Origin of the sequence: Providencia sp. 2023EL-00965, assembly GCF_033550225.1 — a bacterium.
Classification (GTDB): domain Bacteria; phylum Pseudomonadota; class Gammaproteobacteria; order Enterobacterales; family Enterobacteriaceae; genus Providencia; species Providencia manganoxydans.
In genome coordinates, this window is sequence record NZ_JAWUEH010000006.1 from 57672 (window position 1) to 234704 (window position 177033).

143 protein-coding genes and 2 pseudogenes (1 of these 145 cut by a window edge) are annotated in these 177033 nt (G+C 39.6%); 61 read left to right on the forward strand and 84 right to left on the reverse strand.

Features of this window, described 5'->3' with window-relative positions; all coding sequences use genetic code 11:
* Together SC428_RS09590 and SC428_RS09595 are read left to right on the forward strand one after the other, a co-directional pair.
* On the forward strand, positions 1 to 822 hold the 3' portion of the coding sequence (locus SC428_RS09590) for an SPFH domain-containing protein (protein WP_070925145.1). Its footprint begins 123 nt before the window's first position; only the last 822 of its 945 coding nucleotides appear in the window; its start codon lies beyond the left edge, outside the window; the stop codon is at positions 820 to 822.
* On the forward strand, positions 819 to 1298 hold the full coding sequence (locus SC428_RS09595; RefSeq protein WP_140181718.1) for an NfeD family protein: 480 nt from the start codon (positions 819 to 821) through the stop codon (positions 1296 to 1298). Before SC428_RS09590 ends, SC428_RS09595 begins: the two co-directional genes overlap by 4 nt.
* Here SC428_RS09595 and cueR read toward each other — a convergent pair.
* Positions 1252 to 1662 carry a Cu(I)-responsive transcriptional regulator gene (cueR, locus tag SC428_RS09600; protein WP_070925146.1) on the reverse strand — a complete coding sequence of 137 codons (411 nt, stop codon included), beginning with the start codon at positions 1660 to 1662 and terminating at the stop codon, positions 1252 to 1254. The two genes, SC428_RS09595 and cueR, sit on opposite strands and share 47 nt — an antisense overlap.
* Positions 1663 to 1782: 120 nt before the next feature.
* On the opposite strand from cueR, the gene copA reads away from it, so the two are divergent.
* The 8 genes from copA to SC428_RS09640 all read left to right on the forward strand — a co-directional run bounded on the left by copA (position 1783) and on the right by SC428_RS09640 (position 12307).
* The gene (gene copA / locus SC428_RS09605; protein WP_318707301.1) at positions 1783 to 4728 is read left to right on the forward strand and encodes a copper-exporting P-type ATPase CopA; all 2946 of its coding nucleotides are present in this window, start codon (positions 1783 to 1785) and stop codon (positions 4726 to 4728) included.
* Positions 4729 to 5073: 345 nt separating this feature from the next.
* A complete protein-coding gene (locus SC428_RS09610; RefSeq protein ID WP_318707303.1) occupies positions 5074 to 5874 on the forward strand; it encodes a TraB/GumN family protein in 801 nt (266 codons plus the stop codon).
* An 18-nt stretch (positions 5875 to 5892) separates the two neighbouring features.
* Positions 5893 to 6369, forward strand: a complete 477-nt coding sequence (ybaK, locus tag SC428_RS09615; protein ID WP_140181726.1) for a Cys-tRNA(Pro)/Cys-tRNA(Cys) deacylase YbaK — start codon at positions 5893 to 5895, stop codon at positions 6367 to 6369.
* A gap of 366 nt (positions 6370 to 6735) precedes the next feature.
* Entirely contained in the window at positions 6736 to 7821 is a 1086-nt protein-coding gene (locus SC428_RS09620) for a 3-oxoacyl-ACP synthase III family protein (RefSeq protein WP_140185796.1), read from the forward strand.
* Positions 7822 to 8199: 378 nt separating this feature from the next.
* Positions 8200 to 9291, forward strand: coding sequence for a 3-oxoacyl-ACP synthase III family protein (locus SC428_RS09625; protein ID WP_318707310.1), 1092 nt, complete (start codon positions 8200 to 8202; stop codon positions 9289 to 9291).
* Positions 9292 to 9329: 38 nt separating this feature from the next.
* Positions 9330 to 9578: an acyl carrier protein gene (locus SC428_RS09630; protein WP_070925161.1), complete on the forward strand. Its 249-nt coding sequence runs from the start codon at positions 9330 to 9332 to the stop codon at positions 9576 to 9578.
* A gap of 3 nt (positions 9579 to 9581) precedes the next feature.
* A complete protein-coding gene (locus tag SC428_RS09635; RefSeq protein WP_318707313.1) occupies positions 9582 to 11183 on the forward strand; it encodes an amino acid adenylation domain-containing protein in 1602 nt (533 codons plus the stop codon).
* The gene (locus SC428_RS09640) at positions 11162 to 12307 is read left to right on the forward strand and encodes an acyl-CoA dehydrogenase family protein (protein ID WP_318707315.1); all 1146 of its coding nucleotides are present in this window, start codon (positions 11162 to 11164) and stop codon (positions 12305 to 12307) included. Before SC428_RS09635 ends, SC428_RS09640 begins: the two co-directional genes overlap by 22 nt.
* A gap of 236 nt (positions 12308 to 12543) precedes the next feature.
* On the opposite strand, the gene ushA is transcribed toward SC428_RS09640, so the two are convergent.
* A complete protein-coding gene (gene ushA / locus SC428_RS09645) occupies positions 12544 to 14211 on the reverse strand; it encodes a bifunctional UDP-sugar hydrolase/5'-nucleotidase UshA (protein ID WP_140185804.1) in 1668 nt (555 codons plus the stop codon).
* Positions 14212 to 14672: 461 nt separating this feature from the next.
* Between ushA and SC428_RS09650 the strand changes: the two genes are divergently transcribed.
* Both SC428_RS09650 and ybaL read left to right on the forward strand, forming a co-directional pair.
* The gene (locus SC428_RS09650; protein WP_070925163.1) at positions 14673 to 15896 is read left to right on the forward strand and encodes an MFS transporter; all 1224 of its coding nucleotides are present in this window, start codon (positions 14673 to 14675) and stop codon (positions 15894 to 15896) included.
* Positions 15897 to 16254: 358 nt separating this feature from the next.
* A complete protein-coding gene (gene ybaL / locus SC428_RS09655) occupies positions 16255 to 17997 on the forward strand; it encodes a YbaL family putative K(+) efflux transporter (protein WP_070925164.1) in 1743 nt (580 codons plus the stop codon).
* Positions 17998 to 18174: 177 nt separating this feature from the next.
* On the opposite strand, the gene SC428_RS09660 is transcribed toward ybaL, so the two are convergent.
* The 4 genes from SC428_RS09660 to SC428_RS09675 all read right to left on the reverse strand — a co-directional run bounded on the left by SC428_RS09660 (position 18175) and on the right by SC428_RS09675 (position 22065).
* Positions 18175 to 18519 carry a DUF1937 family protein gene (locus tag SC428_RS09660; protein ID WP_070925165.1) on the reverse strand — a complete coding sequence of 115 codons (345 nt, stop codon included), beginning with the start codon at positions 18517 to 18519 and terminating at the stop codon, positions 18175 to 18177.
* A gap of 106 nt (positions 18520 to 18625) precedes the next feature.
* Positions 18626 to 19402 (reverse strand): DeoR/GlpR family DNA-binding transcription regulator, encoded by a 777-nt coding sequence (locus SC428_RS09665; RefSeq protein ID WP_140181739.1) that lies wholly within the window; start codon positions 19400 to 19402, stop codon positions 18626 to 18628.
* A gap of 36 nt (positions 19403 to 19438) precedes the next feature.
* A complete protein-coding gene (locus SC428_RS09670; protein ID WP_318707321.1) occupies positions 19439 to 20668 on the reverse strand; it encodes an NAD(P)/FAD-dependent oxidoreductase in 1230 nt (409 codons plus the stop codon).
* A complete protein-coding gene (locus SC428_RS09675; protein WP_070925167.1) occupies positions 20665 to 22065 on the reverse strand; it encodes an NAD(P)/FAD-dependent oxidoreductase in 1401 nt (466 codons plus the stop codon). Before SC428_RS09675 ends, SC428_RS09670 begins: the two co-directional genes overlap by 4 nt.
* 539 nt (positions 22066 to 22604) lie before the next feature.
* Here SC428_RS09675 and SC428_RS09680 point away from each other — a divergent pair.
* The gene (locus SC428_RS09680; RefSeq protein WP_318707323.1) at positions 22605 to 24044 is read left to right on the forward strand and encodes an FGGY family carbohydrate kinase; all 1440 of its coding nucleotides are present in this window, start codon (positions 22605 to 22607) and stop codon (positions 24042 to 24044) included.
* A 25-nt stretch (positions 24045 to 24069) separates the two neighbouring features.
* Positions 24070 to 25320: an ethanolamine utilization protein EutH gene (eutH, locus tag SC428_RS09685; protein ID WP_140181745.1), complete on the forward strand. Its 1251-nt coding sequence runs from the start codon at positions 24070 to 24072 to the stop codon at positions 25318 to 25320.
* A gap of 485 nt (positions 25321 to 25805) precedes the next feature.
* On the opposite strand, the gene SC428_RS09690 is transcribed toward eutH, so the two are convergent.
* The 9 genes from SC428_RS09690 to apt all read right to left on the reverse strand — a co-directional run bounded on the left by SC428_RS09690 (position 25806) and on the right by apt (position 36073).
* A complete protein-coding gene (locus tag SC428_RS09690) occupies positions 25806 to 27119 on the reverse strand; it encodes an inosine/guanosine kinase (RefSeq protein ID WP_140181747.1) in 1314 nt (437 codons plus the stop codon).
* Positions 27120 to 27295: 176 nt separating this feature from the next.
* Positions 27296 to 28423, reverse strand: a complete 1128-nt coding sequence (wzz(fepE), locus tag SC428_RS09695) for an LPS O-antigen length regulator Wzz(fepE) (RefSeq protein WP_140181749.1) — start codon at positions 28421 to 28423, stop codon at positions 27296 to 27298.
* A 123-nt stretch (positions 28424 to 28546) separates the two neighbouring features.
* Positions 28547 to 29512: a ferrochelatase gene (gene hemH, locus SC428_RS09700; RefSeq protein WP_140185810.1), complete on the reverse strand. Its 966-nt coding sequence runs from the start codon at positions 29510 to 29512 to the stop codon at positions 28547 to 28549.
* A gap of 118 nt (positions 29513 to 29630) precedes the next feature.
* Positions 29631 to 30275, reverse strand: coding sequence for an adenylate kinase (gene adk, locus SC428_RS09705; RefSeq protein ID WP_070925173.1), 645 nt, complete (start codon positions 30273 to 30275; stop codon positions 29631 to 29633).
* 191 nt (positions 30276 to 30466) lie between these two features.
* Positions 30467 to 32341, reverse strand: a complete 1875-nt coding sequence (gene htpG, locus SC428_RS09710) for a molecular chaperone HtpG (protein WP_139158606.1) — start codon at positions 32339 to 32341, stop codon at positions 30467 to 30469.
* Between the two features lie 189 nt (positions 32342 to 32530).
* A complete protein-coding gene (recR, locus tag SC428_RS09715; RefSeq protein ID WP_318707331.1) occupies positions 32531 to 33130 on the reverse strand; it encodes a recombination mediator RecR in 600 nt (199 codons plus the stop codon).
* Complete coding sequence (locus SC428_RS09720) at positions 33130 to 33459, reverse strand: YbaB/EbfC family nucleoid-associated protein (protein WP_070925175.1); 330 nt, start codon at positions 33457 to 33459, stop codon at positions 33130 to 33132. Before SC428_RS09720 ends, recR begins: the two co-directional genes overlap by 1 nt.
* A 49-nt stretch (positions 33460 to 33508) precedes the next feature.
* On the reverse strand, positions 33509 to 35425 hold the full coding sequence (gene dnaX / locus SC428_RS09725) for a DNA polymerase III subunit gamma/tau (protein WP_140181757.1): 1917 nt from the start codon (positions 35423 to 35425) through the stop codon (positions 33509 to 33511).
* A gap of 96 nt (positions 35426 to 35521) precedes the next feature.
* Positions 35522 to 36073, reverse strand: coding sequence for an adenine phosphoribosyltransferase (apt, locus tag SC428_RS09730; protein ID WP_070925177.1), 552 nt, complete (start codon positions 36071 to 36073; stop codon positions 35522 to 35524).
* Positions 36074 to 36413: 340 nt separating this feature from the next.
* Between apt and priC the strand changes: the two genes are divergently transcribed.
* The gene (gene priC / locus SC428_RS09735) at positions 36414 to 36962 is read left to right on the forward strand and encodes a primosomal replication protein PriC (RefSeq protein ID WP_070925178.1); all 549 of its coding nucleotides are present in this window, start codon (positions 36414 to 36416) and stop codon (positions 36960 to 36962) included.
* Here priC and SC428_RS09740 read toward each other — a convergent pair.
* On the reverse strand, positions 36947 to 37939 hold the full coding sequence (locus tag SC428_RS09740; RefSeq protein WP_140181761.1) for an FUSC family protein: 993 nt from the start codon (positions 37937 to 37939) through the stop codon (positions 36947 to 36949). The two genes, priC and SC428_RS09740, sit on opposite strands and share 16 nt — an antisense overlap.
* A 379-nt stretch (positions 37940 to 38318) precedes the next feature.
* Here SC428_RS09740 and SC428_RS09745 point away from each other — a divergent pair, with 379 nt between their 5' ends.
* Positions 38319 to 38489 carry a YbaM family protein gene (locus tag SC428_RS09745; RefSeq protein WP_081335838.1) on the forward strand — a complete coding sequence of 57 codons (171 nt, stop codon included), beginning with the start codon at positions 38319 to 38321 and terminating at the stop codon, positions 38487 to 38489.
* Here SC428_RS09745 and mscK read toward each other — a convergent pair whose 3' ends face one another.
* From mscK to acrR, 3 genes are all read right to left on the reverse strand, one after another.
* Positions 38490 to 41864, reverse strand: a complete 3375-nt coding sequence (mscK, locus tag SC428_RS09750; protein ID WP_318707336.1) for a mechanosensitive channel MscK — start codon at positions 41862 to 41864, stop codon at positions 38490 to 38492.
* A gap of 78 nt (positions 41865 to 41942) precedes the next feature.
* Positions 41943 to 42296: a DsrE/DsrF/TusD sulfur relay family protein gene (locus tag SC428_RS09755; RefSeq protein WP_070925180.1), complete on the reverse strand. Its 354-nt coding sequence runs from the start codon at positions 42294 to 42296 to the stop codon at positions 41943 to 41945.
* Positions 42297 to 42463: 167 nt separating this feature from the next.
* Positions 42464 to 43099 carry a multidrug efflux transporter transcriptional repressor AcrR gene (acrR, locus tag SC428_RS09760; protein ID WP_140181765.1) on the reverse strand — a complete coding sequence of 212 codons (636 nt, stop codon included), beginning with the start codon at positions 43097 to 43099 and terminating at the stop codon, positions 42464 to 42466.
* 137 nt (positions 43100 to 43236) lie between these two features.
* Between acrR and SC428_RS09765 the strand changes: the two genes are divergently transcribed.
* Together SC428_RS09765 and SC428_RS09770 are read left to right on the forward strand one after the other, a co-directional pair.
* The gene (locus SC428_RS09765; protein ID WP_070925182.1) at positions 43237 to 44424 is read left to right on the forward strand and encodes an efflux RND transporter periplasmic adaptor subunit; all 1188 of its coding nucleotides are present in this window, start codon (positions 43237 to 43239) and stop codon (positions 44422 to 44424) included.
* 15 nt (positions 44425 to 44439) lie between these two features.
* Entirely contained in the window at positions 44440 to 47601 is a 3162-nt protein-coding gene (locus SC428_RS09770) for an efflux RND transporter permease subunit (RefSeq protein WP_070925183.1), read from the forward strand.
* 367 nt (positions 47602 to 47968) lie between these two features.
* Here the strand turns inward: SC428_RS09770 and SC428_RS09775 are convergent, their stop codons facing one another.
* Positions 47969 to 52261: a TcdA/TcdB pore-forming domain-containing protein gene (locus SC428_RS09775; protein ID WP_318707342.1), complete on the reverse strand. Its 4293-nt coding sequence runs from the start codon at positions 52259 to 52261 to the stop codon at positions 47969 to 47971.
* Between the two features lie 41 nt (positions 52262 to 52302).
* The gene (locus tag SC428_RS09780; protein WP_318707344.1) at positions 52303 to 54078 is read right to left on the reverse strand and encodes a hypothetical protein; all 1776 of its coding nucleotides are present in this window, start codon (positions 54076 to 54078) and stop codon (positions 52303 to 52305) included.
* A 325-nt stretch (positions 54079 to 54403) separates the two neighbouring features.
* On the opposite strand from SC428_RS09780, the gene SC428_RS09785 reads away from it, so the two are divergent.
* On the forward strand, positions 54404 to 55342 hold the full coding sequence (locus SC428_RS09785; RefSeq protein WP_318707346.1) for a filamentous hemagglutinin N-terminal domain-containing protein: 939 nt from the start codon (positions 54404 to 54406) through the stop codon (positions 55340 to 55342).
* Positions 55343 to 55460: 118 nt separating this feature from the next.
* Here the strand turns inward: SC428_RS09785 and SC428_RS09790 are convergent, their stop codons facing one another.
* From SC428_RS09790 to dgt, 14 genes and pseudogenes are all read right to left on the reverse strand, one after another.
* A complete protein-coding gene (locus SC428_RS09790) occupies positions 55461 to 56846 on the reverse strand; it encodes a DASS family sodium-coupled anion symporter (protein ID WP_070925186.1) in 1386 nt (461 codons plus the stop codon).
* 251 nt (positions 56847 to 57097) lie between these two features.
* Positions 57098 to 58399, reverse strand: coding sequence for a phosphopyruvate hydratase (gene eno / locus SC428_RS09795; RefSeq protein ID WP_070925187.1), 1302 nt, complete (start codon positions 58397 to 58399; stop codon positions 57098 to 57100).
* Positions 58400 to 58461: 62 nt separating this feature from the next.
* Positions 58462 to 60099 carry a glutamine hydrolyzing CTP synthase gene (pyrG, locus tag SC428_RS09800; RefSeq protein WP_070925188.1) on the reverse strand — a complete coding sequence of 546 codons (1638 nt, stop codon included), beginning with the start codon at positions 60097 to 60099 and terminating at the stop codon, positions 58462 to 58464.
* A gap of 617 nt (positions 60100 to 60716) precedes the next feature.
* The gene (locus SC428_RS09805; protein WP_412544618.1) at positions 60717 to 61448 is read right to left on the reverse strand and encodes an ATP-binding cassette domain-containing protein; all 732 of its coding nucleotides are present in this window, start codon (positions 61446 to 61448) and stop codon (positions 60717 to 60719) included.
* 108 nt (positions 61449 to 61556) lie between these two features.
* Positions 61557 to 62785, reverse strand: a pseudogene (locus SC428_RS09810) (cysteine peptidase family C39 domain-containing protein); the annotation flags it as partial.
* A 2-nt stretch (positions 62786 to 62787) separates the two neighbouring features.
* Entirely contained in the window at positions 62788 to 63531 is a 744-nt protein-coding gene (locus SC428_RS09815) for an HlyD family secretion protein (protein WP_318707354.1), read from the reverse strand.
* Positions 63524 to 64003, reverse strand: coding sequence for a biotin/lipoyl-binding protein (locus tag SC428_RS09820; RefSeq protein WP_318707356.1), 480 nt, complete (start codon positions 64001 to 64003; stop codon positions 63524 to 63526). Before SC428_RS09820 ends, SC428_RS09815 begins: the two co-directional genes overlap by 8 nt.
* Before the next feature lie 4 nt (positions 64004 to 64007).
* Complete coding sequence (locus SC428_RS09825; RefSeq protein WP_318707358.1) at positions 64008 to 64868, reverse strand: hypothetical protein; 861 nt, start codon at positions 64866 to 64868, stop codon at positions 64008 to 64010.
* The gene (gene xyeB, locus SC428_RS09830) at positions 64865 to 66037 is read right to left on the reverse strand and encodes a cyclophane-forming radical SAM/SPASM peptide maturase XyeB (protein ID WP_318707360.1); all 1173 of its coding nucleotides are present in this window, start codon (positions 66035 to 66037) and stop codon (positions 64865 to 64867) included. The genes SC428_RS09825 and xyeB overlap by 4 nt, the downstream gene beginning before the upstream one ends.
* Before the next feature lie 48 nt (positions 66038 to 66085).
* The gene (xyeA, locus tag SC428_RS09835; protein WP_283125590.1) at positions 66086 to 66241 is read right to left on the reverse strand and encodes a XyeA family cyclophane-containing RiPP triceptide; all 156 of its coding nucleotides are present in this window, start codon (positions 66239 to 66241) and stop codon (positions 66086 to 66088) included.
* Positions 66242 to 66589: 348 nt separating this feature from the next.
* Positions 66590 to 67384, reverse strand: coding sequence for a nucleoside triphosphate pyrophosphohydrolase (gene mazG, locus SC428_RS09840; RefSeq protein WP_318707364.1), 795 nt, complete (start codon positions 67382 to 67384; stop codon positions 66590 to 66592).
* A gap of 76 nt (positions 67385 to 67460) precedes the next feature.
* Complete coding sequence (relA, locus tag SC428_RS09845; protein WP_070925191.1) at positions 67461 to 69698, reverse strand: GTP diphosphokinase; 2238 nt, start codon at positions 69696 to 69698, stop codon at positions 67461 to 67463.
* 8 nt (positions 69699 to 69706) lie between these two features.
* Positions 69707 to 71041, reverse strand: a complete 1335-nt coding sequence (rlmD, locus tag SC428_RS09850) for a 23S rRNA (uracil(1939)-C(5))-methyltransferase RlmD (protein WP_318707366.1) — start codon at positions 71039 to 71041, stop codon at positions 69707 to 69709.
* 185 nt (positions 71042 to 71226) lie between these two features.
* Positions 71227 to 72750, reverse strand: coding sequence for a dGTPase (gene dgt, locus SC428_RS09855; RefSeq protein ID WP_070925193.1), 1524 nt, complete (start codon positions 72748 to 72750; stop codon positions 71227 to 71229).
* Positions 72751 to 73223: 473 nt separating this feature from the next.
* Here dgt and mtnN point away from each other — a divergent pair, with 473 nt between their 5' ends.
* Together mtnN and btuF are read left to right on the forward strand one after the other, a co-directional pair.
* Complete coding sequence (gene mtnN, locus SC428_RS09860; protein WP_070925194.1) at positions 73224 to 73916, forward strand: 5'-methylthioadenosine/S-adenosylhomocysteine nucleosidase; 693 nt, start codon at positions 73224 to 73226, stop codon at positions 73914 to 73916.
* A gap of 61 nt (positions 73917 to 73977) precedes the next feature.
* A complete protein-coding gene (gene btuF / locus SC428_RS09865; protein ID WP_283125587.1) occupies positions 73978 to 74793 on the forward strand; it encodes a vitamin B12 ABC transporter substrate-binding protein BtuF in 816 nt (271 codons plus the stop codon).
* Between the two features lie 76 nt (positions 74794 to 74869).
* Here the strand turns inward: btuF and erpA are convergent, their stop codons facing one another.
* Positions 74870 to 75214, reverse strand: a complete 345-nt coding sequence (erpA, locus tag SC428_RS09870; RefSeq protein ID WP_070925196.1) for an iron-sulfur cluster insertion protein ErpA — start codon at positions 75212 to 75214, stop codon at positions 74870 to 74872.
* 357 nt (positions 75215 to 75571) lie between these two features.
* Between erpA and hemL the strand changes: the two genes are divergently transcribed.
* From hemL to nadS, 3 genes are all read left to right on the forward strand, one after another.
* A complete protein-coding gene (gene hemL, locus SC428_RS09875; RefSeq protein ID WP_070925197.1) occupies positions 75572 to 76861 on the forward strand; it encodes a glutamate-1-semialdehyde 2,1-aminomutase in 1290 nt (429 codons plus the stop codon).
* A 149-nt stretch (positions 76862 to 77010) separates the two neighbouring features.
* On the forward strand, positions 77011 to 77343 hold the full coding sequence (locus SC428_RS09880) for a type II toxin-antitoxin system RelE/ParE family toxin (RefSeq protein ID WP_283125586.1): 333 nt from the start codon (positions 77011 to 77013) through the stop codon (positions 77341 to 77343).
* A 1-nt stretch (position 77344) separates the two neighbouring features.
* Positions 77345 to 77629 (forward strand): NadS family protein, encoded by a 285-nt coding sequence (gene nadS, locus SC428_RS09885; RefSeq protein WP_070925199.1) that lies wholly within the window; start codon positions 77345 to 77347, stop codon positions 77627 to 77629.
* A gap of 72 nt (positions 77630 to 77701) precedes the next feature.
* Here the strand turns inward: nadS and mrcB are convergent, their stop codons facing one another.
* Positions 77702 to 80221: a bifunctional glycosyl transferase/transpeptidase gene (gene mrcB, locus SC428_RS09890; RefSeq protein WP_318707372.1), complete on the reverse strand. Its 2520-nt coding sequence runs from the start codon at positions 80219 to 80221 to the stop codon at positions 77702 to 77704.
* Between the two features lie 335 nt (positions 80222 to 80556).
* On the opposite strand from mrcB, the gene SC428_RS09895 reads away from it, so the two are divergent.
* The gene (locus SC428_RS09895) at positions 80557 to 81927 is read left to right on the forward strand and encodes a tyrosine phenol-lyase (protein ID WP_318707374.1); all 1371 of its coding nucleotides are present in this window, start codon (positions 80557 to 80559) and stop codon (positions 81925 to 81927) included.
* An 8-nt stretch (positions 81928 to 81935) separates the two neighbouring features.
* Here SC428_RS09895 and hrpB read toward each other — a convergent pair whose 3' ends face one another.
* Positions 81936 to 84404 carry an ATP-dependent helicase HrpB gene (gene hrpB, locus SC428_RS09900; protein ID WP_318707464.1) on the reverse strand — a complete coding sequence of 823 codons (2469 nt, stop codon included), beginning with the start codon at positions 84402 to 84404 and terminating at the stop codon, positions 81936 to 81938.
* Positions 84405 to 84490: 86 nt separating this feature from the next.
* Between hrpB and sfsA the strand changes: the two genes are divergently transcribed.
* From sfsA to panD, 8 genes are all read left to right on the forward strand, one after another.
* Positions 84491 to 85201 (forward strand): DNA/RNA nuclease SfsA, encoded by a 711-nt coding sequence (gene sfsA, locus SC428_RS09905; protein WP_272580232.1) that lies wholly within the window; start codon positions 84491 to 84493, stop codon positions 85199 to 85201.
* A gap of 196 nt (positions 85202 to 85397) precedes the next feature.
* Positions 85398 to 85853, forward strand: a complete 456-nt coding sequence (gene dksA, locus SC428_RS09910; protein ID WP_004922522.1) for an RNA polymerase-binding protein DksA — start codon at positions 85398 to 85400, stop codon at positions 85851 to 85853.
* Between the two features lie 62 nt (positions 85854 to 85915).
* The gene (gene gluQRS, locus SC428_RS09915; protein WP_070927717.1) at positions 85916 to 86806 is read left to right on the forward strand and encodes a tRNA glutamyl-Q(34) synthetase GluQRS; all 891 of its coding nucleotides are present in this window, start codon (positions 85916 to 85918) and stop codon (positions 86804 to 86806) included.
* Between the two features lie 307 nt (positions 86807 to 87113).
* The gene (pcnB, locus tag SC428_RS09920) at positions 87114 to 88454 is read left to right on the forward strand and encodes a polynucleotide adenylyltransferase PcnB (RefSeq protein ID WP_217495495.1); all 1341 of its coding nucleotides are present in this window, start codon (positions 87114 to 87116) and stop codon (positions 88452 to 88454) included.
* Positions 88455 to 88582: 128 nt separating this feature from the next.
* Positions 88583 to 89074 carry a 2-amino-4-hydroxy-6-hydroxymethyldihydropteridine diphosphokinase gene (gene folK, locus SC428_RS09925; protein ID WP_070927719.1) on the forward strand — a complete coding sequence of 164 codons (492 nt, stop codon included), beginning with the start codon at positions 88583 to 88585 and terminating at the stop codon, positions 89072 to 89074.
* Between the two features lie 63 nt (positions 89075 to 89137).
* Complete coding sequence (panB, locus tag SC428_RS09930) at positions 89138 to 89929, forward strand: 3-methyl-2-oxobutanoate hydroxymethyltransferase (protein WP_070927721.1); 792 nt, start codon at positions 89138 to 89140, stop codon at positions 89927 to 89929.
* Between the two features lie 143 nt (positions 89930 to 90072).
* A complete protein-coding gene (panC, locus tag SC428_RS09935) occupies positions 90073 to 90936 on the forward strand; it encodes a pantoate--beta-alanine ligase (RefSeq protein ID WP_070927723.1) in 864 nt (287 codons plus the stop codon).
* Positions 90937 to 90983: 47 nt separating this feature from the next.
* Positions 90984 to 91364, forward strand: a complete 381-nt coding sequence (panD, locus tag SC428_RS09940; protein WP_070927781.1) for an aspartate 1-decarboxylase — start codon at positions 90984 to 90986, stop codon at positions 91362 to 91364.
* A 51-nt stretch (positions 91365 to 91415) separates the two neighbouring features.
* Here the strand turns inward: panD and SC428_RS09945 are convergent, their stop codons facing one another.
* The 6 genes from SC428_RS09945 to SC428_RS09970 all read right to left on the reverse strand — a co-directional run bounded on the left by SC428_RS09945 (position 91416) and on the right by SC428_RS09970 (position 98834).
* Positions 91416 to 92459, reverse strand: coding sequence for a fimbrial protein (locus tag SC428_RS09945; protein WP_070927725.1), 1044 nt, complete (start codon positions 92457 to 92459; stop codon positions 91416 to 91418).
* Positions 92460 to 92473: 14 nt separating this feature from the next.
* Positions 92474 to 94966, reverse strand: coding sequence for a fimbria/pilus outer membrane usher protein (locus tag SC428_RS09950; protein WP_318707382.1), 2493 nt, complete (start codon positions 94964 to 94966; stop codon positions 92474 to 92476).
* Positions 94967 to 94991: 25 nt separating this feature from the next.
* Positions 94992 to 95672: a molecular chaperone gene (locus SC428_RS09955; protein WP_318707384.1), complete on the reverse strand. Its 681-nt coding sequence runs from the start codon at positions 95670 to 95672 to the stop codon at positions 94992 to 94994.
* A 57-nt stretch (positions 95673 to 95729) separates the two neighbouring features.
* Positions 95730 to 96299, reverse strand: coding sequence for a fimbrial protein (locus SC428_RS09960; protein ID WP_070927729.1), 570 nt, complete (start codon positions 96297 to 96299; stop codon positions 95730 to 95732).
* Between the two features lie 826 nt (positions 96300 to 97125).
* On the reverse strand, positions 97126 to 97896 hold the full coding sequence (locus tag SC428_RS09965) for an ABC transporter permease (RefSeq protein WP_070927731.1): 771 nt from the start codon (positions 97894 to 97896) through the stop codon (positions 97126 to 97128).
* Entirely contained in the window at positions 97893 to 98834 is a 942-nt protein-coding gene (locus SC428_RS09970; protein ID WP_070927733.1) for an ABC transporter ATP-binding protein, read from the reverse strand. Before SC428_RS09970 ends, SC428_RS09965 begins: the two co-directional genes overlap by 4 nt.
* 395 nt (positions 98835 to 99229) lie before the next feature.
* On the opposite strand from SC428_RS09970, the gene can reads away from it, so the two are divergent.
* Entirely contained in the window at positions 99230 to 99883 is a 654-nt protein-coding gene (gene can / locus SC428_RS09975; protein ID WP_070927735.1) for a carbonate dehydratase, read from the forward strand.
* 213 nt (positions 99884 to 100096) lie between these two features.
* Here the strand turns inward: can and hpt are convergent, their stop codons facing one another.
* From hpt to cueO, 3 genes are all read right to left on the reverse strand, one after another.
* Entirely contained in the window at positions 100097 to 100633 is a 537-nt protein-coding gene (gene hpt / locus SC428_RS09980; RefSeq protein WP_140181539.1) for a hypoxanthine phosphoribosyltransferase, read from the reverse strand.
* 195 nt (positions 100634 to 100828) lie between these two features.
* A complete protein-coding gene (locus SC428_RS09985) occupies positions 100829 to 102133 on the reverse strand; it encodes an MFS transporter (RefSeq protein WP_257644808.1) in 1305 nt (434 codons plus the stop codon).
* A 258-nt stretch (positions 102134 to 102391) separates the two neighbouring features.
* Positions 102392 to 104023 carry a multicopper oxidase CueO gene (gene cueO, locus SC428_RS09990; protein ID WP_070927736.1) on the reverse strand — a complete coding sequence of 544 codons (1632 nt, stop codon included), beginning with the start codon at positions 104021 to 104023 and terminating at the stop codon, positions 102392 to 102394.
* A gap of 384 nt (positions 104024 to 104407) precedes the next feature.
* On the opposite strand from cueO, the gene SC428_RS09995 reads away from it, so the two are divergent.
* Positions 104408 to 104755, forward strand: a complete 348-nt coding sequence (locus SC428_RS09995) for a YacC family pilotin-like protein (RefSeq protein WP_070927738.1) — start codon at positions 104408 to 104410, stop codon at positions 104753 to 104755.
* Positions 104756 to 104910: 155 nt separating this feature from the next.
* Here SC428_RS09995 and SC428_RS10000 read toward each other — a convergent pair whose 3' ends face one another.
* A complete protein-coding gene (locus tag SC428_RS10000) occupies positions 104911 to 105966 on the reverse strand; it encodes an AbrB family transcriptional regulator (protein WP_070927742.1) in 1056 nt (351 codons plus the stop codon).
* A 151-nt stretch (positions 105967 to 106117) separates the two neighbouring features.
* Here SC428_RS10000 and SC428_RS10005 point away from each other — a divergent pair, with 151 nt between their 5' ends.
* Positions 106118 to 106537 (forward strand): GNAT family N-acetyltransferase, encoded by a 420-nt coding sequence (locus SC428_RS10005; RefSeq protein ID WP_318707391.1) that lies wholly within the window; start codon positions 106118 to 106120, stop codon positions 106535 to 106537.
* Between the two features lie 165 nt (positions 106538 to 106702).
* Here the strand turns inward: SC428_RS10005 and SC428_RS10010 are convergent, their stop codons facing one another.
* On the reverse strand, positions 106703 to 107329 hold the full coding sequence (locus tag SC428_RS10010; RefSeq protein WP_070927746.1) for a TetR/AcrR family transcriptional regulator: 627 nt from the start codon (positions 107327 to 107329) through the stop codon (positions 106703 to 106705).
* Between the two features lie 423 nt (positions 107330 to 107752).
* Here SC428_RS10010 and SC428_RS10015 point away from each other — a divergent pair, with 423 nt between their 5' ends.
* Both SC428_RS10015 and SC428_RS10020 read left to right on the forward strand, forming a co-directional pair.
* Positions 107753 to 108973 (forward strand): Tm-1-like ATP-binding domain-containing protein, encoded by a 1221-nt coding sequence (locus SC428_RS10015; RefSeq protein ID WP_318707394.1) that lies wholly within the window; start codon positions 107753 to 107755, stop codon positions 108971 to 108973.
* A gap of 274 nt (positions 108974 to 109247) precedes the next feature.
* Positions 109248 to 110075, forward strand: coding sequence for a phosphoenolpyruvate hydrolase family protein (locus tag SC428_RS10020; RefSeq protein ID WP_070927751.1), 828 nt, complete (start codon positions 109248 to 109250; stop codon positions 110073 to 110075).
* Positions 110076 to 110125: 50 nt separating this feature from the next.
* Here SC428_RS10020 and SC428_RS10025 read toward each other — a convergent pair whose 3' ends face one another.
* The gene (locus tag SC428_RS10025; protein ID WP_070927753.1) at positions 110126 to 110857 is read right to left on the reverse strand and encodes a hypothetical protein; all 732 of its coding nucleotides are present in this window, start codon (positions 110855 to 110857) and stop codon (positions 110126 to 110128) included.
* A gap of 153 nt (positions 110858 to 111010) precedes the next feature.
* A complete protein-coding gene (locus tag SC428_RS10030) occupies positions 111011 to 111907 on the reverse strand; it encodes a diaminopimelate dehydrogenase (protein WP_318707397.1) in 897 nt (298 codons plus the stop codon).
* Positions 111908 to 112133: 226 nt separating this feature from the next.
* Between SC428_RS10030 and SC428_RS10035 the strand changes: the two genes are divergently transcribed.
* Positions 112134 to 113480 (forward strand): MATE family efflux transporter, encoded by a 1347-nt coding sequence (locus SC428_RS10035; protein WP_070927756.1) that lies wholly within the window; start codon positions 112134 to 112136, stop codon positions 113478 to 113480.
* A gap of 205 nt (positions 113481 to 113685) precedes the next feature.
* Positions 113686 to 114999 (forward strand): serine dehydratase subunit alpha family protein, encoded by a 1314-nt coding sequence (locus tag SC428_RS10040; protein ID WP_318707399.1) that lies wholly within the window; start codon positions 113686 to 113688, stop codon positions 114997 to 114999.
* 257 nt (positions 115000 to 115256) lie between these two features.
* On the opposite strand, the gene yjiA is transcribed toward SC428_RS10040, so the two are convergent.
* The 4 genes from yjiA to SC428_RS10060 form a co-directional block, all read right to left on the reverse strand.
* Positions 115257 to 116219 (reverse strand): GTPase, encoded by a 963-nt coding sequence (yjiA, locus tag SC428_RS10045; RefSeq protein ID WP_070927761.1) that lies wholly within the window; start codon positions 116217 to 116219, stop codon positions 115257 to 115259.
* Positions 116220 to 116240: 21 nt separating this feature from the next.
* Positions 116241 to 116444: a YbdD/YjiX family protein gene (locus tag SC428_RS10050; protein WP_036955629.1), complete on the reverse strand. Its 204-nt coding sequence runs from the start codon at positions 116442 to 116444 to the stop codon at positions 116241 to 116243.
* A gap of 77 nt (positions 116445 to 116521) precedes the next feature.
* Positions 116522 to 118672, reverse strand: coding sequence for a carbon starvation CstA family protein (locus SC428_RS10055; RefSeq protein ID WP_140181495.1), 2151 nt, complete (start codon positions 118670 to 118672; stop codon positions 116522 to 116524).
* 347 nt (positions 118673 to 119019) lie between these two features.
* The gene (locus SC428_RS10060) at positions 119020 to 119511 is read right to left on the reverse strand and encodes a WG repeat-containing protein (protein WP_318707403.1); all 492 of its coding nucleotides are present in this window, start codon (positions 119509 to 119511) and stop codon (positions 119020 to 119022) included.
* A gap of 315 nt (positions 119512 to 119826) precedes the next feature.
* Between SC428_RS10060 and SC428_RS10065 the strand changes: the two genes are divergently transcribed.
* Positions 119827 to 121434 (forward strand): GMC family oxidoreductase, encoded by a 1608-nt coding sequence (locus SC428_RS10065; RefSeq protein ID WP_318707405.1) that lies wholly within the window; start codon positions 119827 to 119829, stop codon positions 121432 to 121434.
* Between the two features lie 116 nt (positions 121435 to 121550).
* Here SC428_RS10065 and purT read toward each other — a convergent pair whose 3' ends face one another.
* The 3 genes from purT to SC428_RS10080 all read right to left on the reverse strand — a co-directional run bounded on the left by purT (position 121551) and on the right by SC428_RS10080 (position 124927).
* Positions 121551 to 122729 (reverse strand): formate-dependent phosphoribosylglycinamide formyltransferase, encoded by a 1179-nt coding sequence (purT, locus tag SC428_RS10070; RefSeq protein WP_140181489.1) that lies wholly within the window; start codon positions 122727 to 122729, stop codon positions 121551 to 121553.
* A 108-nt stretch (positions 122730 to 122837) separates the two neighbouring features.
* Entirely contained in the window at positions 122838 to 123764 is a 927-nt protein-coding gene (gene rarD / locus SC428_RS10075; protein ID WP_070927771.1) for an EamA family transporter RarD, read from the reverse strand.
* 218 nt (positions 123765 to 123982) lie between these two features.
* Complete coding sequence (locus tag SC428_RS10080) at positions 123983 to 124927, reverse strand: aminoimidazole riboside kinase (protein WP_140181487.1); 945 nt, start codon at positions 124925 to 124927, stop codon at positions 123983 to 123985.
* Positions 124928 to 125134: 207 nt separating this feature from the next.
* Here SC428_RS10080 and SC428_RS10085 point away from each other — a divergent pair, with 207 nt between their 5' ends.
* Complete coding sequence (locus tag SC428_RS10085; RefSeq protein WP_140185828.1) at positions 125135 to 126589, forward strand: glycoside hydrolase family 32 protein; 1455 nt, start codon at positions 125135 to 125137, stop codon at positions 126587 to 126589.
* 36 nt (positions 126590 to 126625) lie between these two features.
* Here the strand turns inward: SC428_RS10085 and SC428_RS10090 are convergent, their stop codons facing one another.
* Positions 126626 to 127621 carry a LacI family DNA-binding transcriptional regulator gene (locus SC428_RS10090; RefSeq protein WP_070927775.1) on the reverse strand — a complete coding sequence of 332 codons (996 nt, stop codon included), beginning with the start codon at positions 127619 to 127621 and terminating at the stop codon, positions 126626 to 126628.
* A 489-nt stretch (positions 127622 to 128110) separates the two neighbouring features.
* Between SC428_RS10090 and SC428_RS10095 the strand changes: the two genes are divergently transcribed.
* Entirely contained in the window at positions 128111 to 128740 is a 630-nt protein-coding gene (locus SC428_RS10095) for a response regulator transcription factor (RefSeq protein WP_070927777.1), read from the forward strand.
* A 682-nt stretch (positions 128741 to 129422) separates the two neighbouring features.
* Positions 129423 to 130853: a dihydroxyacetone kinase phosphoryl donor subunit DhaM gene (dhaM, locus tag SC428_RS10100; RefSeq protein WP_318707412.1), complete on the forward strand. Its 1431-nt coding sequence runs from the start codon at positions 129423 to 129425 to the stop codon at positions 130851 to 130853.
* Positions 130854 to 130923: 70 nt separating this feature from the next.
* Here the strand turns inward: dhaM and SC428_RS22180 are convergent, their stop codons facing one another.
* Positions 130924 to 131565, reverse strand: a complete 642-nt coding sequence (locus SC428_RS22180) for a helix-turn-helix domain-containing protein (protein ID WP_070926340.1) — start codon at positions 131563 to 131565, stop codon at positions 130924 to 130926.
* A gap of 288 nt (positions 131566 to 131853) precedes the next feature.
* Positions 131854 to 133188, reverse strand: coding sequence for a 30S ribosomal protein S12 methylthiotransferase RimO (rimO, locus tag SC428_RS10110; RefSeq protein ID WP_070926342.1), 1335 nt, complete (start codon positions 133186 to 133188; stop codon positions 131854 to 131856).
* Positions 133189 to 133425: 237 nt separating this feature from the next.
* Between rimO and SC428_RS10115 the strand changes: the two genes are divergently transcribed.
* Both SC428_RS10115 and SC428_RS10120 read left to right on the forward strand, forming a co-directional pair.
* A complete protein-coding gene (locus SC428_RS10115) occupies positions 133426 to 134385 on the forward strand; it encodes a hypothetical protein (protein ID WP_318707415.1) in 960 nt (319 codons plus the stop codon).
* Between the two features lie 271 nt (positions 134386 to 134656).
* A complete protein-coding gene (locus SC428_RS10120) occupies positions 134657 to 135853 on the forward strand; it encodes an aspartyl protease family protein (protein ID WP_318707417.1) in 1197 nt (398 codons plus the stop codon).
* Positions 135854 to 135913: 60 nt separating this feature from the next.
* Here SC428_RS10120 and SC428_RS10125 read toward each other — a convergent pair whose 3' ends face one another.
* Positions 135914 to 136843 (reverse strand): haloacid dehalogenase-like hydrolase, encoded by a 930-nt coding sequence (locus tag SC428_RS10125; protein WP_318707420.1) that lies wholly within the window; start codon positions 136841 to 136843, stop codon positions 135914 to 135916.
* 268 nt (positions 136844 to 137111) lie between these two features.
* Here SC428_RS10125 and SC428_RS10130 point away from each other — a divergent pair, with 268 nt between their 5' ends.
* From SC428_RS10130 to SC428_RS10155, 6 genes are all read left to right on the forward strand, one after another.
* Complete coding sequence (locus SC428_RS10130; protein ID WP_070926348.1) at positions 137112 to 137669, forward strand: iron transporter; 558 nt, start codon at positions 137112 to 137114, stop codon at positions 137667 to 137669.
* Between the two features lie 443 nt (positions 137670 to 138112).
* Positions 138113 to 138448 carry a cupredoxin domain-containing protein gene (locus SC428_RS10135; RefSeq protein ID WP_140181475.1) on the forward strand — a complete coding sequence of 112 codons (336 nt, stop codon included), beginning with the start codon at positions 138113 to 138115 and terminating at the stop codon, positions 138446 to 138448.
* An 11-nt stretch (positions 138449 to 138459) separates the two neighbouring features.
* The gene (locus SC428_RS10140) at positions 138460 to 139293 is read left to right on the forward strand and encodes an FTR1 family iron permease (RefSeq protein WP_070926354.1); all 834 of its coding nucleotides are present in this window, start codon (positions 138460 to 138462) and stop codon (positions 139291 to 139293) included.
* Positions 139286 to 140185: an EfeM/EfeO family lipoprotein gene (locus SC428_RS10145; RefSeq protein ID WP_318707423.1), complete on the forward strand. Its 900-nt coding sequence runs from the start codon at positions 139286 to 139288 to the stop codon at positions 140183 to 140185. Before SC428_RS10140 ends, SC428_RS10145 begins: the two co-directional genes overlap by 8 nt.
* Positions 140186 to 140196: 11 nt before the next feature.
* Positions 140197 to 141486 (forward strand): iron uptake transporter deferrochelatase/peroxidase subunit, encoded by a 1290-nt coding sequence (efeB, locus tag SC428_RS10150; RefSeq protein WP_318707425.1) that lies wholly within the window; start codon positions 140197 to 140199, stop codon positions 141484 to 141486.
* Between the two features lie 372 nt (positions 141487 to 141858).
* Positions 141859 to 144255 carry a beta-N-acetylhexosaminidase gene (locus SC428_RS10155; RefSeq protein WP_318707426.1) on the forward strand — a complete coding sequence of 799 codons (2397 nt, stop codon included), beginning with the start codon at positions 141859 to 141861 and terminating at the stop codon, positions 144253 to 144255.
* A 64-nt stretch (positions 144256 to 144319) separates the two neighbouring features.
* On the opposite strand, the gene SC428_RS10160 is transcribed toward SC428_RS10155, so the two are convergent.
* Positions 144320 to 145057 (reverse strand): VWA domain-containing protein, encoded by a 738-nt coding sequence (locus SC428_RS10160; protein WP_318707428.1) that lies wholly within the window; start codon positions 145055 to 145057, stop codon positions 144320 to 144322.
* 405 nt (positions 145058 to 145462) lie between these two features.
* A complete protein-coding gene (locus SC428_RS10165; RefSeq protein ID WP_318707430.1) occupies positions 145463 to 146365 on the reverse strand; it encodes a hypothetical protein in 903 nt (300 codons plus the stop codon).
* A 180-nt stretch (positions 146366 to 146545) separates the two neighbouring features.
* On the opposite strand from SC428_RS10165, the gene SC428_RS10170 reads away from it, so the two are divergent.
* Positions 146546 to 147049 carry a DUF2165 domain-containing protein gene (locus SC428_RS10170; protein ID WP_318707432.1) on the forward strand — a complete coding sequence of 168 codons (504 nt, stop codon included), beginning with the start codon at positions 146546 to 146548 and terminating at the stop codon, positions 147047 to 147049.
* Here SC428_RS10170 and SC428_RS10175 read toward each other — a convergent pair whose 3' ends face one another.
* Positions 147050 to 147964: a LysR family transcriptional regulator gene (locus SC428_RS10175; RefSeq protein ID WP_070926366.1), complete on the reverse strand. Its 915-nt coding sequence runs from the start codon at positions 147962 to 147964 to the stop codon at positions 147050 to 147052.
* A 300-nt stretch (positions 147965 to 148264) separates the two neighbouring features.
* On the opposite strand from SC428_RS10175, the gene SC428_RS10180 reads away from it, so the two are divergent.
* Both SC428_RS10180 and SC428_RS10185 read left to right on the forward strand, forming a co-directional pair.
* A complete protein-coding gene (locus SC428_RS10180; protein WP_070926368.1) occupies positions 148265 to 150058 on the forward strand; it encodes an adenine deaminase in 1794 nt (597 codons plus the stop codon).
* A complete protein-coding gene (locus SC428_RS10185; RefSeq protein WP_070926370.1) occupies positions 150058 to 151401 on the forward strand; it encodes an NCS2 family permease in 1344 nt (447 codons plus the stop codon). The genes SC428_RS10180 and SC428_RS10185 overlap by 1 nt, the downstream gene beginning before the upstream one ends.
* Before the next feature lie 32 nt (positions 151402 to 151433).
* On the opposite strand, the gene SC428_RS10190 is transcribed toward SC428_RS10185, so the two are convergent.
* From SC428_RS10190 to tet, 5 genes are all read right to left on the reverse strand, one after another.
* Complete coding sequence (locus SC428_RS10190) at positions 151434 to 151640, reverse strand: hypothetical protein (protein ID WP_140181456.1); 207 nt, start codon at positions 151638 to 151640, stop codon at positions 151434 to 151436.
* A gap of 65 nt (positions 151641 to 151705) precedes the next feature.
* Entirely contained in the window at positions 151706 to 152857 is a 1152-nt protein-coding gene (locus SC428_RS10195; protein WP_412544616.1) for a lactonase family protein, read from the reverse strand.
* Between the two features lie 349 nt (positions 152858 to 153206).
* Positions 153207 to 154838, reverse strand: a complete 1632-nt coding sequence (gene mdlC, locus SC428_RS10200; protein ID WP_070926377.1) for a benzoylformate decarboxylase — start codon at positions 154836 to 154838, stop codon at positions 153207 to 153209.
* 38 nt (positions 154839 to 154876) lie between these two features.
* Positions 154877 to 155815, reverse strand: coding sequence for an AEC family transporter (locus SC428_RS10205; RefSeq protein ID WP_140181454.1), 939 nt, complete (start codon positions 155813 to 155815; stop codon positions 154877 to 154879).
* 437 nt (positions 155816 to 156252) lie between these two features.
* A complete protein-coding gene (gene tet, locus SC428_RS10210; protein ID WP_140181451.1) occupies positions 156253 to 157443 on the reverse strand; it encodes a Tet(A)/Tet(B)/Tet(C) family tetracycline efflux MFS transporter in 1191 nt (396 codons plus the stop codon).
* Positions 157444 to 157527: 84 nt separating this feature from the next.
* Between tet and tetR the strand changes: the two genes are divergently transcribed.
* The 5 genes from tetR (at position 157528) to SC428_RS10235 (ending at position 162819) form a co-directional block, all read left to right on the forward strand.
* Positions 157528 to 158139, forward strand: a complete 612-nt coding sequence (gene tetR / locus SC428_RS10215) for a tetracycline resistance transcriptional repressor TetR (RefSeq protein WP_070926381.1) — start codon at positions 157528 to 157530, stop codon at positions 158137 to 158139.
* 485 nt (positions 158140 to 158624) lie between these two features.
* Positions 158625 to 159830, forward strand: coding sequence for a sodium/glutamate symporter (gene gltS, locus SC428_RS10220; protein WP_318707441.1), 1206 nt, complete (start codon positions 158625 to 158627; stop codon positions 159828 to 159830).
* Positions 159831 to 160159: 329 nt separating this feature from the next.
* Entirely contained in the window at positions 160160 to 161065 is a 906-nt protein-coding gene (locus tag SC428_RS10225; protein ID WP_140181447.1) for a LysR family transcriptional regulator, read from the forward strand.
* A 156-nt stretch (positions 161066 to 161221) separates the two neighbouring features.
* Complete coding sequence (locus SC428_RS10230) at positions 161222 to 162463, forward strand: D-amino acid dehydrogenase (protein ID WP_140181445.1); 1242 nt, start codon at positions 161222 to 161224, stop codon at positions 162461 to 162463.
* A gap of 2 nt (positions 162464 to 162465) precedes the next feature.
* Positions 162466 to 162819 (forward strand): RidA family protein, encoded by a 354-nt coding sequence (locus SC428_RS10235; protein WP_175442496.1) that lies wholly within the window; start codon positions 162466 to 162468, stop codon positions 162817 to 162819.
* 219 nt (positions 162820 to 163038) lie between these two features.
* On the opposite strand, the gene SC428_RS10240 is transcribed toward SC428_RS10235, so the two are convergent.
* Positions 163039 to 163308: a DUF1471 domain-containing protein gene (locus SC428_RS10240; protein ID WP_140181443.1), complete on the reverse strand. Its 270-nt coding sequence runs from the start codon at positions 163306 to 163308 to the stop codon at positions 163039 to 163041.
* 529 nt (positions 163309 to 163837) lie between these two features.
* Between SC428_RS10240 and SC428_RS10245 the strand changes: the two are divergent.
* Positions 163838 to 163966, forward strand: a pseudogene (locus tag SC428_RS10245) (cell filamentation protein Fic); the annotation flags it as partial.
* Here the strand turns inward: SC428_RS10245 and SC428_RS10250 are convergent.
* The 13 genes from SC428_RS10250 to SC428_RS10310 form a co-directional block, all read right to left on the reverse strand.
* A complete protein-coding gene (locus tag SC428_RS10250) occupies positions 163963 to 164127 on the reverse strand; it encodes a hypothetical protein (RefSeq protein ID WP_175442497.1) in 165 nt (54 codons plus the stop codon). The pseudogene SC428_RS10245 and the gene SC428_RS10250 overlap by 4 nt on opposite strands.
* 248 nt (positions 164128 to 164375) lie before the next feature.
* Positions 164376 to 165632, reverse strand: a complete 1257-nt coding sequence (locus tag SC428_RS10255) for a DUF1120 domain-containing protein (RefSeq protein ID WP_318707447.1) — start codon at positions 165630 to 165632, stop codon at positions 164376 to 164378.
* The gene (locus SC428_RS10260) at positions 165623 to 167980 is read right to left on the reverse strand and encodes a fimbria/pilus outer membrane usher protein (protein WP_140181439.1); all 2358 of its coding nucleotides are present in this window, start codon (positions 167978 to 167980) and stop codon (positions 165623 to 165625) included. Before SC428_RS10260 ends, SC428_RS10255 begins: the two co-directional genes overlap by 10 nt.
* 33 nt (positions 167981 to 168013) lie before the next feature.
* Entirely contained in the window at positions 168014 to 168715 is a 702-nt protein-coding gene (locus SC428_RS10265) for a fimbria/pilus chaperone family protein (protein WP_283126390.1), read from the reverse strand.
* A gap of 67 nt (positions 168716 to 168782) precedes the next feature.
* The gene (locus SC428_RS10270) at positions 168783 to 169532 is read right to left on the reverse strand and encodes a DUF1120 domain-containing protein (RefSeq protein ID WP_318707451.1); all 750 of its coding nucleotides are present in this window, start codon (positions 169530 to 169532) and stop codon (positions 168783 to 168785) included.
* A gap of 52 nt (positions 169533 to 169584) precedes the next feature.
* A complete protein-coding gene (locus SC428_RS10275) occupies positions 169585 to 170349 on the reverse strand; it encodes a DUF1120 domain-containing protein (RefSeq protein ID WP_140181435.1) in 765 nt (254 codons plus the stop codon).
* A 130-nt stretch (positions 170350 to 170479) separates the two neighbouring features.
* Positions 170480 to 171427 (reverse strand): fimbrial protein, encoded by a 948-nt coding sequence (locus SC428_RS10280; RefSeq protein ID WP_283126389.1) that lies wholly within the window; start codon positions 171425 to 171427, stop codon positions 170480 to 170482.
* 11 nt (positions 171428 to 171438) lie between these two features.
* Positions 171439 to 171990, reverse strand: a complete 552-nt coding sequence (locus tag SC428_RS10285; RefSeq protein WP_283126388.1) for a fimbrial protein — start codon at positions 171988 to 171990, stop codon at positions 171439 to 171441.
* A 27-nt stretch (positions 171991 to 172017) separates the two neighbouring features.
* On the reverse strand, positions 172018 to 172656 hold the full coding sequence (locus tag SC428_RS10290; protein ID WP_318707455.1) for a fimbrial protein: 639 nt from the start codon (positions 172654 to 172656) through the stop codon (positions 172018 to 172020).
* 11 nt (positions 172657 to 172667) lie between these two features.
* The gene (locus SC428_RS10295) at positions 172668 to 173420 is read right to left on the reverse strand and encodes a fimbria/pilus periplasmic chaperone (RefSeq protein ID WP_283126416.1); all 753 of its coding nucleotides are present in this window, start codon (positions 173418 to 173420) and stop codon (positions 172668 to 172670) included.
* Between the two features lie 22 nt (positions 173421 to 173442).
* The gene (locus tag SC428_RS10300) at positions 173443 to 175971 is read right to left on the reverse strand and encodes an outer membrane usher protein (protein ID WP_412544617.1); all 2529 of its coding nucleotides are present in this window, start codon (positions 175969 to 175971) and stop codon (positions 173443 to 173445) included.
* A 42-nt stretch (positions 175972 to 176013) separates the two neighbouring features.
* Positions 176014 to 176559, reverse strand: a complete 546-nt coding sequence (locus tag SC428_RS10305; RefSeq protein ID WP_318707457.1) for a fimbrial protein — start codon at positions 176557 to 176559, stop codon at positions 176014 to 176016.
* A 62-nt stretch (positions 176560 to 176621) separates the two neighbouring features.
* The gene (locus tag SC428_RS10310) at positions 176622 to 176912 is read right to left on the reverse strand and encodes a hypothetical protein (protein WP_318707459.1); all 291 of its coding nucleotides are present in this window, start codon (positions 176910 to 176912) and stop codon (positions 176622 to 176624) included.
* Positions 176913 to 177033: the final 121 nt, after the last annotated feature.

Below are 177033 nucleotides of genomic sequence, written 5' to 3' on the forward strand. Positions count from 1 at the left end.
ACCCGCACGTTGCAACCTGGGTTACATATTCTAGTTCCCTTTATGGATAGGATCGGCCGCCGTATCAATATGATGGAGCAAGTCCTTGATATTCCTTCACAAGAAGTTATCTCTCGCGATAATGCTAACGTGACTATTGATGCGGTATGCTTTATTCAAGTCGTCGATCCTGTACGTGCTGCATACGAGGTCAGTAACCTTGAGCTATCTGTTCTCAATCTGACTATGACCAATATCCGTACCGTACTCGGTTCAATGGAACTGGACGAAATGCTCTCACAGCGTGACTCGATTAACTCACGCCTTTTGCATATTGTGGATGATGCAACCAACCCTTGGGGCGTTAAGATCACCCGTATCGAAATCCGTGATGTGAAGCCGCCAAAAGAGTTGATTAATGCCATGAACGCCCAGATGAAAGCTGAGCGTACTAAGCGTGCCGATATCCTTGAAGCAGAAGGTATCCGTCAAGCTGCGATCCTCAAAGCTGAAGGGGAAAAACAGTCACAAATTTTGCGCGCTGAAGGGGATAGGCAGTCTGCTTTCTTACAAGCAGAAGCACGTGAAAGAGCCGCAGAAGCCGAAGCAAAAGCCACACAAATGGTTTCTGAAGCCATTGCTGCTGGAGATATGCAAGCAATCAACTACTTTGTTGCTCAAAAGTATACGGATGCATTAACCAGTATTGGTTCTGCTGAAAACAGTAAAGTGATCATGATGCCACTCGAAGCAAGTAACCTTATGGGCGCGATTGGTGGGATCACGGAACTTATCAGTGAGAGCAAAAAAGTTAGCGCAGATAAGAAGCAGGTCAAACCATGATAGAGCTAATCAGTGCCCAACCGGCATGGTTTTGGCTATGCCTTGGTGGTTTATTGCTGATTGCTGAATTATTGGGTACAGGTGGTTACTTGTTATGGTCGGGGGTCGCTGCGGTTGCCGTGGCGATCATCGCATTGGTGTTACCGTTTATTGGTTGGGAATGGCAAGGTATTTTGTTTGCCATCTTAACGATTGTTTCTGCTGTATTGTGGCGTAAGTGGCTCAGCCTACGCAAGAACCCACAAGCTGATGATGTTAACCAAAAAAGCCATCAGCTTATTGGTCGCAAAGTGCGTTTAATTTCTGATACCGATGAAGGTTTTAGTCGCGTCAAACTTGCCGATGGCAGTTGGCGCGCCTACAGTGAAATAGCACTAAAAGCAGGCACTGAGGTGGTGATCACCTCAGTTGATGGTATTACACTGCATGTTAAGCCTTCTCATGATGGCAACAGCCTCGAGCCAAGTGATCAATAATCGGGCAATCTGCCCCTTCGTCACCGGGGCAGGCATCCGCTAAGCTTTGCAGCGTCTCTTTGATAGCCGATAATTTAGTGATTGTCTGCTCCAACTCACTAATTTTTGCCATCGTAGCATTTTTAACATCTGCACTATGCCTTGCAGGATTACGGAATAGCCCTAATAGTTCGCCGCACTCTTCTAAAGTAAAGCCAACGTCTTTTGCCTGCTTCAATAAGCTCAATTCATCAACATGCCGTTCTTGATAATAGCGGTAACTATTTTCACCGCGCTCAGGTGGTGTGATTAAACCTTTGTCTTCATAAAAACGGATCGCCTTTGCGGTAAGCCCCGTTTTTTTAGCAATTTCACTAATATTCATATTTCCCTTGACCTTACCCTTGTGGGAGGGTTTAACCTTCTCTACATATCGAGATCCATTAGATTCTGCCATGATAATCAAAAAGACAGGATCCGTCATGAGTTAAGGAGAATTTCACTTATGAGTAGCAAAATCATTCTCTCCCTGCAAGGATTAAGTTGCATGCACTGTGTCGGCACAGTCACCAAAGCACTTGAGGCTCGTACCGACATTCATCAATTTAAAGTCACGATTGAGTATGCCGTCATTGATAGTGACGCCCCTGTACAATCATTAATTGAAACCATTGAAGACGCTGGCTATCAAGCCAAAGTGGCTGAACAACCAGATACTGTCTTGCAACTTTCAGGTCTGACTTGCATGAAATGTGCAGCAAAAACTCAACAAGCTCTCGAAGCGGTTGATGGCGTAGCAACAGCAATTGTCGATACACAGCAAGCGAAAGTTTATGGTACAGCCACGGTTGATGCCTTGATCAGCGCTGTCGAACAAGCCGGCTACAAAGCCAGTATTGAACAGCCGAATACACAGGTTTTAGCACTTTCTGGGTTAAACTGCATGAAATGCGCAGAAAAAACCCGTTTAGCGCTGGAAGCTGTCGCTGGTGTAGAGCAAGCGGATGTGAATACCACCACAGCGACTGTTCGTGGTACTGCTTCGGCTGAAGCATTAATTGCCGCGGTTGTGGCGGCTGGCTACCAAGCAACGTTAAGCCAAGAAGAGAATGCTTCCCCAAAAACTGAGCCGTTGACTACACCCATTGAGCAGCCGGAAACTGACTCAGCGGCAATCTGTGATATTCCGGCTCAACAAGCAGATTTAGGTGAACAACCTGAAATATCCCCTTCAGATGACAGCGTTCAACTCTTATTAGACGGCATGACCTGTGCAAGTTGTGTCAATAAAGTACAAAAAGCACTCAGTAGCGTACCGGGGGTTGAAAACGCGCGCGTTAACCTTGCTGAACGCAGTGCTTTAGTCACGGGAACTGCCCAACCAGCCGCATTGATTGCGGCTGTAGAAAAAGCAGGTTATGGCGCTGAGATTATTCAAGATGAAACTGAGCGACGTGAACGTCAGCAACAAGTTGCTGATGCCAATATGCGCCGTTTTCGTTGGCAATCTGCACTCGCCCTCGCGTTAGGGATCCCCGTGATGATTTGGGGAATGATGGGCGACAATATGATGCTCAGCCCACAAAATCATTCTATTTGGCTAACCATTGGTGTTTTAACGTTAGCTGTCATGATATTTGCAGGCGGCCACTTCTATAAAAATGCGTGGCAAAGCCTAAAAAATGGCAGTGCAACTATGGATACCTTAGTTGCCTTAGGGACCGGTGCGGCATGGCTTTACTCCATTGTAGTCAACTTATGGCCTGATATATTCCCTGAGCAAGCACGCCATCTTTATTATGAAGCCAGTGCGATGATTATCGGTCTAATCAACCTTGGTCATGCGCTTGAGCAACGGGCTCGCCAGCGTTCATCAAAAGCACTTGAAAGACTACTTGATCTCACACCACCTACCGCTCGTGTTGTCACTGAACAAGGTGAAGTTGACATGCCTCTTGAGCAAGTGAAACAAGGCATGGTATTACGCCTAGCAACTGGCGATCGCGTACCGGTTGATGGTGAAATCATCGAAGGTGAAGTCTGGCTAGATGAAGCCATGCTCACAGGCGAGCCTATTCCGCAACAAAAAAGCAAAGGCGATCAGGTTCATGCAGGTACTGTCGTTCAAGATGGCACAGTTCTATTTAAAGCAGCGGCAGTCGGCAGCCAAACTACACTTGCACGGATTATTCATCTCGTTCGCCAAGCACAAAGTAGTAAACCGCAAATTGGCCAACTGGCTGATCGTATTTCAGCCATATTTGTCCCAGTTGTCGTGGCAATTGCGATTATTTCAGGATTGATTTGGTATTTTGTCGGCCCTGCTCCACAAATTACCTACGCCTTAGTGATCACCACAACCGTTCTGATCATTGCTTGTCCATGTGCTCTTGGTTTGGCCACCCCAATGTCGATCATTTCAGGGGTTGGGCGTGCGGCTGAGTTTGGTGTATTGGTACGTGATGCCGATGCCTTGCAACAAGCCAGTGAATTAGACACCATTGTGTTTGATAAAACAGGCACATTAACCGAAGGCATGCCTCAAGTTACCGACATTCACACATTCAATGATTTTTCACAAGATGAAGCCTTACAACTGGCAGCCTCACTGGAAAGTGGCTCTAATCACCCATTAGCGAGAGCGATAGTGGGTCGTGCGAAAGACTTAACCATTCCAGCCAGTGAACAATTTAGAACTTTAGCAGGCCTTGGGGTTAGTGCGGTGGTTAATGGTAAAACCGTTTTGCTCGGCAACCAAAAATTGTTAACGCAAAATGATATTGATACCAGTGCCATTGAAGAGACATTACATCAACAAGCCTCGATGGGGGTTACCCCAGTATTGTTAGCCGTTGACGGTAAAATTGCCGCATTACTGTCTATCCGAGATCCTCTGCGTGAAGACAGTGTGAGCGCACTGGCTCGCCTACACAAACAAGGCTTCCGTTTAGTGATGTTAACTGGCGATAATCCAGTCACCGCTAAAGCAATTGCCAAAGAAGCGGGTATTGATGAAGTGATCGCAGGTGTGATGCCTGATGGTAAATCCGCCGCTATCGAAGCACTACAAGCAAAAGGCCATAAAGTGGCAATGGTCGGAGATGGTATCAACGATGCCCCTGCACTCGCCCGCGCCGATGTAGGGATCGCGATGGGCGGCGGTAGTGATATTGCGATTGAAACGGCATCAATTACCTTAATGCGCCAAAGCTTACACGGTGTTGCTGATGCAGTTGCGATTTCAAAAGGTACACTGCGTAATATGAAACAGAACCTATTCGGTGCCTTTGTATATAACACATTAGGTATCCCAATTGCAGCTGGGATCTTATACCCCCTCACAGGGACTTTATTAAACCCAGTCGTGGCAGGTGCGGCGATGGCATTATCATCGATTACCGTAGTCACTAACGCAAACCGGTTACTACGATTTAAACCAAAACAAGATTAGTTGATCACCAAAAGACCCGAGCAATCGGGTCTTAGGTTGCTGACGAAGCGGGATAAAAGCGGGATTTTTCCCGCTCCGTGTTATCAGCCGAAAATCAATAAATCGATTTTCCTCGTTTATTTCAGAACCCCTAACGACTGCCGCCAAACATGATATGTTTGACAACAGTCTGAGACCCGAGCAATCGGGTCTTTTTTTATCAAATGCATAGCCAATATTAAGAGCAAAACAACTCAGTGATTTAACGTCATATCAATTTTGACGACAAAATAGTACAAAGTGAGTCGAAAATTGTGTCAAGATTGTTTAACCTAATGGATTAATGTTGAAATATGGGGAAGAACCATGGTTAAGCTGCTAGAAAATTTAAAAAATTGGCTTCATATGGAAGCGGCGCCGGCCTACCCTTACCCCGCTATCGACGTACGATTATCGAAAAAATTAAAATTACATATTGTTGGTAGCATCCATATGGGTACGGACAATATGTTCCCGCTGTCAGAAATCCTCTTGGATAAACTAAACTGCGCTGATGCATTGATTGTTGAAGCCGATATTACGGATACACGTACTCCCTTCACACAAGACGAAGACTTACGTGAGCCAGTACAGCAACGCTTAACTACTGATGAATACAGCCTATTCACCCATTACTGCCAAGAAATTCATCAAGATCCTGCACAATTTGATACGTTACCTTCATGGCAAATCGCGTTGATCCTACAAGCGACGCAAGCTCAAGGACTCGGCCTACGTGGACAATATGGTATTGATTATCAGCTATTACGTAACGCACAATCACAGCAAAAAAACATTATTGAGCTTGAAGGCACAGATTCCCAAATTGAGCTACTGTTAAAGCTGCCTCAAGAAGGCTTGCCTTTGTTGCAAGATACGCTAGAACATTGGCGTACCAATGCCCGTTCATTACAAACCATGATCAGCTGGTGGCTTGATTATCAGCCTGAGAACAACATCACATTACCTAAAACATTTAGTGATGATGTTTATCAGGTACTTATGTCACAACGTAATCAAGACTGGAGCGCAAGGTTAAAAGCATTGCCTGATGGCAACTATGTCGTTGCAGTTGGCGCTTTACATTTATTTGGTGATGGTAGCTTAATCGATTATCTACGCAATTGAATACAAATAGGTATAACAATGACTCCAGCAGTTAAATTATTAGAAAAACAAAAGATTAACTTTACTCTTCATCCTTATGATCATGATCCAAGCGAGCACAATTTTGGTGATGAGGCTGTCAATAAATTAGGTCTAGATGCTAAACAAGTATTCAAAACGCTACTTGTGGCACTTAATGGCGATCAAAAAAGCCTTGCTGTTGCTGTTACCCCTGTTTCAGGGCAGTTGGATCTAAAATTAGTGGCTAAAGTCTTTAACGTTAAGAAAGTTGAAATGGCAGATCCACAAATCGCGCAAAAAGTAACAGGATATTTAATCGGTGGTATTAGTCCATTAGGTCAAAAAAAGCGTCTACCAACAGTGATTGATAGCCAAGCACAGCAATTTGCAACCATGTTTATTTCAGGTGGGAAACGAGGGCTAGATATTGAATTAGCGCCGACTGATTTAGCTAATGTGTTAAATGCTAAATTTGCTGACATAAAAAAAGAGTGATAAGCGCTCATTTTCTATCATTCTGCCTATCACCATAGTTTGACAACTATTAAAAAATGACTTGTTAAGCAATATCGCGCAAGTCATTTCACCTACTTAATTATATTAATAATAAGATTAAAGTTAACCTAAGTTATTTATTACAACCATAATAAAGTTATACTAAAATTATTTAAAGCCCATTAATAACATATGGAATATTACAAAATAACTTGCATAAAAAAATAAAAAAACCATATTTATAGAGATAAAACAAGAATTTTCCGCCCAACAACCCTCTTATTAAGTTATAAATTTAATCCAACTTAGATTTAAAGAGGAATAATATTTTATCAAATATCACTATTTTTATTTAATGGAGAAAATATGCATTCCGTTGGAATTACAGCACTCGCCGTTCATTTACCTGAAGGACTGCGAACTAATTCATGGTGGGATAATAAGCCTATTCCCTATTATGGCATGACGCCTCCCCCAACATTAACGAATAAAAAATATTATGCTTATGATAAGGCAATGGAGCCTTATATCACAGACCCTTTTTTAGGCAGTATTGAACGTAGAGTTGTTTATAATAATGAAACATCTGTATCACTAGGTGTCAAGGCAGCAGCCAAGGCTCTACAGGCTGCAAATCTATCCGCTAATGAGATTGATGGCTTAATCGCAGTATCTATGTATCCTGATCGGCTTGGTTTTGGGGATGCCGCACTAATAGCAGAAAAACTTGGCATAGGAGGAGGAGCATTTAACATTGAAGCATCGTGTAATGGCGCAATGTCTGCATTACTCACCGCGTGTGGATTAGTTAAATCAGGAATTAAAAGTAAAGTATTAGTTGTTACAACCACACTATTTTCTCGCATTATAGATGACGATAAAGCTTTACGTTTTGTCAGCGACCTATCCACGGCTTTTATCATCGGAACCGTCGAAAATGGTTTTGGGCTGCTAGGTTCTGATTCTTTACATCTAGGTCAAACCAGTGGTAATTGGTCTATAGATATAATAGAGGATCAGTCGTTACCTATTAATCAACGAATGAGGTTGCGTCCTTCACGCTTATATGCACAAGTGATACGCACCACAGCAGAACAATATCTCACACACACGGTAAAAGGAGCCTTATGCCAAGCAAAACTTTCAATTGGTGAAATTGACTGTGTTGCATTAAGTACCACCACCGCTTGGCATGCTGAATTTTCGGCTAACGTTTTAGGCATAGATAAAACTCGTGTGATTAATACCTACCCTCAAATTGCTTATGCAGGATTATCCACGGTACCTTTCAACCTCTATACTGCCGCTTCACAACAAATGATTAAACCGGGTGAAATTATTTTACTGTATGGCTATGGCGGACAAACAGAAGCCTCGGCAGCTATTTTTCGTTGGAATGATATAAGCCTAGGCCCACCGCCAGATGACGCTACGATAATTAATCAGAATTGATAGAGATATTTACAATAAACATTCACTCATATTTTATTTATTACTATCATCTTATTAATATTAGCGTTAGACACTCTAGCGCTTTCTTCATCTATTTATAATAAAAATAACACATCAATATTAATGATGTTATTATATTTAAGTACATAAAATACCTATCAACAATAAGCTCCTATCTACAAATGAAATAATCATTAACAAATAAAATTTTTGATTAATTCATTTTAAAACAGCAACCAATATGGACATTTATTTTTTTATTTGCAATATTTAATTAATCATATAATTCAAAACTAATTAAGAAGAAATTATTTCCCATAAAAATATTAATTTCACCTTATATATTATAGATAGTTATTATTTATTAAAGGAGTGTTTATGTTATCAGTAGGCATCCAAGCTCTTGCTGTTCATTTACCTGAAGGTTTACGAACTAATTCATGGTGGAATGAAGAAACTACCCAAAATAACGATAACAATGAATTAGCTTATCGCCATAATTCACGCTATCAATTTTATGATGAAGCAATGGCTCCTTATCTCGCAGATCCTTTTTTAGGCAGTATCGAACGTAGAGTGGTTGTTGATCCTAATGAGAGCTCTGTATCCCTAGGAATGAAAGCGGCTACTGATGTTTTACAAGCAGCGGCTATATCCGCCAGCGAAATAGATGGTTTAATTGCAACCACAATGTTTGCTGATCGTGTCGGTATAGGTGATGCAGGTTACCTTGCAAACGAATTAGGTATTAGAGGTGGTGCTTTTAATGTCGAGGCTACCTGTGCAGGATCAATGGCTGCTTTATTAACTGCTTGCGCTTTAGTTAAATCAGGACAAAAAAATAGAGTCCTCGTTGTTGCAACTGCCTTTTTTTCACGTGCAATTGATGATGATGATATTGCCTTACGTTTTTATGGTGATGCTTCTGCTGCTTTTATTGTTGGGCCAGTCGAAGACGGTTTTGGGCTACTGGGCTCTGACAGCTTACATCTTGGTAGCACCTGTGGAACATGGCTTTTAGATACCGTCGAAGGTAAATATTTCCCACTTAAACAACGTATACGGGTGCGTGCCGATACTTCTGTCACGCATGTATTACGTAAAACGTCAGAGTCTCACCTTAGGTATACCGTCGATGGTGCATTGCGTAAAGCGGAGCTCACTGTTGATGACGTTCAATGTGTAGCAGCGAATGCACCAACTGCTTGGCATGCTGAATTTTCCGCCAATGCATTAGGGCTCGATAAAGAAAAGGTCATCAACACTTTTCCTAGCACAGCTTATACGGGTCCAGTCGTTATGCCTTTTAATCTGTATACCGCGGTAGTTCAACAGCGCATAAAACCTGGAGAAATTATCATGTTATATGCTTATGGCGCGCATAGTGAAGCTTCTGCTGCCGTATTCCGCTGGCCTAATGTGATCACGGGGACGCCTCCCGCTCCTGCTTCTGTTATTAACCATAAATAATCATTTTCTTCATAACATATATTTATAAGGATAATTTTATGTCTGATATTTTAATCAAAGTCCGTACTCTTATTCACCAAGATATACTTAAAGGAAGTCATGAATCATTATCTGATGACTTTAATTTAATTGAGTCAGGTATCTTGTCATCCCTTTCTATTGTGCGCATCGTAGCTTTTATTGAAGATACTTTTGATATCGATGTTGGTATTAGTGATCCTCGAAAATACTTTATTTCAATTAACAAAATAACTGATTACATAGAAAATAAATTATTAGAGAGATAAAATATGGGCCAACAGCTTATAAATTCACAACCGACTGATATTATCTATTATTTAAATAATACAGTCGCGCAATTTCCTGATGCATTAGCGGTTGTCGATTCAAATGAACTCTCTTTGACCTATCAAGAGCTTTCTAATGCTGCCGATAGGATCGCTACATCACTTCATCAACACCATGTTGTTTCTGGCGATCGTGTTGGAATATTAATGCACAAGACATCACTGACACTCGCGAGTATTTTCGGTGTACTTCGTCTAGGGGCAGCCTATGTTCCGGTGGATGCGGAGAGTACAACAACTCGAGCAGCAACAATATTCAATAACTGCTCAGTACAAGCTATTTTAACAACCAGCGAACTAGCAAAAACACTGATAGCGTCAGAGCCACAATTTAAGTCCCGTATTATTATTATTCAAGAAAAAAGAATAAACCAAAGCAATGACCTATTAGATTATCCTACAGTAGATCCAACACAAGATGATATCGACGCATATCCACACTATCCATCTGAATTAAATCGGTTAGCTTATATTTTATATACTTCGGGCTCTACTGGTGTCCCAAAAGGCGTAGAGATAACACATGCTAATGCCATTTCTTTTATTGAATGGGCATCTTCAACATTTGCCATTACCAAACACGATCACGTTTCTAGCCACGCGCCATTTCATTTTGATTTATCTATTTTTGATATTTATGTCGCCATAAAACATGGTGCCTGTATACACCTTATTGATTCAGACATTGCTGCAAGCCCTCGACATTTAGCCGCATTTATTTCAAACAGAGAAATTACTGTTTGGTATTCTGCACCAGCAATATTAGGCATGCTAGCGGAGCACTTCCAGCGACTTTCAACACCTCCTCCCCAAAACAAACTACGCCTTGTTCTTTTTGCTGGGGAGGTTTTCCCTATCGCGAAGTTACGTTTACTGATGCATCATTGGCCTGCTCCGAATTATTACAACTTATATGGCCCCACTGAAACGAATGTATGTACTTTTTATCCTGTACCATCAAATATTCCAGAAAGTCGTATCAATCCATTACCCATAGGTTTTCCATGTAAACACTGTGAAGCAATTATCATAGATGAGCAGGAACATCGTATTGTTCCACATGGCGAAACTGGTTTGCTGTGTATTACAGGGCCTTCTGTTACCGATAATTATTGGAATTCACCAGAACAAATGGCTGCAAAGGTAGTTTGGTTAGAGGGTAAACGTTGGTATAACACAGGGGATAGAGTGCGTTTCTCTGATAAAGAAGGGTTTATTTTTCTTGGACGTAATGACCGGATGATTAAACGTCTTGGTTACCGAATAGAACTTGATGAAATAGAAAAAATACTCACAACACATCCAGACTTAATGGAGTGTGCCGTTGTCAGTCAGACAATTCACTCGAACACCCGTATTTATGCCTTTATCGTTGCAAAAACAGCTCAAGCTTCTTCTCTAAATTTGCATCAATACTGCCACAATCACCTTGCTCGCTATATGTTGCCCGACCTTTTTCATTATTTAGACTCTATTCCACGGATATCTACGGGAAAAACTGATTACAAAAAATTGGAGGTATTATGCTCAACGATCGACCTCTGAAGTTGCAAGATTTAAATCATCATGCAAGGCAATTTGCACATAAACACTTATATAAAGATCTGGCACTTACTGAACATTTAGCGATGTTCGACCACGAAGGATGGATAAAATGCGCTGAATTCGGATTATTTCGTCTCGCTATACCTGAAAAATTTGGCGGTAAAGGTGCGACTCGAACTGAACTGATTGCCGTTATGGAAGGCTTAGGCTATGGCTGTGAAGACAATGGGTTATTATTTTCTATCAATGCGCATCTATGGACTGTAGTTCTGCCATTAATCGCACATGGAACCCCTGAGCAACAAGCCCAATTTCTTCCTAGCCTGCTTGATGGTTCAATGATTGGCGCTAATGCCTCGACTGAAGAACAAGCAGGTTCAGATGTTTTCTCAATGCAAACTCAAGCCGTTAAACAAGATGGCCATTACATTTTAAATGGGACTAAATGCTATATCACCAATGCCCCTATCGCGGATCTATTTGTCATTTACGCAAATCTAGATCCAAATTTAGATCCACTTGGTATTACTGCATTTCTTGTTCCCTCAAGCACACCCGGCCTAGAGATTAGCTCTCCATTACCTAAAATGGGAATGCGCACTGCACAAATGGGCAAAATTACCCTAAAAGATTGTCGGATCCCTGTTAGTTCAGTGCTGGGCAAAATAGGTAAAGGTATGGCTATTTTTGAAAATGCCATGGAAAATGAACGTGGCTGCTTACTCGCAAGTGCACTAGGAACCATGCAGCGGCAGCTTGAAAACGCTATCCAGCATGCGCGAACGCGAAAACAATTTGATCACGCTATCAGTAAAAATCAGGCTGTCTCACATCGGCTTGTTGATATGAAAGTCAGCTTAGATGCGGCCAGAGAAATGATTTATCGTGTCGCTAGGCTCAAGGATGAGGGACATAATGCATTTCTTGAAGCGGCCAGCGCTAAATTATTTGTTTCTGAAACCTATACCAAGTTTTCTCTTGATGTTTTTCGGCTTTATGGCGCTCAAGGTTATTTAGCTAATAGCCCGGCAGAAAGAGGCATTCGAGACTCCATCGCTTCATTAATTTATTCGGGAACATCGGATATTCAGCGAAATATTATTGCGATGGAACTAGGGTTGTAGGGGATTGGGTTCTTAGCCATCCAAGTAATAAAGAGCATATATACTCTAAATAATTCGAGATGCAACAAGAACAGTCAACATCGACGCTGCAACTTGAAGTATAACGAGTTTAGACAATAAAAAACCGTCATTTGGTTATAGGCTTTATCACCTATTTCAACAAGTCACTTGTCGTATATGTTTGAAAGCCTTATCGTCAAAATAACGATAAGGCTTTGATTTAAAAAATAGTAGAACTATTTTTTATACACAATCTCACCTTTTGGCTGGTAATCAGCTGCTTTAAGTGGTGAGTGCTTCTCAATATAGCCTTTCAGCACCTCGGCATCGACAAAGCCTGTATTCACATAGCTTGGATGACTATCAATTTTCGGATATCCATCACCACCGATCGCATTGAAATTCAATGTCGCCATACGATAGGTTTTTTGTGGATCAACAGGTTTACCATCAATTTTCACATCGCTGATGCTACCATCTGCGTTTAATGTCAGACTAACATTATAAAATTGCGCATAAGCCCCTGAATCTGGTTTCATATTCGCAGCGGCCTGCAAATAAGGTAATACTTCACTCCCTTTGAAGTCCACATACACTAATTCATTGGTGAAGGGTTGAACTTTCAATACATCTTTATAAGTGATATCACCGCTTTCGATTGAGTCACGCACTCCGCCGCCACTCATAATCGCAAAATCCGCTCCAGCTCGCTCTTTTTGTGCCGCTAGCAGTAGATGCCCCATATTGGTCTGAACAAAACGAACTTTACTGCGGTCACCTTCAAGTTTGCCGTCAACTGTCCCAACTTTAACATTCAATTGTTCGCCACCTTTTTCTTGATAAGGTGTCAACAGCTTCATCATTTCTGGGTTATGCGCAATTTCTTGAGTGTAATAAACACGTTCGCTAGTCCCATCATCTTTAGTCACTTTTTTCTTCAGATTAATGGGAATTAATTGATAATGTTTCAGCGTAAACTTACCATTTTTAAATTCAAAATCAGCTCGACCAACATATTTACCCCATTCATGAGCTTGTACTATCCATGTTCCATTTTGATTATCAGGGGCGCAAGGCGTTCCCGGTACATAATCAACCTGTTTGTAATTTTTATTCTCTGCGGACATACAAACGGGGTCTTGTGAATGTCCACCAACAATCATATCTAAGTAACCTTCAGGCAAACTACGTGCCATTTCCACATCACCCGGTGCATTTGAACCGTGTTGGCCATCATCATAGTGGCCCATGTGGGTTGCCGCGATAATAATGTCTGGCTTCTCGGTTTCACGAAGCTCTTCAACCACTTTTTTGGCTTCGAGGGCTGGCGTTCTAAACTCAACATCAGGGAAGTTTGCAGGATTACCTAATTTTGCAGTGTCATCCGTCGTTAGACCTAATACCGCAATTTTTACCCCTTGCTTATCGAAAATTTGATACGGTTTAAATAGGCGTTTACCCGTACTGGTTTGATATATATTCGCAGATAAGAACGGGAAATTAGCCCATTTTTCTTGGGTGCGTAATACATCAAGCGGATTATCAAACTCATGGTTACCTAATGCCATCGCATCGTAACCCACTAAATTCATGCCTTTAAAATCAGGCTCAGCATCTTGTAAATCTGACTCTGGAACACCCGTATTAATATCACCACCGGAAAGTAGTAAAAGGCTGCCACCTTGTTTAGCCACTTCATCACGAATTTCATCAACCACCGTTTTTTGTGCCGCTAAACCGTATTCGCCATGATCGTTATGCCAAAAATGGCCATGATGGTCATTGGTGTGCAAAATTGTAATATTATAGGTTTTATCTTTTTCCCAAGCATTTGCCAATGCGGCTGGCAATAAGGCTAAAGATACCGTCAATGCACATACGGATGCTTTAAAGGTTAACTTCATCTTTTTCTCCCTGCTATACACTATACTCGTTATAGTTCAAGTTGCAGCGTCGATATTAACTGTTCTTGTTGCATCTAGAATTATTTAGAGCTGATGAATTTTGTATGATATGTGTAGATGATTAAAAGGGTGTTTTATACTCATCATATTTCAAGTTTTAGCATTGTTGACTACGTTCACTCACACCAGTCACATAATTTTCTATACGCCTAGTGACTTGCTCACTTATCACCTAACTGAATCTCGAATTATTTAGAGTATATAGCATAAAATTGCGACCATAGTCGGTTACAGACTGCATAAATCACCCCTTGTTTCATTAAATTGAGACATCAATCAAATTAATCTAGTTAGTGATTTTTTTACCCGTGATATTTATTGATTCAAATAAATTATATATGGGTTATATTGATAACAATTATGTAACACCATTCTGCAACCACAACCAGAAGTTAATCATTATGAGTGAACAAGCAAGTAACCCCGGTAATACCACGCCATCTAAACCTATAGGCAAAACAGGAAAAACGGTTTTTAGTATCCTGAGTGCGATCAGCTTTTCTCATTTGCTCAATGATATGATCCAATCGCTGATACTCGCTATCTACCCATTACTGCAATCCGATTTTTCACTAAGTTTTGCACAGATAGGGTTGATCACCCTAACCTATCAAATCACCGCTTCGTTATTGCAACCAATTATTGGCTACTATACTGATAAGCATCCACAACCATACTCATTGCCAATCGGAATGGGCTTTACCCTAACGGGGTTATTGCTGCTAGCCATGGCGGAAACTTTCCCTGTGATTTTGTTAGCCGCAGCATTAGTGGGTACAGGATCTTCGGTCTTTCATCCCGAATCATCGCGAGTTGCACGTATGGCCTCTGGTGGACGCCATGGTCTCGCACAATCATTTTTCCAAGTCGGAGGGAATTTAGGTTCCTCTTTAGGTCCATTATTAGCAGCACTAGTGATCGAACCTTATGGTAAAGGTAATGTGGGCTGGTTCTCATTAGCAGCACTTTTAGCGATTGTTGTTCTATTGCAAGTAAGCCGTTGGTACAAACAACAGCACCGTGCTGCAAGCAAAAAACCTGCTCATCATATTGAAATTAAAGTTATTCCTCGTAAGGTCGTCATTGGCTCATTAACGGTACTATTGATTTTGGTGTTTTCTAAATACTTCTATTTAGCCAGTATTAGTAGCTATTACACTTTTTATTTAATTGATAAATTCGGCGTTTCAGTACAAAACGCACAGATACATTTATTTATCTTCTTATTCGCTGTTGCAGCAGGCACCATGATTGGTGGCCCTGTAGGCGACAAGATTGGCCGTAAATACGTTATTTGGTTTTCTATCTTAGGTGTTGCGCCTTTCACTTTGCTGTTACCACATGCATCTCTTTTCTGGACAAGTATTTTAACCGTTATCATCGGGTTGATACTGGCATCCGCGTTTTCGGCTATTTTAGTCTATGCTCAGGAGCTGATCCCCGGTAAAACAGGTATGGTTTCAGGGCTGTTTTTTGGATTAGCATTTGGTATGGGAGGCGTTGGTGCAGCGGTGCTAGGGCAAATTGCTGATAAGACAAGTATTGAACAAGTTTATCAATATTGTGCTTTTTTGCCATTACTTGGCATTTTTACCGTATTATTACCAAATCTAGAACAAAAATAGTTATTTTTCTTTATTTTGCCCATAGTTATCAAAAAATAAGTATGGGCACATCCATCTATATCCCACTTAAAACTCAACAAAAAATCACACAAATGACATCTTTGTAACGATTTAGCACTAAAAAAGCACTTTTATTTGAAAAACATTGAAATTTTTTAAGGAAATTTTTCTCAAATAACGCTAAAATAGCAATTCTGCTATTCACAATATAAATTAATATCCCAAAGTAATTAGAATTGTAGCCAGTCGAAAAGTGACTTAATTCCTAAATTGCATAGCTAAATATGTAACTGGGGCGGATGAACGAAACCAACAACGCTACAGTTCGAAGTATGATGGGAATTTTAGAGGAGACTAAATGGAGCATTCTACGCCCTTAATCACAACCATTGTTGGTGGTCTCGCCCTTGCATATTTGTTAGGTATGATCGCTCAGCGATTAAAAATATCCCCTCTCGTGGGCTACCTTGCAGCTGGTGTTTTAGCCGGTCCTTTTACACCGGGTTTTGTTGCCGATACGACTCTCGCTCCTGAATTAGCTGAAATTGGCGTTATATTGCTAATGTTTGGCGTTGGTTTACACTTTTCGTTAAAGGATTTGTTAGCGGTTAAAGCCATAGCGATTCCAGGGGCTATTGCACAAATTGCCGTTGCTACACTTTTAGGTTTAGGCCTTTCTACGCTATTTGGTTGGGGAACGTTCTCAGGGATTGTTTTTGGCCTGTGTTTATCCACCGCCAGTACCGTTGTATTACTGCGTGCCTTAGAAGAACGGCAGCTTATTGAAAGTCAGCGCGGGCAAATAGCTATCGGTTGGTTGATCGTTGAAGACTTAGCCATGGTACTGACGTTAGTTCTATTACCAGCCGCTGCTGCTATTATGAATTCTGAACAAGCAAGCTTTAGTGAATTACTGTTAGGTCTTGCTTGGACTATTGGTAAAGTTGTTGCCTTTATTATCATTATGATAGTGATTGGTCGTCGCGTTATTCCATGGATTTTATCGCGTACGGCTTCAACCGGTTCTCGTGAACTATTTACCCTTGCGGTGCTTGCTTTAGCACTGGGTATCGCCTATGCAGCTGTTGCCCTATTTGATGCCTCTTTTGCCCTAGGCGCTTTCTTTGCTGGTATGGTACTCAATGAGTCTGAGCTGAGCCACCGTGCGGCACAAGATACGTTACCATTGAGAGATGCATTTGCAGTTCTGTTCTTTGTTTCTGTTGGTATGCTGTTCGACCCTGTGGTATTGCTTGAGCATCCATTAGGTGTGATCGCAGTTCTCGCAATTATTATTATTGGTAAGTCAGCGGCTGCATTATTATTAGTCCGTATGTTTGGCCATTCGCGGCGAACAGCACTCACTATATCCGTCAGCCTTGCACAGATCGGTGAGTTTGCCTTTATCTTAGCAGGTATGGGCATGGCACTCGGTGTCATGGATAAAGAGGCACAAAACCTTGTGCTCGCTGGTGCGATTGTCTCGATTATGCTAAATCCGGTATTATTTAGCTTACTGGATAAGTACTTAGAAAAAACCGAAACTATCGAAGAGCAGCTACTCGAAGAAACACTAGAAGAAGAGACACAAATCCCTGTCGATATTTGTGGTCATGCAATTATCGTTGGCTATGGTCGTGTTGGTGGAATGCTAGCGGATAAACTGCGCCGCCGTAATATTCCATTGGTCGTGGTTGAAGATACGCGAGCGAAGTTTGAAGAGCTGGCAGAAAATGGTTTTAGCGCTATTTTAGGCAATGGTGCAAATAAAGATATTATCAGTCTTGCACGTATTGAATGTGCTAAAACGCTCTTATTGACTATCCCGAATGGTTATGAGGCAGGTGAAATAGTCACCCACGCTAAAGAACTCAATCCTGATATTTCTGTGATTGTGCGTGCCCACTATGATGATGAAGTCAGCTTTATTAAAGAGCGTGGCGCTGATCATATCATTATAGGTGAACACGAAATTGCCAAAGCGATGGCAACTTTTATGTGTAATGATGTGACTGAATATGGTTGCTCTATTGATGATGAACCAACATCAAAAGAGGCTGAAGCAAAAGATCTTGCTGAGTACCTAAAACCCTCTCATTAATGATAATACGAATAAGGGAAGCTTTGGCTTCCCTTATTTAAAATTGTTGACCAAGCGATGTTTTTCCCACTCCGTGTTATCATCCGAAAATCAATGAGTTGGTTTACCTAAGTTATTTTAATTAAAAGTCTCTTGGCGATTTATAACTAATTAATACTGATAATGCATGTTATTGCGTTAAAAGTGTTGTAAAAACTCCTCATAAGTCCAAACTGGCATGCCTTTTTGTTTAAAATAATCTATCTCTGCGGCAACTCCACTACTTCTATCCCAACCATCAAGTGTTAAGACGATTAAGCCATCACAACGGGAAAGAAAGGCCATATCAATCTCTGACCAAGCAACTTTTTTCCCTTGCTGTAGTAAATACTGGTTAATTGGATGCGTCATCGTAATTTGGCTATACGTTGCAATACCTTTTAGTGCGAGTTCGGCAGCGACTTTAGTACATTCTTGAAAACGCATTTCAACCACACTACTGTCTGGATCTGAATAAGGACACGCAATAAAATACAGTTTCATAGTTAACCCCTGGTGTTGGTTAATTAAATTTTGGATAAAAAAATCCATAAAGAATAAAAAAATATTATTCTTTAATGAGATTTTTATTATTTTTTAGTACAAATTATTATGTGAGTTCTGCCACAATAATCTTTGTTTTAGAACGTTTTTTATTATCGGTTAATTTAAATTCTTTACAGGTTGTTATTAAATAATCAATATTTTCCCACCCTGTCACAACATTAATCGCATGCTTATTTGTTTTAGTCGAATCGGCCAATACCATTAATTTGTCGCTATTTTCCATCATTTTCTGTGCAATGGCAGCTTCATCAACATGTTGATCCATCACGCCATGTAAGTGATGTATTGCACCAGCCCCAATCACAGCATAGTCAGCAAAAAATTCAGTAATATTTTTTAATGCGATCCCACCTAAGCAAGCATTAAGAGCGGCATTAAATTGCCCACCAATTAAAATGGTTTCTATTGTTGGGTTCTCTTGTAATGTATTTGCTAATAACGGCGAATTCGTAATGACTGTTATATTATCAATCAATTTAACCCTCTGGCTAAATTCAAATGTTGTAGTGCCAAAATCGATAAATAACGTGTCACCTGGCTTGATCAACGATGCCGCTTTCACGGCTATCGCCTTTTTCTCATCCACAGCAGCTTGGGCTCGTTCAGAAAAATTACGCTCAAATTTTGATTGAATATTAACTGCACCACCATGGACTTTTTTCAATAATTTTTGAGATTCCAACTTACTGAGGTCTCGCCGGATAGTCTCTTGCGCAACATCAAATTGCTTAGCAAGATCCTGTACATACACCTGCCCTTGAGTCGAAAGCAACTCGATAATAGTTTGGTGCCGTACCTTAGAAGAACGCCCCTCAGACATAGTTTTACCCTTCTCAATTATTTAACATTTACAGCACTATACAACACTGATGCAAATTTCCGTAGCATCAGGCTGAATTTTTGTTAAATCAATATCTTTCAATAGGATACGACGAGTCGGTAAGCAACGAATTTTTTTCTTATAAAGAACTGTATTACCCGCAACCACTTGAATAGTTCCCGTGAATGCTGAATTCACTTTAATATTAAAATCAACTCGTTCAATTTTCTGGCTCGTATAATCAATACATGCAGGTACGCTAAATCGAATTGGTTCAGCAAATTTCACTGGGATCCGTGGTGTATGTCTAGCGACCTCTTGATGATGGTTTTCAAGTAAATCTTCTGCCATATATTGTCCCGTTAATATGCCCTCTTGATAGCACTGATCCCCCATATCGGCAGGATGCAGCATATTCCCCGCAGCATAGTAACTTGGGTCAGAGCAACGACTAAATTGATCGGTGACTGGTTTTCCTGTACTCGCATCAAAATCAAGGTGACTTTTACGGATCAGGGTATTTTCGCCGACAAAACTGCCAGTAAAAATAACAGCATCACAGATTATTTTCTGTGTTTTACCTGCGGTCTCAATAACCACATATTCCACACGCTCTAAGCCACCAATCTCAATGATCTTGCTATTAAGATACAAAGGTGTGCCCATTGCTTTAGCAAATAAGGTTGCAGCTTTAAACGCTAATATTCGCTCACCGCTTTCTATCATTGCTTGAGCTTTAACCCCTGCATTCTTTAACGTCCACAAGGCAGAAAAACTGACTAATTCACTTCCCACGATAACGGGGTTTAAGCAAGGCTTTTTTCCTTTGAGATACACAAATTGCTGTAATGCCCCCGCAGTTAATACTCCTTGAGGGCGTAGCCCTGATACTAATCGAGGATGGCGCGGTGTTTCACGAACACCAGTGGCAATTAAAATACGTTTCGCCCGCATTTCAACAATACCATCAGGCGTTGAAACCTTTAGCACGCCTTGCGGTAGTATATCTATCACCGTACTACGGGTAAAAATAGCCGTATCACCAAGGTTGCTGACAATTTTTTCAGCAAATTGGTTACCTTTCATGGGCCGTTTAAACGCTAATAAGCCAAAAGTTGGATGTTGACAGTGACGAGGAACACCGCCAGCGTGGGCTTCACGCTCTAAAATCGCAATATTGTGGATCCCACGACGACGCAATGACAGCGCCGCACCTACGCCAGCAGGACCGGAACCGATAATAATGATATCATAATTTAAATTCATTTTACCGCCTCCACGGCCAAGCTGTTGTCAAAACGACCATTAATAATTTCAGCCACTTGACTACTGCAATAGAAACCATTACAACGCCCCATCATGACTCGGGTTCTGCGTCTAAGCGCACCAAGACATTCAGGTGGTATATCGGAATCAAACGTTGCTTCTATTTCTCGTTGAGTCACGAGTTCACAATGGCATACAATGCCACCATTATTTTTGCATTGATAATCACGTTGATGATAATCAGACAATACAGGCATTTGCGGCCAAATGAGCTCAGTGGGTGGAGACAATTCAAATAGCGGTTCGAAATTTTGCTGATACAGTGAGGCGAGATGGCTTGCCACCCCCAGTGCTGAAGTTAGCCCTGTTGAACGGATCCCACCAGCACATATCCACTGTTTATCAGGATAATCAGCGATTTGATAATGTTTTTCTTGCGTAGCAGGCCGTAAACCCGCATAGGTTGCCGTCACACTATAATTGTGAAGTGATGGCAACATATTTGCTCCCTGAGAAATCAAATCTTCAAGCACTTCCTGTTTAACTTCCGCTTTCCAACGATCTTGCTGCTCTTCTGCGGTAGGGCCTAGTAATAAATTGCCAAAAATGGTTTTGCACAGCAAAACGCCTTTGGTTATCGCGGTTGGCACAGGTAAGATAATAGCATTAATATCCGCCGCAGCGGCTTTGTCATAAACTAAGAATTGCCCTTTACGTGGTTTTATTTGGAATGGCGATGGATGACATATCGATTCAACAATATCACCATTAATACCGGCACAATTGATCACCAATCGGGCAGAAAACTCACCTTTTGATGTGGTTAATTTCCACAAACCGCCATTCAAACTGCCCGCAGTTACCTCACAATGAAATTGATACTCAGCTCCGTGCTTTACCGCTTGGGTTAAATAAGCCAATGGTGTGCTCCATGGGTCTATCACCGCTTCCCCTGGAACAATCACCGCCGCTAACGCCCCTTCGGCTAATTTAGGTTCACGTCGATAAAGCTCTGCTTTATCAATCAAAGCCACGTCCATCACATTGTTGGTGTGTGCTTGTTCAACTATGCCTTCCAGTTTGCTAAGTTGCTCATCATTCCAAGCAACGACTAGAGCGCCAGTTTCCAATATCGGTAAATTCATTTTATGTTGAATTTGTTTAAATTCCCGATATCCCTCTTGCATACAAGCGAGTTCAAGGCTCCCTGGTGGGGCGTCAAAACCTGTATGTAATATCGCACTATTCGCTTTACTGGCACCTGACAAAATATCACCGCCTCGTTCAAGCAATAATGTTTTAGCACCCATCAATGTAAACTTACGGGTCACCGCACAGCCAATGACACCACCGCCTATGACAATGACATCCCAAATTTTTTTATTATTAATATCCATGGCTGAGATCCTTTACTTAACACTTGCACACATAAAACCACACAATAACCACAATAACAACTCAAAAAACAACGTAAACATCAAACAAAACCCAAAACCATCCCACATTGTTGCTTTATTGTGACATTTGTCACATCAGTGAAACATAATGTGAGTTTTTTGTGGATTTTATTTCCGATTGAACGATAGTAAGCAAAAAAACAGACCAATTTACAACATTTAGGCTCAACAGAATTCAAGACACACAGACCGTTGCTAAAAGAGGGTTATCATTCGAATAAACGTAGTCAACAAAGCGACCAGTGAATAAGTCGTTAGAAACGTGACTGATGCGAATGAGCGTAGTCAACAAGGCGACAAGTGAATGAGTCGCTAGGAGCGTACATAAGTACGTGACTGATGCGAATGAGCGTAGTCAACAAAGCGACAAGTGAATGAGTCGCTAGGAGCGTACATAAGTACGTGACTGGTGCGAATGAGCGTAGTCAACAAAGTTGCAACTTGAAGTATGACGAGTATAGAGATGAGGAAACGATGCGATGCTTAATCAACGTTACGCTGCAATCGATCAGGGAACTACGGGAACCCGGGTTGTCGTCTTCGACGAAAGCGGCCACTATCATTCCCCAATGAGTATTCCTCATAAGCAGATCACGCTGAACAGTGGCTGGGTGGAACATGATCCTGAAGAGATACTGACAAATATATTAAAGTGCTTACACAGCTGTGATGTAGTTGATGCGATTGGTATTTGCCATCAAGGTGAAAGCATTGTTGCTTGGGATGCTGATAGCAAGCGCCCACTCTATAACGCCATTGTTTGGCAAGACTTGCGAACAGAAAAAACTATTCAGCAGCTTAAAGATGCCGGCTTAGGGCCTATTGTGCAGGCTAAATCAGGTCTACCACTGGATCCTTATTTTTCTGCCAGCAAAATGGGATGGATTATTAATAATGTTGTCGGAGCCAAAACATTAGCAGATAAAAACAAGTTACGTATTGGCACTATGGATGCCTTCTTTTTAGATCGGCTATGTGGTGTCTATGTTACCGATTATAATTCAGCTTCACGAACCTCATTATTGAATATCCACACATTACAGTGGGATGAACAACTGTGTGAAATATTTGGCGTGCCAATCCATTGTTTACCACCATTACGTGACAATATTGGCGATTTTGGCGCGATTAATCTTGATGGCCATTTAACGCCTGTTACGGCAATTATTGTCGACCAATTCGCAGGAACGTTCGGACATGGCTGTCGTGATAAAGGCGATGCAAAAATCACCTTTGGTACTGGTGCCTTTCTACAAGCACTAACCGGAGCTGATATTCCTCAAACTCATGAAAACGGATTATTGCCAACACTTTGTTGGAAATTCCCTGATGAACCTCCCGTTTTCGGCTTGGATGGTGGTGTTTACAACGCAGCCTCTGCAATTAACTGGGCTAAAAAAATTGGCTTATTTGAGCAATTTGATGAGTTAGCCGATTTCAGAGCTGAACCCGCCATCAAACGCGGTTTAGCCTTTGTTCCCGCACTTTCTGGATTAGGATGCCCCTATTGGGATCGTAGCGCCGCAGGGCTTTGGGCTGGGCTATCCCTAGATACCGATAAAAAAGACATGATGCAATCCGTATTAGAAGGTATTGCAGCACGCTCCGCAGAAGTCATTTTTGCAATGGAAAAAATTTCACCACTAGGAAAATCAATTTCAGTTGATGGAGGGTTATCGTCCAACCAATATTTCAAACAATTTCTCGCTAATTTATTACAAAAAAATATTGAAACACCAGCAAATCGTGAAGTTACGGCTTTAGGTGCCGCACTGCTCGCCCGTAAAGGGTTGGGGATCTCACACGAGATGACAGTAAGACGTAATGCCACCGTGACACAACCGGATGGCACCTGCATGCAAGGTGTCATGGAGCAATATCGGGATATTATCGCCCGTTCTCGCCAATTAAGACACTAATAAAATAATAAAAGGAAACCCTACTATGGCTGAATTCGGTAATTACATTATTTATTTGATTATGGTGGGCGCTGTTGTCGGCGCCGTCGCCTCAATTGTTAGACCTACCAGTGATTTAGGGAAAGAGTTTGTTAATGGTATTTTCTCCATTGGCCCAGTATTTTTAGCGCAAGCGGGGATCATGGCAGCTGTACCTCTGCTTTCTCAACTTATCTCTTATATACTTGGGCCAGTATTCTCATCCGTTGGCTCCGATGTTTCCATTGCCGCATTATCCATTATTGCGGTTGACATGGGGGGATACCAGCTAGCAGATGCATTGACCACTAACCGCGATATGTGGATCACGGCGATGCTGATCGGTTATACCTCTGGAGCAACTATTGTCTATTTGATCCCTGTTGGTTTAACTATGCTAAACCGCAAAGATCATAAATACCTTGCACTAGGCGCAATGGCAGGGCTGATTTCAATACCTTTCGGTGTATTGGCATCGTTATTATTGATCACTTTCAATAATATCCCTGTCAGAGATATTATTTCGACTAATTCACCAGCAGCTCACCATTTGACTCTTGATTTTCTGACCATGCTACAGTACTTAATGCCGCTGTTTGTATTCTGCTTCTTGCTTGCCGCTGGCTTGAAGTATCGCCCTATGATGATGGTTACCGGCTTTTTGATTTTTGGTAAGATCATGGATGCTTTCGTCAAGCTAGTGCTGGCATTCTCGATTGTAGAACACTTTACAGGCGTATTCACAAAAGTGTTTGGAGCGTGGGGTTTCGATCCGCTATTTGCCGATCAAAATGAGTTATTCCGAGCCATCGAGATCGCTGGCTATATTGGCATCATGTTGGCAGGGACTTTCCCTATTTGCTACTTGTTCCAGCGCTACTGCAAACCTTTAGTTCGTTCGCTTAGTCGTCGTTTAAAGTTAACCGAAAGCGGGTCGTTAGGTTTTATCATGGTAATGGCAAATATCATCGCAACCTATCATTTATTTAAAGATATGCGTGCAAGAGATAAAGTACTGTGTGTGGCATTTGGTGTTTGTGCTCAAGCAACCATTGGTGACCACTTAGCATTCACAGCAAACTTCCAGCCAAATCTCGTGATCCCAATTTTACTGGGCAAACTGGTTGGCGGTTTCCTAGCCGTCTTCATCGCTATCAAAATTTCAGTACCACAAGCGATGCGTTATGAGGCCGAAGATGAAAAAGCACTGGAGAATGCTCATCAGGAACAGCCTATAGCCGTTGCGAAACAAGCGTAATCTTTTTAATAACTAGTACGTTGGTAACACTGCACTAAAATTATTGATGGAGTGGGATAAAGCATGATCTATCCCACTCCGTATTCACAATTGAGCACCAATAGATTGTTTTTCTTATTTGTTTCAAATTATTAGTCAATTCTGTCAAAAATACCCTATCTGATAGTCGCCTAAAAACACAGTTTACTCTTTTTAAATAAAGATCAATTAGATAATATTTACTTTCTCTCGTGATACTACCAACGATGATATTTAATCCTGCAATAAATCCAAATAAGAAACATCAATAATAAATTTATTCATATTTTCTTCATTTTTTAGAACATATGAGTAGTTATACTTAATCTCGCCTAAACCATTATTGATGATATTTTTTGTGTCCTCCTTCCCCCACTGTGTGGGGGGTTTTTTCTTTTTCTCCCCACAAAAAAATACCCCAAGGCTTTACACCATGAGGTATTGTTTATACAGATACTTCGTAAAAATTATCGATCCCAGTAAGATTCTTCTAAACTATCTTCTTTTTCTGGTAAACCCCGTGTTAAACGAGGAGAATGCTGAGAAAGCACTTGATAACTAACACGATTAGCATACTTACATACTTGCGCCAGTGAAGAGTAAGTTAAGTATTGACGACTATGTTTACTTGAATTAGGTACATTCATGCGATGATAGGAATTAGCCGTAATATCATGTAATAAAGCCGATAACGCACCATCACCTGCGCCATTCGTGTTCATGATTTTTTCAGGCCCCCCCATGTAAGGCTCAATGTGTGAATAGATGCGCATTGGAACATCACAATCCTGTCTACGCATAGCTCGACTAAATTCATACAAATTAAATTCAGCAATCGCTCCTGGTAGCAACGGGTGTTGAGTTGTTCGTTTAAAAGCCTCTTCAGTGTAACCGGCCATATAAAGCCCTGATGGCCCTGCGGTACACAAAACAAGATCAACCCAATTTAGTGCCATATCAGAGGCAAGTAAGGGATCATTAAAACCAGTGAGTTCTAATGCTTCATCTTCATTCATTGCTACTACTGATACATGCTCTGCAAGAAAATCACGCCAAAATTGCGGATCTTGTGCAATCACAAATTTAGTCCCTAACGTCAATACCACAGGGACATTGTGTTTTTTAGCATAATGGATCGCTTGCATGGTCGCTTCAGGCATGGTCTCACCGGGTTTACAGCGTACTAAGTAAGCGGTTAATACTAATGCTGAAGCGCCTGCAATAATTTCTTCTGGAATACTTTCAGGGCGTAAGCGATTCATATGCCCCGGACTAATGGCAAATGTTCGTTCACCGTTTTCAGTAATCAAAGTAAAACAACGCCCAATAGGCCCATCAACCCCTTGCAAGTAGTTGAGATCCATACGACTTGAGGTATGGCATAGGTATCGATAAGAATAGCTGCCTATTTGAATGTTGTTACACATCGTACCCAATAAGACTGAACGGTCATCAGCAAGCACTGAATAGTTGTGCAGTGTATTGCCAATAGTGCCCCCAGCAAACTCATGCGTAATTAATGAATTGCTGGTTAACTCTTCATACAGCGCTTCTGCTGCATCATCTTCAATAACTAACGAATGACCTTTACTTAGCTGATAACGTTCAATAAACGAATCATCGACCTTAGCTTCAATATCTACCAAGGTTTGGTCAATGCCGACAATATAAGATTTGCAGTTTTCACTGTCATCCATACGTTCTTTAATAGGCTGTAACAGCGGATCTTTAAGACTAACAGGAAAGTAATGCTTTGATTTACGTTGACCGGGGAATTTCATAGTGAACAAGTTTGAAAGTATACATTGAAGGTTATTCTAGCACGATAAATAAAAGCCAGCACCTCTCATGAAGGTACTCGCTTTGTAGACTCTAAATCGTTTGAGGTACAGCTAGGCTACAAGTGAGTGTAGCCTAGCTGTACCTCAAGGTATAACCAGTATAACGAATGTATTGGCTATTTAGTCAGCGTGTTATTTTTTTTAAAATCACGATATAGCTCGCGAGTTAACACATATGAGCAGCTTAAGATCATAGCTAAGATAGCACTCAGAGCAACAATCAATGCAGATTTTGGTGAATCCTTTTTCGTCGGTAAGTCAGGCGCTAAAATAAATTTAATTGGCATAAATTCGATAGTATCAATATCCAATTCAGAGAGGTTTTTGATATAGTGTTGGCGAATTTGTAAGTCTTCGCTCAACAATGCAATATCACGGTTTTGTAGCTCAATCGCCAGTTTTTTCTCCAGTGCCTCAGTCCCTAATGCGATAGGATAATCAGGATCATCACTGATAATTGCAGAATCCGTCACAATAGGCTTACGTACACCCGCCGCTTTAGCGATATCAATAGCGCGTTTCAACCTTTCAACTTTGACATCATATTCAGTACGAATTTTAGTCACTTCCTGTTTGAAAGTTTCATTGGCAAATACTAACTGACGCGCAATTGCATTTTGAATATCGAGCTTAAACTGTTCCCTGACCTTTGTTGCAGTATAGCGGACATAGCCCGCTAACAAGTCCTGAGCCTCAGAAGGCTGCGGTGCAGTAAACGTCAGTACGATGTCGGTTGACGTACTATTTTTCTCTTTTGACTGATCTTGGATTTGGATGCTATTCGCGATAATGGTATTAACCAAACGTTGGTCACCATTTTCTTTATCAGCAGGATCAACTTGTTCAGCTAGCTTTTTATAGTATTCAGTACTACGAACATAAGCTTCTTGGTTAACCTTAGAACGATATTGATCAACAAAAGCACTAAATATTCGTGACGCTGATAAATCAATTTTGACATCTAACACTGTTAATTGGGCACCCAATGTATTGATATCTTTGATTTCTTCAGATGATGGCGGAATAATAACCGCCGTACTACTCCATTTTTGTGGTAACTGAGTGACCACTAATGCACTGATAAGTGTGATAACAACAGTGATAGCGATAATAAGAAGTTTATTTCTCACTAAAACAGCAAACAGGGCCATTAAATCAATTTCATCGCTTTGCTGCATATTAAATTGTGGGACCTGTATTTTTGCGGCTGTTTTACCATCCTGCGATTCTTTATCAGTGCTCATATAATTTCCAATTAAATACCAAATTAAGAATACTACTAATTTTTATATCGGCTAGTATAATGATTTTTCCAATTTATGATATATCGATTAACACCCGTTTTTATCTCAATTTAAAAGTTAAAGCTATCTAATTTTACTACTAATAAGTGATTTAAATAAGTTAATATTGTCATCACTATCATTTAAAGCCGGTATATAGTGAAATGACTTTCCGCCGTTACTTTTGAAAAAGTGTTGATTTTGCTCACTAATTTCTTCCAGTGTTTCTAAGCAATCCGCAGAAAAACCCGGACATATTACCTGAACTGACGTTACTCCTTTATGAGGTAATTCGTTCATTGTTTCATCAGTATATGGTGTTAACCAAGGCTCTCGGCCAAAACGAGATTGATAAGTCATCAATATACGATCTTGTGGATAGTTTAATCTTTGTTTAATTAAATCGGTCGTTTTTTGACAATCTTGTTCATATATATCGCCAGTTTCAATATATCTTTTTGGGATCCCGTGAAACGATATGACTAATCTATCGGGCTCACCATGTTGTGCAAAACTTTTCTCAATAGAGTTCACTAATCCCTGAATATAATCGGGGTGTGTTGCGTAATGACGAATAAAATGTAATGACGGTATTGTACGCATCTTTTTAAAGATAGCAGAAATGCCATCATAAACCGCTGCTGTCGTTGTACAGGAATATTGTGGATAAAGTGGCAACACTACTAACTCTGTCACCCCTTGGCTCATCAGTGCATCAATCGCACTTTTTAAGGAAGGTGAACCATAACTCATTCCGACTTCCATTGGGATATTAGGGAAGTGCGGAGCAAGTTTTTCCTTTTGACGTAAAGTATAGGCTAGTAATGGCGAACCTTCCTCTGTCCAAATAGATTGATACAGCTTAGCCACTTTTGGTGAGCGAAAAGGTAAAATAGCACCGTGTAAGATAGGCTTCCAAATAAGCCGAGGAACATCAATAACACGCTCATCACTTAAAAATTCTGCGAGGTAACGCTTAACTGCTGGGGTTGTTGGGGAATCAGGGGTTCCTAAGTTAACCAATAAAATGCCATATTTACATTCAGACACGATGATTACTCCTTAATGATAATTATTCCCAACTTTATAACACATAATACAATCTTTTTATTGCCTAAAAGCAAAGGCAGCGGTTATCGCTGCCTTTGCTGGTAACTATGGTGACTAATTAGCCAAGAATTTTTGCTAATTCAGCACTCACTTCAGTCACTTTACGGGTGCCATCAAGCTTGAAGTACTTGGTATTGCCTGCTTCGGCTTCTTTTTGATAATAAGCAACCAAAGGCGCAGTCAAATCATGATATTCAACCAAACGCTTACGAACGGTATCTTCTTGATCATCTTTACGAATAGTCAGCTCATCACCAGTGACATCATCTTTGTTTTCAACTTTAGGTGGGTTGAATGTCACATGATAAACACGGCCTGAAGGCGCATGTACACGGCGACCAATGATACGCTCAACAATGATTTCATCTGGTACATCGAATTCAAGTACGAAATCAACGTTAATGCCAGCTTCTTTCATTGCATCTGCTTGTGGGATCGTACGCGGGAACCCATCCAACAAGAAGCCATTGCGGCAGTCATCTTGTTTGATGCGCTCTTTAACCAATGCAATAACTAATTCATCAGTAACTAGTTTACCGTTATCCATTAGCTCTTTTGCTTGTAAACCTAGCTCACTACCCGCTTTAACTGCTGCACGTAGCATATCGCCAGTTGAAATTTGTGGGATCCCAAATTTCTCCATAATAAATTGAGCTTGAGTGCCCTTACCGGCGCCTGGAGCACCGAGCAGAATGATACGCATTGCGTAAACCCCTTGCTATTTAGTTTTTTATAATTTGAAAGAAAACAAGATACCATACCATTAGCATGGCGCTTTACTCAAGAACACACGTAAACGTTTTCGCATTTAACTTCTTTCGCAAAAGAAAAAAACCACGCTAAAGCACAAGCTAAAACGTGGTTTTTGCTCAAAAACGAAACTTCATCGCTGCGTTATTTTAATAATAATTCATTGATTTTACGAATAAATAAATTTGGATCTTCTAATGTTCCACGCTCAGCGAGCAACGCTTGATCCAATAGCACATCAATCCAATCAGCAAACAAAGCCTCATCAGTGACTTCAGATGCTTTCTTGACCAATGGATGTGCTGGATTCAATTCGAAGTTATATTTAACTTCCGGAGCAGCCTGACCCGCAGCAGCAAACAATTTAGCCATCTGGGTACTCATTTCATCTGCATTTGTGGTTACAATCGCAGGTGTATCTGTTAAACGATGTGTGAGTTTAACTTCTTTAACCCGTTCACCTAGCAAGGTTTTAACACGCTCAACAAATGGCTCTAACTGCTTTTCTGCTTCTTCTTGCTCAGCTTTATTTTCATCTGCTAGTTTGTCTAGCGACTCATCCGCTTTACTCACCGATTGGAACTGTTTGCCATCAAACTCAGACAAGTAGTTCATCATCCACTCATCAATACGATCGGAAAGCAGTAATACCTCGATACCTTTTTTACGGAATAGCTCTAAGTGAGGGCTGCTCTTCGCTGCTGCATAGCTATCAGCAGTAATGTAATAGATTTTATCCTGACCATCGACCATACGGCTGATGTATTGCTCTAAAGAGACGCTCTGCTCACTACTCTCATTATAAGTGGAGGCAAAACGTAATAGCTTAGCAATCGCTTCACCGTTGCTACTATCTTCCGCAGGGCCTTCTTTCATCACTAGCCCAAATTGCTGCCAGAAAGTTTGATACTTTTCTGCGTCGTTCTTAGCTAATTTTTCCAACATCTGTAGCACACGTTTAGTCAGTGCGCTACGTAAGCTACGCGTTAATGCACTATCTTGCAAAATTTCGCGAGAGACGTTGAGTGGTAAATCGTTAGAGTCCAAGACACCACGCACAAAACGTAGATAGTTAGGCATGAATTGTTCAGCATCATCCATAATAAATACACGCTGAACATATAATTTTAATCCATGACGCTGTTCACGATTCCACATATCAAATGGTGCCTGTGAAGGGATATACAGCAAGCTCGTATACTCTTGCTTACCTTCAACACGGTTATGTGACCACGTTAGTGGATCTGCATAATCATGGGAAATATGTTTATAGAATTCAGTGTACTCTTCATCTGAAATCTCAGATTTATTGCGCGTCCATAATGCTTTTGCTTGATTGATTTTTTCCCAAGTGATTGTGCCGTCTTCTTCGTTCTTAACTTCAATTTCAACAGGCAACGCAATATGGTCAGAATATTTGCTGATCACTGAGCGTAAACGCCAGTTATCTAAAAATTCGCTTTCATCGGCACGTAAATGTAACGTGATTTCAGTACCACGTTCGGCTTTTTCGATATCAGCGATAGTATATTCACCCTCACCTGCCGACTCCCAAAACACACCTTGATCTGCTGCTGCACCGGCAGCACGGCTGCGAACAGTGACTTTATCGGCAACAATAAATGCAGAGTAAAAACCAACACCAAATTGGCCAATCATTTGGCTATCTTTTGCTTGGTCAGTACCCAAAGATTCTAAAAAGGCTTTTGTACCTGATTTAGCGATAGTTCCTAAGTTATCAATAACTTCATCACGGCTCATACCGATACCGTTATCGCTAATCGTCAGTGTTCCATTCTCTTTATCTGCGCTGATGCGAACACGCAGTTCACCATCGTTTTCATACAGTTCTGGTTTAGACAGAGCTCTAAAACGTAATTTATCTGCGGCATCAGATGCGTTTGAAATAAGTTCACGCAAAAAGATTTCTTTGTTTGAGTAAAGAGAGTGGATCATCAACTGGAGAAGTTGTTTTACTTCGGATTGGAACCCACGAGTTTCTTGTCCTTTCATACTCATTAATGGCCTCTATATCATCAATCTAATAGGATAGTTTTGACTAATCGATGAAGTTTAACTGGGGGCAAAAAATAAGAATTCAACTCAGTAAGGTAAAAAAGCGGTAAAGCTAGGGGAATTTGGATGTGATTAATTCATTTTATTAAATATTTTTCAAGCTACCAAGTAGACCTGTAGCTTGAAAAATAACTATATTCTCTGTCTTCCCGCTAAGGAGTGAGAAAGTGTTGTACCATCAACCATTTCGAGTTCACCACCAACAGGAACGCCATGAGCAATACGGCTAGCTGTCACCCCATATTGCGCACACATTTGCCCAATATAGTTTGCTGTTGCTTCGCCTTCAACAGTCGGGTTAGTTGCGAGTATCACTTCTGTAATGGTTTCAGAAGATAAGCGCTCTTCTAGCCTATCAAGACCAATATCCATAGGCCCAATACCATCGAGAGGCGATAAATGCCCCATCAATACAAAGTAACGCCCTGAGAACTGCCCAGTTTGTTCAACAGCATAGATATCTGCGGGGCTTTCAACCACACAAATCAATCCATTTTGCTGACGCCGTGGATTCTCGCAGATATTGCACACTTCTTGTTCAGTAAAAGTGCGACAATCACGACAATGGCCTATTTCTGACATCGCGCGAGTGAGCGACTGCGCTAAGCGCATGCCGCCACTACGATCACGCTGGAGTAGATGAAAAGCCATTCGCTGCGCTGACTTTGGCCCCACTCCTAGGAGACAGCGCAAAGCTTCCATTAACGACTCAAGAAGCGGACTGGTTTGCATTAGAATGGCATCTTAAAGCCAGGTGGCAATTGCATACCACTTGAAACACTCGCCATTTTCTCTTTTTGCGTTTCTTCGATACGACGAGCTGCATCATTGAATGCAGCGGCAATCAAATCTTCCAACATGTCTTTGTCATCTTCAAGCAGACTTGGGTCAATTTCAACGCGGCGGCAGTTATGTGATCCATTAATTGTCACTTTAACCAGACCAGCTCCAGATTCGCCTGTAGCTTCTAGGTTGGCAATTTCTTCCTGAACTTTCTGCATTTTGTCTTGCATCTGTTGGGCCTGCTTCATCAGGTTCCCCAAACCACCTTTACCAAACATAGTCATCTCTCACTACTGAGGCCACAGCTTACTCACAGAGACTGTAGCGTTAAACGGGGCGGATACTCTCTTCGTCTAACTGAGCATCAAACATTGAGCGCAGCTTTTGAATCGTTTTATCCGCAATAATTGACTGGCGAGCTTGCGCCAGCTTCTCTTCATAAATTGCTTGTCGCCATTCTAGCGGTGTTTTCACCTCATTATTATCATCTTGAACAATATTCAATTCAACAGGATGACCATAATGTTGGCTTAATGCACTTTGCAAAGCTTCTTGTGCCGAAGGCTTATTCAAATGACGTTGTGTGGAACGCAAATGCAAAACCATTTGCGATTCACCTATTCTTTCTATATATGAATTCAAAGCTAATTGTTCAACTAGCTTAGGTATTTTTAATTGTGCAATTTCTGCTGACCAGCTATCTCTTTCACGCCCTTCCTCAATAATTTTCATTGCCAATTCAGGCGTTTTTTCATATTCGAGCGCTTCTTTTATCTCTGTAGGGGTTGTAACCGCCTCTTTTGCTTGGCTATCTTCAAACTGCGGTCGCCACTGATAAGGCTTGGCCTTAGTCGCTTTTTTGGTTTCCGCTGCACGGCTCGCTATATTTTGCTGATGTTGGCTGGTGACAGCTGCCAGCCTCTCAAGTGCTGACATCGCCGGCTTAGCCTGTTCAGGCGCGGCCGGTTTATTCTTTTTTGCGTTGGAGCCCTCATTTTGCGAAGAGAGCAAGGCTTCTCTGGCTTTTAATAACTGTGAGGTTGGGCTATTTTCCGCTATTACGGCTGGAGCTGGACGAGCGGGTGGCGCTGTCCGTGCCACTGTAGGCGGAGTTAGTTGGGTCGTTGGAGCTGGTGATATAGGTTCTTCAATCACATTTTTAGGGTGGAAGGCCAATGCACGTAACAATGCCATTTCAACGCCCATACGGCGCTCTGGTGCATAAGGGAGATCACGACGACCAACTAGCAACGTTTGATAAAATAATTGCAAGTCTGCTGGCGAAATCATTCGTGCAATTTGCCTGAGCCGCCCTTCCGTTGAAGAAGGATCCGTCTCTTTGACAGCAGGTAACAGCTGGATCATCGCGATACGGTGCAACAACGAAAGTATCTCAACCAGTAGGTTTTCCCAGTCTGCGCCTCGCACTGCGGCTTGTTCTACTTCCGACATCACAGCAATGCCATCTGCACGAATCAACGCTTCAATAATGGCTAAAGGTTGTTCATCATCCAGCGTGCCTAACATTTGGCTGACGATGTCCGCGGTCACCTTTCCTTGCCCCATTGCAATGGCTTGGTCAGTTAAACTCAGTGCGTCACGTAAACTGCCATCTGCTGCTCGTGAGAGCAATTGGCGAGCTCGGCTATCATGTTCAATGCCTTCTGCATTTAAAATATGTTCCAGTTGTTCGCTGATTTGAGCAACATCCAACGCTTTTAAGTGGAACTGTAAGCAACGCGACAGAATTGTCACTGGCAGCTTTTGCGGATCCGTGGTCGCAAGCAAAAACTTGACATGTTCAGGTGGCTCTTCCAGCGTTTTGAGCAACGCATTGAAGCTATGACGCGATAACATGTGCACTTCATCGATAAGATACACTTTAAAGCGGCCACGAGCCGGTGCGTACTGTACGTTATCTAATAACTCGCGGGTGTCCTCAACTTTTGTTCTTGATGCCGCATCAATTTCAATCAAATCAACAAAACGGCCTTGTTCTATTTCTAAGCAATTTGCACATTTACCACAAGGTGTTGCGGTGATCCCTGTTTCGCAATTAAGGCCTTTTGCAAAGAGACGAGCGATTGTTGTTTTGCCGACACCACGGGTACCAGAAAACAGATAGGCGTGATGGAGCCTCTGGTGCTCCAGACCATTTGCGAGTGCGGTCAATACATGCTGCTGACCAACGACATCAGAAAATTTTTGGGGGCGCCACTTACGGGCAAGTACCTGATAGCTCATGAATTATGCAGTTTCTAAACAGGGTGATAGCACCATGCTACCACAGCCTCATCCCTTACGGCGAGACTGTGATAAAAATAGTCGTGAAAATTAGGATTAGTGACCTGGGAATTCAACTAAACTAAATGAATGGATACCTTCTGCGGCAAGACGTTCTACACCACCAAGATCAGGTAGGCTAATGATAAACGCGGCATCAACAATATTTGCACCTAACTGTTTAATCATTTTGACAGTAGCTTCAATAGTTCCCCCTGTCGCCAGTAGATCATCAATCACCAAAACATTATCTTCAGGCTGAATGCTATCTTTATGGATTTCAAGAGTATCTGTACCGTATTCCAAAGCATATGTCATACTGAGCACTTCACGTGGCAATTTGCCTTTTTTACGTACAGGAACAAAGCCAACACCTAGGCGCAATGCAACAGGCGCACCAAAGAGAAAACCGCGGGCTTCCGTACCAACAATTTTAGTCACACCTCTGTCTTTATAATGCTCTACCAGCAGATCGATAGTTGCCTGATAAGCAGTAGGATTGTTCAATAATGTCGTAATATCACGAAATAGCACACCTTCCTTTGGATAATCAGGGATTGATGCGATACTTTCTTTAATTAATTGCAGTTGTTGCTCTTTAGCGGTCATAATAAGTGCCAATATAGTATAAATACGAAAGGATATACTCGTCATACTTCAAGTTGCAGCGTTGTTGAACTGCGTTCACTCGCGCCAGTCACATAGTTATCTATGCTCCTAGCGACTCGTTCACTTGTCGCCTAGCTGCACCTCGAATTATTTAGAGTATAGAATCTATTTAAAGTACCATAAAATTGCAATAAGAGGCCGTATATTTACGGTTTGTTCTATGATCATCATACTTCAATTTTCAGTGTTTTCCATTAAGTATGATAGCAGCCCTCAAATTATTTAGCGTATATTAACACACATCAATTTTTCATACTTTTTAACTTTTATTGGAATTAAAATGAAGACTAAATCTCTTTTAGATGTGTTAAAGATACAAATCGAGCAACTACAAGCACGCATTGCTCCCATTGCCGACCAGGAATTTTCACATTCACGCTTTGATAGCCAGCTTTTTAGTAGTAAATCAACCCATCTAGGTGATTGTCAGAAAGAGCTCGATAAGTTGTATCAACAACTCTGTAACAGCGTATCACTCAATCACAAAGAGCAAGTAAATTTTCTAACAGAGAAAATTGCTCATCAAATCCAAGCACTGTCACGGGAGCTATCGACACAATCTTTACGCGACAAAGAAAACGCCTTTCAAGAAAAGAAAGAACAAGTTGATCTTTATGAACGCTTAGCACAGCATCAAGATTATGAACGCCGCTTAGTTGGCATGATGAACGAACGTGAACTGCAACTCAGCACCTTAAGCGATCACACAAAACGCCACCAATGCCAAAAAGAGATTGCGACGTTAGCTGGGCGGCTATATCGTTGCCGCCAAGCACTGATCCGCATTGAAAAAGCGATTGAACATCAAGAAAATCAATTTTTAGAGTGAGTTTTTACCGTAGATCGCTTCATTAACGATTTAATGCAATAACTACAAACGATAGCGAACAAACCACCTATCAACGTTTCCATGATCCTTTCGGACAATAAGTGGTAGTCAACATTATTAAAATAAATTGACATTTCGATCAGTGATAATACTAACCCTGTGATACAAAAAGTACCAAATACATTATTCTTCTTATTATTACTAATTGGGATCAAGAATGAAAATAATAAGATAAGAGCAAAACCAATGTAAGGCATCAGCACCGCGGTATTGAAGGATAAATACAATACAAACACCACAATTAATGTACCAATCACTCTGTCACGAGTTAGCTTAATAATATTTGTGAGTTTAGGATTCAATACAAAAATAAAGGTCAGCGGTGCCCAAAAAAAGTGGTCTACATTGATAGCTCTAGAGACTAAAACACATAGCACTAGCCCAATCGAGTAAATCAATGATTGATAAATTAAGTTGTAGTTTAGCTTATCTCTTTTTAGGGAAATATATTTTTTAATCTGAAATAAAGATATCTTTTCACGCTTACTCATACTATAGCAGAAAGCAAGTGTGATAAAGGTACCAATCAGTAAACCTATCACTAACCCATCAAAACTGGCTTTGTTCAATGTCGCCCCTATGATATAAAAAATCATAAAGTACTTAATCGACATATCTAAAGATGAATCAATATTATAAAATTGATAGTAGAAAAAAGGCGCTAAAAATAAAACGATAAAGAATAAATAATTAATTCCAAGGTAGTAACCTAGGGCGGAACCAACAAATACAAATAAAGAACATAACAATGAATAAACAATGTTTTTGTAACGGCTCGCTTTATTGAAAATAGTATAGCCATGTAGTGTTGACAACGAACTCCATAATGTCGCATCAATACCTGCGACTTGATAAGTAATGAGAAAGCTGACCACAACACAAAATGTTAAGTAAAAACTTTCTGATAATTTCGTCACAACATCACCTAATTACATTCATTTCAATAAAAGAGCACTAATACACTAACATGCCTCTATAGCTATCACAACACAAACTAGTAGGTTATATCCCATTGTCTTTTAAGGATAATCTAATTAATATCTTTATCTGTTTGGACTCTAGATAATAGTTCATTATTTAATATATTCACTATTTTATCATGCAACTCCAACACGGTTATCCTGCTATAAAATCCAAAATCGACTTGCCCTCATTATGAGAAAAATTTACTATCCCTACATAGATATACAGTCTAAATCATTCAATAGTAGCTATCATATCTGACGGAAAGCACTGCAACTTAAAGTATAACGAGTAGACGAATATAAATTGCGTTATTAATCATAAGGAGCACGTATGGACTTACTAAAGGACGCCCCGCAAGAGACCCAACTCGCTGTTGACTTAATCTATCTACTCGAAACATCAGATATTGATACTGATGTGGTTTTGAAAGCGCTTGAAATTGTCAAAAACGATTACCTCACTAAACAGGCTACTGAAGCAACCTGCTTACCTAGCGAGTAATTAATCATCAAAATCTGTTTTCTTTTTAGGATCACGCTTGATTTCTTGAAGCTCATCACCTTGATTATTATGTAGATGAACTTCTAACTGATTAAAGGCTATATTAATATCATTTTCTCGACATAACCTATCTATTGCACGATTCACTTCATCACTGGTCGTTCCTCGGTCACCAATTTGGCGGACATAAAAACGCAGTTCATGATCTAAAGTGCTCGCACCAAATCCAGTAAAATAAACCGCAGGCCCAGGCTCTGTCATCACCTTACTGTTTGACGTGGCCGCGCTTAATAATACCTGTTTCACTTTATCAAGATCTGAGCCATAAGCCACACCGATAGCAACCGTGATCCTTGTCACCGTATCAGAGAGCGACCAGTTGATTAAACGCTCAGTCACAAATGCCTTATTCGGTATGATCACCTCTTTGCGATCAAAATCGATAATTGTTGTTGCCCGAATCCGAATTTTACTGACGGTACCTGAATAAGTCCCGATAGTTACTGTATCGCCAATTCGAATTGGCCTTTCAAACAATAAAATGATCCCTGAGACAAAATTAGCAAATATCTCTTGTAAACCAAAACCTAGACCAACCGTTAAAGCCGCTGCTAACCATTGAAGTTTACTCCATGTGATCCCCAGCATCCCCAATGAAGTAATCGCACCAATCCCAACAATAATATAAGTCAGGATGGTTGTAATCGCATACGTTGAGCCCTGACGCAATTTCAAACGCGATAATACTAGAACTTCTAACAAGCCCGGCAAGTTACGCGTCATAATCCATGCAACCACAATAATCACGAGAGCTAATATTAGATTAGCTAACGTCACCGACTGTAAAACGTTGGTTCCTTCCGCTGTTGTTCCAGTGTAATGCCATAAATCAACACTATCTAAAAACGAGAAAATGGTAATAAAATCAGACCAAATGGCATAAAATCCCAGAGCAAAAATAATAAACAGAACCATCGATGTTAAACGTAACGACTGTTGGCTGATCAGCTCAATGGTCATTGGCGGTTCTTTAATTGGTTCATTTTCGCCATTTTCTTCTTGGTTCTGTGCTTTGCGACGTTCGATGGCTCGTTGATATGCCAGTTTACGTGCAACTAAAGTCAGCCCACGTAAACATGCATTATAGGTAATATACCAAAGCAAAAATAAGTACAAACTGTCTAACCAACGATTCGCTAAACGTAGCGTAGTGTAATAATACCCCGCCATCATTAAGCCAATTAATATTAATGGTGAGAATGTCAGAAGTGTTATCACCACAGAGCGTGTTAAATGACTCCCTTTTTCCTGCCAAATCTGTTTGCAGAAGGGCAATGTAAAAATAAATAGTACCAATAGCGATGCTAAAACAATGAGTTGCCCAATAACATCTTCAGACACTTTTAATGGATTGATGATCCCATAGGTTGAAAAGTAAATGAGAGGTAAAAGAGGAATAGATAACCGAGTAAGCCGTCTACGTGTTTGCGACACGATAGCAGAATCGATACCAAAATGTTTCTCTGCAATCCCTTTTGGCTTCAATACTCGCCATATTAATTCAAAAAGAACCCAGAAAATGGCCAATTGCTGACAGAGTGCCCAAACAAACCCACCTTGAGCATTACCTGTTTTCAAAAACCAGTAACCCACCGCTAACAAAAACAGTGCAGCAGGTATGGTTTGCAGCACGGTAAGCAGTAATGCGATTGGCGTATTCAGCAAGCTATCTTGCCTTAAACTGGATAACCGATAGTCAATTTCTTGTAGACGCAATGAAATCTTACGATAGAGCCAAATAAATATGAGCGCTAATAGCAACAGCGGGAGTACGACTAATAATGAGTTAGTTAGCCCTCTTTTAATACTCCCTTTCGATAAACTAAAGTCAAACTGACTAATTTGTTGCGCGGCTGCGTCAGGAAAGGCCTCTACCCATGCAAGATCGATAGGTTTATTACTATTAACCCAAAAAATTTGCTGCGCCAACGTGTTTTCTAATGACTTCACAACACTCAACAATTGATTTTGATCGAGCTGCAAATTAATTGCTTGGGAAATTTGACTACCTAGCTGCAAATTTAATTCATCTAACAGCTCACGTCTGACATCTAATAACTTAATCAGCGCATCACGATCTTCGGGGGATAACAACCCCTTTTCAGTTTCAGCACCTGATTTTTCGGCTAACTGCTTTTCAATATTGCTAATATAAGTATTCACTTGATAGAGCGCATCTCTTTGCTGTGCTACATCAAACTGTTCAAGGCGTAAATCAGCAATCGTGACAGGTAGATTCTTAGTTAAAATATCATTTGGCAAATCAATTTGCTGTTGAAACAAAATCCGCGATAACAACAAGCTCCCACGTAACACGCTGATTTGCTCTTTTAAATTACGTTCTGACTGTGTTGCGCGCTCAAGCCATGCTTTTACCCTAATGCTATTTTGCACCATACGGTTATTCGCTTGAGTCACTTCGATCAAACGCTCACTTAATCCATTATTAATCGCTAACTCTTTTTGAATTAAAGGATTTTGTTTTAGCTGTAAATTATTCTCTGTCGAGCTTTGAGCTTCGCGCGCAGTCGCCTCTGAATCATTTAATCGCTTATCACTAATAAAAGATTGCAACAGCTGAATGCGTGTTTCTAATTGCTCAATATATAAAGTGGTATAATCACGCTGTTTTTGTAATACATCCTGTAATTGGGTATTACCCTGTAGCACATGTTTTTGATATTCATTTTGCTGCTGCAAATAGTTTTGTTCTATCTGAAGTAACTCAATCTGTGTATCACGTAACTTCGCTGATTCATTAAACACACTGTTTAATTCATTACGGATCTCTTGTAGCCGGCGTGCGTTGTCCAACATAATCGCTTGCGCTCTTTCAGGCTGGGTTTGCAGGCTAATGAGATAACTATTGTAGGTGGCAAGATCATTTTGTTCTGTCTGTAATTGCTCTAATGTGCTACTGAGCAGACTTTCAAGCTGAGATTGCGGGGCATTTTTAATACTGTTAGCAAAGTTAAGCGTTTCTTCTTCGCTACTATTTTTTAATTGCAATAGTGAACGTACCGCGTGCTTTGCATCATCACTCGCTCTCTCAAGGCTTTTTTGCAGTTCATCCGACTTATTATCTAATCGATTTAATTCATCATAAAACGTGAGCGCTTTTTCTAAATCTGCTATCGAGAGCTTATCTTCAGCGCTTTGATTGCTTTTCTTACTTAATGAGTTCAGTTGATTTTGAATATCGATTTTACTTGGCAGGGGATTGGTAGCGGCAAAGATATGACCCGAAAATAATAACACCATGAGTGTGACTAGCACACTAATCTGCCTAATCCATTGATTTTTCATTATCTGCATGACTGAACCCATAATAGGTTTTATTTATATTTTTTAATCGATACACCGCGTTGACTGCTCACAGCGTATCGCTGGCACTTAAAAGGTTAAGACCTTATCGGCTTCTAATGTCCAAGCTGCAAGCTCAACCAAAGTGCCAATCTCAACACCATCAGCTAAAGGTAGCTCACTCACACCACGTGCATCAGTACATGTTTTGCAGAGTTTAACGGCAACTTGTTGTGCGGTTAAAATTTCTAACATCTGTTGGATATTATAACCTTCCTTTGGCTTTTGAGTACTTAGCCCCGCGGTGACCGCATCCGACATTAAAAATAATCTAAGTTCCGTATTTGGATGCTGTTCTTTAAGGGTGATAGCCAAACGTAATGAATTAAATAGGGTTTCATTACCATAAGGGGCGCCATTCGCAATGATCAGAATTGATGACATCGTATTTCTCCAATTGCTTAGTCTATACTCATTTTATACTTCAAGTCGCAGCGCATTTAGTTAAGGTGTGGTGGCTAGGCTAGGTTTAGTCATACTAGTAACATTCTTTCTATGCACCTAGCCACTACATCACTTATCGCCTAGCTGTACTTCGAATTATTCAGAGTCTATTTCATTCGCAATGATGGACTATATTTTAATGTTTCCAGCATAGTATCCACCAAAGTTTCTGTACGTGTCTGTATATTAAAACTATCAGGCTGTAATAACCAGTTTTCCAGTAAACCACACACCATGGAGCGCAACATAATAGCTGAACACTCTAAATCAAGATTGGCGGGAAGCTGCCCTAAATCAACACAATTACGCAAATGTTCAACAATGCGATAGTGGCTAGCCATGAAGTTTTCTCTTTTGAGGTCAACAATTACCGCCATTTCTCCCACTAATTCACATTTGTGAAACAGAATATCCATCAAAGCACGATTTTTAGGGCTTTCAATAAAATCTGTCAAAATATAAACTAAAATCTCTTTTAGAATTGCCAGTGGATCATTACTATACTTCGAACGATAATAGTTCTCAGCCTGTAGTATTTGACTATCACTAAATTCACAAGCTTGCTGGAACAGATCAACCTTATTTTTGAAGTGCCAGTATATCGCACCACGGGTTACACCAGCGGCCTTTGCGATATCGGCTAAAGATGTCGCCGAAACACCTCGCTCAGAAAAGGTTTTGATGGCAGCATCTAAAATTTCCTGACGGGTTTCTTCGGCCTGTTGTTTAGTTTTTCGTGCCATTGTAACTCGTTTATCTACAAAGCTGATTTACATACAATAGTGTATGTTTGTACTATAGCATAGTGAAAAATCTTATTGTTTACCATTTTTCTTATTTTGTATTGTACTCATAATTATTGATTAATTGAGGTTAACTTATGCGAAAAAACAGAGGGGTGTTACCTCTGGCTCTGTTGGTTCTTTCAGGTGGCTTAGCTTTATCAGGTTGTAACGATGAACAGAAAGGTGGCGGTGAACGCCCGGCGCCTGAAGTAGGAATTGTTACGCTTAAAGCCGAACCTCTGACTATCAAGACCGAATTACCGGGTCGTACATCTGCATTCCGTATTGCAGAAGTTCGCCCACAGGTAAGTGGCATTATACTCAAACGCAACTATAAAGAAGGTAGCGATGTTGAAGCCGGGACGTCTTTATATCAGATAGATCCAGCGCCTTTCCAAGCCACTTTTGATAGTGCTAAAGCGGAACTTGCTAAAGCGCAAGCCAACGCCAATTTAGCGGGTTTGACAGTTAAACGCTACAAACCGCTCTTAGGTACTAACTATATTAGTCAGCAAGAATATGACCAAGCCACATCAACTTATGCGCAAGCTTTAGCTGCTGTTAAGGCCGCAGAAGCGGCTGTTGAAACGGCTCGTATTAACCTGAACTATACCAAAGTCACCGCGCCAATCAGTGGTCGCACTGGTAAATCAAATGTCACCGAAGGTGCATTGGTTTCTACTGGCCAAACTACTGAGTTAATGCGAGTTCAGCAACTTGATCCTATTTATGTTGATGTAACCCAATCCAGTGAGGATTTCTTACGTTTACGCAATGAAATAGAAAAAGGTGCTCTACAAAAAGAGCCGGGCAAAGCCCCTGTTAGCTTAGTCATTAATAATGGCCAAGAGTATGCTCAAAAAGGTGCTCTGGAATTTTCTGACGTTACTGTTGATGAGACAACAGGCTCAATCACAATGCGTGCGATCTTCCCGAACCCTAATAAAGAACTGATGCCAGGCATGTTCGTGCGCGCTATCTTAGAAGATGGTGTGAGAGAAAACGCAATTTTGGTTCCTCAACAAGGTTTATCTCGTACCCCACAAGGTGACTCTCAAGTCATGGTTGTTGGTGCAGAGAATAAAGTTGAAGTCAGAAAAGTGAAAGCTGCACAGGCTGTTGGCAACAAATGGCTGGTAACTGATGGCTTGCAAGATGGCGATCGCGTCATTGTGATTGGTCTGCAAAAAATCAAACCAGGTATTACTGTTGTACCTAAAGAAGCTAATTTAGAAACGCAATCTATAGACAATCAGGCACAACCTGAACAAAAGTCTAAATAAGGGAGCGGTTGATTAATGCCTAAGTTTTTTATAGATAGACCAATTTTTGCATGGGTAATCGCAATTATTACTATGCTTGCTGGTCTGCTGGCAATTATCAAGTTACCTGTAGCTCAGTACCCAACCATTGCGCCGCCATCCGTATCTATTTCGGCTAACTATCCGGGCGCGGATGCATCGACGGTACAGAATACAGTGACTCAGGTTATCGAACAAAACATGAACGGTATCGATAACTTGGTGTATATGTCATCAACCAGTGATTCATCAGGCTCCGCCAGTATCATGCTGACTTTTGAAGCAGGTACTGATGGTGATATCGCACAGGTTCAAGTTCAAAACAAACTACAACTCGCGATGCCATTGCTGCCACAAGAAGTTCAGCAACAAGGTATCAGCGTTGATAAATCTACCAGTTCATTCTTAATGGTAGCGGGTTTCGTTTCTGCCGATAATTCAATGGGACAATATGATATTGCCGACTATGTAGGCTCCAATATCAAAGATCCACTGAGTCGAGTTAACGGTGTTGGTGAAACTCAGTTGTTTGGTACGCAATACGCGATGCGCATCTGGTTAAAACCAGAGCAACTCGTGAAGTACAACATGACAACAACCGATGTTATCAATGCAATTAAAGTGCAAAACAACCAAGTTGCAGCGGGTCAATTAGGTGGTACACCGCCTGTTGACGGCCAGCGTTTAAACGTCTCAATCATTGCACAGACACGTTTAAACAATCCTGAGGAATTTGCCAATATCCTGTTACGTGTGAATCAGGATGGTTCTCAGGTTCGTTTAAAAGATCTGGCAACTGTTGAGCTTGGCGCTGAAAACTACAGTACTATTGCCCGATTTAACGGTAAGCCTGCTGCGGGTATCGGTATTAAACTAGCAACCGGTGCTAACGCATTGGATACGGCTAACAACGTCCGTGCGGCATTGGCGGGTATGGAGCCTTTCTTCCCTGAAGGGTTAGAAATCGTTTATCCATATGATACAACACCATTCGTTAAGATTTCGATTAACGAAGTAGTTAAAACACTGGTTGAAGCTATCATGTTGGTTGTCGTGGTGATGTATCTGTTCTTACAGAACATTCGCGCAACCTTGATACCCACTATCGCGGTACCTGTCGTCTTGCTAGGAACGTTTGCGATCCTCGCCGCATTTGGGTACTCGATAAACACCTTAACCATGTTTGCGATGGTACTTGCCATCGGTCTTCTTGTGGATGACGCCATCGTTGTAGTGGAAAACGTTGAACGTGTTATGCAAGAAGAGGGCTTACCACCAAAAGAAGCAACCAAGAAGTCCATGGGACAAATTCAAGGTGCATTGGTGGGGATTGCGATGGTTCTGTCTGCGGTATTTATCCCAATGGCCTTCTTTGGTGGCTCAACAGGGGCAATTTACCGTCAGTTCTCGATCACCATCGTATCGGCAATGATCTTGTCAGTACTTGTTGCCATGATCTTGACTCCGGCACTTTGTGCCACCATGTTGAAGCCTATCGAAAAAGGCAGCCATGGTAGCCAAAAAGGGTTCTTTGGTTGGTTTAACCGTACCTTTGAAAAACAAGCTCACCACTATACTGATAGTGTTAGCCGTATGCTGAATGGTACAGGCCGTTACTTGATCATCTATTTGATCTTAGTGGCTGGCATGGCATTAATGTTTATTCGTCTCCCCTCTTCCTTCTTACCCGAAGAAGACCAAGGGGTATTCTTAGCGATGGTTCAATTACCACCGGGATCAACGCAAGAGCAAACACAAGCCGTATTGGATGAAGTTAACACTTACTTCCATACAGACGAAAAACGTAATGTAGAATCAGTATTTACCGTTGGTGGCTTTAGCTTCGCAGGTCAAGGCCAAAACATGGGTCTGGCGTTCGTCGTGTTGAAAAACTGGAGCGAACGTAAAGGCGATGAAAACCATGTTGAGGCAATTGTTCAACGTGCCAATATCGCCTTGTCACAAAAACAAGAGGCAATGATATATGCCTTTAACCTGCCAGCCATTGTCGAGCTAGGTACAGCGAACGGTTTCGACTTTGAATTGGTAGACCAAGGTAACTTGGGGCATGACGCTTTAATGGCAGCACGTAACCAATTACTTGGTTTAGCGGCACAACACCCTGAAATGTTGCAAGGGGTTCGTCCTAACGGTCAAGATGATACATCGCAGTATCGTATCTACATTGACCAACAAAAAGCGCAAGCACAAGGTGTTGCTATCGCCGATATCAACGCAACATTAAGCTCGGTGTTTGGTGGAACCTATGTAAACGACTTTATCGACCGTGGTCGTGTGAAGAAAGTTTACGTTCAAGGTGATGCAGAAAGCCGTATGTTACCATCAGATATCAGCGCGCTATACGTTCGTAACGCTCAAGGCAACATGGTACCGTTCTCCGCGTTCTTGGATGAATCACAAGATCCGTGGAAATATGGCTCACCACGTTTAGAACGTTATAACGGTGTTCCGTCAATGAACATTCAAGGCCAAGCTGCACCAGGACAGAGTACTGGTGATGCAATGCTGATGATGGAACAATTAACAACAGAAAACTTACCGAAAGGTATCGGTTACGAATGGACGGGTATGTCATATCAAGAACGTCTATCTGGTAACCAAGCACCGGCTCTGTATGCTATTTCATTAATCGTCGTCTTCTTATGTTTGGCGGCATTGTATGAAAGCTGGTCTGTGCCATTCTCTGTTATGTTAGTTGTACCACTGGGTATTATCGGTGCGTTACTATTTACCTCAGTGCGTGGGCTTTCAAACGACGTATACTTTAAGGTGGGCCTCTTAACAACCATTGGTTTATCGGCGAAAAACGCAATCTTGATTGTTGAATTCGCCAAAGACTTGATGGAAAAAGAAGGCAAAGGACTCGTCGAAGCAACACTTAACGCAGTTAAGATGCGTTTACGACCAATCCTGATGACATCTCTAGCCTTTATGTTAGGTGTTATCCCACTGGTATTTAGTAATGGTGCAGGTTCTGCGGCACAAAACTCCGTTGGTACAGGTGTACTCGGTGGTATGTTTGCAGCGACCTCTTTGGCTATCTTCTTCGTTCCGGTATTCTTTGTGGTGATCCGTCGCCGCTTTAATAAGAAATCGGATGATATAGAGCATAGTCAACCACCGGCAAAAACTGAATAATCAGTTCAAATAAAATCATAGTTAAGGGCCACAAATCATTGTGGCCCTTTTTATTTTATCGTTGCAGTGGACTAATAGGTTTTCTCGATAGCTAAAGCTGCATTATTTACGATTGACTTCATCGTTGAGCTATTCAAAAGGGAACTCGATAAGCGACTATTTCTCATTTAGCTTATTTGCTCAGATAATACAGAATAACTTTTTGGTTTATTTTGCTATGCATCACTAGAAAATTGAGCGATTAGTCATGCTTGTATCGCTATCGAAAGGCTTTTGCTGCTAAACAAATCCGCCATAAACTCCACATGCAAATTATATAAGAATACTTATTAATATATTTCTACAAAATAGAATTTATGCTTAAAATCTATTCATTATAAACATTAAAAAAAGATACTATTCTGGTATACTCATTTAAATTAGCATTATCAATTAAGCCACCTACTGACTTATTATCATACAATAAGTTCATTCTTTCACGGAGTAAATTTGTTCTTTCAGATACCCTTAAACCTACTGTCGAGCCAGGACGAGAGCCTCTTCTTAATTCTGTATGTAAATTAGAGCTTTGGCTTGAGCTTGGATTTAAATGCAAATCTACATTTATAGGATCGTTTTCATCTCTTATCATATATAAAGAGACAGGAAGTTCCTGACCATCTAAGCAGTCTATAATTTCTTCTATATCTAAGAAAAAAGAATAACCTTCGACTTTAATTTTAAAATGCCGGTATGATTCTGCATTTGTACCAAATACCCCACGAAAAATAATTAACGTATCATGTACAATATCCGAAATAACTATATCATTTCCTTTTTTTTCAAAAAGCAAGTAATCAAAGCAATTTTTAATCGGAAAAATAATTTCGTCAATTTCATTATCTGTAGAAAAATTATCAATAATGATGGTTTTATATTTTACCCAATCATCCGATTTAAGCTTATATACATCCTTTCCTTCGCCAGCACTTAAAATAAGATATTTAACATCTGATAATTTAGTCGGAACAATTACATCATTCCTTTTAGTACCTTTAATCACTAGAGAAGAACCCAGTTTATCCTTTTGATTATTAAAATTATCACTAGATATGGGATGATAAATAATTTCATTATTGCTAGTTATCATCATTAATCCATCACCCACATTTTTAATATTTTTAAATTTTATATTTTGATAAATAGGCACGCTTTTAGGTAAATTCTGTGCTTTTTCTATAACTGAAGGAAGGCTACCTATACTGTTAGATATTGATTCTTCATTAGCAATTTTTTGATAAAATAATTTACCTTCGGTTACATCAAAAATATAAGCTCCATTATTTTCTTTATCGAAACCTAAAAAATCTAACTGATGTGATGATGATAATGCATAGGCAATAACTATTTTCCCTTTAAAATACCAAGCGGGAATTTTATCTTCTCCATTTATTAATCCAGATAACGTTATTAATGTTTCTATTTCTTTATGGTTTCTATCTAACCTTGACCACCAAAATAGCTCTCCTTCTTTCATATTAAGCCATTTATTATTAACACCAATTACTTTAATATCACCATTACTATTAAGTTGTTTAATCTCTCCTTGTCTGTCAACAATAACAATATTTCCATTCAACATAGTTACTTTTTCAATCTCATTTAATCCTCTTATAATTTTAGCCGTTGGATTACCTTCTTCTATAATATCTTGTCCTAGTCCTTCTTGCCTATATATTTTATCTTCATATCGACTGTAAAAGAAAAACACTTCCATTTCATTATCAGAAAATAAACTGCCGATAAGTATTAAATCGTTTGGTGGAGCCCATTGAATTATATTTCCCTGATATTCACTAGATGCATAAAATGACGGTTCAAGATTTGGCTTAATCAATGTATTATTATCGGTACGTAACCAATAACGACGATTAATATCCTTACTATCTTTTCCATCTATTATCATTAATTTTGCACTTTTAATATGTACATCATGATGAATAGCACTTTCTGGTGAGCTTCGCTCTACTCCTAATAACGTAGATATTGACTTAATATCATCTCCCACATTATTTGCAGCAGTAAAAGCTATTTTATCTAATAGTGACACATTATTTGAAACTGATAAAAGCTCTAGTTCATAACCTATTATTCGATATTTGCTAATTATTCCTAAATTATTTCTATCATGACTCACTTTCATTAATATGTTTTCATTTTCTTTCCATAAGCTAATTATTTTTGATGTAGTTCCCCACATACTAAAGCTATCATAGCTAGCATTTAAATCACCATTTTCGATCGTCGTTCGCCATACCATAGGTGTATTAGCTGAATAAAAATAAGCATATTGTTCATCAACAGCACCCAATACCGATGAATGATAATTCTCATTTGATGAGTTTGTAAATATAATGCGGTTATTAGCAACCTCATAATAAGCTTGCTTAATATTATGCCCATCGTGGAAATAGTTATGAACCATAACAAATGCATTATTTAACTGAGATTTATTTTTTATTGGTAAAAAATATTGTTCCGCTTTTATTCCCTCCCCCCATTGGCTGGCATCAGTAGCAAGCATACTTATTTTTTTATCAGTTAAATTAACTTGATATAATTCATTTTTCTTATTAACGATTAGAAGATTCGCTTTTCTACTTAGATCTTTGATATAAACATTTACTCCATTTATTGTTAATCGATTATCTAATAATTGTATATCTGAGCCGTTAACAAAACTTGCATCAATAATCCACTTTGATATTTTTCTATTTTCAATATCGTCTTGTAAAGTCAATGCTGCGCCTAAGTTAATATTAATTCTGTATTCACCACCATACCCTTTTATTATATGATGTAATTTATTTCTCCAGGGTACAGGGATATCTGGAATAACTAAATGCCTATTTTTTTCATCTAAAATAACTTCTATTGATGTATAAACATATTCATGGATTAACTTTATAATAGCTTTATGATAAACACCATGAAAAAAATCAAAATCAAATCGATATTTTTTTTCTATTTCTCTAAGAATATTAAATCCCATATCATCGCGATAACTAGAAAAAGCAAGACTACCATATTCATAATCAATATATGATTTAGGAACAATAGGCAGAACAGTCGTATCCGTTCGGCTTGGGTTAAATCCTATGATTTTCATATCAGACCCTACAGCCTCTCTGATATTAATTGCTTCATCTTTATTGACTACTGAGCTAGGGTTAGGCCCCCAAATACGAATATAATCTTCATCCCCACTGCCAACTAAATCATCTCTACTACGATAAATATATTGGCTATCAAGCTTAAAATATCCTCCACGAAAATTAATCTTCTTATATACAATATAATTTGTTGGTAATATCAATTTTTTTTCAGGATTATACGCTAATTGAGCATTTAGATATCCATTTTTCAAATGATAAAAATAATTACCCACTTGTGCAGCCTCTTCTGCATGTAAGGCATTAATTTTAACTAATTCGGTAATGCCAATACTCACTCCAAAAAGAGGCACTGATAAAGGCTCAACTATCTCTGCAATACCATCTGCACCTATCATGGATATTCCATATTCAAGGGCGGTTACTGAATCAAAAGCTAATTGTGTTCCAAAAACAGATCTTTCCGTTTCATTTTGTGCATTAGCTAATTCATAAATATCTAGCCCAATCAATGTTTCCTGAAAAATTCTCCCAATGTTTTCATTGGCTGTTCTCATCAATTCTGATGAAAACCTTTCCGCCTTTGTTTTTTCAATCTCACTACCTTCTCTCAGTAACACATGCACTAAATGGGATATTTTAGCTGAATCATGAATCTCACCTTGAGCCATTGTCGCATAGCTGATATAACTATGAATTTGCAAAGCAGTATTAAGATTTGAAGGATGTCCATTAGCTATTCCGTCATTGTTATCCCCCATATCTTCTAATAATTTATAAAATGCCATTCCCACGTTAATGCCATCAATCTGTTCTATCTCACTTAAATTAACTCCACGTTGTAACTCTAAGTTATTAAACGAATGGCTAATTTTAAATTTTCGCATATTTTCAGAAAAATATGTTCTGAACTCATCAAATGTTTTATCCGATGTCTCTATCCAATAGTCACTGAACTCTTCATCTTTATTAATAAACTGAATACGATATTTCCCACCACCTATCGTTTCAACATTTGAAAAATTAGCTACCCACTGTTCATCTAATTTATTAGCTTGTGTTATTTCATTATAAGAACGACTAATCCTATCCCTCCATTGTTCTGCCTGTAGGATTTTTAAAGACGCTTGTATCTGTAAATCCTTTAAAATATTTTCTTTATTCTCAATAAAATCACTTACATATTTACGATTATTGATTATATAATTTAATTCATTTTTATTTGATAAATCTGTTACAGTCAATCTAGCCCCAACAGGGGCATTAGCCATTTCATTTGTATTTATTGATATTAGCTCAAAAGTAGGCTGCTGTTCTGAACCTAATGCAAGATAAGTTGTTCCCATCTTATCTTTAATCATAAAATCATTTAACGATGAAAAGAGTTTATCAATACTATTAAACTCAAAAATACCAAAATTTGGATCATAAAAATAATAATAAGTGTTCTCATCATGTACATTTTTTCCAATTAACATAGCGTGTGTCGTGGTATTAATCGCGTACATTTTTTCAATATCTTCTCGACCTAACTCATTCTTTATTTCATCTAAATTAAGGTGACCGAGAGATTCAGAAGCTTGTGTTGCATAAATATTTGAATGAAGCTTTTTAATGCATCTCTTAACAAAATAGAGTTATTATGAGTTGGCAATGCCGCTGCCAAAAATATTTTATCCAGTAGCTCATTAGCACCTTTTAGCCCATCTTTTGTCAATGCAACTGACATAGCCCTTACTAAAGGATAGCATCGTCCCCCAGACTTATCGCCTAATAATGGTAAATAAAAATCTTGAGGTGCCAATCGACTATTAATACTTCCGTGGTGCTGGAAAAGCTCATGAATTTTAGATGTTAAGTTCAGTACACGTATATTATTTTCCAGTGCAACTTTATCTTCAATCTTTTGATATAATGCACCTCGCTCTCTCATGTTCAATTGCGAATTTAAATAAATAGACTTCATTTCCAATGAACTCATATCTTTATTAATATTTTTAATTACAATACTTTCAGCATTTTTAATACCTTGTGTAAAACTATAATTAGAAGATATAATATTATCGTGGACCATAAACTCATAACGCTTATTTATTTCCACTTGCAATATCCCATGCCCAATTTCCTCATCTTTCTCTTGTACAACTGAATTAAACCCTTTTTTACTTTTAATCTGCTGCCATAACCAACTTTGTTCCACAGAGCTAGCTTCTATTAATACTGACAAATAATTTCGTCTATAATATTCAATAGCTCTTTCTTTACTTTCAATTATTTTTATAATCTGTTCAATTCTGCTATTTTCTGCTTCGCTTCTTCTCGCTTTCCGGTTAAGGTTATCTAACTCAGTTTTATACGTAAGAATATGGCTATTTATATATTTGATTTTCTCCTCATAACGTTTATTTATTTTATTCTTAAAATTTAGCCATGGTAGGATGGCTGGATGAGTTAATGAAAATTCACCATCAATATAAATGCCATCACTAATATTTTCTTCATCAATACCAAAATAAAATGCAAGTTGCTTTAGCTTTTGATGTACCTCTTCACGATAAATTGAAAATATTTGTTGATGATGTGTAGCCCATTCAGGATCTGGGGATAATGTGATTGCAGCTGTTTCATTATTACTTAATATAAAATTAGGCATTCCATTAATTAGTTCATATTTCTGCCGTTGTAAGACTAATTGCCATCGCCCATCATTAACCCACATATAGGCCATACCCAAAGCATTGCCAGTACTAGAAACCTGATAATCTCGATAGTCAACGGCCATCACGACATTATCATATAATGAAGAGCTATTCATTCGGCCATCATGGTAAACACGATATGTCGTTTCATTCAGCTGAGTTACCACTACCGACCCACCAGCTAACGAACCTGTAAATAAAAAACTATTTTCTGCCGCATTGATTGGGATATCGACATAAGCAGGTGTTTTAGTTGATTGAGCCGTACCATTATAACCTAAAAAATATGCCTCAATACTTAGCCTATCACTTTGTTCCGATGGGTTATAAACAAATTCAACGTCATAACCATCAGGCTCTATTGCCACAAATTGAGCACGCCCATGTGTAGGTAATTGCCCTATTTTTGTGATGCAATCTGCTCTAATGACATGTGTTTGAGTAAATTTTAATGGATTAGCTGCAAATACTTGAATAGCAATACTCGCGTTACCATTATTCAAAGGAATAGAATCAAGCAAGCCTGTTTTTAATTGGCAATCTAATAAACAGCGCATGATTAATGACAAACTATTATTATATTTTTTTTGTTTATTAATCAGCAAACAATCATTATTACTTCGCATTTAATATATCCTTATAATAAACACTTAGAAAAAGAAATTAAAACATTATTCATAATTAACTTTCAACCTCACGACATTAATCTTTAAAATATCGCAAGTCAATAAATTGTTCTATCATGACAAATATTAATAATTAACTTAACAATAAAAATAGAAAAAAATCAAAGAGACTAATATCAATCACAAATAAAATTATCTTTAAATAAATTTAAAATAGAAAATTTATTTTATCCAATAACAATAAAATTTAACATTCTAAAATACATAGCTTTAATATTACAATAAAAGATAGGAATAGTTTTATCATACAAAAAGGAATGTTATCATGAAACATATATTTAATTATCTTTATTCGTTGCCCTTTGTTTTTATTTATAGTTCTGCTTTTTCAACAACGCCTTCTGATATCAACCAGTCTAAAATTATTAATATTGCTGAGCCTCTTGATAACCATACTTCATTTAATAGTTTTGAAACACTTTCTTCTAATGAATATGGTTTGATTTTTAATAATGATATAAATGATAATAAAGCACTAGGAGGAAAAGCAGCTAAGTTGATATTAGCTGAAGTCACAGGAAATGAGGCAACCAACCTGCAAGGTGTGTTAGGGATAAAAGGCCAAATAGCCAACCTAGTGATTGCTAACCCTAATGGGATCACATGGAACAATGGTTCTGTAAGTAATATAAGCAGCTTATCACTGGTCGCTGGTAATTTTGAAAGGCAATTTATTAAAGATAAAACAGATCCAAGTAAACTTATTCCTAAGCCATTAAAAGACTATACTCAATTAAAATTTTCAGTTTCCCCTAATAGCCAAGTTACAATCAATCACTCTCAAGCAACCCCCATTCAACTTACTAAAATCAACGTTTTTGCCGATCGCATCAAGCTACAAAATGCAGTCAATATTACATCAGCAGTTCAAAATTATCTAAGTTCCTCTGGTCATGCCTCATTATCTATCAATGAAGGTACGCTTCGCTCTGGGAGCAAATTTAAACCTACCGTAATGCACAGTCAAGGAAGCCATTTTGAGTTAGGCGAAAATGCAAAATTAATGGGACGTTCAATCTTATTAGAAAGCCACCAGTATCAGTGCAAGGACAGCTTTATGTGCCCACAAAATAAAATTGATATTAAAGGATTAATAGAAGCGATGAATTTTTCATTACAGGGGGATAGCCAACTCTCTGTCACTGGCAGAATACGCTTAGGCAGTAATCAACAAACTTTAGTTGGGCAAAATATGACTGATTAATAAAAGTTAAAAACTCAACAACTCATATCTGTAGCGACAAAGTTTCTCATTAAATTCTCAAACAAGCAGCAGCCTCAAAATAAGGCTGCTGTATTTTCTTATATTATCTGCTTATTAATTACATCCAGAAGAACCAAGCAAACAGCGAAATAACGATAATACACGCTACGTTTAATACGGCGCCAACACGTACCATCTCTATCTGCCTGATATAACCTGAACCAAACACAATCGCATTCGGTGGTGTGGCCACAGGTAACATAAAGGCACAGGATGCACCAATACCAATAATCATAGTCAGAACCATAACTGGCATACCTAGCGCTTCAGCAACCGTCGCAAAAATAGGTACTAACAATGCAGCACTCGCAGTATTACTGGTAAACTCAGTTAAGATAATAATAAAAGTGGTGACAGCGAGTATAATGATAAACCAATGGCTTTGACCAAATGTCATTTGCATCCAGTCAGCCATGATCTTACTTGCGCCTGACGAGCTTAGTATTGCACTAAGAGTTAAACCACCGCCAAACAGCATCAATACGCCCCACTCGGTATTTTTCTGAATTTGCGCCCAGCTAGCAACACCTGTGACACCAATAAGTATTGCAGCACTCACCGCTATAATGGTATCGAGATCTTTAACACCGCCTAATGCTTCGCTGATAAACGTACTAGTGATCCAGCAAACTACTGCTAATAAGAAAATCACCATTGCTGTAATGCGCTTGCCATTCCATTTCACATGTTCTAATTCTAATTCAAAACGATGCTTCAAATTTGGACGTAGCATCATAAACATCAGAACAAACATCATAGGCAACAGCACCACCATAATTGGAATGCCGTATTTCATCCATGATAAAAAGTCTAAGCCCAGTGCCGAAGCTGCGATCGCATTTGGTGGACTACCCACGATAGTCCCTAAACCACCAATACTCGCACTGTATGCGACACCAAGTAAAACAAATACAAAGGTATTACGTTCATGACGCACATCTAAGTTAGAGAGGATCCCTAACACTAATGGAAGCATCATTGCAGCTGTTGCAGTATTACTAATCCACATTGATAGCAATGCCGTCACACCAAATAACAGTACAACGGCAACGGATAAGCGACCACGCGCAACCATTAATAAACGGTTAGCAATTAATCGATCAAGCCCTTGAATATGCAGAGCTGTTGCTAAAGCAAAACCGCCAAAGAATAAGAAAATGATGGGATTAGCAAATGACTTAAGGGCATCCCCTGTATTCATTAACCCAAGCCCAACCGCTAAGATTGGAATACATAATGCTGTGATAGTAACGTGTATTGCCTCAGTTAGCCAAAGCACACCAATAAATACCATCATTGCTAAGCCTGCATTTGCTTTATCATCAAATGGCAGATACTTTAAAAGTAGAATTAACAATACGATATCAATAGCTAAAATAACCCAGCCCTTTACATTAGATGGGGTTGGTCCTACAGCGGGTTTTAAGGATTCGGACGCATCCATATTCGTTCCCTCGGCTGATATTAGTGCTATGCACCTCAAGCTCTTGTTAAGATTTATTTACAGTGGAGGGAATATAAAGTTAATTGAATGAAATTCAAATGTAGATGATCCAATTTTGAGATCTGAAACGCGCAATTTAACTATTTTTTCATTTGAAATACAAAAAACTATCGATTTTATCGACTGAATTTAAGGTAAAAAAATGGAGAGCCTAGGCTCTCCATTTCAATAAAAACTTAACATAAGTTAAATTATGCTTGGCCTTTAACTTCTTTCAGACCTTTAAATGGCGCACGGTCACCCAGCGCTTCTTCAATACGGATCAGTTGATTATACTTAGCAACACGGTCAGAACGGCTCATTGAACCCGTTTTGATTTGACCCGCAGCTGTACCCACTGCTAAATCAGCGATAGTTGCATCTTCAGTTTCGCCTGAACGGTGAGAAATAACCGCAGTATAACCAGCATCTTTCGCCATTTTGATTGCAGCTAAGGTTTCAGTCAAAGAACCAATTTGGTTGAATTTGATCAAAATAGAGTTAGCGATACCTTTGTCGATACCCTCTTTCAGGATCTTGGTGTTAGTAACAAATAAGTCGTCACCAACCAGCTGGATTTTGTCACCAAGAACTTTAGTTTGGTATGCGAAACCATCCCAATCAGATTCATTCAGACCATCTTCGATAGAAACAATTGGATATTCTTTAGTTAGGCCTTCTAAATAGTGAGTGAACTCTTCAGAAGTGAAAGTTTTACCTTCGCCTTTCAGCTCATAGTTGCCAGTTTCTTTGTTGTAGAACTCAGAAGCAGCACAATCCATTGCCAAAGTGACATCTTTACCTAAAACATAACCTGCTTGTTCAACCGCTTCTTTGATAGCAGCCAGTGCAGCAGCGTTAGATTCTAAGTTAGGTGCATAACCACCTTCATCACCAACAGCTGTATTCATACCTTTAGATTTCAGTACTTTTGCTAGGTGATGGAAAATTTCAGAACCCATACGAACAGCTTCTTTCAAGGTAGGCGCACCGACAGGCTGGATCATGAATTCTTGGATATCAACGTTGTTATCAGCGTGTTCACCACCATTGATGATATTCATCATTGGCAGAGGCATTGAATATTGACCGTGAGTACCATTCAGATCAGAAATATGCTCATAAAGAGGCATACCTTTTGCCGCCGCAGCAGCTTTAGCGTTTGCTAAAGACACAGCAAGGATCGCGTTCGCACCAAATTTAGATTTGTTATCAGTACCATCTAGATCAATCATGATCTTATCGATAGTCGCTTGGTCTTTGGCATTTTGACCAATCAGCGCTTCTGCAATTGGGCCATTAACTGCACCAACAGCTTTTAGAACGCCTTTGCCCAGAAAACGTGATTTATCACCATCACGCAGTTCCAGTGCTTCACGAGAACCTGTAGATGCACCTGATGGCGCAGCGGCTAAACCAACGAAGCCACCTTCTAAATGAACTTCAGCTTCTACAGTTGGGTTACCACGAGAATCAATGATTTCACGACCGATCACTTTAACGATTTTGGACATTAGGTTTTCCTCAGTACAAGTTAAATTGTGGGAGGTAGGCCATTAACCTACCCCGCCATATCTTATTTCAACTCACCTTTCTGGTAGCTACCAGCGGCTTTAACAAAACCTTCAAACAACGGATGACCATCTCTTGGTGTTGAAGTGAATTCAGGGTGGAACTGGCACGCCACAAACCAAGGATGATTTGGGTTTTCAATGATTTCGACCAGTTTATTATCTACTGAACGACCAGCAACTTTTAAGCCAGCCTCTTCGATACGTTTTAACAGCAGATTATTCACTTCATAACGATGACGATGACGTTCAACAATAGTTTCTTCGCCATACATACCACGAACCAAACTGTCTTTAACTAAATGACATGGTTGGCCACCAACACGCATGGTTCCGCCGAGATCGCTCTCTTCAGAACGGACTTCAAGGTTACCCTCTTCATCGCGCCACTCAGTAATTAATGCAACAACTGGATACTTACAATTCGCATCAAATTCAGTTGAGTTTGCACCTTCCATATTGGCAACATTACGTGCAAATTCAATCAGAGCAACTTGCATACCTAAACAAATACCTAAATAAGGCACTTTGTTCTCGCGTGCATAGCGCGCAGTCATGATCTTACCTTCGATACCACGTTCACCAAAACCGCCCGGAACAAGAATGGCATCTAAGCCTTTTAGCAGATCAACACCACGAGTTTCAACATCTTGTGAATCAATGAGTTTGATATTGACGCTCAACCGATTTTTCAAACCACCGTGTTTCAGCGCTTCAATGACTGATTTATAAGCATCAGGTAATTCAACATACTTGCCAACCATACCGATAGTGACTTCGCCAGTAGGGTTTGCTTCTTCATAAATCACCTGCTCCCACTCAGCCAAGTTAGCTTCGCGGCAATCTAAGTTGAAACGCTTGCAGATGTATTCATCCAAGCCTTGTGATTTCAACATACCAGGGATTTTATAGATAGAATCGACATCTTTCAGTGAAATAACTGCTTTCTCAGGTACATTACAGAACAATGCAATTTTTGCACGCTCATTTGCAGGGATCACACGATCTGAACGGCAAATCAACACATCAGGCTGAATACCGATAGAGAGCAATTCTTTAACTGAATGCTGAGTTGGCTTAGTTTTCACTTCACCCGCAGCTGCCAAATATGGCACAAGGGTCAAATGTAGATACAAAGTACGTTCACGACCAACTTCCGCCGCCATTTGACGAATCGCTTCTAAGAATGGCAGTGATTCGATATCACCGACTGTTCCGCCAACTTCAACGAGAACAACATCATGACCTTCACCACCACGGATGATGCGGTCTTTGATTTCATTAGTGATATGAGGGATAACTTGAATTGTTGCGCCTAAATAGTCGCCACGACGCTCTTTACGCAGAACTTCTGAATACACACGACCTGTGGTGAAGTTATTGCGACGCGTCATCTTAGTACGGATAAAGCGCTCATAATGACCTAAATCCAAGTCAGTTTCAGCGCCGTCTTCTGTTACGAAAACTTCCCCGTGTTGGGTTGGGCTCATAGTCCCCGGATCGACGTTAATGTACGGATCCAGTTTCATAATGGTAACATTGAGTCCACGGGCTTCGAGTATAGCCGCCAGAGAGGCTGCGGCAATGCCTTTACCCAGAGAGGATACGACCCCGCCGGTCACAAAAATATAATTAGTTTTCATGCTGAACCTGAAAGTTTAGGTTTAAAAGATGATGGATATAACAGGACGGGAAAACAGTATACCCGAACCTTAATTTCGCTACAAACGATCTAAGCACGATAAGGTTAATTTTCATCTGTATCCCATTAATATCAGCAAGTTAAAAGAAAAAATATTTTTTAGCCCTCAGCTGGTTTGATTAACATCCAAGCATAAATATCGCTATCATTATGAACATTCAGCAAGTTAGGTAGATTTCAGTCCATAACTAAGTAACGCCACATTCAAAAACAATTTAGCTTAAACTTAAAGGAAGTCGCATAGCCATATATCATGACTGAACCAGTATAATACATATTTCAGACTGATGATTTTGTGTCAATGTGCCTTCATGGCACTCAAAACAAACATTCCTGACTGACTCTACACTCATCTATTCATCACTTAGATAGATTAGCATAGTTTTCAGAAAAGCTAAATCCTTTCAGCATTAAAGAAAGGGAATAATTATTGTTTTATATCAATCTAGTGAAACTTTGCTATTAAAAATTGAAAACAGTATCATTATCACGGATTGTAAACCGCGTTAACACTGTATTTTTCATATCAAAGATTAAATTGCATGCTACATATTCAAGCTATGAAACCCAACTATTGAGTTGAAGATCAAAAACTCGATCGGCAGACTTTATCATTTCAGGACGATGGGCAACAAAAATACGAGTAATTTTTAGAGAATTAATAGCTTCCGTTATTCTTTGTTCATTTTTCACATCTAAATCACTTGTAGCCTCATCCATTAATAGAATTTTAGGCTCCCGATAAAGTGCTCTTGCAATTGATACTCGCTGCCTTTGCCCTCCTGAAAGAGTACTTCCTATATCACCAATCATCGTGTCATATCCCCTAGGGAATGAGCATATCTCCTCGTGTATTGATGCTAATTTAGCACACTCAATCATTTTATCTATATTAGCAACATCAGCAAAACCCGTTATATTTTTTTGTAGAGAACCTGATAATAACTTATCGTCTTGCATCACAAAAGCAACATGTTCTCGGAGCATATTATTATCTATATGATAAAGGCTATTTCCATTAATTATTATTTCACCACTATCGGGTGTATATAACCCTGATAATATATACAACAATGTTGATTTACCACACCCTGAAGGCCCTATAATTGCAATACTCTCTCCAGAATGGATTTCAAAATTAATATTTTCAAAAAGATATGGTTCATTTTCTGAATATCTAAAGGATAAATTTTTAATAACTACTCCTCCATTTAATGATAAACTATATTTGTTATTATTTAGCTTTTCCATTGGAGATAAAATAACATCAGTCAAACGCTGACTATGCATTGATACTAAATAAAAATCTGATATCGCATTTACCAATTTAATTATTCTAGTAATTATAATATCAGAATACAGTATCGTTGCTAACAATACTCCTATAGTTATATCATTATCAAGTTTCAATGCACCAAAAACTAGAACATAAATACTAGATAATCCTATTAGAAATACAGAAATAGTATTTACCAATAGATCAAGCTTGAATAGCTTATTTCCTGCATGCGTACTATTAATAAGATGGTTTACCCATTCATTTCTACGTATTTGAGTAAGGTTCAACATTTTTACGACACTAATAGCTCTCACTGTCTCAATAAAATGTGATGATTGAATAGCGTCAAAGTAAATGTTTTCTACCTTACTGTTTTTATAAACAGAAAATAAAAAAACCTCAATAATATATATATAACACTAGCCAATACAGGCCCTATTGATAAAAAACAAGAATATGATAAAAGCATTAATAATGAAATAAATATCACAATAATATCAAGAATAGAAGATATCATATCTGCGGTAAAAGTTTCTTTAATTGCACTTAAAGATTGAAATCTAGAAGTAATGTCGCCAATATGTCTTTTTTCAAAAAATGGTAATGTCAAATTAATTAACCTATTAAAGAAAGCCTCTGACCACTTAATACCTAAAATATACCTTAAACTCATTAGAATCAAAGCTCTAATAACAGAAAGCATGCCTCTTATTAATAATGCAAAAATAATAATGATACCAACAATAACTATTCCGTCTCTATCTGATGCTTTAACTAAAGTATCAATTGTAAATTGGGATGCTATAGGAACGGTGATTGACAATAACTCTATAATAACTGAAATTAATAATACACCTACAATAATAGGGCCAATTCCTCGAACACCTCGAAATAATTCTAATACCGTTAAGTCCATTTTCAAAGGCCTTGTATTAAATAACTCTGTAGGCCATGCTTCTATGATAATACCGGTGAATTTATTCGATAATTCATTTAATGAAACTCTTCTAATCCCCATACTAGGATCATGGATAATAGCATATTTTTTAGTTGTTTTTATAATAATAACAAAATGATTGAATGACCAATGAATAATTGCAGGTTGTTTTAATAAGAATAAATCATTGATTTCGACTCTTGAAGCACGAGCCGTCATATCTATTTTATCAAATGTATTAATAATGTCTTTTAGTGTCATACCATGGTTAGTTGTATTATACAACTTCCTTATAGAAACTAAATCAACTCGTTTTTTGAAATAACCCGCTATCATAGCAATGCAAGCGAGTCCACATTCATTCGATTCTGATTGTAAGACTAAAGGTGTTTTTTTCCATAAAAAATCCATTCTCAATTATCATCCCAAATATGATTAATATTATTTTTTTGTTGGTAAAAAATCCACTGCCAAACTTTACGATGCCTTGTCAATATATCAGCTTCAACATTTACCCCCAAAGGCAATTCTATTTCATTATTAAAATGAATAAGTAATCTAAAGTATTGTATATCATTTGATAATTTTTTAGGGCTTTTACTAATAAGCTCAATCTTTCCTCGTACTTTTCCAAACCATTGCCAAGGTAATGATTCAATTCTCATTAAAACAGATTGCCCAATTTTTACTTCCTGTAGAGCTGAAGGCGGTAACCACATTTCAACATAAGATTTTGCTTTTTCAGGTATTACAATAGCAATCGCTTGTCCAATAGAAATTCGTTGACCATATTGAATATTAATAATAGATATAACTCCATCTATTGGTGCTACAATGTGCGCTTCCATCTGAGATGAGTAACCTATAACCGATTGTTTTAACAATGACTCCTTATGCTTAATCTCCATTAAAAGTTGTTTTTTTTGCGTACTTATTTTATCCAATTCAATTATTATTTGCTGTTTCTCTGATACTGTTTTCGCTAGACTAATTTGATGTAAACTCAATTGAGTAATTGAGTTAAAATATTCATTTTCCCTATTTATTTTTTCTTGTTCTGTTGCAATTCTTTTTTCAAATAATTCTTGATAATGAATCATTCTATTTCTTAATTTTAAATTATTATCTGTTTCACTTTTAATTACTGATTTAATCACTTTTATTTCTTTCTCTTTTTTTTTCTATCATTTTAATCAAATTTTCATTTTCATTATCGGCCTCTTTCAATAAAATATCTTTTTGTTTTTCCAACTCTAGAATTTGGCTTTTTGATATTTCTAATAGTTTTTCATTTACTGAGCCATTTGAATAAAAAGTATCTCGTGAAATAGTAGCTATAACATCACCTTTCTTAACCTTATTATTCTGCTCAACATAGAGTTTTTTAACTACCCCATCATAATTTGAAATAACTTCAGATGCTGCTGGTTTATAAATAACATGACCTTTAATTGGTATTCTTTGAGTATAAGAAAGTAATAAAATAAAAACTATTAACAAAAAAATAAAAAAAGAGCACCATAGTGTAAAAGGTAAAATTGAAGGAGGTGATACAGTGAAATCACCAATAAAAGAGTTCTCTTTATATGTTAAAGCTTCATTGCGAAAGATAGATTCACTTTCATTCATATAACTAATTCTTAATATAAAGATTATTCTTAGGTAAATCTATAATAATGACCTTATTTTTTAAGTAAGTCATACCTAGTAATCCATCAAAATCGATCTCATCATTCTCTATTGAAGAAACAATCATTGCAGGACTTTTAATAACTCTACTCATTCTATTTTTCATGTAAAACTCAACTACCTTACAATCAGTATAGAGTAAATCAGGTGAAAAAACATTACAACCTAACAATTTAGCTTTATCTGGTAATTTACTTTCAAAAATAATCGAATGACTTGCCGCAGTATCAATAATAAAGCGTAATAATTTTTTTTCAATCATAGCATTTATAACTAATCCTGATTTTTCCTTATTGACCGAATATAATGACCATGCATCAATATCTCTAGGTAAGTAATGTAAAATTTCAATTCTATTATTTTCAAAATCCATCATAACAATTTTATTTTTAAACATCCCTAAACCTATTACCTCACTGTTAGGAAGTTCATCACCTATTGCTAATCCCCATGGTTTTAAATTGACAACTTCGAAATCATGAAAATACATATTAGAGATTTCTAATTGACTAATATTTATAGAGGATACTTTTTTTTCCATTCCTGTAATATCAATAAAACGACGCACTCCTCCATCATTGATGTTACTTGACTCATAATTTTTTAATTTATTAAAACCATCCAATTCCAAATGTAATCCAGAACTACTTCCTGTATCTAACATTAATGTATGTTTTTTATTTAAAATCATAACGTCAACTAATGGAATCCCTCTTTTATCATATCTTATCTTCCAATACTTTTCATTCTCTATAGCTGAACAAGTCATAACATAAGATAATGCAATCACTAGAAACCATTTCATTCTATGATACCTATATTATTCATTATTTTTTCCTCAGAAATACCAACAGAAATAATATGTGAAGCAGCTCTACTCAAAAACTTCCTAATTGAGGGACAAAATACAGACTTATTATTAAAACCATTACTTTTTGAATAACGCTGAATATGCCTACCACCTCCACAAATATTTCTCCATATACAATCACTACATTCATCAGGAAGTTTCTGTGCTATTGTTATATACTTCTGCATTTGCCATGATGACATGATTTCAAATAATGATAGCCTCTTAATATTTCCAATCGATGTAAAAATTTCATCATTCGTAGCTCGTAAAGTATCATCAATATAGACTTCCCCTTCAGAGCTTATTGTTAAAGCCACAATATCATCAGATGATTTAGTCAGCCCCATTACCGGAGTGAAATCTATATTTAACATAGACTGTATATTAGTATGAAAATAACGAACATAAACATCTGGATCTGAATCTAAAAAAAACTCATCTAGTGCAGAACAATAAAAATCAGATAACTTCTCTGGATTATTACAAGTATCATGACTCTCATCAGGAATCAAAAAATCAAATTTTTTGCATTTTAAAACATCAGTAAAATGACGATATATTTCTGCCCCGTTAATAGTAGGATTAGCTACACATAATACTCCTGGTTGATACCCTATTTTTCCTACATTCCAAGCTTCTTGTAAGCTTTTTAGTCCTCTGACTGTATCTTCATATGTACTTCGACCTTTTTTATCTAAACGATATTTGTCATTAATATGTTTAGGGCCATCAATAGAAACACCAATACTTATATTATATTCTGAAAAAATATCAATCCAATCATTATCAATTAAAATAGCGTTCGTTTGGCAGGCTAATTGTAATTTCGTTTTATAATAATCTCCAGAGGTAAATTCTCTACATGCATTTTTAAATCGTTCCTTCCCCATCATTAAAGGCTCACCACCATGAAAATCGACTTGAATAGTTTCAATTTCATATTCTTTACAAGCTCTTTCAAAAAAAATTCTCAATGATTTAATTATGTCATATGAAATAATTGCCTTTGAATTTATTGCTGTATCATTACCTAGATTAAAAACATAGCAATAAGTACAATTAATATTGCATCTTTCACTTACTTTTAAAATGACTTCAAGGTGTTTAATTTTTTCTTTCATGCTATCACCATAGTAACTAGCACAGAGTTTTCTCTGTGCTAATTTCATTTATAATTGTCTATCCCAACGAGCAAAAACATTAACCCATCCGCCTGAGATACTATCAAGCATAGATTTAACTAACTCGTTCTTTTCTTTTTTTCTGGATAATTCAATATTAACCAAAGAACCATTACTCTTAATTTCATTAGATAACTTTGACATATAATCTCTCCATTAACTCTACATTTGAAATAAAATAGTAGAGCAAAGTTAAAAATACGCAAGTATATTCCACAAATAAAATAATGGCTTTATACGCATTTTACAATGCATATATAATAAAAAACATTAAACCCTATAAAATACTTTTGAAATCAAAAAACTCGCTGCTCTTAAAAGACTTTAAAACGACATGTATTAATTAAAAAACTAATAAATTAAGCTAACATGTTAACTTAATTTATTAAATAACAATTAACTACAATCATAAGAAATCAATTTAAATTAGAAAACAATTTAATATCTATGATTATCTAAGTCGAATATAAGTGAATAACGAAAAAATAAACATTACTCAGCTAACTTAATCTGCTGCCAATGTTGCTCCATCTCTTCAAGTGTTGCCGTTTCAGTGGTTTTACCTTCTAGCGCCAGACGTGACTCGATTTGGCGAAAACGCTTTTCAAACTTCTGGCAAGCCTTGTTTAGTGCCATTTCGGGTTTATGGCCTAGGTGTCGTGATAAATTCACAGTCGCGAACAGTAGGTCTCCGATTTCTTCTTCTAGGCGCTGTTCATCAACAACCACTTGAGTCGCTTCTTCCATCACCTCATCTAGCTCTTCGCGAACCTTATCGACCACAGGCCCCAGCGTATCCCAATCAAACCCCACTGACGCGCAACGTTTTTGAATTTTATAGGCTTTCATTAAAGCGGGTAATGCGCTAGGAATATCATCAAGCACAGAAAATTGTGCCTTTTGCGCACGTTCAACAGATTTACGCTTTTCCCATCCAGCTAACGCGGCATGACCATCAGGATGGTTTTCTGCATCAAAAATATGTGGATGACGATGTTCTAGCTTATCACTCACCGTTTGGCAAATTTCATCAAAATCAAATAATAACTGTTCTTTCGCCATTTGTGCATAAAATACGACTTGAAATAGCAGATCACCTAACTCCCCTTTTAAATCACTGAAATCCTCACGCTCAATGGCATCGATCACCTCATAGGTTTCTTCTAACGTATAGGGAGCGATAGTTTTGAAGGTTTGTTGTGTATCCCATGGGCAACCTGTTTCTGGATCGCGTAGCTTGGCCATAATGTCCAGTAAACGTTCAATTGGTGGCGTTGTTGAATTCATATTTTAACCTTTTAAGCATAAAAAAATCCCATGCATCAAAGGATAACATGGGATCTTAGATTATTACTAAAACGTATTATTGTGAGTGGCGCTTGGCTTCAATCACATCGGGCAGTTGATTGAGCTTCGCTAGCACTCTAGCTAAGACTTGTAGATTATAAATCTCAATTGTCATATCAATTGTTGCCAATTGCTGCTTAACATCGCTACGACTGCTCACACCTAATACGTTAACTTTTTCATTGGCTAAAATAGTGGTGATATCACGTAGCAAACCACTTCTATCATTTGCGACCACACGTACTACTAATGAATAACCACTTGAGTAGTTTTCACCCCATACTGCTTCAACGAGACGCTCAGGAGCATGACTTTGCAATTCGGCGAGCTGTTCACAATCAACACTGTGGATTGAGATCCCTCTGCCTTTGGTGATAAAACCAATGATATCGTCGCCTGGGATCGGTTGGCAGCAACGTGCAATATGGTGCATAAGATTCCCCACACCTTCGACCACGACTCGCCCACTGCTATTACTCTGTGACGCTGGACGCGGAGCTGCTGTTTTACTTTCCAGCGTCTTCATAGCTTCACGATCTGCTTCCTCAGCCGTCGTCTTCTTGAACTTACTTTGTAAGAAATTAACCAATTGATTGATACGAATATCACCACCACCAATACCGGCCAGTACTTCATCCAATGAATGTACGTTATAACGTGCTATCAGTAGTTTCTCTGCTTCTTTAATCCCAATATCCAGATGAGCTAATTCGTTATCAAGTATTTGGCGCCCTGCCAGTATGTTTTTATCGCGATCCTGTTTACGGAACCAATTGTGAATTTTGGCTCGTCCGCGGCTAGTTGTCACATAACCTAAGTTTGGATTGAGCCAATCACGACTTGGATTTGGGTGTTTTTGAGTAATAATTTCAATTTGATCACCCATTTGTAATTGATAGCTAAATGGTACGATCCGTCCACCAATTTTCGCGCCAATACAACGATGCCCAACATCACTGTGGATATGATAGGCAAAATCCAATGGTGTTGACCCCGCAGGTAAATCAACCACATCACCTTTAGGTGTAAACACATACACACGGTCGTCAAACACTTGGCTACGGACTTCATCAAGCATTTCGCCTGAATCAGCCATTTCTTCTTGCCATGCAATCAGCTTACGCAGCCATGCTATACGGTTTTCATAACCACCGCCTTTACCGCCAGCAGTCGCACCTTCTTTATATTTCCAGTGCGCCGCAACGCCTAACTCAGCATCTTCATGCATTTGTCGCGTACGGATTTGTATTTCAAGTGTTTTGCCATTAGGCCCTAACACTACGGTATGGATCGATTGATAACCATTCGGCTTCGGGTTAGCCACATAATCATCGAACTCATCAGGTAAATGTCTAAAATGAGTATGCACAATACCCAGCGCGGCATAACAATCTTGTAAGCGTTCAACCACGATACGCACCGCTCGCACATCGAATAACTCATCGAAAGCCAGCGATTTTTTCTTCATTTTGCGCCAAATACTATAGATGTGCTTGGGACGGCCATAAATTTCAGCTTGAATATGCTCTTTAAGCATTTTTTTACGTAACGTCGCCACAAAGTTGTCAATGTAATCTTCACGATCAATGCGGCGTTCATGAAGAAGTTTGGCAATTTTCTTGTACTCATCTGGATGTAGATAGCGGAAACAAAAGTCTTCCAGCTCCCACTTTAATTGGCCAATTCCTAAACGGTTAGCTAAAGGTGCGTAAATGTTTGAACACTCTTTAGCAGCCAATACCCGTTCATCTTCTGTCGCGTCTTTGACTTCACGCAAGTGCGCGATACGCTCAGCGAGTTTGATAACCACGCAGCGGAAATCTTCCACCATGGATAACAACATACGCCGGACGTTATCCACTTGGATAGAGCTGGTTTCGCCTGATTGAGTGGCTTTCAACTGGCGAATAGCATCCATTTCAAGGACGCCTTTAACTAAATCGTGAATAGATTGGCCAAAGTCATCAATAACGGATTGGTCATCAAGTTTTTTTTCTTCAACTAAAGGAAAGAGGAGTGCGGCTTGTAAGCTGCCAATATCCATGCTTAGCGTCGAGAGAATTTCGGTCATCTCGATCCCACGCCATAATAATAATGGTGCAATTTCTTGCCCTGCTAATTTATCATGACAATATTGCCAGGTGTGGATAAGCTTTTGTTCTGATTGTGGATTATTTAGCCCTAACCCGCTCACCCACTTTTCGGGGGCGAACTCACCTGCTGGGGTAAGATGTGCACTTCTTACAGCAACCATATTTTCTCCTACCTATTATTTGGGCCATGTATAAACAGCGCCATTGATTCCAGATGACTAGTCTGTGGAAACATATCCAACATCCGCAGCTGTACTAGCTGATATCCGGCCTCAAGCAAAACTTTGCTATCCCGAGCCAATGTGGTCGGGTTACAAGAAACATAGACAATTTTTTCAGGTGCTAGTTTAACTAAATGTTCCATAACACCGGCAGCACCTGCCCGAGCAGGATCTAACAACACCTTATTAAACCCTTTTGCAGCCCACGGCTGAGTATGGATTTGCGCTTCTAAGTTTTCATTATAGAAGGTTGCATTAGCAATTGAGTTGCGCTGGGCGTTATTTTGAGCTTGTTTGACTAAATTTTCGACGCCCTCAACACCGACAACAGACTCAGCCAATCGTGCTATGGGTAAAGTAAAATTCCCCATTCCACAAAATAGGTCTAAAACACGATCATGAGGGCTAAGCTCCAGCCATTCAAGAGCTTGAGCAACCATCTTTTGATTAATTTCACCATTGACTTGAATAAAGTTTAGAGGACTAAACTGTAACCGCTCTTCAACAACCTGATATTCAGGAAGTACAGCGTTTTCATTCAATGGTTGTAAACTGTCTTCATCACCAGCTAACCAAATAGAAACAGAATATTGTTGCTCAAAATCTTTGAGTTGTTGTTTATCAGATGGCGGGAAAGCCGCTAAATGACGGATAAGCACGATCAGGCAATTATCAGCGCGGATCAACTCAACATGGCCTAATTTTGCAGCTATTTTTAGCTGGTTTAAGCAATTTGATAATGGCTGAATGAGCTTATCTAAATCAGGATGTAGCACTGGGCATTGCTTGATATCAACTAGGGTATTGGATTGTGTTTGGCGAAAACCCATCACCAAATGTTGATTTTTGTGTTGATATTGCAACCCAAGGCGCGCTCGACGACGGTATCCATATGCCTCGCCGAAAATAACTGGTTGCGCTTCTTTTTGTAGCCCCGTTTCTCTCGCGATTAAATATTGCAATGCGTTAGCTTTGCTTGTTCTTTGCAAAGCAATATCGATGTGTTGCTGCTGACACCCTCCGCATTGATTAAAATATCGGCAAAGTGGCTTCACGCGTGATGGACTGGTTGTCAGTCGTTTAACCACTTTGGCTTTTGCAAAACGGCTTTTTTCCTCAACTAATTCGATGATAGCTTGCTCACCAGGTAGCAGCCCTGCAACAAAAATTGCTTTACCATCAGAGCGGGTAACGCCTTGTCCGGCAGCATCTAGGCTATCAATAGTTACCGTGATTTGACGGCGTTGCGTGGTACGGCGATTTGGCGAGTAAAATTGGGCCATAAATTGTCACTACAAAGATTTAAATTTTAAAAATAGCGTTGTTAGCTCACTCAACAACGTAGTAAAAAGCGAGCTCATAATAGCAGTTTTTTTGCTAAGATGAGTTATCACTTTTTTACTTAACGTATATTTTTTTATTATTTTTGGTCGCTTTGTAAGTTTTTATCAAAAATAGAAATGCATAATTAGTTAGCAACTATGCTTTTACGATACTCTTCATATGCATAGTGATCGGTCATTCCACTGATGTAATCTTGAATTAATCGAGCGCGGTAATAGAATTCAAGAATGGATTTTTCAATTTCACTGGTTGCTCTAATGCCTTCAATAGCCTCACTGTATGATAGCCGGTGTTTGTTAGAGAGCTTATGAAATAAACGTGTCTCAATAAAAAATTGTTTATGATAGTTATTTTCTACCAATGAGCTAAAACTCTCTCTTTCTAACATCAATAAGGGTTTATAAAAATCCAATAATCCGCCAATGATGCGGTAACCTTGCAACTCAAGTTCTTCAACTTCATGGTGGTTAAACACATGTTTGAAAGCAACGGTTTTTAATACCTTAAGTAACCGATGTTCTGGGCTTTTATCTTCCAATAATGCACTATTAAAACGCCCCGCATAAATTTCAGGAAGGTTTTGGATAAAACGTTGAGCACTGTAACGCGCCAATTTGCTAGTAATATTGACACGTAGATACATAAAAAACTGATCTTGTTGAATGCGTTTCGTATGATTGTCACTGATGTTATTAAATGCTCCCATAATGGTTTCATCAAACAAATCACCTTTTTTGACCTCCCCCCATTCGGCCTGCAAATACCCCATTAATTGCTCGACCGTAAAAATCCCTTTTTCTGCGGCATCATCTAAATCTGCAATGCAATACGAAATATCATCAGCAGCTTCCATAATATATGAGAGTGGGAAACGGCAATATTTACCCATATCTAATTTTTTACATAATTCATTCACAAAGCTTGATTCTGACCAGTAATAGCCCGGTTTTTTCATTAAATAATCAAACTCAGTAGGGATAGGGTCAAGATCATAAGCACCGCGCGTATATTTTAAAATAGACCCGACTTGCGCATAAGTTAGGTTAAGTTTAAGTAAGCGATGCACCATGCGTAGCCCTTGGGCATTCCCTTCAAAAGAACACAGATCTTTTTTTAATTGACGCCGAAAGAGATCTAAACGTTTATCACCCGTCAAGCGCATGACTGCAATTTTACAAGGATCGGGGGAGCCTTCGCTAAACTGATAATCAGGTGCAAGTAATTCACTAAACCAACTTTGGATAGCGGCCTCGCCAAAGTGGCCAAATGGCGGGTTACCAATGTCATGCATTAAACAGGACATCTCAACAAGACTTTCAAAAGCATCAGTGCGCTCACTCAAGCCATATTTCTCTAACAGATTTTTCTTTTTTAATTCATGCAGCACCGTTTTACTGATATAACGCCCCACTTGCTGCACTTCCAATGAGTGAGTTAATCGACTTCGCACTGCTGCATTTTGTTCTAATGGAAATACTTGGGTTTTTTGCTGTAATCGGCGAATAGCGGCTGAATTGATAATACGCCCGCGATCACTTTCAAATAAACGATTAACCGCGTCTTCATTACTCGCTGAAACTTTCGGGCTTTTCGAACTGCTATAATTTCGTTGGTAATTCAATTTAGTCAGAAAATTAATTTCATTCATACTAGCGTCTGTTTATCTTTGAAGGTGAATTTTTATTCGAATTAAAGACATTTTAGGCAAGGCAAGAACCACTCAACGTAGCATCAAATGACTTTAATCGAACCCGTAGGGCAATATTCAAACATCATTTTTAACTCAAACCATAAAGAGTTAGCCATTAAAATGATAGATCAATTAATTTGGCTACTTTTTAACCTTCTTTATACTCTAAATAATTCGCGGTGCAGTTAGGCGACAAGTAAATGAGTCGCCAGTCACATAGTTAACTATATGACTGGTGCGAGTGAGCGTAGTCAACAACGCTGCAACTTGAAGTATGACGAGTATCGTTGTAAAAATCATCAGCAAAGATAAACAGGCTCTAATACCCCATCCTTTTGCCCAAGATTAATTAAAATAAATCTGCCGTTCAATGCTACACTTTAGCCATCTCAAGTATTATTGTCTAATTAATCAACGAGGAACCTAGTATCATGAAAGTGGGTATCATCGGCGCAATGGAGCAAGAAGTTGCTATCCTGCGCGAACAAATTGAAGGTTGCCAAACCTTAAGCCGCGCTGGCTGTGAAATTTACACAGGAAAAATTAATGGTGTTGAGGTTGCACTGTTAAAGTCAGGTATTGGTAAAGTCGCTGCCGCAGTAGGTACCACATTGCTATTAGAGCATTGCCAGCCTGATGTGGTCATTAATACAGGTTCGGCGGGAGGGTTAGATCCACGTCTCAATGTCGGTGATATCGTGGTATCGACAGAAGTTCGTTATCATGATGCTGATGTCACTGCATTTGGTTATGAGCCCGGCCAAATGGCACAATGCCCTCCTGCATTTATTGCTGATCAAAAACTGATTGCACTGGCAGAAAGCTGCATTCAGCAACTTGGAATGAATGCGGTTCGTGGTTTGGTATGCAGTGGGGATGCCTTTATTAATGGCGCAGAGCCGTTAGCACGTATTAAAAATACTTTTCCTCAAGTCGCAGCAGTTGAAATGGAAGCGACAGCTATCGGGCAAGTTTGCTACCAATTTAAAGTACCGTTTGTTGTGGTACGCGCAATTTCAGATGTGGCAGATAAAGAATCACATACCAGTTTCGATGAGTTTTTACCCGTTGCTGCACGCCAGTCGTCTTTAATGATCAGCGCTATTTTAGCTGAATTAGCGTAATACCTAATAAAAAGTGTGGGTTGAAAAATATCCATACTTTTTTGCTTATCTACAGAATAGAATGATGAAATTGTACCTCACGACACTACTGGCTGTACTACTGTTCTTTAATGCACCGACTCTAGCTGAAACTAAGCATCGTGTGATTAGTCTCTCTCCAGCCAATACAGAACTCGCTTATGCGGCCGGATTAGGTGAAAGCTTAATCGCCGTGAGTGCTTACTCAGACTACCCGTTAGAAGCCAAACAACTCGAACAGGTTGCCGACTGGCAAGGTATGAATGTAGAGCGGATCATCGCACTAAAACCAGATTTGATATTAGCGTGGCGCGGAGGTAATCCGCAACGTCCTCTCGATCAATTAGCCGCGTTAGGAATTCCAATTATTTACTTCGATCCTAATAGTATTGAATCCGTTATTTCTAGCATTGAACAATTGGCACAATACAGTCCCAAACCTGATATTGCTCAGCAATCAGCATCTCATATGCGTGAGCAACTGACTCAGTTAAAACAGCACTATCAGCAAGTTCACCCCCCAAAATCATTATTTATTCAATTAGGTACTCAACCGTTATTTACTACCGGAAAGGGGACTATTCAAAATGATATTGTTTCTTTGTGTGGTGGTAAAAATATTTTTGAAAACAGTGCCGTGCCTTGGCCACAAGTCAGTCGAGAGCAAGTGCTGACTCGCAAACCTGAAGTGATTGTCATGACAGGGGATCAAACGCAACAAAATGCGGTCAAACAATTTTGGAAAACACAACTATCTGTACCGATTATTCGTTTAAATGAAGATTGGTTTCATCGAGCTGGGCCTCGATCGCTGCTTGCAGCACAATCACTCTGTGCACAACTACACCCAGAGCAGTAATCGCCTTTCAATGGAAGTTTGAGGTGATTGACGAAGCGGGATCAATCTGTCATTTTCCCGCTCCGTTTATTAGACGTTATACGCTAAATGAAGAACCACAACCGCAAGTGGATTTGGCATTCGGATTGGTAACGATAAAGCGAGAGCCTTCCAACCCTTCAGTATAGTCAACACTACCACCAACCAGATATTGTAGGCTCATTGGGTCAACAACCAAAGCAACGCCTTGCTTTTCAATGGTCATATCGCCTTCATTGATTTTATCATCAAAGGTAAAGCCATACTGAAAACCGCTACAACCACCACCGGTAATGTAAACACGTAGACGCAGGTTTGGGTTGTCTTCATCAGAAACTAGGTCTTTTACTTTAATTGCTGCCGCATCAGTAAACTGCAACGGCAGAGCTGCATCATCACTCATTTTTTACTCCAAGCCGGTCAACCGGTAATTCAGCGTAAGCAGATAGCCTACTCAGATCAATTAACCTAATTATCCGCCAGCTTAGGTATTGATTCAAGCCCTGTTACGTAATTCAACACATTGTGCATACCAATCAATGCATTTGGTTTAATTGACTGTGTGCTTTAGTATACAATCATCGTTTTATACTCTAAATAATCCGAAGTGCAGCCAAGTGACCATAAAATGAGTCACGAAGTACCGACATAAGTAGATGACTGAACGCGAGTGAACCTAGTCACCGAACCTTTATTCAAGACGCTGTAACTTGATGTATGACGAGTATATTTTTAATTAGTCCCGACTCAGGAGCCCTGCATGAGCCATTCTTTAGATCTCTATAATCAAGCACAACAGCTGATCCCTGGCGGTGTTAACTCACCTGTTCGCGCATTTAATGGTGTTGGTGGTACGCCACTATTTATTGAACGCGCTGATGGTGCTTATATCTATGATGTTGATGGTAAAGCTTATGTTGACTATGTCGGCTCATGGGGACCAATGGTTCTGGGGCATAACCATCCTGCGGTTCGTGATGCCGTGATCAAAGCCGTTAATAAAGGATTGAGCTTCGGTGCCCCTACTGCCGCTGAAGTCGAAATGGCAAAACTGGTTTGTGAATTAGTTCCTTCTATCGATATGATCCGTATGGTTAACTCAGGTACTGAAGCGACCATGAGTGCGATCCGACTCGCTCGTGGCTATACTGGCCGCGATAAAATTATTAAATTTGAAGGCTGCTATCATGGTCATGCTGACTGCTTACTCGTGAAAGCAGGCTCTGGTGCATTAACCATGGGGGAGCCAAATTCTCCGGGTGTACCTGAAGATTTCGTAAAACACACATTGACTTGTACCTATAATGATCTCGCATCAGTTCGCCAAGCTTTTGAAAACTACCCTGAAGAAATTGCTTGTGTGATCGTTGAACCTGTTGCCGGTAATATGAACTGTGTACCACCAACCGCAGAATTTTTACCGGGCCTACGTGCACTGTGTGATGAGTTCGATGCATTGCTGATTATTGATGAAGTCATGACTGGTTTCCGTGTAGCACTCGGCGGCGCGCAAGATTATTATGATGTGCAACCAGACCTTACTTGCTTAGGCAAAATTATTGGTGGTGGTATGCCAGTAGGGGCATTTGGTGGCCGCTATGAAGTGATGGAAAAACTCGCGCCAATTGGTCCAGTTTATCAAGCAGGAACCTTATCAGGTAACCCTGTTGCCATGGCTGCTGGTCTAGCGTGTTTAAATGAAGTCTCTCAACCAGGCGTTCATTCAAGACTAACAGAACTGACAGATAAACTTGCTCGTGGTTTAGAGCGTGTATCAAAAGCACAAGGGATCCCAATGGTGATAAACCATGTTGGTGGGATGTTCGGTATATTCTTTACTGATGCCAAAAGTGTCACTTGCTACCAAGATGTGATGAAATGTGATGTTGAGCGTTTTAAAACCTTCTTCCACCTCATGTTAGAGCAAGGTATTTATTTAGCGCCATCAGCTTTCGAAGCAGGTTTTATGTCTATTGCACACAGCGATGAAGACATTGAAAAAACCATCGAAGCCGCAGAAGTCGCATTAGCCAAAATGAAAGCAGCTTAATTTATCCTATACAAGGAGGCGCTCCCCTCGCCTCCTTAAATAACTTAATTTTTAATCTCTCTCTTAGATTCCCCCATTTACATACTTTTATTGACACTAGATGGTGTACAAAGTACACTTTAACTATTGTGTTTCAGGGAGGGAAACCAATGGGTCATGCAATAGAATTTATCGAAACATCTCTTTTTACAAAACAAATCAAACAAATAGCTACTGACGACGAATTAAAAGCACTCCAAATCACACTTATTGGTTACCCAGATATCGGTGACCTGATCCAAGGGACTGGAGGTCTACGAAAAGTGCGAATGGCGACAGGTAATCAAGGCAAAAGTGGAAGCGCAAGAGTTATTTATTTTTTAGCAACTAAAGAAATAATTTATCTTTTAATGGCTTACCCAAAAACAGTAAAAGATAGCTTAACTGATACAGAAAAAGCTGAATTAAAAAAACTAACGAAACTACTTAAGAATGAGGTGTAAAATGAGTATTTTCAATGAACTGAAAACTTCATTAGAAGAAGCCGTAGAGATAAAAAACGGCAAAAAAAAGCCATCTAAGGTAACGCGTTATGAAGTGGCTGATGTGAAAGAAATTAGAGAACAGCTGAAAGTTTCACAGGTTGAATTAGCTGATGCATTGGGTACGAGTATTGATACGATAAAAAGCTGGGAGCTAAAACGACGCAACCCAACTGGCTTAGCTGCCAAAGTTTTAATCGCAATTAAAAAAAATCCCTCTTTGTTTCATGAACTAGCAGCGATTTAATGCTATAAATTTCTGCATAAAAAAATCCCCCGTCATTTAAACAATCACGGGGGATTTTATTTATGGCGCTAATTAATTATTACCGAACATTTCTTTCACCCAATCAGGCGCATCGTCGGTTGCTGGCTGTTCGGAATTATTATTTAAATCCCAAACTGGCTCTTGATTGGCTGATGCTTGGCAAAGCGCATCTGGATTATCGGTCCAAATAGGTAAAGTACGTCCGCCACCAAAGTCAGAACAATTGAATTGACCATCAGGCATTACCTTCATATCAACAATGCCTTCCGGCTGACGGTTGATTAAAGCTAATGGAGCCTGATTATCTAAATAACGCTGGTATACTCTAAGCGCTCCTGTAGAACCAGTTAACTGTGTTGGCTCATTATTATCACGACCAATCCACACAATGGCGACTTCTTTACCATCAATGCCTGCATACCAACTGTCACGTAAATTGTTAGTGGTTCCCGTTTTACCAGCTAAGTTATATTTGCCATATTTCGACAATAAAACTCGCCCAGTACCTTGCTGAACCACTTGCTGCATACCATATAGTGTCAAATAAGCCGCTTGGGAAGGTATAGCACGTTCTGCGGACGGGTAGCTTTGATAGATTTCACTACCATCACCATCAATGACCGAACGCAATGCGGATAATTTAGCGCGATTACCATTACCACCAATAGTTTGATAGATTTGAGCGACTTCAGCTGGTGTTAAGTTCACCGCACCAAGTAACATCGCAGGAACCTTTTCCATCGCACCAGCTGGGGCGCCTAGACGCACAAAAATATTCACTATCTGGTCTAACCCAACTTCTAATCCTAAGTTTACCGTTGGAATATTTTGTGATTTTGCTAAAGCATCAACCAGTAGCATACCGCCAGTAAAGTTACGGCTGTAATTTCTAGGCTGCCATGTTTGATTCCCCACTTTCACTGATAATGGTTCGTCTTTCAACCATGTGTTGAGGCGGAAACGGTCTGGCTCATTTAATGCTGCAAGATAAACAGGGGGTTTTGCTAACGAACCAATGCTCCGACGTGCATTAAGCGCTCGGTTAAAACCTGAATACTGTGGTTGTGAACCGCCAACCATTGCACGTACTTCACCATTAATACGGTCGACTACGACCATTGCCCCTTCGATATCGTTTAATTTACGATCTTTACGTAACTGAGCAACCCCTGATTCAACCGCTGTTTCCGCAGCAGTTTGCGCAACAGGATCTAAAGTGGTGAAAATTTTCGCGCCCGATAACTGTTGAACTTTGTCCCCCAGTTTTTCGTTCAATTCCTGACGCACCATTTGCATAAATGCAGGCTGTGAAGCCACTAAACCTTCTTTGGTCTTGACCCCTAATGGACGCGCACTTAATACTTGATACATTTCATGATCAATAACATTGCGTGTTTCTAAGATTTTCAACACGACGTTACGGCGCTTAGTGGCATTTTCAGGGTTAGTCCATGGATTATAAAGAGATGCACCTTGAACCATTCCCACTAGCAGAGCCTGTTGGTCAAGGCTTAGTTCATTGATAGGACGCCCAAAATAGTACAGGCTGGCAAGTGGGAAACCACGAATTTCATCATTCCCATTTTGCCCTAAGAAAACCTCATTGAGATATAATTCAAGAATGCGCTCTTTACCGTAATTGTAATCAAGCAGCACCGCCATAATGGCTTCGTTAATTTTACGTTTAAGGGTTCGCTCGTTAGTTAAAAACAGGTTTTTCACTAATTGTTGCGTTAATGTACTTCCCCCTTGAACGGATTTACCTGCCGATAAGTTAGCCACTACGGCACGACCAATAGAATAAAGACTTACCCCATCGTGCTCATAAAAATCGCGATCTTCTGTCTCAATCAATATCTTGATTAATGATTCAGGGAAATCAGCCAGTGGTAATACTAAACGTTGTTCATTATTAGCTGATTGCATCATGGTGATCAGCTTTGGATCTAAACGGAAGAAACCAAACGAACGCCCGTTTTCCATGTTTTCAATTTTATTCAATACCCCATTATCAAATGACATTTTAGCCAATATTTGGCCTTCTTTTTGATCGGGGAAATTAAATGGTCGTCGTAAAATTTCAATCGAATTGCCTTTTACCGAAAACTCACCTGAATTGGTAATTTTAGTCACTTTACGGTACTGCATACCTTCAAGCAAACGCACCATCTCAGCTTGGCTATAATCCATACCGGGTTCAAGATTGACCATACGGCCATAAACAGCAGCAGGTAGATCCCATACCTTACCATCAAGACGTTCCTTGATTTGTTGGTTGAGATAAAAAGCATAAGCGGCAAGTAACACTGCAAAAACGATCAATAATTTGACAAGTAGCCAAAACCAACGCCAATTACTTTTTGGTTTGCGGTTCTTGTTACCGTTATTTTTTTTCTTAGCCATTAGCTCGTCCTCTTCATCATCGAGGTCTTGCTCATCAATATCATCATCGTTAAATAATTCTTCTTCATAATCATAGTCATCACGGCGGTGGCGGCGTGAGTTAGATGGTTTTTTTTTGGTAGATGGTTTTCTACGTCTACCAATAGGTTCTAAATCTTTACCGGACATGGTCGCTCCATATCACCCGAACTCTTAACTGAATGCCTGTAATTTTGGCTTAAAAAACCAATTAGTTCACAGAAGAAAGCTCTTAATTACATTTCATTACGCTATTTAGCTATCACCTTCTGGCAACGAGTCCCTATTAGAGCACAAAACAGACTGATTTCGCACTTATCTTTTATTTTGCGTTGTCGCAAAAGAAAACAGATCCACGCAATCATTTCCCAAATGTTATTTATTGATAAAAAAGCCTATTTTAAACATCAATAAACAACGATTAAATAAAAGAAAAACAACCATTATTCAAAACAATTTTAAACTATTCGTGTATGAGGAATATGATGAATTACCCAGCAGAGCCCTACCGCATTAAATCTATTGAATCCATTTCTCTGTTATCGAGAGAAGAAAGGATAAAGAAAATACATCAGGCAGGCTATAACACCTTTCTCCTTAGTTCTCAGGATGTTTATATTGATCTACTTACCGATAGTGGCACGAATGCGATGTCGGATAAACAGTGGGCAAGTATGATGACAGGTGATGAAGCTTACTCAGGTAGTCAGAACTTTGAACTATTGAAAAAGACCGCACAACACCTATTTGGATTTAAATATATTGTGCCAACTCATCAAGGAAGAGCGGCTGAAAACTTACTATCACTTATCACAATCAAGCCTGGACAATATGTTGCAGGTAACATGTACTTCACAACCACACGGTTTCATATAGAAAAAAATGGTGCAACTTTTATTGATGTTATCAATGATGATGCTCATGACGCCATGTCAAACGTCCCTTTTAAAGGCAATATTGATTTAGATAAATTAAAACAACTAATTGAAGAAAAAGGGGCTGAAAATATTGCTTATATTTGTTTAGCAATCACAGTCAACTTAGCGGGCGGTCAACCTGTATCAATGCAAAATATGCGTGATGTGAAAGCATTATGTGAGAAGCATCATATTCGTGTTTTTTATGATGCAACTCGCTGCGTCGAAAATGCTTATTTTATCAAAGAACAAGAAGCCGGCTATCAAGATGTCTCCATTAAAGAAATTGTTCACGAAATGTTCAGCTACGCTGATGGCTGTACAATGAGCGGTAAAAAAGATTGCCTTGTCAACATAGGAGGGTTTCTCGCTCTTAACAATCAACAGCTGTTTGAACAGGCTTGCGAGTGGGTGGTTGCTTATGAAGGTATGCCATCCTATGGCGGCATGACTGGTCGTGATATGTCGGCAATGGCCATCGGCATGCAAGAAGCAATGCAGTTCGAATATATTCAACATCGTATTCTGCAAGTTCGCTACTTAGGCAATAAATTAAAGGCCGCCAATATACCGATTATTGAGCCTATTGGCGGTCATGCTGTATTTTTGGATGCTAAACATTTTTGCCCGCATTTAACGCAAGAACAACTCCCCGCCCAAAGCTTAGCCGCGCGTATTTATCTTGAAACCGGTGTTCGCACAATAGAACGAGGCACAGTTTCCGCAGGAAGAGATAAAATAACTAAGAAAAACTATTTCCCTAAACTTGAAACCGTCCGACTAACTATCCCAAGACGCGTTTACACATATGCACACCTTGATTTCGTTGCTGATGGTATTATTGCTTTGTATCAACAAAAAGAAACCATACAAGGGCTCAAATTTACTTACGAACCGAAACAGCTACGCTTCTTTACGGCTCGTTTTGCTTATATTTAGTTATCATATTAATTATTAGCTAAATTAATTGCTTTTTTCGTTTTATTGGTTGGTGCTGTAGTGGCAGGATCATCAGGCCACAGATGCTTTGGGTAACGTCCTTTCATCTCTTTTTGTATTGCGCGATAACTTCCTTGCCAAAAAGCACCTAAATCTTGTGTGATCTGTAATGGGCGCATTGCTGGTGATAATAGCGATAATGTCACCACCACTTGACCATGAGCAACTGTTGGATTCGTCGCCTGCCCATACATTTCTTGCATTCGGATCTCAATTAGGGGCGGTTTCTCCAAAAAATAGTGAATACTTACATTGCTGCCAGAACCAGCTAAATAATGCGTCGGCAATGCCTCATCGAGCCATTTTTTTTGTTGCCAATCTAATCGATGTTCTAATAACTCACCAATATTCAATGCGTGTAGCTGCTTGCGATGAGTAATGCCATCCAGATATGGCGCTAACCAAGACTCTAAAGAATCTAATAAAGTTTCATCATCAACTGCTGGAAGAGAAATATCAGGAAACCATTGCTGTGCCAATTGACAACGAATGCGTAACTGCTGGGCAAATAGGCTCAAATCCAAATTATCTAGCCCATTTTGACGAAGCCAATGCAATAATGCCTGTTTAATTTGCTGACTATTTGGATTTGCTAACCTTTCCGATTGGATCACCAGTTGCCCACATTGTAATCTTTTCCAAGCAATCAACGTTCCTTTTTGTTCATCCCATTCCACCGTTTCCTGCTGATAAAACAATTCAGGGCAAGTTGCTTGTAACGTTTCGATATCAATAGGCAGCGCCAACGCAATTTTCGCATCAGCTGATGTTTCAGGTTGCCAAAGCACAGGCGCTATTAACCATGCAGAAGTAAACAATGTCTCGTTTTCATCTAATGAAGCCCCTAAGCCACTGGATAATAAGTAACGGCCTTGGTTATCACGATTTTTAGCAATGCGATCTGCGAATCCCGCCACTAACAATGTAGGTAACCACTCACTTATCAAGTTGCTATTTTTGCCAACGGCTGATGTCACCTTGTGCCCGCTAAGTATTGAAGCACGCTTACACCAATTATCTGTTGGTCGCTCTACATAATAAGATAAATCGCAATGGTTTTGACGTGGTGGTTCTTCAATGATAGCCACCAGTAATGCCGCTAGTTTAATGACTTCAATGTGTTGGCTTTGTTGAGCCTTGTGCAGTATAGCGGCTGTACGCACAGAGCTACCTGAGCCCGCCATTCCCCTACCTACTTGAGTGAGTTGACCATATTGGTCAATAGCACCTAATTGCTTGAGTAAATTTTTTGCCGCCCCAATAGCAGGCTGTGGAGGACTATCTAGCCACTGTAATTGAGTCACTTCTTGGCATCCCCACTGTAATAGTGATAACCATAATCCACTTAAATCACTGTGCAGGATTTCTGCCTCACTAAATTGTGCAGCGCGTTCGGCTTGCTCCTGACTAAATAAATGCCAGCAAACACCTGATTCTAAACGCCCTGCACGCCCAGCTCGTTGCACCATTGAAGCTTGGCTTATACGCTGCTTAACTAATTTTGTTAATCCAGTTCTTGGATTGAATAAACCTATACGCTCAAAACCACTATCAACCACTAATCGAATACCCTCTATCGTAAGGCTGGTTTCAGCGATATTGGTGGCTAAAACCACCTTTCGTTTCCCTTCGGGTGCTGGCTGTATGGCTTGTTGCTGCTCTTTTATCGAAAGAGCACCGTACATAGGGCATAAAAGTATGTCCTCACTAACCATCAAAGCCAGCTCTGTACGTGTTCTTTCTATTTCGCCAACTCCCGGTAGAAATAGCAGTAACGAACCACTTTCCTGTTGAAGTAGTTGCCAAACAGCACTGGCGACTTCTTTATGAAACAACTTATTAGGGTTTATCGGTCGAAAGTGTCGACTAACAGGGAATGACCGACCTTCAGAAGTAATAACAGGAGCATGAGGGAATAACTGAGTTAGCCCTTGATCATCGAGTGTGGCTGACATCAATAGGATTTTTAAATCATCACGTAACGCTTCTTGAACGTCTAATAATAAAGCGAGTCCTAAGTCCGCTTGTAAGCTTCGCTCATGAAACTCATCCAATATAATCAGGCCGATTCCCTCTAACATAGGATCCTGTTGCAGCATTCGAGTTAAAACACCTTCGGTAACCACTTCGATACGCGTTTTGCCACTAATTCGGCTTTCAGAGCGCATGCGTAGGCCAACTGTATGCCCAACCTCCTCTTCGAGTTGCTGGGCTAAACGAGCAGCCACACTACGAGCAGCAATACGCCTCGGCTCCAACATGATAATTCGCCCATCAATGATCCCGCTTTCTAATATAAGAAGTGGAAGAACCGTTGATTTGCCCGCACCAGTGGGTGCATGCAGTAGAACTTGGGGTGATTGTTGTAGTGCTGTCAGTAAGGGATCACTAACATCATGAATGGGTAGCACGTGAATAATAACTCCAATGATGTTTAACTTTTGCAAATAAAGATTGTAGCATGAACCATTATCTTTCTTGAGTGTAACTCTTTGGAGACAACATGGAATTTTCGCCTCCTTTGCAACCTGCTACTTTAATTAAACGCTATAAACGCTTTTTAGCTGATGTTGTGACCCCGGAAGGTCAAGTCATGACAATCCACTGTGCAAATACAGGTGCCATGACAGGGTGTGCAACACCTGGTGATACAGTTTGGTATTCCACATCGGATAACGCGAAAAGAAAGTACCCTCATAGCTGGGAAATCACCCAAACATCACAAAATCATCTTATTTGCATCAACACATTACGAGCAAATCAACTCGTCGCTGAAGCGTTGTCGCAAAAAAACATTCCAGAATTATCCGAATATAGTGTAATAAAGCCTGAGATGAAATATGGTTCGGAAAATAGCCGTATTGATTTTCTTCTGTCCGGTGATGGGCTACCTGATTGTTTTATCGAGGTAAAATCAGTAACTTTACTGGAAAATAACCATGGTTATTTCCCTGATGCAGTCACCGTGCGCGGACAAAAACATTTACGTGAGTTAACAATAATTGCTAAAGAGGGAAAAAGAGCCATACTGTTGTTTGCGGTTTTGCATACGGGGATCTACGAGGTATCAGCAGCTGCCCATATCGATAAGCAATACGCTAAACTTTTAGATGAAGCTATCGAAAGTGGTGTCGAAGTACTGTGTTATCAAGTAGATATCAATACACAAAAAATGCTATTGGGTCAAAATATTAAGTTTACTTCCATCAAATAATGATGGCTTAATTGTTTATTAAAGTGAGGACGCATGGGTTCTGGGGGCTTAAAAAGGAATAAACACGCGCGCCTTCACAGCATTACAAAACTCATAACATGAATGATTGCCAAGACGGCACTCTTCTGCTATTTATAGCGACCTTAATTTTTCCCCTTTGGGGTTTTGTGAAATTTGCGTGTGTAGGAGAAGCATTATGCAAGAAGGGCAAAAACGTAAGACATCGTCCTTAAGCATTCTCGCCATTGCTGGGGTTGAACCCTATCATGAAAAAGCTGGCGAAGAGTACATGAACGAAGCCCAGTTGGCGCATTTTAAGCTCATTCTCGAAGCATGGCGCAATCAACTCAGGGATGAAGTCGACCGGACAGTTACTCATATGCAAGATGAGGCAGCTAACTTTCCAGACCCTGTTGATCGGGCAGCTCAGGAAGAAGAATTCAGTCTTGAATTACGTAACCGGGATCGTGAACGTAAGTTGATTAAGAAAATCGAGAAGACACTGAAAAAAGTCGAAGAAGATGATTTTGGCTTTTGTGAATCATGTGGAGTGGAAATCGGTATCCGTCGTTTGGAAGCCCGCCCTACCGCTGATTTATGTATTGACTGTAAAACATTAGCAGAAATTCGTGAAAAGCAAATGGCTGGCTAATTGCTGATTATGGAGTCCTTAACGGCGCAACTCAGGCTGCGCCGTTACAAGGAAATCTATTAATGAAAAGCACAACATCCCCTTATATCGGTCGTTTCGCTCCCTCTCCTTCTGGTAACCTACATTTAGGCTCCCTTGTCACTGCATTAGGTAGTTATCTGCAAGCTCGCTCACAAAATGGTAAGTGGTTAGTTCGTATCGATGATATCGATCCTCCCAGAGAAGTTGCAGGGGCATCTCAACGTATTTTAACCACACTCGAACACTACGGTTTATATTGGGACGATCACGTTTTATACCAGTCACAGCGCCATGATGCCTATCGAGAAGCCTTAGAGTATCTCCACCAGCAAGGGAAAAGCTACTATTGCACCTGCTCTCGTCACCGCATTAAAGAGTTACAGGGGCATTATGATGGGCACTGTCGCCATCTCCAACTCCCCGCTCTCGACGCAGCGATACGTTTAAAACAGACTCACCCTGTTTATCAATTTACCGATAAAATACGAGGCACTGTTTATACAGAAGCCAATGTGGCAGAAGAAGATGTTATTATTCACCGTAAAGATGGATTGTTTGCTTATAATTTAGTCGTTGTAGTGGATGACCACTATCAAAATGTCACAGAGGTGGTAAGAGGTGCGGATCTGATCCCTGCCACGCTACAGCAAATTTCACTCTATCATCATCTTTCTCTACCCATTCCTCGTTATGCCCATTTACCATTAATCCTAAATCATGATAATAATAAGCTATCAAAGCAAAATCATGCCACTGCGCTGCCAATGACCGATCCTCGCCCTGTTATATGCCATGCGTTAGCATTGTTGAAACAACCGCCAATCGCGCATTGGCAGGATCTGAATACGCATCAGTTATTAGAAATAGCAACGCGTCAATGGCAGTTAGCAGTGATCCCATCTCATGATATTATTGATAAGACTTATGACTGAATATGACTTTTATGCGTTTAAGCATTCTCAAAGAAAGGCCAGTAAGCTATGATTAGCCGCTTATTTTGTTTAATGAATATTCGTAACGATATCGAGGTGTACTATTTTTAACCGAGTAGCAAATTTCTGCCGCAATATTTTATCGCGAAATGACAAGGATACGCGTGACGCACAGGCAGCCGGTGAAAGGCCAGTCACTTATTCTGACACGGCAGAAACTAAGCCCGTGGAGCAGAACGCTAAACAAACAAAACCCACGGTTCGTCATTCCAAGCGTGCCGATGTTCAGGCAGAGAAGCAACACACAATGACGACTGTAATTGATGAAAACATCACCATCATCCCGCGTTCAGGGCATACTATTTCACGTAGTGATATTAGTGATAATGCACTGAAGGTACTTTATCGCCTCCACAAAAGTGGTTTTGATGCCTATTTAGTTGGCGGCGGTGTGCGTGATCTCCTTCTTGGTAAAAAACCTAAAGATTTTGATATCACCACTAACGCAACCCCAGAGCAGATCCGCAAACTGTTTCGTAACTGCCGCCTAGTTGGCCGTCGTTTCCGTCTTGCTCATATTATGTTTGGACCTGAAGTGATTGAAGTTGCGACCTTCCGTGGCCATCATGACCAAAATGAGTCAGACGACAAAAACTTATCGCAACAAGCACAAAATGGCATGTTACTGCGCGATAATATTTTCGGGTCAATTGAAGATGATGCCATTCGTCGCGATTTTACTGTTAATAGCCTCTATTACAACATTGATGACTTCTCTGTTCGTGACTATGTTGGCGGTTTAAAAGATCTCAAAGAAGGCATTATCCGTCTGATTGGAGATCCTGAAACACGCTACCGCGAAGATCCCGTTCGAATGCTACGTGCGGTGCGTTTTGCTTGTAAGCTAGATATGCGTATCGAGCCAAATACGGCACAGCCAATTCAACGACTTGCCCCATTGTTAAAAGAGATCCCTTCTGCGCGTTTATTTGAGGAGTCCTTAAAACTACTACAAGCAGGCAAAGGCTATGCGACCTATAACATGCTGAAAGAGTATCATCTGTTTGAGCAATTATTTCCTGTGGTTAGCAGCCGTTTTACGGCGAACAATGATTCACCAATGGAAAAAATTATCGATCAGGTACTTAAAAATACTGACTTTAGGCTTAAAAATGACAAGCGGGTTAACCCTGCGTTTTTATTTGCCGTTATGTTATGGTATCCGGTCACTGAGCATGCTGAAAAGCTGTCTCAAGAAGGCGGTTTAGCGTATTACGATGCATTTGCACTAGCAATGAATGATGTGCTTGATGAACAATGCCGCTCAATTGCTATACCAAAACGCATTACAACCACTATGCGCGATATTTGGCAGCTACAACTACGTCTTCCACGTCGTCAGGGCCGCCGTGCAAATAAATTGATGGAGCATCCTAAGTTCCGTGCTGCTTTTGATTTATTAGAACTAAGAGCAAATGTAGAACGTAGAAACGAGCTCCAAGAACTGGCGATTTGGTGGGATGATTACCAACGTTCTAATAACACTAAGCAGCGTGAAATGATCGCCGAGCTGGGAAGTGCACCTGTTCGTAAACGTCACCGCCCACGTAAGCCTTCAAATGGTTCGCGTAAATCGAATACGCTCTAAATAATTCGAGATGTCGTTAAGCAACCAACGAACAAGTTGCTAAAAATAGAGGCTAATTTAGCCTCTATACCTCAACGAAAAGTGCGACAACTTGGTGCATAACGAGTACAAATACTAGGAGTGATAAAATGGAGTTGGTCTATATAATCATTGGCAGTAACCTTGGTGAACCATTAAAGCAGGCTCAGCAAGCTATTGATGCATTAAGTGCTATCCCACACTGCCGAGTGACCAAAACTTCTGCTGTATATCGCTCTAAGCCTCTAGGGCCACAAGATCAAAATGATTTCCTTAATATGGCCGTGTTACTTGAAACTGAGCTTGAACCAGAGGCGTTGTTGGATCACACTCAGCGCATCGAATTAGAGCTTGGTCGAGTCCGCAAAGAAGAACGTTGGGGCCCTAGAACCCTTGATCTTGATATTATGCTTTTCGGTGATCGTGTTATTAATACCCCACGGTTAACCATACCTCACTATGGGCTAAAAGAGCGTGAATTTATGCTATACCCGCTCAGTGATATTGCTCCCAACCTTATTTTTCCTGATGGTGAAACACTATCAGAAAGGCTCACACTCGTTCCACGCAATGGCCTTACCTTTTGGGATAGCACAACCTAAATTAATTGTGCGCCGCCTAAAATAAGCAAGGCCATCGGTGGATCTTTTCCGGAGGTTATTATAATGAAACCAATTTCTCTGGCTGATCTGGGTCAGTTCAAAAAAGATAAACGTAAATTCGCTACCATGACGGCTTATGACTCTAGCTTTGCCCAATTGTTTGCAGAGCAAGGGATCCAAGTCATGCTTGTCGGTGATTCTTTAGGAATGACCATTCAAGGTGAATCCAGCACCCTGCCTGTTACCGTTGAGCAAATCGCTTATCACACCCGTTGTGTCCGTAAAGGTGCTCCTGACGCATTTATTATTGCCGACATGCCATTTATGAGTTATGCCACTCCTGAACAAGCTTGCACTAATGCAGCAGTGCTAATGCAAGCAGGTGCTAACATGGTAAAAATTGAAGGTGGTAGCTGGTTATGTGATACCGTCAAAATGCTATGTGAACGTTCTGTTCCTGTCTGTGGTCATTTAGGGCTAACACCACAAGCAGTTAATATCCTTGGTGGTTATAAGGTTCAAGGGCGTGATGAAGTCACCGCGAACCAGCTAATGAAAGATGCTATCGCTTTGGAAAATGCAGGTATGCAGTTGTTAGTTTTAGAATGTGTACCCACTTCTCTAGCGAATAACATTACCGAAGAGCTTCTGTTACCTGTTATTGGTATCGGTGCAGGAAATGGAACTGATGGTCAAATCCTTGTTATGCATGATGCATTAGGGATCACTGCTCGCCCACCTAAGTTTGCAAAAAACTTTCTTGCGCAAGCCGGCAATATCCAAGATGCTGTACGACTCTATATCCAAGAAGTTGAAACGGGTCTTTACCCAAATGAAACTCACTCGTTTGAATAATTTGATTATACTTTAAACAATTTAAGGTGCAGCTTGACGACTTGTAAACGAATTTCTAAGCACATAGAAAACGATATGACTCGTGCACAACGCTGCAACTTGAAGTATGACGAGTATATGATCCAATAATAAGGAATGCACTTATGCTGATCGTCGAAACGTCACCTATACTTCGCCGCGAGATCCGCCGCTGGAAACTTGATGGCAAACGTATTGCGCTAGTGCCAACTATGGGCAATCTCCATGATGGGCACCTGACTTTAATTGATGAAGCAAAACAACAAGCAGATATTGTTATTGTTAGTATTTTTGTTAACCCGATGCAATTCGATCGCCAATCAGATTTAGCAAACTACCCACGCACACTACAAGAAGATTGTGAAAAACTAAAACGCCGTGGTATCAATCTTGTATTTGCGCCATCTGCAAAAGAGTTTTATCCAGAAGGAATGGAAAAACAAACGTTTGTTGAAGTGCCAGAGCTGTCGTCAATTTTAGAAGGTGCCAGCCGTCCTGGTCATTTCCGTGGTGTATCAACGGTTGTCACTAAGCTATTTAATTTAGTACAACCTGATTTAGCATTCTTCGGTGAAAAAGATTTTCAGCAGCTACAATTAATCCGTAAGATGGTGCATGATCTTTCCTTTGATACGCAGATTGTCCCTGTTCCCATTGTTAGGGCTAAAAATGGCTTAGCGCTGAGCTCAAGAAATAATAACCTTTCCGCTGATGAGCTAAAAGTTGCACCTCAATTGTATAACATAATGAAGCAAGCTTCAGAGAAGCTTATTGCTGCACCTGAAACGGCAGACACCCTTATTCAAGAAATGAATGAGTCCCTGCGTCAAACAGGTTTCACACCCGATGAATTATTTATTCGTGATGCCGAAACACTAGCACCGCTGACTAACACAACGAAAAAAGCCGTTATTTTAATGGCTGCGTGGCTAGGGCAAACTCGCCTGATTGATAATTTACAGGTTGAGTTACCCACCATTTCGGCGTAAAACAACAAGCAAACACAGCACCTCGATTAAGATGGCAGATGACTATTATGTTAAGAAAAATGTTACAAGGTAAGCTACACAGAGTCACAGTGACACAAGCCGATCTCCATTATGAAGGCTCTTGTGCAATTGATCAGAATTTTATGGATGCAGCGGGTATCTTAGAGTACGAAGCTATTGATATTTATAACGTAGATAATGGCGAGCGTTTTTCAACCTATGCAATCGCTGGTGAAAGAGGCTCCAAAATCATTTCTGTCAATGGCGCCGCAGCTCGCCGTGCTGCTGTTGGCGATAAACTGATTATTTGTTCTTACGTTAATATGAGCGATGAAGACGCTCGCCACCACCAACCGAAGGTGGCTTATTTTGATGGCGATAACATTATGAGCCGTGTAGCCAAAGCGGTACCAGTACAGGTTGCTTAATCCATTTTGTTAGCACCGCTATATTAAGGTGCTAACAAATCTCTTTATGTCTCAATCAAACTGTAATACAAACTGCGCTGTCGCTTCGGCCTTACCAGCTTTGATATTCTTTCCATAGCGATAATACTCCGCTTTTAAAGGAACCGTTGTTTCCCCTTTTTGCAAGTCGGCCAATTTTACAAATTGCTGATTAACTAATACCGTATCCTCACTCAATGGTGATTTCACGACAAAACCAATCCCACTCGCGTTACTGCCTTGGCCTTCATTATCAATTTTAATAATGGATTCTTTACCATCATAACTTTCAGTTTTGTTTGCCTGTAATTTTATTTTTGCAGATACATTACCAGTACAAACAATATTCATATTTTCTTCCACTGCCGATGATTCTGATGGAAAACCTATTGATGAAAATGCCGTAGTTGGTAAGCGCGGTAAATTAAAAGCCAGATCAGTATTCTGAGCAGTGCATGATGTCGGTGCACTAATCACTTTACCTTTTAGCTCATAAGTGTAACCAACACGTGTCGTTCCGCCACCAGTACTATGCCTCTTAATTAAAACAGCACCAATCACAGAGTTATTAAATGTTGTTTCTTGTGGATTATCTTTTGCCGCATAGAGGATAACGGTTAAATCCAGCGGCATAAGTTGGCCTTCAGGTACAGGTATTTCTTGCCCTGGACGGTTACGAAATGCTAACCCAGTTCTATTATCAATTAAAACATAAACAATATTTGCAGGGCCTCCAGCATGGACATGGTAAGCAGGTTGGCCATTGATATCACCATAATACCTTGCATAAATACCACTGCCTTCCCCATAAGTTGCATAGCCGTATACTTGCGCATCAACACCACACTTAGCGACTCCACCACGACCGCCTTGTCGCTCAAAATTAAAGCGCCCTAATTCGTCATGTTGTTTTATAACACCGCTTAATTTTACTTCTATAGTAGCTCGCATTGTCGAATGATTTTGTCCTTCTCCGCCCTCCTGACAATCTTGAGCAGCAAATGCAAAGCCATTACAGAATAGTAATAATATGAAACTTAAAGCAAAGGTATAAAATCTATCTATTTGATATCTCATTATTATTTATCCTGCTATCGACAGTCTGAATTGATTAAATAAAGACCGTTATTTGATAAATTATGCTCAACGTTATAATCCATAGAACAAGACTCATAAACGCCTTCATTTTTCCAATTAATCTTAATTTTTCCTGTAGGCTTTTCTGTGACCAAATATAGGGTATTAAAGTTGGAAACTAAATGTGTCGCGCCATCCTCTTCAATGGCTTTGGCACCGACAGGCAGCTCTTTATATGTTGAATGTTTCAACTTAAATAATATTTTGTAGCCCTTTTTCGCTTCAAAATCTGCCAGAATCAAAGCACCTTTTGTCGGAATAACGTTATTAATAATGTTATTTTCAATTTCGGTATCTTCTGGCAGCGTTTTTGTATCAATCGCTAAGGTGTTTTTACGGTAAGGTGCAATACCTGGCACAATAGCCAATCCAGAAGAATTGGTTGCAACTGACTGCCCGTTAATCACACCGACCCCTTGAGCACCTTTTGTTAATATCAATGCACTCGTTTCTTGCATTGATGGTGCTAATACCACACCATATTGAGTGCCAACAAATGCACCGCTGATGCCATAATTTAAATTTTTACTGTGTTCGCTATATGCATAGCCCGCATTCATTACTGCATAACTAGAACGGTAAGCAGTACTGAGTCCACCTGCATAGCCAACACCTTTATCGCCATAACTTTGGTAGATATCCCAATTTCCTCTGTACGACTCACCATAATTACCACTTAATCGAGCTGTTTGTAATGTTCGATGTTGATCATCAGTTGATATGCCATAGTTAACGTGCATAGAACGATCAAAGAGATCAAATGGCACACTCATATTCAAATTTAAATTGTATGCGCTTTTATTGTCATGGTTAAATTGCTGACCTTTTGAGTATGTATAGTAGATACTATAAGTAATTCTATTAATATTACTATTAAAACCCGCATTATATGACTGCTGTTTGTTCCCGCTACTATATTGATAAACAACAGTATTTAAATTAATTGAGCTAGAATTATTAAATATTGGCTGTGTCAGTGATAATGTATATTCATTTTTTAACTTATCATTATTACTTTGGTATTTTTCATCATAGGAAAACGCATCATTTATATTTAAAAAATCAGTATCAAAATGACGGAATCCCGCTAATGTAACGCTAGTATTTGTTAATTCAATTCTTTTCGAGTAGTTGACTCTAAATGCATTGCCATTCAATACATCGTTAGTAAGGTTAGCCTTAGAATGCACAATGTCTGCTGTAATCGCACCGATGTTACCCAGGTTAAAACCGGAACCAAACGCATAAGCTTGGTAATCATTGGCCAGCAAAACACCACTAAAAATGGTGACATAATCAGTTAAACCATAGTAGATTTCAGCTTCATTGATATAAGTGCCATCACCTTTGTTATTACCATCATACTTACCGCTAGCGAGACTATATTTAATGCTTCCTTTTCGCTCTAAAAATGCGATTGAAGAAAAAGGAACGATAAAGTTAACTTCACTACCATTTGATTCCTGCACAGAAACATACAGATTTCCACCATTACTCATTGGATAATAATCAGTAATTTCGAAAGGCCCAGCCGGAACACTCTTTTTATAGATAACTTGATCATTCTGTACGATAGTAACTACTGCTTCAGAATTAGCAATACCGTTAACACTTGGTGCATAGTTCGTTAAATCATAAGGTTCCATTTGCCTATCAGTGGCTAACTTAACCCCTTTAAATTTAAAAGAATCAAACAGTTGTGAACTAGTATATAAATTACCTAATGTTAATTCGCTTTTAATTACATTGATATTTCTTGAAATGGTATTACTAATATTATTCCATTTGTTTTTTTCATTTGCATTGTTAGACCAAGTAGAATAATTGCGAAATCGCCAAGCATCAAAGTTAACTTTGGTCTGAATGTTGCCATAATAATTGTCATCAACCGTTCCATGTGCATAACGGTTAAACGATGAAAATGAATAGTTAATAAAAACAGCAGGAATACCATTATCCCACTTCCTTTCCTCTATTTCGTTAATTCTTTTTTTATTAATCATTGCTTGTGGTATGGACAGTGAATAAACCCTTGTATTTAAGTCAAGATAACTTTTCATATACTCAATACGATTAATATTGAAGCATTCTTGCTCTATGCTCTGAGGGTTATGAAAATCGATACCGAAGCTTTCCCATTCAGTTAGACTGAAACAAGGTATTAACGTTTTAGTGTCATTATCCCCAGGCATTAATACAAACTTAACCTCTTTAGAGAAAATATGATTATTATTAATATAAAATTTTACGTAATAATCTCCAGGTGCTAGATCGTTTTCTTTAAAAACATCTAAGTCTTCGTTAGTAAGTTGTGTGTCCATACCTGCAATATTCAACAAGCTAGGAGAATAATAGTCTGCTGCTCTAATATAAAATGGAAATGTAGTTAATAAAATAGTAGTAAAAATAGGTAATAAAGAATACGTTTTCTGATAATTATGCTTCATGTCCCTTTACTCTTTTGTATGGTTATTATTTTATGAAGTAATTAACATCTAGCCCCTTACCAAAATCATCAATATAGTTTAGGGTGATATTTGTAGCTCCATTAATTGCTTTAGGGAGTTTAATTATCGATTCAGAATACGGTTCTAAATAGCTAGGAGCCTCAATAGCTTTATTATTAATCTTTAACGTTGCAATATTGATGAAAAAAGGTGTTGGATTAGTTACTTTTATACCTGATGGTGTATAACTCCAACTCAATTCATTAATGGATACTGCTAGTTTCTTATCCGACACATTTTTTGGTCGATAAATTAACTTGATTCTATTAGTCATAGAATAACGTAAAACATTTTCTAGATCTTCACTACTAGGTGCGACAAACTTCACATTCAGCCAGTACAATGATTCTCTATCACTAGGCAGTTCAGCTATTTTCGTTAACTGAATGGTGTTTTTTTGTTCGGCTCTTAATTTTAATAATGGTGGTGTCACAGCAAAGTCTTGAGTAACTTTCCCTTTTATGTCCTCAACCCATGACTGAAGTAAATAATTTCTATTTTTATCACTATTAAATGCAACAACGCCTTCACTTTTATCTTTCTCATGATAAATAACGCGGGTTGTTTCTAAACCAAACCCTGCATAGCAAGTTGAAATTGAGCTCAAAGTTACCAATAGAATAGATACTAATTTTTTCGAAAACACAATATTTAGCTCCAAAAAATTAACGCAGATTAATATTTAATAATCTGCGTTTTAAAATTATTTATAAGTGATTTTATAGTTTAGAGTCGCATCTGCCTGCCCAGCTTCTACTGTATCATCCGTGCTTACATATTTAGCAATAAACGTACCACTCCATTCAGAGCTATTTCCTGATACATTGATATCTTGGCTTTTACTTCCATCAACCACGATTGGATTTGATAAATCATCTTCGTGATAGATACGGATACCTACATTTTTTGCAACACCAGCACTGCCTTCATTATCTAGTTCTAAAATAGTATCATCATAACGGTTAGCTTTACCCATTAAGTTAATAGTCACTGTTCCTTGATCTGGGCAATCAATAAGTTCTATTTTTAATTTACCATCACCTCCAGTACCTCCAACTTCATCATCTTCACCGTTAAATTCACTGGTTGCAAAACGCCCCATTTTAACCTCGGCGTCAGGCGAGTAGGAATCATTAAGATTAATAGTGCATGTAGCGTTATAAATAAGCCCTTTAAATGATATTGTACCTGTTTGCTCTTCAGCTAATGCAGAAAAAGAAAAGGTAGAAATAATCGTAGCCATTAAGATACTTTTAGTTGATAAAATTTGCATTTATATCCCCATATAAGATTCATTGTTATTAATAGTAATTTTACTTATTTTAAGTTCAATCAATGAAACTATTTCTAGGCGAAACTATGCCTGCCAATTTATTATTCAAAGATTGATCTAACAGATCCCGCTAATGATATTGAGATTTTAAAAATAATAATAAATTATTAGCCCTCTCATAGGTAACCTGTAAGAAGAGTATAGTTGAGGAATATAATTATGTATTTATATAAATCTTTCAAAAGATGAATTTATTGATATACGGCACATATTTTAGAAAGAAATAACCCATTGTTTTTAAAGGAATTAATTTATTGACTTATATCAATAATTTATTATCCATTTAGCTAAAACAAAAAACATTTTATTATCAATGAATTACACATCATTGATGTAGACAACTCAAATTACTTTACTCATATAAATTGCATTATTTTTTTACACTTTTTTGGAGTAACCTGATGATAACGCCACCAAACAAGTCATATTTAGACCAAAAAGACATCATGATTTACTCATATAAAGCAAAAAACCAAGGTGAATTTCACCTTGGTTTTTAAAATACATTTACATTGTTATTAGGAAGCCATCAATATTGTTACAAGAGTAATTATAACCTAAAAAATCACCTCTTATTTAATCTTTCCATCGCGGTAGTAATATCATTTCCCACAAGAGAATTATATTACAGATATTATCCTTTATTTAACTTTGGCCATTTTAAATGGCCACCCTATATTAAATGTAAATTTCAATAGTTACCGCAGATAAATTATCATTTAAATATTTGCTTACTTAGTTAACTAAGTAAAAGCACTTACTTAAATTAGCTTCTTAAACCTCTGCCTTGCTCGATTAAATACCATGTTAACGCATAAAATACGACCAAGAAGATAAGTAATACACCTAGAGTTACCGCAATTGATACATCTGCAATCCCTAAAAAACCGTACCGAAAACCACTGATCATATAAACGATTGGGTTTAATTTGGATACAGCTTGCCAAAATGGAGGCAATAATGACAATGAGTAAAATACACCACCTAAATACGTCAAGGGGGTTAATACAAAGGTTGGTACGATACTAATATCATCAAAGGTTTTAGCAAAAATAGCGTTTAACAAACCCGCCAACGAAAAAACAATCGCCGTCAGTAACAACGTGATTACAATCATCATCCATGAATGCACTTGTAACGGAATAAAAAATAACGATACAACAGTTACCAACAAACCAACCAAAATTCCCCTAGCGACTCCACCACCAACAAAACCCGCAATAATCACATGGGTCGGTACAGGAGCGACCAGAAGCTCTTCTATATTTTTTTGAAATTTAGAACCAAAGAATGAAGAGCAAACATTCGAGTAAGAGTTTGTGATGACTGCCATCATGATCAAGCCCGGCACTATAAATTGCATATAATCAACACCTCCCATCTCGCCAATTCGGGAACCAATTAGGTTGCCAAAAATGACAAAATAGAGCGACATAGTGATGACAGGCGGTAATAAGGTTTGTACCCAGATACGAGCAAAACGAGTGATCTCTTTAATCCAAATCGTTTTTAGTGCAACCCAATACAGAGAAATCATTTTGTTTCCTCCAAAGGTGCAACACCGTTATCTCTTTTTACTAAGTTCACGAACAACTCTTCTAAACGATTAGCTTTATTACGCATACTGACAATTTCAATTCCTTGCTCATTTAGCTGACTAAATACACCGTTTAACCCTTGTTCCCTCTTAACATCCACTTCCAAAGTTGAGGTATCAATTAAACGTGTTTCATAACCTTTCAATTCAGGGATAGGGCTTTTGGCACCAAGGTCAAAAATAAAAGTTTCAGATTCCAATTGACTCAGCAATTGTTTCATACTGGTATTTTCAACTAATTCTCCATGTTGAATGATCCCAATATTACGACATAGCATCTCTGCTTCTTCCAGATAGTGAGTGGTTAAAATAATGGTGGTACCTTGCGCATTCAGCTTTTTCAAAAAGCTCCACATTGAGCGACGTAGCTCTATATCAACACCCGCTGTTGGTTCATCTAAAATGAGCAATTTAGGTTCATGCATCAAAGCACGTGCAATCATTAACCGGCGTTTCATCCCACCCGATAAATTACGCGCGCGCTCATCACGTTTTTCCCATAAATCCAGTTGAGAGAGATACGTTTGTGCCCTTTGATGAGCAACAGAACGTGAAACACCGTAATAACCGGCCTGATTAAGGACTATCTGTAATACGGTTTCAAATGGGTTAAAGTTAAATTCTTGTGGGACTAAACCCAACTGTTGTTTGGCTAGGACCACTTGTTTGTCTAAATCATAACCAAAAACTTTTACTGATCCGCTGGTTTTGTTAACCAGAGAACTAATAATTCCTATCGTTGTAGACTTACCTGCGCCATTGGGGCCAAGTAATGCATAAAAGTCACCATCTTCTACGCTTAGATCAATTCCTCGCAACGCTTTCACGCCACCTGAATAGGTTTTGGTTAATTGCGATAACTCAAGTGCGTAAGTCATATGTAAAAAACACCTTTATTCTTGGGGCAGTTTAGTAGCAATATAATAATGTTAAACTCGAAATAATTCGAGGCGCAGCTCAGCGGCAAGTCAATGAGTCACAAGGAACATACATAAGCATGTAATGCGTAGCGAGTGAACATAACCACTATGCCTCAACAAAAACCGCTGCAACTTGAAGTATGACGAGTCTATGATGCCATTTTTTTACTGGCACCGTTATGCAGAAAGAGTAAATGGGTATATGCTATTTAATTCATATAGTTAATAATACCAAGATGGTATGCCTGTAATAAAATGAGCATCATAGGATGCAATAATTAATGCAACAAACTATTAATTAAGAAATACTGTATAAGATTTTAACGTAAAGTAACACAACTAGGCTATACGTCATGATGAGAAAAATTGAAGAGCTGTTCGCGAATAATGAAGCTTGGTCAGCTTCAGTAAAAGAAGAAAATCCTGAGTTTTTTAAAGAGTTATCTAAAGCGCAGAAACCACGATTCCTATGGATAGGTTGTTCAGACAGCCGAGTACCTGCTGAAAAATTAATCAATGCAGCTCCGGGCGATCTTTTCGTACACCGCAACGTTGCAAACCTTGTTATTCACACAGATTTAAACTGTTTATCAGTGATCCAATATGCTGTTGATGTCCTACAAGTTGAACACATTATTATCTGTGGTCACTATGGTTGTGGTGGTATTGAAGCGGCGGTTGATAATACCGAACTCGGCCTAATTAATAACTGGCTACTACACATCCGTGATATTTGGTACAGACACAGCTCAATGCTCGGCGAGTTGAAACCTTGCGAGCGTTTAAACCGTTTATGTGAATTGAACGTGGTTGAGCAGGTGTACAATCTAGGTCACTCAACCATTATGCAATCAGCATGGAAACGTGGACAAAAAGTGATGATCCACGGCTGGGTTTACGGTATCAATAATGGTCGCTTACATGACCTACATACCACCGCAGATAGTCGAGAAAAACTGGAGCTTTGCTATCGTGAGGCGATTGCTAAGCTGACAAATAAAAAATAAATATTTTACAAATTAAAGTTCGAGTTGCAGCGGTTTTTGTTGAGGCATAGTGGCTATGCGCATTCGCACTATTCGCCTAGTTGCAACTTGAATTATGTAAGTAATATGCTTTAGCAAAACAAAGGGCCACTCATCCGAGTAGCCCTTTATTATTTAGTACCTATGACGATATGAACTTAAAATAATTCGAAGTATAACGTATATACCGAGTTATCACTCTTCAATCAAAGTCACATGGCCAATATAGGGTAAATGGCGATATTGCTGTGCATAATCAATACCGTAACCAACCACAAATTTATCTTCGATTGAGTAACCAATCCACTCAACGGGCACGTCAACTTCACGGCGTGATGGTTTATCCAGTAATGTACAAATCGCAACAGATTTAGGTCCACGCAATTCAAAAATTTCACGAACCTTGTTTAAGGTGTTCCCTGAATCAATAATATCTTCAACAATCAATACATGTTTACCGCGGATGTCTTCGTCTAAATCTTTGACAATTTTAACGTCGCGGCTTGAATTCATTGCATTGCCGTAGCTTGAAACGGTCATGAAATCGACTTCGTGAGGAACATCAATTTTACGGCACAGATCCGCCATAAAAATAAAAGAGCCTTTTAATAAGCCAACTAAAACCAGCTCACCATCAACGTTTTTATAGTGTGCGCTGATTTTTTCTGCGAGTTCACCAACACGCTGGCTCAGCGCTTCTTCAGAGATCATCACTTCAAGAGTATGTTTCAATTTACCAATACCTATTTGTTTTAACACCAAAAACTCATATTACCTACAGCCGCTTACCCTAAATAAAAACAGTGCGTAAGAAAAAATGAGAACATAATTCGAAGAGTATACCAGAACTCACGATTGGCGAAAAATAGCTGTGATTGATTTTTACCAACAGCCGTTTTTTAGCAATTAATGTCTGTTCTCGTTTTTTTAATCATCCAGAGCACGAAGGTGATCGTTTTTATTCAAGGTCAGCAGAGCCAATAAACTGATCAGCGCTGTCGCCATCACATACCACGCTGGAATATCAAGATTGCCCGTTTGTTTGATCAAACCGGTAATGATAAGACCTGCACAGCCTGAAAATACCGCATTAGATAACGAGTAAGCCAATCCTAGTCCTGTATAGCGAACTTTGGTTGGAAACATCTCGGCTAGCATCGCAGGACCAGGCCCTGCAAGTAGGCCCACGATCCCACCCGCAATAAAAACCACCACCGCTTTGATCAATAAAGTCGATGATTCACTTTGTAATATCTTTAGAAGTGGTAACGAGAACACTAACAATAAAATAGTGGCTAGTACCATAATATTACGTCGCCCTATTTTATCACTGAGCATTCCAGCAGGGAGGATAGTCACCGCAAAGCCAACATTTGAAATAACGGCAATTAATAACGCGGTATTAAAATCAGTATGCAGTGATGATTGAAGATAGGTTGGCATGATCACTAAATAGGCATACCCTGCGGCAGACCAAGCCATTAATCGTCCAATACCAAGGAAAATGGCTTTGAAGATATCGACTTTAGCCGCATTCGTTTCTGATTGTTCTTTTTGTTGAGCAGACACGAAACTTGGTGTTTCCTCCATGTTGTATCGCAACCATAAAGCCAACAGCCCCATTGGTAATGCTAACCAGAAAGGGATCCGCCATCCCCAATCATGTAAACTTTCTGTACTCATTAAAAAAGAAAGTAAAGACACTACGCCAACACCAGCTAACAGACCTAGAGCAACAGTGAACGATTGCCAAGCACCAAATAGCCCTCTTTTCCCTTTTGGTGCAGATTCCGTCATTAATGAAACCGCGCCACCATATTCACCACCCGCAAATAAGCCTTGGAAAATCCTTAACAAAGTAATAATAATCGGTGCTGCAACGCCAATAGTTGCATAAGTAGGTATAAAACCAATCGCAGTGGTAACTAGCGTCATCATGACTAACACAAATATGAGTGTCGGTTTACGGCCTAACTTATCCCCAATGCGTCCAAATATCAGTGCGCCCAATGGCCTAAAAAAGAAAGCGATAGCGAATGATGCATAGGTTAAGAGGATCGCCGTAATCTGTGATTCTTCTCCTGAGTAGCTAAAAAAGTTTTGAGCTATAATAGTGGCAAGGAAACCATAGATAGCAAACTCATACCACTCAATAAAATTACCGACCGAACCTGCAAGTAAAGCTCGCTTATGACTATATGAACTGATAGCCATTTCATTTGAATTTTGCATATTTTGGACTCAGATGATTGTTGTAATTATTATTTAGAGTATATACTCGTCATACTTCAAGTTGCAGCGTTGTTGACCTCGTTCAGCTAGCCGAGTCACATAGTTTATCTATGCTCCCCGACTATCTTCACTTGTCGCCTACCTGCACCATGAATTATTTAGAGTATAGATGCTGAATAAAATTAAATGAGTCAAAAGTTTCAATAAAAAAGCCATCAAGGTATTTTTGATGGCTTATCGAAGATTGGTTGGCGAATGTTAACTGACCGTAAAGCCCATCATCATACCTGTATCTTCATGTTCTAATAGATGACAATGCGCCATATAAGGATGTTGTTGAGTGGCAGGATGTTTAAATTCAACTAATATCTCACTCACTTGGCCTTCGACTTTGACAATATCTTTCCAACCTTGTCGATGAGGCTCAACAGCTCGCCCGTTTTCTTTTAAGATACGGAATCGTGTTCCATGAACATGGAATGGATGAAGCATCATATCGCCCCGCCCTGAAACGACCCAGATCTCTTGCTGATTGATTGGTGCATTAAACGCAGCTTCAGTCATAGAGAATGCTTGGCCATTGATAGTATTAGCATTATGAATATTTAATTCGCCACTACCCATACCACAATGATTACCGCCGCCCATATTTCCCATATTACGTTGATTCATGCCACCATGACTCATCATGCCGCTGTTTCCACTATTTGACATCATATGGCCGTTCATCATAGCACCGTGCCCTGCCATGTTGCCCATTGCTTGGTCACCGTAGCGTTCACGCAGCATCATCATTCCTTGCATATCTAAACGCATATCCATCATCAGGTGAAAACGCCGCCGAGTTAGACCGGCTAAAGAAGGGATAGCTGAAATAGTAGCCAACTGCTCAGGAAGTTTTCCTTCTCCTGTGCTCATTGTCGTTTCAATACGCAAAACGGGTAGCGGTTGGTTAAAGGGTGCGATCGTCATTCCCATTTGGTTCACAGGTAGTGTGACTAAATCAAAAGCACGCCCATCTCTCGCATCAATCAGAACTTCAAAGCGCTCTCCCATTAAAATAGGTAGCTCAGTAACAGCTATTGGCTCTGCTAATAACCCACCATCACTTGCGACAACATACATTTTTCGCCCATCGCTGGTAGAAATATTGAGGCTACGTGCGTTACAGCCATTAAGTAGTCTTAAGCGTAACCAACCTTTAGGCGCAACGTGTTTTGGAAATACTGCCCCATTGGTCAGCATGAGATCCCCAAACCAACCAACAGCAGCACTCATTACATCTAACTGATAATCAATTTGCCCATCATCTTTAAGGCGTTTGTCTTGTAAGATCACTGGGATATCATTAATTCCCCAATCACTTGGTAAACCATGCTTATTACTTTCATCATCTTTAATAATGACTAACCCAGCCAATCCCATGGCAACTTGGTAGCCTGTTTTTCCGTGTGTATGAGGATGGAACCAGCAGGTTGCTTCAGGTTGATTGACCGTAAAATTTACCTGACGGTTAGCGCCTGAAGCGATAATAGCTTGTGGCCCGCCATCTTGTTCACCCGAGATTTCAAGGCCATGCCAATGCACGGTAGTTTCATCAGAAAGTTGGTTAGCGATATTAATATTGACGCTCTGCCCATTTTTCAGACTAAGTGCAGGGCCAAGCAGATCACCGTTATATCCCCATGTAGTGGTTTTTTTACCCGGAACAAACTGAGATACACCTTGTTTAATCGCTAATTGGATATTACCTTGTGCATCAGGCTCAATCAGTGGCGGGATAGCTAGAGCTGGGAAATTTTCCGCGGCGACCGCAATACGGCTCCACATAGGTAGCGCACTTGCGGCATAAGCTAGGGCACTTAACTTAATGAAATCACGGCGTAACATTGATAACCTTCCTTTTTATTTATCAAATCAATAAGATAATTAAACCAATAGCTCTACTTGAGATTATCGTTTAGAAACAAAATATGGTTTAATATTCTCTAAATAATTCGAGATCCAGCTAGACGCCCGTCAATAAGTCGCTTTGAGCACAGAAAACACGGTGACTAGCACGAGTGAGTGTAGTCCACATACCTTAGCGAGAGGCGTTGCAACTTGAATGATGATGAGAATATCTAAAAATGATAAAGCTTCCCCTTACAGGAAGGTCAAGGAAACCACAGAGTTATTATGGGTATATTACACAGATTTAAGAAAAATATACTTGACTAACAATTCTATTATTATGTTAACGTTACTTGACATAAAAAACAGATAGAATATTGAATGCGCAAATTTACCGTAATTTTTTACCTCATTACTCTGTTAGGGATAACACATTCTGCCAGAGCACTAAGCCCCAATGAAGCTGAAGATCTTGCTGATCTGACGGCGGTTTTCATTTATTTAAAATATGACTGTGGTTATTCGCAAATTCCCGATCGAGAAATTGAACGTGCCATTGTTTACTTCGCTCGTAGTAACAAATGGGATCTCGGTGATTATGATTCCAGTAAAATGACCCAGTTAAATAAAGAAAGCTACAATGATCTCAAAGGGATCCCTCTTTCTCAGGAGTTTAAATGTCAATCTTTGGCTCGCGACTCACTTGGATTATTCGCTTACGTCAAATAACGAAACGCTAAGTCATTCAAGGAGCAACTAAAAGACCTGCCAATCAGCTGCTAGGGAACTTAGAAAACACAGTGACTGACATCAGAAAACGTAAGTCACCATGCCCCAATATAAAATGCAGTAACTTGAAACATGACGAGTCTCTATACTCCCCCTTAATCAGGGGAGCTACTATTCCTCTTCTTCGCTCTGCGCTCCTGCCAAAACATAGCAATAGATGGGATACTTTGAATGATCACCATTCTAATAATGTGATTCGACATCACGAACCCTGCGTCGAGATTCATGGTAATAGCCGCAAATGTCATCGCTTCCATGCTGCCTGGCGCCCATGCTAGCAACAAGACAGGGATAGGATATCCTGTTATCCAAGATGCAAATACCGTGATCAATAAGGTTAAAAAGATATTTATAATGACGACTTGCGCTGACGAATAAATATTTTTGATCAGCGATGAAAGTGGAAACACAATAAAATGGTTACCAATATTCATCCCAATCAGCACCATGCTAAGTTCGGTGATCAAAACAGGGAAATTGAGTTGTATATCAAGCCAACTCTGAATTAAGGTTGCTGCTCCCAAAGAAGTCAACATAAAGGGGGCGGGGACATGCATTCTTTGTAAAACCAACCCTAAGCCTAGCCCCGTTAATACAATCACCAACAGCCAAAATGATGATTGCCATGTTAAAGAAGGAAGTACCAAAAGAGGCTGTGGGTCTCCATCACTACCAACGACAATACCCGCCAATAAAATTAGAATAATCAAACGGATAGTATGTGAAATAACAATTTTTTGTGGTGGAGTATGGGTATGATCAGTCAGTGCTAATATCGCCGCCATTGCGCCAGGAACAGAACCTAACATAGCCTCTTGCTTTGTCCAGCCCACTTTACGATGAAACCAGAAGTAGCTAAATGAAAACTGTACTGCGAGGCAAACCACTAACATGATTAATAACAAAAATAGGTTTTCGGCTTGCCCAAGCGAGACTTGATTAAACATCAAGCCAACAGAGGTACCGAGTGATATTTGTACAAATGTTAAGGTATATTTAGGAACTGCAAATTGGATCTTAAAACGGTTAAACACAATAACAGCGATGATAGGGCCAAACATCAGGGCAAGAGGTACGCCTAGGTGTGTCATTGTCCCACCAATTAAGGCACAAATAACAATCCCCAGTCCCATCTTCAATAATCTTATCATCACACAACCTTATTACTGCAAGAGCATTCAATGCTTCGATTTATTTAGAGTATAATAGTATCGTTTAACTTGATTGGATTCATTACATTATTGATATATAAATAATCTATAAGTGCTTTATTACTGACCATCATATTAATAAGGAAAGCCGATGACACTGCGTATTACCACTTCCCCCTCCGAAGCCGAAATTGAGCAGATTTATCAGTCATTGCTTACCTATAATTTACAATTTTTCAGTGACGATATTCATAGCCCCCTTGCTGTTTTTTATGAGCGAGAGGGCAAAATATTAGGCGGTATTACCGGTTCTAAACTCGGTAATTGGCTTAGGATAAAATACCTTTGGCTTGATGAATCGCTCCGCAAACAAGGTATCGGAACACAATTAATTCAAGCAATGGAAGATAAAGCTAAACAGTTGGGGGCAAAATACGCTGAAGTCGATACTTTCAGTTTCCAAGCTAAGCCATTTTATGAAAAGCAAGGCTACCAAATCATTTCAACGCTGATTGAATACCCCGTTCAACATGAAAAATATTATTTTATGAAAAAACTATCCTGTTCTTAACAAAGAACGATAGCCCCCTACCGTTCTTTGTTGATAATTCGAGGTGCAGCTAGGCGACAAGTGAATGAGTCGCTAGGAGCATACATCAGTATGTGACTGGCGCGAATGAGCGTAGTCACTATACCTTAACGAAAAGCGCTGCAACTTGAAATATGACGAGTATCGTTACAACGCGTTTTTATCTGCAATAGCTTGGTTAATAATCGCTTTTGCCATCCATTGTGTTAATTCAATCACTTCACTATCATTTTGCTTCCAAATATCTTTTAAGACTAAAAAGATTTCAGAACCATAAATCACTGAAAAAGCTTTAATCACTTTATCAATCAGTTCTGCGGGGAATTCACCTTTCATGGGGGCAGTGACCATAGCTAGAATATCTTTACGGTTCCCTCTTTCAAGGCGTTTTTCTTTTGGATCTAAATTCAATGAGCGTCCCTCTGCCCACTGCTGCAATGAAACCTGTAATGCGGCTCTTAATGCCCCTTCATGTTCAAACATTCTAGGCAAAGCAAAGGATAACAATTCTTTAATTCGTTCCTCTGTTTTTTCACTTTGTGGACGCCATGTTAAAATAGGACCAAGGCTCGCATTAACTGTTGCAGCGATCAGATCGCTTTGAGTTGGAAAATAACGATACGCGGTCGCCCTTGATACCCCAGCCTCAATAGCCAATTCAGAAACAGATGGCATACCACCTTTTTCAAACAGTTCTAATGCCGTATTAACTAATAATATATAAGTTCGTTTCCTTGTCCCTTTATATTCATTACTAATATTTATTGATGACATCGTTCCCTCCTCCTGAAAACGTTTTGCGACAACAACGATTAACTCATCATGTCATTTTGCCATAATGGCGGCTACTGCTTATTGAGTTATCTTGAGAACTTATCATTGAGATTGCAAAAACATGACATTTACTTAAAAAGTAAAAACGGCATGAAATTAAAATACTATTATTTATCAATAAATTATTATTATCACAATAAATTTATGTTAATAAAACCAAAAAATGAGACTGTAATCTCATTTTACATTTAACACAAATGATACTATAGTCTCATTCGGATGATAAATTAAACATCTACATAACCTATATTCTAAATGATTCGAGGTGCAGCTAGGCGGTAAGTGAATGAATTGCTGAAAGTCACCATCGCTTACCCAAAAGCACTGCAACTGGAAGTATGACGAATATATAAGGATTTTTCGATGAAACAGCATCAAGGATACATCTACATAGCATCAACGTTAGATACCAAAAGTGACGAATTGTTCTATGTCTGCGATTTAATTAAAGCAACAGGTTTGTCCGTTCGTACTGTCGACCTAACCACTCAGCCAAAACAACTTAACAGAAATGCTGATATTAGTGCCCAAACAATTGCCGAATATTACCCTGATGGTGCTAAGGCCGTATTCTGTGGTGATAGAGGAAAAGCGATAGAAGCGATGTCACAAGCTTTTAGTCTTTACCTTACGGCTCAAACTGATGTTGCTGCGATATTAGGTTTAGGTGGTTCTGGTGGTACTGCATTGATCACCCCAGCAATGCAAGCGCTTCCCGTTGGTATTCCTAAGCTCATGGTTTCAACGATGGCCTCAGGTGATATCTCAGGCTATATCGGTGCAAGTGATATTTCCATGATGTACTCCGTCACGGATGTTTCTGGATTAAATATTATCTCTCGTAAAGTCCTGAAAAATGCCGCTAACCAAATCGCAGGTGCGGTCTATTTTCATCGTGAAGACGATATGGAAGAAACATTAAAACCAGCCATTGCCCTGACCATGTTTGGTGTGACAACACCTTGTGTTCAGCAACTCACTGAGCGACTTGAATCACAATACGATTGCTTAGTGTTTCACGCGACGGGTAGTGGTGGTAAAGCAATGGAAAAATTGATTGATAGTCACCTGCTACACTCGGTACTCGATATCACCACCACAGAAGTTTGTGACTATCTCTTTAATGGTGTTTTAGCCTGCGATGAAGATCGCTTTGGTGCCATTGCACGGACTCAGACCCCGTGTGTGCTTTCTTGTGGCGCACTCGATATGGTGAACTTTGGCCGACCTTCAACCGTCCCAGAGCAATATCGTGACCGATTATTTTATCACCACAATGCCCAAGTCACCTTAATGCGAACCACCAAAGAAGAAAATCAAATCATGGGCCGCTGGATAGCAGACAAACTTAACCGCTGCGAAGGTGAAGTCCGTTTTATTGTGCCTACAGCAGGTTTCTCTGCTTTAGACATCGAAGGTGGGCAATTTTGGGATCCTGAAGCGGATCAAGCATTTATCGATGCATTAACTGAAAATATTATAACAACAGAAAAACGCAAACTTATTTTGAGTCCTTACCACATTAACTCAATAGAGTTTTGCGAACAAGTGATTGATTTACACTCTGAATTCAAGTGCAGCTAGGCGACAAGTGAGTGAGTCGCTAGGAGCATACATAAGTATGTGACTGTCGCGAATGAGCGTAGTCACCATACCTTAACGAAAAGCGCTGCAACTTGAAGTATGACGAGTTGATACTCTAAATAATTCGAGGTGCAGCTAGGCGACAAGTGAGTGAGTCGCTAGGAGCATACATAAGTATGTGACTGGCGCGAATGAGCGTAGTCAACAACGCTGCAACTTGAAGTATGACGAGTAATACACCAGGAAATTTTGAACAACGAGTAGAGGTTCACCAATGAAACATAATCGCGAAAGCTTACTGAATAAATTCAAAGAGATGATCGCTAGAGGCGAGCCCATTATCGGCGGCGGTGCGGGTACTGGCTTATCAGCAAAATGTGAAGAAGCGGGTGGCATCGACCTCATTGTTATTTATAACTCTGGCCGCTATCGCATGGCTGGGCGTGGTTCACTGGCTGGTCTGCTGGCTTATGGTAATGCCAACGAAATCGTGATGGATATGGCAAAAGAAGTTCTTCCTGTCGTTAAACACACACCTGTACTTGCTGGTGTGAATGGCACGGATCCTTTCTGCCAATTCGATCGCTTCCTTGATGAGCTCAAAGCTACTGGATTTGCTGGAGTACAGAACTTCCCGACCGTTGGCCTGATCGACGGTAATTTTCGCGCTAACCTTGAAGAAACAGGAATGGGTTATGGTTTAGAAGTTGATATGATCCGCTTGGCGCATGAAAAAGGCTTACTCACTACACCATACGTATTTAGCCGTGAAGATGCTATCGCAATGACCGAAGCAGGTGCTGACATTATTGTTCCACATATGGGGCTAACCACCGGTGGTAATATTGGTGCAGAAACCGCGTTAACACTCAAAGACTGTGTCCCATTGATTAATGATTGGGCAAAAGCAGCAAAAGCCGTACGTGATGATGTTATTGTGTTATGTCATGGTGGTCCAATCGCCACGCCAGAAGATGCAGAATATATTTTAGCAAATTGCCCTGAGTGCCATGGTTTTTATGGTGCAAGCTCAATGGAACGTTTGCCAACAGAAGTCGCACTAACCGCAACAACAGAAAAATTCAAATCAATTAAGCGTTAATATTTAGCCTACACCAGGGCATTTACTCAAAGCACCTAATTATAGGTGCTTTATTTTTGCTGCTGCCATTTCCACCGCGCTGTTTTTTTGCTTAATACTTTAAACAATAATGGCAATACGACGGGTAAACCAAAATACAATACACCAAAAGCAAAAGCGATATGCGGTTTTTCTGGGAACTCGCCACCTGAAGGGATTAAATTATAGTAATCAATGGCGTTCAGGTACTCAGGGGTCAAACCGCCATACGGCACTAACCAAGACATCATTAACACTAAACAGATGCAAAACATAAAGTTCATTGCCATCAATGCCGAATACCCCATGTTCTCTTGGCGCTCTTTATCGGTTCGGCTGCTTAACCCATAGATCATGCGATTTAATACGGTAAAACTGTATAAATAAAGGATCAGTGGTGAATCCCCTAATACGGCAAAATTAATGGCAAAAGCAAATAGCCCATATAGCAATGCAAAAAAGATGAGTACTTTGATATTACGCGTGATCGACATGAAAACGCCTGAGTGCACTAAAATAAACTCAAAAATTAGAATTAACGTTAAATTATAAATCAGTGCGACATCATAATATTCAGGAAAAAACCAAACAGAAAGAATAAAGCCTACGTAAAATAACGAGAACCCAACGCCGATCATTTTTGACAACATACGCAGCACACTAAAAGCATGTTTGCTTTCTACTATGTTTTTAGCTGGTTTGTTGCTGGCAGAGAAAAAAGGTTTGGTATCTGCATTATCTTTTTTGTTTGGGCTTTTAGCCATGTTATACACTCAATGAAATACTGCAATTAAAAGCGTAAGCGGCATGAATGCATACTCTAGATAATTCGAGTGAGCGTAGTCACTATAGCTTAACGAACAACGCTGCAACTTGAAGTATAATGAGTATATTTATGGCAATCATGCCATCCAGTATTAGACTAACTTAGCAATCAAATTATCAAGATCACCTTGTAAGAAATTAACCGGTGGAATTTCAATGACAGTATAAGCACCTGACGCCTGTTTCATCGATGCTCTCGCCGCAGAAACCATAAATTGTGACGTCAGCGCAGGGTTATTTATACGCATCGAATATTCAAATAGTTGATTATGCGTAGCTCCAGACACCCCTTTATGGGTCATATGGACGCCATGACCAACATCTTTTAATTCATCCACACTATCAACTTGGCGAATATGTGTTTCATCAGAGGCGAAATAGCTGTCTGCTTTGATCGCTTTTGCAACATCATTAAAATTCGCACCCGCCTCTAACTCTATGTAAACCATACGGCGATGAACGCCCGTACCTAGAGGGATGGTTACTGATAATGCGTCTTTGACACCTGCAATTGCTTTAGCCGCTACACTGTGACCCATACTCATTCCAGGACCAAAGTTGGTGAATGTGACGCCTTTAGGAGCCATAGCTAACATTAATGTACGTAAAATTGAATCAGAGCCTGGATCCCAACCTGCGGAAACCACTGCTACACGATTATGTTGTTTGGCGACGTTATCGAGACGCTTTTTTAGTGCCACAATGTCTGAATGCACATCAAAGCTATCCACCGTGTTGATCCCAAGGCTGAGGATCTTTTCAGCTAAATCACCAATGGCACGTGTCGGAGAGCACAGTAGTGCCACATCAACTGTACCGAGTTTTTCAATATCATCAACGACTGTATACGCTGCTAATTCAGTTGGGATATCTTGAATATTACGACGAACTACGCCAACCAGCTCAAAATCTTCCGCAGCTAGCACGGCTTCGAGTGCGTAACGGCCGATATTACCATACCCCACTATCGCAGCTTTAATTTTTGTCATTGTCACTCCTTTACCGTTCTGATGTTGTTTTTTGTATTGATATCAATCGTTACCAATCGCCTTAACTTAGCAGAATCATCAAAATTAAACAAAAGATTAACCTTCCAGCAAATAAGGATCATTAGACTCTGTTATCTCAGATAAAATGCGGGTAGAATCAGCCGGCTTTTCTGACTTATATAATTTTATCCAGATAACATTACTAATATTATTTTGAAGGTTCTCAATGCATCAATCTGATGTCACTGAGAGATCACTCTTTTCTCTCAGTTGGCCAATATTTATTGATATTTTTCTTCATTTGGCCACATTACTTATCAATACCTACATGGTTAGCCACGTTTCAACCGCCTACCTCGCAGCAATGGGGGTTGGGAATCAGGTATTTGATCTTTTTATTACCATATTTAGCTTTATTAGTGTGGGATGTAGTGTTGTTATTGCTCAATATCTCGGCGCAGGACGACGAGAAAAAGCCAATCAAGCTATCCATATTTCTATTGCATTTAACTTTATTTTGGGGCTTTCCAGTGCGCTGATTATCTTATTCTTTGGCTATAAAATTCTCAGCGTCATGAATATGCCTTCACATTTAATGGATGATGGTTACGCCTATTTACATATTCTTGGCATCTGTTTGATCCCTGAAGCCATTTCCATCATTCTTGCAGCTTGCTTACGTGTCTATGGGAAAGCACAACCTGCAATGTGGGTAACATTAATTGCCAACGTAATCACTGTATTAGGTAATATCATTGTATTGTATGGCTTCTTTGGCCTACCACAATACGGGCTCGAAGGAGTTGCATGGTCAACCGTAGTGGGTCGTATTGTCGCCGCTATTCTACTATTTTGCCTGTTATTCTATGGGTTAAGAATTAAGTTTACGCCAAAGCTGCTAATACACTGGTCACGCAATATGCTGGGCAAAATTTTGCATATCGGCTTGCCATCCGCAGGAGAAAACCTTGTGTGGATCCTGCACTTTATGACCGCCTCCGCATTTATCGGCTTAATGGGTGAAAACTCCCTTGCAGCACAAACACTCTATTTCCAGCTATCTCTGTTTATTATGCTATTTGGGATTTCCATTAGTATTGGTAATGAGATTATGGTGGGTCATCTTGTTGGAGCCAAACGCTTTAACGATGCCTATCATCGTGGCGTAAAAAGCTTAAAAATGGGCTTTTATGTCACCATTGGGGTTGTATTTTTCTTTTGGTTATTCCGTGGGCCAATCCTTGAGAATCTGACTGAAGATCAAAATATTGTCAATCTACTACTCCCTTTGTTCTTATTATCTGTCTTTTTAGAGCCCGGTAGAACGATCAACATCGTGATGGTTAACGCACTTAGAGCCTCTGGAGACGCACGTTTCCCGCTGTGTACTGCAATCATCTTTATGTGGGGTGTGGCTATCCCATTAGGTTATTTCCTTGGTATCAAAATGGAAATGGGTCTACTTGGGATTTGGCTCGGTTTCTTCGCTGATGAGTGGCTACGTGGCTTAACCAATGCATGGCGTTGGCGCTCTCGTAAATGGCAAACTAAGCGTTTGGATTTGGAAAATTAATCTGTCCCATAATGAAAACCTACCTAATTGTATTAGGTAGGTTTTTTGTGATAAACATCAAACTCAAAAAAATTTTCTTCAATATAAAAATATTACAGCAAAATATTCTCTAAAATCCTTCTTTCCACTCTAACATAATGAAAATTTTCTCCTGATTTTTATTTAAAATACCCCTATTAAATCGCTGTTTTTAAGGGTACTCACTATGCAAGCTCAATTTCCCCTGTGGCAATACTTTATTAATGCAGTAAAACAAGAAGTAAAGCCTGCATTGGGCTGTACTGAACCAATTTCTCTTGCGCTAGCCGCAGCGAAAGCCGCTGCGTGTGTGGGTGGTGAAGTGACCCGAGTAACCGCATTTGTTTCACCTAACCTAATGAAAAATGGTATGGGGGTTACCGTTCCGGGAACCGGTATGGTAGGACTGCCTATTGCAGCAGCACTTGGCGCCATAGGTGGCGATGATAAAGCAGGACTTGAGGTATTAAAATCAGCGTCCGCATCGGCAATAGAGCTTAGCAAAACCATGCTTGCTCAAGGCTTAATTACTGTTGATATTAAACAGCCTTGTGATGATGTGGTGTATTCAGAAGCAACTGTGTTTACAACACAAGGTTTTGCAACCGTCATTATTGCAGGCTCTCATACCCATGTGGTAAAAGTGATTAAAAATGACAAGGTGATTTTTGATCTCACCCAAAAAGAGCATTCAGAAGACTTCCCTGTTGACTGCGCCGCTGATGTGACACTTCCACCAATTACGGCGAAGGCGGTTTATCAATTCGCAACACAAGCCCCCTTTGAAGATATTCGTTTTATCTTAGAAGCAGCACAGTTAAATGATGCCTTATCACAAGAAGGCTTACGCAATGTGTACGGGTTACACATCGGCAAAACACTGCAAACACAACGTGATCGCGGTTTATTATCAAAAGACTTATTATCAGAGATAATGATCCGCACCTCCGCGGCATCCGATGCGCGTATGGGAGGAGCAATCCTACCGGCAATGAGTAATTCAGGATCGGGTAACCAAGGGATCGCAGCAACCATGCCAGTGGTCGTCACCGCAGACTATTTGCAATCTACAGAGGAGCAGCTTGCAAGAGCCTTAATGTTATCTCATTTAATGGCTATCTATATTCATAATCAATTACCCGCTCTTTCTGCACTGTGTGCGGCTACCACCGCAGCGATGGGGGCTGCCGCAGGTATTGCATGGTTGCTTGAGTCCCGTTATGAAGTGGTTGCCATGGCGATCAGTAGTATGATTGGCGATGTAAGTGGCATGATCTGTGATGGGGCATCCAATAGCTGTGCCATGAAAGTATCAACCAGCGCTAGCGCCGCTTATAAAGCCGTATTAATGGCACTCGATAATAGCTGTGTAAGAGGTTCTGATGGAATTGTGTCTGATGATGTTGACCAATCGATCAGCAATTTATGTTCTTTAGCAACAGGGTCAATGCGCCATACCGACGTACAAATTATTGAAATAATGGCAGCGAAAGCACGATAACTGATTAACTCCCCCCATTACAGGCAATTGTTCTACCTCAATTGCCTGAGGTTGCTAACGGAGCGGGATAAAAACGTGGTTTTTCCCACTCCGTGTTATCAGCCGAAAACCAATGAATTGATTTTCCTCATTTATTTCAGAACCCCTAACGACTGCCGCCAAACATGATATGTTTGTCAACAGTCTGAGGCAATTGTTCTACCTCAATTGCCTGTTTTTTATCTGATTTGGCGACAGCAAAATATTGCCTAAAAGTGTTAATTTATTTGTAATTGTGCAAATTTTTCACGAATTTGCTGTTCTGGCAAATTAACCCCAATGAACACTAACACGCTACGTCTAGGCTCATTTTGTTGCCAATCACGATCCCAGTCAGCACTATAAAGCCGTTGTACGCCTTGGAACAATAGCCGCTTAGGTTCATCTTTAATCGATAAAATACCTTTATAACGCAATAGGTTATCAGCGAAGCCTAAGAGCAATTCTTCCATGACTTGTGAAACCGCCATTAACTCTACGGGGTAATCAAATTCAACAACAATTGAACCGACTTCATTAGACTGTTTTGGGGTAAAACGGAACGTTGGCTGTGAGACTTTTAGTTGAGAATCGAGTAAGAAGCCTTGCACATTAAATAATAAATCAAGATTAATATCGCCATGGATCACTGGATAGATAGGCGCTCGTGCATTAATACGCTGTAGACGCTCTGTCAACGCTTCATGATCAGGCTGAATATCTGTTTTGGTAAGTAAAATACGATCTGCATAGCCAACTTGAGCTTGTGCAATTGCAAAATCATTCAATTGCTTATCAGCATGTACTGCATCTACTAAGGTGATAATGCCATCTAATAAAAAGCGTTCACAAAGGACTTCGTGTGAGAAAAAAGTTTGAGTGATCGGCCCTGGATCAGCCATTCCTGTGCATTCAATCACCAAGCGGTCAAAATTGATATTGCCGCTATCTAAACCATCAAGTAAATCTAACAACGCATTTTCCAACTCATTTGAACGACTGCAACAAATACAACCGTTACTGAGAGTGGTAATTTGCGTTGCACGATCACCAATTAATGCATTATCAATCGGCACTTCGCCAAATTCATTTTCAATCACCGCGATTTTATGGCCGTGATCCGCCTGCAAGATATGACGCAATAAAGTGGTTTTCCCCGCACCGAGAAATCCCGTTAAGATCGTTACTGAGATCGGTTTCATATCGTCCTCTTACATTATTTGTTAACAACAGCGAAATCCGCCTTTACCACTTCCACCATAACGCGCATCTTGGCGCTCACGAAAAAATTCTTTATACGTCATCACAGGTTTATCTGGATGGTTATCTTTCATATGTTGTACATAGGTATCATAGTCTGGGATCCCGACCAACATACGAGCCGCTTGTCCAAGGTATTTACCTGTCTTGCCTAAATTTCCAAACATCATATCACTCCAAGACAAATGCCCTGCATCGCGTTGATAGCAATGCAGGGCACCCTATTATCAATATCGACTAAAGATTAATGTGACGATGTTTTCACACCCTCTTTAGGAACTGGTACATACGGTGTTTCTGCATCAGTACGATTCGGGTTTTTATATGCCTTCATTGCCGTTCTAATACCATAGAAAATAATACCGTAGACAACAACTAAGAACAGAATACTCAGACCCGCATTAGTATAGTTATTGATAATTATGTGATTCATGTCTGTGATTTGTTGTGCTGTTAGATCAGCACCACCTGCTGCGATTTTCTCTTTGTAAGATTTTGCCAGATATAGGAAACCTTCAAGTTGAGGGTTATCACTGAACAATTTCAGACCTAGTGCCCAAGTGGTACAAATCAATAACCAAACCGCTGGCAACACAGTCACATAAATATACTTACTGCGCTTCATTTTAATTAACACCACGGTACTCAGAACCAATGCAACAGCCGCTAACATTTGGTTTGAAATACCAAATAAAGGCCACAGGCTCTTCACACCACCAAGTGGGTCAACAACGCCTTGGTATAACAGATAACCCCACAAGCCTACACAGCCTGCTGTACCTATGATACCCGCCAATAATGAATCTGTTTTTTTCAGAACTGGCACAAAATTACCTAACAAGTCTTGTAACATAAAGCGGCCTGAGCGCGTTCCCGCATCCAAGGCAGTTAAGATAAATAATGCTTCAAAGAGGATACCGAAGTGATACCAGAAGCCCATATTTGCCGCAGGTATAATTTCATGGAAAACATAAGCGATACCTACAGCTAGAGTTGGAGCTCCACCCGCACGGTTCAGAACAGAAGGTTCCCCAATATCTTTTGCCGTTTGCATAATTTGCTCAGGGGAAATCACAAAGCCCCACGAGCTGACTGTTGCAGCGGCATGGACAGAAACATCTTTCAGTTGTGCCAAGATTGCTGCGCCATCAGGGCCACCCAACTCATGCAGATTTGGCATAGTAATGCCCAAAGCAGCAGGAGGAGTATTCATCGCAAAATAGAGACCCGGCTCAATAATTGAGGCTGCAACTAATGCCATGATCGCAACAAATGATTCCATTAACATCGCGCCATAACCGATATAACGCGCATCTTTTTCATTAGCTAGTAACTTAGGTGTCGTTCCCGATGCAATCAAAGCATGGAATCCAGATACCGCACCACAAGCGATAGTAATAAATAAGAATGGGAACAAGGTACCTTTCCAAACTGGGCCTGTACCATCAACAAACTGAGTTACCGCAGGCATTTTCAGCTCTGGGTTTAAGATGACAATACCTACAGCCAACCCAACAATCACCCCAATTTTCAGGAATGTTGCCAGATAGTCACGAGGCGCCAAAATCAACCAAACAGGTAATAATGCAGAAATAAAGGCGTAACCCACTAAAACATAAGTGATTGTCGTATCTTTAAAGGTTAGCGCAGGTCCCCAGTATGGGTCATGAGCAATCACACCACCGAACCAGATAGATAAGATCAGCAGTACAATACCAATAACTGAAACTTCACCGACTCGCCCCGGCCGTAGATAGCGCATGTATATCCCCATAAATAGCGCAATCGGTACAGTAGAACACACGGTAAATACGCCCCATGGACTTTCTGCCAATGCTTTTACTACGATAAGTGCCAGCACGGCTAATATGATGATCATAATGAGGAAACAGCCAAAAAGGGCAATAGTTCCGGGGATCGGCCCTAGCTCTTCCTTAACAATTTCACCTAATGATGCACCGTTACGGCGTGAAGAGATAAACAACACCATAAAGTCTTGCACTGCACCTGCCAGCACCACACCGGCTAATAGCCATAACGTACCCGGTAAGTAGCCGACTTGAGCCGCCAAAACGGGGCCCACAAGTGGTCCCGCACCAGCGATAGCCGCAAAATGGTGACCGAACAGAACGTTTTTATTTGTTGGTACATAGTTTAAGCCATCATTATTAATCACCGCAGGTGTTGCGCGTGTTTCATCAAGCTTCATCACTTTTTTAGCGATGTACAAACTATAATAACGATAAGCAATAAGATAGACCGCCACAGATGCAACAACAATCCATAGCGCACTAATATGTTCCCCACGTCTAAGTGCAACCACACCTAGACAAACCGCACCAATGATACCCAGTATCATCCACGGAATGTGCTTTAAAATACCATTTTTGTTCATAGAACACCCTTCTGAGGTAAAACGAACTTTCTTATGTTTTAGATTAAATAACAAATTGATTTTATTAGTTATTTAATACTAAGCGAGTCTCTTTTTCATCACAGAACGACTATTTAATATTTGAGCTCTGCCATGGTGTCTATGTTACGAAATATCCATTTGTGAATGTCTAAAGAGAGGGCGAGCGGTTACATATGAAATTAAGCGGTCAGTTTTTCACTGTGAATGGTTTTATCAGAGGAAGAAGAACAGGAGAAGTGTGATTAACTTAACAATAATCATGCATTATCAATAAGTTAATCATATTAAATAAAATGATAATAATAAGGTTAATTGTTAATTAAATATTATGGTTTCTCACTCGATGTTATTACATGACCATGAGTATCGATCGATACCCAGTCACCACCAACCCACCAGCTATGCTCTCCATCTGTTTCAAGCTGACACCCCGTACCAACATTGGCTTTACCATTTTCAAATGGATAAGCACAATCATATTTAGCTTCGATAACAATATTTCCTGTTTTCTCATCAGCAAAACCGATTTTATTACCCTGGCGAATGCGATAAACCCCATCTTTAGCTTCATCAGGCCAGTTATCAAAGTAATAAGGCTGATAGACTTTGTTTCCTTGCTTATCAATAACAAATAGCCCCTGATGAGGAATATTTTTTAAACAATACTGATAGTATGAGTCTGGTTCGAAACAACTGAGCTGTTGTTCGGGATCATCCAAAAGTTGAACATATTGTTCATGTAATGAATTCGCTAACAGCATAGAGGGCATCACAGATACCAGTAGCAATAGACGTTGAGTGACCGTATTAAACATCATGCTTTAACACCTATATTGATTTTTCAGTATGTAAGCAATATAGCGGATTTCTTAGCAAAAAAACTCGGAAAAAAATGAAAAAACAAATTATAAAATAAACAGTTATTCACTTATTAATAACTAATAAGAAAAAAATACCCTCAAATAAACCAAAATGAAAACAACACAGTATATAGCTCAACAAACATATACCTGACTAAATCATTTTGAACTCACTCACATAATCATCACATTATTCATACATTAATAAAACAAAACGTTATTGTTAATAACATGAAAAATAATTGTTGAATTAATGATTTTGCTGGGGGAAAAATGCGTATGGAAAACTATGACTATATTATTGTTGGAGCAGGATCCGCAGGTTGTGTGATCGCCGCAAGGTTGATCAAAGAAACACAATCACGAGTCCTACTCCTTGAAGCTGGTGGTAGTGATAATCATTTATATATCAAGATGCCAGCAGGTGTTGCAAAAATTATTGCACAAAAAAGTTGGCCTTATGAAACGGAACCAGAGCCACATGCCAACAACCGAAAAATGCAAATAGCTCAAGGTAAAGTACTCGGGGGCAGTAGCTCTGTTAACGGTATGATTTATATTCGAGGCCAACAACAAGATTACGATAATTGGGCGCAAGTCTATGGTTGTGATGGCTGGGGTTATCAAGATGTTTTGCCGTGGTTTAAAAAAGCAGAGAAAAATGAAAGCCTTTCCAATGACTACCATGGCACAGATGGCATGCTACCTGTTAGCGAAAACCGCTATCGCCATCCACTGTCAATGGCTTTCATACGTGCGGCCCAAGAGCAGGGATTACCTTATGTTAATGATTTAAACGGCGAAAGCCAGCAAGGTGTCGGCTTTTATCAAACCACAACACAGAATGGCGAAAGGGCCAGCACATCCAAAACCTATCTAAAAAGTGTTGCACAAAGTGATAAGCTGACATTAAAACTAAACAAGCAAGTTAATCGTATCATCATTAAAGATGGCATTGCTGTCGGTGTTGCTTATCAAGGCAACAATGGCCACGAAATAGAAGCTTTCGCAAACCAAGAAGTCATTATTTGTGCTGGAGCGATGGGTTCAGCAAAACTACTCATGTTGTCGGGTATTGGCCCTAAACAACATTTATCGTCATTAGATATCGAGACGATTGCCGATCTCCCTGTTGGCAAAAACTTTCATGACCACCTTCATATATCAATTAACGTGACAACTAAAGAACCAATTAGCCTATTTGGAGCCGACCAAGGGGTAAATGCACTAAAGCATGGTTTTCAGTGGTTAGCTTTTCGCAGTGGGCTACTCGCTTCAAACGTACTTGAAGGCGCCGCATTCATTGATAGCTGTGGTCAAGGACGACCAGATGTACAGATCCACTTTTTACCGATATTAGACAGTTGGGACGATGTTCCCGGAGAACCGCTTCCAGCAGCACACGGCTACACGTTAAAAGTTGGCTACTTACAACCCAAATCTCGCGGTGAATTACTACTGCGCAGTAAAGATCCACAAGCCCCCCTAAAAATTCACGCCAACTACTTAGCAAGACAAGAAGATCTAGAAGGTTGTAAACGTGCAGTGAAATTTGGCTTACAAGTCCTTGACTCTGAAGCACTGCAAGCCGTCAGCCAACAGTTGCTTATGCCACCAGCAGAAGTTCGCCATGATGAGGCGGCATTGGAAGAGTTTGTACGTAATTTCTGTAAAACCGTTTACCATCCCGTGGGCAGTTGTCGAATGGGGCAAGATACAGAGACATCCGTCACTGATTTACGCTTACGTGTTCATGGAATTGATAAATTACGGGTTATCGATTGCTCAGTTATGCCTGAAATCCCAAGCGGTAATACCAATGCGCCAACGATTATGATTGCAGAACGCGGAGCTGCAATGATTATAGAGGATAATCATTGATCCTAATAATAGCCCGACTGAACTAAGCGGGCTATTTTTAGCAAAATCGTCATTAATGATGTGTTGCTCTAGTCTACCAATTCATTATTAGCTACATAAATTTTTAAATATCTGTATTAGCCCTTAACCTTAACAGTTGCAGCTGCTTTTTTTGCCATAGTTAACGCATCATCAATCGACTCGCCAATTGCTAGGGCTACGCCTAAACGACGTGTTCCTGCTATTTCAGGTTTACCAAACAAACGTAATTGAACATCGGAACCCAACGCTTCAGCAATATCATCAAAAACGACATTTTTACTGTGTAATTCAGGCAAAATAACGGCCGATGCACTTGGTCCATATTGACGAATACAGCCGATAGGAAAACCTAGGAATGCACGTACATGCAAGGCAAATTCAGATAAATTTTGTGAGATTAATGTCACCATTCCAGTGTCATGTGGGCGAGGGGAAACTTCATTAAAAATGACATCATCACCACATACAAACAGCTCAACGCCAAATAAGCCATGACCGCCTAATGCGGTAACAATTTTAGCGGCGGCATCTTGTGCATTTTTTAAGGCCGTTTCACTCATCTGTTGGGGCTGCCATGATTCACGATAATCCCCTTTTTCTTGCCGATGACCGACTGGTGCGCAAAAGTGAATGCCATCTACTGCACTGATGGTTAACAAAGTGATTTCAAAATCAAAATGCACCATTTTCTCTACAATGACACGGCCTTGGCCCGTACGCCCACCCTCTTGTGAATAATGCCAAGCCGCTCCAAGTTCATCTTCATGACGAATAACACTCTGCCCTTTACCTGACGAACTCATAACGGGTTTAACAATACATGGGAACCCAATTTCATGAGCCGCTGCGATAAAATCCGTTTGAGTCTCAACAAACCGATACTCTGAAGTTGGCAGTTTTAACTCTTCCGCTGCAAGCCTACGGATGCCTTCACGATTCATGGTTAAATAAACCGCGTTTGCAGAAGGGACAACTTTTTGACCTAGCTGCTCTAACTCTACTAATGTTTTGGTCGCAATAGCTTCAATTTCAGGCACAATAAAATCAGGCTTTTCTTTATCGACCAGTTGGCGAAGCGCATTACCATCTAACATATTAATCGTATAGCTACGGTGGGCTACATGCATCGCAGGCGCATTGTCATAACGATCAACGGCAATGACTTCAATCCCTAAACGCTGGCACTCGATCGCCACTTCTTTTCCTAGCTCCCCTGAGCCAAGTAACATAACTTTTGTTGCTGAAGGGCAAAGCGCTGTACCTAATTGATTCATGTTAGATAACCTTGTATGTAAAAACGCCAATTTAACAAACCGATTCCTATAAAGTATATACGCAAACGATTGCCTAAACCACTACAGATCGACAACATTCATTATTTATTATAATTGAGGCGTTTTATCACGCCCTGTCACATAGGCAACGCGCTTATGATACTGCGTATAACGTTTATGCAGTAAAGCAATCACACAGCATAATAACCCTAGCCAAATCAATGAGAAGCTAACACCTTTAATCCAATCAAATAATTCATTGAATAAAAATACAGCTAATAAAAATTGAATAGTTGGCTCGATATATTGTGCCAAACCGATGACAGTCAATGTAGTACGTTTGATTGCTGCCGTAAAAAACAGCAATGGAATGATGGTCACAGGCGCGGCTAACATATAGAGTATTTTAATAGACCAATCACCTGCAAAGACCGCACTCAAGTCATTTGCGGATAACCACCCAATAATCACAAAAGCAATTGGTAATAACCAAACCGCTTCAACAAACAAAGAAGTGATCACATCAAAACGGATAAATTTACGGATCAGGCCATAAACCGCAAATGCACTTCCCATAATCAAAGCAAGCACAGGCAGCTCACCATATTGCCAAATTTGAAAGCTCACTCCTGAAAAAATCAGTAATACCGCCATTTTTTCAGCCACGACCAATCTTTCATGCAAAAACACCACACCTAATAAAATCGAAAAGAGCGGATTAATAAAATAGCCAAGGCTGGCGGCTAAAACCTGACCATGGGTTAATGCGTAAGTAAAGGCTCCCCATGAAATCGCCATAATTGATGAACTAAACAAACACAGAATAATTGAGCGCTTATCAGCCCAAACCTGCTTCCATAGCGTTTTATTTTTAATAATAAAGCGGATTAACAACAAAAAAGGGATCGACCAAATCACCCGCTGAGCCAGCAACTCTAAAGGCTCAGCGCCCGGTAACAAGCGATAAAAAAGTGGTGTGATCCCCCAAAGAATATAAGAAAAGATAGCCAATGCTATCCCTGATCTGAGTAACATATATAATCCAGAGCTTATTCATCAATATTAGGCGCTTGTTATACTTCAAGTTACAGCACTTTGACTAAAGTCTGAGTGACTAGGTCTATTCACGACTCTCCGCATACTTATGTATGACAACTAACCACACAGATACTTATCGTCTAGCTGCACCTCGAATTATTTAGAATATATATGATACTCCTTTATTTATCTAAATGAATGATTGTTATCAAATTTTAAAGTTCACGAATATGTAATGGTGGTTGCTGACGAATAAACTCCGCTAACTCATCTTGAGAAGGTGCGGCACTGATCGCCCCCTTACGAGTGGTCGCTAATGCACCACAGGCTGCGGCCTGTGTGATGATTTTTAAAAAATACTCATCACTGTCATTAACGCCAAATTGAGATATCGCCGCGAGTAAACCTGCCATAAATGCGTCTCCAGCACCTGTCGTATCAATACTTTCAACGCGATACGCACTGATCGCAATCTGCCGCTTAGGTGTTAAAACGACACAACCTTTTGACCCCTGAGTAATAATTTTTAAGCTTGCGGGATAACCCGTTAACTTTTCAAGCGCCATATCAAAAGAGACTTCTTCGGTTAACCATAACAGCTCTTCTTCCGACAATTTTAAGATATCCGCCTGATGAGCAAACCGTTCAACAGTAGTTTGCATTTCAATAGGATCAGCCCACATTTGTGGCCGGATATTGACATCAAAGCTCAATAGTCCCTCTGACTGTTTCATCTTATCCATAGCTTCGAGCAATGAACCTCGACAAACTGGATGAACCAGTGCTAGTGAACAAAAATGTAAGATACCTTTGTCAAAAATAGGTAAATTTTTATTACTGAGAAACTGGTCTGCGGAAGGTGAAACTAAAAAAGAGAATTCACGCTCACCATTTTCCTGTAAGGAGACCAGCACAGTGCTAGTACGATGTAATTCATCAAACTCCATTGATGAGGTATCAACGCCCAAATCAAATAAGGTTTTTTGCATAAAATGACCAAATGCATCTTCCCCTACCCGACCAATAAAACCACTAGGTTGCCCTAATTTAGCGATCCCAGCCGCGACATTTACTGGAGCACCACCCGCACAGGCCTCATATTGCATATTCTGTAAAGGGATCAAATCAACAACCGCATCACCTAAAGACCAAACTTTCATGATTTCTCCTTTCTAAGATCTAACTTAGCGATCATTTACGATAATTATCACTAGAAATACAAGCTTGTTAACGTTAACATCAATAACTAGCAGTATAAATAAAAAGCAATATCAACGCACGTGTTATATCCCCCCTTCGTTATATTTAGGGATATACAAAGAAGTGAGCTTTGCCAAAAATTGATTTTGAAAATAAAAGGAATATTGATGAAACAGCGTATTGAACAAGCAACGATAGCACTTGAAACTGCTCGATTATCCCTTGATAAGCAGTTTTATCCTGAATATCACCTTGCGACCTACGCAGGTTGGCTAAATGATCCAAATGGACTTATTTATCATAATGGTCTGTATCATGCATTCTATCAACATCACCCCTACAGTGCAGACTGGGGACCAATGCACTGGGGACATGCTACGAGCAAAGACATGGTTCATTGGCAACACCAACCAATAGCACTCGCACCGGGTGAGCAGTACGATCGCGATGGGTGCTTTTCAGGATCTGCCGTCAGCCATGATGGAAAGTTGTATTTATTTTATACAGGACACATTTGGCTATCAGACGTCGGTGATGATAGCCAAATTTATCAGGCACAGTGCTTAGCAGTTAGCGATGATGGCATCCATTTTGAAAAAAAAGGTGTCGTGCTCCCCTCACCTGAAGGCTATATGCATTTTCGTGACCCAAAGGTATGGTATCAAGATTCGCGTTGGTGGATGGTTGTTGGAGCAAGAGATAGTTCTGACCTAGGGCAGATCCTACTTTTTCATAGTTATGATCTATTTAATTGGTCTGAAGATTACCAAATACTTGCCAAAACAGACGATAAAAATGTCTATATGTGGGAATGTCCCGATTTTTTCCCACTTGGAGAGCAATTTGTCACACTATTTTCCCCACAAGGGAAAAAACCACAAAACCATCAATATCGCAATCGTTTCCAAAATGGTTATCTAGTTGGTAACTGGTCACCTAACCAATGTTACGAAGTGACAAATCAATTTAGTGAAATCGACTATGGACATGATTTTTATGCGCCACAAACTTTTTTATCTAAAGATGGACGACGTATTGCCATTGCATGGATGGATATGTGGGAAAGCCATATGCCATCAAAACCTCATGGTTGGTCTGGTTGTTTGACTCTTCCGAGAGAACTCACATTAAGCGATCAAGGCAAAGTCCACGTTAATCCAATTAAAGAACTCGCCACTCTTCGCCAATCGGCCATAGAGATTGAACCTTGTATATTTGAAAAAAATACGCAAATTATGCTACTTGAAGATGCAACAGCTTGTGAAATTGAGTTAATTTGGGATTTAGAAAATAGTCCCGCGGAGAAATTTGGGTTTTGGGTTGGTAATGGTGCTCAATTTTTTATTGATGGCCAATCACAGCAACTTGTTTTAGCTCGCCACTACCCTGAGCATACAATTAGTGATTATCGCAGTGCGGCTTTACCGCAAACTCGCCAGCTAAAAATCCATGCATTCATTGATAAATCAAGTCTTGAAGTATTTATCAATGAGGGGGAAATTTGTTTTACTAGCCGCATATATCCACAAAAAAACCAACGTGCTTTAACATTATTTGCGATTAACCAATCGGCAAAATTACTCAAAGCGACTTTATGGCGACTCAACAAAGCTGTTGAATAATATTTTTAAGGGGGACGTTTGCTAATAAGCGTTCCCTTAAATTGATGACCTTTCTAATAAATCACATGCAACATATTGAGTACCATTATTTTTCCGTTGCTCAATGATATGTAATGCAGCTTGTTCCCCTAATTGATAATGAGGTAACACAACCGTTGTTAGTGGTGGATAAAATAACTCACCAACGCCAATCATATTGTCATATCCCAATACTGCCACATCTTTTGGAATGTGGATCCCTTTGCCCAATAACACTTGATAAGCTAAAAAAGCAATACGGTCATTACCACACACCACAACATCAAAATCAGGTTGGCCATTTTTACAATGATTATTAATCAATCCAACCACATCGAGATAATGCTCATCGCCCATCGCTAAATGATACTGTTGTAATACCTCAGTGGCGAACCCAGCATCATGCCAAGCTGACTCAACTGCTTTTCTACGTATATTTCCGGCTAACGTTTCTTTTGGTATATATAAACATAATGGTTTCCGGTAACCTTTTTCGATTAATTTGCGCATAGCATTATATTGCCCGTTGTAATCATCAGGTATATACGCCGGTAACCGCTTTTGTACATCAATACAGTTAGCTAGGACTAAATGGTTTTTATGTAGCCCCTCAGGAATAGAAACTTCCCTTAACCCCATCGTAGTATAAATAATACCATCAGGCCGCTGAGATAATAATTGCCTTACTGCTCGCTCATTGTCTTCATTTGATGTGATGTTGACCACAAAGCTACTCCATCCAAATTGCCTTGCCGTCTGTTCTATTGAAAGAATAATCTCAACAGAATAGGGTGTAGTCGCAGTATCGAGAGCTAAAACGCCTACTGTTGATACTTTTGATCCTTTGCCTCGAATTTTTCGAGCTGAAAAGTCAGGGACATAATTAAGGTTTCGAATGGCTTCCTGTACCTGCTTAAGGGTCTCAGGTTTCAGAAGCTCAGGGTTATTGATAGCTCTTGAGACTGTCATCAATGAAACATTAGCAAGTCGAGCTACATCTTTTAAAGAAGCCATTTAAGTATTTTCACTCAGCTATGTAATAGTAAATGAAAATTCTAACATGATAGAGATAAAAATCATCTACCATCGTATTCAGCAATCACGTAATCATTACAAATGAAACTACACAAAATCTAGCGCCAGTGCTTTTTATGACTACTATTTTGAGATATTATCATTCCAATGTGTAAAAAAATTTTATAACATATCTAAAATATTAAAGTAGCCAAACCCAAGGATAAGTAAAAACACTTACATATCCCGCTAGGTATTTATTATTTCTTACTCACTGACACAAATATTAACCATTAATTCTACTTTTATATTAAATTTATCTAGCTGTGAAATATAATATAAATTAAGGTCAGTAAAGGTTCGTAAATACATTAATAATAAAACTAAAAAATTAGCGAGAAAATATTACCATAGGCTTACTTCGCTATCGGTTAAACGTATTTTTTTGAATTTATATGAATATCAAATCAGTGTAACAGGAGTATGGTGATGAATAACACCATTCACGTAATCATAGAAAGCGATAATGTCATTAAGAATAAGCTGAAACCAATGATGGAATCTTTTGGGTTCAATTTTAAGTTCTATAATGATGAAGATTTATTTACAAGTAATTATACGTACCCTGATGAAGAAGGAGCAAAAGAGTGCGTATTAATATTTTTAAATAGTGAAAGTAATCATATTGGTAGGTTGAGCAATATCAATACTTACTTCGGTATTATTCCCTTTATAGTTTTCTCCGAAAAGCCCTCTGTAGAGCTCTGTCGCGAAAGTTTTAAATCTGGTGCCTTCGACTTTTTCTCATTTCCATTTAAAGATTCAGATATTGCACACTCAGTAAGTAATGCTATGGAGCAATTCATGAGTGAATATGAAGAACTTAAAAAATTCACTGAGTTAACCGATAAATTTGACAGACTCTCTAATCGTGAAAAAGAGATTATGGATATGATTTTAGAAGGAAATACCAGTAAAGAAACTGCTGAGAAACTTGCTCTATCACCAAGAACCGTTGAAGTTCACAGGTCAAATATTTATACCAAACTTGGGATAAAATCTTTACCACAATTAATTCAAGAATATGAATACATAAACACTTACTCTAGATATTCATGAACCAATAATAAGTAAATACACTTAAAAAGATATTAATTTAGCTTTTTAGCTTTAATACATCAAAAAATTTAACTATTTAATGTAGTTTTATTTCGAATATTAAGATTTTTACAGTTTTAATAACTGTAATTAATTTACACAGCTAAATTAATATACTGGGCTGTCGCATGTTAAATTTAGCTGTGTCAGCCTTTTTTTGTTTATTCATTAAGTTACTTAAGTTAATTATTAATTTCATACAGAAACTATTTCACACATTAGATTTAAGTTATATTACTTATTTTCGCCTTCAATTAACTCGAATGACACCTTCATCTTTACCACATTAAATTTAGGTTATGTCTTTGTGAAACAATATTATCTAAAAATTTTTCTAATCTAAAAAATTCAGCTCAAAATTAACATACTAGTATCAATATTTAGACCATAATTATGGTGTCTCTTCATTGTCCTTAATTTTTATTTCAATAAGAACAAACATTAGCGTTTTACTTAAATGAAATAAAATTTTTTCGCCTCTTTGTTGCCACACAACAAAATGCAAACATCTTTGAGCACAGTCAGCCGTTATGGCGCTTCATTGATATTTTTCAATTTTCTTGCAGAATATCCTCTGAAGCGCTCTCTTTTTTAGCGAAACTTCTCTATTATCAAATACACTGCCCAAGTAACGGAGAAGAATATGATCGGTCTTATTATTATTTCTCATAGCAACCAGCTCGCTGACGGACTGCTTCAACTCGCCGAACAAATGCAAAACAAGCAAAACTGCCAAATTGTGATTGCAGCAGGAGTTGATGATGAACAACACCCTATTGGTACAGATGCCATCAAAGTTATGGAAGCTGTTGAGCAGCTATCAGATGCAGAACACATTATCCTATTAATGGATTTAGGTAGTGCGCTACTGAGTGCCGAAACTGCTCTTGATCTTCTTGACCCCGAACTAGCAAAAAAAGTTCATTTATGTAGCGCGCCGTTAGTTGAAGGCACAATTGCAATTACAGCAGCGGCTTCGAGTGGAGCCACAATTGAAACTATTTTGAATGAAGCACATCAAGCGCTACATGCAAAACAGCAGCAACTAAATGACAAAGTTGATACATCAAACCAACAACCAACTCAAGCTAATGTTTTTACTCACCAAGCACTCAAAGCACAATGGGTGGTACGCAATCCTTCAGGGTTACATATTCGCCCCGCAGCGAAACTTGCCTCATTACTCGCTGGATTTGATGCCAAAGTAGAACTACACAATAACGATAAGCGTGCAGATGCGAAAAGCATGAATCAAATTGCGTTATTACAAGTACGCAAAGGTGACAAAATTACTTTGATTGCTGAAGGTAGTGATAGCCAAGCCGCTATTAATGCATTTAAACAACTTGCTCAACATAATTTTGGCGACGATATCACCACCTCAGATGATAAATGCTTAATAGGAAAAGCGGCTATACTCCCTTCGGTGACAGGGTTTGCCTATCATAAACCTGTCAATACAGAATTTAGCTTGCCAACATATCAAACTAGTGAACAAGAGATCACTAAAGCGACTCAAGCACTTGAGCAGCTACAATCTCAACTAGCCACACTGGCGGACTCATTAAGTCAGCAGTATGGTAAAAATATTTCTGATATTTTTAATGGACACAGCTTATTACTTGATGACGCTGAGCTGCTTGAATCAATTAAACAGCAGATCATCAGCCAGCATCGCACGGCGGCTGAGGCAATAATGTCTGTTTTTGCAGACATGTCACAACAATACCAGCAACTCGACGATACATATTTACAAGCGAGGTATATCGACATTGATGACTTAAAAAATCAGTTGCTGTTATTGCTAAGTGCAACAAATCCGCTTAACCCAGCCTTAACCGAACCAACCATCTTATTAGCTGATAATTTAGGGCCTTTAGAACTCATGCGCTATAAAGACACACCTGTAGTTGGTATAGCGCTATCGAATGGCTCACCGTATTCGCACACCTGCATTATTGCTGCAAAAATGGGACTTCCAATGTTGGTAAATCTGGGTGAAGAGATACAATCTGTGCCGGAACATACAAAATTAACACTATCGGCTGATTCTGCAACATTGACGATGGGTTAGGTATAACGACTAAAACCATCGGCGGAAACCGTTGTCCGCTGATGGTTAACAATGAAATGGAATAACTCGCTTATTTATATTCTTTAATATTAATCTCATACTGTTTTAGCTTGCGCCAAAGCGTGGTTCTCCCCATATTCAAAACTTGGTACATTTCTTGAATTTTGCCATGACAAACTTTAGCCGCTTCAATAATGGCTGCCTTTTCGACCTCTTGAATATTAAGCTCACGGGGAGGAATATTGCTATGATTTTCAAACACAAGCCGCTGTAAGTACAAATGGTGTTTGATTTTTTCATTAATTTCACGGCTAACTGAATGGACTAACGCAAGTAAAATAGTACTATCCACCGTTTGAGAAACAAAAGCCACTATAGCAATCACATTTCTATGTTCACAAAAAACGGGCGCTAGATAATAGAAGGCATCAGGCAGTTTAATTGATTGAGAAAATAATCTAAATTGTGCTTCTGTGGAACAGTTAGTAGAGAGTATAGGTGTCATAGCAAATGGCTTTGCTAACCCTTCACTTAGCCATATTGGCTCCCCATCAGGTGAAATTAAAGCGGCGTTGATAGTTTGATCATTGGTAGGAGCTAACGCATTTTCGATCGCTTGCCTCGAAAAATAAATAAGCAGTTCTGAAGAAATAGCGTTTTCTAGCTCTTCTGAACCCGATAAAACCACTGAAGGTAATAAATCAACAGACATAGCCATCCTTATACATTGATAAGTCATTCTGTGATTATGTCAATTTCTTATTAAATTTTAATATCACAAATCAAATAATGTATTAATAGATTTTTATCCTTTGATCTAGAACAATATCAGTAAACATATTGATAAACTAGACAGCCTCCATAATAAAAAACAAAAAAGCCTGCTAATTACTCATTAGTCAGGCTTTTATTTACAAATTTATATAGATAGCAATGTTAAATAAAATTGATTAGCTAACTAACCAGATTAAAAACCAAATAGAACAAAACACAACCAATATTATTCAGTAACAATTGTACCCCAAAGGTCATACTCATCAGCATGCTCAATCAGTACATTAACTACGTCCCCAGGTTTGACATCAAATTCACCATTTAAGTAAACCATGCCATCAATTTCTGGGGCATCAGCCATACTACGTCCAACCGCCCCTTCCTCGTCAACTTCATCAATGATAACAGGTAGCTGACGACCGATTTTCTCTTGTAATCTTTGTGTAGAAATTTGTTGCTGGAGCTGCATAAAACGATGATAGCGTTCCTCTTTAATCTCTTCAGGAACTTGATCAGCAAGCTCATTCGCTTTCGCACCTTCTACTGGGCTATATTTAAAACAACCAACGCGATCAAGGCGAGCTTCTTGTAAAAAATCGAGCAGCATTTGGAAATCTTCCTCAGTTTCCCCAGGAAAACCAACAATAAAGGTAGAACGTAAGGTTAATTCAGGACAGATTTCACGCCAACGTTTGATACGCTCTAAGGTTCTTTCTACTGCACCAGGACGTTTCATCAGTTTTAAAATTTTAGGGCTAGCGTGCTGTAATGGAATATCCAAATAAGGAAGCACTTTGCCTTCGGCCATCAAAGGGATCACATCATCAACATGTGGATATGGATAGACATAATGCAAACGAACCCAGACACCCATTGATGCTAACTGCTCACATAAACCAACCATACTGGTCTTCACTGGTTTGCCATCCCAAAAACCGGTACGGTGTTTGACATCCACACCATAAGCAGAGGTATCTTGTGAAATAACTAATAACTCTTTAACACCAGACGCAACAAGACGTTTTGCTTCATTTAATACATCACCAATTTCACGGCTATCTAAATCGCCCCGCATAGAAGGGATGATGCAGAAAGTACAACGGTGATTACAGCCTTCCGATATTTTTAAGTAAGCATAATGCTTCGGTGTTAGTTTCACCCCTTGTTCAGGGACTAAACTAAAAAATGGGTCGTGCTCAGGCTTTGGTACATAATGATGAACATGATTTAGAACCTGTTCATAACTATGAGGTCCAGTAATCTCAAGAACTTTTGGATGGACTTCGCGAATTTGATTTTCTTTTGCGCCAAGACAACCTGTCACAATCACTTTGCCGTTTTCATTTAATGCTTCGCCAATCGCTTCCAGCGATTCTTGTACCGCACTATCGATAAAACCACAGGTATTCACAATGACTAAATCAGCATCATCATAACTTGGAACAACTTGATAGCCATCTGTGCGTAGCTCAGTCAAGATACGTTCAGAATCGACAAGGTTTTTTGGACAGCCGAGGGAAACGAAACCAATTTTTGGCACCGCATTAGTATTTTGCGACATAGCTCACTTCTTTTATTGTTTTAAAAAATGGGCGAGATTTTACCTGAAGTATAGCGGAAATTGTACAAATTTTTAGCGATAAATCTGCATTTCTTCATATCATACGTTCTATCTTGAAGATTTTACGGCCATAAGAACAAACTTATGAATATTTTGTTATTTATCGTTATAAAATTTCACTTATGCTATTATTCTCCAGTCATTAGAACTACTAACACCAAATATTAACTACCAAAAATGAAGAAAAATAAGAGTAAGAGCAAGAAGCGTAGCCGAAATAGATATAACGATAACAGCCATGTCTCTTTTAGTGTTGATAGTGTTAGCAGCAACAGAAATATAACTAACGATAATAACCATTATGCTAACGTCGAAACGATAATTTATCCCTTACCAAATGCGCTGAAACTCCCTATAAACACAATAGTTGGCTATGGCAATCAAACATCTGTTTATTTTATATGGCTATTTTGTGCTTTGATATGTGCCTTAACGTCCTTCATTCTATGGGAAGTCATCTTAGAAAAAACACTGTTTATCGCCATTGAGACGATACTATTAGTTTCATTTTATACTCTATTAAAACGATTTAATAAAACGGTTGGCTATTGCTCGATAGATAATGACGGATTTAGATTTATTTGTGATCCCGCCCCAAAAATGAACATTGAAATACTCTGGGAAAACATCTGCCCAGAATATGTTGTACATATCGAAACAGGAGGTAGATATCGACCTGATTATCTTGTTTTTAAATATAAAAACGCACTTAATGAGAGTAAGAAATATAAGTTACCCATCGAAAATTGGATTAATGGCTCACCATTATCTCCAATAGAAAAAAGAAAATTGATGCTGAAAACTATACTTAAAGGGTTAGCAAGAATTCCTAACATGAAAATCAACCAACATGTCTTTACTAAACTCGATGTAGATCCAAAGACATTTGAATTCTCTCCATCAAAGAGAAAGTCAGAAAACATGAATGGCATCATTTTCACCATCACCATTTTAGGTATTTGTTTTATGTTATGGGTATTTTTGTCTTCAATTCTCCCCCCTTCATGGGCTTTAGGCTTATTATTACTTTCTATCATCCCTATAGCTATCGGTTTGATTTTATTAATTAATTGTCTTGAACCAGAATCCGAAAACAATATTAGTTATAGCGATAATATTAACAAGTCATCATCTTAACTATGACCGTTTTATCATTAGAGAAGTTCTAATCAGCAGGCATTCATCAAGCTACTGACTAAGTATCACCCAGCATTGGCCACTAAATTAGTCATTTGTTTTATATCTATAACTTAAAATATAAACGTCTATTAGATTGATTATTAAAATAAAAACAGCATCCTATATAGTTTGTTAACTATTCGTTTATTGTTTATAGATATTCCTATTGATATAACGAATTTCAATTTATAAAAAACCATCAAATATAATACATTAGGTATCTAATATAATGACCCCAAGACTATTTATCTCTAAAAAAACGATTTTAGTTGTGACATTACTATTATCAGGGTGTGTTAACCTCCCTAAAAAAAATGCTCCCATATTAGTACACTCATTTAAAAATCAATATGTGGAATATATTTTAGTTCCTGTATTAATCAAAGGGAAGAAATATACTTTCATGCTAGATACCGGTTCATCCTCCTCAATAATAGATAAAAACTTAGCAAGCAAACTTACAACAAATATGAATGAGCTTCCTAAGCTCTATTATAAATATTTCAATACTGTTAACACCGTAAGTGGTCAAAAAAAATTAGAGGAAATTAATTTTGTTCACCCTATTCCTTTTTCTATTGGAACTAAATATTTTAATGGAGGTGAATTTTGGGTGACGGATGATCTGAGTTTATTATCACAAGCGACCGGTGAGAATATTTCAGGGATCTTAGGCGTTGATATAATTAGACAATTAAATTGGGAGATTGATAGAAAAAATAAAGTACTCACTATCTATGATACCCCCCCACCAATTAGTGACTATCAGCAATGTAGCCCATATGATGATTTTACCTTTGGTGCACCTTACTTCCGTACTTACTTTGATGATGATATATCTGTATCAACAAAACTCGATACTGGCTCTAGCTCAAATTATATCTCTAATGAACTTATCGATTATATTATTAATAATAAAACTAATGCTGTCTTAGAACCAGTTGAGTATTTTGACAACAGTATTTCTATTGAATTTTCAGGCATTGTTAAAAATAACAATAAAACCTATAAAATAAAACAGTTTCAATTTAATAATAGTGATTTTTATGACAAAGAGTTTTATGTCACTAACAATGATTTCTATGCGATAGGGATGTCAACACTTGAATCTTTTGATAAATATCTACTATCACCAAATAGAATGTTACTCTGTTATAATATGGCAACAATCCAAAAGTTTAATTTGAAAAAAAATCGACAGATAAACTTTAGGGCTTACAATAACCAAATTGAAATATTCTATAATGATGAAAAGATTATTTCAGAATTTTCACTTAAAAATGGTGATATATTAATAAGCATCAACGGTATAAAATATCCAGCAAATGCTGTCACTAAAGTTAAAAAGCTTATTGACACTTTACCTAAAGGACAAGTGGAATTAGTGATAAATCGCCAAGGCAAGTTAATAAATATTCATTTTTAATTGATTAATTAGATTTCTAACGCAGAAAGCGATTCTAATAAATCGCTTTCTGCGCATAAATTAACGATTAATGGAGCGAGCAATTCGTGAATAAGTATGCCTCACCCCGCGGATTACAATTCCATAATTTAAAATATTTTCAGGTAAAGCGATGCCGTTATACCCTGAATCACCAATATGGTGTAAATCCGTGCCCGCCATTTTACACATCAAGGCAATTTGACGAATAGTTTGTAAATCAGCGCCTTCTTGCGAAGTACCAATTGCCGTCATCGTCAACACACTCTGTGAATGGCAGTAAGCTACCATTTTTTGCACAAATTCAGCAGAAATGCCCGGAACAGTACCCGGTGCTGGTAATAAAATCACATCGGCACCACTATCAATAAAACAACGAATATCACTTTCAGTGATCAGTTGCTCTGCCGATGCATTTAATACCCCAGCAGCATGCATTTTACCTGTAATCAATACTACTTCATCGCCAACAGCCGCTTTTAACTCTTTTAAACTCTGATTGATTTCTTGATTGGTCACACCATTACCGGGGTTGCCGGTTAGCACAATAATATCTACGCCCATCTCTTTTAATTTGATAGCATTTTTAACTGTGGCTAAACGCCCTTCAGAGATTTGCCATTGCGCATCCTGATTAGGATTATAAAAACCTGCCGGTACGGGTTCTAAATTAACGCCTATTGCGCGGCCTGTAAGGTGTTTTAACGTACGAATAATGTCTTGAGGTGCCGTGTCAACGGGCAGTCCTTGAATCACTGGATTATTCACATCGAAGATATTTAATAATAAAATATCTGCCCCTTGACTTGCTGCAAGCTCTGCATTGGTAACATTCATTAAAACAGGTTGGATAGTACCTATTGTTTCAGAAACCAATAACCTCCCCTCACTACCTTTGATTGCTTCTAATAAAGCTTTTTTACTGAGCTGTGATATTTCAGAAGCACTGCAATCCAGATAACGTTTTTGCATACCTAACCCCCTTAAAGATAAGTATTCAAAATGGTGATAAATTAATTTCAACCAATCTATCACGACCAGAGATTTCTCCGATAAATATTTTTGGCTGATAAAGATAATTTGCTAAAAATAATAACTTCTCTACATTAACTATTTTTTTAAAACTTTTCATATATTTGGCGATAAATGAAATTTTCAAGCTTAAAGTTTAACTTGAATAGCTGGAATAATAATGATTATCATTGGCGTTCCTATAATAAATAATGGTAAGGACAAAATAATGAGACTCGTTTATAAGGCTGCTGTTTCGAGTTTAGCTTTGTTTTCAATCACAGCTTTTGCTCAAGAATATCCACTGGGTCAACCCATCATTAAAAATGGAATGGAAATCCAAGGTGTTTATCTACAACCTATCACAATGGATACCGAAGAAGGACATCACGCAATATCACATCTTTCTGCCGATAAAGCTGACATCCATTTAGAAGCAGATATTCACGCTGTTGAAGATAATCCGAATGGCTTCGCTGAAGGTGATTGGATCCCTTATCTCAGCATCGAATACACCGTGACTAAACTCGGTGATAAACCACAAACCCAAACCGGTACATTTATGCCAATGGTTGCCAGCGATGGGCCTCACTATGGTGAAAACATCAAACTCGACGGCAATGGCCAATATCGAGTGACCTATAAGATCTCACCACCATCACACAATAAACAAGCTGTTTTTGGTCGTCATATTGATAAAGAAACAGGTGTTGCGCCATGGTTCAAGCCCTTTGAAGTATCATGGGAATTTGATTATGCAGGTGTAGGGCGTAAAGGCAGTTACTAAATATGAGTCATACTTTAGCTAAATAATTCAAGGTGCAGTTAGGCGACAAGCGAATGAGTCGCTAGGAGCATACATAAGTATGTGACTGGCGCGAGTGAGCGAAGTCACCATATTTTAACGAAAAGCGCTGCAACTTGAAGTATGACGAGTAGATACTCTAAATAATTCAAGGTGCAGTTAGGCGACAAACGAATGAGTCGCTAGGAGCATACATAAGTATGTGACTGGCGCGAGTGAGCGCAGTCACCATATTTTAACGAAAAGCGCTGCAACTTGAAGTATGACGAGTAGATACTCTAAATAATTCGAGGTGCAGTTAGGCGACAAGCGAATGAGTCGCTAGGAGCATACATAAGTATGTGACTAGCGCGAGTGAGCGCAGTCAACAACACTGCAACTTGAAGTATGACGAGTATATATGGTTAATGATTAGAGCCAACACAATGAAAACACTACTAAGTCTTACCCTATTGTTTTTTTCAACGCTAATACCGAATACGGTTTTTGCTGCTGAAAAATTTACTGTTGAATTAGAAATGAAAAATGGTGATTTGATCCCAAGGGTACTTGAGGTTCCGGCTAAGACCATCATTCGTATAAAAATCACCAATACGGGAACTGAACCCGCTGAATTTGAAAGTACCCAATTGCGTAAAGAAAAAGTGCTTGCACCGGGTGCCAGTTCTGTTGTGGTTATTGCTCCTCTAAAACCGGGTAGCTATACCTTTTTTGATGACTTCCATCTCTCTCACCCAAAAGGTGAGATCATCGCGAAATAGTAGGATAAGTTATGGGGCAAGTTCTATTTGTTGTCTGGCGTGAAAGTTTTGAAGCACTGCTGGTTATTGGCATTATTTATGCCTGGATCAAACGCCATCCAGACTCTCGTAACGGTATGAAGTTTTTGTGGGGTGGTGTTGCTCTCGGTCTACTGGTATCAATCCTACTCGCATTATTAATTTATGGCGTATTTAATGTCCTTGATGACACAGGGCAATCCCTATTTATGGTATTTATGGAGATCCTTGCCTGTATTTTAATTGTCCAAATGGTGTATTGGATGAATAAACATGGCAGTTCCATGAAATCAGAAATCGAATCAGGCATAAATCGTAATGCCCAACATCATAATTGGTGGGGAGCAGCTTTAATTATTGCTATTGCAATAGCACGAGAAGGCAGTGAAATCGTCGTGTTTTTATCTAGCTTTATAATGTCTCTCAATGCTACAAATGCATCTGAATTTGCGATGGAAGTTGGCGGAGGTATTCTAATTGCAGGATTAACACTGTATATCTTTCTCCTTACCAACCGCATTGTCTCTTGGAAAATCTTCTTTAAAGTCACGGGCGTGATCTTACTGTTTCTTGCTTTATCGTTGCTCTTAAAAGGTGTCGAAGAAATCGCTAATTTACTGATTGAATATGATTATTCCATTCCAGAATTTTTAATTTATCCTGCATGGGACACAACAGCATTACTTGATGATTCAAATATTGCAGGCAACTTTATTTCATCGTTCTTTGCTTACCGTTCGCAACCTATTTGGCTAAGTGTAATTACGTTTATTATTTACTGGGTCGTGGTTATCACGTTGTTTTCTCGGAGCAAAAAACATGCGTAACATGCATTCTTTAAAAGCTATATTCTTTTGCAGTATGGCCTTATTGATAACAATGCCAAATATCGCATCGGCTAAAGCATTAAGGTCTCCTGTACAAACGGGGGATAACATTATTATTGCTAAGGGTGATATCCCCACTCCTGAAAAATACCATGCCGCCATTCAAAGCTATTTGCAATTTACTCAGAAACAACTGCAACAAATGGTTGTTCAATTAGAAGCCTTAGATGATTATCTCAAAAAAGGTGATTTAACTGGAGCACAACAAGCCTATATTCATGCTCATCAGTATTATGAATCTGTTCGTCCAATCATCATCTTATTTGGTAATACTGATCGAACAATTAACCCACGGGCAGACTATTTTCTTGATGGTGAAAAAGATTATCGTTTTAGTGGCTTTCACCTTGTGGAATACCAATTATTTGAACGTAAGGATCGTAAAGCGGCGCTTATTGCAACTGATGAATTACTACTCAAAGCCCGTGACTTGGAGAAACGAGTTGCGAGCGAAACAGTTGAAATACCAAAGCTGGTGCAAGCTGCGGCTGATTTCATTGAGATGATCCTCGAAACCAAGCTGGCAGGTAAAGAAAACATATACAGTCAATCTGACTTGGCTGATATTGCGGCTAATTTACAAGGCTCTCAAGAAATAATAACCGTATTGCACCCTTTCATCCCACCTAAAACCTTACAAGCAATCCAACTAAATGACCAAACAACGGATAAAATTCTTAAACGTTATCGGTCATCTACAGGTGTCTATCAACCTTATAGCCAGTTAAGTCAACAAGATAAAATGGCACTTTATTCTGTGCTAACGCAACAAGCTGAAAACCTTGCACAGCTTAGATCTCAGCTCAGCGTCGACGTGTATTACAAATATTGAGGCAAACAGCCATGAAGGCAAAACCACAGGATCACGCAGCACCTGCCAGTTTTTCTCGGCGAAATGCATTAAAAACCTTGGCAATTAGCAGTGCTGTCATCGCTGCACCATCTTTAGCGGCGAACACTTTGAAAGCAAATAACCCAACCAATAATTGCCAACCTTCCTATGATAAAACCATTGCATTTGAAGGTTTGCATCAAGCAGGTGTACTAACACCAGAGCAAAAGAATGCCACTTTTATCGCCTTCAATGTCACCGTTGACACTATTGATAAGCTACAATCCCTATTTAAGATACTAACAAAACGGATAGCTTATCTTACCCAAGCGCAGACATCACCGAAAACGGCTAATGACCGCATGCCTCCTGCTGAGTCAGGTATTTTAGGTACCCATATCCAACCAGACTCATTAACAGTTACCGTCTCTCTCGGTCACCGTTTATTTGATAACAGATTCGGCCTCGATAAAATCAAACCCTACCACCTTGTTGAAATGACCAGCTTCCCGAATGATAGATTGGAAAAAGAGTGGTGTGGCGGTGATATCACATTACAAATTTGTGCTAACAGCCAAGAAAGCGTAATTTATGCCGTACGTGATTTATTACGCCATAGCGCACCATTCATGTTCCCATTATGGAAAATAGATGGCTTCTTGCCTTCCCGTGATATTGACAACCATTCAACGCCAATTAACTTATTTGGCTTTAAAGATGGTACAGGCAATGCACCAACTAATGACAAGCAATTAATGGATGAATTGATTTGGGTAACGACAGGGAGTAAAGAGCCAAATTGGTGTACAGGGGGTAGCTATCAAGCTATACGTCTAATCCGTTTTAATCTTGAATTTTGGGATCGCACACCACTTGAAGATCAAGAAAATGACTTTGGACGCCATAAGGATAGCGGCGCCCCTATTGGTATGAAACAAGAACACGATGATCCTGAATTCGATAAAGACCCTCACGGTGATCGTATTTTATTTGACTCTCATATGCGCCGTGCAGAGCCTCGTAACCCTGAACGCTACACCGCAAAATTGCGCCGCCGTAGCTATAGCTACTCACTAGGCTTAACATCTAATGGTCTACTGGATATGGGGCTGATTTTTGTCTCTTACCAAAAAAATCTAAAAACAGGCTTTATTGATACTCAAAAACGCCTTAATGGAGAACCACTTGAGCGCTATATCAAGCCTTTCGGGGGCGGTTATTACTTTGTCCTACCGGGTGTCAAAAATGCTCAAGAATATTTAGCTCAAGGGATGTTTGAGGCCATAAAAAACGCCTCATGATATTCAGAAAATAGCGGGAGCCAGACACACTCTCGCTATCTTTGTTCTCCAATCCAACAACCTTCCATCTTTAAGCTAATCTATTGAAAGAGTTTATAAATCAATGCATTGAATGAATTTCACTTATAAATACTTATTTTGCAATAAAAAAATAGTGTGAACAATATCATTTTATTAATGATGTATGTTGGACTTCATCGTCTAATATATGCTCAATATAGCTTTCACAATAAACAATATACTCTAAATAATTCGAATTGCGGGTCAACGACAAGCGAAGATAGTCGGGGAAGCATAGATAAACACTGTGACTCGGCAAGCGTAACCTAGTCCCCCTGCAACTTGAAAGAACGAGTATAATAAGGGAGCTCTATGCCTAACAAACTTACCTCTGCGATCATCCTATCCTCACTTATTTATACGCTACCTTTATCCGCTCAAACCTTAGCGGAACTGCCTTTAATGCCTTGGCCTCAACAGGTTGAAGTAAAAAATAGCGACGGTAAATGGATCCTTAATAACGAACTTGATATTTATATCGAAGGTGATGAATTAAACGACGCAACTGCTCGCTGGCGTGAAAGGATAGAGGCCCAAACTGGGTGGCAATTAACCCCACATCAAGCCCAAAATGCTCAGGCACCCATAAAAATTCTCATCGAGAAAAAAGTTGCTAACTTACCTTCAGTACAGATGGATGAAAGCTACCAACTTATCACTGATAGTAATGGCTCAACCATTAAAGCAGCAACACGTTTTGGGGCAATGCGAGGAATGGAAACCTTACTACAACTGATCCAAACCGATGGTGAAAACACCTTTGTTCCTTTAGTCACTATCAACGATAAACCACGCTTTGCTTGGCGTGGTGTAATGCTTGATTCAGCACGACATTTCTTACCAATCAATGATATTTTACGTCAAATAGACGGAATGGCTGCCGCTAAATTAAACGTATTTCACTGGCACTTAACCGATGATCAGGGTTGGCGTTTCGAATCACAGCGCTACCCTAAATTACAGCAACTCGCGAGTGATGGGCAATATTATACCCAGCAACAAATGCGTCAAGTTGTCGAGTATGCAAAAGAAAGAGGTATCCGAGTCGTCCCTGAAATTGATTTTCCAGGGCATGCATCTGCAATTGCGGTTGCTTACCCAGAGCTGATCAGTGCCGCTGGGCCTTATCAAATGCAACGCCACTGGGGCGTTCATCAACCACTTCTCGATCCAACTCAAGAGCAAGTTTATCAATTTACTGATGCGCTAATTGAAGAGTTAACCACCATCTTCCCTGATGAATATATTCATATTGGAGGAGATGAGGTTGATCCAACACAGTGGGAAAACAATCCGTTAATTCAGGAATTTATGAAGAAAAACAACCTGAAGGATACCCATGCTTTACAAGCCTATTTCAATCAGCGACTCGAAAAAATTCTAACCAGCCATCAACGTAAAATGGTTGGTTGGGATGAAATCCAGCATCCTACGCTTTCTAAAAATATCGTGATCCAATCATGGCAAGGCCAAGACTCATTAGGCCATAGTGCCCAAGAAGGCTTTCAAGGTCTCTTATCCACTGGGTTCTACCTCGACCAATCACAGAGTGCGGCCTACCATTATCGAAATGAAATATTGCCTCGCCCATTTACTGTTGATGTCAATGTTAAGCAAGGTGAACAAGCACAAAGTTGGCAGTTTGAAATTGAAAGACTTAAAGGTAGTCCGGTGAAAGGTAGCTTCACACTCATCAAAGGCAGTGATGGCTGGAGAGGTTTTATCGATTTTGCAGGAAAATCACGCCGAGCAGTGGATCATATAGAGTGGCTGTCACCAAGCCAAGTTACCTTCTCCGTGGATACTTGGATGGGGGAAACACGCCCAGTTGTGACATTAAACAAACAGTCACTAAGTGGTTATACGATGATTGGCAATACCCGCTATCCAACGACAGGGACTAGCTTAGCTGATACTCCAGAAGGAATTGCACCAACAACACCTGATGCAGATAAAATGAGCAATATTCGTGGTGGTGAAATCGCATTATGGGCAGAGAACATTCGAGCCCCCATTATCGATGTTAAGTTATGGCCGCGTGCTTTTGCTGTTTCTGAACGCTTATGGTCTGCGCAAGATGTTAATAATGAAGAGGATATGTATCGTCGCCTTAATGCCGCAGATGCTTGGTCAAGCGTTTCCGTGGGTTTGCAACAACACGCCCAAACTGCACGTGAATTTACTCGACTAGCAAATGGGGCTGAAATAGAACCATTGCAGATCTTGGCTGAAACTGTTGAGCCAGCACATTATTATACTCGCCATCATTTAAAATTCAGAGAAAACCAATATCACCAATATGAACCGTTGAACCGCTTTGTCGATGCCTTGCCAGCAGAAAGTACTCAAGGTCGTGCATTCAAACAACATATTGATGCCTTAATGGCTAAACCAAATGATAAAACCAATCAGCAATGGCTCATAAATAAGTTAACACGTTGGCAAAATAATGTTCCTCAAGCTCAAGCGTTAATCAAACAAAATGTTAACCTAGCACGATTGGCTCCTGTTGCCGAAAATATGCAGCAACTATCGGCAATTGGCTTAGAACTTGTTGAACATTACAGTACAAATAAACCACTTACTGAACAACGTAAGACGACTATTTTTCAACAATTGGAAAAAAGCGCGGTATTACATGATGAAGTCGTGATTGCTATTATTGAACCACTGGAAACATTACTACGCCATATCCCAACCAAAGGATAATAAAAAAACACCTCCCAATTGTTATATTGGGAGGTGTCAGTAGTTACTTTAACTCTATGTCACTTTATTTTTTAGCGCGATCCGTCGCATCTGCTTCCACTTCTTTTTTCCATTCCCCTGATATTGGTGCGGAATTTTTCTTGGATTCAACAGCATTATTTATCGCTTTATACGCTTTGTCATAACCTACTTCATCTTGTACATAGCCAGTCGCTTTTGAGCGACTAATTCCAATGCTATCTGCTGCGGTGATCGCATCAATATTTGCACCAAGGAAAATGAAATCCCATTTATCCTCAGTTTCAGCTGATTTAATCATCGATTTAATTTTTGATTGGCTATATTTATGACTACTATTTTCTTCGCCATCAGTAATGATTACAAATAATACATTATTATTTTTGGTTATTTTTCTATTTTCTTGTATTTTAACAATGGTATCACCAACAGCATCTAATAATGCCGTATTATTACCTACTTTATAATCATCTAGTGTTAGTTTTTTAACTTTATTAATAGGCTCCCTATTATGCAATAAAGTTGTTTTATCATTAAATAACACTGTTGTGATAAATACATCGCCATTTTTATTACGATTTTCAGCTAATACACTATTAAAACCACCAATAGTATCTGATTCAAATCCAGACATTGAGCCACTTTTATCGAGTATAAAAACCAAATCTAATACTTCAGGCTGTTGTTTTTCTGCAATAATTGATTGGCTATTCGCCGTAATTGAAAACAACTGTAGACTCGCCATTAGAATAACACTAAACAATGACTTTAATATTGTATTCATTTTATTTATCCCATAAATAAAATAGAGTTTATTTAAAGCTATCATCCAGTTATTCAGACTATTTCACATAAGAACTTTCTGGTTACAATATAAGCATATTCTTAAAAAGATATATCGCCATCATACTTCAAGTAACGCGCTTTTCGTGTAGAGATGAGTACGTTGATTTATACCAGTCACAGTGTTTTCATCGTTAAAAATACCTAGAACTTTAAGAGGCTACAAAGTGTAGCCTCAGACTGTTGACAAACATATCATGTTTGGCGGCAGTCGTTAGGGGTTCTGAAATAAATGAGGAAAGTCAATTCATTGATTTTCGGCTGATAACACGGAGCGGGAAAAACCACGCTTTTATCCCGCTTCGTCAGCAACCTCAGGCTACAAAGTGTAGCCTGTTATATGGGTTTATCGTCCCCAAATGCCATAACCTCGTAATTCACCGATTTTGCTAACAAAATCATTATATTTTTCATTCTCTGCGACACCACTAGAAGAAGCACTATTCGCATGTATATCCACTAACTCCATCATCAATTGATGAGCTTGCTTATTCAATTTTTCATGAATATCAGTATCGTTAGTATCTTGTAGTGGTTTAAGTAGTGCCAGTAACTCTTCTGCTTTTGCTTGCAGCTTTGGATTCGCGAAATCGGCGATAGGAAGATCATAGTTAAATGGCATATTCACTGTATCTTGAGTGGCTTCATCAGCAGTGCTAGGCGAAATATTTTCATCATATTCTGTCGCAATGTACTGGACTAGCTCTGGCTTATCAAAGCACTTAGATTGAATATTACCTATTGATTTGCGATCATTCACCGTAATTGAATCAGGAAAGGCTTCACCGAGTGGATAATCACATTTAAATATATTGGCATCAATTACTGTTGCATTCGCACTTCTAACCGCCATTTCCAACTCATGTCCATTAATCACGACTTCGTAAGTTGCAGGTTTAAAGCGATCTGCCTTCCCTTCGACAGCATAAGCTTCTGAGAGGGTATAATAAACATGATTATCTGGATTGATAATACCACCGTTATTATTATCAAAAACCATAAATGAAAAGATGTCACCTTGGCTATTTTCTAATTTATGTTTTCCCGATGAAAGTTTAATAATATCTCGTTGTCCAGGTAAAACCTCATAAGACTTATCATCAACCTTAAATGAAATATTACTCGTCGTTGGGTTACTATAATAAAACTCTCCTTTTTGACTCATAGGGTTAAAATCATCACAAGCCGAAAGCGTCAATGCTGCGATGACGGCGATTCCCCATTGAGCCTGCTTAATGCTTTTTTTCATTAGATAACCTTTTAATTGCAATTATTACGAATAATATTCTTTACTATTTCAATATTAATAGAGTTAATTAAACTTAAATTAGCTCTATACTCTAAATTTTGTCTGATAATACAGATACTCGTTAGAGAGATAAATCAAAGAGTGTTATTCTGCATGAATGATTATTTTTAAGGATAAAATATGATCACTCGCCTGTCAAAATCTCTATGCGTCTGTGCTATCGCCTTATTTATCTCTCTAGCCGTATTTAATAATTTAACAGACTACGCCACTAACTTTACCTTTATTCAGCATGTTCTCTCCATGGATAGCATTTTTCCTAATGCAACCGTTGACTATCGAGCTATTAATGCCACTTTATTTCATCATGTTGCTTATATCATGATTATTATAATTGAAACTATTTGTGCTTTAATTTGTTGGTATGGAGGGATCACACTACTAAAAAATTGCAAAAAAAGTGCCTTTGAATTTAATCGTAGTAAAAAATGGTCTATTGCAGGGCTTACCCTTGCATTTCTGCTGTGGCATGTGGCTTTTATATCTATTGGTGGTGAGTGGTTTGCGATGTGGATGTCAAAAGAGTGGAATAGTATTCAAGCTGCTTTTCGCTTTTATATCACCGCCTTGCTAGTACTGATTTATGTTGCTTTACGCGATCACGATGAATCTATCCATCAATAGTTACCCTTTTAATGTCTTTAAAAGCAGGGTAAATACTGATTCCATCATGGGGGTTAATGTTTGATTAGCTCTCATCAGTGATACAGTACGGGTAAGCTCGGGTTGCTGTAACTGTAACACCACTAATTCAGGATCACGTAAGTGTGCCGTATACAACTGGGGCAAAATTGCGATAGCCAATTTTGAGCGAACTAAGCCATATAAGGTTTCAATATAATCAACTTGATAGCGTACATTAAGCTTCAAACGGTGGCTTTCGATAGTGGCTAGTACTAGGCGCTGAATATTACCTTTAGAAAATATAGCGACATCACGACCATTCAGCAGTTTCCAAGGAAGGTGAAATCCTTCTGCTAGCAGATCTTGTCGGTGGATCACTGCCACAAATGGGTCATCCTGTAAGGCAAATACCTGTAATTCACGAGGTACCGAGCTATCCAATACGCCAATACCAAAATCAATTTCGTTATTCATTAATTGAGAAACTAATGAATCATTGGTTTTATCGTAAAATTCAACCTTGAGCCGAGGAAAATTGAGGCTTAATTGAGTGGGGATATCAGGAAAAAGTAGCGAGCTAACAGAAGGCACTAAACCTATCCGCAATGTCCCGTCACCGCCTTCTTCCATAATTTGCTGAATATCACCAAAAGCACGCTGAGAAACACTCAATACACGCTCAGCATGCGGTAAAATAGCTGCACCAAGTTCAGTCAATGTCACGGATGACGCGGTACGATTTATTAATTTTCCACCAATCACAGCTTCAATTTGACGTAATGCACTGCTCAATGCAGGCTGACTAATCGATAATCGGCTTGCCGTTTCCGTAAAATGGCGCAAATGAGCCAATGTCACAAAATATTGTATCTGCTTTAACGTCAGTGCGGGTAGTCGTTGCCAAGGATTTATCATGATCTGCAATTACGCTTTATGAAGAACCATTAATAGAAGGATATACTTGTCATATTTCACGTTGAAGGGGCGTTGACTCCGCTTGATTGGCTTGGTCACAGTGTGTATCTATGTTCCTTACCTATCTTTGCTTATCGCCTATCCACACCTCGAATTATTTAGGGTATATCTGAAACAAAAATAACACCATCATTTCAATCATTATAACTATTTCTTATGCTCTGATAAGTTTTATCATCTTGGCAAACGTTTGCGTTGCTCATAAAGTAGTGGCAAAGAATCATTTAATGATGGTGTTTTATGAGTATAACCAATTATAGCCGACGTCGTGCAGTACAAGCGGCAAAAGGAGAAATTCCTTTTGATCTTCTTCTCACTCAAGCCAATATTGTCGATATGGTGACAGGGGAAATCCGTGCCGCAGACATCGGTATTGTCGATTCGTTGATTGCGAGTGTACATCCAACAGGTAGCCGCCTTGATGCGAACGAAATTCATAACCTCAATGGTTATTTTATCTCACCGGGTCTAATTGATACTCACGTCCATCTAGAAAGTTCACACCTCCCACCTAACCGTTATGCTGAAATTGTTCTCACTCAAGGTACTACTGCGGTGTTTTGGGATCCTCATGAGTTAGCTAACGTACTGGGTTTGGAAGGGGTACGCTATGCCATAGAAGCAAGCCGTAACTTACCACTGCATGTTATGGTTGCCGCCCCTTCATCTGTACCTTCAACACCGGGGCTAGAAATGTCCGGAGCCGATTTTGCAGGTGACGAAATGTCAACCATGTTAAGTTGGCCCGAAGTCCATGGTGTTGCTGAAGTGATGGATATGTTCGGGGTATTGCATGGTAGCGAGCGGATGGAAGGTATTCTAAACGCGGGTTTAGCATCTGGAAAATTGATTGAAGGGCATGCCAGAGGATTAAAAGGAGCCGATCTGCAAGCCTACCTTGCCGCAGGCGTTACCTCCGATCATGAACTCACCTCTGCTGAAGATGCATTAGAAAAATTACGCGCAGGTCTAACACTCGAAATTCGCGGTTCTCATCCATATTTGCTACCTGATATTGTAGCTGAACTGCAAAAACTTCCTCATCTGTCATCCCAAATCACAGTATGTACCGATGATGTTCCCCCCGATGTATTAATTGAAAAAGGCGGTATTATCGCCCTGCTCAACTTACTGATTGAACATGGCATGCAAGCTACCGATGTATTGCGATTTGCCACTTTAAACGCAGCTATCCGTTTACAACGCCCCGATCTTGGCTTAATTGCCGCAGGCCGTCGTGCTGATTTAGTCGTGTTTGATTCACTGAAAAAACTGCAAGCAAAACATGTGTATGTTGCAGGTGAGCACATCGCGAAAAATGGTCAATTATTTAAAACATTAGCCACAGAGCAAGATGTATTGCCTCCTAGAGACACGATGCATTTATCGCCAGTCACAGCTAAAGAATGCACACTGCAAATAAAAAATATAACCGAAGGAAGTGCACGTTTACGTCATATCAGCGGTGCGCGCTTTACTCAATGGGGAGAAGTTGATGTACAGATCTGTAATGGTCAAGTACAGATCCCCGATGGCTTTAGTGTGATCCGCGTACAACACCGTCATGGCCGCCACCAAGCCAATCCACAAATCGCTTTATTAGAAGGCTGGGGAGAGCTACGTGGAGCGATTGCCACCAGCTATTCCCATGATTCACATAACTTAGTGGTACTCGGCCGTAATGCGGACGATATGGCACAAGCCGCTAATCTACTGATCGAAAGTGGCGGCGGAATGGCCTTAGTACAAAATGGTAAAGTGCTTGCCCATGTTGCCATGCCAATTGCCGGTATGCTATCTGACCTTCCAGCAGAACAACTTGCAAAACAATTTCGTCAATTACGTGAACTCAGTAGCCAAATCGCAGATTGGGAACCTCCATATCGTGTATTTAAGGCTATCGAGGGCACCTGTCTTGCATGTAATGCAGGCCCCCATTTAACCGATTTAGGGCTAACCGATGGCACAACTCGTGAAATTGTTGATGCCGTTATTGCAACCCATAACAACAATAATGACAGGAGAGCCAATTAATGGCTGACAACATGCTTAAAACGCCAACATCAGGGAGTTGGCTAGAAAAACGTTTTGCATTGCGTTCACGTGGTAGTACAGTCAGAACTGAATGTCTTGCTGGTATAACCGGTTTTCTTGCCGCAGCTTATTTACTGGTTGTTATACCGGGTCTGCTAGCTGCTGGTGGAATGGATAAAGGTGCAGCGACCACAGGAACGATTATTGTTTTTGTGCTTGCTAGCCTACTGATGGCATTCTATGCAAACTTACCTTTCGTGGTTGGGCCTGGGATCGGTGGCTCTGTGCTCGTCGGTATAACTCTAGCAGGCAGCGAGGGCATCGATTGGCAAATAGGTCTCGGCATTGCCTGTTGGTCAGGGATCTTATTCTTCCTTCTCACTAAATTTGGCTTGCGTGAAGTAGTGACGCGCTCAGTTCCACAATCAATTAAACTCGGTTTAACAGCCTCTATTGGGCTATTCGTAGCTATCTTAGGCTTTCGTAACGCTGGCTTAGTCTTAGCTAATCCAAAAACGAACGCATTAATGTTAGGCGATTTTCTATCACCGGGGGCGCTAGTGGCGTTAGCTGGCTTCTTTTTAGCCATTGCATTGCAAGCTCGCCGTATACCCGGCGCCATTTTATGGGCAATCTTATTTGCCACGGCTATTGGTATTCCGTTTGGTGTCACCAAACTACCAGATAGCTTTATTGGGATCCCCCACTCTGTTGCACCCGTTTTTGGTCAAGTGGATTTAATTGGGGCATTAAATATTGCCTTCTTACCCTTTTTATTTGTCTTCTTTGCCGCTGAATTCTTTTCTACCATGGGAACCACTCTTGCCGTTGGTGGAGAAGCAGGATTACTTGATAAAGAAGGCAACATGCCGAATATCAACCGTCCTTTTATCGTGGATTCAATCGCTGCGGCACTAGGCCCTTGGGTTGGTATTCCTGCCGCAACGGCTTTAATTGAGTCTTCAGCAGCGGCAGAAGCCGGTGGTAAAACAGGTATGACTGCCCTCGCCGCCGCTATCATGTTCTTACTGATGCTGTTATTCACACCAATTGCACTGATGATCCCTGCACAAGCAACCGCACCAGCGCTAATATTAATTGGCCTGAATATGTTTAGTGGATTACGTAAAGTTGACCTAGCGAACTTTACCGATGGATTACCTGTTTTAATGATGGTGATGATTACGTTAATTGCCAATAGTTTCGGGACAGGTATTGCAGGTGGATTACTGTTCTATATTTTAATTAAGGCAGTGGCCGGTAAATGGAAAGAGATCCCGATCAGTCTATGGGTGTTAGCTGTGCCGTTGGTGTATTACTTTTCTACGTTGGTTAAACATTAATCTCCTATTAAGCACTCGATGCCAATCGAGTGCTAATTAACGTTAACTGAAAAACAATTACATCCGCAGTGAAAGCGCACCACTTGAGCGAGCTTAGGCTTTTTGCCTTTACGTTTACACTTAGCGTTCTCGATCTCAATTGCATGTTTAATTTCATTGATTTCAAAACGCGATAAACGCTTATTATTCCCTGTCGCACTACGGATCCTTTCACCACACAATTTATTTGATCCTGACATACTAATTCCTATATTGTTTTTTTAAAGAGTAGCGTAATCAAACGCTACTCTTAATCACTTAACCACTATTGTGCCTCATTGATCACCATTTGAGAAGGCGCACCTATCGGTACATAATCATCCACAAATTTAAGTTCCCCTGAATTAGCATCAACACTAAAACGAGTGATATTGTCACTACGCTGATTCATGGCATAAAGATATTTACCATTTGGTGATAGCGTTAATGTTCTTGGATAATCACCGCGTGTCCATGTTTGCGTCGGTTTACTTAACGAGCCATCTTTATTGATGTTAAAGTGTGCAATGCTGTTATATAATCGGTTACCTACATATAAATGTTGACCATCTTGGCTTTCCACAATCCCTGAAATAAAATTAGTACCTTTATAATTATCAGGTAATGATGATACTGTTGTTCCTTCCTGCAATAGGCCTTTTTGTTTATCAAATTGATATTGAGTTAAAGTTGACGCTTCTTCGTTAACTAACCAGACATGTCCATCAAGTTTAGAAAACACAAAATGGCGTGGTCCAGCGCCTTTCGAAGAAGCCATAATATATGGCGGATCATTGGCGATTAATTTGCCATTTTTTTGATCCAACTTGTATTGATATATACGATCAAGTCCAAGATCGGTAGTGAACACATATTTACCTGAAGGATCGGTCGCTATCATGTGTGCATGCGGGCCATTATGATCGCTAATCGCAAAACTCCCTTCAACCGCAGCTTCAGGATAAGCAGCCCCCGCGGGGCCTTCATGCTGAATAATATCGCTTGCTGGCTGTAAACTACCATCATCTTGGATTGGTAATACAGACACCGCGCCGCTGTGATAGTTAGCAACTAATAGATAACGCCCATCTGGTGTTAGTGATAAATAAACTGGGCCATCGCCGCCCGAAGGCACGTTATTTAGCGCCTGCAATGAACCATCGGTATTGATTTTCCAAGCATGGATCGTGCCTTTTTCTGTCTCACTACCTACATAAAGCACTTTACCATTATGAGAGAGTACCAATTGCGCTGCATTGGTTAATGGTGCAGCCAGCACTTTATTAGTTAATTGGCCAGTTTGATTATCCATATCAAAACGATACACCCCTTCTCCATTGGGACTATAAGTGCCAACCCATGCAAACTGCGGTGCAGCCATCAAAGAGGTACTAGCAAACATGACTGAAGCTGCCCAAATAGATAACTTTTTTGACATGATCAATTTCCTAATTAAATAGCGATGTGGAACTGCTTTTTCACCGTAAAAAGTGAATATAAAATAACCATGTCAGACTAACGAAATCACTGATAACTGTGCAGGCACATTATTTCCATTTATTGATGGAAATAATTCAATAGCTAGAACTATAAATTTCCACTTAGCAGGCATTCCTTATTTACCACTGGCTTTTCAATCGATATTGAATTTTCGAGTTAGCTTGAATAAAAAATTTGGCTTTAGTGGACATTTCTTGTTTTGGGATGAGGATCGAGGTTTTGAGTAAAAACTAATCAATAATAGAAGAGTATAAACAGCCGACAGCAAATGCCGTCGGCTATCAAGATTAAATCAATGGTGGGATGGAAGGTAAAATAGGGACTTCTATCACTGTAGGCCCTTCTCGGTTAAACGCTTCTTTACATGCTGCTTTCACTTCCTCAACGGTCTCAGCCCTAACCGCTGAACAGCCATAGCCTTTCGCTAATGCGACAATATCAAGCCCCGGTATATCCAGCCCCGGTACGCCTGGAGTCTCTTCTAAAACCGCAAACGATTTTAAAATTGCATATTCACTATTTTTCGGAATAACAAAAACAATTGGCAGCTTTTGCTGCGCCGCACTCCATAAACCTTGAATTGAATACTGCATTGAGCCATCACCAATAATCGCTAGCACAGGACGATTACGACCACTGTCTTTTTCACCTAATGCAATACCAACACTTGCCGGTAAGTTCCAACCTAAAGAACCACTCGCAAAGGTGTAGAATGAATCAGGCTGTTCAATCGGCCACTCACGATGTAACTCAGCTAAGTTAGAAGGCGATTCTTCAACTAATACTGTTTCTTTCGGTGAAACATCACGCAGTGCACGGAATAATTCTGCGGCACTTAATGTCGAAGACGTATTTACAGACTCCGCAGCTACCGGATGTGGAGCCATATTATGAGCTTGCTTAGTCACAGCTTGTGATTGTGCTGCTCTTGCTGCCACCAATTCAGTTAACCCTTCTACGGCAAGTACTGCATCACTCAATAAGCTGTCACCAACAGGTGCACGGCCAATCTCAACGGGATCATCAGTAATATGCAACAAACGCAATCCTTCAGGAATATAGCTACCCGCAACATAAGGGTAATAACGGAAAACAGGCGCACCAATCACCAATGCAAGGTCATGGCCTTCAAGTTTTTCTGAGAGTGACTTAATCGCAAATGGTAAACCACCAGCATACAACGGATGCGTTTCAGGGAAAGCAGGACGTTCCGACGCAGGTGCAGCCCATACTGGAATATTTAATTTTTCAGCCAGTTTGATCCCTGCATCCCAACCTTGTCCACGCGCAATTGCAGAACCATAAATCAATACTGGATTTTTAGCCGCTGTTAATGCATCTGCAAATTCTTTTAAACGAACAGGATCATAACCGATACGCTGAGGTATAGAACGAACCACAGCCTGTTCATCAAGCGCAGGTTTATCCCAATCATCTAATGGGATAGATAAAAATACAGGGCCTGCTGGTGGCTGTAATGCCATCGCATAGGCTCGCATAAACGCAGCGGGCACATCTTCGGCACGTGCAGGTTGATAACTCCACTTCACCCATGGCTTTGGTAAAGTTTCTGGCTCAATATTCGTTAACCATGGTTCCATAAGCAACATTTCACGCGTTTGGTTCCCCGCAGTCACGATTAATGGTGTTCTATTCATAAATGCAGTGAGAATATTACTCATTGCATTACTTAGCCCCGCCGAAGTATGGACATTAACCATTGCGACTTTACGAGTTGATTGTGCATATCCATCAGCAGCAGCAACCGCAGAAGCTTCTTGTAATGTTTGGATATAGCGAAAATCAGCCGGAAAATCTTTTAGAAAAGTTTCTTCGGTTGAACCAGGGTTACCAAAAACGGTTGTGATATCCAACTCACGTAATAAATCGAATGTCACTTGGCGGATGGTCTTTTTCATCTAAAAACTCCAATAAGCAAATAATGATTACGGCTCAATTAATGTAAATACACTAAAAACGCTGCCATGGTGGCAATGGATAATACCGTACTAAAAAAGAAGGTTGACGCCATTTCTTGCTCAGCAATTTTATATTGCATCGCTAATATTACACTGATTGTTGCTGCTGGTAATGCAATTGTCATAATAGACAGATCAGCTACTGTTCCCTTTATCGCCATCAGTAGACAAATACCGAGAGTAATAACCGGAACGATAATATTTTTTGTAATGACCGACGTCAAAATAGTCAAATTAAACGTCACTTTTTGACTATAGAGAATAATTCCTGTCGAAAATAGTGCTATTCCCCCTGTAGTGGTTCCTAATAATTTTAATGACTTTAATATATTCTCAGGGATTTCAAAATCCAAAATCAAAATAATAAAAGCCAGTACAGGCATCCAAATTATTGGCTCTTTGAGTGTATTTTTTAGATTAGAAGCTATACTTACCTTTGAATTACCACCATCTTTATTTGACGAGTAAGTGGATAACGAAAATAATGTAAATGGAACCAAAATTAAGTTAATAATTATTCCGCATAAAGAAACCGGTATCGAACTTAATTCACCATACAGAAAGCCTAAAACTGGAATACCAATGAAAGGACCTGAAGGTGCAGCAACTGCCAATGCTTGTAATGCAGCGATTGGTTTACTACGGCGGAAAACAGAATGGGAAACAACGAATACAACAATGTAAGCTCCCACCATACTGATAAATAACACTAACGCCATATCACTTTGCTCTAGCAATACTGAGCGTTTAACACCTAGCATTCCAGAAAATAACGTTAATGGTAGTGCATACAACATAACCAAACGGTTTAAAATGGTACTTTGATCTGAATTAAAATCTTTGTGCCATGCTGCAAAATAACCTAAAGCCAATGTGACAACAATAGGTAATAATGCAGATATAATTATCTCTAACATATCATCCCCAAAAAACAGATAGTAGATAAAAGTAAATCTCTGTTATTACCTTTTGATAATAACAAAAAGCAATAGCAAAATAAAAAACCCAAAAATATAGAAACAACTTTAATGCTATTCTTTAATTGAATAGTTTTAAAAATAAAAACATTTAAATTCAAGGCAATCTAAATTTACAATCATAAAAAGTCAGTGAAAATGCATTCAAATCAAACAACAATCAAAATAAAGTAACGAGGTTTGAATTTAATAACCGAGTTAATATTAATGTAATAAAGCTAACAACATAGAACAGTTAACAATTAAGAAACACATATTTACTTTAATCTATTTACATTCGGTTTTATGAATGTAATTCTATTTTTTCCGACCTAATTAGGTCATTGTCAAACAATCCCATAAAATAAACTTTATATAATATATTCGATACAATGCTTTTACTCACTCAATAGTTTTTGTGGGTTAAACATAAAAATAACCGATAGTAAAACAACCACTAAATAACATATCAAACCAATTATCCAAATCCAACCATCCCAGATTGCTAATGTGTGATTATAGATTAATGCAAACAACACAGGACCAATGACCCCTGTTGCATTAGTCAAGCTAACTAATAAGCCTTGTAAAGCCCCTTGTTGCTGACTATTTACCTGAACGGACATCAATCCTTGCAATGCAGGTAGTGCAATACCACCAGCCGCTAATAGGATTAAAATTGGGAATACTAACCAACCTTCAGAGATAATCGCTAATAAAGCAAAAGCACTACTATCAGCAACAAACCCAACAATTATCGCGGTTTTTTCTCCCCATATTGAGGCGATACGTCCGGCTACAAACGCCTGAAAAAGCGCATGCAAGCATCCTAGCCCAGCCAAAGAGAAACCGACCATCATACTATTCCATGCAAAACGGTTTTCAGTAAACAATACCCATACCGTTGCGGGTATCTGCCCAATTAACTGTGCTGAAAAATAAATAATTAATAAAATGGGCATACTTTTTATTAATGTTATATATACCGAATTTGATTTTTGCTTAACCGCCGTATCAATATCTGTACTCTCTGTTATCTTTCGGGTTTCACCAAACACTGACATCACGACAAAGAAAGTCACTATATTCAAAAATGCAGCAATAAAGAATGGACTATGAGCAGAAATAGAGCCAGCAAAACCACCAATAATAGGGCCTGCAATTAATCCTACACCAAAACTTGCACCTAATCGTCCAAACCATTTAACACGCTCGGAGGCCGATGTAGTATCTGCGATAACGGAAGCAGCAACAGCTCCTGTAGCTCCGGTGATCCCTGAAAGTAATCGGCCTAAATACAGCATCCAAAGCGCACTAGAAAATGCCAACAATAAATAATCTAGCGATGCGCCAATTAATGACAACAACAAAATAGGTCGTCGTCCAAAACGATCCGACATCTTACCTAACCATGGTGCAAAAATAACCTGCATCAATGCATATAGCGCTAACAACACACCAAAATGATTAGCAATATTTTCAGTTGTAATAAATTCACGTAATAGTGTTGGTAAGACTGGCATTATCAATCCAATCCCCATGGCATCTAGCAACGTAATCACTAGTGCAATACTGGTTGATTTCTTCATTTCTCAATTTCTCTATCAGTGATAGGGTGGTGGTAAAATAACTCTATCAGTGATAGAGTGTCAACCATTAAATAGGAGTCGAACATGGCAAAATTAGACAAAAGCAAAGTCATTAGCAGCGCACTCGAACTACTCAATGAAGTAGGTATGGAAGGTTTAACAACACGAAAATTGGCACAAAAGCTAGGTGTCGAACAACCGACACTGTACTGGCATGTTAAAAATAAGCGGTCATTGCTTGATGCATTAGCCGTTGAAATGTTAGAACAGCACCATACGCATTTTTGCCCCTTAGAAGGGGAAAGCTGGCAAGATTTTTTGCGCAATAATGCCAAAAGCTTTAGATGTGCACTATTAAGCTATCGTGATGGCGCTAAAGTACACTTGGGAACTCGACCAACAGAGAAACAATATCAAACCATTGAAAAGCAGTTAGCATTTTTATGTCAGCAAGGCTTTTCATTAGAGCATGCATTATATGCCCTTAGTGCAATTGGCCATTTTACATTAGGTTGTGTATTAGAAGATCAAGAGCATCAAGCAGCCAAAGATCAACGTGAGAATTCAGATATCAACCTGACTCCGCCACTATTACAACAAGCTATTACATTACTGGATAAACAAGGCGCTGAACCTGCGTTCTTATTTGGGCTTGAAATGATTATTAGTGGATTAGAAAAACAGCTTAACGTTTAAAATATATTTTAAAATCATACTCACTTTTTTATAAGTGATCATTTCTCGATAGCCTGCTCGTCGGGTTATCTTCCCTTTCAATGACGGCGAATAAAAAATCACACACCGATAAATCACTAAATAAAAGCATCATAGTTTTATGTCGTACTTCACAGTTCTTTAAATTAGCGAGGCATAGCGAGTAATTAGCCTCATCACATTGGCAATGTTTATTATTTATTCAACCCTGTCGTACATATATTGTGAGAGGTCTTACCTGAGCCGCATGGTAACTAGGATTATCGAGTTAAATAGAAAAATAACATTTCAACCAACTAAGTAAAACTCAACAAACACATTCCGATTAAATTATACCTCTATTAACCAAAGGTTATGGATACCCAAACAAAACTCATTGTTAAAAATTGGTTAAGCAAAGTAATTTCATTTTTCACTAATGTTAAATTGTTATAGTGAAAATCTGGTAAACTACTTGAGGTAAAATAATGACTTTAGATGCCAGTTATACATTATTAGTCGCTTGTGTCGCGCTACTGATTGGGATGTTTGTGGTCAAATTTACACCATTTCTCCAAAAAAACCACATCCCTGAAGCCGTCGTTGGGGGCTTTATTGTTGCTATTATTCTGCTAATTGTTGATAAAACATCAGGCTACACATTTATATTCGACTCTTCATTACAAAGCTTATTAATGATCGCATTTTTCTCTTCGATTGGATTAAGTTCCGATTTTTCACGATTAATTAAAGGCGGAAAACCCCTTGTTTTATTAACCATCGCCGTAACTATTTTGATCGCGATTCAAAATACCGTAGGAATGGGAATGGCAGTAGTCATGAATGAAAGTCCATTCATTGGTTTAATTGCCGGTTCAGTACCTTTGACAGGTGGTCATGGTAATGCGGGTGCTTGGGGACCAATACTTGCAGATAAATATGGGGTTGAGGGTGCCGTAGAGTTAGCAATGGCTTGTGCAACACTCGGTTTGGTATTAGGCGGACTTATTGGTGGCCCAGTTGCACGCCATTTATTAAAGAAAGTCACTATTCCAAAAGCGACTGAGCAAGAGCGCGACACTATTGTTGAAGCTTTCGAACAACCGAGTGTTAAGAGAAAAATTAACGCAAATAATGTTATCGAAACCATTTCAATGCTAATTATCTGTATTGTTGTGGGCGGTTATATCAGTACCTTATTTAAAGATACTGTATTCCAATTACCGACTTTTGTATGGTGCTTATTTGTCGGTATTATTATTCGTAATACTTTGGCTCATGTATTTAAACACGAAGTCTTTGAGCCTACCGTCGATGTACTGGGTAGCGTTGCTTTATCACTGTTTTTAGCCATGGCATTAATGTCATTAAAATTTGGCCAACTCGCCAGTATGGCAGGACCGGTACTGATAATTATCGCAGTACAAACCGTGGTTATGGTGTTATTTGCTTGCTTTGTTACCTTCAGGATGATGGGGAAAGACTACGACGCCGTCGTAATTAGTGCGGGACATTGTGGATTTGGTATGGGGGCTACACCAACAGCTATTGCTAATATGCAAACGGTGACCAAAGCATTTGCACCATCACATAAAGCCTTTCTCGTTGTTCCCATGGTTGGTGCTTTTATCGTAGATATTGCCAATAGTATTCTAATTAAAATATTTATTGAGATAGGAACCTACTTGAATTAACGCTTTTCTCTCGGTGTGTACCTCATAAACCATTGTTATGGATGATGGGGTATACACTGAGCTATTTCGTCATCAAAAATCTAAAATTAATCCGCTCCCACCTAATAAAATAAAACCATCCATATTCTAAATAATTCGACGGCAGTTAAGCGGCAAGTACATCAATCGCGGGAACCATAAAAAGATGTGACTAGCGCGAATGAAGGACACCAACAACATTGCAACTTGAAGTATGACGAATATAAACCGTGAATATTGACCTACTTGCCTGAATATTTGTAATTTATTCGCTAGAATAGCGTTTGAGATAAAAATTTAAGGCTCATAGAATGAAATTACGACATCTTGATATTTTTTACGCTGTAATGACTTGCGGCTCATTAACTCGTGCAGCTGAGGTTTTACACATATCTCAACCCGCAGCAAGTAAGGCACTTAAACACGCAGAGCAGCAATTAGGGCTAGTATTATTTCAACGGATCCGCGGTAAATTATTACCCACAGATGAAGCGCTGTTATTGTTTGATGAAGCCAAAGAAGTATATCGAAATTTAGATCGCCTGCGAATTTTGGCTCAAAATTTATCAAAAAACCCACAAGGTAAATTAGCTATTGGTTGCTTACCAAGCCTCGGTTTAAACTTGGTGCCTGAAGTGACTGCACAATTTATTAAAAAACACCCTAATATTAAACTCACTATTGGTACTCACCATACCGTTGATATTCTGCAATTGTTAACCCAACAAGATTTGGATATTGGGATCGGCTTTAACCTTGCTATTGAAGGCGGCATTACCGTGTTACCAATCGCCGAAATTCCTTTGGTTTATGTTGATACCGAAAAACACCAAGGACCCATTTCACTCGCAGATATTGATCAAGAACGCTGGATCCACCCAGGCTCAGACTCATTATCGCAATTATTACAGCGATACCATGAGTTTTCTGTCTCAAATATTAGTGTACACACCTACCATATGGCAGCAGAATTTGTTCGGGCGGGTTTGGGTTGCAGTATTACCGATATTTTCTCAGCTGAGCATACATTGCCAAAATCAATGATCTATCCGCTCAAAGAAAACCTACAGCTGGCTGTTTCTGTCTTCCATCGTGCAGACAGACCATTAACTAAAGCCGCACAAAATTATGTAAACACCTTGTCACAAACCCTCGAAAAAAGAAATAAAGGAGTTAACCAAAAGTTATACTCCAGCAATGAAAACTCAATTGTTTAGTTAACTCATTCGCCGTTAAATAATAACTCTTCCGTTATTATTAGCTGCGAATACTCTCATCACTCGAGGAACAGCTAAGCGGTAAGTAAATGAATGATTAACGCGAGTTAGCGTAATCAACAATACTGCAACTTGGAGTATGACGAGTATATAACGATGAAAAAACATGTGGTGGTCATTGGTGCAGGCGTTATCGGTCTTAGTACTGCATATGCGTTAATAAAGGCTGGTCATGCAGTCACTTTATTAGAATCAGAATCCGATGTGGGTATGCAAACCAGTTTTGCCAATGGTGGTCAACTTAGCTACCGCTATGTATCCCCTTTAGCTGATGCAGGTGTGCCATTACAAGGTTTAAGTTGGATGGGAAAAAATGATTCTCCACTCAATTTAAAAATACAATTTTCACTCCAACAATGGGCTTGGCTAGCACAATTTACATTAGCCTGTAATCGAAAAACAAATAAAATTAATGGCGCCCACCAATTAAGATTATCATTATTAAGCCAAGAAATAATGAATACATGGCGCACTAATGGTGATATTGGTGATTTTGCTTGGGAAAAATCAGGTAAATTAATTATTCATCGTGACAAAAAAAGCTTTAATAAAGCCTGTGAAACGGTTGATCATCAATTTCAACAAATTTTAAATGCAGATGAAATTAGTACTCTTGAGCCTTCACTCAAAAATATTCAATCACAACTCGTCGGAGCAATTTATGCACCTGATGATGAAAGTGCGGATTGTTATTTATTCTGTAAAAACTTACTTCAATATTTATCGACACAAACTGATTTTAAATTATGTTTACAACACTCTGTCATTTCATTTATTAAACAACAAAAACGTATCACAGGAGTTGTAACCAATCAGGGAAATATTTCTGCTGATGATGTGATTGTTTGTGCTGGTAATGGTAGCCGCCAATTACTACAGCCTTTAGGCATTCATATTCCAATGTTGGGATTAAAAGGCTATAGCCTTTCTATTCCTTATCCTGAACAGCCGCATGTTGTCCCTAAAGTGAATGTGACCGACTATGGTAACAAAATTGTCTATGCAAAACTCAACCAACAGCTACGCGTCGCTGCTATGGTTGATATTGGCTATGATAAATTTGGCTTACGTAACAATCGAATTGTCGCGCTAAAAAACATTATTAAAAAAACCTTCCCTCGCTTAGAAAGCATTGATGATGCTGAAACATGGTGTGGTTTGCGCCCATCAACCCCGAAAGGCCCTCCAATGTTAGGTAAAACCGAATACAACAACCTTTGGTTAAACATTGGTCATGGTAGTTTAGGATTCACATTAGCGGCAGGCAGTGCTGTAATACTCAGCCAACTAGTCACAGGGCAACATTCACCAATATCTTTAACTGGATTAACGAGATAACTATGATGATCAAACGTAATAACCCAAAACCACGTTTAGCTGACAGTGTTGAGTATGCAGGTTTAGTCTATCTGTCTGGTCAAGTTCCTACCGATCTGACTGGCGATATCACCGCCCAAACGCAAGAGGTACTTGCTAAAATTGATACATTACTCGCCGCCAGTAATAGTGATAAATCACGGATCCTTTCTGCTCAAGTGTGGATTAAAAATATGGAGCGTGATTTTGCCGCGTTTAACAGCGTTTGGGAAGCATGGATGCCAGCAGAAAGTAGCCCCGCTCGCGCAGCTGTAGAAGCCAACATGGCTCGTGATCAAGTGCTTGTTGAAGTTATGGTGACCGCAGCTCAAGCTTAACTGCGTAACCTTTGGTTTAAATGATTAAGGTCGCAAATATATGTTATAAAAGCGACCTTAAATTTATCTTTCAAACATTCATGCTTGAAATATAAAAAATCTATTCTAAATAATTTATCGTACCGCTAGTCAACGAGTCACTAGCAACATAGAGCCTATAAAACGAATGCGCGTGAACTCAGTTAGCAGCACTGCAACTTAAATTATAACGAATATATATTAGTTCTTATATAAACTCGCTGTCACTGAAACATTATTACCACTACCTTCAGATTCAACTGAAGTAATCACAAAATATTGCGCACCCTTTTCATCCGCTTTTTGTGAAATAGCTTCTACATAATTATTAACAACCCCTTCATTCATAACAACATTAACAGTACCTGCAAATTTTAAATCAAGGGATTTAGTATAATTAATTTCAGTAGCCGCAAATGCTAATGGGCTTAATAAAGCTAAAGATAAAACTGCTGATTTTAATTTATTCATTTTAAGAGCACCTAGAGTTATATTAGTTGATAAGATAATAGTAACCTTAGTTATTTATAAATATTCTGTCAATAGCTTATCAGCATAGTATAAAAAATCAAACCACAGAGCAGCCCTTACTTATTAATAAACAAGGGAATATTTATTATTTCATTTTTAGTTTTAATAAATTTAATTTTAAAGATTCTTATGCATCAATCTATTAAATCAAAATAAGGTCATCTACAAAAGATAATTCAATTAAAGATTACATTGATAAAAGAATAAAATTAACTGCCATATAATATTTATTATCACAATTAGATAAGTTAGGGATTGATGATATTTTTATGTTATAGCAACTATTCATTCTCTACTAATAGTGTTATTTGTGAATACCAAAAAATATACGTTGGATTGGTAATTGTAATAAATTAAATACGGATTATGCTGCCAATAGTTATTCTTAAATTAAAGCAATGGCTGTAATATAGCAGAATTAAGTACAATTAATGTGTCAACTGAAACATATACGGAATATTTATCCATTTTCCATTTACTAGACTATGAAAGTTGGACTCAACACCCCGAGTAGTACATTACAGCAATCCATACAGGGTTAAACCTTAACTATGAACCCATGAAATATTCGATTAATGAAGCCTTGAAAACGAACTAGATCGCGAGTTTCAAATGTTCAAATTTATCACGTATTGCTTCCATCTTTTCTTCAAGACGACGAGACTCCTGCTCTGTTTCAATTGCTGTAGAGGTTGCTACCGAACGAATGAGTTGGGTACAGATTGGTTTTGTTGCTTGAATTAATTCATTCTTTTTCATGGTAGTCTCACTGCTCACTACTGATAGTACATTTTATACATCGTTACTTTGGCTAAATTAATACTAATCAGATAACGCAGGTAAAAAGACTTTCCTCGATGGCACAAGTTGTTAATAGAGAAAAATACCTGCTTACTTTTAGAACTACTGAGAAATTAAATTATTTTCTTGTGGCATATTTTATAGCTATTTTGCTACAAAATAGCGTATGGTTATAGCTCATATAACCATACGCATTCATCAATGATTTAGTAATAATACAGTTCAATCGTTGAAGAACCATCAAGGTGTAATGGTGACGTTAAATCCAAATCGTGTTTCTGAGTAATATAGGCTTGAATGATTAATATCCCTTCTAATCGTTTAAAGGGCTTAGGTACCACGGAACTCGTATCAGTGCCAAATGAAAAATACGAAGCTGTTCCTGTAAACAAGCTGCCACCATTCCCTTGTAACTCTGTTTCTTTATTCCAATTAGTTGTCTCTGTTGGTAGCATAGGTGTCCAATATTTTACTGTAGCCGATTGCCCATCTAACCGTACCTGAGTAAATGGCAAATTGAGCATATACCCTCCCAATTTTTGGCCATTGTTTATCCCTAGTCCAGCTACAAACGCTTGCGTCACATTCGGTAGCCCCATAGGCAAATTTTTTCCAAAACCCGCCGATAATACTTCCGCTTTAGCACGTGCGCTACCAATCTCATTTTCACTCTCTGCATTTGGCGTAGATTGCAACCGATTACTTCTTGCTCGAACAGCTACATTGGTAGCCGCATCGCAACTGAGAGTAAAATTCAGCGCCTGAGCAGGTAAAACCGTCACCGTGTTATCCGACAAATCATTAGAATGGATAGTATGGTAATCCACAGTGCCGTTGTTCGATACAGAAGGAATACAGGCGATGGCTCGTAACTCAGAAGAAACCATCACAAGGCTTGGCGGTAATGTTGCGAAACTCAAGGATAATTGCCCTGATTGAGTTAAAGCTATTGGGTTAGTGATTTCAGATGCTGCAATCTTTGGGGTTAAATTTAATACTAGCTCGACATTTTTCCCTGTCACTGCTGTTTGCGGACGAATTTCATCGCCCGGTTTTAATAAAGTCGTTGGTTGGTTAACCTGATTACGCACTACCGTTGCTATCGTACTCTGCCCATCAACACGGTAGTCCGCTAAGCTGACCTGCAATCCCCCTTGTTGACCGTACTGGAAGCTTGTTGAGCTACCACCAATAGGATCTTGGATTTTGAGTACAGGTTCAATCTCTTGTGAACACATCAGCTTCACCACCACTTGCCGGCTCAATAATTCCCCTTCTCCGTTCGGTAGCTGTTTTATTTGATCTCGCGAGACATTACCATAATCAATTAATGATTGAGAAACCGCTAATTGACAATCTTTCTCCTCCGTACTCTCTGCATATAGATAATGAGAATACACAAAGCAGCTGAGCGTAAAACATAAACGGATCACAGATGTTTTTGTCCATCGCATTATTGACATGATGCATTCACCTCTTCGTATAGGGCTTGTGAATTCGCCTCTTCGGGCAAATTGAGTTGCATAACACAAATTTGCTTTTCTGGTGTTTCAACAATCAACTTCATATTTGGTGTCGCTTGTCCTAAGAAAAATTGTCCCTTTTGAGTGGCCAATGTTAAAAAGTTGCCAGCCTCATCACGGATCACACTATCCACTGGCAACGCTTTTCCTGCTAACTGTGAATGAACCCGTACACGACGCGATTCGATCACCGTGAAAGTCATCGGTACAATTGAACCTTTAGCAGGTAGTGTGGTTTTATAAGCATTAAGGATGTCACTTTGGCGAGATAGGCTTCTAGGATCGACTTTCACCGCATTTTGTTGATAGGCATTTAAGTTGGGGATCACCGCATAACCATTACCATTAGTCCATGTAGGCCCAGCCCCCGTGTCTAAACGAACATAACGTTTATCACCGGCTTTGGCGATACCAAAGGTGTCTTTGATTTCATACGGTGACAGCAACAAACCTTCACTGACGACGGCAATTCCCCCATTTAAAGAGGCTCCCCAGCTCGTTTGATGTTGATTATCACGGCGAATGTTAGCACCTAGTTGACTATAAGGTGTGACGGTATGCGCATTAGCTGAAACCGATTGATAATGTTTTTGATCACTATAATCATATGCAATACCCCAATTTCTATCATGGCTCTCATAGTTGTTATAACGTGTTCCCCAGCGGTTGCTATTATCAGTACGCGTCAACCAAGACGAAATATTGGCACGCTCCAGTGGGATACTCAGTCGTAAATAAAAGGTATCTTCATAAACATTGTCGATATTATAAGTGCGTTGATAACTGGTGTTTAAAATGGTGTTTTTGTAAAGTGTTTGGCTCCAAGAGAAACTAATATAGTCTTGAGACTGGTTATCTTGCGTATAGGTCCGTCCCACTGAAGAACCCAGCGTTCCCCAGCCCGTAGACCAATTAATGTCGCCACCAAACTGCTTTTGCTTATTATTAACACGTGGTTCATCTCTCACTGCATCACTTAAATAGTGATAATCAGGGCTTTGCATCAAGGCATTAACCCCAATAGACAGCGAATCGGAGGCTAAATAAGCCATTGACCCCATTAATAGACCACCAGTTTTATGATGTTTTTCATCACGTGCCACATCGGTATTGGTAGATAGCCGCCATGACTCACTCAAACGCACCGTACTATTCAATCCCAAAGCATAATAATCAGGAGATACCACCGCACCGGTTTGTAGCCCTAGATAGCGGTTTACCCCCCATCCTTTTGATAAGGATGCGACTAACGGCTTGTGGGGTGCATTATTTTCATCATAACGACCGATCCCCATTGAATATCCCGTATTACTGAACGGGCTATCATTTTGAAACGTAGATGCAGGGACAATAAACTGTTGTTCTTGCCCGTTAACACCTTTTAATTTTACCAGCAGGTCTGCTGTTTGGTTGACTAACGAAAATTGCGATAACTCAAAAGGTCCTGCGGGAACGGCAGTGTTGTACAGTAGTCGCCCTGCCTGGTAGATTTCAACCATAGAGGACTCTGTAGCAACGCCTGTAACCAGTGCTCCTCCGCCACGATGATTTTCTAATTGGTTTTCAGGGAATAGTTGCAAACCGATAACACGAGATGCACCAATGACACTGTTATTTAAATTGATTTGGCCCAATTGCAGCGTTTTTTTCTGCTTTTCTAGCGTAGTTTGCGCATACGCATATTGATGAATAAATTCTGAATCCGTGAAATGGTTATAAATTTGATAACTGCGAAACAACCAATTTTGATAATTAAACCCCGCTTCCGTATTCACATAATACATATCACGGTTACCTGCACCTGAGCTTCCCATATAGTTTGCAGCATAATTTACGATAGCGCCCGTGCCGCCATACACATAACTTTTTTGCTGATTAAAATTCGTAGCAACGGCACGCTCAGGGACAAAAAACCACAGTTCTTGTTTTGCTGGTTTTGGCACAATTTCACTGTTTTCCCAAAGCTGTTGAAGTGCTACGCAGGTTTGCGCTCCTTGAAAAGTTCGTGGGTCATTAATACCAATAGCTTCCAATAACGCGGTATTAATACACGGCCGCCCTTTCTGATTAATATCAACATCCACACTCGCACGATATTGATTATTAACGTAAATCTTGAGTTCTTGTTTACCCGGTAAAAAAGTCGGTGCTTGTGCAAACTGTTTAGCAATCGAGGTATCAATACCACGTGACTTTAAAAATTCTTCATCAAAGGTGATCGATTCTGTTGCCATCGCAGGGTGAAGATTGACCAAAAAGAGGAGCGCTGTCGGCGTATATTTTTTCATTTTAGTTACGCTATGATTTTTAAACGAGTTGAATTAACGCACTAATGCCGCATCGTAATATTTATCCGTCGAGAATCCCCATGTGGTCGCAGGATAAAAACGAATTTTATCGGCATTTTTAATATTGACGTTTTCATTACCCGACAAATTAAATGACTGATGAGGCAAGATATAACTCTTAGGCAAAGTGAGTTTCTGGCCTGAAGGTAATACGGTAATATTGGGTGAGATAAAACGCACAATATACGGTGAAGGATTGGTGACAATAAATTGGTTGTTTTTATATTCCCATGTTAAACCTTCCCAAGGAGTGAGATTTTGTGCCAATCCGGCCGGACGAATAATCACAGGTAGATTCTGTTTGAAGGTGACGTTAATTTCTTTTTCTAATTCACCATTTTTCGGAGGAACCCCTTCGAAAGTCACACGTTTTAATCGTTCAGTTTTAAGCGGCGTTTTTGAGGTAATCAAAAATCGTACAGTTTGAATTTCATTCCCTTCCACACGCGCTACGGGAGGGTAAACCGTAATCAACTCTTCTTTATCGTCTTCAAGATCTTCGATTTTAGTGATTAACAGACTCGGGTATTTATCCGTATTTTTTATATCAATATTGCCTTCACCATCGCTTTCCTCAATCACGACAATAGAACTTTGAGGCACCATGCCGGCAGCCCACACCGAGGTTATCGGCAAAAACATCAACATTACCCACGTAATCATTTTGACAAACATACTGTGCCCTCAAAAAATAAGGCCACTACTCAGCCTAAATGCGCCAAGTAATGACCTTTTTTAATTATTAATAGTAATAAAGTTCAATGGTGGATGAACCATCGAGGTTAATAGGTTGAGTCACATCCAATTTAGATTGGTCAGTAATATAAGCACGAATAATCAGCGTTCCGGTTAAATTTTGGAAAGCTTGTGGCTTAGTATCTGTGTTGTCGGTACTGTAAGAAACAAAAGTAGCACCTGAGTTAATACTACCGCCGTGGTTGGTTTCAGCACCTTCAACGTTCCAAGTAGTGTTTTGAGTTAATGGACCAAAGGCATAAAAGCGCTTGGTGGCGGCTTCACCGTCCAATGTCACTAGACTGGTCGGTAATAGCACCATATAACCGCCGATATCGGCTCCATTAGGAGCGGTACCTAAACCCATCACATCTGGATTTGCTACCGATACGTTATAAGGTAGGTTGGCAATCATTGAACTAAGTGCCGTTGTATCGGTCAGTTTTGATGCGCCAGTGTCATTCGCTGGGCCTGCATCCGACGCGTTACCTCGGTTGCTGTTTGCACGTAGCGCAACATTAGTCACACCATCACATTGCACAGAGAAACCTAAGGTTTTCACCTCAAGCACGCTGACGCCCGTTGCTTCCAACTCACTTGGTTTGATCATGCCATAATCAGCAACACCACCACCCGCTGCGGAAGGTACACACGCAGTTGGACTAATCGTACCAATAACAGAAATATCAATAGAATCAGCTGATAACGCAGGCAATGATGCAGACGCAAGTAGAGCTGATAAAAGAACTTTTTTCATAATAAATTCTCGATAGTCAATAAAGACATTAATTATTTAATTCGCTATTTTATTAATAGTAATAAAGCTCAATGGTCGATGAGCCATCTAAATTAATGGGTTGGTTAGTTGCTAATTTATCTTTATCGGTAATATAAGCTTGGATAACAACCGTTGCGCTTAAGTTTTGAAATGACTCGGGCACACTATCTGCGCTGTTAGTGCTGTAGCCAAAGAATGCCGTATTTGGTGGTAGCAAAGAATCACCATCGTTAGGTGAAATACCTGCCGTCATTTTGCTCCAACCAGATGTCGAGGTGGGTGCCGTTAATGAGTAATAACGTACTGCGGCGGGATCACCATCTAGGTTTACCAAAGTCACAGGTAAGTTCATCATATAACCACCAATTTTGTTACCATTAGCAAGTCCAAGACCTGCTGCCGATGGTTTTAAAACTGTTGGTAAACTAAATGGTAAGTTTTTACCTAAACCAGCATCAATAACAGCTTGGCTAACTAAAGCACTTCCCGAAATATTTTCAGCACCGTCGGTATCAGGTACGGTATTTGGGCGGTTGCTGGTAGCACGCAGAGCTACCGAAGTTTTACCATCACAGCTAATTGAAATATTAACCGTTTTCGCCGGTAATACAGTCGGTGCTCCCGAGGTTAAGGCATCGGGTTTGATATTTCCATAATCGACCACCCCACCACCTGATGCACTCGGTACACAGGAAATTGGGCTAATAGTACCAATAACAGAAATATCAACAGAATCTGCTGCCATTGCAGATAATGACGTTGATGTTAGCAAAGTAGCTAATAATAGTTTTTTCATAAATTTTTCTCTAATTAGAATAAATATCAAATAAATAAAGAGAGTATTTACTTGGGTTGTGAATAAAAGATCTTATTAGGGCTAATAAGATCTTTTATTTATTATTTTTCTTTTATGGTTTAAATATTAATTATGGTTGTGAAATAATTAATGACGCATTTGCGTGAAAATCACCTTCTTGTAAATCACTTGGCCCTGGGTTCGGTGTTTTTACTAGAGTAAACGTGACTGTGTCGCGTCCCATGCCATTACGTAAATTAGAATTAAATCCTTCAAAAGGCGCAACTACCTGCCCTTCGTGATACATTTCAACCCCTAAGCCCGGTGTTGTTGTTGCAAATGCAGTGCTTGAAAATGAAGACTCATTAGCACTTAATGAAATTTTGATATTTTGGTTTACTGACGTATCATCACAGTCATATTCCAATTCTTTTTCTATTTGATAGCGTGTTTGAGAACCTACGGTGGAAATAGCGGTTTTACTTACTTCACCAAAATCCACATCAATAAGTTTATCGTCGTTTATTACACAACTACCTGTAGCAAGTATTGCTCTATTGGCTGACTTAAATGTCCATTTATAATCACGCTCAGAGTTCCACGTTGGAGGATCCCCACTAAAGTGCAAATCCAATGTCATTAATTCATCACCAGCTTCAATAACCAAATATGGCCCAACGGGATCTGGTGTTTTAATATACATATCAATATCTACAGGGGTATAGTTACCATGGTCCAACATAAATATCAAAATTTGAGATAAATTATTGACAGGATATCTACTACTATTAACATAAACTCCACCACTAAAGTTTTGCTCTCTCAATTTTGGACCGAGATGAATACCAAATCTTTTTATAAATAAGCTATCTTTATAAAACCAGGGCTCATCATTTTTACAATCAATATATTCTCCTACGTTAGCAAATATATTTTCAGTCTGTGTAATATTTGAATCTATAGGTACATAAATTATTTGCTCACCATCATCAAATTTTGTACCATTATATTTATTAATACAATGATATGAAAATGAATTTGAAGAGAAAAGCAATAGAATAAAAATTATTTTATTCATAAAATCCTCAATTACTCATAATTTAAAATAAAAACAGCAGTTGCTTTAAATGTCCCTAAGCCTATTGTTTTGTTTTTTATGGCATCAAGTTCGGCTTCAACATAGCCTTGAAAATTTAAGATATTGCTGCCATTTTCTAATAAATATAACGGTGTCTCACTGTTAATTGGGATTAGTTTCCCTGCACTATCTAAAATACCCACTCCAACACGAGTAGCTACGCTATCAGCATCTAGAGCTAGAAGCCCCGGCAAAGTAGCGTGCTCAGTCCCTATAAAACCAACTCTTACCCCTTCACCAATTCCTACTTCACAATCAATAAGGTGAATACTAAAAGGCTCTGGATGAGTGCGTGTATTGATATATAAGTACTTATCCACAATCGTATCAAAATCCACTTCAATTTCTTCATCACCGGGCATCAAAGTACAAGGCTCTGCGATTAACGTACCGTGCACATAGACATCGCCAGAAGCATAACTTGTCGGTGCATAACTCCCACTGATAACAAAAAAAAGAAAACCTATTCCTATTGATAAATAATATGAAGAAAGCGCTTTCATAGTTAATACTCCTCCTGAGTGATAAAGTTAGTCATACATCAACTCAAAAGAAATCAAGGCACGGTAAGCGCCTGCTTGTAAGTCGCTGGCAATCCGCACTGGCGTAATAAAAAAGCTTAAGCTATCTTGCCCCGGTGATAGTAAACGAGGAACACTACTCTCCCCCAGTGGGATCACTCGTCCTGCCTCATCACTCAATTGCAACCCGAGACCTTGCACACCCACCACTCTCGCCAATTGAGGATAAAATGGCACCGATGGTGCTAAAAAACGCATTTTGACTCCCGGTTGCTCACTGCTCCACGCCACACTACCCGTTTTAATATCACGCAGTGCCGTAGGGGTTTCAATACAATCTAACAACTCAATATGGAATGGTACTGGCCTGCCCGTTTGCCCTACTTTCTTCAAATCCGCTGTTTCAATATTGCCCATGTCTACCGATTGGTACATCGATTCCATAGCTATTCGGCACGGACTTTCTGTTAGCGAACCAAACACATACAATTGGCCGCTTGCGCCTTCCACATTCCAATTACCATCAGGGCGATAAAGGGTGGCATTGCGATCGGCAGCATGGCTCAACCCACTCCACAGACTAAGACACAATAAGCTACTCACCCAGCCAAAACGGGAATATCGATGACAGTTTGCAGATATCGCCATCATGCGGCTCCTTATGATTTCTTCTCAGGTACAACCGCACATTGGTTGCTCTGGCATTTAAAATGCAGTTTCAAACGCCCGCCGTAGTCGTTGATATAGGTCAACACCGGTGAACTACCCAGTTGAGCGCTAGACACGCCCAAAGCATGCTCTCCAAATGGTGCAACCATCACTGCATCAAATTGCTTAGTAATAGGCGCATTGGCGGTCGCTGCGGCACCAATAATGGTGACGTAAAATGGCGTCGGATTTTTGGCAATATACTGGTCGCCTTGTTTAGTTAAAGTCAGTTTTTCTTGCCACGGTTGATTCATTTTTTCCGTATCACTAAGTGCGATCCCAGATGGACGATAAAATAATTTAATTTTGCTTTGTAATGCCAACTGTAATACGTTCGGTTTTTCACTTTTCGGTGGAATTTCACGCAAGTTAAAATAGAACAAACTTTCACGATCTTGCGGTAACGTTGCCACATCCGGTAGCGCTTCAATACGCACTTGGCTGGTTTTGCCCGGCTCTAAACGCTGTACGGGCGGCAATACCACAAATGGCGACGAGACTTTTTGGCTTTGATCATTCTCAATCCACCCTTGCGCCAAGTATGGCAACTGTGGATTTTTATTGGTAATAGTCAGCGATACACTTTTTTGTTCGCCATTAAAAATCACGCGGGTGCGGTCAAGCGCTATCGCTGACCACGCTTGGCTTGCATACATGACCGATAACAATGCGGTTGCCATCAATAAACGTTTTGGACTTTTCATTTTCATTCGCTGTCTCTCTTAATTATTCTTTCACTTTGTCAAACGATGGCGGGCGCGAGGTTATCGGCTCACACTGCAATAATAAATTGGCACTAATCGTGTCAAATTGTGCAGGGAACTGTAATTGACACTGATCCTCACCAGCCCACTGTACCACCATGATTTCATTCGGGTTGATCCCACTGATATACGCTTGGCCGTTATCATTCATGATGCCAGTGTCCTGCCCTCGCTCATTGCGAATTTGCGCACCAAATGGAGGGAAAGAGCCATCAGCTAAACGCACTGCGACCATCATCTTACGCCCTGACAATACTTCGAACTTACGGTAACCAATCGCCCCTTCCGTTAAGGTCGCTTGTACCACCGAATCGGTGACTTCGGCGTTATCCGGTAGTTTATTCAAATCAATTTTGACTTTATTGCGGTAGTAACTGTTCACATCAGGTACCACCGCTTTACCAAAGACATTCGAGTTCACGACTGCGCCGCGCCCTTTCACTGGGATATCACTGATACCATCGGTATCAATCAATAGACGTGTTCCCCCCATTGTAGACACGCGGTGCATATCGACACCTTCAGGGGTAAAGGTAAAGCCACCTTGTGCCCCTAGGCCAAATGCGGTGTAACCGTTATGGGTGTAACTCGCATTGGCGGTTAAACGGGCATTACTACCTTGATGGGTAATATAGGCACTGCCCGTACCGCCTTGACGTGCACTTCCAGCACTAAATTGGTACGACGTCTGGTTATCAATGCGATCGTAATAAGTTGCACGGTTAGTCGTTTCACTGTTATTAGTTGCAATCGAGTAACCGATATTTGCCCCGTTGCCCCACGGTACTGACAGTGACAAATAGGCACCATCATCATGGGTTTCGTTATACACATTGCGATACGCAGACAACGACACGTTGACATTTTTCACTGAACCAAAGTCCATGGTTTTGGTGAGCATCAGGTTGTAGCGGTCGCTATCTGGACGATCCCAATAGGTTTGGTGGTTATAGTTCACGTAAGTCGACAACCCGATATCACGGAAGTTTTTATTCAAAGAAATGGTGTACATTTCCTTGCTGCCACCGCGACGCTCACCACTTTCTTTAGCATTCAGGTAATCTGACATGCTCATAAAGTCACGCTCAGAGAAACGATAGCCCGCGAACTGCACTTGGCTATCGTAATCATCAAAACGTTTTGAGTAGTTGACACGGTACGAGCCGCCACTCAGACGATCTTCGCCGGGTAAACGAGCAATCGACTGCGTCACGTCAAAGGAAATCGCACCGAAAGCCAGTAAATCGCGTCCAATACCGGCCGCGAAAGCATTGTAGTCTTGGCTGTTGAGGCTGCCGCCAAACAGTGACCACCCGTTGGAAATCCCCCACGAGAACTCACCCGTGGCAAACACATCACCACTACTACGATGATCGAAGGTTGACGGTTTACCCAATGACAGTTTGTAACGCACAGCCCCTGGTCGGGTAAGATATGGAATGGTGGCGGTATCCACTTGGAACTCTTGCACCGTGCCATCTTGCTCTTCCACACGTACATCCAGTTTTCCGCTGGTCGCATCACTCAAATCTTGAATACGGAACGGACCCGCCGCTACTTGTGTTTGATATAAAATACGGCCTTGCTGGCTAACAATCACCGTAGCGTTTGTCGTCGCCACACCTGAAATCTCTGGTGCATAGCCACGTAAATTTGGCGGTAACATGTTCAAATCGGAGCGCAAGCTACCGCCCGTAAAACGGAAGCTATCAAACAGGTCAGAGTTAAGATAATCTTCCCCCAACGTCAGTTTGGCGCGCATTTGTGGGATCGCGCGATAGGCATAGAACCGGCTCCACTGGAAATCCGTATTGACTGGGTCACCCGAGCCAGTCGCATGGTTTAAACGACTCTGCCAGTCTGCGCGTAAACGCCATGCGCCCGCATTCGCCCCCACCACGCCATTACCATTTAGGGCATAGGTATTATGGCCTTTTTTGTGTGGACGGTTAGTTCGTGCGGTAACGTTATAGTCCAATAGGATACCGGGGATCCCTTCATCCCATAGTGACGGTGGATCCCATGTAGCGGTACGATATTCTAAATAGGCTTGTGGTACGCTAAGGTATAGGGTCGATGTGGACAAGTCACCGCGCGCCTCTGCGCCCGGAATACTGGCCAAATCCACACAACTGCCGTCATGCCACCATGTCAGATCTTTGATCACCTCGTCTTTTAACCCCAACTGACTAACAATGTCACCCGTTAAACAGGCTTGGCTTTCATTAGCATCGGTAGCTGACGGGTAAAATGTCACTTTTTGTTCAGGTAATGTTTCCTGATTAAGTTGAATTTTCAACGGATAACTGCCGGGCATGATGTAACCCGCACGCGAAAACTGACCTAAGTCGATATTTTTTTTGTCGTTTAAATCCAACAGTTCAGTGTTGAATTGCACCACATCCGCCGCCATTAACGGGGACGAATAGGGCATGAGTGCTGTCATTACAGCAAGATAGACCGCACAAGGTTGGTGATAAGTACGCGACATAAAAAATATCCCTAGGCAAATGAGCGCCAAACCGCAAAAGAATCAGTAATAATCAATTTTGAAACGCAAAAGCGTTTGATAAGATCCAGCTTGTAAACGCTGATTATCTGTTACCAGTTGCAATTCATAATTCAAGGTCATTTCACCAGGAACAATGTCTCGTTTGGGTAACGGTTTCCCTGCAATTACCGGTGTTCCTTGGTCATCACGCATTGCTAGTTGCACTCCTTTAGCTTCACCTGTTACCGTAAAAAAATCGCCGTTTGCGGGGCCATCAAAGGTCACTTCAAAGGTTTGCCATTCGCCTTTACTACTGGGGTAACGCTCCCAACGGCAATCGACTAATTGAATGTTGAACGGTTTTGGCGGAGCTTTACCAAATTGCTTCAATACGCTCAGAGGAATAACGCCCATGTCAATCGTCTGATCACGAGACTCGGTTTCGATTGCACAGGCGGTGTCGACGATTTCCCCATACATCGAGACCTTTCCCCACCCTTGAGAAGGAGCAGAAAAAGCGGGTGCGCTCGCGCCCAGTATTCCGAAAAGCACGCACAGCAGTGCATTATGTTTTTGCCGTCTTTTCACAAAGCGCCTCGACTATTGGTGGAAAAAACGTGAGGAATAGCACCCTACCCCTCACCGCCAGATTAGTTGTACGCTAAAGTGAAGTTAGTGACGCCTTCGAATTTACCCAATGGGATAGAGTCAACGGCAACATCAGCACCACGAACGAACGCACTGTATTGCAAAGTGTTACTACCTGCTTGCAGTTGGTGAGACTGAGTGGTTGACATGCCCATATCGATTGCAGCACCTTGTGTATCCGTGATTTGGATACCGACGTTACCCACTAAGCCTTCATCTGGGTTCAGGCCAGTCACACCCAGTAGCTTAGAGTTAAAGCCTGCGCTTGCACCGCTGAATGTGATTTGTGTCAACGATCAACGAAAACTGATCCACTTTTAACTCAAATTCGATCAATCAAAAGTGATCCACTGTTTCATTTAGGTATGGCACCTGAGCGTCGTTTATCTTTCAATCGATAGCTTTCACCACTCA

Bases quoted from the DNA above. Each gene is read 5' to 3' on its own strand.
- SC428_RS09595 (WP_140181718.1), top strand. From the start codon at position 819: ATGATAGAGCTAATCAGTGCCCAACCGGCATGGTTTTGGCTATGCCTT.
- cueR (WP_070925146.1), bottom strand. From the start codon at position 1,662: ATGAATATTAGTGAAATTGCTAAAAAAACGGGGCTTACCGCAAAGGCG.
- copA (WP_318707301.1), top strand. From the start codon at position 1,783: ATGAGTAGCAAAATCATTCTCTCCCTGCAAGGATTAAGTTGCATGCAC.
- SC428_RS09610 (WP_318707303.1), top strand. From the start codon at position 5,074: ATGGTTAAGCTGCTAGAAAATTTAAAAAATTGGCTTCATATGGAAGCG.
- ybaK (WP_140181726.1), top strand. From the start codon at position 5,893: ATGACTCCAGCAGTTAAATTATTAGAAAAACAAAAGATTAACTTTACT.
- SC428_RS09620 (WP_140185796.1), top strand. From the start codon at position 6,736: ATGCATTCCGTTGGAATTACAGCACTCGCCGTTCATTTACCTGAAGGA.
- SC428_RS09625 (WP_318707310.1), top strand. From the start codon at position 8,200: ATGTTATCAGTAGGCATCCAAGCTCTTGCTGTTCATTTACCTGAAGGT.
- SC428_RS09630 (WP_070925161.1), top strand. From the start codon at position 9,330: ATGTCTGATATTTTAATCAAAGTCCGTACTCTTATTCACCAAGATATA.
- SC428_RS09635 (WP_318707313.1), top strand. From the start codon at position 9,582: ATGGGCCAACAGCTTATAAATTCACAACCGACTGATATTATCTATTAT.
- SC428_RS09640 (WP_318707315.1), top strand. From the start codon at position 11,162: ATGCTCAACGATCGACCTCTGAAGTTGCAAGATTTAAATCATCATGCA.
- ushA (WP_140185804.1), bottom strand. From the start codon at position 14,211: ATGAAGTTAACCTTTAAAGCATCCGTATGTGCATTGACGGTATCTTTA.
- SC428_RS09650 (WP_070925163.1), top strand. From the start codon at position 14,673: ATGAGTGAACAAGCAAGTAACCCCGGTAATACCACGCCATCTAAACCT.
- ybaL (WP_070925164.1), top strand. From the start codon at position 16,255: ATGGAGCATTCTACGCCCTTAATCACAACCATTGTTGGTGGTCTCGCC.
- SC428_RS09660 (WP_070925165.1), bottom strand. From the start codon at position 18,519: ATGAAACTGTATTTTATTGCGTGTCCTTATTCAGATCCAGACAGTAGT.
- SC428_RS09665 (WP_140181739.1), bottom strand. From the start codon at position 19,402: ATGTCTGAGGGGCGTTCTTCTAAGGTACGGCACCAAACTATTATCGAG.
- SC428_RS09670 (WP_318707321.1), bottom strand. From the start codon at position 20,668: ATGAATTTAAATTATGATATCATTATTATCGGTTCCGGTCCTGCTGGC.
- SC428_RS09675 (WP_070925167.1), bottom strand. From the start codon at position 22,065: ATGGATATTAATAATAAAAAAATTTGGGATGTCATTGTCATAGGCGGT.
- SC428_RS09680 (WP_318707323.1), top strand. From the start codon at position 22,605: ATGCTTAATCAACGTTACGCTGCAATCGATCAGGGAACTACGGGAACC.
- eutH (WP_140181745.1), top strand. From the start codon at position 24,070: ATGGCTGAATTCGGTAATTACATTATTTATTTGATTATGGTGGGCGCT.
- SC428_RS09690 (WP_140181747.1), bottom strand. From the start codon at position 27,119: ATGAAATTCCCCGGTCAACGTAAATCAAAGCATTACTTTCCTGTTAGT.
- adk (WP_070925173.1), bottom strand. From the start codon at position 30,275: ATGCGTATCATTCTGCTCGGTGCTCCAGGCGCCGGTAAGGGCACTCAA.
- htpG (WP_139158606.1), bottom strand. From the start codon at position 32,341: ATGAGTATGAAAGGACAAGAAACTCGTGGGTTCCAATCCGAAGTAAAA.
- recR (WP_318707331.1), bottom strand. From the start codon at position 33,130: ATGCAAACCAGTCCGCTTCTTGAGTCGTTAATGGAAGCTTTGCGCTGT.
- SC428_RS09720 (WP_070925175.1), bottom strand. From the start codon at position 33,459: ATGTTTGGTAAAGGTGGTTTGGGGAACCTGATGAAGCAGGCCCAACAG.
- dnaX (WP_140181757.1), bottom strand. From the start codon at position 35,425: ATGAGCTATCAGGTACTTGCCCGTAAGTGGCGCCCCCAAAAATTTTCT.
- apt (WP_070925177.1), bottom strand. From the start codon at position 36,073: ATGACCGCTAAAGAGCAACAACTGCAATTAATTAAAGAAAGTATCGCA.
- priC (WP_070925178.1), top strand. From the start codon at position 36,414: ATGAAGACTAAATCTCTTTTAGATGTGTTAAAGATACAAATCGAGCAA.
- SC428_RS09745 (WP_081335838.1), top strand. From the start codon at position 38,319: ATGGACTTACTAAAGGACGCCCCGCAAGAGACCCAACTCGCTGTTGAC.
- mscK (WP_318707336.1), bottom strand. From the start codon at position 41,864: ATGCAGATAATGAAAAATCAATGGATTAGGCAGATTAGTGTGCTAGTC.
- SC428_RS09755 (WP_070925180.1), bottom strand. From the start codon at position 42,296: ATGTCATCAATTCTGATCATTGCGAATGGCGCCCCTTATGGTAATGAA.
- acrR (WP_140181765.1), bottom strand. From the start codon at position 43,099: ATGGCACGAAAAACTAAACAACAGGCCGAAGAAACCCGTCAGGAAATT.
- SC428_RS09765 (WP_070925182.1), top strand. From the start codon at position 43,237: ATGCGAAAAAACAGAGGGGTGTTACCTCTGGCTCTGTTGGTTCTTTCA.
- SC428_RS09770 (WP_070925183.1), top strand. From the start codon at position 44,440: ATGCCTAAGTTTTTTATAGATAGACCAATTTTTGCATGGGTAATCGCA.
- SC428_RS09775 (WP_318707342.1), bottom strand. From the start codon at position 52,261: ATGTACGCGATTAATACCACGACACACGCTATGTTAATTGGAAAAAAT.
- SC428_RS09780 (WP_318707344.1), bottom strand. From the start codon at position 54,078: ATGCGAAGTAATAATGATTGTTTGCTGATTAATAAACAAAAAAAATAT.
- SC428_RS09785 (WP_318707346.1), top strand. From the start codon at position 54,404: ATGAAACATATATTTAATTATCTTTATTCGTTGCCCTTTGTTTTTATT.
- SC428_RS09790 (WP_070925186.1), bottom strand. From the start codon at position 56,846: ATGGATGCGTCCGAATCCTTAAAACCCGCTGTAGGACCAACCCCATCT.
- eno (WP_070925187.1), bottom strand. From the start codon at position 58,399: ATGTCCAAAATCGTTAAAGTGATCGGTCGTGAAATCATTGATTCTCGT.
- pyrG (WP_070925188.1), bottom strand. From the start codon at position 60,099: ATGAAAACTAATTATATTTTTGTGACCGGCGGGGTCGTATCCTCTCTG.
- SC428_RS09805 (WP_412544618.1), bottom strand. From the start codon at position 61,448: ATGCATAGTCAGCGTTTGACTGATGTTATTTTATCTCCAATGGAAAAG.
- SC428_RS09820 (WP_318707356.1), bottom strand. From the start codon at position 64,003: ATGAATGAAAGTGAATCTATCTTTCGCAATGAAGCTTTAACATATAAA.
- SC428_RS09825 (WP_318707358.1), bottom strand. From the start codon at position 64,868: ATGAAATGGTTTCTAGTGATTGCATTATCTTATGTTATGACTTGTTCA.
- xyeB (WP_318707360.1), bottom strand. From the start codon at position 66,037: ATGAAAGAAAAAATTAAACACCTTGAAGTCATTTTAAAAGTAAGTGAA.
- xyeA (WP_283125590.1), bottom strand. From the start codon at position 66,241: ATGTCAAAGTTATCTAATGAAATTAAGAGTAATGGTTCTTTGGTTAAT.
- mazG (WP_318707364.1), bottom strand. From the start codon at position 67,384: ATGAATTCAACAACGCCACCAATTGAACGTTTACTGGACATTATGGCC.
- relA (WP_070925191.1), bottom strand. From the start codon at position 69,698: ATGGTTGCTGTAAGAAGTGCACATCTTACCCCAGCAGGTGAGTTCGCC.
- rlmD (WP_318707366.1), bottom strand. From the start codon at position 71,041: ATGGCCCAATTTTACTCGCCAAATCGCCGTACCACGCAACGCCGTCAA.
- dgt (WP_070925193.1), bottom strand. From the start codon at position 72,750: ATGAATGAAATTAATTTTCTGACTAAATTGAATTACCAACGAAATTAT.
- mtnN (WP_070925194.1), top strand. From the start codon at position 73,224: ATGAAAGTGGGTATCATCGGCGCAATGGAGCAAGAAGTTGCTATCCTG.
- btuF (WP_283125587.1), top strand. From the start codon at position 73,978: ATGATGAAATTGTACCTCACGACACTACTGGCTGTACTACTGTTCTTT.
- erpA (WP_070925196.1), bottom strand. From the start codon at position 75,214: ATGAGTGATGATGCAGCTCTGCCGTTGCAGTTTACTGATGCGGCAGCA.
- hemL (WP_070925197.1), top strand. From the start codon at position 75,572: ATGAGCCATTCTTTAGATCTCTATAATCAAGCACAACAGCTGATCCCT.
- SC428_RS09880 (WP_283125586.1), top strand. From the start codon at position 77,011: ATGGGTCATGCAATAGAATTTATCGAAACATCTCTTTTTACAAAACAA.
- nadS (WP_070925199.1), top strand. From the start codon at position 77,345: ATGAGTATTTTCAATGAACTGAAAACTTCATTAGAAGAAGCCGTAGAG.
- mrcB (WP_318707372.1), bottom strand. From the start codon at position 80,221: ATGTCCGGTAAAGATTTAGAACCTATTGGTAGACGTAGAAAACCATCT.
- SC428_RS09895 (WP_318707374.1), top strand. From the start codon at position 80,557: ATGAATTACCCAGCAGAGCCCTACCGCATTAAATCTATTGAATCCATT.
- sfsA (WP_272580232.1), top strand. From the start codon at position 84,491: ATGGAATTTTCGCCTCCTTTGCAACCTGCTACTTTAATTAAACGCTAT.
- dksA (WP_004922522.1), top strand. From the start codon at position 85,398: ATGCAAGAAGGGCAAAAACGTAAGACATCGTCCTTAAGCATTCTCGCC.
- gluQRS (WP_070927717.1), top strand. From the start codon at position 85,916: ATGAAAAGCACAACATCCCCTTATATCGGTCGTTTCGCTCCCTCTCCT.
- pcnB (WP_217495495.1), top strand. From the start codon at position 87,114: ATGACGACTGTAATTGATGAAAACATCACCATCATCCCGCGTTCAGGG.
- folK (WP_070927719.1), top strand. From the start codon at position 88,583: ATGGAGTTGGTCTATATAATCATTGGCAGTAACCTTGGTGAACCATTA.
- panB (WP_070927721.1), top strand. From the start codon at position 89,138: ATGAAACCAATTTCTCTGGCTGATCTGGGTCAGTTCAAAAAAGATAAA.
- panC (WP_070927723.1), top strand. From the start codon at position 90,073: ATGCTGATCGTCGAAACGTCACCTATACTTCGCCGCGAGATCCGCCGC.
- panD (WP_070927781.1), top strand. From the start codon at position 90,984: ATGTTAAGAAAAATGTTACAAGGTAAGCTACACAGAGTCACAGTGACA.
- SC428_RS09945 (WP_070927725.1), bottom strand. From the start codon at position 92,459: ATGAGATATCAAATAGATAGATTTTATACCTTTGCTTTAAGTTTCATA.
- SC428_RS09950 (WP_318707382.1), bottom strand. From the start codon at position 94,966: ATGAAGCATAATTATCAGAAAACGTATTCTTTATTACCTATTTTTACT.
- SC428_RS09960 (WP_070927729.1), bottom strand. From the start codon at position 96,299: ATGCAAATTTTATCAACTAAAAGTATCTTAATGGCTACGATTATTTCT.
- SC428_RS09965 (WP_070927731.1), bottom strand. From the start codon at position 97,896: ATGATTTCTCTGTATTGGGTTGCACTAAAAACGATTTGGATTAAAGAG.
- SC428_RS09970 (WP_070927733.1), bottom strand. From the start codon at position 98,834: ATGACTTACGCACTTGAGTTATCGCAATTAACCAAAACCTATTCAGGT.
- can (WP_070927735.1), top strand. From the start codon at position 99,230: ATGATGAGAAAAATTGAAGAGCTGTTCGCGAATAATGAAGCTTGGTCA.
- SC428_RS09985 (WP_257644808.1), bottom strand. From the start codon at position 102,133: ATGCAAAATTCAAATGAAATGGCTATCAGTTCATATAGTCATAAGCGA.
- cueO (WP_070927736.1), bottom strand. From the start codon at position 104,023: ATGTTACGCCGTGATTTCATTAAGTTAAGTGCCCTAGCTTATGCCGCA.
- SC428_RS09995 (WP_070927738.1), top strand. From the start codon at position 104,408: ATGCGCAAATTTACCGTAATTTTTTACCTCATTACTCTGTTAGGGATA.
- SC428_RS10000 (WP_070927742.1), bottom strand. From the start codon at position 105,966: ATGATAAGATTATTGAAGATGGGACTGGGGATTGTTATTTGTGCCTTA.
- SC428_RS10005 (WP_318707391.1), top strand. From the start codon at position 106,118: ATGACACTGCGTATTACCACTTCCCCCTCCGAAGCCGAAATTGAGCAG.
- SC428_RS10010 (WP_070927746.1), bottom strand. From the start codon at position 107,329: ATGTCATCAATAAATATTAGTAATGAATATAAAGGGACAAGGAAACGA.
- SC428_RS10015 (WP_318707394.1), top strand. From the start codon at position 107,753: ATGAAACAGCATCAAGGATACATCTACATAGCATCAACGTTAGATACC.
- SC428_RS10020 (WP_070927751.1), top strand. From the start codon at position 109,248: ATGAAACATAATCGCGAAAGCTTACTGAATAAATTCAAAGAGATGATC.
- SC428_RS10025 (WP_070927753.1), bottom strand. From the start codon at position 110,857: ATGGCTAAAAGCCCAAACAAAAAAGATAATGCAGATACCAAACCTTTT.
- SC428_RS10030 (WP_318707397.1), bottom strand. From the start codon at position 111,907: ATGACAAAAATTAAAGCTGCGATAGTGGGGTATGGTAATATCGGCCGT.
- SC428_RS10035 (WP_070927756.1), top strand. From the start codon at position 112,134: ATGCATCAATCTGATGTCACTGAGAGATCACTCTTTTCTCTCAGTTGG.
- SC428_RS10040 (WP_318707399.1), top strand. From the start codon at position 113,686: ATGCAAGCTCAATTTCCCCTGTGGCAATACTTTATTAATGCAGTAAAA.
- yjiA (WP_070927761.1), bottom strand. From the start codon at position 116,219: ATGAAACCGATCTCAGTAACGATCTTAACGGGATTTCTCGGTGCGGGG.
- SC428_RS10050 (WP_036955629.1), bottom strand. From the start codon at position 116,444: ATGTTTGGAAATTTAGGCAAGACAGGTAAATACCTTGGACAAGCGGCT.
- SC428_RS10055 (WP_140181495.1), bottom strand. From the start codon at position 118,672: ATGAACAAAAATGGTATTTTAAAGCACATTCCGTGGATGATACTGGGT.
- SC428_RS10060 (WP_318707403.1), bottom strand. From the start codon at position 119,511: ATGATGTTTAATACGGTCACTCAACGTCTATTGCTACTGGTATCTGTG.
- SC428_RS10065 (WP_318707405.1), top strand. From the start codon at position 119,827: ATGCGTATGGAAAACTATGACTATATTATTGTTGGAGCAGGATCCGCA.
- purT (WP_140181489.1), bottom strand. From the start codon at position 122,729: ATGAATCAATTAGGTACAGCGCTTTGCCCTTCAGCAACAAAAGTTATG.
- rarD (WP_070927771.1), bottom strand. From the start codon at position 123,764: ATGTTACTCAGATCAGGGATAGCATTGGCTATCTTTTCTTATATTCTT.
- SC428_RS10080 (WP_140181487.1), bottom strand. From the start codon at position 124,927: ATGAAAGTTTGGTCTTTAGGTGATGCGGTTGTTGATTTGATCCCTTTA.
- SC428_RS10085 (WP_140185828.1), top strand. From the start codon at position 125,135: ATGAAACAGCGTATTGAACAAGCAACGATAGCACTTGAAACTGCTCGA.
- SC428_RS10090 (WP_070927775.1), bottom strand. From the start codon at position 127,621: ATGGCTTCTTTAAAAGATGTAGCTCGACTTGCTAATGTTTCATTGATG.
- SC428_RS10095 (WP_070927777.1), top strand. From the start codon at position 128,111: ATGAATAACACCATTCACGTAATCATAGAAAGCGATAATGTCATTAAG.
- dhaM (WP_318707412.1), top strand. From the start codon at position 129,423: ATGATCGGTCTTATTATTATTTCTCATAGCAACCAGCTCGCTGACGGA.
- SC428_RS22180 (WP_070926340.1), bottom strand. From the start codon at position 131,565: ATGTCTGTTGATTTATTACCTTCAGTGGTTTTATCGGGTTCAGAAGAG.
- rimO (WP_070926342.1), bottom strand. From the start codon at position 133,188: ATGTCGCAAAATACTAATGCGGTGCCAAAAATTGGTTTCGTTTCCCTC.
- SC428_RS10115 (WP_318707415.1), top strand. From the start codon at position 133,426: ATGAAGAAAAATAAGAGTAAGAGCAAGAAGCGTAGCCGAAATAGATAT.
- SC428_RS10120 (WP_318707417.1), top strand. From the start codon at position 134,657: ATGACCCCAAGACTATTTATCTCTAAAAAAACGATTTTAGTTGTGACA.
- SC428_RS10125 (WP_318707420.1), bottom strand. From the start codon at position 136,843: ATGCAAAAACGTTATCTGGATTGCAGTGCTTCTGAAATATCACAGCTC.
- SC428_RS10130 (WP_070926348.1), top strand. From the start codon at position 137,112: ATGAGACTCGTTTATAAGGCTGCTGTTTCGAGTTTAGCTTTGTTTTCA.
- SC428_RS10135 (WP_140181475.1), top strand. From the start codon at position 138,113: ATGAAAACACTACTAAGTCTTACCCTATTGTTTTTTTCAACGCTAATA.
- SC428_RS10140 (WP_070926354.1), top strand. From the start codon at position 138,460: ATGGGGCAAGTTCTATTTGTTGTCTGGCGTGAAAGTTTTGAAGCACTG.
- SC428_RS10145 (WP_318707423.1), top strand. From the start codon at position 139,286: ATGCGTAACATGCATTCTTTAAAAGCTATATTCTTTTGCAGTATGGCC.
- efeB (WP_318707425.1), top strand. From the start codon at position 140,197: ATGAAGGCAAAACCACAGGATCACGCAGCACCTGCCAGTTTTTCTCGG.
- SC428_RS10155 (WP_318707426.1), top strand. From the start codon at position 141,859: ATGCCTAACAAACTTACCTCTGCGATCATCCTATCCTCACTTATTTAT.
- SC428_RS10160 (WP_318707428.1), bottom strand. From the start codon at position 145,057: ATGAATACAATATTAAAGTCATTGTTTAGTGTTATTCTAATGGCGAGT.
- SC428_RS10165 (WP_318707430.1), bottom strand. From the start codon at position 146,365: ATGAAAAAAAGCATTAAGCAGGCTCAATGGGGAATCGCCGTCATCGCA.
- SC428_RS10170 (WP_318707432.1), top strand. From the start codon at position 146,546: ATGATCACTCGCCTGTCAAAATCTCTATGCGTCTGTGCTATCGCCTTA.
- SC428_RS10175 (WP_070926366.1), bottom strand. From the start codon at position 147,964: ATGATAAATCCTTGGCAACGACTACCCGCACTGACGTTAAAGCAGATA.
- SC428_RS10180 (WP_070926368.1), top strand. From the start codon at position 148,265: ATGAGTATAACCAATTATAGCCGACGTCGTGCAGTACAAGCGGCAAAA.
- SC428_RS10185 (WP_070926370.1), top strand. From the start codon at position 150,058: ATGGCTGACAACATGCTTAAAACGCCAACATCAGGGAGTTGGCTAGAA.
- SC428_RS10190 (WP_140181456.1), bottom strand. From the start codon at position 151,640: ATGTCAGGATCAAATAAATTGTGTGGTGAAAGGATCCGTAGTGCGACA.
- SC428_RS10195 (WP_412544616.1), bottom strand. From the start codon at position 152,857: ATGTCAAAAAAGTTATCTATTTGGGCAGCTTCAGTCATGTTTGCTAGT.
- mdlC (WP_070926377.1), bottom strand. From the start codon at position 154,838: ATGAAAAAGACCATCCGCCAAGTGACATTCGATTTATTACGTGAGTTG.
- SC428_RS10205 (WP_140181454.1), bottom strand. From the start codon at position 155,815: ATGTTAGAGATAATTATATCTGCATTATTACCTATTGTTGTCACATTG.
- tet (WP_140181451.1), bottom strand. From the start codon at position 157,443: ATGAAGAAATCAACCAGTATTGCACTAGTGATTACGTTGCTAGATGCC.
- tetR (WP_070926381.1), top strand. From the start codon at position 157,528: ATGGCAAAATTAGACAAAAGCAAAGTCATTAGCAGCGCACTCGAACTA.
- gltS (WP_318707441.1), top strand. From the start codon at position 158,625: ATGACTTTAGATGCCAGTTATACATTATTAGTCGCTTGTGTCGCGCTA.
- SC428_RS10225 (WP_140181447.1), top strand. From the start codon at position 160,160: ATGAAATTACGACATCTTGATATTTTTTACGCTGTAATGACTTGCGGC.
- SC428_RS10230 (WP_140181445.1), top strand. From the start codon at position 161,222: ATGAAAAAACATGTGGTGGTCATTGGTGCAGGCGTTATCGGTCTTAGT.
- SC428_RS10235 (WP_175442496.1), top strand. From the start codon at position 162,466: ATGATGATCAAACGTAATAACCCAAAACCACGTTTAGCTGACAGTGTT.
- SC428_RS10240 (WP_140181443.1), bottom strand. From the start codon at position 163,308: ATGAATAAATTAAAATCAGCAGTTTTATCTTTAGCTTTATTAAGCCCA.
- SC428_RS10250 (WP_175442497.1), bottom strand. From the start codon at position 164,127: ATGAAAAAGAATGAATTAATTCAAGCAACAAAACCAATCTGTACCCAA.
- SC428_RS10255 (WP_318707447.1), bottom strand. From the start codon at position 165,632: ATGTCAATAATGCGATGGACAAAAACATCTGTGATCCGTTTATGTTTT.
- SC428_RS10260 (WP_140181439.1), bottom strand. From the start codon at position 167,980: ATGAAAAAATATACGCCGACAGCGCTCCTCTTTTTGGTCAATCTTCAC.
- SC428_RS10265 (WP_283126390.1), bottom strand. From the start codon at position 168,715: ATGTTTGTCAAAATGATTACGTGGGTAATGTTGATGTTTTTGCCGATA.
- SC428_RS10270 (WP_318707451.1), bottom strand. From the start codon at position 169,532: ATGAAAAAAGTTCTTTTATCAGCTCTACTTGCGTCTGCATCATTGCCT.
- SC428_RS10275 (WP_140181435.1), bottom strand. From the start codon at position 170,349: ATGAAAAAACTATTATTAGCTACTTTGCTAACATCAACGTCATTATCT.
- SC428_RS10280 (WP_283126389.1), bottom strand. From the start codon at position 171,427: ATGAATAAAATAATTTTTATTCTATTGCTTTTCTCTTCAAATTCATTT.
- SC428_RS10285 (WP_283126388.1), bottom strand. From the start codon at position 171,990: ATGAAAGCGCTTTCTTCATATTATTTATCAATAGGAATAGGTTTTCTT.
- SC428_RS10290 (WP_318707455.1), bottom strand. From the start codon at position 172,656: ATGGCGATATCTGCAAACTGTCATCGATATTCCCGTTTTGGCTGGGTG.
- SC428_RS10295 (WP_283126416.1), bottom strand. From the start codon at position 173,420: ATGAAAAGTCCAAAACGTTTATTGATGGCAACCGCATTGTTATCGGTC.
- SC428_RS10300 (WP_412544617.1), bottom strand. From the start codon at position 175,971: ATGTCGCGTACTTATCACCAACCTTGTGCGGTCTATCTTGCTGTAATG.